General features: G+C 32.0%; 189 protein-coding genes, 2 tRNA genes, 1 pseudogene and 1 riboswitch (1 of these 193 cut by a window edge). Of the genes and pseudogenes, 87 read left to right on the top strand and 105 right to left on the bottom strand.

The features are described from left to right. A protein-coding gene (locus tag Q361_RS03545) for a YceD family protein (protein WP_103725351.1) crosses the window boundary here: on the bottom strand, positions 1-464 show its 5' portion. The gene continues 76 nt to the left of window position 1, outside the view; 464 of the gene's 540 nt are visible here — the first part of the coding sequence; the start codon lies at positions 462-464; its stop codon lies beyond the left edge, outside the window. 96 nt (positions 465-560) lie between these two features. Beyond that, positions 561-1598 carry a 4-hydroxythreonine-4-phosphate dehydrogenase PdxA gene (gene pdxA, locus Q361_RS03540; protein ID WP_103725337.1) on the bottom strand — a complete coding sequence of 346 codons (1038 nt, stop codon included), beginning with the start codon at positions 1596-1598 and terminating at the stop codon, positions 561-563. Positions 1599-1654: 56 nt separating this feature from the next. Between pdxA and Q361_RS03535 the strand changes: the two genes are divergently transcribed. Further along, positions 1655-2245, top strand: a complete 591-nt coding sequence (locus tag Q361_RS03535; RefSeq protein WP_103725336.1) for a riboflavin synthase — start codon at positions 1655-1657, stop codon at positions 2243-2245. A gap of 54 nt (positions 2246-2299) precedes the next feature. On the opposite strand, the gene Q361_RS03530 is transcribed toward Q361_RS03535, so the two are convergent. Further along, positions 2300-3298 (bottom strand): TlpA family protein disulfide reductase, encoded by a 999-nt coding sequence (locus Q361_RS03530; RefSeq protein ID WP_103725335.1) that lies wholly within the window; start codon positions 3296-3298, stop codon positions 2300-2302. 85 nt (positions 3299-3383) lie between these two features. Here Q361_RS03530 and aspS point away from each other — a divergent pair, with 85 nt between their 5' ends. After that, positions 3384-5129, top strand: coding sequence for an aspartate--tRNA ligase (gene aspS / locus Q361_RS03525; RefSeq protein ID WP_103725334.1), 1746 nt, complete (start codon positions 3384-3386; stop codon positions 5127-5129). A gap of 101 nt (positions 5130-5230) precedes the next feature. Here the strand turns inward: aspS and Q361_RS03520 are convergent, their stop codons facing one another. Both Q361_RS03520 and Q361_RS03515 read right to left on the bottom strand, forming a co-directional pair. Continuing rightward, complete coding sequence (locus Q361_RS03520; protein WP_169929255.1) at positions 5231-7282, bottom strand: M16 family metallopeptidase; 2052 nt, start codon at positions 7280-7282, stop codon at positions 5231-5233. Between the two features lie 7 nt (positions 7283-7289). Further along, positions 7290-8621 carry a M16 family metallopeptidase gene (locus tag Q361_RS03515; protein ID WP_103725350.1) on the bottom strand — a complete coding sequence of 444 codons (1332 nt, stop codon included), beginning with the start codon at positions 8619-8621 and terminating at the stop codon, positions 7290-7292. A gap of 223 nt (positions 8622-8844) precedes the next feature. Here Q361_RS03515 and rplU point away from each other — a divergent pair, with 223 nt between their 5' ends. The 5 genes from rplU to Q361_RS03490 all read left to right on the top strand — a co-directional run bounded on the left by rplU (position 8845) and on the right by Q361_RS03490 (position 12196). Next, on the top strand, positions 8845-9531 hold the full coding sequence (rplU, locus tag Q361_RS03510) for a 50S ribosomal protein L21 (protein ID WP_103725332.1): 687 nt from the start codon (positions 8845-8847) through the stop codon (positions 9529-9531). A 33-nt stretch (positions 9532-9564) separates the two neighbouring features. Continuing rightward, positions 9565-9825 (top strand): 50S ribosomal protein L27, encoded by a 261-nt coding sequence (gene rpmA, locus Q361_RS03505; RefSeq protein WP_103725331.1) that lies wholly within the window; start codon positions 9565-9567, stop codon positions 9823-9825. Positions 9826-10039: 214 nt separating this feature from the next. Next, positions 10040-10663, top strand: a complete 624-nt coding sequence (gene pth / locus Q361_RS03500; RefSeq protein WP_103725330.1) for an aminoacyl-tRNA hydrolase — start codon at positions 10040-10042, stop codon at positions 10661-10663. Between the two features lie 10 nt (positions 10664-10673). Beyond that, positions 10674-11648 (top strand): polyprenyl synthetase family protein, encoded by a 975-nt coding sequence (locus tag Q361_RS03495; RefSeq protein WP_103725329.1) that lies wholly within the window; start codon positions 10674-10676, stop codon positions 11646-11648. A gap of 197 nt (positions 11649-11845) precedes the next feature. Further along, a complete protein-coding gene (locus tag Q361_RS03490; RefSeq protein ID WP_103725328.1) occupies positions 11846-12196 on the top strand; it encodes a hypothetical protein in 351 nt (116 codons plus the stop codon). Between the two features lie 242 nt (positions 12197-12438). Here the strand turns inward: Q361_RS03490 and Q361_RS03485 are convergent, their stop codons facing one another. Then, positions 12439-12981 (bottom strand): hypothetical protein, encoded by a 543-nt coding sequence (locus tag Q361_RS03485; protein ID WP_169929254.1) that lies wholly within the window; start codon positions 12979-12981, stop codon positions 12439-12441. Between the two features lie 121 nt (positions 12982-13102). On the opposite strand from Q361_RS03485, the gene Q361_RS03480 reads away from it, so the two are divergent. Both Q361_RS03480 and odhB read left to right on the top strand, forming a co-directional pair. Beyond that, on the top strand, positions 13103-15874 hold the full coding sequence (locus Q361_RS03480; RefSeq protein WP_103725327.1) for a 2-oxoglutarate dehydrogenase E1 component: 2772 nt from the start codon (positions 13103-13105) through the stop codon (positions 15872-15874). Between the two features lie 26 nt (positions 15875-15900). After that, positions 15901-17127 carry a 2-oxoglutarate dehydrogenase complex dihydrolipoyllysine-residue succinyltransferase gene (odhB, locus tag Q361_RS03475; protein WP_103725326.1) on the top strand — a complete coding sequence of 409 codons (1227 nt, stop codon included), beginning with the start codon at positions 15901-15903 and terminating at the stop codon, positions 17125-17127. 269 nt (positions 17128-17396) lie between these two features. Here odhB and Q361_RS03470 read toward each other — a convergent pair whose 3' ends face one another. Beyond that, complete coding sequence (locus tag Q361_RS03470; protein WP_103725325.1) at positions 17397-18410, bottom strand: NAD-dependent epimerase/dehydratase family protein; 1014 nt, start codon at positions 18408-18410, stop codon at positions 17397-17399. 186 nt (positions 18411-18596) lie between these two features. Between Q361_RS03470 and Q361_RS03465 the strand changes: the two genes are divergently transcribed. After that, positions 18597-19622, top strand: coding sequence for a LacI family DNA-binding transcriptional regulator (locus tag Q361_RS03465; RefSeq protein WP_103725324.1), 1026 nt, complete (start codon positions 18597-18599; stop codon positions 19620-19622). On the opposite strand, the gene Q361_RS03460 is transcribed toward Q361_RS03465, so the two are convergent. From Q361_RS03460 to Q361_RS03415, 10 genes are all read right to left on the bottom strand, one after another. After that, on the bottom strand, positions 19615-20346 hold the full coding sequence (locus Q361_RS03460) for a nicotinamide mononucleotide transporter family protein (protein ID WP_103725323.1): 732 nt from the start codon (positions 20344-20346) through the stop codon (positions 19615-19617). The two genes, Q361_RS03465 and Q361_RS03460, sit on opposite strands and share 8 nt — an antisense overlap. A 447-nt stretch (positions 20347-20793) precedes the next feature. Further along, positions 20794-22137 carry an alpha-amylase family glycosyl hydrolase gene (locus Q361_RS03455; RefSeq protein ID WP_103725322.1) on the bottom strand — a complete coding sequence of 448 codons (1344 nt, stop codon included), beginning with the start codon at positions 22135-22137 and terminating at the stop codon, positions 20794-20796. 11 nt (positions 22138-22148) lie between these two features. Further along, entirely contained in the window at positions 22149-23807 is a 1659-nt protein-coding gene (locus Q361_RS03450) for an alpha-amylase family glycosyl hydrolase (RefSeq protein ID WP_103725321.1), read from the bottom strand. Positions 23808-23809: 2 nt separating this feature from the next. Beyond that, the gene (locus tag Q361_RS03445; protein ID WP_103725320.1) at positions 23810-26230 is read right to left on the bottom strand and encodes a glycoside hydrolase family 31 protein; all 2421 of its coding nucleotides are present in this window, start codon (positions 26228-26230) and stop codon (positions 23810-23812) included. Between the two features lie 102 nt (positions 26231-26332). Beyond that, a complete protein-coding gene (locus tag Q361_RS03440; RefSeq protein WP_103725319.1) occupies positions 26333-27274 on the bottom strand; it encodes an alpha/beta hydrolase in 942 nt (313 codons plus the stop codon). 1 nt (position 27275) lies between these two features. Next, positions 27276-29132 (bottom strand): glycoside hydrolase family 13 protein, encoded by a 1857-nt coding sequence (locus Q361_RS03435; RefSeq protein WP_103725318.1) that lies wholly within the window; start codon positions 29130-29132, stop codon positions 27276-27278. Between the two features lie 69 nt (positions 29133-29201). Beyond that, a complete protein-coding gene (locus tag Q361_RS03430; protein ID WP_103725317.1) occupies positions 29202-31505 on the bottom strand; it encodes a glycoside hydrolase family 65 protein in 2304 nt (767 codons plus the stop codon). Positions 31506-31652: 147 nt separating this feature from the next. Continuing rightward, positions 31653-32306 carry a beta-phosphoglucomutase gene (gene pgmB, locus Q361_RS03425; protein ID WP_103725316.1) on the bottom strand — a complete coding sequence of 218 codons (654 nt, stop codon included), beginning with the start codon at positions 32304-32306 and terminating at the stop codon, positions 31653-31655. Next, a complete protein-coding gene (locus tag Q361_RS03420) occupies positions 32307-33659 on the bottom strand; it encodes an MFS transporter (RefSeq protein ID WP_103725315.1) in 1353 nt (450 codons plus the stop codon). A 203-nt stretch (positions 33660-33862) separates the two neighbouring features. After that, on the bottom strand, positions 33863-34888 hold the full coding sequence (locus Q361_RS03415) for a LacI family DNA-binding transcriptional regulator (protein ID WP_103725314.1): 1026 nt from the start codon (positions 34886-34888) through the stop codon (positions 33863-33865). Positions 34889-35115: 227 nt separating this feature from the next. Between Q361_RS03415 and Q361_RS03410 the strand changes: the two genes are divergently transcribed. The 6 genes from Q361_RS03410 (at position 35116) to Q361_RS03385 (ending at position 47406) form a co-directional block, all read left to right on the top strand. Beyond that, positions 35116-38049, top strand: a complete 2934-nt coding sequence (locus Q361_RS03410) for a SusC/RagA family TonB-linked outer membrane protein (RefSeq protein WP_103725313.1) — start codon at positions 35116-35118, stop codon at positions 38047-38049. Positions 38050-38061: 12 nt separating this feature from the next. Next, on the top strand, positions 38062-39651 hold the full coding sequence (locus Q361_RS03405; RefSeq protein ID WP_103725312.1) for a RagB/SusD family nutrient uptake outer membrane protein: 1590 nt from the start codon (positions 38062-38064) through the stop codon (positions 39649-39651). Positions 39652-39675: 24 nt separating this feature from the next. Further along, the gene (locus tag Q361_RS03400; protein ID WP_103725311.1) at positions 39676-40668 is read left to right on the top strand and encodes a SusE domain-containing protein; all 993 of its coding nucleotides are present in this window, start codon (positions 39676-39678) and stop codon (positions 40666-40668) included. Positions 40669-40676: 8 nt separating this feature from the next. Further along, positions 40677-41456 (top strand): SusE domain-containing protein, encoded by a 780-nt coding sequence (locus Q361_RS03395; RefSeq protein ID WP_103725310.1) that lies wholly within the window; start codon positions 40677-40679, stop codon positions 41454-41456. Between the two features lie 208 nt (positions 41457-41664). Then, positions 41665-44544, top strand: coding sequence for an alpha-amylase family glycosyl hydrolase (locus tag Q361_RS03390; protein WP_103725348.1), 2880 nt, complete (start codon positions 41665-41667; stop codon positions 44542-44544). A 183-nt stretch (positions 44545-44727) separates the two neighbouring features. Then, on the top strand, positions 44728-47406 hold the full coding sequence (locus tag Q361_RS03385; RefSeq protein ID WP_103725309.1) for an AsmA-like C-terminal region-containing protein: 2679 nt from the start codon (positions 44728-44730) through the stop codon (positions 47404-47406). 34 nt (positions 47407-47440) lie between these two features. Here Q361_RS03385 and Q361_RS03380 read toward each other — a convergent pair. Then, positions 47441-47522, bottom strand: a tRNA-Leu gene (locus tag Q361_RS03380). 149 nt (positions 47523-47671) lie between these two features. On the opposite strand from Q361_RS03380, the gene Q361_RS03375 reads away from it, so the two are divergent. Both Q361_RS03375 and Q361_RS03370 read left to right on the top strand, forming a co-directional pair. Beyond that, positions 47672-49060 (top strand): dipeptidase, encoded by a 1389-nt coding sequence (locus Q361_RS03375; protein ID WP_103725308.1) that lies wholly within the window; start codon positions 47672-47674, stop codon positions 49058-49060. Positions 49061-49344: 284 nt separating this feature from the next. Then, positions 49345-50445 (top strand): DUF4407 domain-containing protein, encoded by a 1101-nt coding sequence (locus Q361_RS03370; protein WP_103725307.1) that lies wholly within the window; start codon positions 49345-49347, stop codon positions 50443-50445. Positions 50446-50516: 71 nt separating this feature from the next. Here the strand turns inward: Q361_RS03370 and Q361_RS03365 are convergent, their stop codons facing one another. From Q361_RS03365 to ruvC, 7 genes are all read right to left on the bottom strand, one after another. Continuing rightward, positions 50517-51719 carry an NAD(P)/FAD-dependent oxidoreductase gene (locus Q361_RS03365; protein ID WP_103725306.1) on the bottom strand — a complete coding sequence of 401 codons (1203 nt, stop codon included), beginning with the start codon at positions 51717-51719 and terminating at the stop codon, positions 50517-50519. A 150-nt stretch (positions 51720-51869) separates the two neighbouring features. Beyond that, positions 51870-52568 (bottom strand): PH domain-containing protein, encoded by a 699-nt coding sequence (locus tag Q361_RS03360; protein WP_103725305.1) that lies wholly within the window; start codon positions 52566-52568, stop codon positions 51870-51872. Positions 52569-52713: 145 nt separating this feature from the next. After that, positions 52714-53085 (bottom strand): MmcQ/YjbR family DNA-binding protein, encoded by a 372-nt coding sequence (locus tag Q361_RS03355; protein WP_103725304.1) that lies wholly within the window; start codon positions 53083-53085, stop codon positions 52714-52716. A gap of 77 nt (positions 53086-53162) precedes the next feature. Further along, positions 53163-53918, bottom strand: coding sequence for a cyclase family protein (locus Q361_RS03350; RefSeq protein WP_103725303.1), 756 nt, complete (start codon positions 53916-53918; stop codon positions 53163-53165). A gap of 48 nt (positions 53919-53966) precedes the next feature. Further along, positions 53967-54344 (bottom strand): GxxExxY protein, encoded by a 378-nt coding sequence (locus tag Q361_RS03345; RefSeq protein WP_103725302.1) that lies wholly within the window; start codon positions 54342-54344, stop codon positions 53967-53969. A gap of 76 nt (positions 54345-54420) precedes the next feature. After that, entirely contained in the window at positions 54421-55554 is a 1134-nt protein-coding gene (hemW, locus tag Q361_RS03340) for a radical SAM family heme chaperone HemW (RefSeq protein WP_103725301.1), read from the bottom strand. 58 nt (positions 55555-55612) lie between these two features. Further along, a complete protein-coding gene (ruvC, locus tag Q361_RS03335) occupies positions 55613-56167 on the bottom strand; it encodes a crossover junction endodeoxyribonuclease RuvC (protein ID WP_103725300.1) in 555 nt (184 codons plus the stop codon). A 94-nt stretch (positions 56168-56261) separates the two neighbouring features. On the opposite strand from ruvC, the gene Q361_RS03330 reads away from it, so the two are divergent. Next, positions 56262-57203, top strand: a complete 942-nt coding sequence (locus Q361_RS03330) for a hypothetical protein (RefSeq protein WP_103725299.1) — start codon at positions 56262-56264, stop codon at positions 57201-57203. A gap of 4 nt (positions 57204-57207) precedes the next feature. Then, positions 57208-58335 (top strand): glycosyltransferase, encoded by a 1128-nt coding sequence (locus Q361_RS03325; protein WP_103725298.1) that lies wholly within the window; start codon positions 57208-57210, stop codon positions 58333-58335. Here the strand turns inward: Q361_RS03325 and Q361_RS03320 are convergent. Together Q361_RS03320 and Q361_RS03315 are read right to left on the bottom strand one after the other, a co-directional pair. Further along, the gene (locus Q361_RS03320) at positions 58332-58814 is read right to left on the bottom strand and encodes a hypothetical protein (protein WP_103725297.1); all 483 of its coding nucleotides are present in this window, start codon (positions 58812-58814) and stop codon (positions 58332-58334) included. The two genes, Q361_RS03325 and Q361_RS03320, sit on opposite strands and share 4 nt — an antisense overlap. 1 nt (position 58815) lies before the next feature. Further along, on the bottom strand, positions 58816-59190 hold the full coding sequence (locus tag Q361_RS03315; protein ID WP_103725296.1) for a hypothetical protein: 375 nt from the start codon (positions 59188-59190) through the stop codon (positions 58816-58818). Positions 59191-59215: 25 nt separating this feature from the next. Between Q361_RS03315 and Q361_RS03310 the strand changes: the two genes are divergently transcribed. Further along, positions 59216-59704: a DUF456 domain-containing protein gene (locus Q361_RS03310; RefSeq protein ID WP_103725295.1), complete on the top strand. Its 489-nt coding sequence runs from the start codon at positions 59216-59218 to the stop codon at positions 59702-59704. Positions 59705-59755: 51 nt separating this feature from the next. On the opposite strand, the gene Q361_RS03305 is transcribed toward Q361_RS03310, so the two are convergent. Further along, positions 59756-59828, bottom strand: a tRNA-Phe gene (locus Q361_RS03305). 118 nt (positions 59829-59946) lie between these two features. Here Q361_RS03305 and Q361_RS03300 point away from each other — a divergent pair. The 6 genes from Q361_RS03300 to Q361_RS03275 all read left to right on the top strand — a co-directional run bounded on the left by Q361_RS03300 (position 59947) and on the right by Q361_RS03275 (position 66136). Further along, positions 59947-60675 (top strand): type III pantothenate kinase, encoded by a 729-nt coding sequence (locus Q361_RS03300; protein WP_103725294.1) that lies wholly within the window; start codon positions 59947-59949, stop codon positions 60673-60675. Continuing rightward, positions 60668-61909, top strand: a complete 1242-nt coding sequence (locus tag Q361_RS03295; protein ID WP_103725293.1) for a hypothetical protein — start codon at positions 60668-60670, stop codon at positions 61907-61909. The genes Q361_RS03300 and Q361_RS03295 overlap by 8 nt, the downstream gene beginning before the upstream one ends. Before the next feature lie 18 nt (positions 61910-61927). Beyond that, positions 61928-63157, top strand: a complete 1230-nt coding sequence (locus tag Q361_RS03290) for a tetratricopeptide repeat protein (RefSeq protein WP_103725292.1) — start codon at positions 61928-61930, stop codon at positions 63155-63157. Further along, on the top strand, positions 63157-63711 hold the full coding sequence (gene lptC / locus Q361_RS03285; RefSeq protein WP_103725291.1) for an LPS export ABC transporter periplasmic protein LptC: 555 nt from the start codon (positions 63157-63159) through the stop codon (positions 63709-63711). The genes Q361_RS03290 and lptC overlap by 1 nt, the downstream gene beginning before the upstream one ends. Positions 63712-63715: 4 nt before the next feature. Next, the gene (locus tag Q361_RS03280) at positions 63716-63916 is read left to right on the top strand and encodes a hypothetical protein (RefSeq protein WP_103725290.1); all 201 of its coding nucleotides are present in this window, start codon (positions 63716-63718) and stop codon (positions 63914-63916) included. Between the two features lie 123 nt (positions 63917-64039). Further along, positions 64040-66136 (top strand): peptidylprolyl isomerase, encoded by a 2097-nt coding sequence (locus Q361_RS03275; protein ID WP_103725289.1) that lies wholly within the window; start codon positions 64040-64042, stop codon positions 66134-66136. Between the two features lie 52 nt (positions 66137-66188). Here the strand turns inward: Q361_RS03275 and Q361_RS03270 are convergent, their stop codons facing one another. Continuing rightward, positions 66189-67100, bottom strand: a complete 912-nt coding sequence (locus tag Q361_RS03270; protein ID WP_103725288.1) for a GYDIA family GHMP kinase — start codon at positions 67098-67100, stop codon at positions 66189-66191. Between the two features lie 155 nt (positions 67101-67255). Then, the gene (locus tag Q361_RS03265; RefSeq protein WP_103725287.1) at positions 67256-68572 is read right to left on the bottom strand and encodes a hydroxymethylglutaryl-CoA reductase, degradative; all 1317 of its coding nucleotides are present in this window, start codon (positions 68570-68572) and stop codon (positions 67256-67258) included. A 168-nt stretch (positions 68573-68740) separates the two neighbouring features. Between Q361_RS03265 and Q361_RS03260 the strand changes: the two genes are divergently transcribed. The 5 genes from Q361_RS03260 to Q361_RS03240 all read left to right on the top strand — a co-directional run bounded on the left by Q361_RS03260 (position 68741) and on the right by Q361_RS03240 (position 76429). Further along, positions 68741-70909: a S9 family peptidase gene (locus Q361_RS03260; protein WP_103725347.1), complete on the top strand. Its 2169-nt coding sequence runs from the start codon at positions 68741-68743 to the stop codon at positions 70907-70909. Between the two features lie 31 nt (positions 70910-70940). Beyond that, a complete protein-coding gene (locus tag Q361_RS03255; RefSeq protein ID WP_103725286.1) occupies positions 70941-72644 on the top strand; it encodes a peptide MFS transporter in 1704 nt (567 codons plus the stop codon). Positions 72645-72697: 53 nt separating this feature from the next. Further along, complete coding sequence (locus Q361_RS03250; RefSeq protein WP_103725285.1) at positions 72698-74350, top strand: peptide MFS transporter; 1653 nt, start codon at positions 72698-72700, stop codon at positions 74348-74350. 6 nt (positions 74351-74356) lie between these two features. Continuing rightward, entirely contained in the window at positions 74357-75841 is a 1485-nt protein-coding gene (locus tag Q361_RS03245) for a peptide MFS transporter (RefSeq protein ID WP_103725284.1), read from the top strand. 66 nt (positions 75842-75907) lie between these two features. Further along, positions 75908-76429, top strand: coding sequence for a thioredoxin family protein (locus tag Q361_RS03240; protein WP_103725283.1), 522 nt, complete (start codon positions 75908-75910; stop codon positions 76427-76429). 4 nt (positions 76430-76433) lie between these two features. Here Q361_RS03240 and Q361_RS03235 read toward each other — a convergent pair whose 3' ends face one another. The 5 genes from Q361_RS03235 to surE form a co-directional block, all read right to left on the bottom strand. Then, positions 76434-78449, bottom strand: a complete 2016-nt coding sequence (locus Q361_RS03235) for a ComEC/Rec2 family competence protein (RefSeq protein ID WP_103725282.1) — start codon at positions 78447-78449, stop codon at positions 76434-76436. 125 nt (positions 78450-78574) lie between these two features. After that, positions 78575-79264: a C40 family peptidase gene (locus Q361_RS03230; RefSeq protein ID WP_103725281.1), complete on the bottom strand. Its 690-nt coding sequence runs from the start codon at positions 79262-79264 to the stop codon at positions 78575-78577. Positions 79265-79292: 28 nt separating this feature from the next. Further along, positions 79293-80417, bottom strand: a complete 1125-nt coding sequence (gene lpxB, locus Q361_RS03225; RefSeq protein ID WP_103725280.1) for a lipid-A-disaccharide synthase — start codon at positions 80415-80417, stop codon at positions 79293-79295. A gap of 2 nt (positions 80418-80419) precedes the next feature. Further along, a complete protein-coding gene (locus Q361_RS03220; RefSeq protein WP_103725279.1) occupies positions 80420-80692 on the bottom strand; it encodes a hypothetical protein in 273 nt (90 codons plus the stop codon). Between the two features lie 9 nt (positions 80693-80701). Next, on the bottom strand, positions 80702-81472 hold the full coding sequence (gene surE, locus Q361_RS03215) for a 5'/3'-nucleotidase SurE (protein ID WP_103725278.1): 771 nt from the start codon (positions 81470-81472) through the stop codon (positions 80702-80704). A 223-nt stretch (positions 81473-81695) separates the two neighbouring features. Here surE and Q361_RS03210 point away from each other — a divergent pair, with 223 nt between their 5' ends. Further along, a complete protein-coding gene (locus Q361_RS03210) occupies positions 81696-83948 on the top strand; it encodes a carboxy terminal-processing peptidase (protein WP_103725277.1) in 2253 nt (750 codons plus the stop codon). Between the two features lie 312 nt (positions 83949-84260). On the opposite strand, the gene Q361_RS13630 is transcribed toward Q361_RS03210, so the two are convergent. The 7 genes from Q361_RS13630 to purH all read right to left on the bottom strand — a co-directional run bounded on the left by Q361_RS13630 (position 84261) and on the right by purH (position 92339). After that, positions 84261-84818: a hypothetical protein gene (locus Q361_RS13630; protein ID WP_146046975.1), complete on the bottom strand. Its 558-nt coding sequence runs from the start codon at positions 84816-84818 to the stop codon at positions 84261-84263. A 151-nt stretch (positions 84819-84969) separates the two neighbouring features. Beyond that, positions 84970-86235 (bottom strand): rod shape-determining protein RodA, encoded by a 1266-nt coding sequence (rodA, locus tag Q361_RS03200; protein ID WP_103725276.1) that lies wholly within the window; start codon positions 86233-86235, stop codon positions 84970-84972. Between the two features lies 1 nt (position 86236). Then, entirely contained in the window at positions 86237-88228 is a 1992-nt protein-coding gene (gene mrdA, locus Q361_RS03195; protein ID WP_103725275.1) for a penicillin-binding protein 2, read from the bottom strand. Next, positions 88225-88731, bottom strand: a complete 507-nt coding sequence (locus tag Q361_RS03190; RefSeq protein ID WP_103725274.1) for a rod shape-determining protein MreD — start codon at positions 88729-88731, stop codon at positions 88225-88227. The genes mrdA and Q361_RS03190 overlap by 4 nt, the downstream gene beginning before the upstream one ends. Beyond that, positions 88724-89557 carry a rod shape-determining protein MreC gene (mreC, locus tag Q361_RS03185; RefSeq protein ID WP_103725273.1) on the bottom strand — a complete coding sequence of 278 codons (834 nt, stop codon included), beginning with the start codon at positions 89555-89557 and terminating at the stop codon, positions 88724-88726. Before mreC ends, Q361_RS03190 begins: the two co-directional genes overlap by 8 nt. A gap of 49 nt (positions 89558-89606) precedes the next feature. After that, the gene (locus Q361_RS03180) at positions 89607-90635 is read right to left on the bottom strand and encodes a rod shape-determining protein (protein ID WP_103725272.1); all 1029 of its coding nucleotides are present in this window, start codon (positions 90633-90635) and stop codon (positions 89607-89609) included. Between the two features lie 177 nt (positions 90636-90812). Continuing rightward, a complete protein-coding gene (gene purH, locus Q361_RS03175) occupies positions 90813-92339 on the bottom strand; it encodes a bifunctional phosphoribosylaminoimidazolecarboxamide formyltransferase/IMP cyclohydrolase (protein WP_103725271.1) in 1527 nt (508 codons plus the stop codon). A gap of 239 nt (positions 92340-92578) precedes the next feature. On the opposite strand from purH, the gene Q361_RS03170 reads away from it, so the two are divergent. Together Q361_RS03170 and Q361_RS03165 are read left to right on the top strand one after the other, a co-directional pair. Then, a complete protein-coding gene (locus Q361_RS03170) occupies positions 92579-93835 on the top strand; it encodes an ABC transporter permease (RefSeq protein ID WP_103725270.1) in 1257 nt (418 codons plus the stop codon). A 96-nt stretch (positions 93836-93931) separates the two neighbouring features. Further along, the gene (locus Q361_RS03165) at positions 93932-95653 is read left to right on the top strand and encodes a T9SS type A sorting domain-containing protein (protein WP_103725269.1); all 1722 of its coding nucleotides are present in this window, start codon (positions 93932-93934) and stop codon (positions 95651-95653) included. A gap of 71 nt (positions 95654-95724) precedes the next feature. Here Q361_RS03165 and accD read toward each other — a convergent pair whose 3' ends face one another. The 3 genes from accD to tamL all read right to left on the bottom strand — a co-directional run bounded on the left by accD (position 95725) and on the right by tamL (position 100334). Then, positions 95725-96579 (bottom strand): acetyl-CoA carboxylase, carboxyltransferase subunit beta, encoded by an 855-nt coding sequence (gene accD, locus Q361_RS03160; RefSeq protein ID WP_103725268.1) that lies wholly within the window; start codon positions 96577-96579, stop codon positions 95725-95727. 70 nt (positions 96580-96649) lie between these two features. After that, complete coding sequence (gene fbaA / locus Q361_RS03155) at positions 96650-97717, bottom strand: class II fructose-bisphosphate aldolase (RefSeq protein ID WP_103725267.1); 1068 nt, start codon at positions 97715-97717, stop codon at positions 96650-96652. A gap of 43 nt (positions 97718-97760) precedes the next feature. Further along, entirely contained in the window at positions 97761-100334 is a 2574-nt protein-coding gene (gene tamL / locus Q361_RS03150) for a translocation and assembly module lipoprotein TamL (RefSeq protein WP_103725266.1), read from the bottom strand. A gap of 32 nt (positions 100335-100366) precedes the next feature. Here tamL and Q361_RS03145 point away from each other — a divergent pair, with 32 nt between their 5' ends. Next, entirely contained in the window at positions 100367-101098 is a 732-nt protein-coding gene (locus tag Q361_RS03145; protein ID WP_103725265.1) for a TrmH family RNA methyltransferase, read from the top strand. Here the strand turns inward: Q361_RS03145 and porT are convergent. The 8 genes from porT to Q361_RS03105 form a co-directional block, all read right to left on the bottom strand. Further along, positions 101095-101802 (bottom strand): type IX secretion/gliding motility protein PorT/SprT, encoded by a 708-nt coding sequence (porT, locus tag Q361_RS03140; RefSeq protein WP_103725264.1) that lies wholly within the window; start codon positions 101800-101802, stop codon positions 101095-101097. The genes Q361_RS03145 and porT overlap by 4 nt on opposite strands. Before the next feature lie 5 nt (positions 101803-101807). Beyond that, complete coding sequence (gene ubiE / locus Q361_RS03135) at positions 101808-102539, bottom strand: bifunctional demethylmenaquinone methyltransferase/2-methoxy-6-polyprenyl-1,4-benzoquinol methylase UbiE (RefSeq protein WP_103725263.1); 732 nt, start codon at positions 102537-102539, stop codon at positions 101808-101810. Between the two features lie 167 nt (positions 102540-102706). Then, entirely contained in the window at positions 102707-103189 is a 483-nt protein-coding gene (locus Q361_RS03130) for a dihydrofolate reductase (RefSeq protein ID WP_103725262.1), read from the bottom strand. Next, the gene (locus Q361_RS03125) at positions 103186-103515 is read right to left on the bottom strand and encodes a 2TM domain-containing protein (RefSeq protein ID WP_103725261.1); all 330 of its coding nucleotides are present in this window, start codon (positions 103513-103515) and stop codon (positions 103186-103188) included. The genes Q361_RS03130 and Q361_RS03125 overlap by 4 nt, the downstream gene beginning before the upstream one ends. A 39-nt stretch (positions 103516-103554) precedes the next feature. Continuing rightward, positions 103555-104379 carry a thymidylate synthase gene (locus tag Q361_RS03120; protein WP_103725260.1) on the bottom strand — a complete coding sequence of 275 codons (825 nt, stop codon included), beginning with the start codon at positions 104377-104379 and terminating at the stop codon, positions 103555-103557. Positions 104380-104381: 2 nt separating this feature from the next. After that, positions 104382-104993 (bottom strand): bifunctional nuclease family protein, encoded by a 612-nt coding sequence (locus Q361_RS03115; protein WP_103725259.1) that lies wholly within the window; start codon positions 104991-104993, stop codon positions 104382-104384. A 255-nt stretch (positions 104994-105248) separates the two neighbouring features. Beyond that, complete coding sequence (locus Q361_RS03110; protein ID WP_103725258.1) at positions 105249-106217, bottom strand: electron transfer flavoprotein subunit alpha/FixB family protein; 969 nt, start codon at positions 106215-106217, stop codon at positions 105249-105251. A gap of 26 nt (positions 106218-106243) precedes the next feature. Further along, positions 106244-106990, bottom strand: a complete 747-nt coding sequence (locus Q361_RS03105; protein ID WP_103725257.1) for an electron transfer flavoprotein subunit beta/FixA family protein — start codon at positions 106988-106990, stop codon at positions 106244-106246. Positions 106991-107197: 207 nt separating this feature from the next. Between Q361_RS03105 and Q361_RS03100 the strand changes: the two genes are divergently transcribed. The 5 genes from Q361_RS03100 (at position 107198) to Q361_RS03080 (ending at position 115019) form a co-directional block, all read left to right on the top strand. Further along, entirely contained in the window at positions 107198-108175 is a 978-nt protein-coding gene (locus Q361_RS03100; RefSeq protein WP_103725256.1) for a pyruvate dehydrogenase complex E1 component subunit beta, read from the top strand. A 64-nt stretch (positions 108176-108239) separates the two neighbouring features. Then, the gene (locus Q361_RS03095) at positions 108240-110714 is read left to right on the top strand and encodes a DUF5686 family protein (protein ID WP_103725255.1); all 2475 of its coding nucleotides are present in this window, start codon (positions 108240-108242) and stop codon (positions 110712-110714) included. Between the two features lie 105 nt (positions 110715-110819). Next, positions 110820-111416 carry a DNA-3-methyladenine glycosylase family protein gene (locus tag Q361_RS03090; protein ID WP_103725346.1) on the top strand — a complete coding sequence of 199 codons (597 nt, stop codon included), beginning with the start codon at positions 110820-110822 and terminating at the stop codon, positions 111414-111416. Positions 111417-111515: 99 nt separating this feature from the next. Beyond that, positions 111516-112046 (top strand): inorganic diphosphatase, encoded by a 531-nt coding sequence (locus tag Q361_RS03085; RefSeq protein WP_103725254.1) that lies wholly within the window; start codon positions 111516-111518, stop codon positions 112044-112046. Between the two features lie 93 nt (positions 112047-112139). Next, a complete protein-coding gene (locus tag Q361_RS03080; RefSeq protein ID WP_103725253.1) occupies positions 112140-115019 on the top strand; it encodes a sodium-translocating pyrophosphatase in 2880 nt (959 codons plus the stop codon). A gap of 59 nt (positions 115020-115078) precedes the next feature. On the opposite strand, the gene Q361_RS03075 is transcribed toward Q361_RS03080, so the two are convergent. The 3 genes from Q361_RS03075 to Q361_RS03065 all read right to left on the bottom strand — a co-directional run bounded on the left by Q361_RS03075 (position 115079) and on the right by Q361_RS03065 (position 121088). Then, positions 115079-117382 (bottom strand): hypothetical protein, encoded by a 2304-nt coding sequence (locus Q361_RS03075; protein WP_103725252.1) that lies wholly within the window; start codon positions 117380-117382, stop codon positions 115079-115081. Between the two features lie 110 nt (positions 117383-117492). Further along, complete coding sequence (locus Q361_RS03070) at positions 117493-120180, bottom strand: carboxypeptidase-like regulatory domain-containing protein (RefSeq protein WP_103725251.1); 2688 nt, start codon at positions 120178-120180, stop codon at positions 117493-117495. A gap of 77 nt (positions 120181-120257) precedes the next feature. Then, complete coding sequence (locus Q361_RS03065; RefSeq protein WP_103725250.1) at positions 120258-121088, bottom strand: GLPGLI family protein; 831 nt, start codon at positions 121086-121088, stop codon at positions 120258-120260. Positions 121089-121278: 190 nt separating this feature from the next. Here Q361_RS03065 and Q361_RS03060 point away from each other — a divergent pair, with 190 nt between their 5' ends. Together Q361_RS03060 and Q361_RS03055 are read left to right on the top strand one after the other, a co-directional pair. After that, complete coding sequence (locus Q361_RS03060) at positions 121279-122742, top strand: sensor histidine kinase (RefSeq protein ID WP_103725249.1); 1464 nt, start codon at positions 121279-121281, stop codon at positions 122740-122742. Next, positions 122729-123403, top strand: coding sequence for a response regulator transcription factor (locus Q361_RS03055; protein WP_103725248.1), 675 nt, complete (start codon positions 122729-122731; stop codon positions 123401-123403). The genes Q361_RS03060 and Q361_RS03055 overlap by 14 nt, the downstream gene beginning before the upstream one ends. A 9-nt stretch (positions 123404-123412) precedes the next feature. On the opposite strand, the gene Q361_RS03050 is transcribed toward Q361_RS03055, so the two are convergent. After that, positions 123413-124309 carry a GLPGLI family protein gene (locus tag Q361_RS03050; RefSeq protein WP_103725247.1) on the bottom strand — a complete coding sequence of 299 codons (897 nt, stop codon included), beginning with the start codon at positions 124307-124309 and terminating at the stop codon, positions 123413-123415. A gap of 115 nt (positions 124310-124424) precedes the next feature. On the opposite strand from Q361_RS03050, the gene Q361_RS03045 reads away from it, so the two are divergent. Together Q361_RS03045 and Q361_RS03040 are read left to right on the top strand one after the other, a co-directional pair. Continuing rightward, on the top strand, positions 124425-125210 hold the full coding sequence (locus Q361_RS03045; protein WP_103725246.1) for a hypothetical protein: 786 nt from the start codon (positions 124425-124427) through the stop codon (positions 125208-125210). 1 nt (position 125211) lies between these two features. Then, positions 125212-125826, top strand: coding sequence for a deoxynucleoside kinase (locus Q361_RS03040; protein WP_103725245.1), 615 nt, complete (start codon positions 125212-125214; stop codon positions 125824-125826). Between the two features lie 89 nt (positions 125827-125915). Here Q361_RS03040 and Q361_RS03035 read toward each other — a convergent pair whose 3' ends face one another. From Q361_RS03035 to Q361_RS03015, 5 genes are read right to left on the bottom strand one after another with little or no spacing between them, the layout of a single operon-like run. Next, positions 125916-126707, bottom strand: coding sequence for a TPM domain-containing protein (locus Q361_RS03035; protein WP_103725244.1), 792 nt, complete (start codon positions 126705-126707; stop codon positions 125916-125918). Next, the gene (locus Q361_RS03030; protein ID WP_103725243.1) at positions 126704-127144 is read right to left on the bottom strand and encodes a TPM domain-containing protein; all 441 of its coding nucleotides are present in this window, start codon (positions 127142-127144) and stop codon (positions 126704-126706) included. The genes Q361_RS03035 and Q361_RS03030 overlap by 4 nt, the downstream gene beginning before the upstream one ends. Continuing rightward, positions 127144-127749: a LemA family protein gene (locus Q361_RS03025; protein ID WP_103725242.1), complete on the bottom strand. Its 606-nt coding sequence runs from the start codon at positions 127747-127749 to the stop codon at positions 127144-127146. The genes Q361_RS03030 and Q361_RS03025 overlap by 1 nt, the downstream gene beginning before the upstream one ends. Before the next feature lie 54 nt (positions 127750-127803). Then, on the bottom strand, positions 127804-128136 hold the full coding sequence (locus Q361_RS03020) for a MerR family transcriptional regulator (protein ID WP_103725241.1): 333 nt from the start codon (positions 128134-128136) through the stop codon (positions 127804-127806). Beyond that, on the bottom strand, positions 128136-129116 hold the full coding sequence (locus Q361_RS03015) for a M23 family metallopeptidase (protein WP_103725240.1): 981 nt from the start codon (positions 129114-129116) through the stop codon (positions 128136-128138). The genes Q361_RS03020 and Q361_RS03015 overlap by 1 nt, the downstream gene beginning before the upstream one ends. 224 nt (positions 129117-129340) lie before the next feature. On the opposite strand from Q361_RS03015, the gene alaS reads away from it, so the two are divergent. The 7 genes from alaS to Q361_RS02980 all read left to right on the top strand — a co-directional run bounded on the left by alaS (position 129341) and on the right by Q361_RS02980 (position 137544). Then, positions 129341-131989 (top strand): alanine--tRNA ligase, encoded by a 2649-nt coding sequence (alaS, locus tag Q361_RS03010; protein ID WP_103725239.1) that lies wholly within the window; start codon positions 129341-129343, stop codon positions 131987-131989. Between the two features lie 58 nt (positions 131990-132047). Beyond that, entirely contained in the window at positions 132048-132872 is an 825-nt protein-coding gene (locus tag Q361_RS03005; protein WP_103725238.1) for a hypothetical protein, read from the top strand. Between the two features lie 96 nt (positions 132873-132968). Further along, entirely contained in the window at positions 132969-133913 is a 945-nt protein-coding gene (locus Q361_RS03000; RefSeq protein ID WP_103725237.1) for a GSCFA domain-containing protein, read from the top strand. 1 nt (position 133914) lies between these two features. Beyond that, positions 133915-134589 carry a DUF4230 domain-containing protein gene (locus Q361_RS02995; RefSeq protein WP_103725236.1) on the top strand — a complete coding sequence of 225 codons (675 nt, stop codon included), beginning with the start codon at positions 133915-133917 and terminating at the stop codon, positions 134587-134589. A 71-nt stretch (positions 134590-134660) separates the two neighbouring features. Further along, positions 134661-134933, top strand: coding sequence for a hypothetical protein (locus Q361_RS02990; RefSeq protein WP_103725235.1), 273 nt, complete (start codon positions 134661-134663; stop codon positions 134931-134933). A gap of 39 nt (positions 134934-134972) precedes the next feature. Next, complete coding sequence (locus Q361_RS02985; RefSeq protein ID WP_103725234.1) at positions 134973-136892, top strand: ATP-binding protein; 1920 nt, start codon at positions 134973-134975, stop codon at positions 136890-136892. A gap of 7 nt (positions 136893-136899) precedes the next feature. After that, positions 136900-137544, top strand: coding sequence for a response regulator (locus Q361_RS02980; RefSeq protein WP_103725233.1), 645 nt, complete (start codon positions 136900-136902; stop codon positions 137542-137544). Positions 137545-137595: 51 nt separating this feature from the next. On the opposite strand, the gene Q361_RS02975 is transcribed toward Q361_RS02980, so the two are convergent. Next, positions 137596-137859 (bottom strand): GlsB/YeaQ/YmgE family stress response membrane protein, encoded by a 264-nt coding sequence (locus tag Q361_RS02975; RefSeq protein WP_103725232.1) that lies wholly within the window; start codon positions 137857-137859, stop codon positions 137596-137598. Positions 137860-138086: 227 nt separating this feature from the next. Between Q361_RS02975 and Q361_RS02970 the strand changes: the two genes are divergently transcribed. The 3 genes from Q361_RS02970 to Q361_RS02960 are packed head-to-tail and all read left to right on the top strand — an operon-like array spanning position 138087 to position 141465. Continuing rightward, positions 138087-138788 carry a hypothetical protein gene (locus tag Q361_RS02970; protein WP_103725231.1) on the top strand — a complete coding sequence of 234 codons (702 nt, stop codon included), beginning with the start codon at positions 138087-138089 and terminating at the stop codon, positions 138786-138788. A gap of 11 nt (positions 138789-138799) precedes the next feature. Continuing rightward, entirely contained in the window at positions 138800-140152 is a 1353-nt protein-coding gene (locus Q361_RS02965) for a hypothetical protein (protein WP_103725230.1), read from the top strand. Between the two features lie 2 nt (positions 140153-140154). After that, entirely contained in the window at positions 140155-141465 is a 1311-nt protein-coding gene (locus Q361_RS02960; protein WP_103725229.1) for an RHS repeat domain-containing protein, read from the top strand. An 86-nt stretch (positions 141466-141551) separates the two neighbouring features. Here Q361_RS02960 and metK read toward each other — a convergent pair whose 3' ends face one another. Beyond that, positions 141552-142802, bottom strand: a complete 1251-nt coding sequence (gene metK / locus Q361_RS02955; protein WP_103725228.1) for a methionine adenosyltransferase — start codon at positions 142800-142802, stop codon at positions 141552-141554. 263 nt (positions 142803-143065) lie between these two features. Next, positions 143066-143180: riboswitch (SAM riboswitch) on the top strand. Between the two features lie 51 nt (positions 143181-143231). On the opposite strand from metK, the gene Q361_RS02950 reads away from it, so the two are divergent. From Q361_RS02950 to metF, 4 genes are all read left to right on the top strand, one after another. Next, positions 143232-144224: a homocysteine S-methyltransferase family protein gene (locus Q361_RS02950; RefSeq protein WP_103725227.1), complete on the top strand. Its 993-nt coding sequence runs from the start codon at positions 143232-143234 to the stop codon at positions 144222-144224. Positions 144225-144251: 27 nt separating this feature from the next. Beyond that, positions 144252-144605, top strand: coding sequence for a four helix bundle protein (locus tag Q361_RS02945; protein ID WP_103725226.1), 354 nt, complete (start codon positions 144252-144254; stop codon positions 144603-144605). Between the two features lie 2 nt (positions 144606-144607). Next, on the top strand, positions 144608-147715 hold the full coding sequence (locus tag Q361_RS02940) for a vitamin B12 dependent-methionine synthase activation domain-containing protein (RefSeq protein ID WP_103725225.1): 3108 nt from the start codon (positions 144608-144610) through the stop codon (positions 147713-147715). Between the two features lie 75 nt (positions 147716-147790). Beyond that, positions 147791-148747: a methylenetetrahydrofolate reductase [NAD(P)H] gene (gene metF, locus Q361_RS02935; RefSeq protein ID WP_103725224.1), complete on the top strand. Its 957-nt coding sequence runs from the start codon at positions 147791-147793 to the stop codon at positions 148745-148747. A gap of 34 nt (positions 148748-148781) precedes the next feature. Here the strand turns inward: metF and queA are convergent, their stop codons facing one another. The 19 genes from queA to Q361_RS02840 all read right to left on the bottom strand — a co-directional run bounded on the left by queA (position 148782) and on the right by Q361_RS02840 (position 165048). Next, positions 148782-149831 (bottom strand): tRNA preQ1(34) S-adenosylmethionine ribosyltransferase-isomerase QueA, encoded by a 1050-nt coding sequence (queA, locus tag Q361_RS02930; protein WP_103725223.1) that lies wholly within the window; start codon positions 149829-149831, stop codon positions 148782-148784. Positions 149832-149951: 120 nt separating this feature from the next. After that, positions 149952-151205 (bottom strand): 3-phosphoshikimate 1-carboxyvinyltransferase, encoded by a 1254-nt coding sequence (aroA, locus tag Q361_RS02925; protein WP_103725222.1) that lies wholly within the window; start codon positions 151203-151205, stop codon positions 149952-149954. 41 nt (positions 151206-151246) lie between these two features. Further along, positions 151247-151573 (bottom strand): nucleotide pyrophosphohydrolase, encoded by a 327-nt coding sequence (locus tag Q361_RS02920; protein WP_103725221.1) that lies wholly within the window; start codon positions 151571-151573, stop codon positions 151247-151249. Positions 151574-151684: 111 nt separating this feature from the next. Then, a complete protein-coding gene (locus Q361_RS02915; protein ID WP_103725220.1) occupies positions 151685-151876 on the bottom strand; it encodes a hypothetical protein in 192 nt (63 codons plus the stop codon). Next, complete coding sequence (gene dtd / locus Q361_RS02910) at positions 151877-152329, bottom strand: D-aminoacyl-tRNA deacylase (protein WP_103725219.1); 453 nt, start codon at positions 152327-152329, stop codon at positions 151877-151879. Positions 152330-152400: 71 nt separating this feature from the next. Beyond that, a complete protein-coding gene (gene rsgA, locus Q361_RS02905) occupies positions 152401-153381 on the bottom strand; it encodes a ribosome small subunit-dependent GTPase A (protein ID WP_103725218.1) in 981 nt (326 codons plus the stop codon). Positions 153382-153467: 86 nt separating this feature from the next. Then, the gene (locus Q361_RS02900) at positions 153468-153992 is read right to left on the bottom strand and encodes a hypothetical protein (RefSeq protein WP_103725217.1); all 525 of its coding nucleotides are present in this window, start codon (positions 153990-153992) and stop codon (positions 153468-153470) included. Between the two features lie 63 nt (positions 153993-154055). Beyond that, positions 154056-155138 carry a bifunctional 3-deoxy-7-phosphoheptulonate synthase/chorismate mutase type II gene (locus tag Q361_RS02895; protein ID WP_103725216.1) on the bottom strand — a complete coding sequence of 361 codons (1083 nt, stop codon included), beginning with the start codon at positions 155136-155138 and terminating at the stop codon, positions 154056-154058. Positions 155139-155219: 81 nt separating this feature from the next. Then, positions 155220-156059 (bottom strand): prephenate dehydrogenase, encoded by an 840-nt coding sequence (locus Q361_RS02890; protein WP_103725215.1) that lies wholly within the window; start codon positions 156057-156059, stop codon positions 155220-155222. Positions 156060-156175: 116 nt separating this feature from the next. Next, complete coding sequence (locus Q361_RS02885; RefSeq protein WP_103725214.1) at positions 156176-157321, bottom strand: pyridoxal phosphate-dependent aminotransferase; 1146 nt, start codon at positions 157319-157321, stop codon at positions 156176-156178. A 78-nt stretch (positions 157322-157399) separates the two neighbouring features. Further along, a complete protein-coding gene (locus tag Q361_RS02880) occupies positions 157400-158245 on the bottom strand; it encodes a prephenate dehydratase (RefSeq protein ID WP_103725213.1) in 846 nt (281 codons plus the stop codon). Between the two features lie 176 nt (positions 158246-158421). After that, positions 158422-159108 (bottom strand): GTP cyclohydrolase I FolE, encoded by a 687-nt coding sequence (folE, locus tag Q361_RS02875; protein ID WP_103725212.1) that lies wholly within the window; start codon positions 159106-159108, stop codon positions 158422-158424. Between the two features lie 11 nt (positions 159109-159119). After that, complete coding sequence (locus Q361_RS02870; RefSeq protein WP_103725211.1) at positions 159120-159803, bottom strand: SDR family NAD(P)-dependent oxidoreductase; 684 nt, start codon at positions 159801-159803, stop codon at positions 159120-159122. Between the two features lie 5 nt (positions 159804-159808). Further along, on the bottom strand, positions 159809-160120 hold the full coding sequence (locus Q361_RS02865) for a TIGR03643 family protein (protein ID WP_103725210.1): 312 nt from the start codon (positions 160118-160120) through the stop codon (positions 159809-159811). 5 nt (positions 160121-160125) lie between these two features. Further along, a complete protein-coding gene (locus Q361_RS02860) occupies positions 160126-161652 on the bottom strand; it encodes a cryptochrome/photolyase family protein (RefSeq protein WP_245874599.1) in 1527 nt (508 codons plus the stop codon). Continuing rightward, on the bottom strand, positions 161649-162962 hold the full coding sequence (locus Q361_RS02855) for a DASH family cryptochrome (RefSeq protein ID WP_103725208.1): 1314 nt from the start codon (positions 162960-162962) through the stop codon (positions 161649-161651). The genes Q361_RS02860 and Q361_RS02855 overlap by 4 nt, the downstream gene beginning before the upstream one ends. Beyond that, complete coding sequence (locus Q361_RS02850; protein ID WP_394335848.1) at positions 162940-163053, bottom strand: DUF2256 domain-containing protein; 114 nt, start codon at positions 163051-163053, stop codon at positions 162940-162942. The genes Q361_RS02855 and Q361_RS02850 overlap by 23 nt, the downstream gene beginning before the upstream one ends. A gap of 16 nt (positions 163054-163069) precedes the next feature. Then, positions 163070-164377 (bottom strand): ABC1 kinase family protein, encoded by a 1308-nt coding sequence (locus Q361_RS02845; RefSeq protein ID WP_103725207.1) that lies wholly within the window; start codon positions 164375-164377, stop codon positions 163070-163072. Next, positions 164374-165048: a TetR family transcriptional regulator C-terminal domain-containing protein gene (locus Q361_RS02840; RefSeq protein WP_103725206.1), complete on the bottom strand. Its 675-nt coding sequence runs from the start codon at positions 165046-165048 to the stop codon at positions 164374-164376. The genes Q361_RS02845 and Q361_RS02840 overlap by 4 nt, the downstream gene beginning before the upstream one ends. 117 nt (positions 165049-165165) lie before the next feature. On the opposite strand from Q361_RS02840, the pseudogene Q361_RS02835 reads away from it, so the two are divergent. Further along, positions 165166-165792: pseudogene (locus Q361_RS02835) on the top strand (ATP-binding cassette domain-containing protein); the annotation flags it as partial. A 59-nt stretch (positions 165793-165851) separates the two neighbouring features. On the opposite strand, the gene Q361_RS02830 reads toward Q361_RS02835, so the two are convergent. Continuing rightward, complete coding sequence (locus tag Q361_RS02830) at positions 165852-166595, bottom strand: head GIN domain-containing protein (protein ID WP_103725205.1); 744 nt, start codon at positions 166593-166595, stop codon at positions 165852-165854. Between the two features lie 38 nt (positions 166596-166633). Then, positions 166634-167725, bottom strand: a complete 1092-nt coding sequence (locus tag Q361_RS02825; RefSeq protein WP_103725204.1) for an acyloxyacyl hydrolase — start codon at positions 167723-167725, stop codon at positions 166634-166636. A 215-nt stretch (positions 167726-167940) separates the two neighbouring features. Here Q361_RS02825 and Q361_RS02820 point away from each other — a divergent pair, with 215 nt between their 5' ends. From Q361_RS02820 to Q361_RS02785, 8 genes are all read left to right on the top strand, one after another. Then, positions 167941-168330 (top strand): hypothetical protein, encoded by a 390-nt coding sequence (locus tag Q361_RS02820; protein ID WP_103725203.1) that lies wholly within the window; start codon positions 167941-167943, stop codon positions 168328-168330. A gap of 158 nt (positions 168331-168488) precedes the next feature. Next, a complete protein-coding gene (locus Q361_RS02815; protein WP_103725202.1) occupies positions 168489-169568 on the top strand; it encodes an efflux RND transporter periplasmic adaptor subunit in 1080 nt (359 codons plus the stop codon). A 23-nt stretch (positions 169569-169591) separates the two neighbouring features. After that, entirely contained in the window at positions 169592-172759 is a 3168-nt protein-coding gene (locus Q361_RS02810) for an efflux RND transporter permease subunit (RefSeq protein WP_103725201.1), read from the top strand. Further along, complete coding sequence (locus tag Q361_RS02805) at positions 172752-174185, top strand: TolC family protein (protein ID WP_103725200.1); 1434 nt, start codon at positions 172752-172754, stop codon at positions 174183-174185. The genes Q361_RS02810 and Q361_RS02805 overlap by 8 nt, the downstream gene beginning before the upstream one ends. 162 nt (positions 174186-174347) lie before the next feature. Continuing rightward, complete coding sequence (kynU, locus tag Q361_RS02800; RefSeq protein ID WP_103725199.1) at positions 174348-175634, top strand: kynureninase; 1287 nt, start codon at positions 174348-174350, stop codon at positions 175632-175634. A gap of 116 nt (positions 175635-175750) precedes the next feature. Then, the gene (locus Q361_RS02795; protein ID WP_103725198.1) at positions 175751-176830 is read left to right on the top strand and encodes an agmatinase family protein; all 1080 of its coding nucleotides are present in this window, start codon (positions 175751-175753) and stop codon (positions 176828-176830) included. Positions 176831-176941: 111 nt separating this feature from the next. Further along, positions 176942-179326: a penicillin acylase family protein gene (locus Q361_RS02790; protein ID WP_103725197.1), complete on the top strand. Its 2385-nt coding sequence runs from the start codon at positions 176942-176944 to the stop codon at positions 179324-179326. Positions 179327-179398: 72 nt separating this feature from the next. Next, the gene (locus Q361_RS02785) at positions 179399-180739 is read left to right on the top strand and encodes an FAD-dependent oxidoreductase (RefSeq protein ID WP_103725196.1); all 1341 of its coding nucleotides are present in this window, start codon (positions 179399-179401) and stop codon (positions 180737-180739) included. Positions 180740-180883: 144 nt separating this feature from the next. On the opposite strand, the gene Q361_RS02780 is transcribed toward Q361_RS02785, so the two are convergent. The 3 genes from Q361_RS02780 to Q361_RS02770 all read right to left on the bottom strand — a co-directional run bounded on the left by Q361_RS02780 (position 180884) and on the right by Q361_RS02770 (position 183277). Then, positions 180884-181252: a cupin domain-containing protein gene (locus Q361_RS02780; RefSeq protein ID WP_103725195.1), complete on the bottom strand. Its 369-nt coding sequence runs from the start codon at positions 181250-181252 to the stop codon at positions 180884-180886. A gap of 33 nt (positions 181253-181285) precedes the next feature. Then, positions 181286-181654: a DMT family protein gene (locus Q361_RS02775; protein ID WP_103725194.1), complete on the bottom strand. Its 369-nt coding sequence runs from the start codon at positions 181652-181654 to the stop codon at positions 181286-181288. 102 nt (positions 181655-181756) lie between these two features. Then, the gene (locus Q361_RS02770; protein WP_103725193.1) at positions 181757-183277 is read right to left on the bottom strand and encodes a helicase HerA-like domain-containing protein; all 1521 of its coding nucleotides are present in this window, start codon (positions 183275-183277) and stop codon (positions 181757-181759) included. A 373-nt stretch (positions 183278-183650) separates the two neighbouring features. Between Q361_RS02770 and Q361_RS02765 the strand changes: the two genes are divergently transcribed. From Q361_RS02765 to Q361_RS02730, 7 genes are all read left to right on the top strand, one after another. Continuing rightward, complete coding sequence (locus Q361_RS02765) at positions 183651-184469, top strand: MotA/TolQ/ExbB proton channel family protein (protein WP_103725192.1); 819 nt, start codon at positions 183651-183653, stop codon at positions 184467-184469. Between the two features lie 37 nt (positions 184470-184506). Then, on the top strand, positions 184507-185154 hold the full coding sequence (locus tag Q361_RS02760) for an ExbD/TolR family protein (RefSeq protein ID WP_103725191.1): 648 nt from the start codon (positions 184507-184509) through the stop codon (positions 185152-185154). A 17-nt stretch (positions 185155-185171) separates the two neighbouring features. Then, positions 185172-185732, top strand: a complete 561-nt coding sequence (locus tag Q361_RS02755) for an ExbD/TolR family protein (RefSeq protein WP_103725190.1) — start codon at positions 185172-185174, stop codon at positions 185730-185732. Positions 185733-185762: 30 nt separating this feature from the next. Further along, a complete protein-coding gene (locus Q361_RS02750; protein ID WP_103725189.1) occupies positions 185763-186587 on the top strand; it encodes an energy transducer TonB in 825 nt (274 codons plus the stop codon). 231 nt (positions 186588-186818) lie between these two features. Continuing rightward, the gene (locus Q361_RS02740; protein WP_245874598.1) at positions 186819-187724 is read left to right on the top strand and encodes a PstS family phosphate ABC transporter substrate-binding protein; all 906 of its coding nucleotides are present in this window, start codon (positions 186819-186821) and stop codon (positions 187722-187724) included. 33 nt (positions 187725-187757) lie between these two features. After that, on the top strand, positions 187758-189422 hold the full coding sequence (locus tag Q361_RS02735; RefSeq protein ID WP_103725186.1) for a tetratricopeptide repeat protein: 1665 nt from the start codon (positions 187758-187760) through the stop codon (positions 189420-189422). Between the two features lie 117 nt (positions 189423-189539). Next, on the top strand, positions 189540-192308 hold the full coding sequence (locus Q361_RS02730) for an outer membrane beta-barrel protein (protein WP_103725185.1): 2769 nt from the start codon (positions 189540-189542) through the stop codon (positions 192306-192308). Positions 192309-192366: 58 nt separating this feature from the next. On the opposite strand, the gene Q361_RS02725 is transcribed toward Q361_RS02730, so the two are convergent. The 5 genes from Q361_RS02725 to Q361_RS13715 form a co-directional block, all read right to left on the bottom strand. Then, the gene (locus tag Q361_RS02725; RefSeq protein WP_103725184.1) at positions 192367-192675 is read right to left on the bottom strand and encodes a rhodanese-like domain-containing protein; all 309 of its coding nucleotides are present in this window, start codon (positions 192673-192675) and stop codon (positions 192367-192369) included. Positions 192676-192731: 56 nt separating this feature from the next. Next, the gene (locus tag Q361_RS02720) at positions 192732-194489 is read right to left on the bottom strand and encodes an aromatic amino acid hydroxylase (protein WP_103725183.1); all 1758 of its coding nucleotides are present in this window, start codon (positions 194487-194489) and stop codon (positions 192732-192734) included. A gap of 119 nt (positions 194490-194608) precedes the next feature. After that, positions 194609-195151: a DUF4136 domain-containing protein gene (locus tag Q361_RS02715; RefSeq protein ID WP_103725344.1), complete on the bottom strand. Its 543-nt coding sequence runs from the start codon at positions 195149-195151 to the stop codon at positions 194609-194611. 34 nt (positions 195152-195185) lie between these two features. Beyond that, complete coding sequence (locus tag Q361_RS02710; protein ID WP_103725182.1) at positions 195186-197171, bottom strand: urocanate hydratase; 1986 nt, start codon at positions 197169-197171, stop codon at positions 195186-195188. A 49-nt stretch (positions 197172-197220) separates the two neighbouring features. Beyond that, entirely contained in the window at positions 197221-197397 is a 177-nt protein-coding gene (locus Q361_RS13715) for a DUF5522 domain-containing protein (protein WP_169929252.1), read from the bottom strand. A 28-nt stretch (positions 197398-197425) separates the two neighbouring features. On the opposite strand from Q361_RS13715, the gene Q361_RS02705 reads away from it, so the two are divergent. After that, positions 197426-197764 carry a hypothetical protein gene (locus tag Q361_RS02705; RefSeq protein WP_103725181.1) on the top strand — a complete coding sequence of 113 codons (339 nt, stop codon included), beginning with the start codon at positions 197426-197428 and terminating at the stop codon, positions 197762-197764. A 28-nt stretch (positions 197765-197792) separates the two neighbouring features. Here the strand turns inward: Q361_RS02705 and Q361_RS02700 are convergent, their stop codons facing one another. Continuing rightward, the gene (locus Q361_RS02700) at positions 197793-199154 is read right to left on the bottom strand and encodes a pyridoxal-phosphate dependent enzyme (RefSeq protein WP_103725180.1); all 1362 of its coding nucleotides are present in this window, start codon (positions 199152-199154) and stop codon (positions 197793-197795) included. 237 nt (positions 199155-199391) lie between these two features. Between Q361_RS02700 and Q361_RS02695 the strand changes: the two genes are divergently transcribed. The 5 genes from Q361_RS02695 to Q361_RS02675 all read left to right on the top strand — a co-directional run bounded on the left by Q361_RS02695 (position 199392) and on the right by Q361_RS02675 (position 209256). Beyond that, positions 199392-201407, top strand: coding sequence for a tetratricopeptide repeat-containing sensor histidine kinase (locus tag Q361_RS02695; protein ID WP_169929251.1), 2016 nt, complete (start codon positions 199392-199394; stop codon positions 201405-201407). Between the two features lie 3 nt (positions 201408-201410). Then, positions 201411-202187 (top strand): LytR/AlgR family response regulator transcription factor, encoded by a 777-nt coding sequence (locus Q361_RS02690; protein WP_103725178.1) that lies wholly within the window; start codon positions 201411-201413, stop codon positions 202185-202187. 127 nt (positions 202188-202314) lie between these two features. Further along, positions 202315-204192: a V-type ATP synthase subunit I domain-containing protein gene (locus Q361_RS02685; RefSeq protein WP_146046974.1), complete on the top strand. Its 1878-nt coding sequence runs from the start codon at positions 202315-202317 to the stop codon at positions 204190-204192. 25 nt (positions 204193-204217) lie between these two features. Further along, complete coding sequence (locus tag Q361_RS02680) at positions 204218-208321, top strand: M12 family metallo-peptidase (RefSeq protein WP_103725176.1); 4104 nt, start codon at positions 204218-204220, stop codon at positions 208319-208321. A gap of 149 nt (positions 208322-208470) precedes the next feature. Continuing rightward, on the top strand, positions 208471-209256 hold the full coding sequence (locus Q361_RS02675) for a hypothetical protein (protein ID WP_103725175.1): 786 nt from the start codon (positions 208471-208473) through the stop codon (positions 209254-209256). Between the two features lie 453 nt (positions 209257-209709). Here the strand turns inward: Q361_RS02675 and Q361_RS02670 are convergent, their stop codons facing one another. The 5 genes from Q361_RS02670 to Q361_RS02650 form a co-directional block, all read right to left on the bottom strand. Beyond that, positions 209710-211659: a putative porin gene (locus Q361_RS02670; RefSeq protein WP_103725174.1), complete on the bottom strand. Its 1950-nt coding sequence runs from the start codon at positions 211657-211659 to the stop codon at positions 209710-209712. 120 nt (positions 211660-211779) lie between these two features. Continuing rightward, a complete protein-coding gene (locus tag Q361_RS02665) occupies positions 211780-213360 on the bottom strand; it encodes a S8 family serine peptidase (protein ID WP_169929250.1) in 1581 nt (526 codons plus the stop codon). Between the two features lie 453 nt (positions 213361-213813). Next, on the bottom strand, positions 213814-214605 hold the full coding sequence (locus Q361_RS02660; protein ID WP_103725172.1) for a hypothetical protein: 792 nt from the start codon (positions 214603-214605) through the stop codon (positions 213814-213816). 9 nt (positions 214606-214614) lie between these two features. Further along, complete coding sequence (locus Q361_RS02655) at positions 214615-216114, bottom strand: RagB/SusD family nutrient uptake outer membrane protein (RefSeq protein WP_103725171.1); 1500 nt, start codon at positions 216112-216114, stop codon at positions 214615-214617. Positions 216115-216126: 12 nt separating this feature from the next. Continuing rightward, positions 216127-219282, bottom strand: coding sequence for a SusC/RagA family TonB-linked outer membrane protein (locus Q361_RS02650; protein WP_245874597.1), 3156 nt, complete (start codon positions 219280-219282; stop codon positions 216127-216129). Positions 219283-219456: 174 nt separating this feature from the next. On the opposite strand from Q361_RS02650, the gene Q361_RS02645 reads away from it, so the two are divergent. Beyond that, on the top strand, positions 219457-220152 hold the full coding sequence (locus Q361_RS02645; RefSeq protein ID WP_103725170.1) for a ribonuclease HII: 696 nt from the start codon (positions 219457-219459) through the stop codon (positions 220150-220152). On the opposite strand, the gene lipB is transcribed toward Q361_RS02645, so the two are convergent. Together lipB and Q361_RS02635 are read right to left on the bottom strand one after the other, a co-directional pair. After that, the gene (gene lipB, locus Q361_RS02640) at positions 220149-220850 is read right to left on the bottom strand and encodes a lipoyl(octanoyl) transferase LipB (RefSeq protein ID WP_103725169.1); all 702 of its coding nucleotides are present in this window, start codon (positions 220848-220850) and stop codon (positions 220149-220151) included. The two genes, Q361_RS02645 and lipB, sit on opposite strands and share 4 nt — an antisense overlap. A 70-nt stretch (positions 220851-220920) precedes the next feature. Continuing rightward, on the bottom strand, positions 220921-221664 hold the full coding sequence (locus Q361_RS02635; protein WP_103725168.1) for a hypothetical protein: 744 nt from the start codon (positions 221662-221664) through the stop codon (positions 220921-220923). 197 nt (positions 221665-221861) lie between these two features. Here Q361_RS02635 and lysS point away from each other — a divergent pair, with 197 nt between their 5' ends. From lysS to Q361_RS02615, 4 genes are all read left to right on the top strand, one after another. Beyond that, on the top strand, positions 221862-223550 hold the full coding sequence (lysS, locus tag Q361_RS02630) for a lysine--tRNA ligase (RefSeq protein ID WP_103725342.1): 1689 nt from the start codon (positions 221862-221864) through the stop codon (positions 223548-223550). 136 nt (positions 223551-223686) lie between these two features. Next, positions 223687-224037, top strand: coding sequence for a hypothetical protein (locus Q361_RS02625; protein ID WP_103725167.1), 351 nt, complete (start codon positions 223687-223689; stop codon positions 224035-224037). 238 nt (positions 224038-224275) lie between these two features. Continuing rightward, entirely contained in the window at positions 224276-224719 is a 444-nt protein-coding gene (locus Q361_RS02620; RefSeq protein WP_169929249.1) for a DUF4890 domain-containing protein, read from the top strand. A 62-nt stretch (positions 224720-224781) separates the two neighbouring features. Further along, a complete protein-coding gene (locus Q361_RS02615) occupies positions 224782-225102 on the top strand; it encodes a hypothetical protein (RefSeq protein ID WP_103725165.1) in 321 nt (106 codons plus the stop codon). A gap of 63 nt (positions 225103-225165) precedes the next feature. Here Q361_RS02615 and Q361_RS02610 read toward each other — a convergent pair whose 3' ends face one another. The 4 genes from Q361_RS02610 to Q361_RS02595 are packed head-to-tail and all read right to left on the bottom strand — an operon-like array spanning position 225166 to position 228795. Beyond that, on the bottom strand, positions 225166-226335 hold the full coding sequence (locus Q361_RS02610) for an acyl-CoA dehydrogenase family protein (RefSeq protein ID WP_103725164.1): 1170 nt from the start codon (positions 226333-226335) through the stop codon (positions 225166-225168). A gap of 26 nt (positions 226336-226361) precedes the next feature. Beyond that, positions 226362-227252, bottom strand: coding sequence for a ComEA family DNA-binding protein (locus Q361_RS02605; RefSeq protein WP_103725163.1), 891 nt, complete (start codon positions 227250-227252; stop codon positions 226362-226364). Positions 227253-227285: 33 nt separating this feature from the next. Beyond that, positions 227286-227507 (bottom strand): PspC family transcriptional regulator, encoded by a 222-nt coding sequence (locus Q361_RS13890; protein WP_103725162.1) that lies wholly within the window; start codon positions 227505-227507, stop codon positions 227286-227288. A 13-nt stretch (positions 227508-227520) separates the two neighbouring features. Continuing rightward, positions 227521-228795, bottom strand: a complete 1275-nt coding sequence (locus Q361_RS02595) for a DUF2851 family protein (RefSeq protein ID WP_103725161.1) — start codon at positions 228793-228795, stop codon at positions 227521-227523. A 56-nt stretch (positions 228796-228851) separates the two neighbouring features. On the opposite strand from Q361_RS02595, the gene Q361_RS02590 reads away from it, so the two are divergent. Further along, complete coding sequence (locus tag Q361_RS02590) at positions 228852-230534, top strand: PNGase F N-terminal domain-containing protein (protein ID WP_103725160.1); 1683 nt, start codon at positions 228852-228854, stop codon at positions 230532-230534. The last annotated feature ends 152 nt before the right edge of the window (positions 230535-230686 follow it).

The following is a 230686-nucleotide window of genomic DNA, read 5'->3' as shown; positions in this document are numbered from 1 at the left end:
TTTTTTACAGATAGTTCTGATAGTTTTTCTAAAACACCGTTTTGTAATGTTCCATCTTTTACACCTGGATGAATTCTTTTTTGAGGAATTGAAAGCACAATCATTTCATAAATATATTGTGCTACATTAAGTTGGTATTCGCCATGAGGTAAAACCAACATTTCTTCATTTTCATCGTTGTACTCATCTCCAAATTTTACTACCAACTTTATTTTACCTTTTATTGGTAAATCAAAAATTTCGTTAGTAAGGTCGCATGGAATAGTAACTGTGCCTTTGTGCTTTAATGTAAGCTCCATAAATGTGGTTTTCTTTTCTAGAACTACATTTACTTTTACATTACATTGTTCAAAATCATGATACGAAAAATTATCAAAGAACTTGTTATCTATTTCATATTCAAATTGATGTTTTCCTAGTTTTAAACCAATAAATGGAATTAAATATTCATTTAGAGTTTTCATAGACATCAATTTATTCCTAAATTAAATTTTAGGAGTGCAAAGATATATAATTATTGTAAAATTAAAAAAGTTATGAACATTTTTTTAAAATTATTCTTACTGTTTGATTTTCAACACGTCTTTTGTAAGTTTTTGATACTCTTTTCGCGCTTTAAAAATATCTACTGCCATATAAACGGCTTCTTTAAAAGAAGTAAAATCGGCAATTCCTTTACCAGCAATATCGAAGGCGGTGCCGTGATCTGGAGAGGTTCTTACTTTTTGCAGTCCTGCGGTATAGTTTACACCATTACCAAAAGATAGTGTTTTAAAAGGGATTAAACCTTGATCGTGATAAGTGGCTACAACAGCATCAAATTGTTCATATTGAGAACTGCCAAAAAAACCATCTGCAGCATAAGGGCCAAAAACCATAATGCCTTGATCAAATAGTTTGTTTATGGCAGGTTTTAGTATTTCTGTTTCTTCTTTACCAATAACACCATTATCTCCACAATGAGGGTTTAAACCTAGTACCGCTATTTTAGGTTTGTTTATTTTAAAATCTTGGAGTAATGATTGGTTTATGGTTTTTATTTTTTTAAAAATAAGCTCTTCTGTTAAGTGTTTTGCTACTTCATTTACTGGAAGATGATCTGTAAGTAATCCTACTCTTAAATTATCGTGAACCATAAACATCAGCGCATCGCCTTCTAGTTGTTGGTCTAAATAATCGGTATGTCCAGGAAATTTAAAATCTTCCGATTGTATATTGTATTTGTTAATAGGTGCTGTTACCAAAGCATCTATTTGGTTTTCTTTTAAGGCTTTAACGGCAGCAACAAACGATTTTATAGCATATTTTCCTACGTTAGCATCATTTTGACCAAAGTTTAAATCGACGCCTTCTTTCCATACATTAAGAACATTTATTTTTCCAGCTATAGCTTGCTCTAGTTTGTCTATGCCATGAATAGGCGTTGAAATATTTAAATTTCGTTTTAAAAAAGATAAAATTTTAACATTCGCAAATAGTATAGGTGTACATATTTCTAGCATTCTAGAGTCTTCAAATGTTTTTAAAATAACTTCGCTCCCAATACCATTTAAATCTCCTACAGAAATTCCCACCAATATATTTTCTTCCCTTTTCATTTTTAGAATTTATTATTGCTAATTTTGACTGCAAATTTAATAAATAAAAACGAGACATGTTTACCGGAATAATTGAAACGTTAGGATTGATAAAAAGTATAGAGAAACAAGCCGATAATATTACTTTTGGAGTACAATCTGACTTGGCAACCCTACTAAAAATAGATCAGAGCGTTGCGCATAATGGTATATGTTTAACGGTAACAAATATTTTGGAAAACACATATTGGGTTACTGCCATAAAAGAAACCGTTGATAAAACTAATATAGGTGCTTGGCAGCTTGATGATACTATAAATTTAGAACGTGCTATGAAATTGGGCGATAGGCTAGACGGACATATTGTGCAAGGACACGTAGATCAAACAGCAGTTTGTACCCATATTGAAGATGAAAATGGCAGTTGGCGCTATACTTTTGAATATGATGCTGCTTTACACAACATTACCATAGAAAAAGGTTCTATTACAGTAAATGGTGTGAGTTTAACGGTTGTAAATTCAGAAAAAAATACATTTAGTGTAGCAATTATTCCCTATACTTTTGAACATACCAATTTTAAATTTTTAAAAATAGGCTCGGTGGTTAATTTGGAGTTTGACGTGATAGGTAAGTATGTTGCTCGTTTACAACAGTATTATAAATAAAAACTCCAAAAACAATGTCAATTATTTTTGGAGTTTTGTAAATTATCTATTCTTTTATTTTAAAAGCGTATCTAATAATTCGCTCAATGCCTTTTCAGAAGGGCGAGCAGCATTAGCATTGACAACATTTCCTGCTGGATCTATCAAAATAAACCGAGGTATAGAATTAATGCCATAAGCTCTCACAAAATCTGACATCCAATTTTTATCGGCAATAAGTTGAATACCACCCATATTTTTGTCGGTTATCATTTTTTTCCATTTTTCATAATCTTTCTTTTCATCAACCGAAATACTTACAAATGCGATGTTTTTGTCATGGTATTTTTCTTCTATTTTTTGCAAATATGGAATTTCTGCTCTACACGGGCCGCACCAAGTAGCCCAAACATCGATATAAACATATTTTCCTTTTAAACTTTCCAAACTTGTTGTGCCTCCTTTATGGTTTTCAAAATCAAAAGTAGGTGATGGTTTTCCAATAAGTTCTTTTTCTTTTAGTTTATCGTTAAACATATCAAGAACTTCTAAATTTTCATTTAAGAATTTACCTTTCATTGTTTTAATAAAATCTGCATCAAGACCCTTTGCTTGGAGTGCTTTGTCTTCATTTGCTTTTTTTGCGTCTAGCAGTGTTGTAAAAGCATCTTTAGTGTCTATACTCGCTAGTTTTTCTTCAAAAGTAATTTGGTTTCTAATTTTTTCTGCCAAAAAGTTATTTTCTTTTTCACCTTTACCTTTGTAAGTTACTGTTTCATCAAAGTCCTCAGCATCAAGTTTCATTTTTAAATCGTAACCGTTTTTCAAATAAAGTTCGGTATATTCTTTACCATCAAAAAACATATAAAAACCTTCTTTTTTTATTTCGAAGTTGTCTTTAAACTTTCCGTCACTATCAACTTTTAATTCTTTTACAATAGCACCTTGATTATTTTTTATAAAAACAACATCACCATTTTTATGGGCTATTGTGCCTTCAAAACTAATTTTGTTTTGTCCGTAACTACATATAGAAGTAATGAGAACAACAAGTAAATAAAAAATATTTTTCATGTTAAAATAGAATTAGACTTCAAATATAGACATAACACTCTTAAGAAAAATAAAATTATCTTACTTTTGCCAAAATTTTAATACTATGTTTAGAAGTCATACTTGTGGAGAGCTCAATGCCAATACTATAAATACAGAAGTAACGCTTGCGGGTTGGGTACAAAAAACACGCGATAAGGGTTTTATGATTTGGGTAGATTTACGCGATAGATACGGGATAACCCAATTAATTTTTGATGAAAACCGTACCGATAAAATTGTTTTTGAAAAAGCTAAATCATTGGGTAGAGAGTTTGTAATTCAAGTAAAAGGAACAGTTATAGAGCGTGAGTCTAAAAACAAAAATATACCAACAGGCGATATAGAAATTTTAGTTTCAGAACTTACAATATTAAACCAAGCTATGCTTCCGCCATTTACAATAGAAGATGAGACTGATGGTGGCGAAGATATCCGTATGAAATACCGTTATCTTGATATTCGTAGAAATCCTGTAAAAAATAGCTTACTATTCCGTCATAATGTAGCAATGGAGGTTCGTAAATATTTATCAGATCAAGGATTTTGCGAAGTAGAAACTCCCTATTTGATAAAATCTACGCCCGAAGGCGCACGTGATTTTGTAGTGCCGAGCCGTATGAATGAAGGACAATTTTATGCGTTGCCACAATCGCCACAAACCTTTAAACAGCTATTAATGGTAGGAGGTATGGATAAATATTTCCAGATCGTGAAATGTTTTCGTGATGAAGATTTGCGTGCCGACCGCCAGCCCGAATTTACACAAATAGATTGCGAAATGGCCTTTGTAGAACAAGAAGATATTTTAAATACATTTGAAGGATTAACCCGTCATTTACTGAAAGAAGTAAAAGGTATCGAGGTAGATAAATTTCCAAGAATTACTTACGATTATGCCATGAAAACCTATGGTAACGACAAACCAGATATTCGTTTTGAAATGAAGTTTGGAGAGTTAAATGAGTTTGCTCAGCATAGAGATTTTTCTGTGTTTAATAGTGCCGAATTGGTTGTTGGTATCGCTGCGCCAGGCTGTGCTACCTATACTCGTAAAGAAATAGATGCTTTGATAGATTGGGTAAAACGACCACAAATAGGAGCCTCAGGAATGGTATATGTAAAATGTGAAACGGATGGAACTTTTAAATCATCGGTAGATAAGTTTTATAATCAAGAAGATTTGGCAAATTGGGCTAAAGCTACAAACGCCAAAGCAGGCGATATGATTTTTATTCTTTCGGGTAATGCTCATAAAACTAGAACACAACTTTCGGCATTGCGTATGGAATTGGCAACACGATTAGGTTTAAGAAAACCCGATGAATTTGCGCCACTTTGGGTAGTAGATTTTCCGTTATTGGAATTTGATGAAGAATCGGGTAGATATCATGCCATGCACCATCCGTTTACTTCACCAAAACCAGAAGACATTGATTTAATTAATACCAATCCAGGTGCGGTAAGAGCCAATGCTTACGATATGGTGTTGAACGGAAATGAAATTGGTGGAGGCTCTATTCGTATTCACGATAAAGAGTTGCAAGCCCGAATGTTTGAATTGCTTGGGTTTACCAAAGAAGAAGCCGAAAATCAATTTGGGTTTTTAATGAATGCTTTTCAATACGGTGCGCCACCACACGGAGGATTGGCATTTGGACTAGATCGATTGGTAGCTATTTTAGGAGGACAAGAAACCATTAGAGACTTTATTGCTTTCCCTAAAAATAATTCAGGTAGAGATGTAATGATTGATGCCCCATCTACAATTGATACTAAACAACTCGATGAATTACATATCATGTTGAAATAAAGTTTTTATTAGTAATCAAAAATTAAAACTTCGAAAATAATCGTATATAACAAAAAGCCGTTTCGACTGAAACGGCTTTTTCTATAGTTTTAATTTTAAAATTATTGAAAATCAGCATCTGTAGTACCTTCATTAATTTTTACTTCAGATAATTTAATATCTAGTTCAAAACCAACGTTCATAACAATGTTAAAAGGAACTTTTACGCCTTTTACATCTCTATAATCATTTATATAGGTAGTAGTTGTCATTTTTTTACCACCTTGTTCTTGTACTTGAGACTCGGCTACTTTAAGTCCTGTTGTAGTATCAAAATAATAATTTGAGTCTCCGTCTGCAACTACATAAGCGTCTTTACCATTTATTGGCTCTATACCTGTAACAGTAACACCTGCTTTTGAAGGTAATGAAAGTTCTGAAAACAACATTGCAGATTCTTTCATTTTGTCTAGGTCTTTTCCTTCTACAGCTATTTTTTGACCTTGTTGCATCATGTAGCCGCCTTTTTCATTTACAACTTGTTTCATAATACTCATGCCAGACATCGATAGTTCTATCATCATTCTACCTTTATTATCTATTTTAGAAGTATAAGAAAGAGGTGCTGGGGCTTGCGGAATTTTTGTGCTTCCTAAAGAAACAATCGATTTTACAGATTTTATAGCTTTTTCTCCACCAATAGCTTTAGCATAATTATCGGTAATTGTTTTTACTGTTATTCCTGCAGGAACTGGTTTTTTTAAGGCTGGTTTTTCGGTTTGATTTCCAAATTTATCAAAGTAAAAAACAGGAATTCCTAGTTTTTCCAAACCTGGTAATACTTCAGAACCTTTACTGGTAACAAGTATACGAAGGTTGTCTGCCAATACATATTTATTCATTACACGCATTACATCGTCTGCAGTAACAGCTTGTATGTTTTTGATGTAATTTTCATAAAAATTTGCAGGAAGTCCTTCGGTTGCTATGTTGTAAGCATATCTTGCTACGCTTTGAGGTTTTTCTACTTGCATTACAAATCGACCTACATAACCAGCTTTTACGCTATTAAGAGTTTCTTCGCTTACTTTTTCAGTACGTATTCTTTTTATTTCGTTTAGCATTTCAACAACAGCGCTGTCTGTAACTGAATTTCTTACTTGAGCTTCGGCTTTAAATTTACCTGCTAAATACTTATTGTCTTCAATGTCAGAATATGAACCATAAGTCCACCCGTGTTTTTCACGTAAATTCATGTTTAAGTATCCGTTAAAATCACCTCCAAGCACTTGATTGGCAACAAGAACAGGAAAATAATCAGGGTCGGATAATTTAAGGTTTACAGAGTTTAGAATTGCTATTTCAGATTGTACAGCATTGGGCATATCTACAAAGTTGATTTGAGTATATTGCGGGTTGCTTGGTGTAGAATAACTTTGATTTGGCGCAATTCCTTTTGTCCAAGTGCTAAAAAGTCGTGTAACTTCTTTTTTAACATCATTTAGTTTCACATCTCCTACTACTATTAAATAAGCATTTCCAGGAACAAAATAGGTAGCGTAGTTTTGTTTTACATCTGCCAATGAAACATTTTTGATAGTTTGCTCTGTAAGGTATTCTCCTGCTGGGTTACTTTTACCATAAATTAAAACATTCTCAACTCTGCCAGCTACAGCTTTTACACTTTTTTCTTGAGTTTTAAGTCCGTCGATAAGTTTTTCTTTTTCTTTGTCAAATTCTCCTTGAGTAAAATTTGGTTGCAAGTTTCCTTCTGCAAACAATTCTAAAATTCTTTTAGAATATTTTGAAAGTCCACTAGCATAAGAGCCTGATGTTGAAAAATTAATATCAGCACCTAAAAAATCAATTTCTTCATTAAACGCATCTTTAGAAGTTTTTAACGAACCATTACCAAGTAATGCGCTGGTTAAATCGGCTACACCTTTTTTATCTCCTTCGGTATATGGAGCATTGTCTAGTCTAAGGCTGAAAGAAACTCTAGGTAGTTTGTGGTCTTCTACAACAAGAACTTTTAAACCATTTTCAAGTGTAAAACTTACAGGTTTTTTTACATTTATTTTTGGTGCAGGTCCCGGTTTTGGTTGTGTTCTATCTTGTGCTTGCATAGTTATTGATAAAAACAAGCTTGCTGCTATAAATACTATCTTTTTCATCTTATTGTTATTTTTTGTCTGCTTTATCTTTGGCAGGAATATAGTCTAAAACCAAACGTTGATTGTTGTTCAAATATTTTTTTGCCACTTCTCTTATCTCTTCTCTTGTTATAGAACGGTAAATATCCATTTCAGTATTGATAAGGTTTACATCTTTGTACAATAAGTAATAAGTTGCCAAATTGCTTGCTATTCCTTCTACGCTAGAATTTTGGCTTACATATTGGTTTTCGTATTTGTTTAACAATTTTGTAAGTTCTTTTTCAGAAATAAGCTCGGTTTGAAGTTTTGTAATTTCTTCGTCTACTTGTTTTATTAAATCTGCATTAGTATAATCACCTTGAGGTAATCCGTATACTATATAAGTTCCATAATCTTCTTGGCTGTAATTAAAAGCACCTATTTGCAATGCAACTTTGTTTTCATCAACAATTTTTTTGTACATTCTAGAGCTTTTACCATCACTTAATAAAGTAGAAATCATATCGAGTACTCGAGCATCTCTAGTTTTCATAGAAGGTGTTCTGTAGGCTACCAAAGCCATCGATTTTTGAATGTTTGGATCTTCGTAAGTACCGTTAATTTGTTGTGTAATTGGTTCTTCTTTGTAAGTTTGTCTCGAGATAGACTCGCCTTTTGGTATAGAGCCAAAATATTTTTGAATCCACTCTTTCGTTTGTGCTACATTGCTAATGTCTCCAGCAACAACCAATACGGCGTTATTCGGAATGTAGAATTTTTTATTAAAAGCTTGAAACTCTTCTAGTTTTGCGGCATCCAAATGATCCATAGAACCAATAGTAGTCCAACGGTATGGATGGTTTTTAAACATATATTTTTTTATTTGTGGTATAATTTGACCATAAGGGCTATTGTCATAACGAAGTCTTTTTTCTTCTTTTACCACTTCATTTTGAGTGTCTACTCCAATTTGATTGATTACAGGGTGCATCAAACGTTCTGATTCCATCCATAAACCTAATTCCAAATTGTTAGAAGGGAAAACCTCATAATAATAAGTTCTGTCTTCGGTAGTGTTTGCATTGTTTACACCTCCATTTGAAGTAACAATTTTAAACCATTCTCCTCTTTTAATATTTTCTGTACCTTCAAAAAGTAAGTGTTCAAAAAAGTGAGCAAACCCAGTTCTATCGGGTTGTTCATCTTTGGCACCTACATGATACATTACAGAAGTAATTACTACAGGCGCAGACGGGTCGTTGTGCAATATAACATGCATACCGTTTGCCAAGTCGTATTCTTCAAATGCTACTTTTTGAGCAAAAGATGTTCCGCCAAGCATAAATAGTGTACTTAAAGCAATTAAAGATTTTTTCATAAAAAAATAACTTAGTTTATTTATTTGATATTGCATTAGTATTTAAACCAATGAATTTGTTACATCAAAAATAGTTTTTTGTAGGTAAAAAACACAATCAATAGCAAAAAACTATTCTCTCTGAAAATCAATTCCTTTCAATAAAAAATAATTCATTTAATAATGTTGCAGATAAAAACAAAAGTTATATATTTGCAAACTCAAAAAATTAAAACAATTTGTTATGTATGCAATCGTAGAGATAGCAGGGCAACAATTCAAAGTAAGCAAAGACCAAAAAGTATTTGTTCACAGATTGTCTCAAGAAGAAGGTTCAAAAGTTACTTTTGACAAAGTTCTTTTATTAGACGATAACGGAACAGTTACTCTAGGCGCCCCAGCTATAGAAGGTGCTTCAGTAGAAGCAAAAGTGTTAGCACACTTAAAAGGTGATAAAGTAATCGTTTTCAAAAAGAAAAGAAGAAAAGGATACAAAAAAAGAAATGGTCACCGTCAATACTTAACTCAAATTTTAGTAGAAGGAATTTTAAGTTCTGGAAGCACTAAAAAAGCAACAGCAAAAACAGAAACAGCAGCTCCAAAAGCTCAAAAACTTGTAGATGCTCCTGTTGCTGAAGAAAAAGCGCCAAAGGCTAAAGCTGCTAAAAAAGCTGCTGGAGATGATATCGTTATCATTGAAGGAATAGGCCCAAAAGCTGCCGAAGTACTTATCGCTGCAGGTTTTGACACATTTGCAAAAATAGCAGCTGCAACTGCCGAAGAACTAAACGCAGTTTTAGACGCTTCTACAGCAAGAGTACACCATTTAGATACTACCACTTGGCCAGAACAAGCACAATTGGCTGCCGATGGTAAAATGGACGAATTAAAAGAATTACAAGATAAATTAAACGCTGGTAGAAAAGCTTAATTTATTAATATTAACTTATAAAACCAATACATCATGGCTCACAAGAAAGGTGTCGGTAGTTCTAAGAACGGTAGAGAATCAGAATCGAAACGTTTAGGCGTTAAAATTTATGGTGGACAAGCTGCCGCAGCAGGAAACATTATCGTAAGACAAAGAGGTTCTAAACACAACCCAGGAGAAAATGTATATATGGGCAAAGACCATACACTACATGCAAAAGTAGATGGTGTTGTTAAGTTTCAGAAAAAAGCAGACAACAAATCATTTGTATCTGTAGTACCTTTTGAAGCATAATCACGCTACATAAACACTCTAGAAAATAGAGAAACTATAAAAAAACCGGTTACATTTGTAGCCGGTTTTTTTATAAGTACCGCAAACCTAGAGCTATTGCTATACCCTATTCCTGCTTTTTGCAGTATCTACTCTTTTCAAGAGTAGGATACTTGCTTCAATCAGGGGTAAAAAAGTACACTATAAACTAGAAAATAATACTTTTGTAAAAAATATGTCTTGGATTCAAAAACTATTTGCATCACATAAAAAACAAGAACAAATAAACCCTATGAACAAATATCTAATAATAGGACTTGGGAATATAGGCGCAGAATATGTAAATACCCGACACAATATAGGTTTTAAAATACTCGATTATTTTGCCAAAAAAAACAATCTCGATTTTCAATCTGCAAAATTAGGAAGCGTAGCACAAACAAAAATAAAAGGTAAAACCGTTTTTTTACTCAAGCCAAATACTTACATGAATTTAAGTGGTAAGGCCGTAAAATATTGGATGGATCAAGAAAAAATAGCCAAAGAAAACATATTGGTTATAACAGACGATTTAAACCTTGCCTTTGGCACCATTAGAATAAAAACAAAAGGTTCAGATGGAGGGCATAACGGGCTTAAAAACATTCAATTACTGCTTAACACCACCGAGTATCCGCGTTTTAGATTTGGAATAAGCGATGCTTTTAAAAAAGGTCAGCAAGTAAATTATGTATTAGGAGAATGGAGTGACGAAGAAAAAAAGACATTAGACGAACGATTAGAATTAAGTGCCGAAATTATTCAATCATTTGTAGCATCTGGACTTTCAAATACCATGAATACTTACAACGGCAAATAAACTACCAACTATGCAAGCATTATCATTTTACCAACAATCTATAGCCTCACATTTAGCCTCTTTGCAACTCCAAAAAGAACCAACACATCTCTACCAGCCCATAAAGTACATTCTTGATTTAGGCGGAAAAAGATTACGACCAGTATTAACGCTTATGGCAGCTGAGATTTTTGGCGCAACTTATACTCAAGCACTCTCTGCGGCTACTGCGGTAGAGGTTTTTCATAATTTTTCTTTGGTGCACGATGATATTATGGACGATGCGCCTTTGCGTAGAGGAAACCAAACCGTACACGAAAAATGGGATATTAATACGGGTATACTTTCGGGCGATGCAATGCTTATTTTAGCCTATCAGCATTTTGAAGATTACGAACCCATTGTTTTTAAAGAGTTAGCAAAGCTGTTTAGTAAAACAGCATTAGAAGTTTGTGAAGGACAACAATATGATGTAGATTTTGAAACACGCAACAATGTTACCATTTCAGAGTATTTAAAAATGATTGAATACAAAACGGCTGTTTTGGTAGGCGCTGCATTAAAAATGGGTGCTATTGTAGCGCAAACTTCAATAGAAAACCAAGAACTGATTTATAATTTTGGATTAAATTTAGGTATTGCTTTTCAACTGCAAGACGATTATCTAGATGCTTTTGGCGATCCAGAAACATTTGGAAAACAAGTAGGTGGCGATATTATAGAAAATAAAAAAACATACCTTTACCTCAAAGCTTTGGAGTTTTCAAACCAAGAAGAAAAGAGTCAATTACTTACCTTATTTACCACAAAGCCAACCAATATTGATGATAAAGTTGCTGTAGTAAAAGATATTTTTATAAAAACCAATGCGGCAATGGCTACACAAAAAGCCATAGAGGAATATACTTTTAAAGCTTTTAAAATATTAGAAAAGTTAGATATATCTCAAGAAAAAAAGCAAATTTTAAAAGCATTTGGAGAAAATTTAATGAATAGAAAGGTGTAGAAATAGCAATAACAATAGCAATAACAATAACAATATTAATATCAATGTCAATAACAATACCAATAGCAATGTTAAAAATCAATATAATTTGTTACTGCCATTGAATTTTGCCATTGGATTTGTCATTGAATTTTGCCATTGAATTTGTCATTGAATTTGTCATTGAATTTACCATTGAATTTTGTAATTAATTAAATATGTATGTAGCCCCAATATCAACAGATGATGTGCTTTTTCAAGCCGAGAAAGAGAGTCTGTATATAAAACTGATAGAGCAACTCAACAAAGATTTTAATTTGGCAAATGAGCCTCTCGATGTTTCATTAAGTTGTACTCCCAGCCAACTTAAAAACGTGTTGCATGAAAAGATATTTCAGTTAATTCAAACTAAATTCGCAGAGTATCTTAACCTATTATATATTATTGATGTTTCTGAAAATCAAGTAAAAAAACTTGATGGTTCAGATGTTGTTACACTTGCAGAACAAGTTGCTTATTTGGTATTACAACGAGAATGGATGAAAGTTTGGTTTAGAAATAAGTATTAAACTTTTAATTTTTATTTCTTCTTTTTTCTGAAATTATTAAACTTAATGCGAGCAATATCATTGTTGTAATTCCTAAAATGGAAGTTGTTAAATCTTGTTTGCGCACTACATAATTGATGATATGTAAAATTATGACTATTATGTATAAAGAAAACATTATTCTGTTGAAAGTTTTCATATATATTTTAGTTAATATAAAATTTCATAAATTCAAATTTTAATAAAACTCGAAGTAAAGCGTATTAAAAATACACTCTCACAAAAGGCATAAAAGCATCTGCATACACGCCATTGTCTGTTTTGTACAATAGGTTGTATCGAGCGCCAATAGTAACGCTATCCATTCTATATCCAGCGCCCAAAAACAATCCAGTATTCCAAAAATCTTTAGAGTTCGAGTTTGCTCCATCTATATTAACACGCAATTGCTCTACTTCGGCCGAAAGTTGAATCTCTTTTATCGGATTTACCAATACCAAAGCATTTGCACCATACATATGACTCGAAAAAGAACTGCTCGATTTTAAATAATTGTATTGCAAGCCAAACCCAGTCGAAATTTTTTCATTAAAATTATATATAGCACTAGGCGAAATTGCAAAATTTGTATAACCATTGCCCGACGAAAATCCGATTCCACCACCAAACTGTACATGTTTCCAAAAATCGGGTGTAGATTTTGCATCAACTTGACCAGAATTATTGTTTTGAGCATAACTATTTAGAGTAATTATTGCGATAAAAACAAAAAAACGAAATTTTATTGTCATTTTTGAATTTTTCATATCTATAACTTTGTATATATTTAATTTGCGCTATAAATGTATTAAAAAGATTAAATTATTCTCATAAATATTTTACTTTTGCATAAATTTTATTACACAACGTTTATTTCAACATAAAAACATGGATAGGTTTTCCTTTTTAAATGCTGCACATACTCAATTTTTTGCAGATTTATACGAACAATATTTAACAAATCCCGATAGTGTAGAACCTAGTTGGAGAGCTTTTTTTCAAGGGTTTGACTTTGGTTTGCAAACGTACAATGAAGAACATATAGGTGAGCAAATTGTAACCTATGTTAATACCACATCTAATGAGGCAGTAAATTCAGATAAAATACAAAAAGAATTTAATGTACTTAAACTCATTGATGCCTACCGCACAAGAGGTCATTTATTTACAGAAACAAATCCTGTAAGAGATAGAAGAGTTCATGCGCCTAATTTAGATTTATCAAATTTTGGTCTTTCAGATGCAGATTTGAATACTGTTTTTGAATCGGCAAAAATCATTGGTAAACAACCTTGTACATTAAGCGAAATAATCACGCATCTTAAAAATGTTTACTGCCAACATATTGGTATTGAGTATATGTATATGCGAAATCCAGAGGTTATACAATGGATTCAAAATCGTTTAAACCCAAATGATAATTTGCCTAATTTTTCATCAGATGAAAAAAAGTATATTTTAGGAAAACTCAACGAAGCTGTTTCTTTTGAAAACTTTTTGCATACAAAATATGTAGGTCAAAAACGTTTTTCATTAGAAGGAGGAGAGAGTTTAATACCAGCACTAGATGCCGTTATAGAAGCCGCTGCCGACAAAGGAGTAGAGCATTTTGTAATGGGTATGGCACATAGAGGTAGACTTAATGTATTAGCCAATATTTTTGGCAAAAATACACAAGACATTTTTTCGGAGTTTGATGGAAAAGACTACGATAAAGAATATTTTGATGGTGATGTAAAATATCACTTAGGCTTAACATCTGAAAGAGCGACAAAAAGCGGTAAAAAAATTAGAATAAATTTAGCACCAAACCCTTCTCATTTAGAAACAGTAGGCGCTGTAATCGAGGGTATTGCTCGTGCAAAACAAGACCATCATTGTCCAGATAACTTTTCCAAAGTATTGCCTATAGCTGTACACGGAGATGCAGCTATTGCAGGGCAAGGAATTGTTTACGAGATAGTGCAAATGGCACAGCTCGATGGTTACAAAACAGGAGGAACCATACATATTGTGGTAAACAACCAAGTAGGTTTTACTACAAATTATTTAGACGCTCGTTCTTCAACCTATTGTACCGATGTGGCAAAAGTAACATTATCACCCGTGTTGCACGTAAATGCCGACGATACAGAGGCTGTAGTACATGCTATGTTGTTTGCTCTAGACTTCCGTATGCAGTTTGGTAGAGATGTATTTATCGATTTATTAGGATACAGAAAATATGGGCATAATGAAGGAGATGAGCCTCGTTTTACCCAACCTGTACTTTATAAAATAATTGCACGCCATAAAAATCCGAGAGAGATTTATGCAGAAAAACTTATTACACAAGGTATTGTAGATGCTGCCTATTTAACAAAAATAGAAAACGAATACAAAGATAAGTTAGATCAAAACCTGCAAGCATCTAGACAACAAGAGCTTACTATTATTAAACCATTTATGCAAGATGAATGGCAAGGGTATGAGCAAGTTTCAGATGATGTAATGTTGCAAAAATTTGACACAACGTTTGATAAAGCACAATTAGAAGAAATTGTAGAAACCATTTCGACACTTCCATCAGATAAAAAATTCATCAATAAAATACAAAAAATAGTTTCTGATAGAAAAACAATGTATGCCAATAATGTTATAGATTGGGGTACAGCAGAAACATTAGCATACGGATCGTTGCTGTATGAAGGTTTTGATGTGCGATTGTCTGGACAAGATGTAGAACGTGGTACTTTTTCGCATCGTCATGCTGTAGTAAAAGTTGAAGACAGTGAAGAAGAAGTAATCTTATTAGATCAATTAAAAAATAGCAAAGGAAGATTTCAAGTATACAACTCTTTCCTTTCAGAATATGGTGTACTAGGTTTCGATTATGGCTATGCTTTGGCATCACCAAAAACATTAACATTGTGGGAAGCACAATTTGGAGATTTTTCCAACGGAGCGCAAATCATGATAGATCAGTATATTTCATGTGGAGAAGATAAATGGAACAACCAAAACGGAATTGTATTATTATTACCACATGGGTATGAAGGTCAAGGGGCCGAACACTCATCGGCACGTATGGAGCGCTATTTACAACTTTGTGCTCGTCACAATATGTATGTAGCAAATTGTACTACTCCAGCAAACTTTTTCCATTTGTTGAGAAGACAAATGAAAACCAATTTCCGCAAACCACTTATACATTTCTCACCAAAAAGTTTATTAAGACATCCATTGTGTGTATCTACACAAGAAGAATTATACAACGGACAGTTTCAAGAAACAATTGATGATGCAGTAGTAGATAAAACAAAAGTGAAAACTGTAGTTTTTGTAACAGGTAAATTCTATTACGATATTTTGGCAGAGCGAGAAAAATTGGGCAGAAATGATGTAGCTTTGGTACGTTTAGAACAATTGTTTCCTTTGCCAGTGCAGCAGTTAAAAGAGATTATAGCTTCTTACCCTAATGCAGACGATTTTGTTTGGGCGCAAGAAGAACCGAAGAATATGGGGGCTTACAGCTATATGCTTATGAATTTCGATTTGGTGCCTTGGCGTTTAGCATCACTTAAAGCGTATGCAGCGCCTGCTGCGGGTAGCCATACTAGAGATAGAAGACGTCATACAGATGCCATAAGAATGGTTTTTGATAAAAATTTATTTAGATAATAACACACATATAAAATTATAAAAGCATGATTTTAGAAATGAAAGTGCCTTCACCAGGCGAATCGATAAAAGAAGTTGAAATAGCTACTTGGTTAGTAAAAGACGGTGATTATGTAGAAAAAGACCAAGCCATAGCAGAAGTAGACTCAGACAAAGCTACATTAGAATTGCCAGCAGAAGCCAGCGGTATTATTACACTAAAAGCAGCAGAAGGTGATGCAGTAGCTGTAGGAGCTGTGGTTTGTTTAATAGACACTAGTGCTCCAAAGCCATCTGGCACTGAATCAGCATCGACTACAGAAGCACCAAAACCTGTTGTAACAGAAGCGCCAAAAGCAGAAGCACCAAAACCAGCACCTGTAGCCGAAAAAACCTATGCTACACAAACGCCATCGCCAGCCGCAAGAAAAATTTTAGAAGAAAAAAATATAGAACCTTCTACTATTGTAGGTACAGGTAAAGGTGGTAGAATAACCAAAGAAGATGCTGTAAATGCTGTACCTTCTATGGGAACACCAACCGGAGGGAACAGAGGCACAGAGAGAACAAAATTATCTATGTTGCGTAGAAAAGTTGCCGAAAGATTGGTTTCTGCCAAAAATGAAACAGCAATGCTTACTACTTTTAATGAAGTAGATATGACAGCCATATACGAATTGAGAGCGCAATACAAAGATGCTTTTAAAGATAAACATGGTTTAGGTTTAGGCTTTATGTCATTTTTTACAAAAGCAGTTACAAGAGCCTTACAGCTATTTCCAGATGTAAACTCTATGATTGATGGTCAAGAAAAAATATCTTACGATTTTTGCGATATTTCTGTAGCTGTTTCTGGGCCAAAAGGTTTGATGGTTCCTGTAATGAGAAATGCAGAAACCTTATCTTTTAGAGGTGTTGAAGCCGAAATAAAAAGACTGGCTTTAAGAGCACGCGATGGTCAAATAACGGTTGATGAAATGACAGGTGGAACATTCACTATTTCAAATGGTGGTGTATTTGGAAGTATGTTATCTACACCAATTATCAATCCGCCGCAATCGGGTATTCTTGGAATGCACAATGTGGTAGAAAGAGCTATTGTAAAAAATGGACAAATTGTAATTGCTCCAGTTATGTACGTTGCTTTATCGTATGACCATAGAATAATAGACGGACGTGAATCTGTAGGTTTTTTAGTGGCTGTAAAAGAAGCATTAGAAAATCCAGCAGAAATCTTAATGGGTGGAAATCCACAAAAAGCTTTAGAATTGTAAAATAATTTTATACTCAATAAAAAATCCCAAATGTAATAGTTTGGGATTTTTTTATTGGTCTCAAATATAGTTAAAACTATGCACTTTGAGTGCATCTCGCTTTAGCTTCTAAAAAGTTTTGCCACTGATTAAGATGATTTAAAGGATTTAATCAGCGGAAATCATTTTAATCAGTGGCAGTTTTTTGCTTTTCAGCCTTGCAGACTTTTAGTCTGCCAACCAAACCTATGGACTTCTAGTTCATAGTGGTTTAGTTAAGCTAAAATCTATTAAAAGTATTTTGCAATTTGTTCTATATAAGGAGCAATAGGAGTAAAAGTAAATCCAAAATCTTTCTGAATTTTTTCTGATGAAATTATCTCCGTATTCTGTAATGCTAAAGCACTTTGCTTCGATAGACTTCTTTTTTTTCTAAATATCAGATGTAAAAACCAATCAACTCTCCAAGCAAGATCCAATAAAAAGTTTGAAGCTTGTTTTGTAGGTGTTTTAACTCGTAATTGATGAGCTACTAAATTAATAATATTTTGATAAGATATATTTTCGGAAACCAAAATATAGCGTTGGCCACTAACATTAAATTCCATAAGCATAACCATTGCTTTTACTACATCATTTACAGTTACATAACCTGTGTTGCCTTTTGTAAAAAAAGGAATTCCTTTTTTTACAGAGGTAAATAATGCTCCAGAACCTTGAGTTTTATCCCATGTTTTTGGGTAAGGGCCAAGTATAATACCCGGATTTACAATAACAGTTTTTAGCCCTTCTTGTTCGCCACGAAACACTTCCATTTCGGCGCCATATTTTGTAATAGCGTAGTCGCTATGTTCTAGTTCAGGATTCCATTCGGTACTTTCTGTAACAGGCAATGCTTTATTAATCGATGCTCCCAAAGCAGCTATAGAACTCACATGACAGAGTTTTTCTACTTTTTTGTCGATACAAAAATTAACAATATTGGCTGTGCCTTCTATATTAATTTTTCGCAAAATTTCTTCTTCATTAGGGTCAAAAGAAATTTTTGCAGCACAATGATACACTTTTGTAATGCCTTGAAAAGCAATTTCTAAAGAAGGAATGTCGGTAATATCTGCTTGTACCCAAACTATACGTTCAAAATAGGGGAGTTTATCGTATAGTTCAAAAAGAGATTTGGTTTTTTCTATACTACTTTTACTGCGATAAATAGCTTTAATAGGCTTGTTTTCTTGGTTTAATGTAACCAAGTGTAGCAATAAATGTGCGCCTACTAAGCCCGTTGCTCCAGTAACTAATATCATAGTACAAAGATATTATAAAGCAACGAAAAGCGACTCTATAAACCCAAAAAAAGTAAGTTTTACAAATATTCAAAACACGATTGTTTGTTGGTAATTTTAATCTTAATAATACAATTCAATGAGGATTTGTAATTATAAAAATCAGAACAAAAAAATATTAGTAACTTTACACATAAATTTTGCACTATGAAATCTAAAGCCACATTAAAACAAATAGCCAAAGAGCTTGGTGTTTCTGTTTCTACTGTTTCAAAAGCACTCAATGATAGCCCAGAAATAAGCGAACCTACAAAGCTTAGAGTACAAGAGTATGCAAAATTGAAAAACTATAAACCAAATGTTATCGGTTTAAATTTAAAAAACCGTTCTACAAAAACCATTGGTGTTATTATTCCAAATATACTTAATTCATTTTTTGCTAAGGTTTTTACAGGTATCGAAAAAGTTGCCGATGAGCGAGGGTATAAAGTCATTACTTGCATATCCAATGAATCGTTGGAAAAAGAAATTAATGCTCTAGAAATGCTTAGCAACGGCACTATTGATGGATTTTTACTTTCTATTTCTGAAGAAGCACAAAAACTTCAAAAATTTGATCATTTTAAATCTATTATCAACGATGGTACACCTATAGTTATGTTCGACCGTATTGCCGATGAGGTAAATTGTGATAAAGTTATTGTAGACGATTTAGAATCGGCAAAACACGCAACCAATCATCTTCTAGCTACAGGTTGTAAACGAGTGGCGCTTTTTTCTGCGATAGCCAAATTGAGTGTGGCTCAATTAAGAGCAAAAGGTTTTTATAAGGCTTTTGAAGAAAATGGATTAAAACTAGATGATAATTTGGTGTTAGTATGTGAATCGGCAGAAGAATTTGATGCAAAAGTTGATGATTTCTTTTCTAAAAATAAAATAGATGCTGTTTTTGCTCTAGATGAGCACGCTTCGGTTACAGCAATGAAAAAAGGAATAAAACTCGGGTATAAAATTCCCGATGAGCTCTCTATAATTGGCTTTGCAGATGGGGTTTGGTCACGTAGAATGACACCTAGTTTATCTACAATAAGCCAACATGGCCCAGAAATAGGTGAAGTTGCTACCAAATTACTTATAGAAAGATTGGAGCGTAAAGAAGAATATGCAAAATATAAAACAGAAATTGTTAAAACCGAATTACGCCAACGCGATTCTACCAAAAAAATTAAATAGAACCTTTTTTTCTATCATCATTCCAGGTAATATAACCTAGTATGGCATTAAAAAAGTAAAACGTATATTTTGCAGTATTTGCAATATTTACTAAAAGTATGTTTTGAACAATTTTGGTAAGATTATAAAGTTGCCACATAAACCAGTTGTCGGGATACATACGTGCTGTATTGAACGTGCCTCCAAAAGTGATTCCAGCAGGTATAGCTACGGCAAAAAATACTTTCCAATCAATACCATTTTCCGATAAAAATTTAAAAGCTATAAAATTTAGTAAAAAAGAAAATACAAACCCCAAAGCAATATTTCTATAAAAAATAGTATCAATATTGCGAAGTACTCTACTTTTTTTCCAACTACTAAACGCTAAATAATTCCCTACAAAAGAAACAGGATATGTAAGTATTGCGCCTACATTGCCTAGTAAATAATCTATAGCTCCGCTAAGAAAAGTGTTACAGGTGGTTACAAAGTTTCCGAGATTATTTTTTTTGGTAACCAATCTATTGCCTATCATAGATAAGCTTGTATTTACAATAGAAACATAACCTAGTAAAAAAGAATAGTGATGGTTATTGAAAGAGAATTTGTATTCTGTTTTATGATATCCTAAAGCTACAGATGCAGATATTACAATGGCTAAACCAATTATATCCAAGTAGGTGCTATTGGTTACAGACTTTATAACCCGAACTGTTTTTTGCGGTAAAACTATCGTACTCATAAAGCAAATATATTATAAATTATCATCAAATATTTTTTTAAGGCTTATTTTTACAAAAACTGATGCTGTGCTGGTTATTCCTTTACGAGGTTTTTTGGTTCCCTAATGGAGTTTTTCGGTTTCTTTACGAAATTTTTCGGTTACCTAACGCAGTTTTTAGGTTTGCTAACGAATTTTTTAGGTTCCTAACCGCAATTTTTAGGTTTCCTTACAAAGTTTTTCGGTTGCTTTCCGCAATTGTGTAGTTTATATCCGCAATTGTTTAGTTTCGTTCCGTAATTGTTTGGTCTTCTTACACAATTGTTCGGTTTTTATGGGTCAATTCATAGTGTTGAGAAATATTCGCTATCAACAATAGTATAACCGCTTATTTGTAGTAAATACTTTAATATTCAATAAAAAAAATCCGCATCGTAATTTTTTACGATGCGGATTTGTATTTGCTTTTTATTTTGTAGGCTCTAAAATTAAATACTGCCACGCTTTTAAACCCAACGGAGCATCGGTACTAAATTGTATTTTGTAACCCGACATATAATCTTTAAACTCACCTTTTAAATGTACTGTAGATTCGATAGTTTTATTGGATAAATTGGCAATGAATACTACTTTTTTTCCATTTTTTTCTCTTTCAAAAGCATAAAAATTTTCATTTCCAGTTTCTATTTTTTTAAAAGAGGCAGGGTTTTTACCTCCATGTAAAGCGGCATTATTATTTTTTAATTTTCCTAATTTTTCATAAACAGGAAACATTTTTCCAAAGTTTTTGGGTGTAATTTCGTCTTTTACAAAAAATTTCAATCGGCGGTTAAAATCATATTCTTGACCGTTGTATATAAGTGGCATTCCGGGCATTACATAGGTAAGTGCGGCCATAGTTTCTACGGCGTTACCCATACGTTCATATTCTGTTCCGTTCCAAGAATTTTCATCATGATTTGAAGTAAACATCATAGAAATGTCGTTTGGCTCATATTTTTCGGCATGCTTAGCCAAATACTCATCAATTTCTTTTCCCGATTTTTCACCTTTTGCAATAGCATTCATCAAATGATGAAACTCCCAACCATATTGCATATCAAAAGCCTTTTTCATTAAATTGGGTTGTTCGGCTTCCATTAACATAAATATTGGTTTGGTTTTTTCTAACTCTGGTCGAGCTTGTTCCCAAAAATCTACCGGAACTTCCATAGCAACATCGCAACGAAAACCGTCTATATTGGCATTTTTTAGCCAATAATTCATGTCAGATATCATTGCTTTACGCAAATTGGCATTGCTGTAATCTAGTTTTACAACATCAGTCCAATCAAAAGGAGAAACCATAGCACCGTCTTTGTCTTTTACATAATAATCGGGATGATTTTTTACCCACGCATGATCCCATGCGGTATGGTTTGCTACCCAGTCTAGTATAACATACATACCATTATCGTGGGCTTTTTTTACTAGGTTTTTAAAATCTTGAAGCGTTCCAAATTCTGGATTTACGCCTGTGTAGTTTTGAACAGAATAGTAACTTCCTAAACCTTCTTTTCTTTTTTCTACACCTATTGGATGAATTGGCATAATCCAAAGTATTTTAACACCTAGTTTTTTTAGCTGCGGAATATCTTTTGCAAACGCATTAAAAGTTCCTTCTTTTGAATATTGACGAATGTTTGCTTCGTAAATAACAGCATTTTCCATGATTTTATCTGAAACAGGAGCTAGGTTTTTTGCTACTGCTTTTTTTTGAGCTTGCATCGACAGTACAACTGTTGCCATGACTAGAATTGCTATTTTTTTCATGAGTATAAAGTTTATTTGTTATTTTTTTCTAATAGTACTATTTGATAAGGAGTATTTAAAGTAACTTTTCCGTTTTGTACACGATATATTTTTCCAGAGTAAGCATCGTTTACCAATGAGTCTTCGGCAAAAATGGTTCCAACTACTATTTCTTTTTCGCCCAAAGGCAAATCTAGCCCAACGACAACCTTATCTGTATAATGGTTGCTAGAATACTCACGACTAAATATATAAGGTGTACTCGAAATTTGGGTATGAATTCCCGCACCAATTGCGGGGTGGTTTTTTCTAAACAAACCTAGTTTTTGCCAATGTGTCAATATATTTTGTGTAGATTCTTGGGTTTTAATATCTTCCCAATTCATCATCGAACGCAAAGTGGCATCTCCTGTTGTTCCTTTTATATCGAGTGAACGAGCAGTTTCATCGCCATAATAAACTTGGGCAATACCGGGTGCTAATAGTAGTTTTGTAGCGCTTTCAAAAGGTTTTTCTCTTTTTTTGTCAAAAGGCCAACCATCATCGTGCGACGAAACATAGTTCATTACGGTATTTCCTTTCAAATCGTTTTGAAGTATATTTGAGTATTTTGAAAATATGTTTTCGTAATTCATTTTGGCTTCATTTCTAAAATCAAAATTTATAAGGGCTGTCATACCATTTTCAAAGTAATTTACTTTTTTGTCGCCATAATCGTAGTATTGTTTAGCACCTATATTATATCCGTATACTTCACCTACGGTAAAAAACGGATTATTGTCTAATACTTTTGTAGGGTTTTTGGTTTTGTAGGTTGAAAAAGCAGCATCACAAACCTTTTTAAAATCTGCCCACACATCTTCTGTAGTATGCTTTGCGGTGTCTATTCTATACCCGTCTATACCATAATCTACTATGTAATCGGCAAGCCATTTCATAATATAATATCTTGGAGCTCTTGGGTAACCTGTTTGGGCAAAAAAATCGTCTAACTCTTTAATTTCTTGCTCATATCGACTTTCTTTTTTCCATTTTTCTACTAAAAAATGAGGTAGCGCAACGTTATCTTTGCTTTCGGTTTTTATATCAAAAAGACCACTAACCAATGTGCAATTTATATTGGTATCGTACGAATTGTATTGGCAATTTGGAGAAGAGCGTACCCAATCGTCGGGGTATTTTTCATCAAATTCTGTCGCGTGTCCTGTATGATTTATTACGGCATCTAGCAAAATTCTAATGCCTTTTGCATGTGCTTTTTCTACCAATTCTTTCAAATCTTGTTTCGTGCCAAAGTTTGGATCGATAGCACTCCAATCGTGAGCCCAATACCCATGAAAACCATACGTAAAACCAGTACCTTCATCTACACCGCCGTGAATTTGTTCTACTACAGGTGTCATCCAAATAGCTGTTATACCAAGTTTTTCAAAGTAACCTTCGTCCAGTTTTTGAATAACTCCTCGTATATCGCCTCCTTCAAATCCTCTTAACTTTGCTGCTTTTTTATTTCTATTGAAGTTTAAATCGTTGGTTGTATCACCATTGTTAAATCGGTCTATTAAAAGAAAATATACATTGGCATTTTCCCAAACAAAAGGCGTTTTGGTTTCTTTAGTGCTCATTTCTTTAGTTGATTTACAACTTAAAAAAAAGAACAACATGATTAATAAAAACGATAATTTCTTCATTGTTAAAATATAATTTTAAGGTCAGTTTGATAGCTTGAGTGATTGTATTTTATTTCTAATAGTTTTGTTTTAGCATTATATGTATAATCAACTTTGGAGCCATTACTCGTTATTTTTTTTGGTTGATTTTGAAATTTGTAAATAAAAATTGTGCCTTTTTTTCCTTGAGAAAGTATTTCTTGGTTGGCCGTTTTACTTTCTAATCTTATAGAAAACAGATTTTTAATTAACTCAGTAGAACAATTTAAAATTTCATGGTTTTTGGCATCGTTAATAGTTTCCGTTGTTTTTCCATCATCAAAATAAAACTCTCTTTCGCTTGATGTTTGTCCGTCAAAATAAAAATGTAAATCCAAATCAGAATTTGAATACTCATTTGTATTTTGAACTAATTTTGTCATTGGATAAAATACATTTCCACGCACAAATGTTGGTATATTATTTTTATTTAAGTAAATCAATTCTGTACTGCCACCCACATATTTTTTGCCTGTGTAAAAATCGTACCAGTTTGAATTTTTAGGGAAATAAACTTCTTTTTGAGTTTGACCTTTTTCTGTAATGGGATATACCAAAAAGTCATTTCCCCACAAATAGCCATCAGATTTTGCTAAAAGTGCTTTGTTTTGAGGTTCTTCAAATAACAAAGGTCGCATTAATGGAGTTCCTTTTGTAGCATTTTCATAAGCCAAATTGTAATTGTAAGGCAACATTTGGTAACGCAATTCGATAGCTTTTCGTACTATGTTTTTTGTATCTACATCTTTATATACAGCTTCGCTAGCTACTTCTTCTTGTGCATGAGGACGAAATATTGGGTTGAATACACCATATTGTAACCAACGGGTATACAATTCGGTATCGTAGTAATCGCCTGCAAATCCACCCAAGTCGCTGTGCATATACGCCATACCTTGCATGCCCATTTGCAAAGCAATTTCTGTTTGGCTTTGTAGCCCTCCCCAAGAGCGCGAAACATCACCACTCCAAGGAATCATACCAAAACGTTGCGAACCAGAATATCCTGCTCGCATTAAAATAAAAGGTCTAATTTTTGGAAAATCTTTTTGATACCCTTCTGTAATTAGTTTTGCCCAATAATGACCGTAAATATTATGCACTTCATCGGCTTTACCTGCTGCAGTATTGGCAAATGAAGGAAATACTTCGGGTTCACCCAAATCGCCCCAAACACCCTGAACACCTTGTTTTATAAGATTTTTGTACACATTCCAAAACCAATCTTTTCCTTCGGGTTTAAAAATATCTACAATTCCAGTGTTTCCAAAATAGAAATCCCAAGTAGCAGGTTTTCCTTGAGTAGTTGTTGCTAAAACATTTTTTGAAACAGTTTCTTGCCATTTTGAAGAAGTGGTAAGTATAAATGGTTCAGTTATCAAAACGGTTTTAACACCTTTGGCATTCAAATCGGAAATCATTTTTTCTGGGTTTGGAAAATTATCTTTATCCCAATCCAAATTTCCCATAGTGCCTTGAATGGTTTTTCCAAACCAATATAAATCGAGAATAATTGCGTCTACAGGTATTTTATCGTCTTCGAATTTTTTAATCGTTTTTTCTACTTGCTCTTGCGTGTGATACCCAAAGCGAGATGAAAAATTACCGAATGCCCAACGTGGTGGCAAGGGTTGTTTGCCTGTTAAATCGGTGTAGTTTTTTAGCAGCTCATCCCAAGTATCTCCTACCAAGATTTGGTATGTTTTTCTACCCGATATAGTTTCATATTCTACTGTATTTTCTTTTTTAGAATCTAAATCTAAATAGCCAATGGCAGCATTGTCAAAATGAATAGCATACAAGTTTGAAGATAACACCAAGGGTATGCAAAAATTCATGAGTTCGGCGCGTGTTTCATACCCATATTGGGCTCTGTTGTAAAGCGCAAGTTTATTGCCACGACGATTCATGCCCAAAGCTCTTGCGCCACCACCATAAAGCACCTCGTTGGATGAAATGTTGAATTGAAGAACCTCTGTAGAATCGGCTGTAATATTACCTTTTACGTTTTCAAGAGGAACGTGTTTGCGTTTTAAGTAGCCTAGTTTTTCTGAAGTAATTAAATTGTTTTTGTAAAAATAGCTTATTTGAAAAGGTGTTTTTTGAATTTTTATTGCAATGTTTTTGCCTTTTATGTTTAGCTCATTTTGAGTATTTGAAGATGAAATATCAGATTTTGGTGTGCTAACAGGAACAACCAAATCAGATTTTTTTGTAAAGTTTTCTCCTTTTGGAACAAAGGAAGTTTCTATAATTTTATCACTAATGATTTTTATATAATACGTTCCGTCAGAAACTAAAATTTTTGTATAACCATTTTCAAGCGTTTCAGATACGAATTTTCTATTTGCATTTTGTGCAAATGATAAACTAGATAAAAAATATAGAATAAGTAGTTTTTTCATATGTTTAAATTTTATTTTTTAGCGGTAACATATGGTATCGCCTTTTTAATCATAGGTGTTTGCTTACGCAAACTTGTTGTAAATGGCGATTTCATAACATATTTATTTTCCAAACATAAATTGCAAAGGAATATCTATTCGTTTTTGCCAAGATGCTTCCGAATGGTTCTCTCCTTCAAATTTTAAGTTTGTATAATTTGTATTAGTATAACCTTTTGATTGCAACACTTGATCTACTCTGTATTCATATTGTATATAACTTTTGTCAAGAGTTTCGGTGCCATAATCAAAATAGATTTTATGATTTTTTGGATTGGGTAGTTTTTTTTGCATATATGTAAAAAAACTTTCGGGGATAGGATTGTTTTCAAAGTCTCGAAATCCAACCCAATGCGTTGAAAGACAAGCGGCTTTTCCAAAAACTTTAGGGTATTCGCAAATGGCATACATAGAAATCAAGCCGCCCATACTCGAACCCATAATTGCGGTATGATTGGCATCGGTATAAACAGAAAAATTACTGTCAATATAGGGTTTGAGCTCTTTTACAATAAATTTCAAATAATTATCGGAATTGATTTTTGTATCATCAAAACTAAATTGTGTTTTTTGGGCTTCCGTTTTAATTTTTTCTTTGGTTTCTATAGAAAGAGATTCATAAGGTTTTTTGGGATATAAATCCATGTGGCGTAGTTTAGGAATATTCCAAATGGCAACAACTATAAAATCTGTTGTTTTTTGGGTTGTCATGAGTTTAGTTGCAACTTCATCTATCATCCATTCTTGCTTATTCCAAGTGGTTGATGCGTCAAAAAGCATTTGCCCATCGTGCATATATAAAACGCTATATTTTTTATTTTTTGAATAATTTTCGGGCACCCAAATGTCTACCGTTCGAGTAGCAATATATTTTGTAGGAAAACTATCTATTCTATGAATTATCCCTTCAAATTTTTCTTTATCTACAAGTTTACGGCTTTCTATATTGTTTTGAGCAACACAATAAGAAGTTAAAAATAAAAATAGGTAGAGAAGTTTATTCATTTTATTTTAATTCTAATATTAGGGCAGATTTTCCTTCAATTTCAATATCATTTTTTAGCACAAATGTTTTTTCAGTTACAACATCTTTTCCCGATGTGTAATTTTTTATATTTTCTTGAAATCGAGATGTTTTAATGGTTTGTTTCTCTGTAGAGTTGTTTATAACAACCATAACCGTTTGATTTTGTGTTTTGTTGTCGTTTGGGTTTATGTTATCATATCTAAAGTAAACATAAACATTGTTTTCTGGAATATAATGCGTGGTTTTGCCTGTATGAATTACAGTTTTGTTTTTTCGCCAATTAAAAAGTTTTTTGGTAATAGCATGGTATTTTTCTTGTAAGGTTGTTCTACCATCTTTTGTAAAAGCATTTTGTTTATGATCTGGCCAGCCTCCAGGAAATTCTCTACGAATATCGCCATCGCCTACATCTTTACTTCCAGCCATACCAATTTCGGAGCCATAATATAATTGTGGAATACCTCGAATAGTAGCCAACAAAGACATCGCTATTTGATAATCTTGTACGTTTGGATAAATATGATTGAAGCGTTGAGTATCGTGATTTTCGGCAAAAATTAAAAGATTATTTGTGTTTTCTATTAAAAAATCATTGACAAAGTGGTCATATAGTTTGATGATGCCTGCGTTCCATTCTTGTTTTTCTTCTTTTAAAAATCCTTTTTCAAACAGGCCTTGCAACATGAAGTCCATAATAGAAGGACAATAAGAATTATAACTTTGTATGGCTGCAATTTTGCTGTTTTTTTGCCAGTAAGCAATTTGAGCATGATTGTAAAGCCAAGCTTCGGCAACGATATTAAAATTTGGATATTCGTTTGTTATAGCTTTTGTCCAGAGTGCTATAGATTCTTTATCAGTATACGGATATGTATCTACTCTAAAGCCATCAATGTCGGCATATTCAATCCACCAAATAGCATTTTGAATTAAATAATTTAATACTAAAGGATTTTTTTGATTCAAATCGGGCATTGATTTTACAAACCAACCACTTGTAGCTAAGTTTTTATCGCTTTCAGATGCGTTTGTGTCTGTATGTGTGGTGGTTTTAAAATTGGTTTGTTTGTAACCCGGAAATTGATGAAACCAATCATAAGTAGGCATATCTTTCATCATCCAATGGTTATAACTCCAATGATTGGTAACATAATCGAGTACAAGTTTCATTTTACGATTATGCAATTCGGTACTTAATTTTAAATAGTCATCATTGGTGCCAAATCGAGGATCAATTTTATATAAATCGCTTTGCCCATAAGTATGATAAGAGCCTTTCTCGTCATTATCTTCACACAGAGGCGTAGACCATAGCGTTGTAGCGCCCAAGTCTTGTATGTAATCTAAATTTTTAATAATACCTTCGATATCACCGCCATAGCGACCATCAATTTTGCTTCGATCCACTTTTTCAATTACAGATGCTACGTTGTCATTGTTTACATTTCCATTGGCAAATCTATCGGGCATGAGCAAATAAATCATATCCGAACTATCGAAACTTTTTCTGTATTTTGAGCCTTCTTTTCTTGGTTTTAAAGAGTACGGTTGTGTAAATGATTTATTTTTATTTTTAAAGGTGAAAAGAAAATCTTGATTGGGTACATTTTTGGTGTCTATCGTTACAAAAATATAGTTAGGATTTTCAGTTTTTTGAATGTTTTTTATAGTAATTCCGTGAGAAACAGAAACCTCATTTTGAGCAATATTTTTTCCATAAAATAGTATTTGCACATCGGTATGCTCCATATCGCTCCACCAAAAAGGAGGTTCTACACGATCTATTTGTGCAAAAGATAAAGAGGTAATAATGAGAAAGAATACTATTTTTTTCATGGTTTTTTAGTTAAAAACCCTTTCATCGTTATTCACTTTTGAAAGGGTTACTAGAATATTTTACAAAAATTAAACAGTTACCAAGCTATTGGGTTCAACTTTAACTTCTTTTCCATGTACCATAACGACTATATCTTTTGTTCCTTCTAGAGAAAAAAGAGTTTCGTTTTGGTTTACAGAAATTTTTAAAATTTGATTTCTAAAATTAATTTTAAATGAATAGGCCTGCCATTGTTTTGGTATTTTTGGTTCAAAATGCAGTGTGTTATTTTTAACTCTCATGCCTCCAAAACCTTCTACAATGCTCATCCAAGTTCCTGCCATGGAGGTAATGTGTAAGCCTTCTTCAACTTCTTTATTATAATCGTCTAGGTCTAAACGAGAGGTTCTTAAATAAAAAGTATAAGCTTGTTCCATTCTGCCCAAAACGGCTGCTTGAATAGAATGTACACATGGAGAAAGTGAACTTTCGTGAACCGTAAATGGTTCGTAAAAATCGAAATGTTTTTCCAACTGTTCTTTGGTAAAATGATCTTCAAAAAAGTAAAAACCTTGTAGGGTATCGGCTTGTTTGATGTAGGGCGAACGTAAAATTCTGTCCCAAGACCATTTTTGGTTAATTGGTCGTTGGCTTTTATCTAATTGCGCAACAGTAATTAGTTCTTTATCTAAAAAACCATCTTGTTGTAAATAAACGCCATGCTGTTCAGAATAAGGCAAGTACATATTGCTAGAAACCTCTTTCCATTGAGCAATTTCGGTAGCGTCTAGTTGTACTTTATTCATTATTCGGGTATAATCTGGAGTGAATTCTTGTTTTACTTTATTGATTTGTTCAATAGCATAATCGATACACCATTTAGCCAAATAGTTGGTATAGAAATTATTATTTACATTGTTTTCATATTCATTTGGACCTGTAACGCCAAGAATTACATACTGATTTCTGTATGTAGAATAAGTGGCTCTTTGATGCCAAAAACGTGCAATACCTATTAAAACTTCCAATCCTTTTTCAGGAATATATGAGTAATCTCCTGTGTATCGATGATAGTTAAAAATAGCAAAAGCAATTGCACCATTTCTATGAATTTCTTCAAAAGTGATTTCCCATTCATTATGGCATTCTTCACCATTCATGGTAACCATTGGATACAAAGCTGCTCCGTTTTTGAAACCTAATTTTTGAGCATTTTCAATTGCTTTATCCAATTGATTGTATCGGTATGCTAATAAGTTTCTTGCTACTTGTTGGTCTTTGGTTGCCATATAAAATGGAATACAATAGGCTTCGGTATCCCAATAGGTTGAGCCACCGTATTTTTCTCCTGTAAATCCTTTTGGGCCAATATTTAAGCGAGAATCTTTTCCGAGATAGGTTTGATTTAGTTGAAAAATATTAAAACGAATTCCTTGTTGCGCTTTGGTATCACCTTCAATAGTAATGTCGCTCATTTCCCAAATTTTTGCCCAAGCATCTTTTTGATTTTGCAACAAAGTGGAATAGGTTATTGCATGCGCCTTTTCTAGAACTTCTTCGGCTGCAATTTGGGTATCGTCGTGGTTTAATGATACAGTGTAACCACCAAATTTTTGAATGCTTGCTGTTTGGTTTAACGCTACAAAAGTACTGTAAGTCAAACCGATTTTATCGGTGTTAATTTCTGCCTTTTCGGGTTCAATATTTTGCTGTTCATTATTTATGTACAGGCTATTACTCATAAATGTAGTAGCTACAAAATGTGTTTTAAAGGTGCGTGCGGTAACAAAACCTTGGTTTCCAAAATGTTTCACATCTATTGGTTCCCAAAACTTTTCTTCCCAGTTGGCATCTTCATTGTGAACGCCTGCATCTACATAGGGAGAAAATTTTAATTGTATGTTTCTTGTTTTTGGAGTTATTTCAAAATTAATAGCACCTACTTCATCTAAGTCTAAAGATAGAAATCGAGTTACTCTTACAGCAATTTCAATATTGTTTTGCAACACAGCATCAAAAGAACGGTAATAAATACCTTCTTGCATGTTCAGTTCTCTTTTGAAATTTTTAACCGATTTGCACTTTGCTAAATCAAGTTGTTCTCCGTTTATTTCTATATCAATACCAATCCAATTGGGTGCATTAAGAACTTTTGCAAAATATTCTGGATAGCCGTTTTTCCACCAACCTACTTTGGTTTTATCGGGGTAATATACTCCAGCTATATAACTTCCTTGAAAGGTTTTTGCTGAATAATGTTCTTCAAAATTAGCGCGTTGTCCCATTGCACCGTTTCCAATGCTAAATAAACTTTCAGACGATTTTACTCTCTCTGGGTCAAATCCTTCTTCTATAATAGACCAATCGTTTGGTTGTATATAATCTTGGTTCATTTTATTATAAATTAGACAATTAGGCAATTTGATAATTTGTCAATTATTAAATTGGATAATTATTTGTGTTTAATGTCTGCGTATTTAAATAATTTATTGTTGTTCAGAAAATGTTCAAATTGGCACATTTTCAAATTGACACATTTACTAATTAATCAATGATTCAATAAAAGAAACATCAATAAATGTAAAATCTTTAAATATATATTTTGCTTCGTGTAACGTATTTGCCTCTCCAATACCAATACTTATCATATTGGCAATGTTTGCTGCTTGAATTCCTGCTACAGAATCTTCAAAAACTATGGCATTTTCATTTGTGATATTTAGTTTTTTGGCAGCTTGTAAAAAAACTTCAGGATCGGGTTTGGCGTTTGTAACGTCATTTCCGTCTACTATGACATCAAATAAATTAATAATGCCTGTTTTTTCCAATATAGGTTTTGCATTTTTGCTGGCAGAGCCTAAGGCAATACCTTGATTTTTTTCTTTTAAATAGGTTAATACAGGAAGAACTCCTGGTAAAATTTCACGCTCATCAATATTTACTAAATACGATAAATAATCTTCGTTTTTTTGAATGAGCCATTTGTTTTTATCTTCTTGAGAAGCTTGAATGCCTCCAAGATTTAAAATGATATCTAATGAACGAACGCGACTCACGCCTTTTAATTGTTCATTATGCTGGTGTGTAAATTCGATACCGAGTTGTTGTGCTAATTTTTTCCAAGCTAAATAATGATATTTAGCGGTGTCTACAATTACGCCGTCAAGGTCGAATATGAATGCTTTTTTTGACATTTATTTCGTGTCTACGTTATCTTTAACTTTTGTTACTAAAAATGCGGCAATGATAAAACTTATACCACTCATTACGATTGCATAAATTGCATGATCTCCATAAACATATTTTACAAGTGGCCCGCCAATTAATGCATTAACAATTTGCGGAATAACAATAAAGAAATTAAATATTCCCATGTAAACCCCCATTTTCTTTGGGTGAATTGATCCAGCCAAGATGGCATAGGGCATTGCTAAAATACTTGCCCAAGCAAACCCAACTAATACCATTGAAAATAGCAAAGCTTCTTTATTTGGCATAAAATACATAGAAATTAATCCAATTCCTCCTAATACGAGTGACAAAGCATGTGTTTTTCTTCTTCCGATTTGTTTTGCTATTTTAGGTAAAGCAAAAGCAACAATGGCAGAAACTAAATTGTATACTCCAAATATTATTCCAACCCAATCTCCAGCTGCTTGAAATTCAGGACTTTTTGTGTCGTGAATATCTAGTCCATAAATATGTTGAGCTATAGCAGGTGTTGTAAAAACCCACATTCCAAAAAGTCCAAACCAAGAGAAGAATTGTACCCAACTAAGCTGACGCATAGTTTCTGGCATTTTAGCAAAATCAGTGAAAATATCAGATAGCTTGGCTTCTTTGGTAGTCTCACCCATAGCTTCTTGATGTTCTTTTTCATCATTGAATTTTGCAAGTTCTAGAGGAGAATACTCTTTTGTAGTAAAAATGGTAATTAATATTGAAACCACTAAAATGAGTGCGCCAATAATAAAAGAATAAATTAAGTTTTGAGGAACTGCTGAATTTTCTGTCGCTACATTGTTTATTCCAAACCAATTGGTAAGAACGTATGGTAACCAAGATCCAACCACAGCACCAATTCCAATTAATGCTGTTTGAACACTAAAACCAAGTGTGTGTTGATCGGCTCTAAGACTGTCTCCAACCAATGCTCTAAAAGGTTCCATTGCAATGTTGAAAGATGCATCCATAATCATTAGCATTCCAGCACCAACCCATAAAGCTGGCATAAAAGCTATAAAAATTTCTGCTTGTGGCATTAATACCAGTCCTATAGAAGCAAGTAAAGCTCCAGCAAGAAAATAAGGTTTTCTTCTTCCAAATTTTCCCCAAGTATTGTCACTGTAATGACCAATTATGGGTTGTACAATAAGCCCCATGAGTGGTGCTATAATCCAAAACCAAGATAATTCATGTACATCTGCACCAAATATTTGGAGAATTCTGCTAGCATTAGCATTTTGAAGGGCAAAACCCATTTGTATTCCTAGAAATCCGAAACTCATGTTCCAAATTTGCCAGAAACTTAACTTACGCTTTTCCATGTATCGTAAAAGTTTAAAAATTTACGATAAGCATTTAAAGTAGCTTATCAAAACTTATTTTTTTGTTTTCGAAGTAAAAAAGTATAAGTTTTGATGTTGTAAAGTTAAAAAAGATTTCGATTGTTGAAACGTCTCCAAAAAATATTTGGAAAATATTGCTTACGAAAACGTTGTTTTGTTAATAAGTTTGATTTTTACAGCGTTTATGTTGTAGATTCTCTTTGTATTAGTTCGGTTTCAATAACCTCTGTTTTATATTGTTCTTCATAATCTTCTAACTCTTCGTTTTCTAAGCGTTCAATAAGCATTCGAGCCGCTTTTTCGCCCATTTTTATACCATTTTGACTTATGGTTGTAATGGCTGGCGAAGAATATTTGGAAATAATACCATCTGTAAATCCAATTATTGAAATGTCTTGGGGAACTTTTAGCCCTAGTTTATGGGCTACTTTTAAAGCGGTTACGGCAAATATTTCATTAACGGCAAATACAGCTTCAGGTTTTTGATTACTCAGGAGTTCGGTTACTTGGTTCTCAAAATATTCAGTATCTTCTATTTTAACTATAATATTGTAGTCTACCTTTATGTCATTCAATAATAGTGCTTTGGTATATCCCTCTGTTCTTAATTTACCAACACTAACGTAATCTACGGTAGTAAGGAGTCCGATTTTTTTAAATCCTTTGTCGATTAAAAATTGGGTAGCATTAAAAGCGGCCAAACTATCATCAATGATAACTTTGTCGCAAAGAATGTCGTTGGTAACCCTATCAAACATTACAACAGGCATGCCCTGATTGATTACTTCTGTAATATGGTGAAAATCTTTTTTTGCTTGTGTTTCTTTAGAAAGTGATAAAATAAATCCGTCAATACTACCATTGGCAAGCATTTCCATATTGATGACTTCTTTGTCAAAAGATTCGTCAGATAAGCAAACAATTACATTATATCCTTTTTCATTTGCGACATGCTCAACACCACTAATAACTGTGGTGAAAAAATGATGAATAATTTCAGGAATTATAATACAAATTGTTTTTGTTTTTTTGTTTTTTAAACTTAACGCAATATTATTGGGTTTGTAATTGTATAATTTTGCAAATGCTTGAACCTTTTGCCGAGTATCTTCGCTTATTTCCAAGCTGTTTCTTAAAGATTTTGAAACGGTAGATATAGAAACATCTAGCTCTTTAGCAATTTGCTTGAGGGTAACTTTTCTCTTCATTATAAAGTACGAGTCTGATTATTTGACAATAAAGGTATGTTTTTTTTCTCATAACCTAAAAAATACCACTAAACTTTCGTCAATTTGAAAAAGTTTTCAACACGAAAACGTTTTCGAGACAGTTTGTAATAAATGTCATTTTTTTATGTAGATTATTTACATAATTTTAACATTCGAAGTAAAAAGTATAAGTACTTTAAATTTAATTATTAACCTAAACAAAATGTATGAAAACAATTTATAAAAAGTTGTTATTTTTATTACTATTGCTTCCTTTCGGAATGTATGCGCAAGGTAATTTAGAGGGAAATGTTATCGACTCTAAAACTTCGCTTCCTTTGTCTGGAGTAAATGTAAAGGTACAAAATGTATCAAATGGTACGATTACCGACTCAGAAGGTAGGTTTAAACTTACAAAAATTAAAAACGGAGATGTAATTTCGTTTAGTTCGGTGGGGTACAAAAAGCAAACCATTGTTTTTTCAAATCAAGGTAGTGTTACTATAAAACTTGAAGAAGAAGCCAACACGCTACAAGAAGTAGTGGTTCAAGTAGGTTATGGTTCTGTTAAGAAAAAAGATGCGACAGGTTCTGTATCTGTGATTTCTGCTAAAGACTTTAATAAAGGTGCTATTGTAACTACTGAAAACTTGTTGAACGGAAGGGTAGCGGGTGTTACAATAAACTCTGGAGGGGGAGCGCCAGGAACGGGTTCTACAATTAGAGTACGTGGAGGTTCTTCATTGTTTGGTTCTAATGATCCTTTAATTGTTATTGACGGATTGCCAATAGAAAATAATACAGATAAAAATATAGGTTCAACTTCTATTTTAGCTTCAATAAACCCTAGTACTATAGAGTCTATATCTGTATTAAAAGATGCTTCAGCAACAGCTATTTATGGCTCTCGTGCGGCGTCTGGGGTTATTTTAATTACTACAAAAAAAGGAACTAAAAAATTAGCTGTAGATTATAATTTTCAATATGGTTCTGGTAGTCTAGTTAAAAAAATTGATGTATTTAATGCAGATCAATACAGAAGTTTAATAGCTCAATACCGCCCACTAGATGTTTCAAAACTTGGAAACGCAAATACAGATTGGCAAGATGAAATTTATAGAAGAACAGATTTTGTGGATAACAATATCTCTGTAAGAGGTAATTTGTTTAATGCTATTCCAACACGTTTAACAGTTGGTAATACCTATCAAGAAGGGTTAAGATTAACAAACTCTTTTAATAGAACAACAGCTGGTTTAGCTTTAAATCCAACTTTTTTTAAAGATCATTTAAAAGTGCGTTTGAATGCAAATTACACCAATGAAAAAAACAGATTTGCAGACGGTGTTGAAGGAAGTGCTATAAGATTTGATCCTACACAACCTGTTTACGATTCCACATCTATTTATGGCGGATTCTTTGAATATTACAATCATGCAAATGGTGAGCTTACTACTCAAACGCCAAGAAATCCAGTTGCACAACTGTTACAAACTTATGATACTGGTAAAAATAACAGATACTATGGTAATTTTGAATTAGACTACAAATTTCACTTTTTACCTGCTTTAAGAGCAGTGGTAAATGTTGGTTTTGATGAGGCCAATGGAGAAAGAACTAAATTGGTAGGTACTAATGCTGCTACAGCAGCTTCAAACAATAATATTCCTTATGGTACCAATGAGTATTCTGAAAGTATGAGAAAAAATAAATTATTAGATGCTTATTTTGTGTATAATAAAGCATACAATGATTTTAATTTTGATGTAACAGCTGGATATTCTTATCAAAAATGGGATTCAGATTATTATTACTCAAACAACATATTAAATCCTACTTATACTGGACCTACTAAAGTTGTTGAATGGGATAGAGTGTTAATAAGTTATTTTGGAAGATCTAATATAAACTTTAAAAATAAATATTTATTGACTTTAACGGCTAGAGCCGATAAATCTTCAAAATTTGATAGTAGTAACAGAACTGGTTTCTTTCCAGGAGCTGCTTTTGCATGGAAAATGAAAGAAGATTTCTTTAAAAACAACAATACTATTTCTGATATGAAATTGCGTTTAGGAGTAGGTACTTCAGGGCAACAAGATGTTGGAAATAATAATGATTATATTCAAATATACAATTTAGGTAATCCAAACTCTCAATATTATTTTGGTTCTTCAGCTACTGCAATAGCGGTATCTGCTAAAATGAGTAGTGGTTTAAAATGGGAAACTACTTATACTTATAATGCAGGTATTGATTACGGATTGTTTAATAATAGAGTAACAGGTTCATTAGATGTTTACTATAAAGATTCTAAAAACCTAATTGCTAGAGTAGCAACTGCAGATGGTAGTAATTTCTCTAATACTTCATGGCAAAATATTGGATCATTATCAAACAGAGGGGTAGAATTTAATGTTAATTTTGAAGCGGTTAAAGCTGAAAACTTTAATTGGAACATGAATTTTAATACTTCTGCATACCAAAGAAAAATTGAAGAATTGAAAAAAGTATCTTATATAAGAGTCGGTGAAAACTTAGCAGGAACAGGTACTCAAGGACAAGCTTATATGGTAGGTTATGCTCCATTTTCTTATTTAGTTTACAAACAATTGTATGACAATGCTGGTAAACCAATAGAAGGTGCTTATGCAGACTTGAACGGAGATGGTGTTATCAATGCAAGTGATAAATATATTTATAGAAATGCCGATCCAAAAGTTACTTTTGGTTTTGCTTCAAACATGAATTACAAAAATCTTGATTTTTCATTCAATTTAAGAGCTTCTGTAGGTAACAGAGTATTCAATCAAGTAGCAGCGAGCAAAGCTCAGTATTCTCAATTATCTACTGGAAATGCTCTAGGGAACATTCCAACATCAGTAGTAGACACTAACTTCAATACAACTTCAGATGTAGTTTTGTCAGATTTATATGTAGAGAATGGATCTTTCTTAAGAATGGATAATATTACTCTAGGATATACATTCCCTAAATGGTTAGAAGGAAAAGCTTCTTTAAGACTTTCTGCAGGATGCCAAAATGCTTTCTTGATTACTAAATATTCAGGACTCGATCCAGAAATAGGTAATAATGGAGTAGATAGTACCATTTATCCTAGACAACGTCAGTTACTATTTGGAGTTAATATGAAATTTTAAAAAAATATAGCGATGAAAAAAATAAAATATATTTTATTATCCGTACTATTAGCAGGAGTTTATTCTTGTGAAAAGGATTTAGATGTAGCGGTTGAAGATCCACTAAATTTAACGCCAGAGCAATTGTATAGTACACCTCAAGGATACAAGCAAGCCCTAGCGGGAGTATATGCCAATTTAAGTTTAACAGGTACTGGCGGAGCAGGTTCTTCTTTTCTAGATGGAATTGATGCAGGAACGAGTCAGTTTGGACGTTGCTTGTGGTATTTACAAGAACTTACTACTGACGAGGTAGTTTGGTCTTATGAAAATGATGAAGGAACAAAAGAACTTAATAGAAATATTTGGACAGCTTCAAACCCATTATTATTAGGTATTTATAGTAGAACTATGGCAGAAGTTGCTTTTGCAAACGACTTTTTAAGACAATCTACACCAGAGAAATTGAGTTCAAGAGGAATTACAAATGCTACTGATATTGCAAACATTAACGATTATCGTAATGAAGTAAGAGTATTAAGAGCTTACTCTTACTATGTGATGATGGATTTGTTTGGAAAAGCAGCTATGATTACTGAAAATGACCCTATTGATTTTGATGGGCCAGAATACAACAGACAACAATTGTTTACATTTGTAGAAAGTGAATTAAATGCAGTTATGCCAAATTTAAAAGCGGGCAGAGCTAACGAATATGGCCGATTAGATAAAGTAATGGCTCAAATGATATTAGCAAAAATGTATTTAAATGCAGAGGTATATATTGGAACTCCAAAATATGCTGAGTGTATGACTCAGTGTTCTAATGTTATTGGTAGTGCATATACATTAAATACCAATTATTTAAACAATTTTAAAGCAGATAATCACACTTCTCCAGAACTTATATTTACATTACAATCAGATGGTGTTCATACTCAAAATTATGGAGCGACTACAGTTATTATAAATGGAGAGGTTGGTTCTGTAGAAAATAATGGTTCTGAACTTGGCGTTGGAGGCTGGGGAGGAGCATTACGTTTAAGAAAACAATTTGTTCAAAAATTTGACGGTTTTTCTAGCGATGCAAGAAATACAATATTTGCAGGTTCTAGACCAATAGAGATAACTAATGTTACAACAAACGGACAAGGTTATATACTTAAAAAATTCTCAAACAAAACATCAGCAGGTGTGCCAGGTCCAAATTCTACTTTTGTTGATACAGATTTTCCATTATTTAGATTGGCAGATGCTTACTTAATGTATGTAGAAGCACAAATGAGAAAAGATGGAGCTACAAACGGTAGTACTATCAAAAATGCTAATGCTACATCTATAGGTTATCTAAACGCTTTAAGAACAAGAGCAAATAGCAGTACTCTGTCTCAGGCAGATGTTACATTATCTTATCTTTTAGACGAAAGAGCAAGAGAATTACATTGGGAAGGACATAGACGTCAAGACTTAATAAGATTTAATGTTTATACAACAGGATATAATTGGGCTTGGAAAGGAAATGTTCAAAATGGTACTTCTATTTCAGATAATATGAAAATTTTCCCTATACCTGCAAATTCTTTAAATGCCAATTCTAATTTAACTCAAAACCCTGGGTATTAATTTTAATTTATAAAAACAATAAAAATGAAAAATACTGTTAAATTATTAATAGCTTTCGTAGGTCTTATATCATTGTCTTGTACAAATGATATACAAGACACACCAGCTGTTCAGCAAGAAACGGGTTTTAAATTAATTGCTCCTACATCAAGTTTTAATATGGTATTAGACGGAGCAAAATTAAATACTTTAGCTACTACTTTTGTATGGACAGATTCAGATAACCCAGCAGGAACGGGTGTTACTTATACTGTAGAAGCTGCTAAGGCAGGTACAAATTTTGCTACAACAGTAACAATGGGTACTACTACCAATTTGTATATGGACTTTACAGTTGGAAATTTAGATACTGCTGCTAAAACATTAGGTCTTCCAGCTTTGGTTGAAGGACAATTAGATGTAAGAGTTAAAAAAACATCAGGAGTTTCAAACTATGCAACGATAAAAGTTACACCATATCAACCAAATTGGGGTATTATAGGTTCTGCTACTCAGTATGGATGGAATAATAGTACTGATATGGTTTTTAATCCAATAACAGGTAAATATTCTATTACCACAGCTCTAGTTACAGGAGAGTTTAAATTTAGACTAGATAATAGTTGGACAACAAACTATGGCGATGATGGCAATAATTTAAGTTTGGAGCCAGGTGGAGCAAATATTCCAGTTAATGGAGGAGTTTATACTATTGTTTTAAATTTAGCAAATCAATCTTATACTATTACTCCAGTTACCAATTTATGGGGTATTATTGGTGATGCTACACCAACAGGTTGGGATAATGATACTTTGATGGACTATGATGCTACTACTCAAAAATATTCTATAGTTATGAAGCTTAAAGTAGGAACCTTCAAGTTTAGATTAAATCACGATTGGGGTGTAAATTATGGTGATAATGGTAATGATTTGTCATTAGAATCAGGAGGAGCAAATATTCCAATTACAGAAGAAGCAAAATATATTATAACTGCTGATTTTAATAATCATACTTATACTAAAACTAAAATTTAACTTATAATATGAAAAATATATTTAGACTTATAATAGCTTTTGCTGGACTGTCTTTACTATCTTGTACAGATGATGTTATAGATAGAGATAATGTTTCTGGCAACTCAGCTCCAGTATTAAAATCTCCAACAGCTTTAGAATTAGTTCTTAACAAAGATAACGCTGCAGATTTAGCAACTACATTTGTGTGGGATTATGCTAAGTACAACGGTACAAACACAGTAGTAAATTACAGTATTGAGTTTGACTCTGCGGGTAATAACTTTCAATCTCCAACGGTAGTTGCTACTACAACCGATAAATTTAAAAACTTTACGGTAGGAGAGTTAAACCAAGCCGCTTTAGATGCAGGTTTTGCACCTTTTGTTTTAAACAACATTGAGGTTAGAATCAAATCAACGGTAGGAACAACAGGAACTGCTGTTTCTCAAGTGTCAAATTTTTTCACTATAAAATTAACTCCTTATCCTTCTTGGCCAAATTGGGGTATTTTAGGTAGTGCTACTCCAACAGGATGGTCTACAGATACCAATATGAATTACGATTTAAATACTAAATTGTATTCAATCACAATTCATTTAACAGCAGGTGGAGCTTTCAAATTTAGATTAGACGATAGTTGGTCTATGAATTTTGGTGATGATGGAAATAATTTGACATTAGATCAAAATGGGGCAGATATACCTGTTACGGTAACTGGAGATTACAAAATAACAGTTAATTTTGGAGATGCACTCTCTAGCCCAGTTGCATTTCCTGCTAAATCATACACAATTACTTTATTGTAATTGTAATTTAATTTAGTTTAAAAAAACTATTCAAAAAGACTTTTAGTAGTTACACTTTTAGGATCAATTTAGTTTGAAATTAAAGTTGTTTAAAACACTTGAATTTGTCTTTTTGGATAGTTTTTAAATATTTTAGTAACATTGATTTTTGTTCAAAATAAAAAATAATTTTTTGCTTTTGGAAAAAGAATCAATAAAAAAGAAAAATATGAAAAAGATATTACTATTATTCCTATTTGCTACATTTTTAACTAGCGCACAGCAACAAACAGTTACTTACACTTCATCACCAACTCCAACTTTTGAGGGTACAGATGCTTTAACAATTACAGTAAATGGATCTTCAATTAATGAAGCTATTTGGGGCGTAACAAACAACCAGTTGTACGCTTGGGTTTGGGCATTGGATACTGCAAATGCAGCTGTTTCATACAATGGTAATGGAACTTGGGATAATTCTGATGCTAGTAAATTAATGACATATAACTCATCTAATGATACGTATTCATTTACTTATAGCCCATCTGTTTTTTCATTGTTTGGAAGCACAAATGTGGCAAAAGTAGGTTTTTTAATTAAAGCTAAGAATGGTACAGGTGATAAGAAATCGCAAGATATTGTATTAAATGTTGGTTCTTTTCAAGTAACCTTATTGAATAATATTGTTGCAGGAGCTACCCAGCTTTGTACCACAAGCTATACAATAGCGGCAAGACATTCTGGTTCAAATGCAGATTATGTTTTAAAAAGAAACGGAACCGTAATAAATACACAAACTGGATTGCCTGCATCTTCTGGTAGCCCAAGTTTTACTTATGTTGATACAGGTGTCTTAGATATTAATAATTATACATTAGAAGTTACCCAAAGCGGAGTAACCAAAACATATAATTTTTCGGCGATAAAAGTTGTATCTCCAGCTTCAGTAGCTTTGCCTACAGGATTAGAAGATGGAATAAATTATAATTCGTCAGATGCAACCAAAGCAACATTGGTACTTAATGCACCATACAAAGACTTTGTTTATGTAGCAGGAAGTTTTAATAATTGGCAACCTACAGGGGCTTATGCCATGAAAAAAGACCCAACTACGGGTAAATTTTGGTTAGAAATAACGGGTCTTACTTCTGGACAAGTTTACACATATCAATATTGGGTATGTGATAATACAGATAGGCCTGCCAATTCACCCGCTATTGTAAAAACTGCCGACCCTTTTTCTACCTTAGTGTTATCACCTTTTGATGACCCCGAAATACAAACACTTGGAGTATACCCTAATTTACCCATTTATCCAACAGGGCAAGAACGTGAAGTTACAGTATTACAAACAGGTCAAACGCCATATACTTGGAGTGCAGCGACTCTTAATTTTGTGAAACCTAAGAAAAAAGATTTAGTTATTTATGAAGTTTTGATAAGAGATTTTGATGCAAACAGAACCTATCAAGATTTGATAAATAAAATAGATTATTTTAAAAACCTCAAGATTAATGCTATCCAGTTAATGCCTGTAATGGAATTTGAAGGTAATATGAGTTGGGGTTATAACACAGTATTTCACATGGCACCAGATAAGAGATATGGTCCGCCTTCAAAATTAAAAGAATTTATTGATTTGTGTCATCAAAATGGCATTGCAGTAATTTTAGATGTAGCTCTAAACCATGTTTTTGGTCGTTCACCACTAGTGCGTATGTGGATGCAAGATGCGAATGGTGATGGTTGGGGAGACAGTGTAGCTACAACAACAGAAAACCCATATATAAACCAAACCGCTACACATGCTTATGGCGTTGGAAGTGATTTAAATCATTTTAGAGAACCAGACAATTTAACGAATACTTATGTTACAAGAACCATAAAACATTGGATTCAAGAATATAAAATAGATGGTTTCCGTTGGGATTTAACCAAAGGTTTTACCAATCAATGTACATCAGGTGACGAAACATGTACAAATGGATATCGATCAGATCGTGTGGCAAAACTTAAATGGTATGCCGACAAACAGTGGGAATTAGACCCTAATTTCTTAGTTATATTTGAGCATTTGGGTGTAGGAGGTTCTGCTACTGAAGAAACAGAGTGGGCAAATTATTTAAAATCTGGAGATATTAAAGGTATCATGCAATGGAGAAAAGGAACAGATGGTTATGCGAATTTAATAAAAGGCAATTATGCAGATGTTTCTTCAATTACTGATACTACAGAAAGAATGATTGGTTATGCAGAAAGTCATGACGAAGAGCGTGTAATTTATAAAGCTATAACAGAATCTGGGCAAACACAAGGCAATTTAACCAAAGCGTTGCAAAGACTTCCTGCAATGGGTGCGTTACATTTATTGGTTCCTGGACCAAAAATGATTTGGCATTTTGGAGATTTAGGATGGGACAGCTCTTTATGGACTTGTAATGCAGGAAATGTATCCTTCACAAATCCTGATTGTAAATTAGATACAAAACCGCAACCACAATGGGCAAACAATTGGTTATCAGATTCAAATCGCAGTAATGTATATAATACATGGGCAAAACTTATTAACCTTAAAAAAACAGAAGATGTTTTCGAACTAGGGCAACATGCTTGGAATTTTTCTCAAACCGGACACCCAAGACTAGATATTTACACATCAACCTCTCCACAAACCACATTAAGTTATGTTTTTGTATTAACCAACTTTACAGATAGCGTTTACAATGCTACAGCAGGTTTCCCTTATACAGGAACTTGGGTAAATTTAATGGATAATTCTACCGTTAATGTAACCAATACAAATATGAATATAGCTATAGAAGCTGGAGGGTTTAGAGTATTTGGCAATCAATCTAGTACTTTGAATACCGATTTCTTTGCAACTCAAAATATAGCTTTAATTCCAAACCCTGCATCAGACTATTTTACCTTAAATATGCCTACAAATAAAGTTCAAATTATTTCGGTAGCTGGTCAGTTAATTAAAGAATTTGATTCAAAAGAAGAAAATTCAAATTATACGATTTCAGATTTGGCTAAGGGTATATATCTAGTGAAAATAATAAATAATCAAAACCAAGAAAAAACGGTTAAACTTATAAAAAAATAAATTTATAGAGTGAGTTATTTTTGTTTAAAACACCTTCTTTTGAGGGTGTTTTTTTATTATAATATTAGCGTTATTTGATGATTAAACAATTATTTTTGTCCAAAATAAAAATGTAAAGTGAAGTATAAAATTATAAAATCGGTTAAAGTTTTTTTCATAAGTATTCTAGTTCTATTGACGCTTATGGTAGTATTACCTATGCTGTTTCCAGAATATATAACCAAAGAAGTAAAAACATTTGCCAATAGTAAACTCAACAGTAAATTAGATTTTAAAGAGGCAAACTTATCTTTTTTCAATCATTTTCCATCTTTAACACTCACTTTGCATCAATTTTCTTTAAAAGGTTCAAAGCCCTATGAAAATCAAGATTTAGTATCTGCCAATGAAATTTCTTTTGGCATAAATCTTAAAACATTAATATTTGACAGAACTGTAACAATAGACGAAATTTACGTTTCTGATGCCAATGCTCATGTTAAAGTTGATGAAAAAGGACGTGCTAATTACAACGTTTATAAATCGGATAGCGAGCAAAATAAAAAAACAGATACAAGTAGTACTTCCTTAAAATTGAGTAGTATTGAAATAAAAAACACCCATATTATATACGATGATAAATCTACAAGAATGCTTATAGATGCTGTCGGGTTTAATTATTTAGGTAAAGGAGATTTAGACCAAGCCATTTTTGACCTAGACACGCAAGCCAAAATAGATGATTTTAATTTTTCTTACGATGGAGAAATCTATCTTAAAAATAAAAAAGTAAATGCAAATTTAATTACACAAATAAATACAAACTCATTAAACTTTATTTTTCAGCAAAACGATTTAAAAATAAATCAATTGCCAATAGATTTTAAAGGGAAATTAGATTTTTTGGCAAACGGATACGATATAGATTTTAAAGTGCAGTCTATAAAAAGTAACCTTCACGATTTATTTACAGCATTGCCTCCAAAATATGTTACATGGCTCGAAAAATCAAAAGTAAAAGGCATTACCGATTTAACTTTTGAAATGAAAGGCAAATATATTAAGCAGGAAAACCTCAAACCAGATGTGTTTTTTGGTATGAATGTAAGAAACGGAGAACTTAATTACAATAAAGCAAAACTTCCTGCAAACAATGTTTACCTTAATTTTAGAGCCAAATTACCGTCTTTAAATACAAATGAATTAGTTGTAAATTTAGATTCGTTATATTTTAATGTGGGTAAAGATTATTTTAAGGCAAAATTTTTATCCAAAGGTTTAAATGCGCCTCATATTAGTACCCAAGCAAAGGCATCTTTAAACTTAACCAATTTTAATAATGCCATAGGCATAAACGGATTAGATTTGGCAGGAGTACTTAATTTAGACATAAAGGCAAACGGCACATATAATGCAACAGTTCATAAAATGCCAACGTTAAATGGTACAATAAACTTTCAAAACGGAAAGATAAAAACAAAATACTATCCTAATCCAATTCAAAATATTAACCTTATTGCAAGTGTAAATAACAAAACGGGTTTTTTAAAAGATGGTTCTTTGTACATAGAAAAAGGAGGTTTTGTTTTTGAAGGTAAGCCTGTAAACCTATTTGCAAAACTCAACAATTTTGAAAACATAAACTATGACATAAAAGCCAAAGGCGAACTAGATGTTGCTAAAATTTACAAAGTTTTCTCTAGAGATGGACTTGCTTTAAAAGGATATATAAAAGCAGATGTTAGTTTTAAAGGTTCTCAGCAAGATGCTCAAACAGGAAATTATAAAAAACTCCAAAACAAAGGCACACTTTTATTGAAAAACATTGCTATTAATTCTACCTATTTACCAAAATCTTTGATAATTAAAAACGGTAACTTTAATTTTAATCAAGATAAAATGAGTTTTAGCAATTTTACTGCTACTTACGGGCAATCAGATTTTTTGATGAATGGATATTTACAAAATGTAATAGATTATGCTTTAACAAGTAATGCAGTTTTAAAAGGAAATTTTTCTTTGTATGCCAATTATATCAACATAGATGAATTTATGCAAAATACCAATATAGGTTCAAATGATGCAAAAAAACAAGAGCCATCTAGCCCAACACAAACAGGAGTAATTGTTATTCCAAAAGTTTATGATATTGCTATAGAAGCTAAAGCCCAAAATGTAAGTTTTAATGATTTAGATATAAAAAATATATCAGGTAAACTACTTGTAAATCAAGGAAAACTTAATCTGCAAAATACTAATTTTACTGTTGCAGGAGTACAAGCCAACATGGATATACTGTATTTCAATCAATCCAATACTTTAGCTCATTTTGATTATATTGTTAAGGCTTCAAATTTTGATATTAAAAAAATGTACAACGAAGTTAAAATGTTCAGAGAAATGGCATCTGCTGCAAAATCGGCCGAAGGTATAATATCTTTAGATTATCATTTGTCTGGAAAACTCAATCAAAATATGATGCCAATATTTCCTTCATTAGAAGGAGAAGGAACACTTTCTGTTAAACAAGTCAAAATGAAAGGGTTTAAATTATTTAATGCTGTGAGTGCCAAAACAAATAAAGAAGAAATTAAAAACCCCGATATTACCAAGGTAGATATCAAATCAAAAATAAAAAACAACATTATTACTATTGATCGATTTAAATTTAAAGTAGCAGGATTTAGACCTAGAATAGAAGGGCAAACATCTTTAGACGGAAAATTAAATTTAAAAATGAGACTTGGGCTACCGCCATTTGGTATTATTGGTGTACCAATGACTATTACAGGAACGCAAGAAAATCCAAAAATAAAGTTGGGTAAACAAACCGAAGATTTAGAAGAAATAGAATATAACCCAACGCCAAATAACGTGCAATAAAATAAAAAAAGGCTTAGAATTTCTAAGCCTTTTGTGCGGGTGATAGGACTCGAACCTACACGCCTTGCGGCACCAGATCCTAAGTCTGGCACGTCTACCAATTTCGCCACACCCGCAAAAATTGTGAGTGCAAATATAGATATTATTTTTTATTTCCAAAGCCTATTGATACATTTATTTAAAATATTTTTATTTCGTTACCATTTTACTTTTTAATAAATTGAAAATCATTTTTGTATATTTGACATAAATCAAAAACTGTAACATGGATAATATAAAACAATACGTTCAAGACAATAAAGAACGATTTATTAACGAACTTATAGAGTTATTAAAAATTTCATCGGTTAGTGCCGATACTGCTTATGCTCACGATGTGCTTGCTACAGCAGAAGCTGTTAAAAATAGCCTTCAAAATGCAGGTTGCCATAAAGTAGAAATATGCGAAACTCCAGGTTATCCTATAGTATATGGTGAACATATTATAGATAGCAATTTACCAACAGTATTGGTATATGGTCATTACGATGTGCAACCACCAGATCCTATAGATTTATGGACATCGCCACCTTTTGAACCTGTAATAAAACCAACCGAAATACATCCCGAAGGAGCCATTTTTGCCCGTGGTGCTTGCGACGATAAAGGGCAAATGTATATGCATGTAAAAGCATTTGAATACATGATAAAAAACAACTGCCTGCCATGCAATGTAAAATTTATGATAGAAGGAGAAGAAGAAGTTGGCTCGTCAAGTCTGAGTTGGTTTGTACAACATAATCAACAGAAATTGGCCAACGATGTAATTTTGATTTCCGATACAGGTATGATTTCCAATCAACAACCGTCTATAACTACAGGGCTTAGAGGATTAAGCTATGTTGAAGTAGAAGTTACAGGGCCTAATCGCGATTTGCATTCGGGTTTATATGGAGGAGCAGTAGCAAACCCTATTAATATTTTATGTCAAATGATAGCATCTTTACACGATGAAGACAATAAAATAAACATCCCTGGTTTTTACGACAAAGTAGAAGAACTAACAGAACAGGAAAGAGCCGAAATGGCAAAAGCCCCGTTTAGTTTAGATAATTACAAAAAAGCATTAGATATTAACGATGTTTATGGTGAGAAAGGTTATGTAACCAACGAAAGAAACTCTATACGACCTACACTCGATGTAAATGGTATATGGGGAGGTTATACAGGCGAAGGAGCCAAAACCGTTATTGCAAGCAAAGCGTATGCTAAAATTTCTATGCGATTAGTACCAAATCAAGATTGGGAAGAAATTACCGAATTATTTACCAAACATTTTGAAAGTATTGCACCACCTGCTGTAAAAGTAAAAGTAACTCCGCATCACGGCGGACAAGGCTATGTAACACCAATAGATAGTATTGGTTACCAAGCGGCCAATAAAGCCTATACAGAAACCTTTGGAGTGCCAGCTATTCCTGTGCGTTCTGGCGGAAGCATTCCAATTGTAGCGTTGTTTGAAAAAGAATTAAAATCTAAAACTATATTAATGGGCTTTGGATTAGACAGTGATGCTATTCACTCACCAAACGAGCATTACGGAGTATTCAATTATTTAAAAGGTATTGAGACTATTCCGTTGTTTTATAAATATTTTGTGGAGATGTCAAAATAGTAAACTCTCAAAAAAGCCTAACAAACCTTAAAGTGTTAGGCTTTTATATTTTATTTTCTTTTTTGGCGTTACCCTTCGGGTCGGGCTATACGTTACAAGTCCTCGCTCGTCGTAAACTCCTCACTGCGGGCTTTTCACTACTATCCCTAACGCAATAAAACCATAGAATAGAAAAATATTGTAATATTTCAACATTTTTGGCGTTAAATTTGTATATCAATCATCAACCGAGGCGTAGCAGAACTGTTTGGAGCGCAGCGGATAAAAATCAAAATCAATCAATCATGTTAAAACGTTTTTTTATTCTTTGTTCTGGTGTCGATAAAGACATTGTAGAAAGTTGCGCAAATGGCGAACAAAACAAATATGCGGGTATAGGCGCAACTGTTTTTTTTACAGCAATTATGGCTTTTATTGCCAGCGGATATGCCTTATATACAGTGTTTGACAATCCCTATATGGCTATAGGTTTTGGTATAGTATGGGGTTTACTTATTTTTAATCTCGATAGATTTATTGTTTCTACTATCAAAAAGAGAGATAAATTTAGCACAGAATTTTGGCAAGCAACCCCACGTATCGTATTAGCAATAATTATTGCTATCGTTATTTCTAAACCCTTAGAAATTAAAATTTTTGAAAAAGAAATCAATGCGGTGCTTCTCAAACAAAAAAATGATATGGCTTTAAGCAATAAAAAGCAAGTATCCAATTTTTTTAAAACAGATGTAGATAAAAACAAAGCAGAGTTGGACAGCTTAAAGAGTGCTATAAAAAGCAAAGAGAAAGAAGTGTCCAACCTTTATACTTCGTATATTACAGAGGCTGAAGGTACTGCAGGAACCAAAAAAATGGGAAAGGGACCTATTTATAAAGAAAAGCGTAATGCTTATGATTTATCAGTTCGGCAGTTAGATTCTTTAAAAAATGCCAATGCAAAAATTATTGCAGAAAAAGAAATAAGAGCAAAAGAGTTGCAAGCAAATTTAGATAAAAAAGTTAGCGAAACCCAACCTGTTATAGATGGTTTTGACGGTCTTATGGCTCGTATTAATGCTTTAAATAAATTGCCATTTATACCTAGTTTTTTTATTATGCTATTGTTTCTTGCTATAGAAACGGCACCTGTAATCGCCAAATTACTTTCTCCAAAAGGGGAATACGATTTTAAACTGGAAGACAAAGAAATGGGCATAGTAAATATGCTAACTCAAAACCGTTATCAAAGCGAGTTGCAAAAGAAAACAGATGCCGAAATTTACGATAAAGTCTATGCCGAAATAAAAGAAGATAGAGAGCTTTTTCAATACAAGAAAAAAGGAGCTATGGAATTATTAAAACTTCAGGCAGATGGTTTTGTAGAAAAACAGAAAAAATCAATGTAGCAATACAAAAGGTTTTTTTAAACAAAAAATCCAACAGTAATATTTGTTGGATTTTTTGTTTAAATACTTACTTAAGGTAGAAAAGAATATCCTTTTTTGGTTTTCCAAAGAAAATATTTTTCGAGAATAACTTTATTAAAATCATAAATTACATTGGGTAGCATGATTGCAAAATTTCTTGGTTTAAATAAATGATCGCTAAAAATAATAACTTCTTTTTTGCCAGCATCCATAATGCAAACTCCTGGAATTTTTCCCCAAGCTTTTTTCTTTAAATTGGTTTGTCCTTTTGCTGTACGAACAATATTTTCTGCAACAATTTTACCAGTTTCGTCGCTAGGATAACCTGTTTTTGGAGATGCAAACGGAACTGTTTTTGGTGTAAACGGTAGTTTTACATCTACGGCTATACCTGCTGCCCAAACATTTGGTATTGTACTGTGTTTGTAATCATCGCCCACGGGTATATAGCCATTGGTTGTAGCTTGTAGAGTAGGTGAGTTTGTAACAAAATCTACTCCAATAAATGGAGGCATCATCATCGAGAATTTGTAGTCTATTTCTTCTCCATTGGTGAGTTTTACTTTATTTTCTGTTACTTCTTGTATGCCTACTTGTGTACGATAATGTATGTTGAACATTTTCATAAAACTTTTAAGCATAGTTTCTCCAAGAGGCATACCATCAATACCAAAATGTCCCAAATAGTCTTCGGGTGTAACCCAATATAGGTCTACTTTTTTACGGATGTTTTGCTCTCTAAGCCATTTTTCGGTGTTGAATAAAAATTCATAAGCAGCACCCATACAACCTGCATTTTGTGTAGCACCAATTACTATAGCTCCTGGATTTTTTTTAAATTCTTCTAATGCTTTTCTCGCTTTCATAGCTCCATTGGGCGTACCTATATAATGTGTGTATTCTTCTACACCTGGAGCAACATTATATTTTACTTTAGGCCCAGTAGCTACCACCAAATGGTCGTATTTAAAATCACCTTTGTCTGTGGTTACTATTTGAGTATTTGTGTTTACAGATATGGCTTCGGCGTGTACAAAATCTACTCCTTTTTTCTTTAAAATATCTTCTTTTTTAAACGAAATGTCTTTGATTTCTCTTCTGCCAAAAGGAACCCAAATAAGCGACGGAATAAACAAAAACAACGGTGATTTGTCTATTAATATTACTTTGTGTTGGTCTTTTCCTTTTCGTTTTATTTCTAGTGCAGCCGTCATTCCGGCAAAACTTCCTCCTATAATTACTGTAGTTGTCATAATTTGTTCTTTTACAGCATAAAGGTATACTAGAATCTAGTATAATAAGGTAGCAAAAGTTACAGATTGAAAGTAGGTTTTTTCTTTCAAAAAATAAATGCTTTGAATTGGAAAACTCAAAGCATTTATTACCTTAGTTAAATTACAGTTCTATAAATAATTTAAAATTTCTGTTTTAAGACGGTCGTATTCACCTTGTAGTATTAAACCGTTGTCTAAAAGTTTTTTATAGTTTTGAAGTTTTTCAAACAACTCTTCTTTTGATAGATGTGCCAATGGATTGTCTTTCTGGCTTATGGGCGATTCTACTTCGGTATCTGGTATGATTTCTGCGGTTGCAGGCAAAATTTCGGCAAAGTTAGTAACTTCTTCTACAGGAGTTTCTTCTATAATTTCGTCAAAAACAGGCGCAATTTCTTCTTTAATAGACGAAGAAGGCGCAGTTGTTGCCGCATTTTTTAATAAATCTAATTGCTCTTTGGCATAAGTATAGAGTTTTCGAGCTTGATTTTTTGGTAAATAATCTACAGTATGTGTTAAATCGGATTTTGTTGAAAATGTAAATTCGGCTCCAAGTAAACCTTCTTTTACAAAAGATCCCGATATATCGTCCCAATCGTAATCTACAAATTCCATAGATAAACCTAAGTTTTTTGGTTTACATAAAATAATTCGTTTGTTGGTAACAACAATGCTGTCGGGTAGAACAGTAATAGCGGGTTTTTTTTGTACTGCAATGTAACCTACTTCTTCATTGGACATTAATAGGTTTTCCAATTTTGAGGTTATTTTTTCAATAGCTTTTGGGTCTTGATCTTCGTTGAGTATCTTTTTTAAGTTATCTATCATGTTGTATGTTTAAAATTTTTGTTCTGAAAAATGGTATTTCTATTTTAGCCCTGATTGTAGCAAACTACCTTGTAGTGCGAAAAGCAGGAATGCAAGTACATTGAAATAGTATGTAGGTGCTCTAAAAAACAATCAAAAATAATACCTATTTTTCTAATTTATTGATTTCGTCTTGAATTTTTTTGGTCAAACTTTTGAAAACCAAATCGTAAGAGTGAGTAATGAGTTCGCAGAGCAGCTTTGTAGAAACATCTTGGTTGATATGAACCGTATTCCAGTGTACTTTGCTCATGTGGTAACCCGGTTCTATACCTTGGTAATTGGCACGAAGTTCTAATGCTTTTTCGGGGTTGCATTTTAAATTTAACGAAGGTTGCCCAGTTTCAAACTTTTTTAAAGAGGTTAAAGCAAACATTTTTCCGCCTACTTTAAAAACAAGAGTATCTTCGTCAAAAGGGAAATGCTCGGTTACTCCTTTTTTGGAGAGGCAAAATTCATACAGTTGTTGGATATTCATCGTTTTAAGATTTTTTGAAAAAAAAGCAATGTTCAATTTGTTTATAGAAACGGTTATTGCATTACAAGACGTTTTTTTTAAGCTATAATTTTGTACAAAACAGGTTTGCTGGGCGTAGCATCGTTTTCAAACGAAGCGATTTGCAAGTTTAAAAGGTAATTACCGTCGGCAATAGTGTTTTCGACAAAAATCATTTCGGTTATTGTGCAATGCAAGCGAGCATCGGGGTTAAGGTTGGTAATGTTTTGTACATTCCAAAAAGCTTTGTGTGCCAAAAGTGCGCCACCATCTTCTTCTCGATCTACACTTGGTAAATCTATTAGCAAATGTTGTACGCCTATTTCACGAAGATAAACGGCAGCTTCTTCTACTAAATAAGGCGGATTGGTATGTGAGTAGTTTTTGGATTTTTTGTCGTTACTATTTGGTAAAGTTCTTATTATTAAGGCTTCTGGTGTATTATTTTTAAGTGCATCTTGAATTTGTTGTTTTGTAATAACAAAGTCTGTGTTGTAATTTTTGGGAGTAATTGTGATTAATTCGGCAGTAAAAAAAAATTTTTTTAAGCATTGGTTTATAGAGTAAAACTCATGGGTAATATGCCCCAAACATTCTGTATGTGTACCATGACCGTGTGGATTAAAAAAAATATTGTTAAAGTTGGTAGAACTTCCTTTAGAAACTTTTCCTATCCATTCTCCAAAGGTAACGGGTTCTATAACAGGTTTTTCTATATACCATGCTATTGGATTTGTTTCTGTATTGGATAATGAAATCGAGATGTCAATGGGTTTTGATAGGTCGATTTGGAAATTATTGATTGTTGCTTTCATTTTTTAACCGCAAAGAGCGCAAAGATTTACGCAAAGTTTGCTAAGATTTTAAAGATTATTAACTACACGTTTAATTCCGTTTTTAATTAATGAAACGTTGAAATTTAGTAACATTCCAAGTTTACAATCTGTTAATTTTAAATAAGTCATTAGTTGTGCAAAATGTACATCATTTAATGCTTCAACCGATTTTATTTCTAAAATTAATTTGTTTTCTATTATAATATCAATTCTGTAACCAATATCTAGTTTTACTTCTTCATATATTAATGGAAGTGCTTTTTGCTTTTCAATATACAATCTTGTTTTTTTTAATTCGTAAAATAAACATTCTTCATAAGCACTTTCTAAAAGTCCTGGACCTAAAGTTTGATGGACTTTTAACGCACAATCAAACACGATTTTAGACAATTCGTTTTCTCTCATTTATTGTTTTATTTTGGCGTTTATATTTATTTTCTTAGTGAACTTTGCGTAAATCTTTGCGAACTTTGCGTTTAAGTTACTCCAAATTTAACAAAAACAAATCACTTGCAATTCCATCGGAATAAAACTTACCCTTTTCGGTAATTGTTAGTGTTTCGTTTTTAATTTCGAGAGCATTGTTTTCAAGATGTTTTTGAGCGTTTTTTAAGAGATAGTCTAACGTTTTTTTTCCAAATTCCAATTCTATTTTTTGTAAAGAGATACCCCAAATGGTTCGTAAACCAGTCATAACATACTCGTTGTATTTGTCGATTTTGGACAAAAACTCGGTTTCACTAGGTAATTGATTGCTTTGTATAGATTTGATATAAAGCGAATTGTTTGCAATATTCCAACTTCTAGAGCTGCCATCAAAACTATGTGCCGAAGGCCCTATGCCAATATATTTTTTACCAAGCCAATAGGCTGTGTTGTTTATCGAAAAATAATCGGGTTTGCCAAAATTGGATAATTCATAATGTATAAAACCTTCTGATTTTAATTTTTGAGTTAAAATATCAAAATGTTTTTTTGCCATTTCATCGCTCGGTGCATTTATTTTGCCTTTTTGTATTAAAGTGTTTAAAGCCGTTTTGGGTTCTACAGTAAGTGCATAACTCGAAATGTGAGGAATATTGTACGACAGGGCTGTTTCGATATTTTCAATCCATTTTTGTTGAGACATATTGGGAATGCCGTAAATTAAATCGATAGTAATGTTTTCAAAATATTGTGATGCAATTTCTAAACACTTTTTAGCTTCTCCTGAATTGTGAGCGCGATTCATTAATTTTAAATCATCATCAAAAAAAGATTGAATGCCTATCGATAAACGATTAATTGGTGATTGTGCCAATAACTTAATTTTTTCATCACTTAAATCGTCAGGGTTTGCCTCTAGTGTAATTTCTGGATTTTTAGTTACTTGATAATGCTTGTAAACGGTATCGATAATAAATAATAGGTTGTCTAGCGTTAAGATACTTGGTGTGCCACCACCAAAATAAATTGTTTCTACGGTTTGGTTTTGAAATTCTTTTTTTCGTAATTCGAGTTCTTTGGCTAACGCCAATACCATTTCTTCTTTCTTTTTCATGTTGGTAGAAAAATGAAAGTCGCAGTAATGACACGCTTGTTTGCAAAAAGGAATATGAATGTAGATGCCGCCCATTTTTTAGATTTCAGTGTTCAGGTTTCAGTGTTCAGAACTGCCGACTGAACACTGAATGCTATTTCTTTACTCTATCTTCATTTTGTTTAACAAAAGAATCCCAACCGCTGTAACTTTTTCCAATTTCAACTCTTCCTAAATTAAAAAAATGACAAACGGCTGCCGCCAAGCCATCTGTAGAATCTAGGTTTTTTGGTAATTCTTTTATGTTTAACAGTTGTTGAAGCATTTTGGCAACTTGTTCTTTACTTGCATTTCCATTGCCTGTTATTGCCATTTTAATTTTTTTGGGTTCGTATTCTGTAATTGGTATTTGACGGGATAATCCAGCGGCCATAGCCACGCCTTGTGCCCTTCCTAACTTTAGCATAGATTGAACATTTTTTCCAAAAAAAGGAGCTTCAATAGCAATTTCATCGGGGTTATACGTGTCAATGAGCTCAATAGTACGTTCAAATATTTTTTTTAATTTCAAATAATGATCATCATATTTGTTGAGCAAAAGCTCGTTAAGCTGTACAAACTCCATTTTTTTTTGTACTACTTTTATCAATCCGAAACCCATAATAGTAGTTCCTGGGTCGATTCCTAAAATTATTCTTTCGTTTGCCAATTATTTGGGTTCAAGTTTTATTCCGCCGCACGCCATACAATTCGGGTTTGCCTCGGGTTAGGTTTCACGTTCAAAGTTTCGTTTCTTTGCACTTATGGTTTTAATTTCTTACAAAGCTAAACAATTCCTGGTTTTTCTTGTAAAACTTTTAATAGTTATTGGTGCGCTGTATTTTATTTACAAACAATTAGCCAACAATAATGCGTTGCAATGGCAAGAGTTTTATGTATTGGTTACTACAAATTGGACTTTTGCTACTGTTTTTTTACTGCTGTTGTTTAGTTTTACAAACCGATTTCTAGAAATTTTAAAATGGAAAAATTTGGTTTTGGTTGTAAAAAAAATAGCAATACAAGAAGCAAGCAAACAAGTTTTGGCGGCATTAACAGCTGGAATTTTTACACCAAATGGAGTAGGAGAGTACGCAGGAAAAGCTTTATATTTCGATAAAAATCAAACCAAAACGATTGTTTTTTTAAATTTGGTTTGTAATGGTGTACAAATGATTCTCACCGTGTTTTTTGGTGTATTAGGATTGTTTTATTTAGGGTATTTTTTATACGGGGTTTACGTTCTTTTTGCTTTAGTACTATTGTTTATTGTTCTTTTTTTTACCAAAAAGATTACAATAAAAGGCTATTCTCTCAACAAACTAGTGTTTAAAATAAAAGAAATTCCAAAACAAATTCATAATAAAAATAATATGTTGGCTGTGGGTAGATATTTAGTCTTCTCGCATCAATATTATTTTTTATTTACTGTTTTTGGTGTACAAAATATTTCCTATTTAGATTTGATGGCGACTATTAGCGTAGTGTATTTTTTAGCTTCTTGTTTGCCTAGTTTTCAGTTTTTAGATTTTGCTGTAAAAGGTAGCGTAGGTGTCTATTTTTTTGGAAAACTCGATATAAATGAATGGATTGTTGTTTTTGTAAGTACCCTAATGTGGTTTTTAAATGTTGTTTTACCAGTACTTATAGGAAGCTATTTTGTTTTGAGTTTTAAGGTAAATCATAATCCTAAATTTAAGAGTTAAAAGTATGACAGTAATAGTGTTTTTTTTGATAGTAGTTTATGTGGTTTTTATCATTCAAATTATATATGGATTTACAAAAGTTAAAACTTTTCAATTCACTAAAAATGAGCCTAAAACTAAATTTTCTATTGTAATTCCCTTTAGAAACGAAGAAAAACATTTAACCAAACTTTTAAACTCTATTGCGCGAGTTAATTATCCTCTAGATTTATTTGAAATTATTGCTGTTGATGATTTTTCTGATGATCAATCGGTAAATAAATATAATGTTTGGCGTTTACAAAATCAAGAGATAAGTACAACACTACTAGAAAATATGCATCTTTCGGGTTCTCCAAAAAAAGACGCACTTACAAGAGCAATACCTATAGCCAAGCACGATTGGATTATTACAATTGATGCCGATTGTAGAGTAGGCAAAAAATGGTTGTTAGCATTTGATAATTTTATACAGCAAAATCAAAACATAGAAATGGTTGCTGCTCCTGTGGTTTACAAGGAAAAAAATAATTGGTTTCATCATTTTCAACAATTAGAATTGCTAAGTCTTCAAGCCACTACGATAGGCGCTTTTGGCATTCAAAAACCTTTTATGTGCAATGGGGCAAATTTTGCATACACCAAAAGATTTTTTAACGAAATAGGTGGTTTTGGAGGAGTGCTACATAAAGCAAGTGGAGATGATGTTTTGTTGTTGCAAAAAGCAGCAAACAAAAACCTTTTGAAAGTCGCATTTTTAAAAAATGAAGAAGCAAAAGTATGTACACAACCTCAAAAAAAGATAGACAAACTTTTTATGCAACGTGTACGTTGGGTATCAAAATCTTCTGGATATAGTTCTTTGTATGCAAAAACACTTGCCTTAGTCGTTTTTTTTGCCAATGTAGCTATGATTGCTGGTTTGATTTTGTTGATGTTACATAAAATTTCAGTATCTTTTTTCATGCTTATTTTTTTACTAAAATATGTGTCAGATTTTATTTTAATACAGCAAGGAACATTTTTAACACCTCAAAAAAAATGGAATTTTCCGTTTGCGAGTGCTTTTATTTATCCGTTTTTTGCTACTGCGGTCGGATTATACAGTCTATTTGGAACCTTTACTTGGAAAGGTAGAGTTTTTAAGAGTTAGTGAGATGCCGACTTGATAATTAAAGGTATTTTGAATTGAGTTTTTACCTTAATTCCTTTTTTTGTAGCTGCTTTTATTGTTGGAAAATCTATAAGTTTACGACTTATAATGCTATCTAGTTTAAGCGTATCTAGTTTTGATGTGATATTTTTGTAATTCGGGTTAAATTCTACCGTATCATCTCTATTTATAGTAACAACAATTTCTAGAGTATCTACAGGAATTAAGTGGCGCGTTGAAGAGGTTATAGTATCTAACTTGTTCTGGATTTCTTGCGATAGATAATTTTCAAAACACACTTTTTGTTCATTATCCAAAACACTATCACATATAGGGCTATATGGATATTTATCTATGGTTTTCCAGTTTATTTTGGATAATTCTTGCTCAAGTAGTTCTTTTTCATTCGGGATTTTTTCTCGATTAAATGAACAAGATACCAAAGCTAAGCTTAGCAAAAGCAGTAGTGTTTTAGACACGTTATTTTTTGTTTTTAGATTTTAAATAATCACTATAACTTTTATCATACCAAACTTGTTTAGTTTTTAAAGACTCTTCCTTTTGATCTCGATACAACAAGCCTAGTTTTTCAGCATAAATCGAAATTTTTATGGTATAAGTGTAATATTGTTCTTTGGTAAGAATTGTAGATTCGCCTGTTTTTCTAATGTATTCAAAAAACAAATCGTCGTATTTTTTTCTATCAAAAGCCAATACTTCACGTCTGTATTTTTTGTATAATTGGTCTTTTATAGTTTTATCGGCATCTGCATTTGGCATAGTTTGTGCAAAAGAAGAAAGGTTTAAGCTCAATAAAAATTGAAAAAGTAGTACTAAAAATATTTTTTTTCTCATAATTAACAATAAAATATAAAAAACAATGGATACAATTTTACTTACATTAGGTTTTATACTCTGCATAGTAGGTATAGTAGGAAGTTTTTTACCTGTTTTGCCAGGTCCTGTTGCATCTTGGGTGGGGCTGTTATTACTGTACCTAACGGATAAAGTCCAAAATAATTATTGGGTTTTGGGAGCTACATTAATAGTAACCATTACAATTTCCATATTAGATTATGTAATACCAGCGCAAGGTACAAAAAAATTTGGAGGTTCAAAATACGGTATTTGGGGAACCAACATCGGATTGGTTGTTGGATTATTTATTCCGCCTTTCGGATTTATATTAGGGCCTTTTGTTGGTGCATTTGTAGGAGAACTTTTGTATAATTCCAATGATAAAAAAGGAGCTTTAAAAGCAGCTATAGGCTCTTTTATAGGTTTTATAGTGTCTACTTTTATGAAAGTAATTGTGTGTCTATCGTTTACGCTATGGTTTGTATATGTAGCTTGGAAAACGTTTTTATGATATAAAAGAAAAACCCTTGACAATCTAATTGATTTTCAAGGGTTTAAAAGGTGGTACCTCCAGGAATCGAACCAGGGACACACGGATTTTCAGTCCGTTGCTCTACCAACTGAGCTAAGGTACCTTGCTTTTCAAGAATTGACTTCCTTAATGCGGGTGCAAATATAGAACGATTTTTAATTTATCCAAAATTTATTTTAAAAAAAATCTAATTTGTATCTTTGTCCAAACCCATTATAAGCATGGTATTTGTTATAGATATTGGTAATACCAAAATTAAAACGGCTGTATTTGAAGCAGATAAGTTGGTTGTGCGCACTGATTTTGAATATGAAAATTGGCAGAAAAATATTTTAAAAAAAATTGATAGTTTTTCAAAAATAGAAACTGTTATTGTGGCTTCTGTTGCCAAATTTGATGAAAACGACTTCTTATTTTTATCCAAATTCAAATTAATTTTTATTACAAATAATACCAAACTACCTTTTCACAACTTATACACTACACCCAATACTTTGGGTATTGATAGAAAAGTTCTTGCAGCAGGAGCCGTTTTAAAATATCAAAATATAAATAGACTTATAATAGACGCTGGCACTTGTGTAACCTACGATTTTGTAGATAGTAACAATAGCTATTTTGGAGGAGCTATATCTCCGGGTTTGCGTATTAGGTACAAAAGTTTGCACGATTATACCGCCAAATTACCTTTGCTTGAAGCACAAATGCCGGAACATTTTATCGGGAATGCTACTTCAGAGTCTATTCATGCAGGGGTAATCTATGGATTATTGCACGAAATAGATGGTTTTATAGACCACTATCGTGCTATTTATGAAAACTTTATCATAATTTTAACGGGAGGAGACACAGAATTTTTGGCTAAACAACTAAAAAATATCATCTTTGCCAATGAAAATTTTTTATTAGAAAGTTTAAACTTAATATACCAATATCAAGAACATGATTAAAAAAATTATAGTAAGCCTTTGTTTTGTGTTTTCTGTGAGTGCATTAGCACAGCAAAGTTCGTCTTCACCTTATTCGTTTTTTGGGATAGGAGAGATAAAATTTAAAGGAACTGTTGAAAATCGTTCAATGGGGAGCCTTTCAGTTATTCCAGATTCTATACACGTTAATCTTCAAAACCCAGCTTCGTATTCGAATTTGCGTTTAACCAATTATGCTATAGGAGGAAGTTATACTACAAATACTTTAAAAACGACCACTCAAAAAGAAAATACACAACGTACCACTATAGATTATTTGTCTATTGCTATTCCTACAAAAAAAGTAGGTTTAGGTATTGGACTTATTCCGTACTCATCAGTAGGTTATAATTTATCTTCAATAAGCAATACCGAAGCTCATGAATATAAAGGAACAGGTGGTATAAATAAGGCTTATTTGGCTGCAAGTTATAAGTTGTCTGACAATTTTAGTGTTGGAGCAGAAATGCAATACAATTTTGGTCAAATAGAAACGCGTTCCATTTATTCAGTGTACGGAGTTCAGTATAGTACAAGAGAAATCAATACATCAAACGCAACAGGAATGAATATTGTAACTGGAGTTTTTTATCAAAGAAAATTAAACAATAAAGTACAATTGTTTTCATCGGCAACTTTTACGCCAGAGGCTACACTAAAATTAAAAAACAGTCGTTCTATTGCTACAATTCAAGTAGGTTCAACAGGTGGAGAATCATTAATAGATTCAGCTACAGATGTTACAGTGCCAGATACCAAAATGAAATTGCCTACAAAATATTCGTTTGGAATAGGAGTAGGGGAATTAAAAAAATGGGCTATTGGAGCCGAAGTAACTTTGGTAGATAATGCTAATTTTTCTAACCGTTTTGCAGATATTAGTAGCACGTATAAAAACGGAAATAAAATAAATTTTGGTGGATATTACATTCCAAAATATAATGCGTATTCTAACTTTTTTAAGAAAGTGGTATATAGAGGTGGGCTTCGATTTGAAAATACCGGATTGGTAATTAACAATCAAACTGTAAATGATAAAGCCGTTACAGCAGGAATAGGTTTGCCAGTACGAGGGTCTTTTTCAAATGTAAATATTGGGTTTGAATATGGCTCAAGAGGAACTGTTTCAAGTAATTTAATAAAAGAAAATTATTTTACAGTAAGTTTTGCTTTATCGTTTAATGATAAATGGTTTACCAAACGTAAATACGATTAATAGTTAATCTAAATTAGTATGAAAAATATAGGATTAAAAGTAATTATTGCTCTGCTAAGTATTACCATGCAGGCACAAACATCAAATTGTTCCAATTTATCAGAACAATTACAAATTTTTCATAGCAATTTAGATTATGCAAATGCTTATAAATCTTGGTTGGAAATCAAGAAAAATTGCCCAACTTTTTCAGAAAAAAACTATCTTATAGCAAAAGAAATTCTTCAATACAAATTAGATATAGCTCCTCAAGATAGTATACAAAAACCACTTAATGAATTTGTAGCTTTTTATGACTTATACGACAAATCTTTTCCAGAGAATAAATCGAATAATGCGCTAAAAAAAGCAATATTAATAGTAGAGAAAACAGGAGCTAATGAAGAAAATTTGCAGTTACTCGAAAAAGCTATAAACAAAAGCAAAACAGCTATTTTTGATACATATCCTACCTATTTGTTTACAAAATCGTATTACGACAAGTACAACAATAAAGAAATTTCGTTTGAAACCTTTTTTGAAAAATACTATTGGGCAACCGATATTTTAGAAAAAAACAAAGCAAATATCAATGAGTTGGATTTTAATAATGGTCAAGTAGTTATGCGATCTTTGTTGTACAACGGTTTTACTCCCAATTCATTTGAAAATTATGTAAAAGCTAAGTTTGAGGATAATCAAGAAAATTTAGCTTGGTTAAATACCGTTTCAGAAATTTTAAGCGTTTATAATCCTCGTTCAGAATGGTTAGAAAAAACAACTACAAAAAGTATTTCTATCGAAAAAAACGCTAAAATTCTTCAATATAGAGCGCAATATTATCTAAAGACTAAAAAGCAATCTTTAGCCTTAGATGATTATGAGAAAGCTCTAGAGGTAACAACAGATGCTTTACAAAAAGCAGAAATAGCAACTACATTGGCCAAACTTTTAATGGTGCAAAACCCTGAGAAAGCAGCGCAAACTATTCAAATTGCTATAGATAATAACCCAAAAGAGGGCAAATATTATATTATACTCGCAAGTTTATATGCAAATAGTGGTTGTAATTTTTCTAATGATGAAAAATTTGCGGTTCTTAAGCTTGCACAAGAAACAGTTGAAAAAGCAGGTCAAACGAGTGCCTATTTAAAAAATACAGCAACACAAACTAAAGCTTCTTTTCAGCAGCAAATAGACGGGCTTAAAAAACCTTCTAAGAAAGAAATTTCTTTAGAATGTTGGATACATAAAACAATAAAAATATAATGCAAAACTCAAAGCATCATACTTTGTTGAAAGTCCTATTTTATATAGTAATATTGTTTAGTTTCGTGGCCTGCGAAAGTAATTTTAAAGAAGTCCAAAAATCGGTTATTTCAGAATTTACACCTTCTGGCGAAGCAGATTCTATTAATATGAAATATACCGATTCGGGCAGAATAAAATCGGTATTGATAAGCCCAAAAATGTTAGATTATTCTACCGTAGAATTTCCGTTTACAGAATTTCCAAAAGGTGTAAATGTTACCATTTATGACGAAAAAGGTAAAAAAACATTTGTAACCTCAAAATATGCTGTTTCATACAAAGGAACCGATTTAATAGATTTACGTGATAATGTAAAAATAGCCAACGAAGCAGGACAGGTATTTGAGACAGATCAATTGTATTTTGACCAAAAAAACGAATGGTTTTATACAGACAACCGATATAAATTTACAGATGCCAAAGGATTTTCTTTTGGAGAAGGTGTAGATTTTAGCAAAGACTTAAAAATAATCAAATCGCAACGGGTTTCTGGCGAATTGGAAAATCAATAATAGTATGAAATATTTAAATATTACCAAATACATTTACCTTATTGCAGGTGTTTTAATGGCAATTGAAGCCTATACGCAATGGAATGACACATCAAAAAGGTGGATTTATGTAGGGTTTTCTTGTATGGCTTTTTTTTTGTTTTACTTTAGACATCGTTTTTCTAAAAATCAAAGCCATTATAACCACAATAACAAATCCTCTTAACAAGAAGTATCTGTAAGATATAGATTACTTTATTTTTCTATTTAAAAAAAACAACATTCATTTGCATAAATTAATTATATAATTGTATTTTCGCAAACTGAAATAAAATTAACATATATAAAAATGGCAGTTTTACAAAAAATTAGAAAACGCTCAGGTTTATTACTATTAGCAATTGGTTTTGCATTATTAGCTTTTGTAGTGCAAGATTTATTTACAAAATCAAGCAATAGTTTATCAAAAGATGTAGGGAGCATTAATGGAAAAGACATTGCTTTTGATTCATTTTCAAAAAAAGTAGCCAATCTTGAAAAGAGCCAACAAGGTATGACGGCTATTCAGGCTGCAAACCAAGTTTGGGATCAAGAAATTGCTATAGCATTATTAAATGAAGAGTTTGAAAAAGCAGGGATAACTTCAGGCAAAAAACATATTATTGACGCTTTGTCAAAAAACCCTCAAATTGGTCAAAACCCAATGTTTGTAAATGAGGCAACGGGCAAGTTTGATATTAAAAAATTTGAAACGTATTTAGAGAAAAATCCTGAAATAGCAAATATGATGGATGGCTATGAAAAAGATGCAGAAGTAAATTCAAAATATGCGGTATACAATAACCTAATAAGAGGAGGTATGTATGCTACTACTGCCGATGGTAAGTTTAAATATCAGTTGGAAAAAGAAACTGTAAACTTTGATTATGTAGGTTTAATGTATTCATCTGTAAAAGATAGCGATATCAAAATTACAGACGAAGATATTGTAGCGTACATGCAAAAACACGAAAAGCGTTTTAAAAGCGAAGGGACACGAGAAATAGAATACGTACTTATCGAAGATAAAGCATCTCCAGCAGATACAGAAGAAGCAAAAGCTAAAATTGCAGCATTACTAAATGCTACAGTTTCTTACAACAAAGAAACAGGAACAAACGATACCTTACCAGGTTTTAAATCGGCTTCAAATCCTTATCAATTTGTTTCAGAAAATTCAGATAAGCCAGTAGATACAAACTATGTAACAAAACAAGACTTAAACCCACAAGTTGCCGATAAACTTTATGGTATGGCAAATGGAGAAATATATGGTCCTTACCAAGACGGTAATTATTTTTGCATTACCAAAATGATGGGTAAAAAAGCAGGAGCAAAAGTAAAAGCAAGTCATATTCTAATAGCTTTTGAAGGTTCTAAAGCGCAAGCAAAAGAAAAAAGAACAAAAGAGCAAGCCAAAGCCAAAGCAGAAAGTTTGTTGGCTCAAGCCAAAGCAAACCCACAAATGTTTATGATGTTGGCATTAACCAATTCTGAAGATACCGGTTCTGCACAAAGTGGTGGAGATTTGGGTTATTTTGGTCCAGGTCAAATGGTTAAACCTTTTAATGATTTTGTATTTAACAATCCTGTAGGAAGTTTAGGAATTGTAGAAACAGAATTTGGCTATCATGTTATTAACGTTACAGATAAACAAGATGCTGTTAAACTAGCAACATTGGCTCAAAAAATAGAACCATCTCAAAAAACGACTGATGAAGCTTATACCAAAGCTACTCAATTTGAAATGGATGCAACTTCGGGTAAAGATTTTGCTGCTTTAGCAAAAAAAGCAGGTCTTTCAATTGGCGATGCTATTAAAGCGAAACCAATGGATGAGTATTTTGGACCAGCAGGAAACCAAAGACAAATTGTAAAATGGGCTTATAATGATGATACTAAAATTGGTGATGTAAAACGTTTTGAAGTAACCAATGTGGGTCATGTAATAGCTCGTTTGAAAAAAGTAAATGAAAAAGGATTGATGACTGCTGCCGAAGCTAAAACAATGGTAGAACCAATTCTTAAAAATCAGAAAAAAGCTGAAAAATTAATGGCTAAGTTAAAAGGTTCTTCTCTAGAATCTGTAGCAAAAGCAAATAATACGACAGTACAAAATGCGCCAATGGCTTCTATAGACAATGCTATTTTAGGTAGTGTAGGTGCAGAACCAAAAGTAGTAGGAACCGCTTTAGGACTAGCTGTAAACAAAATATCTGCTCCTATTGAAGGAAATAATGGAGTTTATGTAGTAAAAACCAAATCGGTAACAAAAGCTCCAAAAGTTGCTAATTACGACGAATATGTGAAAAAAGTAAAAGCTACCAATGCACAAGCATCAGGAAGAGCAATACAAGCACTTCGTAATGATGCAGATATTAATGATAATAGAGCTACTTTTTATTAATAGATAAAAAAGAATTATAAAAAAAGTCTAGAGAAATCTAGACTTTTTTTGTTTATAGTATCATATCTTGATACGAAATAATAATAGGGTAGCCTTTATTTTTAAAGTATTGCGTAGGATTTTCTTTTGAAATAGCCAAAACAAAATCGCCTCCCCATGCGCCCAAACTTTTTATAACGCCATCAAAATCTTCAAAAAGAGCTTCTTGAATGGTTTGTTGTTCCAAAACGTTGCTCATTTCTATTTCATGTTGTTGGAGTGCAAGAGCAAATTCATTTGCTTTTTTTGATTCTAATACAGTTTGAGTTATTGTATTGATTCTTTCAACCACATCTTCTATTTTTCCTTGTTTGCTTAAGTACGAGGCAATAGCTGTTCTACTGTTTTGCTTTTTGTTGAGGTATACAAAATGTATTTTGTCGCTAAAAGTAGGGTGAAAAGGAGTTTCGTGTATTATGGGTTTCTCGTTTATAAGTTGGTATACAATAGCAGAATTATGTTTGGCACAGGCAAGGTCGTAACCACTACCGCCAAAACTATTTTTTAGCAGTGTGTACGCATCTATCTGTAACCACTCGGAAATGTTATTGATAAGTGTAGAAGAGGTGCCTAAACCCCAATTTTTTGGAAAAGTTAAATGTGTGGTTATCTTGTATCCTTGCGCATTTTTTACAAAGTTGGGATTTAACTTGTAGGCTTCATGCAAAATTTCTATAAGTTTTTGTGCAATAGAATCTTCGATATAAATTTTATTTTGGATAATGTTTTCAAAAGTGATGATGCTGTTGAACCAAATGCTGTGGTCATGGTCAAAACTTGTCCATTCAATTTGAAAGTTTGTAGCGGGTTCTATTACTAAACTTTGACCAAATTTTGTGGGTAGCGCCAAAGCTTTTGCTCCATCTAGCACAACATATTCGCCTGTTAGTAATAGTTTTCCGTTGCTGTAAAATTCTTTTTTCATGAGTTTTTTTGTGCTATGGTTTGCTGTAGTAGCCCCGATTGAAGCAAGTATCCTTTTAAAAATTTGTGTAAATTTTTATTTACTTCAAATTTTTAAAAGATACTGTGTAAAGCGGGAATAGAGATTATAAATGTGCCCAAGCCTTTCGCTTTATATTATTTTCTTAAACTTTCTAACAACTCAACAACAGATGCGTGCGATACGGTATTGTTTTCAAAGTGTTTTTGTATTGATTGTCTTTCTTCTTTTGTGGCTTGAAATTGGTTTAAAATATTATTAAGGTGCATTTTCATGTGTCCTTCTTGAATGCCCGTTGTGGTAAGTGAGCGCAAGGCAGCAAAATTTTGAGCCAATCCTGCTGCGGCTACAATTTGCATGAGTTGTTGGGCAGATGGCTTTTGTAGTATTTCTAAGGCTAATTTTACCAAAGGGTGTAACGCTGTAAGTCCGCCAACAGTACCAAGTGCCAGCGGTATTTCTAGCCAAAAATGGAATATTCCGTTTTCAATTTTGGCGTGTGATAGGCTTGAGTAGTTACCGTTTTTGGAGGCATAGGCATGAACACCAGCTTCTACAGCTCTAAAATCATTTCCGGTAGCGAGTACTACGGCATCAACGCCATTCATAATGCCTTTGTTGTGTGTTACGGCTCTGTAGGGTTCTATTTCGGCAATTTTAACGGCTTGTATAAATTTTTGAGCAAATTCGTGAGGGTTTTCTATTTTTTTTTCGGCAAGGTCTTCAATTTTGCAGGATACTTCTGCACGAACTAAACAATTTGGTACATAGTTGGAAAGTATGCTCATAACTATGGTAATGTTTTTTTCTTCTTCCGAGAAAAATTCATAGTTTAATGCTTTTTGTTTTAAAGTAGTTGCCAATTGTTCTAAACAAGAGTTTATAAAATTGGCACCCATACTATCTATGGTATTAAAAGTAACGTGCAGTTGGTAATAATTTTGTAAATCTGATGTTTTATCTACCAATACAATATCTATAATACCTCCGCCTCGTTTTTGCATATTGGCTGTAATAGATTGTACACTTTGTAATAATTGGGGCTTTATTTGATTGAAAAAAGTAGTTAGTTTTTCGTGATTTCCTGTAAATAGAAAATGCACATGACCTATTTTTTCAGTGTTGATAACAGTTGTTTTAAATCCGCCACGTGTGCTCCAATATTTTGCTGCTTTTGCTGCTGCTGCTACAACCGAACTTTCTTCTATTACCATAGGTACACTATAATATGTGTTGTTGATAAGAAAATTTGGGGCAATGCCCATGGGTAAATAAAAATTAGAAACTGTATTTTCTATAAACTCATCATGTAGTTGTTGTAGTTTTTGATCGTTGTTCCAATACTGTTTTAGTGTATGTGTAGCTTGCTCTGGATTGCTAAAATACGTTTGCGCAATCCAATTTATTTTTTCGTCTTTACTAAGTTTTGAAAATCCTGAAACTGCCTGATTCATAATTTAATTTTTAGTGCTTAAATTTCAAGCAAAGATAAAGTATTGCATTTATTTTAAAATTTGATTTTTAGTATTTCTTTAAAAGCAAACGTGTATTTATGTAAAAAACTTAATGATATTTAAAAAAAAATGACTAAAATTGAACTCCCGTTAAAAAACTATTATTTAATGAAAAGAGTTTATATTATTATATTTTGTATAATTACTTCTTTTGTAGGTGTTTGCCAACAAAAAGTTACAGTAGAACAAATATTTACAGGTGCTTTTAGACCCAAATTGATGGACGAACTACAGTCGCTTAAAAATACAAATCAATATACGGTTTTAAATAATGGAAGTTCCAAAGGTAGCCAGCAAATAGATTTGTATGATTTTGCTACGCTAAATAAAGTTGCAACCTTGCTAAGTACCGAAAATTTTAAAGAATTATCGTCTGGTATTGATAGTTATATTTTTGACAAGGCAGAAAAACAAATTTTAATAGCTAGCAATTCCAACCAAATTTTCCGTCATTCATTTACGGCCGATTATTATTTGTATAATACCGTTTCCAAAACTCTTACCAAACTTTTTGAGCAAGTACAAGAACCTACATTTTCTCCAGATGGAACTAAAGTAGCATTTGCCAAAGAAAATAATTTATTTGTTTACGATATTACCACTTCAAAAACAACTCAAATTACTACAGATGGCAAAAAAAATGCGGTAATAAATGGAATTACCGATTGGGTTTACGAAGAAGAATTTGCTTTTGTGCGTGCCTTTGAGTGGAGTACAGATAGTAAAAAAATTGGATATATAAAGTTTGACGAAAGTAATGTGCCTGAATTCTCAATGAATATTTTTCAAAAAGAGCTCTATCCAAAGGTAGAAACCTTTAAATATCCAAAGGCAGGCGAAAAAAATTCAGTGGTTTCACTTCATGTTTTTGATGTAAACACAGCACTTACCAAAACTGTAAATCTTTCAAATTACAACGATTTTTATATTGCTCGTATAAAATGGACTAATGATGCCAATATATTTAGCGCACAAGTTCTTAATAGGCATCAAGATAATTTGGATCTTTTGTTTGTAGACGCTACAACAGCGACAGCCAAAGTAGTGCTTAACGAAAAAGATAAAGCCTATGTAGAAGTTACAGACAATTTAACTTTTTTAAAAGATAATAGCTTTATTTGGACTTCCGAAAAAGATGGCTACAATCATATTTATTTATACGACAAAACAGGAAAGTTAAAAAACCAAATAACCAAAGGAGGCTGGGAGGTAACTACTTATTATGGTTTTGATGAAAAGAACAAAATGGTTTACTACCAATCTGTAGAAAGAGGTTCTATACAAAGAGATATTTATAAAATTTCTATTGATGGTAAAAATAAAACGCTACTTTCTAAAGAACTAGGAACACATGAGGCTACTTTAAGTCCTGATTTTGGTTACTTTATAGATAAATTTCAGAATGCCAAAACGGCACCTTCTTTTTTCTTAAAAAGCACTAAAGATGGCTCTCAAATTAAAGCCATATTGGATAACAAAGTACTCGAAAATAAATTAGCAAACTACAATTTACCAGCTAAAGAATTTTTTGAACTTACTACAGAAAAAGGTAATACGTTGAATGCTTGGATTATGAAACCAAAAGACTTTGATACTTCAAAAAAATACCCTGTACTAATGTATCAATACTCTGGTCCAGGTTCTCAACAAGTTGCAAACGATTGGCTAGACGCAAACGATTATTGGTTTATCATGCTTGCCCAACAAGGTTATATTACAGTTTGTGTAGACGGAAGAGGAACAGGGTATAAAGGAGCAGCTTTTAAAAAATGTACACAAAAAGAATTAGGAAAATATGAAGTAGAAGATCAAATAGATGCTGCAAAAGCAATAAGTAACTATCCGTATGTAGATAAATCGAGAATTGGTATTTTTGGTTGGTCGTTTGGCGGTTTTATGGCAAGTAATTGTATTTTAAAAGGAGCCGATGTGTTTAAAACAGCCATAGCAGTAGCCCCTGTAACCAATTGGCGTTTTTATGATAGCATTTATACAGAGCGTTATATGCAAACGCCACAAGAAAATGCTTCGGGTTACGATGATAATTCTCCTATTAATCATGTAAATAAATTAAAAGGAAACTTTTTACTCATTCATGGTACAGCCGATGATAATGTACATGTACAAAATAGTATGCAAATGATAGAAGCTTTGGTACAAGCCAATAAGCAATTTGATTGGGCTATATATCCCGATAAAAACCACGGGATTTATGGTGGCTATACGAGAATCCAACTATTTAATAAAATGACCAATTTTATAAAAGAAAAACTATAATAAATTAAATACAAACTAAAAATAAATTAAAATGAGTGATACAGTAAAAACAGGTCATCCAAAAGGACTTTGGGTATTATTTGGAACCGAAATGTGGGAACGATTCAACTTCTACGGAATGCGAGCAATTTTGACATTGTTTATGGTAAATGCCTTAATGTTGGGAGAGTCAAATGCATCAATTATTTATGGAGGTTTTCTAGCTCTTTGTTATCTAACACCGCTTTTAGGAGGTTTTATTTCTGATAAATATTTGGGAAATAGAAGTTGTATTATGCTTGGTGGAACTTTGATGGCAATTGGTCAGTTTTCATTGTTTTATAGTGCTACCATCTATGATAGTAATCTAGATTTGTCAAAAGGTATCTTTTGGTTAGGTCTTTTTGTTATTATTTTTGGAAATGGTTTCTTTAAACCAAATATTTCTTCTATGGTTGGAAGTTTATATCCACCTCAAGAAAAGACAAAATTAGATTCTGCTTTTACTATTTTTTATATGGGAATTAATATCGGTGCATTATTGAGTCAATATTTTGTACCTCTTTTTGCTGATGTAAAGATAAAAGGAGTTCAAGACCCTACAGTTTTTAAATGGGGATATTTAATGGCAGCTATTGCAATGGTTTTAGGAACATTAGTTTTTTTCTTTTTAAAAGATAAATACGTTGTTTCACCTGAAGGAGCTCCTATTGGAGCAAAACCTAATAAAGATTCTTCAAAAGGTGAAGTTGAAGAACAAGCAAAATTCTCAAGTAAATCAATAGGAATTGCAATAGTTTTATTTTTTGCTTTATTTTTTGCTTTTAGATACTTATTAGTCTCAGAAATTGGATTTAGTAATTTTGAAATTGGAACCTTAGTTAAAGGAATCATTTATCCTATAATTTATGGTGCTGGAATTTCTTTAGCTTTTTTAATTATGAGTTCAGCTGAAAGCAAAATTGAAAGAGAAAGAATTTCTGTAATTTATATCGTTTCTTTTTTCATTATTTTCTTTTGGGCGGCATTTGAACAAGCAGGTTCTTCATTAACTTTTATTGCTTCAAATCAAACAGATAGAACTTTTATTTTTGGATGGGATATGCCTGCTTCAATGGTTCAGATTTTTAATGGGCTTTTTGTAGTAATATTAGCAGTGCCTTTCAGTATCATGTGGGATATGTTAAGAGCAAAACAAAAAGAACCAATTTCACCAATGAAACAAGCTGTGGGACTATCTTTGATTGCATTAAGTTATTTTATTATAGCTCATAATGTTAAAGATTTGGGGAATAGTGGTTTGCTGGCTATAAAATGGTTGGTATTATTATATTTTATACAAACTATGGGTGAACTTTGTTTATCACCAATCGGATTATCTTTGGTTGGTAAATTAGCTCCTAAACGTTTTGCTTCATTGTTATATGGTGTTTTCTTTATTTCAAACGCAGCAGGATATGCATTAGCAGGTTCTCTTGGAGCAATTATTCCTGCTACTGGTGATAAATTTTTAAAAGCAGAAACATTAGGTGTAAATCTTCAAGATGTTTTAGATAAAAAGACAACTTTATCAGTTGAGCAAGTTGCTATGTTTAAGAAAGAACAATTACCAACAGAGTATACTTCATTTGGAGGTTTTGAAATCCATAATTTATATGAATTTTTTATGGTTTTTGTTGTTTTGTGTGGTATAGCAGCTGTTATTTTAGCCTTCCTAACGCCAAAATTGAAAAAAATGATGCACGGAGTAAACTAAATAAAAATTTATATCTTTGAAAACCTTCAGTACTTTCTGAAGGTTTTTTTGATATGAAAAATAATCATCCTAAAGGTTTGTTGTTTTTGTTTTTCACAGAAATGTGGGAACGTTTTGGTTATTATTTAATAATCGGAATTTTTGTATTGTACATGATAGACCCTTCAAGTACTGGAGGTTTGGCGTTTGCAGACCAAAAAGCAGATGATATTTTCGGAACCTATATAGCACTTACTTACCTTACACCTTTTTTAGGTGGTTTTTTAGCCGATAGAGTTTTGGGTTATTTTAAATCAATATATGTAGGAGGAACATTAATGGGTTTGGGTTATATAGGGCTAGGATTTCATAATCTTACTGTGTTTTATATATCTATGGCATTAATAATAATTGGAAATGGATTTTTTAAACCAAGTATATCGACTTTAGTAGGAAATTTGTATTCTTCCGATCAATACAAAAATCAAAAAGATGCAGGTTATAACATCTTCTATATGGGTATTAATATTGGAGCATTTATATGTAATATTATAGCTGCTTTTATGCGTAATCAATATGGTTGGAGTGCTGCTTTTATTACTGCAGGAATAGGCATGTTTTTAGGATTAATTATATTTACACTGGGAAGAAAGCATCTAGAAACCGCCAATGTAATGAAACCTGTACAAGAAGGAGATATATCATTAACGGGTATTTTGGTTAAAGTGTTTTTGCCTGCATTAATTTTTGGTATAATAGGATGGATGATTCCAAACAATATTTTTAAAAGTGATAGTACAGACGCATTTATTTTCGCGTGTATTCCCGTAATATATTTTTATGTACGATTGTATCTAAAAGCGAGCCTAGAAGACAAAAAATCTTTAGGTGCACTATTGGCAATATTTGCAGTAGGAATGCTATTTTGGGCTGTTTTTAAACAAAATGGAACAGCGCTAACTCGTTGGGCAAACTATTACACAGATAGACAAGTAACTGGAGTTGCCGAAAAATCTCTAGAAAAAATTTATTTAGTAGATCAAAAAAGTTTTGAAACACAAGAAGTTCAAAAATACGATAAACAATTCAAAGCAGAGAAAGATGCACAAGGGAATGCCATTAAAGTAGTTGGTAAAGATGTTTATTTTACAAATATTTCGCCTACAAACAGAACACAACTCGAGTCAAACAATAATAAAAAAGTATCTTTAATAAATACAGAATTGTTTCAATCAATAAATCCAGGTTGGATTATATTGCTAACACCTGTAGTAGTGTCTGTTTTTGCTTTTATGAGAAAAAGAGGAAAAGAGCCTACAACACCATCAAAAATTGTTTTAGGATTGTTTATTTCTGCTTTGTCTTGTTTGGTAATGGTTGCCGCAGTATATGCTAGTTCAAATGGAACTGTAAAAGTTTCACCTCTATGGTTGGTTGCAACCTATGGAGTCATCACTATTGGAGAGTTATGTCTTTCTCCTATGGGGCTTTCCATTGTGTCTAAACTAAGTCCTCCAAGACTTACTGCATTGATGATGGGAGGTTTCTTTTTATCTATTTCTATAGGTAACAAACTAAGCGGAGTATTGGCTAGTATGTGGTACAATTATGAAGATAAGGCTAATTTTTATTGGGTAAATTTTGCATTATTACTTTTTGCAACAAGTTTAGGATTACTAATACTTAAAAAATTAAATGCTGTAATGCGTGAAAAAGGATTAAACTAACTATATATGGAAAACCAACTAACTCTAGAACAAATTCAAAATTTTAAAGGAAAATATCCAAAACAACTTTGGTATTTATTTACAATAGAAATGTGGGAGCGCTTTTGCTTTTATGGAATGCGAGGAGTACTCACTATTTTTATGGCAGATCAATTGTTTCTTAAAGAAGATGCCGCCAATTTACAATACGGAGCTATTCAGGCATTTGTATATGCTTTTACTTTTATTGGAGGTATTTTTGCCGATAAAATTTTAGGTTTTAAAAAAGCTTTAGTTTTTGGTGGAATTATTATGATTTTGGGTAATTTACTAATTGCTTTTTCTCCAAAGGATATGTTTTATTTTGGGATAGTATTTTCTATAATTGGAACGGGTTTTTTTAAACCAAACATTTCTTCAATGGTTGGTGAACTTTACACTAGAGATGACAATCGTAGAGATGCAGGGTATAGTCTTTTTTATGCTGGAATTAATATTGGTGGTTTTTTTGGAGGACTATTATGTGTTTGGTTAGGCAAATATGTTTCTTGGCAATTATGCTTTTTGGCAGCAGCCATTGTTATGGTTTTTGGATTAGTTACCTTTTTTATTACAAAAAAATCATTAGGACCAATTGGTGATTCTCCAAAATTTAAAGATGAAAAGCCACAAAGTAATATTAAAGAAATAGCAGTTTATGTAGGAGCACTTCTATCGATGCCCTTGATATATATTATGGTAAAAAACACTAATTATACCGATTATTTTATGTATCTAATAGGTGCTGTGGCTGTTTGTTATTTTATTTATGAAGTTTGGAAACTATCTGATAACAGTGCTCAGAAAAAAATGATTGCTGCATTTACTTTTATATTTTTCTATTTTGTATTTAACTCTATTTACGAGCAAAGCGGAGGCTCACTTTCTCTATTTGCCAAAGACAATCTTACACACAATTTATTAGGATTTAATATGGATCCAAACTTTGTAAACAATAGCTCTAATACATTGTTTGTGGTTTTATTAAGCCCTATTATAGGATTACTTTGGTTAGCCTTAGCCAAAAGAAAAATAGAGCCTAATACTTTAATCAAATTTGGAATAGGTTTTTTATTTCTTTCAGCGTCATTTTATATTTTTTATTACACAAAATTCTTTGCCAATTCTAAAGGTATAACTTCGCTAAACGTTTTTACTTTTGCCTATTTTGTAACTACAATAGGAGAATTATGTTTAGGTCCAATAGGGATGTCTATAATTACTAAACTCTCGCCAAAAAAACTATTTGGCATGATGATGGGATTATGGTTTTTAGCAAGTGCATTTGGACAATGGGCGGCAGGAAAGCTAGGCGCCGAAATATCAAAATCTAATACAGGGACTACATTGTTAACTAAACTGCAATCATATACAGATGGATATTATACCCTAGCTATTTACGCTTTAATAGCAGGTATAATTTTAATTATACTTTCTCCCATAATTAAAAAATTAATGCAGGAAGTAAAATAATTAGTATCTTTCGGCATTATTTTTGAAAAAGATAAAACAAATTAAACAGTAATAAATATTTAAAAAATGAAGAAATTAGTAATACTTTTTTTACTTGTAGCAACAACTACTTTTGTTCAAGCGCAAGATGGATTAAAGTGGGAAAATAATATGAAGACAGCTATTGAGCGTTCTCAAAACGAACAAAAACCTTTATTCTTATTTTTTACCGGAAGCGATTGGTGTGGTTGGTGTATGAAACTTCAAAATGAAGTTTTTAAAACGCCAGAATTTGTAAAATGGGCTAATGAGAAAGTAGTTTTGGTAGAACTAGATTTTCCTAGAAGAACTCAGCTTGCTGCCGAAATTCAAAAGCAAAATATGGAATTGCAACAACTATTTCAAGTACGTGGCTATCCTACTGTTTGGTTTGCTAAGCCTGTTGTAAAAGATGGAAATACAACTTATGAACAATTAGGTTCTAGTGGTTATATGCCTGGAGGGCCTACCACATGGATTGAAAATGCAAATGCTTCTTTAGCCAAATTTGTTCCAGATCCAAAACCTACAAAATCATCAAAGAAAATTAAAAAGAAAGTAAAAAAATAATTACTTATTTTATAGTATAGAATCCCTTTTCGCTCGTATCGTGAAAAGGGATTTTTGCATTATAGCAGCTTTCTTTCCATCGTTTTTTATATTCAAAAAAGTTTGAACCATCGGCAACTACTACTTTCGGTTTTAATTCTTCCAAAACATATTCTAAATTAATTTTTGGAGAATTTATTAGTATTAAAACATCAGGATTTGTGTTTTTTAAATAAGCGTTATTATTTGTTATTATTGTTACTTTGGCGTTTTTATGATAGTAATAGTTTTGTAGAGATAAATACTTTATTGCTTTAATTCCATGTTCTACAGCATAAGTATTTATGATTTTTTCTGCATTTGTATGAGGTATTTTATAGCTCGAATAAACACGTAGAGTGGTTTGCTTGGGGTGTATTAACACGCTATTTTTATAAATATGCAACAACTGCATAGTTTCTCTATTTATATAGGAATATTTTTCGAAAATAGAATTGCACTGCAAAGCAAGTATACTCATTAAAAACATTTTAAAATAAATTATTTTCTTGTTTTCTATCCATACAAAAAAACATACAATCACAAAATAACAAATGAGTAATAGAGAGAAATTAAACGAAATATTCTTGAATATAAAATCTTCAAAAGAGCTTACCCATTGTATAATTGTATTGAAAATACCAATAAGGCAACTCAATAATTCAACTATAGGATTTAAAACCCAACCTATTGAAGCCATAAGTACTACAATAACACCTACAAATAGTAATAGGCTTAATAAAGGTAGTAGTACAACATTAGTCAGTAAAAATAAGCCAGGAAATTGATGAAAATAGTAGAGAGATAATGGTAAAGTGCCAATTTGAGCGGCTAATGAAACAGTTATAATATCAAAAAAATAGACGCCGATTTTGTTTTTTGGAATATATCCATTTTTGAATATAGGTTGCAACCATGCTATAAAAAATAGTGCTAAATAACTCAGTTGAAAACCCACATCAAAGAGCATGAATGGTGAAAATATGAGTATAGCAAATAACGAAGTCAGTAAAGAATAATAAATGTATACACCTCTTTTTAAATACATTGCAAAAAGTAAAAAGCTATACATAGTTGCCGAGCGTAATACCGCAGGAGAAAAATTTGCCAGTAAAGCAAAACCCCATAAAAATACCAACAGAATACAAAGTTTTATTATTTTATTACGCGGAGTATTGCTAATAAATTTTAATAAAAATTGTAAGGCAAGTAACAAAATCCCTATGTGTAACCCCGATACAGATAACATGTGTACAGCACCTGCCATTTGATAACTGTTCATTAACTCTGCATCAATATCTTGTTGCTGACCTAATAGCAAAGCCATAATTAAGGCTAAATCATTCTTGGGTATTTTAGATTCTAAAGTGTTGATTATGTTATTTCTAAAACAACCAGCATAATAAGCAAGAGAAGGTTGGTTTTTTCCAATGTAGTAATTTGAATCAGTATAGACCTGACCATAAATACCTTTATTTTTTAAATAATCGGAGTAGTTAAAACGGCTTGGAACACTATTTGGGTATTTTGTTACCAGTCTTGCATGAGCCAAAATGTGCGTACTAGGAACGAACTCTTTTGAAGATTCAATTTTAGGTACATTGAGTATTACTTTGCCCGAAGTGTTTTGATTGTCTATTCTGATTAAATGAGCTGCATAGCGCGTATATTTTTGTGTTGTTTTAAATTTTTCAATAATTACCATCTCCAAATTGGTTTTGGAATTAGTTGTAGAAAAATGTGTAAAATGCGACTTTTTAAATGTTGGATTTTGCAATTCAATAATTAAGAAAGCCAAAATAAAAGCAATAGAAAAAGTAGTAAACTCAAAAGCAATTTTACGATTAGCGTAGTAAAAATAGGCTAATAATAACAGCAAACAAAAACAGAGTATAGATAAAAAATATACAGAAAAAGAAACGTTTAAAGTATATTGAGTAATAATGCCCAATACATAAAACGCACAAATTTTAGTAAGCGGATAAGAAAGTACTTTTTTCATAAAAAAAGCACTTTTGTTTGTTTAACAATCCCAAAAAGGTATCCATGTAATTGAAAAGAAAAGATCTTTTTTGTGCTGATAATCATAGTATTTGGCTGATATATAGAAAGCCAAATATATAAATTTTATTCGATAATACGATTAACCTGAGCAAAGGTTCTATTGTAATATGCCTCTTTAGTAGAAGAAATAATAACACCTCTTTGAGTAGAAGAATGTATAAATGTAATTTCCTCATCATTAACACCTACTACCATACCAACATGATTGATGTGGTGTTTGCCATTGGTTCTAAAAAAGATTAAATCACCTGGACGTATGTCTTTTAAGTCCAAAATACGACCAATTTGTGCCATTTGTGTAGAAGTACGAGGTAAAAAAATATCAAATTTTTTATAAGTAGCATACATAAGTCCAGAGCAATCAAAACCGCTTGGACTTGTACCTCCAGTATGGTACGGTGATCCTAAATTTTGTTTGGCAAGTTTTACTAAATCTTCGCCCATAGAGCTACAATTTTCTACCTTAATAATTACATCTTGAACATTATCTTCCAAGACAATTTTATCGGTATTTTTTTTCTCTATTACTTCCAAACTTTCATTGTGTTTATCTACTTCTTTTTGTTCTTGAGCTGTGCGTTCAAAAAGAAGTGGAGCTGTTTTAGTTTGTAGTGCCGTTACTTGTTTTGGCAAGCGAGTATCGTAAATATTTTTTTTAATAGCTTCATTTTTTGACGTAATAACGCCAGATTGCTTTGCTTTGCAAGAAAACAATAAAAATCCAAGTATAAGTAGTGCTAAGTATTTTTTCAAAACAATTATTTTTACAAATATAAGTATTCTATTTTTTTTGAATGTTGTCTATAATGAGAGATGCTGTTTTTTCACTCGCACCTTTTCCGCCTAATTTTTTTTCTAAAGCATCATATTTTTTCAATAGATTTTCTCGGTATTCAGTTTGTAATAACTTACCGAGTTCAGTAATTAAATTTTCTGTATTTAATTCATTTTGAATAAGTTCTGTCACTACCAATTCGTCCATAATTAAATTGACCAAAGAAATGTATTTTAGTGTAATGATGCGTTTTGCAATTTCATACGATATTCTATTGCCTTTGTAGCAAACTACTTCTGGAACTTTAAACAAAGCGGTTTCTAGAGTAGCTGTGCCAGAAGTTACCAAAGCAGCTACGGCAACATCCAATATTTTATAGGTTTGATTGTTAATAAGTTTTACATTGGGTTTGTTGGCAATTATAGAATCATAAAATTCTTTTTCTATGCTCGGTGCTCCTGCAATTACAAAATTATAGTCAGGAAAATAATGTACTACACTAAGCATTATAGGTAGTTTTTTGGCAATTTCTTGCTTTCTACTTCCAGGTAATATGGCAATAAAAGGTTTGTTATTTTGATAGTCAAACTCTTCACAAAACTCTTGATACGTGATTTTTTTTCTATTTGAAATGGCATCAATCAATGGGTGCCCAACAAATTCTACTGGAAAATGATGCTTTTTTTCATAAAAATCTTTTTCAAAAGGAAGAATAACATACAATTTGTCAAAATCTCTTTTTATAGCTTTTATGCGGTTTTCTTTCCATGCCCAAATTTGTGGCGATATATAGTAATGGGTTTTAATTTTTTGATTTTTTACCCATTTTGCAATACGCATATTAAAGCCTGGGTAATCAATAAAAATGATAACATCGGGTTGAAAATTTACTATATCTCTTTTGCAAAATTTAATATTGTTAAAAATTGTTTTGAGGTTTAAAACCACTTCGGCAAATCCCATAAAAGCAAGTTCTTTATAATGTTTTACCAGTGTTCCGCCTACATTTTGCATCAAATCGCCTCCCCAAAATCTAATTTCTGCCTCAGCATCTTTCTTGAAAATTTCTTTCATTAAATTTGAACCATGTAAGTCTCCCGATGCTTCTCCAGCTATAATATAGTACTTCATTTTTATAATAATATAGTGGCAATTGCCAAAATAATAATCGACATAATGATGCCTCTTGCCATCATATCTTTTTTCTTATTCATTAAAAATAAAAATAATACAAGGCTAAGTATCGAACCAATAGTAATTACTTTTCCTATTAATTCAAAATGTTGTAAATACCAAAAAGCATTTTTGAGTGGTATTTTTATAAATAATACAGTGTATAATAAACTTCCTAACAAAGAAGTAAATAAACCTAGTAAAACACCAATAAAAAAATCTCTTTTATCCATATATTTTATTTAAAATTCCCAATTGTTTAATTCTTGTATTGCGTGGTAGGCTGTGAGGTCAAATTGTACAGGAACTACAGAAACATAGTTGTGAGCCAAAGCCCATTCATCTGTATCTTCGCCTTTATCCAAATTAACAAAAGCACCCGTAAGCCAATAATAATCTTTACCAAAAGGACTTGTGCGTTTATCAAATTTTTCTTGCCAAAATGCCTTTGCTTGTCTGCAAATTTTAATCCCTTTTATTTCTTTTTCATCAACATTTGGGATATTTACATTTAGCACTGTACCACTAGGTAAACCGTTTTGTAGCACTTGTTGCGCAATGGTTTTTACAAATTTTTTGCATGACTCAAAATTAGCATTCCATGAATAGTCTAACAATGAAAAACCAATAGCAGGTATGCCTTCAATACCCGCTTCTACAGCAGCACTCATCGTACCAGAATAAATAACGTTTATAGATGAGTTTGAACCATGATTGATGCCAGAAACACATAAATCAGGTTTTTTATGCAAAATTTCATTTACAGCCATTTTAACACAGTCTACAGGAGTGCCCGAGCAAGAGTATTGCAAAACTTTATCATTTTCTTTTGAAATTTGGTTCACATACAAAGTATTGTTTATCGTAATAGCATGTCCCATAGCGCTTTGTGGACTATCGGGAGCTACAACAACAACAGTTCCTATTTCTTGCATTACTTCGATAAGTGCTTTGATACCTGGAGCTGAAATTCCATCATCATTAGTAATCAATATTACAGGTTTTTTAGACATGATTTTTAAAATTTGTAACAAAAATACTTATTTTACTACTTATATAAGCGATATCTTACAGAAAAGACTAAGTTGTTGGCTTATAAAATTTTAGGTTTTTATTCTAAAATAGTACTAAAAACATACTCGATATAAGTTTCAATAATTTGGTGCATTTAACAAAAATTTATGCGATGCTCGTTGCTGTTGGCATGATTTTTTGTATAATTTAGTTAAAAAAATAATGAATACAATAATTGCATTTATGAAAAGACATTATAAAATAATTGCCACAGTAGTTGTAATGGCTATTGGTTTGTGGAGTTTTATGCCGAAGAAATTTTCGGGAACAGACCCTGAAAAAGATAAAGTTTTACTTGAAATTCTTTCGTATGTATTGGAAAAAGGGCATTACCAACCTGCAAAAATAGATGATAATTTATCCAAAAAAATATATAAAGATTATCTAGAAGCTTTAGATCCGTCTAAGCGATTCTTTTTACAATCGGATATAGATGAGTTTTCTAAATATGAGACCAAAATCGACGACGATTTAAACAATAGAACATTTACTTTTTTCAATCTTACTTACGATAGATTGTTACAACGTATGCAAGAGAGTAAAACCTATTATCAAGATGTTCTATCAAAACCTATAGATTTTAATGTAAAAGAAGAGTATAATACAAATTTTGAAAAACTTCCTTTTGCTAAGAATGTAAAAGAATTGAAAGAACGTTGGAGAAAACAAACTAAGTTTTCGGTTTTGGGTACTTTGGTAGACAAAGAGAAAATGCAGGAAGATTTATTGAAAAACGCTAGTAAAACTACCCAAGAAAGTCTAGAAGAATACAAAACTAAATTGGGTAAAAGATATACTGAAGAGTTGGGCAAAAAGTACCAACAAGATTTAGAAAAAAGAAAGTCTGAAAAACCAAAATCGTATGAAGAACTGGAAAAAGAGAGTAGAGAAAGCACTTTAAACTCTTACAACGAATATTTCAATTTTGTAAAAGATTTGGATAGAGAAGATTGGTTTTCGGTATATATTAATTCTGTAGTATCACAATTTGACCCTCATACATCTTATTTTCCGCCTACAGCCAAAGAAAAATTTGATGTAGAAATGAGCGGAAAACTTGAAGGTATTGGAGCGAGATTGCAAAAGAAAAATGATATTACCGAGATTTCCGAACTAATATCTGGAGGGCCAGCTTGGAGAGGTAAAGAATTAGAAGCGGGAGATAAAATTTTGAAAGTAGCACAAGGAAATGCAGAGCCTGTAGATGTAGTAGGTATGCGTATTGACGATGTTGTTAAAAAAATTAAAGGACCAAAAGGTACAGAAGTTCGCTTAACAGTAAAGAAAAACGATGGTACTGTACGTGTAATATCTATAATTCGTGATGAGGTAGAAATTGAAGAAACCTATGCAAAATCTACAATTACCGTGAAAGATGGAGTAAAATACGGTATTATAAATCTTCCAAAGTTTTATATAGATTTTGATAATAAAGACAGTCGTGATGCGGCCAAAGATGTGGCACAAGAAGTAGAGCGATTAAAACAAGAAGGAGTAGAAGGTATCGCTATAGATTTGAGAGATAATGGAGGAGGATCTTTAAAAACTGTAATTGATATAGCAGGTTTGTTTATAGATAAAGGACCTGTAGTACAAGTGCGTGGTGCAGATGGTCGTGCCGAAACCATGCCCGATAAAGATGAAAGAATACAATGGAATGGTCCTTTGGTAATAATGATAAATGAATTTTCAGCATCTGCATCAGAAATTTTGGCGGCAGCTATGCAAGACTATAAAAGAGGCGTTATTATAGGAAGCACGCAGTCTTACGGAAAAGGTACAGTTCAAAATATGATTGATTTAAACAACTTTGTAAGAGGTAGTAATTTTGGAGATTTAGGAGCATTAAAAGCTACTACTCAAAAATTTTATAGAATAAATGGAGGTTCTACTCAAAAAGAGGGTGTAAAAAGTGATGTTGTTATGCCCGATAAGTACGAATATTTAAAAATGGGCGAAAAAGATGTGCCTAATGCTTTGGCTTGGGATAAAATTGAACCAGCTAAGTTTACAGTTTGGTCAAATTACCAAGCTCTCGATTTGGCTATTGCAAATAGTAAGTCAAGATTATTAAACAATCAGCAACTTAAATTAATTGATGAAAACGCTAAATTTTTAGACTCAAGAGAAGATATACACTCTATTTCATTAAATGTTAATGATTATAAAGCAGAGCAAAAGAAATTAGAAGAGGCAAATAAAAAATTTAAAGCAATTACCAAATACAATAATGGTTTGTCGTTTATGCCGATTACTTATGATAAAAATCTTATGAGTAAAGATGAAACCTTGAAAGAAAAAAGAGAAGTATGGTTTGACGATTTAACTAAAGATGTATATGTAGAAGAAGCAGTAAATATTTTGAATGATATCTATAAAAACTCATCAAAAACACTAGCTCAGAAAAAAGGATAATGCTAAAATTGCATTGATAAAAAAATAAAGGTCACCTCAAACAGGTAGCCTTTATTTTTTCTTTACCTCTACAGAAACAAATACTATTTAAGAACTGCTATTAATTTGTAATTTATTAGGTTTGTAAAGTCAAGAAAAACACTTATTTGCTTTTATATAGTTTTCTATTTTGATATGAGTAATTAAAAATAAATTAATACTGTAATATACAATTTGCTTGTAATTAGTCAATAATAAAAAAAGGTTTGACTTTATTTTAAGCCAAACCCTTTCTTTATGCAGTTGAAAAATTATGTATATTACAAAAATAGACTAATTGAGTTTCTCAAGTTTTTTCTGAGATTTTGCAATGTCTTCTTCAATTTCTTTAATTTTTAATTGTTGTTTTGTGATATCTACATTTGCTTTTTCAATATCTACAGGAGACATTTTTCCTTTTGCTATACCTTTATCTAATTTTTCTCTTTTTTTATCTAAGTCTTTATGAGCTTTATCCAGTTTTTCTTTGTTTTTTTCTAAATCTTTCTGAGCGTTTTCCAATTTTTTTGCTGCTTTTTCTTTTTCTTTTTCAGCTTTTTCTCTCTGTTTTTCAGCTTTCTCTCTTTCTTTTTCGGCTTTTTGTCTTTCTTTCTCAGCTTTTTCAGCTTCTTTTTTTGCCTTTTCGGCTTCTTTTATAGCATTTTCTTGCTCTTTTGCTGCTTTTAAAGCCTCTTTTTCAGCTATCAATTTGGCTTCAAGAGCAGCTTTTTCAACTTCTAGTTGTTTCGTTTTTACCGAATCTACAACCTGTGTTGCTACTGGATTTTCTTGTGCAAAAAAGTATTGAGAACCCATTAATAATACTGTAGTAATAAGTAATTTGATTTTCATCGTCTTTAATTTTTTTATAGAGTTAATATTTTTTTTTAAAAAAGCGCAAATAAGTTTGCTTAATTTTTAGGTATAAAATTACTAATTATATACATGTAAAACAGATTTTTAATGTCTAATGTTTACTACAAATGGAGTGTGATTGTAAAAGTTACCATTCATTAATTTTATTAGCATCTAGTTTTAAAAAGATAAAAAGTAAAATAGAAAATCCCCAAAGTCCTGAACCTCCATACGAGAAAAAAGGTAGTGGAACTCCAATGGTTGGAAAAACGCCTACAACCATAGCTATGTTTACAAAAAAATGTATAAACAGTATGCCTGCAACCGAATAGCCATATATCCTACTGAATTTTGTTTTTTGCCTTTCTGCGAGATAAATTATTCTTAAAATAAGTCCTACGAATAAACATATTACCACAAATGACCCTACAAATCCCCATTCTTCACCTACAGTAGTAAAAATATAATCGGTGTGTTGCTCGGGTACAAATCCTCCTTTGGTTTGTGTTCCTTCTAAGTAGCCTTTGCCAATCCAACCACCCGAACCTATGGCAATTTCAGATTGGTCGGTATTATATCCTTCTTTTTTTAAATTAACTTCTTTACCTAATAGAATATTAAAACGATCTCGATGATGTTGTTTAAAAACATTATTAAAAACATAATTTACAGAAAAGCTAAAAGCGGTAACTGCAGCTAAAATCATAAGACTTGCTATAATATTTCTTTCGGCATTTCGGGTTCTAAAGTAAATAAATGCAAGAATTACCGTTGCTATAGCAATGACCAAAAATGGATTGTTGTATTTTAAAGTTAGAATAAAAATTGCAATAGCCAAAAAACCAGTAATGATATACCAAGCTGGGAGTCCTTCTCTAAAAAGAACAAAAAAGAAAATACTGTATATTAATGCACTACCTGGGTCTGGTTGAGGTAAAATAAGCAATACAGGAAGCCCTACAATCATTAAGGCTTGTATTTGCCTATTTACGTCTTTTAAATTGACTTGTACATCGCTCAAATATTTTGCAAGAGCGAGTGCTGTTGCTGCTTTTGCAAATTCAGAGGGTTGCAAAGTAAAGTTACCTATGGCATACCAACATCTTTGCCCAGCAATGGTTTTTCCAAATAAAAATAACCCTGCTAATGATACCAACGAAGCTATAAATATTACGGTTGAGAATTTCTCGAAAAATTTGGCTTCCATTGCCAGTACAGATAACACTAACGGAATCGTACATAAAATAAACAATAGTTGTTTACCGTAGGTTTGTGAAAAATCAAAAATAGAGGTATCGCCTTCTATATTAGATAGAGAAGAGGAGTATATATTAAACCACCCCATAATCACTAGTGCTATATAAATAATAACACTAAGCCAGTCTATATAACCAGAAACCCCTTGATTTTTCATTTTATTGAGTTGGATTACTTATAGTATCTATTGTGTTTTCTTTTCTTATGGGTTGTTTAAATTTACCATTTAGAGAATCTGTTTTGCGTTTTTCTCTTGTAATACTATCTCTAATTTTTTTACTAATTACAGAAAGACTATCTTGATGTTTTCTAGGGTATAGTTTTGCATATTGATCTTTCAAACTACCTTCCTTCATTCGTTTTTCAAAATCAAAACGAGTAATTTTCTTATTGAGGTATTTTTCAATCATTAATGTAGCAATAGGACCAGCCCATCTTTTACCCCAATATCCATTTTCTACAAAAACAGCAATCGCAATTTTTGGATTTTCTCTAGGTGCAAAAGCGACAAATATAGAGTGATCTTGAAGCTTTACTCTTTTGCCATTTATTTTTGCAAAATTTTCTGCAGTTCCTGTTTTACCACAAATTTCTATGCCAGCAACTCCTAGTCCTGCAGCTGTACCGCTAGGTTGCTTGTAAACATCGGCCATGCCGCTTATAATCGGGTTAAAGTATCGTGGCTCTATTGTGGTAATATGTTTTTTCCGGAATTTTTCATTAATTGCATCACCTTTAATTTTTTTAATAATGTGAGGCGTATAGTAGTAACCTTTATTGGCAACAGTAGCCATAAAATTGGCAAGCTGAATGGGTGTCATTAATACTTCTCCTTGTCCAATTGCGTTAGATACAATTGTTGTACTTCTCCAGCCGCCGTTTGGATAGACTCTTTTGTATGTTTTTGATGTAGGAATATTGCCTCGTCTTCCGGTAGGTAAATCGTAACCCATAAAGTCTCCAAGACCAAAACTTTTTAAATGAGAAGCCCAAACATCTACTCCTTTTGCAGGATCTTTATATTTGTTTATGGTTCTCATATAAGATTGTGAGAAAAAAGTATTGCACGACTGGTAAATGGCTCTATGTAGTTGTTGAGAACCACCTCCGCAGTGACATTTCATAAACCGACCTCTACCGTAACTAAATCCGTGATGGCATGAAAAACGCGTACTATCTGAAATAACACCTTCTTGTAGCGCTACCAAACCTGTTAAAATTTTAAATGGTGAACCTGGAGGATATTCTGCTAGTAAACCTCTATCGTACATAGGTTTGGCTATTTTGTCTTCATTGATAAGGTTGTAGTTTTTCGAACGTTGTCTACCAACTAATAGCGCTGGATCGTAGCTTGGTGCAGATACCAACGATAATATTTCACCTGTTTTTGGTTCTATAGCAACAATACCGCCCCATTTATTTACCATAAGTTCTTCGCCATATTTTTGTAATTCGGAGTCTATGGTGAGCGTAATGTCTTTTCCTTGCTTGGCAATGGTGTCAAATTTTCCGTCTTTGTAAGGGCCTATTTCTCGATTAAATTTATCTCGAAGTAAATACTTAACTCCTTTTTGTCCTCTTAATACTTCTTCATAACTTTGTTCAATACCCTGCATTCCAATCAAATCACCACTGTTGTAGTAATGATTTTTTTTGATAATATTTTCATTAACTTGTGTGATATAACCAAAGATATTAGCGCCAAAGTCTACTTGATAATCTCGTAAGGCTCTTTTTTGTATATAAAAACCAGGAAATTTTCTAATTTTTTCTTGAAAGGCAGCAAACTCTAATTTGTTCAATTGAGGCAAAAACACAGATGGGAGCATAGGGCTGTAAACTTTTGCCTTGTGCATTCTTTTTAAGAAAAAATCTTTATCAATATCTAGTAGATTACAAAACTCAGTGGTATCTATATTTTTTACATCTCGAGGCACCACCATAATATCGTAAGAGGGTTGATTGGCAATCAGTAACTTACCATTTCTGTCGTATACATATCCTCTTTCTGGGTAATCGTATTTTATTTTAATAGCATTGTTTACTGATTTAACCATGTTTGTGTCATCTATTATCTGTAAATAGAATATACGAACAAGTAATAAAACAGCACTTGCAATAACTAATGTAGGCAATAAAACTTTTCTCATCGTCTACTTGGTTTTATCAGATAAATGATAAGGATACATAAAATTAACGTAAAGATACTACTCACTATTGTTCTTAGTATAATGCCTAGTAGGTATTCTGAAGTGAATATTTCAAGAACAAACATACATAAATGATGTATGAGCACCGATATGGCTATAAATGAAAAACGTTCTGGAGATAAATTATCGTTAATTCTTACAGTTTGGTATTCATAACTTAATCCAAAAGAAAATCGAAATAATGAGGGTCTTATGTAAGCAAGTAATGTACAAGCGACAGTGTGTATTCCTCCAGAATTTAAAAATGTATCCATTATGATGCCTAATAAAAAAGCACTTAATAAAAGAGCATATTTGTTTCCATTTACTGGAAATAGAAGAATAAATAATAGGTATGGGTACGGGTTTATAAAGCGTAAAAAGTCAATGTTATTAAAAATGATAATTTGCACGAAAAGCAACAACACAAATCGTAAAATATTTAATAATGCAGTACTACTCATGTTTTTCTTTTTTAGATTGTTTTTCTAAATTTCGTAGTTCATCTGCATCTTTATTATTTATGACGTATACATGCCCCAAGCTCGTCATGTCGTTAAACAATTTTACTTGTATGGTAAATGATGTGGTTTCATTATCAATATATACTTTATCTACGGTACCAATGTTTATGTTTTCTGGAAAAATAGTGTTTTCACCATAGGTTACAATAGTATCACCTTTTCTTACAGTTGCTAGCCTAGGTAAATCATATAACTGAACATAACCTGTGTTTTTTCCGTTCCATGTAAGAGTGCCAAAATGATTATTCTTTTTTAGTTTGGCTGTAATTTTTGACGAAGTATTTAAAATACTCACTACCGTAGCGTAGTTGCTAGAGGTTTGGTCTATAATGCCTACAATACCTAAACTATTTATTACGCCCATATACGGTTTAACGCCTTGGTTACTGCCCGAATTTATAGTAAGTATATTTTCTTGATTGCTGTAGGAGTTTTTAATTACTTTAGAAATAATCAAGTCGGTTTTTTTAACACCTTTTATGCTGTCGTTCAAGACAATTTTTGCAGTATCTTTTTGATTAAAAAGTAAACTCTTTAATCGTGCATTTTCTTTGGCGAGTTCTTCATTTTGGGTTTGTAAACTAAAATAATCACTCACACGATTCATTTGGCTGTAAACACCACCGCTTACAAAGTTTGCAGAACTTATTACTTTGCTCTTGTGGTATGAGTGTGACTGTATAGTAAGCGTGATTGCTATACCCATAAGCAACAAAAACAGCATACGGTAGCTGTTTTTTATTAAAAATAAAAATATTTGTTGCATGAACTAAAGGGTTGTACTAGTTTAACCTAAATTTTAATCTATTCCAAATTTATTTTATCAATATCCCTTTAAATTTTGGGATATTTTTTAGTGTCATACCCGTTCCCCTTACGACTGCTTTTAATGGGTCTTCGGCTATATATACGGGTAAATCTGTTTTTTGAGAAATTCTTTTGTCCAATCCTCTTAACATTGAACCTCCTCCAGCAAGATAAATACCTGTATTGTATATATCTGCAGCCAGTTCAGGTGGTGTTTGAGATAAGGTTTCCATAATAGCGTCTTCAATACGTTGTATTGATTTGTCTAAGGCTTTGGCAATTTCTCTAAAAGAAACCTCTACTTGCTTTGGTTTTCCTGTAAGTAAATCTCTACCTTGTACAGACATATCGTCTGGCGGAGAATCTAAAGAATCTATAGCGGCTCCTACTTGAATTTTAATTTTCTCAGCAGTTGTATCACCTACAAATAAATTGTGTTGAGTTCTCATGTAATAGATGATGTCATTGGTAAATACATCTCCAGCAATTTTTACCGATTTATCACATACAATACCTCCAAGGGCAATTACTGCAATTTCTGTAGTACCACCACCTATATCTACAATCATGTTTCCTTTTGGTTGCATAATATCAATGCCGATACCAATAGCAGCGGCCATAGGTTCGTGTATTAAATATACTTCTTTACCATTTACACGTTCACACGATTCTTTTACAGCACGCATTTCTACCTCTGTAATCCCAGAAGGAATACATACTACCATTCTTAAAGCAGGGGTAAAAAGTTTCTTTTTTAATGCAGGTATGCTTTTAATAAACATATTTATCATTTGTTCCGAAGCATCAAAATCTGCAATAACACCATCTTTTAACGGGCGTATGGTTTTAATATTTTCATGAGTTTTACCTTGCATTAAATTGGCTTCGGCACCTACAGCAATTATTTTTCCTGTAATTCTATCGCGAGCTACTATAGATGGAGAATCTATAACCACCTTGTCATTGTGTATGATTAGTGTATTTGCGGTTCCAAGGTCTATGGCAATATCCTCGGTCATGAAATCAAAAAATCCCATAGTTGTATAAAGGGTGTTTAGTTTAGTCTAAGTTTTATTCAGCCTACAAAAATAATAAAATAACTATACCAATATAGGTTTTTTTGTGAATTTATTTAAGAAATAAAAAAACTTTGATATTCAATATATAGCACTGAATATCAAAGTTTTAATTTGCGAATTAACTCTTGGTTTTATTTAGTGTTTAAAATGTCTAGTTCCTGTAAAGAACATAGCTATATTGTTGTGGTTACAATACGCAATGCTTAATTCGTCTTTTATAGAACCTCCAGGTTGTATTACTGCTGTAATTCCTGCATTGTGAGCAATTTCTACACAATCAGGAAAAGGAAAAAAAGCATCGCTAGCCATTACCGCATTTTTTAAATTAAACCCAAAAGAATGTGCTTTTTCTATAGCTTGTTTTAAGGCATCTACTCGCGAGGTTTGCCCTGTTCCAGAAGCGATAAGTTGGTTGTTTTTTGCTAAAACAATGGTATTCGACTTGGTGTTTTTACATATTTTTGAAGCAAACAATAAATCGTCAATTTCTGTTTGTGTAGCTGTTTTTTTGGTGACTAATTTTAAGTTTTCTTGCGTGTCAGTTACGCTATTTCTATCTTGTACCAACACACCATTTAGGCAAGTTCTCACTTGTTGTTGAGGTAACTGCACATCATGCAATGTTAAAATAATTCTATTCTTTTTTTCTTTAAGTATTTCAAGGGCTTCGTCTGTAAAAGCAGGAGCAATGACTACTTCGCAAAATAAATGGTTTATTTCTTGAGCCGTTTCTACATCGATTGCATTATTAGCAATCAATATACCACCAAATGCCGAAGTAGGATCGCCAGCAAGCGCATCGAGATAGGCTTGTTTCATCGTGTTTCTGGTGGCTAGACCACACGCATTGTTGTGTTTTAAAATGGCAAACGTAGGTAGATTTTCTTTAAATTCTAAAATCAAATTTACTGCTGCATCAATATCTAATAAGTTGTTGTACGACAATTCTTTACCATGCAATTGTGTAAATATTTTTTCAAAATCTCCAAAGAAAAATCCTTTTTGGTGCGGATTCTCGCCATATCGTAGTGTTTTTCCATTTGAAAAACTTTGCTTAAACACAGTTTCATTTTCATTAAAATAATTAAAAATAGCAGTGTCGTAGTGCGATGATACCTGAAAAGCTTTGGCAGCCAATACTTTTCTTTGTTCTAGCGTAGTGCCACCGTTATTTTCGAGATAGTATTTCAAAAACAAGTCATATTCTGCCACCGAAGGCACAATAACAGTATCTTCAAAGTTTTTTGCCGCTGCACGTAGTAGAGAAATTCCTCCAATATCTATTTTTTCAACAATATCTTGCTCGCTTGCACCAGAAGCAACTGTTTTTTCAAACGGGTATAAATCAACAATAACCAAATCTATTTGCGGAATATTGTGTTGTTGCATTTCTATGCCGTCTTGATGATTGTTTTGACGATTTAATATACCTCCAAAAATTTTAGGATGTAATGTTTTTACTCTTCCGCCCAATATTTCAGGAAAATCAGTAATATGTTCTACTGCAACTACAGGAATTCCTAAGTTTTTAATAAAAGTTTCAGTGCCACCTGTAGAATAAATAGTTACGCCATTAGCGTGAAGAGCTTTTACAATTGGCTCAAGCCCATCTTTATAAAATACAGATACTAAAGCCGAATGAATGCTTTTTAAAGTTGTCATAAATGTTGTGTTGTTGTTTGTGGCGCAAAAATAGTTTTTTTACAAAATTAAATAGACTGTTTTTATATTTTTTATAAACAAAAACGCTAGTGCTTGTTTGTAATCTATATTCCTGCTTTCGCCCATAGTCTCCGCTACGCTACGAGCTATTTGGCTCTATCAGGGTTAGATAAAAAACTACCGCATTTTTGTAACATTTTGTTCACAATAGCTACCAATAGAGAACTTGTATATAGCTTATGATAGTTTACATCCGTTTATTAAAAGAAAGTTTTGGCTTTGCAATGAATGCCTTACGCAATAATAAATTGCGCACATTTTTGTCGCTTTTAGGAGTAACTATTGGTATATTTTCAATTATTGCAGTGCTTGCAGCTGTAGATTCACTCGATCGTAAAATAAAAAAAGACTTAAGTAGCCTAGATAGCAAAACCATTTTTATCTTCAAATACCCATTTGGCCCATCAAATGTTCCTCGATGGAAAATAGAACAATTTCCAGAAATGAATTATGAAGAATATCTTTATTTAAAAAACAATTGTACCAAAACAGGTACTCTAAGCTATCAATATTTTACGAACAATCAAAATATTAAAAACGAGAGTGTTACAGCAAGTTCGGTAAGCATTAGACCATGTACTTTTGAATACGCTGATATTGATTTACTTGAATTAGGTGAAGGTAGGTTTTTTAACGAAAGCGAATCAAATACAGGTAGAAATTGTATTGTTTTGGGTTACGACATTGCCGATGCTTTGTTTTCTGGTAGTAATGCAATGAATAAAGAAGTTCGTTTATACGGACAAAGATTTACAGTAATAGGAGTGTTAAAAAAAGTAGGCGAGCGTATGGTGAGTATTGGCCCAAATCCCGATAATTCGGCCTATATTCCTCTTAATAAAGTTCGAGCCATGTATGGAGATAGTAATGATGCTTTTACACCAATTATCGTAGCAAAACCCATTGTTGGCGCAACTCTAGAAGACGCTCAAGACGAGATAACACAAAAACTCCGACTCAAGCGAGGGTTAAAATCGAGTGACGACAACAATTTTTTTGTTAATTTACTTAAAGGAGCCGCAGACCAAATAGAATCTATTATTTCTAGCTTAAACCTTATGGGGTGGATTATTGCCTTGTTTTCGTTACTTGTAGGCGGTTTTGGTATTGCCAATATTATGTTTGTTTCTGTAAAAGAGCGTACAAATCAAATAGGAATTCAAAAATCATTAGGAGCCAAAAGAAAATTTATTTTATTTCAGTTTTTGTTTGAAGCTGTTATACTATGTTTGTTTGGAGGTTTGGTAGGAATATTTTTGGTTTGGATTATTGCCGTAATACTTTCGGCAGCATTAGATTTTGAGTTTGTACTTAGTTTTGGCAAAATATTGTTAGGTTCTGGTTTAGCCATATTTATTGGTTTGTTGGCGGGTATTATTCCAGCCTATTCAGCCGCCAAACTCGACCCAGTAGAAGCTATTCGAAGTGGCATGTAATACTTTACAAAAAAACAGATGTTTTATTTTGTGTTCATTTTAATCAAATTTGAAATTTAAAAATAATATCTTGCATTTTATTTTATAAATATAATTATGACAAGGGCATTATTTTTTATTGTTATTTTGTTTTTTTTCTCAAAAAATTACTCCCAAAATAAAGAAGTAGACTTTTCGTTTAAAACTAAATTACCAGATACCTCAAGTGTAAAAATAGTATTTAAATCTATCAATGGTTTAAAAACATTTCAAAGTAAATTGCCTTATCCTATAGTATTTATACATGGTCTTAATTCTAGTTCCGAAACATGGAATGTTACTACAAATTATTTTGACACTCAATATATGTTCACATTTGGTGGTAGATTTGATTTTTGCTTAAATGCAGATGGTAATAATACGACTACCAACAAGAACTTTTATCCCGTTTCAAATGCAGATATTATAGCATTTGAAAGTTCTGTTCAAAATGGAGATTATTATTACATAAATTTTAACGTAAACCCTAGTGGAACTTTGGGTACTACAGTTTTAAGTAATCAATCGGCTATTGCTAAGCAAGGAGCTGCTATTAAAGTAGCGATACAACGCATAATGGAAATAACGGGTAAAAATAAAGTTGTTTTAGTAGGGCATAGTATGGGAGGCTTAGCTTCTAGAGAGTATATTCAAAATTCCTACAATTGGCAAACAGATAATTACCACCATGTAGCAAAATTACTTTGCGTAGGTACCCCAAATGGAGGTAGTAATGCAAGTGATAGTTCTTTGGCATATTTTACAGGAACTGATTTACAATCGGAAGCTATAAGAGACTTAAAATCTACATATTATTATAGTGGAGAGCCAGGTAGATTTTTATTTGGAGGAATAGAAGTCCAAAATAATACCAATATGAATGACAATTCTTATACCCCTCATTTTTATAATGTTGATATTAATTGTAATGGAATATTAGGTGAAACTATTGTTGGTTTAAATCAAAAACCTATCGACAATTTTATAGATTATTCGTGTGTAATAGGTAGAATTACAAACTTTTCAGGTACTAATATCACTACAGATGGAATTGTAGCAGAACCTTCATCAAATCTTAATTATTATTATCCGTTATTAACTTATCCTGCAAAATTGTTTTATTACAATTCTGGCTATGATTTAATTGAAAACCATACAGAGCTTACTAGCTATTATTATCAAATTATGCAGGGGTTAGATGAACCTAATGTAAAAGAGTTAGCTTATACTGTTGATACTAATAAATTATATTTTGGATTTACAACCGTTCAAAATCTAGTAGCGGCAGATAACGATTTTTATAAGTTTTCAATTACTAATTCTGTAAATGCTAATGTGTCAATTACTAATATAACAACATCAACAATGAGTGCTTCTATACTAGACGAATCGGGAGCTTTAATTGGTACAGTACAGAACAGTATAGGAGGTAGCCTAAATTTTTCAAGAGCACTTTTAGCAGGTAATTATTTTTTAAAGATTACTAGTGAAAATCCAACGAATACAAACTATCAAACACCTTATCAATTTACTATTTCAAGTACTTTAAATACAGATTTTGAAAATATAGAGCCTATCGTATTTTATCCAAACCCTGTAAAAGATATACTTTATTTTGATAATATTAATTTCACTTCTGCCACAATTTTTAATCATTTAGGGCAAATTATTTTAGATAAAATTCTTGATAAAGATTTAAATAATAGTTTGAATTTAAGTGAATTAGAGTTGGGTAACTATATACTGGTTTTAAAAAATGCTTCACAAGAAAGAAAAATAATAAAATTTGTTAAAGAATAGGTACAAAAAAACTGTCTAAAAGTTTTTTAAATACTTATAGACAGCAATTATTTTTTAAGTAAAAAGTAAAATTATCTAATTTCTTGATTTAATATCAAATCTAGATATAAATTTATTTTATCTTTTAGTTCTTTTCTTGGAGTAATAAAGTCCAAAAACCCGTGTTCTAACACAAACTCTGCTGTTTGAAACCCTTCTGGCAAATCTTTTCCTGTGGTATCACGCACTACACGAGGGCCTGCAAAACCTATTAAAGCACCAGGTTCAGAAATATTAATATCTCCTAACATGGCGTATGAAGCTGTTGTACCTCCAGTTGTAGGGTCTGTACACAAAGAAATATAAGGTATTTTGGCTTCGGCAAGTTGGGCTAATTTTGCAGAGGTTTTTGCCAACTGCATAAGCGAATAAGCAGCCTCCATCATACGAGCGCCTCCCGATTTGGAAATCATTACAAATGGTGTTTTGTGTTTAATAGAATAATCTATACCACGTGCAATTTTCTCGCCTACTACAGCCCCCATAGAACCTCCAATAAAAGCAAAATCCATACAACATACAACCAAATCTTTTCCTTTTGATTTGCCCACAGCTGTGCGTACAGCATCGTTGAGTTTGGTTTTGCTCATTACATCTTTTAACCTGTCAGAATACTTTTTGGTATCTACAAAGTTTAAAGGATCTTTGGAAGTCATTTTGGCATCAAGCTCTTTAAACTCATTGTTGTCAAACAATATTTCAAAATACTCTTTACTACCTATACGAACATGAAAATCATCTTCTGGACTTACCCATAAGTTTTTTGCTAATTCTTCGGTATCAATAATTTTTCCAGTTGGCGATTTATACCATAGTCCTTTAGGAACATCTTTTTTTTCACCTGTTGGGGTTTGAATCCCTTTTTCTTTTCTTTTAAACCAAGCCATACGTTTTAGTTTGAGGTTAAAAAAAGTTTCAAGTTAGAGTTTAACTTGAAACCTTAAACTTGAAACAAATTTATAATGTATTTATATTATTTAAGTCGGCAAAAGCCTGTTCTAATCGTTTGTTAAAGGTAATTTCTCCTTCTCTCACCCATTTTCTTGGATCGTAATGTTTTTTGTTTGGCGCATCAGTACCTTCTGGGTTACCTATTTGGGTTTTTAGATACTCTATTTTTGAAGTCATATAATCACGAATACCTTCGGTAAAAGCAAATTGTAAATCGGTATCGATGTTCATTTTAACTACACCATAAGAGATAGCTTCTCTAATTTCTTCTAAGGTAGAGCCGCTACCGCCATGAAATACAAAGTCTACAGGATTGCTTTGTGTTTGTAATTTATTTTGAATGTATTCTTGAGAATTTTTAAGAATGATCGGCATCAACTTTACATTTCCAGGTTTGTAAACACCATGTACGTTTCCAAAAGACGCTGCTATAGTAAATCGAGGGCTTATTTTCATCAATTCTTCATAAGCGTAGCAAACTTCTTCGGGTTGTGTGTATAGTTTCGAGCTATCTACGTCAGAGTTGTCTACACCATCTTCTTCTCCTCCTGTAATTCCTAGTTCAATTTCTAGAGTCATACCCATTTTGCTCATTCTTGCCAAATAAGTTTTGCATATTTCGATGTTTTCATGCAAAGGTTCTTCCGACAAATCTATCATGTGTGAAGAATAAAGTGGTTTACCTGTTTCGGCAAAATGTTTTTCAGAAGCATCTAATAAACCGTCTATCCAAGGAAGTAATTTTTTGGCACAATGGTCTGTGTGTAATATTACAGTTGCTCCATAAGCTTCTGCTAATGTGTGTATGTGCTTTGCTCCTGCAATGGCACCAAGTATGGCCGATTTTTCTCCTTCATTGCTCAAGCCTTTTCCGGCATTAAATTGTGCTCCACCATTTGAAAATTGAATAATAACAGGTGCATTAAGTTTTGCAGCCGTTTCTAAAACTCCATTTATAGTGCTAGAACCTACTACATTTACTGCGGGTAGTGCAAATCCTTTTTCTTTAGCGTAATTAAAAATATGTTGTACATCGTCGCCTGTTGCAACTCCGGGTTTAATGTTATGTGCCATTGTTTTTAGTTTTAATAATTTACAAAAATACTAATTTTAAAAATTAGAACGGATAATTAATACCAATATTTATAACCGACTCGTTTAGATTAATTTGTTTAAACCAACGGTGATTTACTTCTAGGGCAGGGTTGTAGGTTTTAAAACCCAAATCGGCACGCACTACAAATAAGCCTTGATCGTAACGAAGTCCAAAACCTGTACCTAAGGCAAATTCGTCTAACGAATTAATTCCTTTGAATAAAAATGATTTTTCGGTAGTGGCATCCAAAAAATTCCAAATGTTACCAGCATCGGCAAAAATAGCTCCATTAAATTTACCAAACATTGGAAAACGAAGTTCGGCATTTAGAGCAATTTTCATATTAGCTTCATTAAAATCAAAAATACTACCGCTACTGCCAGGGCCTAAACTATAAGGTTGCCATGCTCTATTATCGTTTGAACCTCCAGAAAAGTAACTTCTAGAAAAAGGAACAGTTTTCGAATTTCCGTAGGGTATTGCCATTCCAGCAAACATTCGTGTTGCGAGTACATTTTTGCCAAATAAATCCCAATGTTTTATAAACTCAAATTCTCCTTTTACATATTGTGAATATTGTACTTCAAAAAAAGTACCCGCTCCTTCTTGTGTTTTTAATTGTTTAGACATTCTAGCTATTAGCGCCAAGAAATTTCCTGCAGATTCTACTTTAAATTTGTATGAATGAAAATTTTTATCGCCTGTGTTTTCTTGGGTAGTTCTATTGTATGAAAATGTAGAAGCAAATATTAAATTATCTTCTGTAAGCCTGTTGTAACGTTCCAATATGCTCAAAACAGTTTTGTAATCTTCTAGAGAAATAAACGGATTACCTAGGTTATTAGGTTGTACTAAGGCATCGTATATAAATCCACCAACACCATCTTCTATTATTAACTCGGGCAAATTTGTATCTGGATTTGTATAAAAATAATTGGTATTAGCATTGTAGGCCAAAGCAAGATTGTTCAAAGTAGTGTAAGACGATTTGTAGATGTTGAAATAATTGCCAATATTCAAATTTTTTACAAATTGAATATTAAATAAATCGAATTTTGCCGTAGTTTTTGAACTTGGTTTCCAATTGTAACTAAAACTACTTGTAAGATTTTGTTTGTCAAGACCAATATTGGTTTGTTTGGCAAAACCTACACTTAAAGTAGTAGAAGGAATCATGCTTTTTGGAATTATTTTGTTTGTTTTTATTGGAAAAAATATTCTCGGAAAATTCAATTTAGCATCGATACCAATTTCCGAAATATTAAAAAAGCGATTGTCTGGATTTGCCAATTGTTTGGACGTTGCAATAGTACCTCTCAAGCCTATTTCAAAAGTCTCGGTTCCATTAAAAACATTTCGAATACTCACCGAACTATTACCCGATATACCAAAGTCTTGTATGTTGGAATGTGTGAAATCGGCAGAGGTATTCAAAGTGTATTTTTTTCGAGGTACTAAATAAATTTCTGAAATAAGTCCGTTACTATCTTTTGGATCGGGTTTGTAAATTATGGTTGGGTAGTTAAACACACGTAGGTTACTAAGGTATCTTGATGTGAGTGATGTATTTTCGTCCGAAAACATACTTCCTTTGGTAATAAAAATAGCATCGGTAATAGATTTTGGGCGGTATTTTAATTTTTTTTGACTGTACAAATAAAAATCACTATACTGTGTACTGTCTTTTATAATAAAGTTTTCAGTTTTGTTGTTGCTATGATCTGTATAAATGTTTACTCGGTTTATTTTATAGAGTTTAAAAGGAGCTTGTTTTAATGTGTCGTTTTCGTAATAATTAAAATTCTTAATCAGCGTGCCTACACTGGTTTTATATTTTTTTCCAATGGTATCTATATCATAAGTAATATAATTTGATTGAAATAGATAGGCTCCGTTGTTTCTAAAATGGCTTGTAATACGTGTACGCTCGTAGTTTAAATCTTCTGTGCTATATTGTTTGTTAGTTTTTAATACGGTTTGTTTTAATCCTTTTTGATACAAAGAATCTAAAACGGGACTGTCAATTTTGGAATACAAAGAATCTACACTGTACGGATTGCCAAGTTCTATATAATATTTCAAAAAAGCTTGCTTTGCCTTGGAAGTATCTACAACAAAATGATTTTTTACATCAAAATACCCTTTGTTAAAATAAAATGACTCTAATCTTTTTAAAGATTTTTTGGTGCTGGTACTATCGAGTATAACTGGAGGTTCTCCAATACCTCGTAAAAAATTTCCCATACCCGAAACAACAAATGATTTTCCTAATCTATTTACTTGCTTATCAGATAAAAAACTCGTTAAAAACTGATGTGTTTTTGGGTTTTTTGTAAGCCAAGCTTCATACAAAGAGTCTTTTTTTGGAGTTGCCAAATTATACAAATTCAGCCTTAACTTGTAGCCCAAAATAGAACTATTTCTTTTTTGGTACAATTGATAATAAGCCTCTTCATCTTTCGATATTTTATTGTTTACCAAAATATCAGATTCAGAAAGAAGTCTCTTTCCATTTGGAACCCTTTTCGTAATATTACAGCTTACAATAAGCAAGGTTACAAGATATAATGCTATTTTTGTAATTCTATTTTTCAAAAACGACAATTTTTTTCAAAAATACATATTTTATGCTTAGTAAAAACCAAATTAAGCTCATAACCTCATTGCAACACAAAAAATATAGACTACAGCACCAGCTTTTTATTGCCGAAGGAATAAAAGTAATAGATGAGTTACTCGATGCAGAATATGTTTTACACCAACTATTTGTAACCAATAGTAGTTTGTTTACGCAAGTTTCGAGTATTAAAAAGCATCTAGTTTCTGATACAGAAATGCAAAAGATAAGTTGTTTAGCCACTCCTAGTAGTTGTTTGGCTGTTTTTGAAATTCCTGCCGAGAAACCCATGCAAACAAACGGATTGGTACTCGCTTTGGATAATGTGCGAGACCCAGGTAACTTTGGTACTATAATAAGACTTTGTGATTGGTATGGAGTTTCTCAAATAGTATGCAGCAAAGAAACCGTAGATTTGTATAACCCAAAGGTCGTTATGGCAACAATGGGTTCTATAGCTAGAGTACAAGTAAGTTATATTGATTTGGAAAACTATTTACAAAACACCAATTTGCCTATTTATGGCACGTTTATGGACGGTATAAATGTGTATCAACAGCAATTACCTGTACAAGGTATTCTTGTTATGGGCAATGAGGCCAATGGTATTTCAAAAAACATAGAGCGTTTGGTTACTCATAAAATTGCTATTCCTAGGTTTGGAACACACCAAAAAACAGAAAGTTTAAATGTGGCTTCTGCAACGGCTATTTTTTTAAGCGAATTTAAACGGAATTGTTAATGAAAAGCAAAATTTATTAAAATTGCTCGCGTTTTCATAGATTCTATATTACTTGTCCAAGGGCTGTTTGGATCGTTGTCTCTTATCAACTCGTCTTTAAAACCAAATACTCCACGTATAGACGGCGAAAAAACAAAGTACTCGGTATAAATATCGATACCAAAGCCTAGTTCGTAATTTTGTGTCCAAGGTTGTACTCTAAAACGGTTTTGAACATTATCATCTTTGGTTTTAGAATTGCTACTAAGGTTTAAAGTAGTAGACAATCCGCCAAGTAAAAACGGGCGTACATTTCCTGTGCGTAATGCAGAATATTTTAATAATAAAGGAAAATGAATATAGGTTGCCTTTACTTGTCTGAGGTAATCTTTTTCGCGTGTTAAATTTGGAAAAGTCAAATCGCGTTGAGCATAATAAAGTCCTGGTTCAAAGCGTAAATCTACATATTCTTGAAGTCTTAAATTACCAATTAAACCTACATTAAAACCTGTTGTGCTTTTAACCAAAATATCTGTAGGTTGGTTTTTTTTGTAGTCAATTTTAAAATCGTAGTTGTTAAATCCTAAAAAAAATCCCCAAAATACTCTTTGTTTATTCCAGTTTTCTAGATTTATAATGGGGTCTTTGCTAAATAACCCTTTGGTTTGAGACACAGCAGATATGCTGTATAAACCAATGAGTATTAGGATGAAGCATTTTTTCATGATGATTATTTTTTTGATGCCGAATAAATAGTAGCTACACCAAACGTTTGGGGTTGATGCACTACATTTATAAACCCAACTTTTCGCAAAATATTGTTTAACTTTTCTCCAAATGGAAAATTATTGGCAGATTCCGATAAATATCCGTAGGCAACTTGGTCTTTGGAAAATAATTTTCCTATGGTTGGCAGTATATATTTTGTGTAAATTCCATAACCTTGTTTGTACGGAAATTGGGTAGGTACCGAAGTTTCTAAAATTACAAAAATACCATTGGGTTTGAGTACACGTAATATTTCTGCAAGACCTTTTTCTAAAGTTTCAAAGTTTCTTATTCCAAAAGATACTGTAATGGCATCAAAATAATTGTCGGGGTAGGGTATGTTTTCGCTATCGCCGAGTACCATTTCTATTTTATGTTCTAATTTTTTTTCGGCTACTTTTTTCTTGCCTACTTCGAGCATTCCAGCAGAGATGTCTAATCCAATAATTTTTTTGGCTGAGGTTTGTGCCATCAACAATACTAAGTCTCCAGTTCCTGTAGCTATATCTAGTACGGTTTCGGGGTTTTGAGAAGCCACCATTTGAAGTACTTTTTTACGCCACTTTACATCTATTCCAAACGAAATTACGCGATTGAGTCCATCGTAGTTTTCAGAAATAGTATCGAACATTTGCGTTACTTGTTCTTTTTTTCCGAGTGTAGAATTTTTATAAGGCGTAATGTTTTGAGACATAAGGTAAAATTTTGGGCAAAAGTACAAATTTATTTTCTTTTTCTCGTTTTATGGTTGGCAATCTAGCCCTGACAGAACGGCTAGCGCTGTAGCGAAGCGAAAGCCTAATAGTGATGGCAGGAATAGGGTATAGCAATTGCACTACCGATTCGCTTCTAGAAAAAAAACTATTTTTTTATATAGGTTTGAAAAGTAAAACTATAGGCGTGTTTTTCGTCGCTAGGGTGGTAATGTTCTTGAATAAGTTGCCATTTGTTAGGGTCTATTTCTGGGAAAAAAGTATCGGCTTCAAAATGGTGATGTACTCGTGTGAGTTCTATTTTGTTGGCAATGTTTATTGCTTGTTGGTATATTTGACCGCCACCAATGATGTAAATATCTTGGTCTTTTGGGCATTTTTGTATGGCTTCGTGTAATGAGTTTACAGTAATACAGCCTTCGGGCGCTTGGTATTGCGAACGACTAATGATGATGTGGGTGCGGTTTGGTAAGGGTTTTGGAAAAGTTTCGAAGGTTTTGCGGCCCATAATGATATAGTGGCCCGAGGTAAGGTTTTTAAAGTGCTTAAAATCGTTGGGTAAATGCCATAGTAGTTGGTTGTTTTTACCTAAAGCATTGTTTTGGGCAGTAGCAGCAATTAGTATAATCATTTTTTTTGGTTTTCTAGTTCGTTTTTAAGCTGTTCTAGTTTTTTTTGTTGCATTGCCATAAGTCTATCTATTTGTTCTCGTTCCCATTTTTTATTCATAAAACTGTCTATTATAAATACTTGAATAAAATGAATTATTACTAAAAACAGCCATATAAGTGTAGCCCATAAGTGCCAATGGTATTCTTTGCCTATACCAACCCATTTGTTGAGAATGAAAAGGAAAACAGAGGTCGTGAAGAATACAAAAAAATGAAAATAAAATCGTTTTTTTTGAGCAATTCGTTTTCGTGCGTATTCATATATTTCGTGTTGTTCTGCATTCATAATGGATTGATTTTAAACTATTAAATTAAAAAAAATGAGTTATACAGACACAATTCCTTTGATGTGTGGGTGAGGGTCGTAACCTTCTAAGGTAAAGTCTTCAAAAGTAAAATCGAAAATATTCTTTACTTTTGGGTTTAATATCATTTTTGGTAAAGGTTTTGGTTCTCTAGAAAGTTGTAGTTCTACTTGTTCAAAATGATTGTTGTAAATATGTGCGTCGCCAAAAGTGTGTATAAACTCTCCCGCTTCTAAATTACAAACTTGCGCTATCATCATAGTAAGTAGGGCATAAGAAGCAATGTTAAAAGGAACGCCCAAAAATATATCGGCACTGCGCTGGTATAGCTGGCAAGAGAGTTTACCATGTGCTACATAAAACTGAAAAAAAGCATGGCATGGTGGTAATGCAGCTTTACCTTGTGCTACATTTTTGGCAAATGATTGAGAAGTATTAGGTAAAACCGAAGGGTTCCAAGCCGAAATGAGCATTCTGCGGCTGTTTGGATTGGTTTTTAAGGTTTCTATAAGCTCTGTAATTTGGTCTATTTCTTCACTATTCCAATTGCGCCATTGATGTCCATATACGGGGCCTAAATCTCCATTTGGGTCTGCCCATTCGTCCCAAATTTTAACGCCATTTTTGTTGAGATATGCTATATTGGTATCACCTTTTAAAAACCATAATAACTCATATATTATTGATTTTAAATGAAGTTTTTTGGTTGTAACCATAGGAAAACCTTCGCTTAAATCAAATCGCATTTGGTACCCGAATACGCTTTTAGTACCAGTGCCGGTGCGATCTCCTTTTTGAACACCGTGTTCTAAAACGTGTTTTATTAAGTCGTGGTATTGTTTCATGGTTAAGATTCTTTTTTTGAAATCTCATCTCTTATTTTTGCTGCTTTTTCATAGTCTTCTTCTTGTACAGCAGCGTCCAAAAGAGTGTAAAGCTCGGTAATTGTTAGTCCGCTTAATTCAGAAGTTTTTTCTGGTTGGTAGCTTACCACGTCTTCTAGATTGTTTATTGGGCTATCGGTGTCTTCATTTTCTGCAGGGTTATTGCTCAAATATATTCCTGCTTTGTCTAGTATGTTTCTATATGTAAATATAGGCGAATCGAAACGCAGTGCTAGTGCTATAGCATCGGAAGTTCGGGCGTCTATAATTTCTTCTATTTTGTCGCGTTCGCAAATGATGCTCGAATAAAAAACACCATCTACAAGTTTGTGTATAATAACTTGTTTTACTACAATATCAAATCGGTCGGCAAAGGTTTTAAATAAATCGTGTGTGAGTGGTCTAGGTGGTTTTATTTCTTTTTCTAAGGCTATGGCTATAGATTGTGCTTCAAACGCACCAATTACGATCGGAAGTTTTTTTTCGCCGTCTACTTCATTGAGTATTAGGGCGTATGCTCCGTTTTGTGTTTGGCTGTAAGAAATTCCTTTTATGGTAAGTTTTACTAAACTCATTATGCTTTATAGTTTTTAAATACGATTACAAATAGTCTAAAAGTATATTTTTTAGCCCTGATGGAAGCGGCATCCTTTTTGTTTTTGTGGTTTGTATAATCTATATTTCAAAAACAAAAAGATAAAGCGTACAGCAGGAATATGGTTTGCAAGGTAGCAAAAAAGTTTTGCTTCTTAAAAAAAACAAATGCTCTAAATAAAATAGACTGCTGCAAATAATGCAACAGCCTACTTTCGGGTTGAGTTAGTTATATTTTAGTGATTTTGTGCTTTGAAAGCTTTTAATTTTTCGGTAAGTTGAGGTACTACTTCGAGCGCATCGCCTACAATGCCATAATCAGCAACTTTAAAAAATGGAGCTTCTGGGTCGGTATTGATTACTACTTTTACTTTTGATGAGTTAATACCTGCAATGTGTTGTATGGCTCCAGATATGCCTACGGCAATGTATAGGTTGGATGCTACGGGTTTACCTGTTTGCCCTACGTGTTCGCTATGAGGTCTCCAACCAATATCTGATACGGGTTTTGAACAAGCTGTAGCGGCGCCTAGTGTATTGGCTAAATCTTCTATTATGTGCCAGTTTTCTGGGCCTTTCATACCACGACCGCCAGATACTACAATGTCGGCATCGGCTATGGTTACTTTGCCTGTAGCTTTTTCAACAGCTTCTGTTTTTACTGCAAAATCTTCTTGGTTTAGGTTTGGCGTAAAGTCTTCTTCGGTTAGCGAAGTGTTGTTTTCAACAATTCCAAAAGAGTTTTTGGAAATTGAAAGAACTTTTACTTCGGTATTTATTTCTGTAATGTTGAAAGCTTTGTTTGAAAAAGCGGTTCTTTTTACTTGAAATGGATTTATAGCTAATGGTAAACTCACTACGTTTGAAGCATATCCTGCTTGTAAAGCTACGCTTACTAATGGCGCTAGATACAAGCTATCGGTAGTAGAAGAAAGTAAAATTACTTGGCTATTTTCTTTTTGTGCTACTTGTTTTATTGCATCGGCGTATGCTTTTGCGTTAAAATCGTTTAAGCTTGGATTGATTATTTTAACTACTTTATCTGTTCCGTATTTTGATAATTCGGCATTGTTGTTGCAGTTTATGGTTACTGCAGTTACAGTTGTACCTAGTGTTTCGGCAACTTTTTTTGCATAAGAAGAAAGTTCAAAAGCTACTTTTTTTAGTTTTCCTTCTGCCGATTCTGCATATAATAATATAGACATCTTGATTGCGTTTTTAAGAGTTTTAATTAAATAACTTTTGCTTCGTTGTGTAGTAAACTAATAAGCTCGTCCAAATTGTCAGCACTTATCATTTTTACAGCCGATTTTGGTGCGGGTTTTTCAAACTTTACAGCTTGTGTGGTTTGTGTAGCATCTACTGGTTCTACTACAGATAAAGGTTTTGTTCGAGCTGTCATGATACCTCGCATATTAGGTATACGCAAGTCTTTTTCTTCTACAATTCCTTTTTGCCCACCTATTACCAACGGAAGTGCTGTTGCAACAATTTCTTTACCACCGTCTATATCTCGAGCTACTTTGGTTTGGTCTCCTTCTACTTTAATATCAGTAACTGCGTTTACAAAATTATAGTTAAGTAAAGCGGCTAGCATACCAGGTACCATTCCTCCGTTGTAGTCAAGCGATTCTTTGCCACAAATAACAAGGTCGTAGTTGCCATTTTTAACCACTTCTGCCAATTGTTTAGCTACAAAAAAGCCATCTGTAGGGTTTGCATTTACTCTTATAGCATCGTCTGCACCAATTGCAAGTGCTTTTCTTAAAGTTGGTTCGGTGTCTACACCACCCACATTTACTACAGTAATTTTAGCTCCTTGTTGTTCTTGGAACCAAATAGCACGAGTAAGACCAAATTCATCATTAGGATTTATTACATATTGGACGCCATTGGTATCAAACTCAGAATCACCATTTACAAAATTTATTTTTGAAGTGGTATCTGGCACATGGCTTATGCATACAAGTATTTTCATATTATTTTGTGTAATAAGTTTCTGAGGGTAAAAATATAAAATATATTTCTAATTTTTATATGCACGCATAATATTTTTTCAAATTTCAATCGTTTTCGTAGAAAATCAATACTTCTACTATTTTTAAATGGGTTTAATATGTATTTTTCTCATATTAAATTTTTATTTTTGCATTTCGTAATATAGATATAGAATAAGATAATATATATGAGAACAATACAATTTAGAGAAGCCGTTTGTGAAGCAATGAGCGAAGAAATGCGTAGAGATGAAGCTGTTTATCTTATGGGTGAAGAAGTAGCAGAGTACAACGGTGCATACAAAGCTTCCAAAGGAATGTTGGATGAATTTGGCTCAAAAAGAGTAATCGATACACCTATTGCCGAACTTGGCTTTGCAGGTATTGCTGTAGGATCTGCTATGAACGGTTGCCGACCAATTGTTGAATTTATGACATTTAATTTCTCATTAGTAGGAATAGATCAAATTATAAATAATGCTGCAAAAATGCGTCAAATGACAGCCGGACAGTTCTCTATGCCTATGGTTTTTAGAGGGCCAACAGCCTCTGCAGGTCAATTGGCTGCAACACACTCTCAAGCTTTTGAAAATTGGTATGCTAATTGTCCTGGTCTTAAAGTAGTAGTTCCTTCTACACCTTATGATGCTAAAGGATTATTAAAATCTGCAATTCGAGATAACGACCCTGTTATTTTTATGGAGTCGGAACAAATGTATGGCGATAAAGGAGAAGTGCCAGAGGGTGAATACACTATTCCATTGGGTGTGGCCGATATTAAAAGAGAAGGAAAAGATGTAACTATTGTTTCTTTTGGTAAAATTATAAAAGAAGCTCTTACAGCAGCAGAAATATTAGCTACAGAAGGTATATCGTGCGAAGTAATCGATTTGCGTACCGTGCGCCCTATGGACTACGATTGTATTATCAATTCTGTTAAAAAAACAAATAGATTAGTAGTTCTCGAAGAGGCTTGGCCTTTTGCTAGTGTAGCTTCAGAAATTACATATATGGTACAAGAGCGTGCATTTGATTATTTAGATGCTCCTGTGCAACGTATTACTACCGCCGATACTCCAGCACCTTTTTCGGCTGCATTATTAAAAGAATGGTTGCCAAATGCTAACGATGTTGTTAAAGCAGTAAAAAAAGTAATGTATAAATAAGAATATAAATTATATTTGAGGCTTCATTAAGTAAACTACTTAATGAAGCTTTTTTATTTACGCTATGAAAAAAATTATATTTATACTTATTGTATTGGTTCAAATAACTTGGGCGCAAACCAAAGTATCTGGTATTGTTGTTGATGCCGAAGACAAACCCATTTCTTTTGCCAATATTGTTTTTAAAGGTTCTACATCTGGTGTGGTAAGCGATGACAACGGTAAGTTTTATATGGAATCCGATAAAACATATACAGCTTTGTACTGTTCGTTTGTAGGTTATCAAAGAGCAGAAATTCCTTTGGATAAATCTGTAAATTTTAACCTTAAAATTGTATTAAAATCAGAACAAGTATTACAAGAAGTAGTAATATTTAAAGGAAAAACATCAAAAAAAAATAACCCTGCTATAGATATTTTGAGAAAAATATGGGCTCGTAAAAAAAGTAACGGACTCAAAATGTTTCATCAATATGAATACGAAAAATACGAAAAAGTAGAATTCGATTTAAATACCATAGATAGTTCTTTTATGAATAGTAAAGTATTTAAAGGCTTAGAGTTTGTTTTTAGTAAAGTAGACACTTCAGATGTAACAGGCAAAACGTATTTACCAATTTTTATTAACGAATCGATTTACGATGTATACGGCGATAATAAAATAGGAAAAGAAAAAGAAGTTATCAAAGCCAATAAAAATTCAGGTTTAGGGAATGGTGACGGAGTAAATACATTTATTAAAGATTTATACAGCGATTATAATATTTATGATAATTACATCACCTTTTTTGATAAAAACTTTACATCACCTTTGTCTAGAACAGGTATAGATACATACAATTATGTGTTGAGCGATAGTAGTTATATCGATAAAAAATGGTGCTACAATATAGTGTTTTACCCAAGACGTAAAGGCGAACTCACATTTAAAGGAAATTTTTGGGTAAACGATACAACCTATGCCATTAAAAAAATAGAAATGTCGGTTACCAAAAGTGCAAATATAAATTGGGTTAAAGATATTTTTCTAGAACAAGAGTTTGATGTAGAAAACGATTCGGTATTTATACTTACACGAGATTATATGATGTCTGATTTTTCGATAAACAAAAAAGAAAAATCACAAGGGGTTTACGGTAAACGTACAACATTGTACAGAAACCATAAATACAATCAAGAAAAACCAGAAAAATTTTACAGAGAAGAAGTAAATTATGTAGACAATAAAGTGTACAACCGTTCCAATGAATATTGGGAAGAAAATCGCTTTGAAAAACTCAACAAAGACGAAATAGGCATCTACAAAATGCTAGATACACTCAAAACGGTAAAAAAATTTAAACAAGCCTACAATTTAGTTACCATATTAGGTAGTGGTTACATCAATTACAAACAATTTGATTATGGCCCAATATTCTCTACGTTTGGTTACAATTATGTAGAAGGATTAAGGCTAAGAGTAGGAGGTAGAACCTATTTTGGACCAAACGATAAATGGCGATTACAAGCCTATACAGCCTACGGTTTTAAAGACGATAAATTCAAATATGGAGTTTCAGGCAAATGGATGGTAGACAAAAAAAACAGAATTATTCTTGCCGCAGGCAACCGTAGAGATGTAGAACAAATAGGAGCCAATCTTACAGGCAGCAACGATGTGTTGGGTAGAAGTTTTGCAACAACAAGTTTTTTAAGCTCGGGGACCAATGGAAAATTATCCAATGTAAATCTATCTATGTTTTCTGCCGAAATAGAACCTGTAAAAAATCTTATTTTTAGAACAGAGTTTACACACAAAAAATTAAGCTCTGCTTCAGATATTTTCAATATGGATTATTTTACAAACGATACCTATACTACAACATCGGGCGAGGTAAAACAATCAGAAGTAAGTTTTCAAATAGATTTTACACCCAACAAAAAATCAGTGGGTTATGGAGTAGAAAGACTTTATGCAACCAACCCTTTTAGCCGAATATATGCCAATGTAACACAAGGATTTAAAGGATTGTTGGATAGCGATTTTGATTACACTAAACTACAATTGTACTACAAACAACCTATGAGTGTTGCCGGGCTCGGTAAAAGCAATTTCACACTAGAATTAGGAAAAACATTCGGTCAAGTTCCTCTCGGATTACTTAGTGTAGTACCCGGAAACCAATCCTATTTTTCTATAGAAAACACCTTTAGCAACCTTAACTACTACGAGTTTGTTACAGATCAATATGCTACATTCAATTGGGAACATAATTTTCAAGGAAAAATATTTTCAAGAGTTCCAAAACTAAGAAAATTAAACCTTAGAGAAATTATAGGTATCCGTGCAGCCTACGGAACCATTTCAGACGAAAATATAAAAATAAATGCGTCAGATATTCAGTACTTAGCCCCAACAAAACCCTATTGGGAATACGGGTTTGGCATAGGTAATATCTTTAAAGTATTCCGACTCGATTTTGCTTGGCGAGGTAACTATCGCGACGTTCCAGAAACGAGTAATTTTACCATAAAAGGCTCTTTCGGTTTTTATTTCTAGGGCATGCCCTTGCGGGTCGGGCTATCCGCTCTATCTTTTGCATACATTTACTTTTTGTAAAAAGTAAATGTATGCAAAAGGATGCCGCTACTATCCCTCATGCACATGATACAAAATTACATACAACAGCTCACACAAGCAGAACCCATATTTCAAAACATAATACTACGCTATGGAATGCCCAAAATAACTACTCGCAAAGCAGGTTTTGGAGCATTAGTACATCTTATATTAGAGCAACAAGTATCAATAGCATCGGCAAAATCTTGTTACATCAAAATAGAAAATCATAGTCCAATAATTCCCAAAAAACTACTATTAATTTCCGACGAACAATTTAAAACATTGGGTGTTTCCAAACAAAAAACACTCTACATTAAAAATCTAGCCCAACAAATCGTTGATAATACAATAGATATAGAAAATTTACACACACTTCCAAATGAAGAAATTTTCAAAAAACTTACCTCATTAAAAGGAATCGGCAATTGGACAGCGCAAGTATACATGATGTTTTGCCTTCAAAACCCCGATATTTTTCCAGTAGGCGATATAGCTGTACAAAAAACAATGCAAGAACTTTTTGGTTGTACAACAATACAGCAAATGGAAGAAAAAGCAAACCAATGGAAACCTTACCGATCTTATGCTACCTATATATTATGGCATCATTATTTATCAATAAGAAACCGTAGTGTATAACGCAACACTATATATTTTTAAAAAACCTGCAAAATTTATATACATAATACCAAAAAACACTAAGTTTTAATTACATTTGCCACCGCAAAAAAAGTAAGTATGACAGCAGATAAAAAAGAATCTTTCGACGTACTGATCGAAATACCAAAAGGAAGTAGAAACAAATATGAATATGACTTTGATCTAAAAAAAATCCGTTACGATCGTATGCTCTTTTCCTCTATGATGTATCCCGCAGATTATGGATTTATTCCAGAAACCCTTGCATTAGACGGCGACCCATTAGACGTGCTTGTTCTCGTTACAGAACCAACTTTTCCAGGGTGTGTAATGGAAGTAAAACCTATTGGAGTATTTCACATGGCAGACGATAAAGGTCCAGACGAAAAAGTAATTTGTGTTCCTATATCAGATCCAATTTGGAATAAACTAAACGATTTAAGCGATATAAACTCTCACTTGCTCAAAGAAATTGAACATTTCTTCCAAGTATACAAAGACTTAGAAAACAAGCAAGTAGATGTAGAAGGTTGGGGCGATGTGCACGAAGCCAGAAACATATTAAAAGAGTGTATAGATCGATTTAATGCGCTTGAAAACAAACCTGAAGGTTTATTTAGTATACGATAAATAAATATATTAATAAAAAGGTAATTTGACATCATTCAAGTTACCTTTTTTATTTATATTTGTTAAATTTTTAACAAAAATAATAACTTAAATATGAATGAATTTATGATTTATGTGCCTATAGTAATGGCATTAGTAGGTCTTGCATTTATGGCAATCAAAGCGTCTTGGGTAAACAAACAAGATGCTGGTGACGACAAAATGCAAAGCATTTCAAAAAGTATTCAAGAAGGTGCTATGGCATTCCTTAAAGCAGAATACAGAATTTTAGCAATCTTTGTGGTTATTGCTTCAGTTGCATTATTTGCAGTTTCTCAATTTTCAGGTGCTTCACATTGGATGATTGTAGTTGCTTTTATTTTTGGTGCTATTTTTTCTGCTTTGGCAGGAAATATTGGTATGAGAATAGCAACCCAAGCCAATGTAAGAACTACACAAGCAGCCAAAACAAGTTTGCCACAAGCATTAAACGTTTCGTTTGGTGGTGGTACAGTAATGGGCTTAGGTGTAGCAGGATTAGCAGTATTAGGATTAAGTTTATTCTTTATATTTTTCCTTAACCAATTTATGAGCGACACTTCTAAACCATTCTACGATAATATGTCTATGGTATTAGAAACTCTAGCAGGATTCTCTCTAGGAGCAGAATCAATTGCTTTGTTTGCTCGTGTAGGGGGAGGTATATATACCAAAGCTGCCGATGTAGGAGCCGATTTAGTAGGTAAAGTAGAAGCAGGTATTCCAGAAGATGATCCACGTAATCCAGCCACTATTGCCGATAATGTTGGTGACAATGTAGGAGATGTAGCTGGTATGGGTGCCGACTTATTTGGTTCGTATGTAGCTACAGTATTAGCTTCTATGGTATTGGGTAACTATATCATTAAAGACATGAAAGAAGCAGGAACTACTTTAACAGAATTTAATGGAATGGGACCAATCTTATTACCATTAGTAATTGCTGGTATAGGAATTTTAGCTTCAATTATTGGTACTTTCTTTGTAAAAGTAAAAAATAACGATGCAAAAGAAGCACAAGTACAAGGTGCTTTAAACTTAGGAAATTACATTTCTTTAGCTTTAACAGTTGTTGCTTGTTGGTTTTTAATAGGTATGATGTTGCCAGAAAAAATCAACATGAACTTCTTTGGAGAAGGTGTACGTGAAATACCAAGAATTAACGTGTTCTACGCTACTTTAGTAGGTTTAGGTGTAGGATTGTTGATTTCTGCTATTACAGAATATTTTACAGCACTTGGTAAAAAACCAGTTTTAAATATTGTTCAAAACTCATCAACAGGTGCAGCGACCAATATTATTGCTGGTTTAGCAACAGGTATGAAATCAACTTTTGGTTCTGTAATTTTATTTGCGGCTGCTATTTGGGGAGCTTATGCTCTAGCAGGATTTTACGGTGTTGCTATTGCTGCTTCAGCGATGATGGCTACTACAGCAATGCAATTAGCCATTGATGCTTTTGGTCCAATTGCAGACAACGCGGGTGGTGTTGCCGAAATGAGTGAATTGCCAAAAGAAGTACGTCAAAGAACAGACGTGTTAGACTCTGTAGGAAATACAACTGCAGCAGTAGGAAAAGGATTTGCTATTGCTTCGGCTGCGCTAACAGCGTTAGCATTGTTTGCTGCCTATGTAACCTTTACAGGTATAGATGGTATAAATATTTTTAAAGCCGATGTATTGGCTGCTTTATTTATTGGAGGTATGATACCTGTAGTTTTCTCTGCTCTTGCTATGCAATCTGTAGGGAAAGCAGCTATGGACATGGTAAACGAAGTGCGTCGTCAGTTTCGTGAAATACCAGGTATTATGGAAGGTACAGGCAAACCAGAATACGGAAAATGTGTAGATATTTCTACCAAAGCTGCTTTACGTGAAATGATGTTGCCAGGTGCTATAACGATTATAACTCCTATATTATTAGGCTTATTTATGGGAGCAGAGGCTCTTGGAGGTTATATGGCAGGCGTTTGTGTATCGGGTGTACTTTGGGCTATTTTCCAAAACAATGCTGGTGGTGCATGGGACAATGCTAAAAAATCTTTTGAAGCAGGTGTTGTAATCAACGGCGAAATGACTTACAAAGGTTCTGATGCGCACAAAGCAGCTGTAACAGGTGATACAGTTGGTGATCCTTTTAAAGATACTTCGGGGCCATCAATGAATATTTTAATTAAATTAACGTGTTTAGTAGGTTTGGTAATTGCACCACTATTAGGTAATGGTCATGGTAATGAGTCTTGTAAAAAAGAAGGTTCGGCTTGTTGCTCTGAAATGAAAGAAGGAGAAATGAATGGTAAATGCGACATGAGTAAATGTGCTACAATGAGTAAAGGCGAGTGTGCTAAAATGTGTGACTCATTAGGTTGTTCTGCCGATCAAAAAGCAAAATGTATGGCTATGTATGACGAAAACGGAAAATACATAGGCGAGGGAACAGCAACATCAAAAGTTGATGCAGACGGTAATTATATTTATGATTTAGGCTCTGTTGGAGAGATAAAACTTCCTTCAGGAGCTGTTTTAAAAGTAGGAGAAGTTTCTTCTGAGAAAAAATTGTTTTCCTTTTTATCTGATGCTACAGCCAAAGTTGATGCCGATAAAACTAAAGGTTGGATTTCGCTAGACAGAACTTATTTTAAATTAGGTAAAAGTGAATTAACTGAAAAATCGAAAGAACAAGTAGATAATATTGCTAAAATTTTAAAAGATTTTCCAAAAGCTACTATAAAACTTGGAGGTTATACAGACAATACAGGTTCGGTAGATGCTAATAATAAAATTTCTGCTGAAAGAGCAAATTTTGTTAAAAATGAATTAGTAAAAGCAGGTATAGCAGCTTCTAGAATTTCTGCTGAAGGCTATGGTCCGCAACACCCTATTTGTGCGGCTAATGATACTAAAGAATGTCAGGCTCAAAACCGTAGAGTAGATATTAGAGTTACAAATAAGTAATACTTATTTTTCTATAGTATAAAAAATGGCAGTCTATTTATAGACTGCCATTTTTGTTTTTAATATGTGCCATTTTTCATTTTTTCCAAAACACTTTCATACTCTTTAGTACTGTAGGTTTTGTCAATTTTCTTAGCCAAATCTATTGCTTTTTGTTCTGTTTCTATTGCTTTTTGTTTTTGTCCATTTAAATACAGTAAATTGGCATAAGTGTCTATCGAATAATGCGATTTTGGTTCTAGTTTTAAAGATAACTCGCTCCATGATAAAGCTTTAGAATAATAACTCTGATTTCTATCTTCTACCACTTTCCATGCTACATTGTTTGATAAACTACCAACACTTTCTTTATAATAGTCCCAAGATTGATGTGTGCCTTCTATTGAAAATTTTTGGTCTAGATTTTCAATAATCGATTGTTTATTGTTTACTATAGAATTGTAAAATTCTTCATAAACTTCAAAATATTGTGCTCTATCTTTATCTTCTAAGAAGTATAACAAATCTGAAACACTTTGATACGTATTTCCAGACAATTTTATGAAATTTTTATAATCATTTAAAATAGCATTTTTGTCTGTTTCTGATACAGTTTGAGCGTATAAATTACGTTGAAAGTATTGGTTTAAACTATTCAACATAGTGTTATACTTCAAATCATTTGGGTCTTCATTTAAAATACTTGTACTATGTTTTAATAAGTACTCTACATATTTTTTGTCTGATGTTTGATAACTTTTGTTTTCATCATAAAGATTTTCTACAACACCATATTCTAGTTCACGTAGTGCCAATATTGCAAAATCTTTGTCGTAATTGCCTGTGCTTAAATATTGGTTGGCAATTTGATTCCATTTGCTCGCTACCAAAGATTTTTCTGCTTTTAGTTTATAGATGTTTTCTTTGTCTCTAAAATCATAATTATTGGAGTACACTTCTGCTGCAGCACTATCTACGGCAACGGCGGCAGCTATTGCAGCTCTATCAATATTTTCACGTTGTTCTTGGTCTCCGCTTTTATCTTCTACACTTATTGTTTTAACAGGTATTGGTGGTGGTACTGCATAGTCTTCAACAACATTTTCTGGAGTATTATGTGCCGCATCTAAAGAGGCTAATGCTTTCTTGGTTTCTTCTAAACTAACTTTTTTATTAGATAATATTTTGTCCAATTGCTCTTTTTTATCTAGTTGTTGTAACCCATCATAAAAACTACTCCATGTAGAAAACAATTCGTCATTAGCATTCAAATTACCATTTGTATGATAAAGCAAGGTGTTATTTTTATTAAAAAATAGAATTTCTACACCTTTTTTAGCATATTTATCGTACAATGCTTTATCTTGTTTTGTGTTGGCTAGATAGAAATTAAATTTATCCATTTCTGCATCATATCCATCATACATTTGGTTGGATATAGATTGCTCGGAATCTTTTATAAATTCATCAAAACTATCTTTTGCATCTTTTGAATTGTCAAGTACTACAACCAAATATTTCGATCCTTTTTCTAGTGTTTGAATACCTTCTTTATACGAACCGATTTTGGTATGCTTAAAAGTGTAGGGAGGTTTGTAATCGCCATCTATTTCTGAAACAGCTACAGTATCTACCTCTACACCATAATCGTCGTACGGGTTAGATTTTTTGCCTACATACGAAAAGACTTTAGGGTTTGTAACTTCAATAGGTAAAATGCTATTTTTAGTTTCAGGAAGATTGGTTTTTTCTATAAATTTTATCGGTTTTCTACCTTCGGTAATCACTACAGAATTTTCTTTTTCATCATAATATCCTTTTAATTTTATAGATTTCATAAAACTGGTAGAATATCCTACTGAAATATTTGTAGTATTTTGTGGAATAGCATATTTTTCAACAATACTTTCTTTATAGCTTTCTTCTACAAAATATATAAAGGCTGCTTTATCAAATTCTGCACTGTAAATGGGGTTTGTTTCTCTATAGTCTTCATCTTCGATATGAAATGCTTCTGCAAAAGTTTGATATTTTATTTCTGAAGTAGGCGTTTCTTGAAAACCAATGTATTTATTAAAAGTATTGTATCGAAATCTATTGGAATCTAATTTAATAGAAATGGTTTTCGATTTTGAATTGTCACCAGAAAAATCCAATAAAAAGGTTGGTCTTCCGTCGTTTTCTGTTTTAAAATAAAGAGAATCGTTTTTTATTTCATAAGTACCCAATATATAAGTTAACGAAAATTGATTGTCTTCAATTTTTAAATTAATTCTTGGTCCATTGGTTTCTTGAAGAATATAATCTCCATTTTTAATTTTCTTTTCTTGAGCAAAAATAAAACTCGAAAAAAGTGTAAGTGCTAAACAAATTTTGAAGTTCATAAAAAATAAAAGTTTACTATTTTAATGTTTAAATATACAATTATAAACGTGAAAATGGTTACAAAAGTATAGGTTTGTTAAAATAGTAAACTTATAATATAATTACACCGTTATAAATTGTATTTTAATCCAAACAATACATAACGAGGTTGTACAAAATATTGCGAATTTGATATAGCAAATTGATTAAAACCGTTGTCATTTAAAGACTTAGTGTTTAATATATTTGTAGCTGAAATTTTATATTCCCATTTACTATCCTTTTTTTGATAGGTTAAACTCGATGATAAAAAATCATATTCGTTGTTTACTTTTTTGTCTGTTGTATAATAATGGTAAAATTCATACTCGGCTACAAATGCAAATCCATTTAAAAAGAAGTAATCTAAGCGAGCAAAAGGTTTATCGGTATAAAATTTTGCGGTAGAGTTTTTATTCAATATATATGTATAACCTAATTCTATATTAGGAATTTGTTTAAAATTGGTTGCAATTTTTGCAGTATAATTTTGAGTAAAACTTTCGGTGCTATTATTTAATCCCGAAATGATGTTGTAAAATTTATTCCATGAAACATTTGCACTTAGAGAACCTTTATAATATTTCAAAAATGAGCGTCCGTATTGCCCCATTGCCATGAATGATTCGTCGGCAAAATTAGAATTGTAAGGTGTTGCAAACTGGTTTACGCCATTAAAATTGGCTATAGATTTTATAGCATCTACTTGTTTGGTATAAGTAGCATTGGCAAATATGTTTTCCATATTAAACATATTGTATTTAAAATAACGTAGCGAATGTACTTGCGAAAGCGAATTTTCTAAGTTTCTGTTACCTCGAAATAAACTACTGTAACTTCTTACTATAGCACCTTCTACCAATTGGTTAATGTCTGTAAAATTGTTATTTAATGAAAAATTATAAGTTAAAGATTGCGATTTTTTTATTTGATATAAAGCAAAAAAGTCGGGTAAAACACGTGTGAAATTACGTGAAAAAACGGTTGCCAATTGCTGGTTGTTCATGGTGTAGTAATGCAGACTTACACCAGGATTAAAGGTGAATTTACCCCACAAAATTTTGTAGTGCATTGCCATAAACACATCATTAAAATTGTATTTTACCTGATTATTGTTTTCTGGAGCATTCAAATTATTGACCAATGAGTTGTCTAATACTTGAAAAATATGACTGCTAAAATTTTGGTGAGAATTTGTATTTCCAACAGTAATATTCAAATTGCTTTTTGGTGTTAATACATAATAATAATCTAGCTTGGTATCTATTTTATTGGTAGTAACTATTCTATTTTGATTGATGTTATTTCGCAATTGCCCCGATATATAATCGGTTAAAATAAATGGTTGGGTTTGTAAGTTGGCGTTGTAAAATGGATCTTCATTTTGATATAAGTGTTGAGCTTCAAAAGCAAAGATATGTTTGTCGCTTAATGTATAATAAGTACCTAAGTTTTGATTTATAGAGCTAGGTTTTTGCGTTTTATTGGTGTAAATAGTCTCATTATTTAATACAGAATTAGTAATAGATTGTCTAAATAGATTACCATATTCATTTTGGTTGGAAAGTTTACCCAATACATCGTAATCTACTTGTAATTTTGTGTTTGGTTTATAGCTAGCACTTAATTTTAGCAATCCAAAATTATTTTTTTGGTGTGTGTTTACTTCGTTGTTTTGTTGAGCATTATTGGCTAAATAAGTAGTTTGACTATTGGTTTGTATGTCGGTAATAGAAGAATTAAATATTCCAAAACCACTTATATTCATTGCCTTTGATGGGTTGAATGAAAAATTGGCTGCGCCAAACTTTGTGTCTATATTTTTGGCTCTATTGTTTCGCATAAGCAAAAAACCTAAATCGTTGGAAGAAACATTAAAAGTACTTCCACCTTTTGCCATTACATTTCTAAAACCTCCAGTCATTTTAAAATAATCTTGCATGCTAAGTGGTAATTCGCCAACATTGTTAAAATTGGAAATAACATTCAAGCTGTATTTTGGAGAGTAGTAGAATATTTTTGGGTTTACAATATAGCGCTCTTCTTTGTGAGCTACTCCTGTAGAAGCTGAAATATCACCGAACCAAAAGTTTTTTTTACCTTCTTTTAGTTTAATATTCATAGCAAGATTATCTTGATTGTTTTCTACTCCTTTTAAGGCGCCTACTTCGCTAAAATTGCGCAATACTTGTACTTTGTCTACAGCATCGGCAGGTATGTTTTTTACGCCCAATTTTGTGTCGCCATCAAAAAAATCTTTGCCTTCTACCATAAGTTTTTGTACTTTTTTGCCTTCTACTTCTACTTCTCCGTCGGCATTGACCTCAACACCTGGAAGTTTTTTAAGTACATCTTCAAGTTTTTTTTCTGTTCCTACTTTAAAAGAATCTGCATTGTAAATAAGAGTATCTCCTTTTATAGAAACAGGCATTTCGCGTACAATTTCTACTTCATTAAGAGTATTAGACGCTTGCTCTAAAATGATGTTTTGAGAAATATTTGTAGTACTTGTTTCTATTACAAACTCTTTATTTTGCATACCTATATAACTTACTTTTATTTTATATGAAGTATTAGTTTTTAAATTCAGTACATACCTTCCTTTGTCATTGGTAATACAATAGGCATCCATGCCTTTGGTGGCTGTATTTAGGGCTACTACATTTGCCATTTCCAAAATACCTGTTCCTTTTTCGCTTACAATGCCCTCCATTTTAATGGATTGAGCGTAAATTTGACTTGATATAAAAAATATTAAAAATGATAAAATTTTGTTCATTGTGTGTACATTAATTTAGTATTTGACAAAAAAAAGGGTAAATTGTTACTGAATACATTGTTAAATTTGATAAAACATTATTGTCTAATTTCAATAATTCCGTTTTCATTCATCATACTTTTTAGTTTTTTTTCTTGTATACCCTCAAATTCTTTTTGTGTTACTTTTTTACCAGTAGTAGGCTCTTCTATCTTAATTTTTTTGGTAGGATTTAAAACAATTTTATTACAAATATAAGTCGTTTGTGATTCGTGTAACTCTAATATTAACCCTGGTAAACCCCAGTATTTTTCTGGGCCATTTGATATAGGGATTTCGGGAGTATACCAAGCCTCTATAACTGTTTCTTTGGGTTCTTCCATTTGAAAAAAACTTAATTTTCCTTCGTCTTTTTTCTTTTTGTATGCTTCATAATCGTTTTTTTCTTTATTTGATACAGGAATTATAAGTTTTGCTTTGTGACACGAATATTCGCCTATCATTTTTTGATCTTTTTCTAAAATCCAATGATAAGATTTCAATGAATCTTTAACTAAAAATTCTTTATCAAAAAAATCTTCTTCAGCTATATAAACTTGTTTTTTAGTATTCTTATATAAGGTGCTTCCATTTCCATTTGAAAATACAATTGCTATTTGATTTTGATTGGGAGATGGTTTTTCCAATGTTGTCTCTTCTTTATAAACAGATTCATGGTTGTCAAATTGCAGAATATAATTTTTTTCGAAAGCTTTGGCTAATTCTTTTTGCATTTTTTCTTGCATTTCGCCTGTAAAATCTTTGCTCTCTATTTTAATATTCTTCATTTGAGTTTTTGATGAATAATAGGCAATCCCCTGTAGTTTTTGAGAAAAAACAAATACAGAAACAAGCATCAATAGAACGGTAAGTGTTCGTTTACTTTTCATAATAAATTATTTTTCATGTTATATTAGGCAAAGTAAATAAATGACTTTTAAACCAAAGGTTAAGTAGTGTTAATGAGTGTTAATGATTGTATGTTGAGGTATAATCTAATTATCTTTGAGTACAATATTTATAAAATTACAGTAAGTAATAAACTTGCTTGCGTTGGCTAATAAAGATAAATGCTATTACATGACCTTAAAAAAAATTTCTTTTATAAATTGGATTACAGTTATTGTACTCGTATCTATAGTTTTTATTCAGTTTTTTTGGATAAACAAATACTTTGAAGAAGACAGCAAGAAAACTCTAGAAAATATACAACTAAAAATAGAGAATGTTATCGATAAAAGTATTTTGGATGTAGGATTAGAAGCGTTTAAAAAAGACAAATTTTCTAATAAAGTTTTTGTTTATTCAGATAGTGTTTATTCTAAAAGTATTAAAAAAGAAAGTTATAATCCTACTAAAAAATTAAAACTTGGTAGTAAAATAAATAGCCCAATAACTATTAGTAACATAACCATCACAATAGATTCTAATGATAAAAAAGTAAATAATGTAAATAAATCCAATTTAAAGATTGAAAAGCCTAAAAAAGAAGTTGTAAATACTGTTTTTGATACTATTGCAATTACTATAGATGATCGAAAACTGATAACAAACATAAATAAGGGTATTGCTGGTTTATGTAATACTATTGATTATCAAATAATAGTCCGCGAAAACGATTCAATACTAAAACTTTACAATTCATCTACTAATACATTTGATACTAAAGTCGCTGTCTTTTCCAATAAAATTAAACTCGATAATACTTTTGGTTTAACAAAGAAAAATGTTGAGTTTAGATACAAATCTACTTTGATGAATTCTTTTATTAAGAATACTTATATCATATCATTCTCTATTATAAGTACAATTGCAGTAATACTTTGTATAGTTTATTTAAGAAACATTATTCGTAAACAAAAACAGCTAGACCAAATAAAAAATGATTTTATTAGCAATGTATCACACGAGTTGAAAACGCCAATAGCAATTGTAGGGGTAGCGCTAGAAAGTATAATAAGTTTTAACAACGATAATAATCCTGATAAAAAAAGGCGTTATATTTCTATGGCTCATCAGCAACTAAAAAAGCTAGAGTCTATAGTAGAAAAAATATTAGAAACCAGTAGTTTAAATACTAATTCTATACGTTTAAACTTAGCAAACACAAACGTATCTAACATTTTACATGATGTAATTCAAGAGTACAGCCTATTGCTAGACACTAAACAACTAAACTGTACTATTGAAAATGATATTTTTGATGATATTGATAAATTCCATTTTAAGAATGTGTTCGGTAACTTGCTAGAAAACGCTATAAAATATGGAGGTAATAAAATAGATATTACTTTATTTTCAAATAAAACAAAATGGTGTTTACAGGTAAAAGATAATGGTACAGGAATTCCAAAAAATGAACACAATAGAATATTTCAAAAATTTTACAGAATATCATCTAAAAACGTTCATGATGTAAAAGGTTTTGGCATTGGGTTGTACTATGCAAAAAAAATTGTAGAAAAACACGCAGGAACAATTGTTTTACAATCTACAAATATTGATACTACTTTTATAGTAAGCATTCCGTATGAAAAAAATTAAGATTTTATATGCCGAAGATGAAAAATCACTAGGCACAATAGTAAAAGAAAGCTTAGAAACACGCGCATTTGAAGTTCATCTTGTAGAAAATGGCAATGATGCTTTAGAAGCTTTTTATTCTGCAAGCTTTGATGTTTTGGTTCTTGATGTAATGATGCCCAAAATGGATGGTTTTACACTCGGAAAAAAAATCAGACAAATTAATCATACCATTCCTATTATTTATCTCACAGCAAAATCTCAAACACAAGATGTTATTGACGGATTTTCTGCGGGAGGTAATGATTATATACGAAAACCTTTTAGCATAGAAGAATTAATTGTTAGAATTAATGCTTTAGTGGCAAGAAGTAGTTCTAAACCTCAAATTATTGGAATAGGAAATTATACTTACCATACCAAGTCACAAGAATTATATTTTGAAAGCACAAGTATACCTATGACTTATAGAGAAACCGAAGTGTTACATTTATTAACCTTAAACATTAACGAAGTTGTACAAAAAGATATACTTTTAACAAAAATATGGGGTAAAGCAGATTTCTTTAATGGAAGAAGTTTAGACGTATTTATAACTAAATTGAGAAAAAAATTAAGCCTTGACCCAACTATTAAAATTATAAATTGTAGAGGACAAGGCTATAAGCTATTTGTAGTTTAGAGTTATTAACTATCTTCCCATTCTTATTTCCATACGTTTGCCTCCCTGCCCTTGATTCATTTCTCGAAACTCTTCCATTTTTTTTAAAACTGTTTCGTCGTAATCTTTCTGAGAAATTTCTTTTCCATTGGTGGGTGCTTTAATATCGGCTTTCTCTTTAGGGTTCATTACTAATTTTGAACATAATATGGTGGTTCTTCCATCGTTTACTTCTAGTATTAAACCAGGTAATCCCCAATATCCTTCAGGGCCTTGGCTTACAGGTATTTCGGTTGTATACCAAGCGGTAAGGGTAATTTCTTTTGGAATATCTACTTCGTCTAAAAAACTTGTCTTTTTTGTTGTTTCTTCTGTAGATTTTTCTTTTTCTTTCGTGTCTTCTTTTTTAAGTCGGAAATTTTTAAAATCTGTTTTACTTACAGGTACTACTGCTGTGGCTTTATAGCACATATAACCACCAATTTCTCTTGTCTCGCCACTCATTTGCCATTTGTAGTTGGTGAGCGTATCTTTTACCAAAAATTCTTTACCCATAAACTCTCGATCTACGGTATATTTTTTGTCTTTTATGTTTTTATAATAAGTTCCTCCAGCTCCCATCATGTTACTCATCATTCTAAAACCTCCTTGTTGCTGTCCTGGTGTATCTAGTTTTTCTTCTTCTTTGTAAATTGACGATTGCATATTAAAATGTAAAATGTATGTTTTTTCAAACATTTTTTTCATACGTTCTTCAATCATTTTTTGCATTTCGGGCGTAATATCTTTATTGCCTTGAAGTCTGCTTTTAAACTCTGAAGTGCTGGTTTTAGACTCATAAACGGCCATTCCTTGAAAATCTTTTTGTGCAAAAGTAATTCCAGATACAAATAAGAGTAAAATCAATAAAATAGGTAACTGTTTCATTATGTTTATATTTTGTACAAATATGTCTAAATGTAAAAAGCTTTGTTACCAATAAATTGTTAAAATATTCACGCTCAATATATTTTTTATATTTACTTTATTGTAAATTAGCTACATGAAGAATGTTATTTTTAGTGTACTGCTTTATTTTTTGATTTCATTTTCTTGGGCTCAAAACCTAAATTATTACCAAAGTAATGCGGTAAAAGTAGTAGCCGATACGTATTATGGTACAGATGTTTTGGGTAATTATTACTATTCTAATGCTTCAATTTTATACAAAAAAACCAGCGATAAAATATTTAGCTATCAAAATGTTTCTTTAGGAAAAATTTCTAGTGTAGATACGCTTAATCCATTGTTGATTGTTGTGTTTTATGCCGATTTTAATAGTTGTGTTTTACTCGATAATCAATTTAATGAAATAAAAACCATTAACTTCAATCAATTGCAAGAGCCACTTTTACTATCTCTTTTAGGGCTATCGAGTCAAAATGAGCTTTGGTTTTTTGATACACTTCAACAAAAAATAGGTTTGCTTAATTACAACACGTTAAGCTATCGATTTATTTCCAATCCAATTGAAAATAATATTGTACATTATGCCAATAACTACAATTATTTTATTTGGTTTGATAAGTTGAATAAACTGCATACACTAAATAGATTTGGAGTAATAGATAATTTAGAAAACCCTTATCCACAAAGCCATATTATATTGGGTAATACTGATGATGTAATTTTTTATGATGATTTGAAGATGGTATATTACAACTTACAAAAAAGACAAATACAAGATATTTATGTGGATAACTTTTTAGGTAAAAACCTTTGGCTCAAAAATGGAATTTTATCTACTTTTACAAACCAAGAGATACTAACTTTTCAAATAAAAAAATAAAATGCATATAGCAGTTGCGGGCAATATTGGAGCAGGTAAAACTACATTAACAAAATTTTTGGCAAAACATTTTAAATGGGAACCTCATTTTGAAGATGTGGTAGACAACCCTTACCTTGACGATTTTTATCATCAAATGGAGCGTTGGAGTTTTAATTTACAAATTTATTTCCTTAATAGTAGATTTCGTCAAGTTTTACAAATACGTCAAAGTGGTAAAAAAATTATTCAAGACAGAACAATCTATGAAGATGCTCATATTTTTGCACCCAATCTTCATGCTATGGGTTTAATGACCAATAGAGATTTTGAAAATTATAGCTCACTTTTCGAACTTATGGAAGGCTTGGTAGAAGCTCCCGATTTACTTATATATTTGCGTAGTTCGATACCCAATTTGGTGAAACAAATACATATGCGTGGTAGAGAATATGAAAATTCTATTTCTATAGATTATTTAAGCCGTTTAAACGAACGCTATGAAGCTTGGATACAAACATACAACAAGGGCAAGCTGCTAATTATAGATGTTGATAATATTGATTTTGTAAACAATCCAGAAGATTTAGGAGATATTATAAATAGAATTGACGCCGAATTGAATGGTTTGTTTTAAATATATATTTTATAAAATTTAAAGGCTGCACTCAAAATTAGTGCAGCCTTTTTTATAAGTATATTTTATATAGAATTATTAATTAGAATTTACCAACTACCTCCAGCTCCGCCTCCAGAGAAGCCACCGCCGCCAAAGCCGCCACCAAAACCTCCAGAAGATCCACCGCCAAAGCCACCACTACCAAAACCACCACCAAAACTTCCACCTCTTCCCATACGGCTTAAAATAATGATGTCGCTTAAATCTGGCCCAGAAAACCTACCAGAATTACCATTGCCACCGCCTTTACTTTTTGATAAAATGATGATAATAATGATGAATATAAAAATAAAAACAACTATCGGAAAAATACTGCCATCACTATTGTTTTCTTGGCGTGTACCTTTGTAAGTTCCTTTTAAAACATCTATAATAGCAGAAGTTCCTTTGTCTAATCCATTGTAATAACTACCTGCTTTAAATTCGGGTACGATTTCGTTTCTTACTATAGTTCCTGTAATACCTGCGGTTAATTTATCTTCAACACCATAGCCAGGTGATATCCATATCTTTCTTTCATCTCTAGCCAGCAAAATCATAACGCCGTTATCGTTTTTTTCACTTCCTCCTACACCCCACTGATGTCCCCACTTTGGAGTGAGTAAACCAATATCTTCGCCTTTTAACGATTCAATAGTAACCACTACTATTTGTGTAGAAGTAGTATCGGCATAGTGAATTAACTTTTGTTCTAGTTGGCTTTTTTCAGAATCACTAAGCAATTTTGCATAGTCGTATACCGAAGTTTGAAAACTAGGTTTTTCAGGTATTGTAAATTGTGCCTTTGCAGCAATCGAGACTAGAAGCAAAAAGAAACTAAAAAGGATAGATTTTTTCATTCTCCAAAAGATATTTCGTTGCTCAACTCATTTGTATCATTGGTTTGATAAGGAAAATGAATTTTTAATTGTTTGCCAGCTTCTGTAATTCCTTGTACCAATCCTTCTTTAAAGTTACCATCTCTAAAATGTTTTTGCATGACATCTTTGGTAGTATTCCAAAAATTATCGGTTACTTTTTCATGTATGCCTTTGTCGCCATAAATGGCAAACGTTTTGTCTTTTATGGCAACATAAATAAGCACACCATTATGCTCTTGAGTAGCGTCCATTTTAAGCCAATGAAACACTTCTATAGCACGTTGTAATACTGTTTTTTCAGAAGATTTTTCTAGATGCACTCTTATTTCGCCAGAAGTATTAAGTTCGGCGAGTCTAATGGCTTCTACAATTTCTTGTTCTTCTTCTTGGGTAAGAAAAGCTTCTACTTTAGACATTATTTTTTGTCTTCGGTGTTTTTATCAAAGTTAAATTCTACTTCGGGTGCTTTTTCAGCTCCAGCTTCAGCTTTAAAATATGGTTTTTCTTTATAGCCAAACCATCCAGCAAAAATATTATTAGGGAAAACACTTACATGATTATTATAAGGTTTAACAGCCTCATTAAAACGTGTTCTAGCCGTTAAAATTTGATTTTCTGTACTAGCCAATTCATCTTGAAGTTTTCTAAAGTTTTCGTTTGCTTGTAAGCTAGGATACTGTTCAACAGTTACTAGTAACCTAGATAATGCACTTTGATTTTGACTAAATTTATCGAGTTGTTCAGGAGTAATATTTGTAGGGTCGATTACTGTTTTAGTAGCTTCAGAACGAGCTTTTATTACAGATTCTAAAGTTCCTTTTTCATATTCAGCGGCTCCTTGTACAGTTTTAACCAAATTTACAATCAAATCATTTCTTCTTTGATATGCAGTTTCAACATTACCCCAAGCTTCAGAAATATCTTGATTTAATCGAACAGCAGTGTTGTTAATTCCTTTAAAATAGAAATATCCGAATAGTAAAAGGACTCCTACCAAAATCCAAGGCAAAAATTTTCTCATAGTGTTTGTTTTTTAAGTTATATTAATTTGTGTTTGTTTTTACAAAAACCGTACCTAAAGTTGATTTTTTATTTTTAATAATTCGGCTTTTATGGTTTCTAGTTTATGGATAATTTCAAAATTTTCTAACGTTTTTTTCTGATTATCTTTTAAATATGTTTTAGCGCCATCTAGTGTAAAACCTCGTTCTTTTACCAAATGGTATATCAATTGTAAATTTTTGACATCTTCTTTTGTAAACATTCGGTTTCCTTTGGCATTCTTTTTAGGTTTTAATATATCAAACTCTTTGTCCCAAAACCGAATTAAAGAAGCATTCACGTCAAAAGCTACGGCAATTTCGCCTATACTATAGTAAAGTTTTTCAGAAGGTAAATCTATATGCATTAGTCGAGCGATTGGTTTTCTTGATTAGCAATTTTTGAGATAGCCACATATTCTACAGCCGATATATTTCCGTAGTAAAAATTAATAGGATTCACCACTTTACCATCCTTATGAACTTCATAATGTAAATGTGGTGCTTGACTTCTTCCTGTACTTCCTACCAAACCAATAACATCTCCACGTTTTATGCGTTGTCCAGGTCTTACTTTGTAACTACTTAAATGAGCATACAATGTTAAATACCCATATCCATGTTCTATTTCTATATGATTTCCATACCCCGATAGCGAATTATCTGCCTTTCGCACAACGCCATCGCCTGTAGCATAAATAGGTGTTCCTGTTGGTGCCGTAAAATCCATGCCTTCGTGCATTTTTCTTGCTTTTGTAAAAGGATCACTTCTATAACCAAACCCAGAAGCCATGTGCTTTAAATCTTCATTTTTTACAGGTTGAATAGCAGGTATAGCACTCAATAATTTATCTTTAGATTTTGCCAAACGCAATATTTCGTCAAGCGATTTAGATTGGATAACCAATGCTTTTGTCAATTCGTCTACTCTTTTTGTGGTAGAAATTACCAAGTCTGAATTGTTAAAACCTTCCAATTCTTTATACCTATGAGCATCAATAAAACCCTCTCTACGTTTTTGCTCGGTTATGGGAGCACTGTTAAAATAAACCCGGTACAAGTTGTTGTCGCGATCTTCTATAGCTGTCAAAACCTCGTCAATATTATCCAATTTACGTTTAATAATCGAGTAATTTATTTTCAAATTTTCTATTTCTCGATGCTGAATTTTATCTTTTGGAGTTTCCAAAAATGGAACATTCATAAACAAAACAAAACACAAAAAACCAAATAAAGCCGACGATACTAAGAACAGTAAAATATAACCTATTTTTTTTCTTTTTTTGGTTTTTAGTTTCCTAAAAGCCAAACTTTCGGGGTCATAATAATACTTAACTTTTTTTGCCATTTTATAGAATTTCCAAACTAAAACTAAGTGCTTTATACACTTATACGAACAAATTTAAGAAATGTTTCAAACTAAATCTAATTTTATTTTTTTAGAAGCGAAACTTTTGGCATTTTTGTAGTCCATTTTCCTGCTATTGCCCATAGTCTTCACTTCGTTGCGAGCTATTTGGCGCTATCAGGGCTATAAGAATAAACCATTTTAATTTCTGTAAACAAAAACACATGAAATCGCAAGACATTCGTAAAGCATATTTAGATTTTTTTAAAAGCAAAGAGCATTTAATCGTTCCATCAGCACCTATTGTATTAAAAGACGACCCAACCCTTATGTTTAACAATTCGGGAATGGCACAGTTTAAAGAATATTTTTTGGGCAACGGAACACCAAAAAGCAAACGAATTGCCGATACCCAAAAATGTCTTCGTGTTTCGGGCAAACACAACGATTTGGAAGATGTAGGTTTTGATACCTATCACCACACTATGTTTGAAATGCTGGGCAACTGGTCGTTTGGTGATTATTTTAAAAAAGAGGCACTGGCTTGGGCTTGGGAATTTCTTACCGAGGTTTTAAAACTTGATAAAGACCGTTTGTATGTTTCAGTATTTGAAGGAAATCCAGCAGAAAATGTTCCTTTTGATCAAGAAGCCTTTGATATTTGGAAACAATACGTTGCAGAAGATCGTATTATTTTAGGAAATAAAAAAGACAACTTTTGGGAAATGGGCGATCAAGGTCCATGTGGTCCATGTTCAGAAATTCATATCGATTTACGTTCAGATGCCGAAAGAAATGCAGTTTCAGGTAGAGATTTAGTAAATGCCGATCATCCGCAAGTGGTAGAAATTTGGAATAATGTTTTTATGGAATTCAACCGTAAAGCCGATGGTTCTCTAGAAAAATTACCTGCGCAACACGTCGATACAGGTATGGGATTTGAGCGTTTGTGTATGGCAATGCAAGGCGTTACTTCAAACTACGACACCGATGTTTTTACACCACTAATTGAGAAAATTGAACAAATTACAGGTTTAAAATATACACCTAATAATGTCATTCTGAACGATAGTGAAGAATCTCAAGAGCAAAACAAAATCAATATTGCTATTCGTGTTATTGTAGACCATGTGCGTGCGGTTGCTTTTGCTATTGCCGATGGACAGTTGCCATCAAACACAGGTGCGGGTTATGTTATTCGTAGAATTTTGCGTCGTGCCATTCGTTACGGATTTACATTTTTAAACAAAAAAGAACCTTTTATCAATGAGCTGGTAGCTGTTTTAGCTACTCAAATGGGCTCATTTTTCCCAGAAATAAAAACACAGCAAAACTTGGTAACTCAAGTAATTCGTGAAGAAGAGACTTCTTTTTTAAGAACATTGGAGCAAGGATTACAACTTTTAGAAAAAGTAGTTGCTGAAACAACTGGAAATGAAGTTAAAGGAGAAAAAGTATTTGAATTGTATGATACTTTTGGTTTTCCAAAAGATTTAACGGCTTTAATATTAAAAGAAAAAGGCTATACGTTTAATGAAACCGAATTTGATACAGAATTAGAAAAACAAAAAGCACGTTCTCGCGCCGCTTCCGAAGTTTCTACCGAAGATTGGAACGTGTTGGTTGAAGGCAATGTAGAACAATTTGTAGGCTACGATCAAACCGAAAATGAAGTAAAAATTACACGTATTCGTAAAGTAGACTCAAAAAAAGATGGAATATTGTATCAAATAGTGTTAGATAGCACACCGTTTTATCCAGAAGGAGGAGGGCAAGTAGGCGATAAAGGCACATTGGTTTCAGCAAATGAAACCATCGAAATTATAGACACTAAAAAAGAAAACAATTTAATCTTGCATTTTGCGAAGCAATTACCTCAAAATCTAAATGCTACGTTCCAAGCCAAAGTTAATACAAAATTACGTGCTCTATGTGCTAGTAATCACTCGGCTACACACTTGCTACACCAAGCTTTACGAACTGTTTTAGGAACCCATGTTGAGCAAAAAGGCTCATTGGTAGCTCCAAATTATTTGCGTTTTGACTTTTCTCATTTTTCAAAAGTAACAGATGATGAATTACAGCAAGTAGAAAACTTTGTTAATGCCCGTATTCAAGAGCATTTGCCTTTAATAGAAAGAAGGAGTATTCCTTTTGCACAAGCTATTGAAGAAGGTGCTATGGCATTGTTTGGCGAAAAATACGGCGACAATGTGCGTGCTATTAAATTTGGTGATAGTATGGAATTATGTGGCGGAATTCACGTAAGCAACACTGCAGATATTTGGTATTTTAAAATAATTTCTGAAGGAGCTGTAGCGGCAGGAATTCGTCGTGTTGAAGCTATTACAAACCATGCTGTAAAAGAGTTTTTTGCACATCAAGAGCATTTAATTGCTTCGGTAAAAGAAGCATTAAAAAATCCACAAGATGTTGTAAAATCGGTAGTTTCATTGCAAGATGAAAATTCCAAACTCAAAAAACAAGTAGAGGCATTATTAAAAGAAAAAGCAAAAAGTTTAAAGGGAACATTAGCTTCACAAATACAAAATATACAAGGTGTAGACTTTTTAGCCGTTGAGGTAGATTTAGATGCTACAGGCGCTAAAGATTTAGCTTACGAATTGGGGCAAAACAAAAATAATTTGTTTTTGGTTTTGGCTACAGTTACCGAAGACAAGCCCATGCTTACCTGCTATATATCTAAAGAATTAGCAGAGCAAAAAGGACTTAATGCAGGGCAGGTTGTACGCGAACTTGGCAAATACATTCAAGGTGGCGGTGGCGGTCAGCCATTTTTTGCAACCGCTGGCGGTAAAAACCCAGCAGGTATTAAAGAAGCTCTTGACCAAGCAATAACATTTTTAAACTAAACTTAAATACCTAATAACTCAATAATTTAGGTACATTTGTAAAAAAGTAAATATCAGTATGAAAAGAGTTTTAAATTTCTTGATTGTTATAAGTTTGTTTTTTGTTTCTTGTAACGTAGAACCTGTTGATAATGGTTTATTGGAAACATCAAATAATAACAGTCAAAACCCTAATAATCCAATCACACCTACGCCAACGACGCCTGTATTAGTTACAAAAATTATAGAGACATTATCAAATGGTGATATTGAAACTACCAATTTTACATACAACGGGACAAAAATCTCTAAAATGACAACGATTACTTCAAATTCAATTGAAGAGACTAATTATGTTTACACAAACGATTTAATAACAAAATCGACCTATTTTTTAAATGGTGTTTTAACAGAAACTACAAATTTTGAATATAATACAGATTTGAAGTTGATAAAATGCACTTATATTCAGGGAACAACGGTTGAAATAACAGATTATGTTTATAATGCAAACAATACAGTATCATTTATAACACAATCTGGAACAGATGTTTTAGCAACAGGAACTGTTTATCTATTTAATAATCAAGCGTATAAAAAGACTGTTGTGTTTGACCCAGGTACAACAAACGAGTATACAGAGACCCAAGAAACTAGTTTTGACAGCAAAACAAATCCTTTTATTAATGTTACTGGGTTTTCAAAATTAGATTTAGAAACACCTTCAGAAATTGTTGGTTTCTCGGGTGTTTTTAACAACCCTATAATGCTTAAAAGAGACAATGTGACAAATGATACATCTACATATACTTACAATTCAAACAATATGCCCTTATTGGAAGTATATACCGATTTAGTAAATCCTAATTGGAGTGCTACATATCAATATTTTTATAATCAATAAACAAGATAAATAAAACTATTTAAATCCCTATAGTGCAAACTATTGGGATTTTTTGTTAGAATAAGAATAATACTCTTTTTAAAGCGTAAAATAAATATGAATTTTACTACTCCAATTTTTATACAAAAGCCAACATCTACGGTTAATTATGACTCAGAATTATTGTTGTTGGGTTCTTGCTTTGCAGAAAACATTGGAGCAAAATTTGAATACTTTAAATTTAAAACCATTATAAATCCGTTTGGAATTATTTTTAATGCAGTTTCATTAGAAAAAATAATGAAAAGAATTGTTTTTAAACAGTATTTTACAAAAAATGACCTTTTTTTTCACAACGATTTATGGCATTCTTTTGAGGTTCATTCGCAGTATTCTAACACCGATAAAGAACAATTTTTACAATTTTTAAACAAAATTATTGTAGAAACTCACAATCAATTAACCACTTTATCGCATTGTATTATTACACTTGGAACCTCTTGGGTTTACCACCACAATCAATCAAATACTATTGTAGCCAATTGCCATAAGATTCCGCAAAAAGAGTTTACCAAGCAATTGCTTTCGGTAGATGAAATAACGCAAAGTTTAAAAAATACTATAGCCTTAATACACTCAATAAACCCAACTATTGAGTGTATTATTACCATTTCTCCTGTTCGTCATAGCAAAGATGGTTTTTTTGAAAATAATGTAAGTAAAGCTCATTTGTTTTCTGCGGTTTACCAAATGCTAAATCAGCAAAAAATATATTATTTTCCTTCGTATGAAATAGTGATGGATGAACTTCGAGATTATCGTTTTTTTGAAAAAGATATGCTTCATCCCAATGCTCTTGCTGTAGATTATATTTGGAAAAAATTTACCGCTGTTTTTTTTGTGCCCGAGACTATAAAAGTTATGCAAGATATAGATGCAATACAAAAAGCACTCCAGCATAAACCATTTAATCCTACTACCGAAACGCACTTAAATTTTCTAAAAAATATTGAAAAAAAAATAGCTACATTAGCATCTAAAATTCCGCATTTAAAATTTTAAAATGGCACAGCAAGATACTACCGAACTCAACAAAACAGTAACCAATTTGATTAATAAATTAAGTTTATCGGGTAAATTTATTATTTTACTTTTGATAGCCATAATCATTTATTTGGTATACCAATTAAAAACACAAAAAGAAAATTCATCTGTAGAATACGATACAGCCTTAATACAAGAACAAATAAAAAATGTAGGAAAATTAGTCGTAACAGAAGGACACTTTTCGGAAGTAATGACCTACAAAGATTCTAAAAAATATTTAATGGATTTTATATCTTTTGATAAAAAAGCTTTGGTTGTAATAAATGCAGATGTAACCGTTAGTTTTGATTTAAGCAAAGTAAAATATGATATAAATGCGCCTCAAAAAACAGTAACGATTACCAATATTCCTGAAGAAGAAATCAAAATTAGTCCAGATATTAAATACTACAATGTAGATCAAAGTACATTTAATGAATTTACAGGTCAAGACTACAATAAAATAAATAAAATAGCCAAAGAAAATCTTGCTAAAAAAATAGAAAAATCTACATTAAAATCTAATGCTAAAAATAGATTAGTGAGCGAACTTTCAAAGATACTTATCGTTACTCGTTCTATGGGTTGGAAATTGGTTTATAATGGGCAAGCCGTAGAAACAGAAAAAAGTATTCAGCAATTTGCAGGTTAAATACGCATTTTTGCGTATAGTACTATTAAAGCTTTTAATTCAATTTTGTAACTGAATTAAGGGCTTTTTTTATGGAAATTTATTTCGCAATATTTTCGGTGTTGTTTTTTATAGTTTGTGTCAAGCTTTATCTTACCAATAGTAAACTAAAAAATCAGCATCAAAAAAACATACTTGAGTTGCAAAAAAGTGTTCAAACTTTATTGCAAAATCATGAAAAATTATCTCAAAAAATTACTATTTCTTATCAATACAAAATCTTGTATCAACAAGAAATGGAAATGCTAGGTAGAGAAATTTTTTTGCTACAAAAAATGCTATTCAAAGAATTAAACAAGCAATAATTTTTTTAACTTAGAACACAAAAATTCAATATAATACCCATGAGAAAACTTTTCTATATTGTATTTTTAAGCACTTGTTTGGTTTATGCACAAAACTTTCAGCAAGAAATAGCTTCATTAAAACATAAATTAAAATCGAGCAGTAGTATAGAAAAAACAACACAACTCTATTCAGATTTGACTTGGAACTATATTGATGTTTCTCTTGATTCTGCTTTAGTTTATGGCAACAAGGCTTTAATTTTTGCTCAAAAAACAAAAAAACCAATACTTATAGCCCAATGCTATTCCAATTTAGGAGGTGTATATTTAAGAAAAGAAGATTTTAAAAAATCTGAAGAAGCGTACAAAAAAACAATACAATTAAGGCAAACTACTAAAGATTTTGAAGGCGTTGCCAAAGCAAAGATTAATTTAGGCAATGTCTATGCGAGCAAGCAAAACTATATACCTGCTACAAAATATTTTATAGAAGCTATAGCTTATTTTGAAAACAAAAACGATACTATTGCAAGCCTAACTAAAGGCAATTTGGGATTGATTTTTATGGAAATGAAAAATTATTCTAAAGCCATAAAATACCTTGAAGAATCAACTTTTTTTCTCAAGAAAAGCAATATGAAGCAAGGTTTATGTCATACCTATTTATCGCTAGGTGATGCTTCTATAGATCAAAAAGATACTTTAAAAGCTTTAAAATATTATACAGAGAGTTTAAAAAATTGCAAAGATTGCCGCGATAATTTAGGAATATCTACTTTAAACCAACGACTAGGCGATTTACATAATGCACAAGGAAATTCGGCCAATGCAGCACAATGTTTTGCAATAGCCGATAAATTGCTTAAAGAATTGAACTCTGAAGTAGAAAAAACAAATTTACAGCTATCAAAATCTCAAGAATTAATCAATAAAAAGCAGTATGATGAGGCAAAAAAATTGCTTTTGCAGATAAAAAAAGTGCATCAAGAATATGGTTCTGATAGATATTTGGTAGAAACCTACAAAAAGCTAACATGGATTTACCTTCATCAAAATAATAAAGATAGTACCGCATATTATTTTAATAAGTACACCATTTTAAAAGATGAAAAACTTAAAGCTACAGTATTAAAGCAAACATCAGAACTAGAAACAAAATACCAAACAGTACAAAAAGAAAAATTACTACTTAAAAAAGAAGCCGAAAACAAAGCGAAAACAAATACTATAGCAGGACTAAGTATGTTAGCCATATTTATTACTATAATAAGTGTTTTGCTTTACAGGCAGCAAACATTAAAAAACACCCAACAAAAACAAGAGTTTGACCTTAAAGAAGCTATTGCGCATATTGAAACTCAAAATAAATTGCAAGAGCAAAGACTTGCTATTTCTAGAGATTTGCACGATAATATAGGTTCGCAGCTTACATTTATTATTTCTTCTGTAGAGAATTTAAAATTTGGTTTTCCAAATATAGATAGTGCTATAAAAAATCATCTCACAAAAATTAGCGATTTTACCAAAACGACTATGGTAGAATTGCGCGATACTATTTGGGCTATGAATTCGCAAGAAATAAGTTTTGACGATTTAAGTGCAAGAATTTATAATTTTATAGAAAAAGCTCAGTCGGTAAAACAAAATATAGTATTTAAACTAGATATCAGTACAGAATTAAAGCAAACAAAATTGAGCTCATTACAAGGAATTAACCTGTATAGAACCATACAAGAAGCCACAAATAACGCTATAAAATATGCACAAGCCAACCATATAAATATTACAATAGGTAGTGTACAAGAGAAACTGGTTATTCGTATTACAGATGATGGATTAGGATTTGATATAGAACAAGCCAATTTAGGGAATGGTTTACTAAATATGAAAAAGAGAATAGAAGAAATACAAGGAGATATTTCTATAAAATCTCAACTAAACAAAGGAACACAAATAGAAATAAATTTGCCAAAATAGCAACAATATGATTAGAGTAGCAATAGTAGATGATAATGTGTTTTTGCAAAAAGCGATTCAAGATAAATTAATGTTTTTTCCAGATGTAGAAATCAAAGTAAAAGCTATTCATGGTCAAGATATTTTAGAAAAATTGCAAAAAAGCCATCATCTTGATTTAATTTTAATGGATATTGAAATGCCTGTTATGAATGGTATTGAAGCTACACAAAATATAAAAAATAAATATCCGCAGATAAAAATAATTATGCTTACTGTTTTTGACAACGATGAAAATATATTTAATGCTATAAAAGCAGGTGCCGATGGTTATTTTTTAAAAGAAGTAAATCCGCAAGAATTATACAATGGCATAAAAGATACTCTTTCGGGCGGAGCTGCCATGACACCTTCTATTGCCCTTAAAACGTTGAAACTTTTACGAAATCCAATTGTTTTTGAAGACACCAAAACGGAAGAAATTGTTCTTACCAATCGTGAAATAGAAGTGTTGGAACAATTAAGCAAAGGTTTAAAATACAATACAATAGCCGAAAATTTATTTCTTTCTACAGGCACTATCCGTAAGCACGTAGAAAACATATATACCAAACTACAAGTGCACAATAAACTAGAAGCAATACAAAAAGCAAAAAACAACAAACTTTTATAAAAAAATGCTTCCGAAAACATCGGAAGCATTTTTAATGTTAAACATACATCATTAAGATTTTTTTGTAATAGCATTATAGGCATACAAAACAATAATAGCGCCTACAACAGACATACCCATATTGTAAAAACTAAAAATTTCATTGGTAACACCTTTGTCAAATAGTAAGTTTCCTAAAAATCCGCCTACTACACTACCAATAACACCAATAATAATTGTTGCAACCCAACCTTGACCATCTGGTCCTGGTTTTAAAAATTTTGCAATCACACCTGCAATCAATCCAAATAGGATCCAAATAAGAATGTTTGTCATAATTAATTTTTTTTGGTTAGTTATGTTTGAATAACAATGAGTTATTTTCAAAGTTAATAAAAATTAAAGTACAACATTCTATTTTTTGTAGTTTTTTTATTGTTAAAAAAAGCATAACAAAAAATCTATCTCTTTGATATCAATATAAATACGTAAAAATGCGTATTTCCTAGTGTTGTGGTACTAGATACTTTTACAATATTAAAATAACCTAATACTTAAACACTATGAGAAAATCAGTTTTATTCATTGGATTGTTTCTATTAACAGTACAATATCATGTAGCACAAACAAATAAAGTAAGTTTTAAATTTAATTTTGGTTCTACTTTTTCAAAACCTCAAGATGATTTAGCAAAATCGTATGGACAAGGCAACTCATTACAGCCTGCATTATCTATGGAAGCAGCCTATATGCTTACCTATAGCAAGAACACAAAATTTGGAGTAAAATTAGCAGGCGTTGCAGGTTACGATATGAGCAATATTTTAGCGCACGATGCTTTAAGTCAAGTAAAAGTATCTATACCAAATGTAAGAGCTAGAATTTATCCATTTTCTTATGATGGAAAATTAGATGATGCTTTTGAAAAAGTAGCCCCCGAAGGTTTACCATTCATGCTAGAAATTCCAGTTTGGATTGCTATATATTCCTCAATTAATAGTCTTCATTTTGATTACGGAACTGGATTTGCTACACTCACCGAAAAACCTTTTATAGACGAATATACTTTTGCCGAAACCCAAACAACTCGAACAATGACTTACACAGGGTGGGGTGTACAACCTCAAATTTATACTTCAGAATCTGAAAAATGGGTTTGGAATGCCATATTTGACTTCGGAAAATATAAATGGACAAATAATGCTGGAGGCACATCTTCTATAAAAAGCAATATGCTTGGTTTTGGATTTTCGTATAAATTTTAAATAATAAAAACATGAAAAAAATAGTTTTATTCTTATTCATTCCTTGGGTTGTTTTGCAGGCTCAAACCAAACATAAAACCTCCGATTTTAATTTATCTTCTGATGTGGTTAAATATGAAACCGCAGAATATTATTACGATAGTGGAAATGGAAATTTTAAAAAATCGGCTCATAAAACCTATACTTTTTCAAATGGTTTGCTTCAAAAATTGGAAAGTACTCTTGATTATTTTGTACTTACAAATACCGTTTCAGAATTTCGTTATAAAAACAACCTTTTGCATGAAGTAATTTCCAATTCTGAAGCAGGTGGTACAACAGAAACCTATACATACACCAATAAAAAACTTACGGAGATAATTTCTGAAAATGAGGTTACAAAAAAGTATACATTTGAGTACGACAGTAAAGGAAATGTACTAAAAGAATTTGTTTATGAAGACGGCATACTCATACAAAAAAATGAGTACTCAAATTATACAACGCCAAATTCGTACAAGAAAAAAATGATGAACTGTTATGGCGATACAGATCAAGGTACATATTATTATGAGTATAAAAATGGCTGTATGATTTCTGAAAAAACAGATACCGAATATCTTAAATCGACTACTGTTTTTCAATATGATAAATACAAAAATCAAATAGCACAAACTATAGATGGTAAACTCTTTTCGGCTTCTTATGTTTATGATAACAAAGGCAATGTATTAAAAAGTCAAATACTGCAACCAGGTTTTGATTTAGAACCAGACCAAAACTATTATACGTTTGCAAAAATTACTTACAAAGATGGAAAAACAGTTGGTACTATTGATTTGGATAAAGAATACATTAAAAAGTTTGAAAAACAAATCAAATCGTTTGATGTTGCAGCTTCAAGCTCAATATCGGGTTCAGAGTTAAGCAAGGCAATTTCTGATTTAAAAGCAGGTCTCGCAAGTAAATATCAAATAATGAAACACAAAGACAACACGTTTTCTATAAGAGATGCCAATGGAGAAGAGATAACCAATGATGTTACAGCAGTAAAATCGAAAACAGATATTCTCTTGTATGATATTCTTTTTAAAAAAGATTTGTTGCTAAAGAATTTTTATACCGATTCTGTAAAAATAGAGCAGTGGTATAGTATGGAAGAAATGACTTCTCCTACCGGATATTATTGGATTTTTTCCGAAGCGCCAGAGTTTTTTGTTATAAAAAATGGAGTATTAGTAGATATGAGCCTTTACAAAGTAGTTAAAACCGAAAAAGAAGACGATTTTATTATCCAAGAAGCAGGAATTGACAAGTATCTCATTAAGGATTTAAAATCAAAAGGTTTTGAAACTTTTTATCCATTAGAATTTTTAAATAAATAAATATGAAATTCATCATTTTTTTGTGCTGCATTTTTGGATATTCTTTTGCTCAAGAAGCCTATTTAACCTCCGATTTTTATTTAACAAATGATGTTGTTAAAGCAGAAACGGTAAAGTATAAATATAACGCACTAACAAAAACATTTGAAGCCGATAATACGAATATTTTAGAATTTAAAAAGGGTAGAATTCAAAGTAAAAGGCACATAGAACATAATGGTTTTGGATTGTTATATAATACTGATGATAGTTATGTTTATAATACTCAAAATCAATTGGTGAAAATAGAGTCTAAAAACAAATCAAATTATATCTTTTCGTATAATACAAAAGGAAACCTTATTGAAAAAAGGTTAGACGTTAGTCAAAATCCAAAAGTAATAACCTATGCGTATGACAATCAAGGAAGATTGATAAATTGTATTGAAAAAGATGGCGTATATACAAATTCAGAAAAAAAGTATTACGATATTCAGTCGAAAAAAGATTATAAGTATACACACAAATATTATAAATACAATAGTACCAATTTGTTGTTTACCGAAGATATTGTAGTAAAAGATGGTCTTATAGTTATGAGTACTCGTGTTTCTGAAGATAAAAAAGAACAAACCATAACTAATTTTGAATATGATAGATACGGTAATCTACTAAAAACTAAGGCAAACAATGGCACAGACTATACGTATATATATGGTTACGATGCCAAAGGTAATGTTATAAAAATGCGTTACAAAGATGGTGTCGAATTGTATTCAGAGTTTACAAAAATAACCTATCAAGACGGTACTACTTCGGGTAGTACAGATTTTGCCCCGTATTTTACAGAAGGAATCCAGTTTGATAGCGATACATACGCAAACAATGTTAATCCAAAATCAAAATATAAAATTAAAAAAGATGCCAATGCCATTTTTACATTAACATACACCAACGGAGTAGAACTTAAAGCAGATGAGGTAGAGACTACCAAAGGAGCAAATAAAGAAGATTTATTTTTATATGATTACAAAACAGGAGAATCTGCTATAATTTACGGATTGTATAAGCCTGATTTTCCTATTGATAAATGGGTAGAAGCCAAACCTTTTAATTCACCTACCGGAAAATATATTATAGTAAATACAGATTGGCGTTTTTTTATTTTAGAGAAATCAAAAATTGTAGAAAGCACCAAAAACTCTATACATGCAGGTATTGATGGAAAATCGATTATTATTGCCGAAGATGGAAAAGAAAAATATTTTATTCCTACACACTCAAACAATTTAAAGGCATTAACGATATATCCTTTATTTCTTATTTCGAAGTAATAAACATGTAGGTGTTTTTACTATTTGTTAAAAATAAAAGGGCTGTCTCAAAAAAGACAGCCCTTTTTGTATCGATAATATAAAAATTATAAACCAAAAGCCGATTTTACAGCATCTACATAATCAAGTTTTTCCCAAGTAAATAACTCAACAGTTACTGTTTTTTCTGCACCATCTGGCGATTTAAAAGTTTTTACAACAGTTTCTGGCGTTCTGCCCATGTGTCCATAAGCAGCCGTTTCGCTGTATATAGGATTTCTCAATTTCAATCTTTGCTCAATAAAGTAAGGGCGCATATCAAAAATAGTTTCTACTACTTTACTTATCTCGCCATCAGTCATATTTACTTTTGCAGTTCCATAAGTATTTACGTTGATTGATGTTGGTTTAGCCACACCAATAGCATACGATACTTGTACCAAAACTTCATCACACAAACCTGCAGCTACTAAGTTTTTAGCAATATGTCTTGTAGCATAAGCAGCACTTCGGTCTACTTTACTCGGATCTTTTCCAGAGAAAGCACCACCACCATGAGCTCCTTTTCCGCCGTAAGTATCTACGATAATTTTTCTACCTGTTAAACCCGTATCGCCATGTGGGCCACCAATTACAAATTTACCTGTTGGGTTAATATGATAAGTAATGTCATCATTAAATAAATGGGCATACTGTGAATATTTTGCTTTAACTCTTGGAATTAAAATCGAAATTAAATCACTTTTAATTTTTGCCAACATTTCTGCCTCGGTGTCAAAATCGTCATGCTGTGTAGAAATTACAATAGCATCAATTCTAACAGGTTTATTATCATCAGAATATTCTAAAGTAACCTGCGATTTAGCATCAGGTCTTAGGTATTTAATTTCGTTATTTTCTCTTCTTATTGCAGCTAATTCTAATAATAAAGCATGCGATAAGTCTAGTGCTAGAGGCATATAGTTTTCGGTTTCATTGGTAGCATAACCAAACATCATACCTTGATCACCAGCACCTTGCTCTTCTTTACTAGCTCTATCAACACCTTGATTAATATCTGCACTTTGCTCATGAATAGCCGAAAGAACCCCACAAGAGTTCGCCTCAAACATATATTCACTTTTGGTATAACCAATTTTTTTAATTACTTCTCTTGCAATGCTTTGTACATCTAAATAGGTGTTAGATTTTACTTCGCCAGCCAAAATTACCTGACCTGTAGTAACAAGAGTTTCGCATGCAACCTTAGACTCGGCGTCAAAAGCTAAAAAATTATCAATTAATGCGTCGCTAATTTGGTCTGCAACTTTGTCTGGATGTCCTTCACTTACAGATTCTGACGTAAACAAATAAGCCATAATAAACTTGTTTTAAATTAATTTTACAAGAAAAAAAAATGAAGTTGCAAGGGTAAGCTAAAGGGAGTATCTCTGCTTTAGCATTTTTTAATGAGGTTGCAATCAGTCAAATTTTTCCTCTTATTTTGAGACTGCAAATTTAGGAAATGAAATTCAAAAACAAATAAATATGTAATTTTTTTTCTTCACTCTTATTTTTTTTAAAATAATTTTGAAAACTCAAATTAGTTATTCTACATTTGCAGAGTTCATAAATATATTGTTTGTTATCACGAAAGCTGGAGGGAATAGACCCTGTGAAAGCTTAGCAACCCTATTTTTTATAGAAGGTGCTACATTCTAATCTTTATACCGATTTAATAAAGATACAGATAACTTGAAAAATTCTCTCTTTTTCTTGATAACATTTTAAATTTTAAAGTGATTATCATGTCCAACAAAATACAAAACGAACTCAAAAAACGAATTCTCGTACTTGACGGTGCTATGGGAACGATGTTGCAACGAAATAAATTTGAAGAAGATGATTTTCGTGGTGAGCGTTTTAAAAATTTCCCTCATTCTTTAAAAGGGAATAATGATTTATTGTCTATAACCCAACCCGAAGCTGTAAAAAAAGTTCATCGTGCTTATTTTCAAGCAGGCGCCGATATTGTAGAAACCAATACTTTTTCGGCAACTACAATAGGTATGGCAGACTACCATTTGGAAGATTTAGTCTACGAATTAAATTTTCAATCAGCAAAAATTGCACGTGAAGTAGCCGATGAATTTACAGATAAACCCCGATTTGTAGCAGGAGCAATAGGCCCTACAAATAGAACGGCCTCAATGAGTCCAGATGTAAATGATCCTGGTTTTAGAGCCATTACTTTTGATGAATTAAAATGCGCTTATAAACAGCAAGTAGAGGCTTTGCTAGAAGGTGGTGTTGATGTGCTTTTGGTTGAAACTATATTTGATACTCTAAATGCAAAAGCAGCTCTTTTTGCTATTGAAGAACTAAAAGAAGAACGAAATATAGATATTCCTATAATGGTTTCGGGAACTATTACAGATGCTTCTGGAAGAACCCTTTCTGGGCAAACGGTTGAAGCTTTTTTAATATCCATTTCACACATTCCATTATTAAGTGTAGGATTTAATTGTGCATTAGGCGCAGATCAATTAAAACCCTATCTAAAACGGTTGGCACAAAACACTCAACTTAATATTTCTGCACACCCCAATGCTGGTTTACCCAATGCGTTTGGACAATACGACCAAACTCCTCAGCAAATGCAACAACTTATACGAGAATATTTGCAAGAAAATTTAGTAAATATAATCGGTGGTTGTTGTGGCACAACTCCAGAGCATATTAAGGCAATTACTGAAGTTGTCAGTGAATTCAAACCTAGAAAGTTGTTGGTTGCTGGTTAGTAGTTGTTGGTTAAAAGTTTAAATAAAATGAAATATACAGAATTAGAAGTTTGGCTTGAGACAAGAAAATTGACCAACTTGGTTTATAACAAAACAAAAGTTTTTCCTAAAGAAGAGGTTTATGGATTAACTAATCAAATTAGAAGATGTGCTGTTTCTATTCCTTCAAATATTGCTGAAGGTGTTGGAAGACAATCATCGAAAGAAACACTGCATTTTTTGCATATCTCAAGAGGTTCACTATATGAGTTAGAAACCCAGTTTTATTTGTCTCTAGACCAAAATTATATTTCTGAAAGTGATTTTGAAATCATAACAACTCAAGTAGAAACTTGTAAAAAATTAATTAATGGATTTATCAATTATTACAAAAAACTTTAATTATGGAAACTGATAAAACCATCAACCATCAACCATCAACCATCAACCGATATTTGAAATTATCAGGACTAGAACCTCTAATTGTTACGCCAGAATCAAATTTTATCAATGTTGGTGAACGTACAAATGTTACAGGTTCTCGTAAATTTCTTAGGTTAATAAAAGAAGAAAAATACGATGAGGCGCTAGATATTGCAAGAGCTCAAGTAGAAGGAGGTGCACAAATTATTGATGTTAATATGGACGAAGGCATGCTTGACGGAGTTTATGCAATGACCAAATTCTTAAACCTTATTGCGGCTGAACCTGATATTGCAAGAGTGCCTGTTATGATTGACAGTTCAAAATGGGAAATTATTGAAGCAGGTTTAAAAGTTATTCAAGGAAAAGGAATTGTAAATTCCATTTCTTTAAAAGAAGGAGAAGAACTGTTTATTCACCACGCCAAATTAATTAAGCGTTATGGTGCTGCAGTGATTGTTATGGCATTTGACGAAGTAGGGCAAGCAGATACTTATGAACGTCGTATTGAAATTTGCAAACGTTCATATACTATTTTGGTAGATAAAGTAGGTTTTCCTCCAGAAGATATCATCTTTGATCCCAATATTTTTCCTGTAGCAACAGGCATGGAAGAGCATAGAAAAAATGCTTTAGATTTCTTTTTAGCAACAAAATGGATACGAGAAAACTTGCCTTATGCTCATGTTTCGGGTGGTGTAAGTAATGTTTCATTTTCATTTCGGGGCAACGATAAAGTGCGTGAAGCCATGCATGCTTCTTTTTTGTACCATGCTATAAAACACGGAATGACCATGGGGATTGTAAATCCGGAAATGTTAGAAATTTACGATGAAATTGATTCCGAATTATTGCAACACGTTGAAGATGTTTTGTTGGATAGAAGAGATGATGCTACCGAAAGACTACTAAATTTAGCCGAAAGTTTCAAAGGCGATGTAAAGTCAAATGAAAAGGCTGTTGCTGAATGGCGAAATGGTTCTGTTCAAAGTCGCTTAACACATTCGTTGGTTAAAGGTATAGATGAGTATATCGAAATTGATGTGGAAGAAGCACGACTACAAGTAGATAAACCCATTGAAGTGATTGAAAACTACTTAATGAACGGGATGAATGTAGTGGGAGATTTGTTTGGAAGTGGAAAGATGTTCTTGCCTCAAGTTGTAAAATCAGCTCGTGTGATGAAAAAAGCGGTGGCTTATTTATTGCCACATATAAGCCCCCCAGCCCCCAAAGGGGGAGTTTATAGACAATCGTGGAAAACAGCTAGTCCAGCTTTGTATAAAATTTTAAAGGATAAAGCAAAAGAGATGAGGAACAAGCCTACCGAAGCTGAGAAAATGCTTTGGAATGTTTTATCAAATAAAGGTCTAGATGGTGTGAAATTCCGAAGACAACATATTATTGGAGAATATATAGTAGACTTTGTATGTTTAGAAAAAAGAGTAGTTATAGAGGTAGATGGTTATGTACACAATATTCCAGAACAAAAAGAGCATGATAAGCAAAGAACAGAATGGTTAGAGCAAAATGGTTTTAAGGTTATAAGATACTCAAATAATCAAGTTTTATATGATTTAGTTAGTACTATAGAGTCTATTCGTAAAGAATTATCCACATCAATGATAGCTCCCCCTTCGGGGGCAGGGGGGGCAGGACGTATTCTATTAGCAACCGTAAAAGGCGATGTGCATGATATTGGCAAAAATATTGTTTCTGTAGTTTTAGCCTGTAATAATTTTGAAATCATTGATTTAGGAGTAATGGTTCCGCCAGAAAAAATTATTGAAACCGCTGTAAAAGAAAATGTTGATATTATTGGTTTGAGTGGCTTGATTACTCCTTCGTTAGACGAAATGGTTTACTTAGCCAAAGAATTGGACAAATTGAATATTAAAATTCCAATAATGATAGGTGGAGCAACAACTTCACGTGCACATACAGCTGTGAAAATTGCACCAGAATATCAATCTACTGTTGTTCATGTAAACGATGCTTCTCGTGCGGTGACTGTAGCTAGTAATTTGTTGCAACCCGAAACAAGAACTCAATATGCTTTTGAGCTAAAAAAAGAGTACTCCAAACTAAGAGAAGATTACTTAAACAGGAGCAAAGAAAAAAACTTTTTAACCCTTGAAGAAGCTCGAAAAAATAAATTAAAAATAGACTGGAATGCGTACCAACCAGTTCAACCAAATTGTATTGGAACCAAAACTATTGAAGTAAAACTTTCGGAATTGGTAGATTATATCGATTGGACACCATTTTTTCAATCGTGGGAATTATATGGTAAATATCCAGCTATTTTGGCAGACGAAGTAGTAGGTGAGCAGGCAACACATTTGTTTAACGATGCACAAAAAATGGTAGCAAAAATTATCGATGAAAAATGGTTTACAGCCAAAGGAATTGTAGGTATTTTTCCAGCAAATAGTATTCACGATGATGATATCGAATTAAAAACCAATAACCAAGAAAGCACAACTTTTTTAACCTTACGTCAGCAATCACAAAAAACCGATGGAGTTCCAAACATAGCATTAGCCGATTTTATAGCTCCAAAAGATACAGGAATACAAGATTATATAGGATGTTTTTGTGTAACCACAGGTTTTGGAGTAGATGAAAAAGCCAAAGCATACGAAAAACAATTAGATGATTATAATGCAATTTTAGTTAAGGCTCTTGCCGACAGATTAGCAGAAGCCTTTGCCGAATATTTGCATGAAAAAGTGCGTAAAGAAATTTGGGGTTACGCTATAGATGAAAATCTATCGAATGAAGAATTAATTAAAGAAAATTACAAAGGAATTCGCCCAGCTCCAGGTTATCCAGCTTGCCCAGATCATTTAGAAAAACCTACCATTTGGAAATTATTAGAAGTAGAAGAAAAAATAGGAGTTACACTAACAGAAAGTATGGCTATGTGGCCAGCAGCTTCAGTTTCTGGATATTATTTTGCTAATCCTCAAAGTAAATATTTTGGTTTAGGTAAGATAAAACATGATCAAGTAGAAAGTTATGCAAAAAGAAGAGGCATTTCAATAGAAGAGGCAAATAAATGGTTAGCGCCAAATAGAGCAGATTAATTTTTGTTTCAAGTTTAAAGTTTCAACTTCACCAACCTGAAACCTTAAATCTGAAACTTAAAACTAAAATAAAAAATGAAAGTAACCGAACATATACAAAACGCAAAAGGGAAAACCTTATTTTCTTTTGAAATTTTACCGCCATTAAAAGGACAAAATATTCAATCTATTTTTGATGGAATAGATCCATTAATGGAGTTTAAACCACCATTTATTGATGTAACCTACCATAGAGAAGAGTATGAATTTAAAGAGCTTCCTAATGGTTTATTACAGAAAAAAATTGTAAAAAAACGACCAGGAACTGTGGGTATTTGTGCAGGAATTCAAAATAAATATAATGTTGATGCTATTCCTCATATTTTATGTGGAGGTTTTACCAAAGAAGATACCGAAAACCTATTAATTGATTTGGATTTTCTAGGTATTGACAATGTTGTGGCTTTACGAGGAGATGCTTTGAAAACCGAAACTTATTTTAAACCCGAAAAAGAAGGCAATGAATATGCTTCAGATTTAGTAAAGCAAATCAGCAACTTAAATCAAGGAATTTATCTTGACGAAGATTTACAAAATAGTGCAAAAACCAACTTTTGTATTGGTGTTGCAGGTTATCCAGAAAAGCACATGGAAGCGCCAAGTTTAGATAGTGATATTCATTTTTTAAAACAAAAAATAAAAAATGGCGCCGATTATATTATAACTCAAATGTTTTACGATAACAAAAAATTTTTTGATTATGTAGCCAAAGTTCGCGCAGCTGGAATTACCATTCCTATTATACCAGGTTTAAAACCTATTGCAACAAAAAAACAACTCAATTTAATTCCGCATCGTTTTAGTTTAGAAATGCCAGACGAATTAATTATGGAAGTAGTAAAAGCAAAAGATAACGATGCTGTAAAACAAGTAGGAATAGAGTGGTGTACTCACCAAAGTAAAGAATTGGTTAAAGCCGGCATTCCCGTTTTGCATTATTATAGTATGGGAAAAGCAGCCAATATTAAAGCTATTGCCAAAGAAGTGTTTTAAAAAACAAAAATCCCGATTTAATCGGGATTTTTATTTATATAATTAACATCGCATCTCCATACGAATAAAATTTATAACCTTCTTTTATAGCTTCTTCGTAAGCTTTTTTCATAAGATCATGGCCACAAAAAGCAGAAATCATCATAAGTAATGTTGATTTTGGAGTATGAAAATTGGTTACCATACAATCTGCAATACTAAAATCGTAAGGTGGGTATATAAATTTATTAGTCCAACCATCATAAGGATTAAGTGTTCTATTTGAAGAAACCGAACTTTCAATAGCTCGCATAGAAGTTGTTCCTATACAACATATTTTTTTCTTCTCTGCCTTAGCTTTGTTTACAATATCACAAGCTTCTTGCGTTATTTTTAACTCTTCAGAATCCATTTTGTGTTTAGACAAATCTTCCACTTCAACGGGGTTAAAAGTTCCTAAACCAACATGAAGTGTTACTTCGGCAAAATCAACTCCTTTAATTTCTAATCTTTTTAAAAGATGTTTTGAAAAGTGTAAACCTGCTGTAGGTGCTGCCACAGCGCCTTCTTCTTTAGCATAAATAGTTTGATAGCGTTCGGCATCTTCGGGAGTAACCTCTCTATTAATGTACTTTGGTATTGGCGTTTCTCCAAGTTCTATCAATTTTTCTCTAAACTCTTCATAAGTACCGTCATACAAAAAACGAAGTGTTCTTCCGCGTGAAGTAGTATTGTCTATAACTTCTGCCACCAAAGAGTCATCATCACCAAAATATAATTTGTTTCCAATTCTTATTTTACGTGCTGGATCTACCAAAACATCCCAAAGGCGTTGCTCTGCGTTAAGTTCTCTTAATAAAAAAACTTCAATACGAGCACCTGTTTTTTCTTTATTTCCATACATACGAGCAGGAAAAACTTTGGTATTGTTTAGTATCATAACATCGCCATCGTCAAAATAGTCGATAATGTCTTTAAACAATTTGTGTTCAATGGTTTTGGTTTTTCTATTTACTACCATCAAGCGCGATTCATCACGGTTTTCAGCAGGAAATTCTGCCAATAATTCTTGTGGTAAATTAAAATTGAAATTGGATAACTTCATTTTTTTGAGTTTAAAAGTTTATAGTTTAAAAGATTACAGCTTTTTAAACAAGGGTGCAAATATACAACCATGAAATACCCGATGTCAAGTATTTTGTAAAGTTTATTTTTTACTACGATATTATACGCTGGTTATTTCAAATCCAAAATTTTTTAAATCGTGCCAAAATGTAGGATAAGATTTTGAAACAACTTCGGCTTCTTGTATAATAATAGGAACTTTTAAGGCCATAGGAGCAAAAGCCATTGCCATGCGGTGGTCTTGATAGGTGTTGATTTTTTGATTTTCTAGAAATTTTGTAGAGGCTTCCAAATGTAACGAATTGTTTGTAACACAAACTTGTGCGCCAAGCTTTGACAGTTCTGTTTTTAAGGCTTCCAAACGATCGGTTTCTTTAATTTTTAAGGTATGCAAACCGTATAAATCGCAAGCAATTCCTAATCCAAAACAAGTCACTGCAATGGTTTGAGCTATGTCTGGCGAGTTGTTGAGTTGTGAGTTGTGAGTTGTGAGTTGTGAATTATGAATTCTTTCTTTTGAAATTGTAATTGAATTATTGTAATTGAAAACCGTTTCAACTCCAAAATCTTGATAGATGTTTACTAAAGCGCTATCGCCTTGCAAACTATTTTCTTTATAACTTGAAAGTGTAACTTGAAAACCTATTTCAGATAAAGCAACAATGGAATACCAATAGGAAGCCGAAGACCAATCAGACTCAATTGTGAATTGAGATGCTGAAACGAGTTCAGCATGACAAACCGTAATTTTATTTCCAAGAAAAGAAGTTTTAATACCAATTTCATGCAATATTTCGAGGGTCATTTTTATATAAGGCATAGAAGTAATATCTCCTTCTAAGGTTAATATCAATCCGTTTTCTAGCTTGGGTGCTATTAATAATAATGCCGAAATATATTGACTACTTACATTTGCAGGAAGTGAAACTTTGTTTTGAGTTAATTTTTTTCCTTTAATTTTGATAGGAGGAAAGCCCGTGTTTTCTAAATATTCTATATCAGCTCCAAGTTGTTGCAGAGCATCAACTAAAACCTTTATCGGTCGTTCTTTCATTCTAGAAGAACCTGTTAAAATAATTTCGCAGTTTTCTTTTTGTGCAAAATAAGCCGTAAGAAATCGCATAGCTGTTCCTGCATGATGAACATCTATTAATTGTGAGTTGTGAGTTGTGAGTTGTGAATTTAAGGCTCTAGACATCACTTCCGAATCGTCAGAAATTGAGGTGTTTTCTATAGAAATATTTGGATACAATGCTTGGAGTAACAATAATCTATTGGTTTCCGATTTACTGCCAGTAATGGTTGCTTTTGACTTTTGACTTTTAACTTTTGACTTTTGTAAATGTAAATCCACTTTTTTTATTTTTATTGAATACTGATACTGAAAACGATAACCTATTTTAATTTTTCGTTATTGTGATGCCTGTCATGGTCGCGTTTGGTTTTCAAATCCATTTTTTTATCAAAAGCGGCTTGTAAATCTACGCCTGTTTGGTTGGCAAGACACAAAACAACAAATACAACATCGGCAAGTTCTTCGCCGAGATCTTTGTTTTTATCGCTTTCTTTTTCAGATTGTTCGCCGTATCTTCGAGCTATTATACGAGCTACTTCTCCTACTTCTTCTGTAAGTTGCGCCATGTTTGTAAGCTCGTTAAAATACCGAACACCATGGTTTTTTATCCAATTATCTACTTCTTGTTGAGCGTTTTTTAAATCCATTATTTTTTTATTTTTTAAATCATGAAAACGATATTATTATTTTGGATAGATATATTTCTGTTTTATCAAAAAGAATAAGTAAAACAAACCACTTCTACCACTATTATATTTTTACCAATTATCTAAATAGTCATCTACTTTTTTGCCATATTTTTTTACAAGAAAAAAGCGTATAACTAAAAGTATTAAAACAGAAATAAACATTGTAAGTAATGAGTTTTTTTGTGGTAATAACATGTTTACCATAACAAGCACAACAAATATTACTACAGATAGTAATAAAAATTTAATAAGTTTTTTCATTTATTCTCTGTTTTTTGTATCAATAATAATTGTTACAGGCCCGTCATTAAGTAAAGAAACTTTCATGTCTGCGCCAAATTGCCCAGTTTGTATGCTTTTTCCTAAATCGGTTTGCATTTGAGCGATAAAATTTTCATAAATAGGTATAGCTACTTGTGGTTTGGCTGCTTTTATATAGCTTGGACGATTTCCTTTTTTTGTAGAAGCATGAAGTGTAAATTGCGATACAACAATAATATCGCCTTTACTATCTTTTACAGATAAATTCATAACTTGATTTTCATCGCCAAAAATACGAAGATTGACAATTTTTTGAGATAGCCATATTATGTCGTCTTGTGTATCTAGATCTTCAATACCAACTAAAATGAGTAATCCATGAGCTATTGAAGCAACAATACTATTGTCAATAGTTACAGAGGCATTTAAAACACGTTGTATAACAGCTTTCATGGTTTGAGTTGGCTAATATGTATTACAACTATAAAATTAGCAAAAAAAGCTAAAAGGAAGCAATGTAATGTTTAATTTTTTCGGGTTTCGTCGCTTGCTATACGATCGTTATTGTAAATGTCTTGGCGGTAATTCTCATCGTCTCCTTCTAAAATTTTTAGGTAAGAATTGTATCGCGACCAAGCAATTTTATCTTCTTCGAGTGCTTTTTTTACAGCACAATGCGGTTCTTCTTTATGCAAACAATTATTAAATTTACATTCATTTTTGAGTTGAAAAAATTCAGGAAAATAATCGCTTACTTCTTGCGGATCCATGTCTACAAGTCCAAACCCTTTAATGCCAGGCGTGTCTATAATTTTTGCGCCAAATGACAAGTCAAACATTTCGGCAAATGTAGTGGTATGTTGTCCTTGCATACTTTGTTCAGAGATGTGCTTTGTTCTTAAGTCTAGCGCAGGTTCCAAAGCATTCACCAAGGTAGATTTTCCAACGCCCGAATGTCCCGAAAACATACAGGTTTTATCAGTCATAATTTCTTTTAGAGCCTCTATTCCTTTGTTTTCTGTAGAAGAAATACGTAGGCATTTATACCCTATTTGCGAATATATGTATTGCAAGTACAATTGTTCGTCTTGCATAGCCTCATCGTAGGTATCAATTTTATTAAAAATCAATATAGTTTCTATTCCGTAGGCTTCTGCGGTAACCAAAAATCTGTCGATAAAACTTGTTGTTGTTGGTGGATTGTTTATCGTAACCAATAGAAAAACCAAATCTATATTGGAAGCAATAATATGAGTTTGCTTGGATAAATTTACCGATTTTCTAATGATATAATTTTTTCGTTCGTGTATATGATAAATTTGCCCAATTGTGATATCTGTAGAAGTGTCAAGTTCAAAATCTACCACATCACCAACAGCAATGGGGTTGGTGCTTTTAATGCCTTTAATTCTAAATTTTCCTTTAATACGGCATTCGTAGCTTTCATTAGTTTGGGTTTTTACAGTGTAGAAACTCCCCGTAGATTTATAAACGATTCCTGTCATACAAAGCAAATGTAAGAAAATGATATGAGTTTAAAACAAAAACGAGCAGAATTACTGCCCGTTTTGTTCATTAGAGTTGCTAATATTTAATATTTGTAAGCTACCCCTTTTTTAATATTTTGAGACCCACCTAAACCATTAGAACTAGACCCAACTGTAGATTTATCAGCAGTTTGCAAAATAAAAGGGCAACCCATTGCTGCTGCTGCCATTTTTAATTTTTTCTCAGCTTTTTTATCTCCAGTGTTTCCGGTATGATAATTAATAAGACCTGTTTTACCTCTAACTTCATCTACTTTTTTCAATCCAGCTATATAGGCTTTATCTTCTACAATAACTACTTTTTCCCAATCATCTTCTCCATTTACTATTATTTTATCAGAAATATCCTCAACTCTACCACTTTTACCATATACTATCTTCTGAACGGCATATTTACTTATTGTGTTTTCGGCATCTTCTCCATCATATTTAAATACGATTGTAAATTCTTCAACTTTTAAAACTTTCCCTTTAATGACTTCACCACTATGTTTAGTAATAACATCTACTTGCGCAGAAGCTAATGAAACAGAAAAAAGGAATACACAGAATAAAATTAGTTTTTTCATACATTAAATAAATTTATAAATTAATATTGCAATAATAAGAAAAATATTTTGTTGATAATGAAACTATTTATTAAAAATTCTTTCTTGGTGCGTAATACTTTCTTGGTGTATAGCTTTGAAAAATTGGATAATAAATGCCTCACTCAACCCTTTTTCGTGACCATTTTGTATCATTTTTTCTAATATTTCATTCCAACGTTTGTTTTGTAATACAGCAACATTTTTTTCCTTTTTTAGCGCTCCAATTTCTTCAGCAATTTTCATTCTTTTGCCTATGGTTTCCAATAGTTTGGTGTCGTAGTCGTCAATTTTGTGTCGTAGTTTATTTAGTTTTTGTTGGTAATCGTCAGCATCATCAGTTTGTTTTCTAATGGTTAAATCAAAAATAATTTTCTTTAATTGTGTTGGTGTAACTTGCTGTGCGGCATCGCTCCAAGCATTATCTGGATCGATATGCGTTTCAATAATCATTCCGTCATAATTCAAATCGAGTGCTTCTTGCGTAACTTGGAAAATCATATCGCGATTTCCTGTAATATGAGAAGGATCTATGAGTAAAGGTATATCGGGAAATTTATTTTGAAAATCGATAGCAATTTGCCATTCTGGATTGTTTCGGTATTTTGTTTTTTCATAAGTAGAAAAACCTCTATGTATAACCCCTATGTTTTTTATGTTGGCATTATACAAACGTTCTACGCCACCAATCCACAGAGCTAAATCGGGATTTACAGGGTTTTTTACCAAAATAATTTTATCTGTATTTTGCAATGCGTCAGCAATTTCTTGAACCGCAAACGGGTTTACAGTAGTACGCGCTCCTATCCACAAAATATCAATATCGTGTTCTAAAGCCAATTTCACGTGAGCTACCGTTGCAACTTCAACAGCCATTTGCAAACCAGTTTCTGCTTTTGCTTTTTGCAACCATTTTAATCCGATTTCGCCTACACCTTCAAATCCACCCGGGCGCGTTCTTGGTTTCCAAATACCCGCTCTAAAAACCGATACTTTTGAATCTTTTAATTCACGTGCAATTTTCAAGACTTGCTCTTCAGTTTCGGCACTACACGGCCCTGCTATTACAAGCGGATGTGGCAAATTGAAGTTATTTAACCACGCTCTCATTTCTTTGTTGTTCTCCATAACTTTAGTCTTAAAGTCATAAAGTCAAAAGTGATAAAGTCAAAGGTTTTCCACTTTTGACTTTCGACTTTCAACTTTCGACTATTTCAATATTTCTTTAATTCTATTCGTATTCTGCATTTCGTTATAAACCTCTTCGTAGTTATCATTCTCTAATAAATCTTTGAAATTAGATAAATTCTGAATGTATTCTTCTAATGATTTTAGAACTTGCTTTTTATTTTGTTTAAAAATGGGCGTCCACATAGCTGGTGAACTTTTGGCTAAACGAACCGTGCTTTCAAATCCAGAACCTGCCATATCAAAAATATCTTGTTCCGATTTTTCTTTTTCGATAACCGTTTTCCCAAGCATAAATGAACTTATATGTGATAAATGCGATACATAAGCAATGTGTTTGTCATGCGATTTTGGATCCATATACCGAATACGCATTCCAAGTTTTTTGAACAAATCCATGGCTTTTTCTTGCAATTTGAAAGTCGTTTTTTCAACTTCACAAATGATGTTTGTTTTACCTTTATACAAACCTTTGATAGCTGCTTTTGGTCCAGAAAATTCAGTTCCCGCAATGGGATGGCAAGCCATAAAATTCTTCCTTTTCGGATGATTTTCGATAGCTTCGCAAATTGGGTTTTTGGTTGAGCCAACATCAAAAACCAAAGTTTGTTCTCCAATTTTATTCAAAATATCAGGCAAAATTACTAAAGCAACGTCAACTGGCACAGCAACGATTACTAAATCTGCGTTAATTAAATCATTTTCGGTTGCTTTTTGGTCAATAATTCCAAGATGTATTGCTTCATCAAGATGTTTTTCTTTGGCATCAATTCCAAAAATAACGGCATCATCGTAAATTGATTTGATGTCTAATGCCATCGAACCGCCAATTAACCCTGTTCCTATTATAAATGTTTTCATGTTTTATTTTAATTTTTCAATGTCAATTGCAAAAATCAAATTCAAAAATCAAAATTTTATTATTAAAAATTGTTACTTTTTATTTTGATTGTTATTGAATTTTGTAATTGCCATTGTCATTGAAGTCTTTTTATTGCTTCTAAAACATTTTCTTCTTTAACACATAATGAAAATCGTATGTAACCCTCGCCATTGCTACCAAAAATGGTTCCTGGTGTTAGGAAAATGTGTTTTTCAAATAATAAATTATCTATGAATTCTTCCGATTGAATTCCGATTGGTAATTTTGCCCAAACGAACATTCCCACAGCGTTTTTATCGAAAGTACAATTCATTTTTGTTGCCAATTCAAAAATTAATTTTTTTCTTTTTGCATAGATTTTATTCTGAGTTTCAAACCAATCTTGTCCTAATTTTAATGCTACAATTGCACCTTTTTGAATTCCATAAAACATTCCCGAATCCATATTGCTTTTAACTTTTAAAATAGCATCAATTAAAATGGCGTTTCCTAGAACCATTCCTACGCGCCAACCTGCCATATTGAACGTTTTACTCAATGAATTTAATTCTAAAGCGATGTCTTTTGAACCTTTAATTTGAAAAATCGATAAAGGATTGTCGTTTAAAACAAAACTGTACGGATTGTCATTTACAATTAAAATGTTATGCTTTTTCCCAAAATCAATTAATTTCTGATACAATTCTAAAGTTGCATTTGCACCAGTTGGCATGTGTGGATAACCGACCCACATTAATTTTACTTTTGATAAATCTGTTTTTTCTAAAGCTTCAAAATCGGGTTGCCAATTGTTTTTTTCTTTTAAATCATAATAAACTGCTTTCGCCTGAACCAATTCTGTTACAGAAGCATACGTTGGATAACCCGGATTTGGAATTAAAACTTCATCGCCTTCATTTAAAAACACTAATGAAATGTGCATGATTCCCTCTTTGGAACCCATTAAAGGTAAAATTTCGTTATCTGAATTTAATTCGACATTGAAATTAGTTGCATAAAAATCAGCAAAACCTTGACGCAATTGTGGCAAACCTTGATAGCTTTGATATTCGTGTGCTTTTTCATCAAACATTGCCTTTTGAATGGCTTTAATTACCGACGAATGTGGTGCCAAATCTGGACTTCCAATTCCCATATTAATGATTGGTTTACCTTCAAGCATAAGTTGCCTTACTTCTTTCAATTTTCTTGAGAAGTAGTATTCTTGAACGGTTTCTAGTCTTTTTGCGGTTTGTATCATTGTTTTTAATGTCAATATCAATGTCAATATCAATGTCAATATCAATGTCAATCAATATAAATTATAAAATTGATTTTGTTATTGTCTTTGAATTTGATTTTTGTTATTGCTCTTATATTCGCCTAAAATCTTAAATTGATTGGTCATGAGTTCTAAAATTTTCACGGCTTTTTCATAATGTTTGTATTTTTCAAATACTACATCTACAATAAATGAATATTGAAAAGGTTTTTCAATTATAGGCATCGATTGTATTTTGGTTAGGTTTAATTTGCAATTTGTCGTTACATTTAAAACGGTTGCCAAACTACCTAGTGTGTCATCTAATTCAAATTTTATGGAAGCTTTATTGATTTCTTCTTTATTTACTTGATTTTTTTCTCTACTAATGATAAAAAAACGAGTCATATTATTATTTACCGTTTGAATTTCTGGTGCAATAATGTTTAAATTATATAATTCTGCTGCAACTTTACTTCCTATTGCGGCAATTCCTTTGATTTGATTTTGGTCAATTCTTCTAGCAGTTTCTGCTGTATCTTTATCTTCTACTAATTTGATATTTGGATGTTTTTTCAAGAAATCCATACATTGCAAAAGCGCCATTGGATGAGAGTGTACTTCTTGAATTTCTTCTAAAATTTGTCCGTTTAAAACCATCAAATTCTGAACAATATCCAAATAATATTCTCCGATAATGTGGAAATTATTTTTGTCTATCAAAGCGTAATTTGGAATTATCGAACCCGCAATAGAATTTTCAATCGCCATTATTGCTTGTTGCGATTTATTATTAATTAAGCTATCGGCAAGCGTTTCAAACGACAAACACTCATCAATATTAACATTGTCTTGAAAATATTCTAAAGCAACTTGATGATGAAATGATCCTTTTATTCCTTGTATAGCTACTGTTTGTTTCATCTTTATTCAAAAAAAAATCCCGAATAAATCGGGATTTGCTTCAATGTATTTATTTTAAAAAATTCACATAATTACAATCCCTTTCTGATTACAAAAATAATAGAAAAAATTGTTAAAATATGAAAATTGGTAATTCATTCTGTTGTTGTATGTAAGGCAAATATATAAAATATATTTTAAGATTTAATATAATTATGTAATTCGATTACTTTTTGTTCATTTTTAAATACACCGCCATAATAGCTGGTTACAGTAGCCGAACTTTCATCTTTAACACCTCGAGAAGACACACACAAATGTTTTGCATCAACAATTACGGCGATGTCTTCTGTTTCTAAAATTTGTTGCAATTCTAGACCAATTTGCATGGTTAATCGTTCTTGAACTTGTGGTCGCTGAGCAAAATATTGCACAATTCTATTGATTTTTGAAAGCCCAATTACTTTTCCTTTTGAAATATATGCCACGTGTATTTTACCAAAAATAGGTACAAAATGATGTTCACAATTAGAATAAAAGGTAATATTCTTTTCAACAAGCATCTGATTGTATTGGTATTTGTTTTCAAAAAGAGCTATTTGAGGTTTGTTTGCTGGATTCAGACCACAAAAAATTTCATCAATATACATTTTGGCCACACGTTGTGGAGTGCCTTTTAATGAATCATCGGTTAAATCGAGTCCTAAAACTTCCATTATTTCTTTAAAATGAAAAGCTATCTTTTCTTTTTTATCTTCGTCAGACAAAAGAAAAGCATCTGCTTTCATAGGAGTTTCTACGGAAGTAAATAAATGATTATCGCCTATTTCATCAATTGAGAAAGAGACTAAATTTGATGTATCAACTGTTGGATTCTTTGTCATCGTTATCTTTTTTAGTTACTAATAGAAATTAGTCCGTTATCTTGAATAAATATTTGTCCGGTTATACCATTTGAGGAATCATTAAGTAAAAAAACAACCGTTTTGGCTACATCTTCAGGTTGCAAAATTCGTTTTAATGGATGTTTCGCCACCATGTTTTCTTTAATTGTGTCGTTTCTTAGAATTCCGGCTGCAAGAGGCGTATCAACAATTGAAGGAGCAATTGCATTCACTCGAATTTTGGGCGCTAATTCTGCTGCTAAACTCTTTACCAATCCTTCCACAGCACCCTTTGCTGCGCCAATACTTGCATGAAAAGGCATACCGCGCTGTGCCGCCACCGAACTAAACATAACTACACTCGCTTTATTTGCTAGTTTTAATTGAGGCAAATAATGTTGCACTACTTTAACAGCACCTAAAACATTCACTTGCCAATCATGTGCGAAATCATCTATAGAAAGGCGGTTAAATGGTTTTAAATTAATAGTTCCAATGCCATATACAATACCGTCTAATGGTTCAAGTGCAGGCAAATCATCTGTAAGAGCATTTAATGCAAAATGAGTTCCATTAAACGGAAAATCGGGTGTGGTTCTCGAAATTACATAACAAAAATCGCCTTGAGCAGAAAGTTGTTTGACTACCTCTTTTGTTATTCCTTTACTTCCACCTATAATTAAATATTTCTTCATAGCTTTTATCTTTTTGATATTTTATTTCCTGTGATTTGTCTTTGTAAAGTACATTTAAAGCGATTTATTTCGGGGTTTCGCTTCTGTGCATGTTTTTGACTAACCCCCGAATTGACTCTTTTTCGCCAAAGATTAAATGACGAGCGTTTCAATTCTTTTCTCATGATTTGAATAACTTCTCTTTCTGGAATGCCAAATTGATACGCAATGGCTTCAAAAGGAGTTCGATCTTCCCAAGCCATTTCTATAATTCGATCTATTTCAGTTTCTGAAAATGCAGAATCTTGCCTCGGCGCTATAATTTTTGCTGCACTCATGTAATCTATATATTTCTTTTTTCAATTAAATAATGTGCTCGTTCATTAATTTTACTTAATTCTTTTTTGTCCATTTTATTTAACAAAGCATACATCATTTTCATACGTTGATTTGATTCAAACTTGGATCTATTTTTATCTAAAAAATGCCAATACAAACTATTAAACGGGCAACTGTTTTCTTCCGTTTTCGTTTTTTTATCAAAGGAACAAGACGAACAATAATTACTCATTTTATCGATATAGTTGCCCGAAGAAATGTAGGGTTTTGTGGCTACAATTCCTCCATCTGCAAACTGACTCATGCCTCTCGTATTAGGCAATTGAACCCATTCTATAGCATCAACATAAACGCCCAAATACCAAGCGTCTACTTCATCTGGATGGGATTCCATTAAAAGTGCATAGTTCCCTAAAACCATTAAGCGTTGAATGTGATGTGCATAAGCATGGTCTAACGAATTTTGTGCACAAGTTGCTACACATTTCATTTGTGATTTTCCCGTCCAGAAAACTTTGGGCAATGCCTTCTTATGTTCTAAAAAATTACTAGATTTCACTTCATTAAACTTATTCCAATACACCATTCTCACATATTCTCTCCAACCTAAAATTTGGCGAATAAATCCTTCTACTTGTGCCAAACCTACCTTATCTTGATTGTTTAAATAATATTCTTCTACGTGTTGCACCACTTCTTTAGGACTCAACATTTTTACATTCATAGCAAAAGACAAATTAGAATGAAACAACCACGCTTCATCAGTGTGCATGGCGTCTTGATAAGTTCCAAAATGAGGTAATAAATGTGTTGTGAAATATTCTAATTGCAACAGTGCTTGTTCTCTCGACTTTGGATAATTTGAAATGGAAGTTGATTTCCCAAAGATTTCAATATTCATAGCCTTTAAATCCTCAACCACACTTGAAACATCATTATTGAAATGAACTAAATTAGGAATAGGAACTTGATTTTTCCATTTATTTCTATTTTCTGCATCAAAATTCCATTTTCCGCCCAATGGTTTATCGTTTAGTACAAGAACTTGATGTCTTTTTCGTAAATGGCGGTAAAAATTTTCAAGTAAGTAGTACTTTTTTTCTTTTCCCAATTCTGCAATTTCAGATAAGCTACAGAAAAAATGTTCGGTGTCAAAAGCTTTAACTTCAAGAGAGAATAACGATTTAAAATTTTTAAATAATTGGTATAATCGATATTCATCGGGCAATTGATAATGAATGGCTGTTATTGAAAATGGTTCGATTAACCCTTTAATATTTTCTTCGAAAGAATGCTTGTTATGCGAATCGTTAATTTTAAAATAGTAAACCTGACAACCTTTTGAAATTAAAGTTTCTGCAAAATTTCGCATAGCCGAAAAAAAAGCAACAACCTTTAGTTGGTGATGTTTCACGTAATTTGTTTCAGTTTCAACTTCCATCATCACATATAAATAATGCGATTGGTCTTGTTCTTCAAACCAAGAATGTGAACTGTTTAATTGATCGCCTAAAAGTAAACGTATAATCATAATTCAACCGCTTTTTTAGGTAACCATAAATTGCGATATACATAATGATTATCGTAATTTTTAGCTTGTAAGTCAATATTAAACTTGCGGTCTCTAGGGTCATTACCAACACCAGCTAAATAATTCCAGTTTCCATAATTGGAATGCACATCATAATCAATTAAAAACGCTTCAAAATAACTTGCTCCAATACGCCAGTCTTGCTCCATTTCTTTAGCCAAATAACTCGCTACATTTTGTCTTCCGCGGTTACTCATCCAGCCCGTGTGTTTTAATTCCAACATATTTACGTTGATAAAATCGTACTTGGTTTTTCCATTGATCCAATCGGCAATTACTTTTTCATTTCTTTTCCAATTGTAATTTCGATTTAAAATCCCAGAAAGTTGAAACAATTGATTGCCATATTTCATGCTTACACACTTAAAAAAATCGCGCCATAACAACTCAAATAAAACCCAATAGGTAGACTCATTTTGTAATACTTCGTCTTCAAATTTTCGTACTTCATGATAAACAGTTCGTACAGAAAGTGATCCATTGGCTAGCCATGGAGATAATTTGGTGCTGTATTGAATGCCCACCAATTCGTTTCTTGTTTCTTTGTAAGTTGTTATTTGTTGGTTTTTCCAAATGTATTCTTTCAAATGGTGTAATGCCTCAGATTCACCACCTTTACACGGAAAAGCCGAACGTTTATCCATTGGTATTGATGGATATCCTAATTCTTCAAGAGTAGGTATCGATGAAGAAAAAGGAATATCCATTTTTTTAAACAACAAATTTGGCTTGGGCATTACATTTTTTACAGCCCATTTTTGTTCTACTTTCTTGCGGTATGACGTAAAAACATCGGGTAATTGATTTATTAAAAAAGGTAAATTTGAGGGTTCAATTAGAAATTGGTCATAATCGACTTTCCATGTTATGGCAGGAAAAGTAGATTTAAGCTTTTGTTCTATTTTTGCTTCTTCTTGTGTCCATTCTGCTTGCGTAATGATTGTATCAAAAGGAAAAACAGCATGAATTTGTTTAAAAGCATCAACAGTATTGGCTTGAAAAATGTATAGCGAAATATTGTTTTCTAGCAACTGTTGCTGTAAATCTGCTAGTGTTTCTAGTAAAAATTTTGCCCGAAATGCTTCCATTTTTCTCCAACCATAAGGCGTAGGTTGTAGCCATTCGGGTTCCATACAATACACGGCAATCACGTGGTCTGTTTCTTGAATATGACTCCAAAAAGCAGCATCATGTGTGCGCAGATTGTTTCTGAACCAAATAATTTTTTTATTTCCTTTTTCTACAAGCATCGCTACAATATTTTACTTCATCCCAATTTTTCTCCCATTTTTTTCGCCAAGAAAAAGGCTTTTTACAAGTGGCACAAATTTTACTTGGCAAATAAGACTTATTCTCTTTATGATAAATATTTTTCAAAGTCGTTAATGCTTACTTTTGCTTTGATATCAAACATTAGATTATACAAACCAAAGAATGTTCTGTTTACATAAATAAAATGTTTAGAACCACGATTTCCATTCATTTTACGCAACTGTTTATCATTGGCAAATTTTTCGCTTAAGGTTGCTATTTTTGCAAAAAAATCAGGATTTGAAAAATCAAATTCAGGTTTATGAATAGGTTCTGTAAAAACTGTAAGTAATTCATGAAACATTGCTGTAAAAAACTCAATTTCTTTTGGGCTATCGGTTGATTTTACTATTTCTAGTTCTGCTAATTTATTTTTAAAATAATCCATGTTTGCCAAAGCACTTGGTGTTGAAACTTCAAAATAAGGCTTGTAGAACGATTCTGGAATTTGCTTCATACAACCAAAATCAATAGCAATTAAATTTGCGTTATCATCTATTAAAAAATTACCTGGGTGTGGGTCTGCATGAAATTTTTTGAGTTGGTGAATTTGAAACATATAAAAATTCCAAAGTGTTTGTCCTACTTTGTTGCGTTTTTCTTGCGAAGTTTCATGCTTACAAAATTCAGAAAGATGCTTGCCCTTCATCCAGTCCATGGTGATAATTTTGTCTGAAGACCATTCTGGATAATAAGCCGGAAATTTTAAATTTTCAATAATTTGACATGCTTGACGAACAGCTTCGCTTTGTTGTAATTCTAATTTATAATCGGTTTCTTCTGTAAGTTTATCTTCTACTTCCTGAAAATATTCGTCGGAAGTGCCTTGCAAGTTAAACATTCGTATGGCTATAGGTTTTACTAGTGCAATATCGGTGCTAATGCTTTCGCGTACACCTGGATATTGAATTTTAACAGCCAAATCTTTGCCGTTTTTTTTCGCTTTATGCACTTGACCTATACTTGCAGCATTTATAGATTCTGAAGAAAATGTATCAAACAATTCTTCGGGATATTGTTTAAAATAATTTTTAAATGTTTTTCGAACCAATGGTGCAGACAATGGTGGCACAGAAAATTGCGATAGAGAAAATTTTTCTACATACGATTGAGGCAGTAAATTTTTCTCCATGCTGAGCATTTGAGCCACTTTTAAAGCACTGCCTTTTAGTTCTTTCAGTCCATCATAAATGTCGGTAGCATTGTTTTCGTGTAGTTTGTCTTTGGTAACACTGGGGTTTACTACTTTTTCGCCATAATATTTTAAATAGTTACCACCTACTTTTACGCCTGTAGTAACCAGTTTTGCTACACGTTCTATTTTTTTAGTTGGAATCGAATCTATTTTTTTCATGACTTTGAATTAAAGTTTCCAAATTTTTCTTTCCAGATGAATTTTCCAAAATCGATGATACTTTCTACAGGAACATTATATACCATATCAAAACTCGCTTTAACCGATTTTTCAATAAAAATGTCTGTTTTTTCAAAATTTGCCGAACGGTCTTCCATCCAATATTTTAAAATAGCCATAAATTGTAACCAAGCTCCTTCGTGTATAACCCTATTTTGAATGTTTGTAATTTTTTGATTTTCTATTTTGTAGGGTGCTTGTAAAATAGTTTTTACATACAACAAGAAATCTTTGCGTAATGGTTTTAGTTTTAAAATACTTTTTAATGGTTCTTTTTCATTGTTTAATAAATACATTATAAAACTTCTATTAGCAGTAGCTATTTCAAAAAATGTGAAATAAAAACAAGATAGTTTTTGAGATGCATCATAGCTTTCGTATTCTGGAGTTTTGGCAAGTAATTCTTGTGTATAGTGTAGCATTTGTATAAAAAATTGCTCTTCTAATGCTTCAAATGAGGCAAAATATTTGTAAAACTCTGCTTCATCAAAACTGTTGCTTTTTGCAAATTCGTATACTGAATTTGGCTTTTTTCCATGAGTTAAGGTGTAATCTGTGTACAACGATGTTATTTTATCATCAGTAAGTACTTGTGTTTTAGTTTTTGCCATAAGTTGTTGTTTTGTTTAACAAAAATACAAAATAATTAAACAAAAAATATTTTTTAACTTTTTCTATTTTATCTGCACCAAAAAATTAATTATTACATTTGCTACAAATAACAAGCTATGTCTATTGAAGTTCAAAATATTTCCAAAAGTTACGGAAGCCAAAAAGCTTTGGATAATGTTTCATTTTCTGTTAAAAAAGGAGAAATAATTGGTTTTCTTGGTCCTAATGGCGCAGGAAAATCTACCCTAATGAAAATATTAACTACTTATATTCATGCCGATAATGGTAAAGTAGTAGTAAATGGATACGATGTAGACGAGCAACCTAAAGAGGTTAAAAAAAGTGTTGGCTACTTGCCAGAGCACAACCCTTTGTATTTAGAAATGTATGTGCGAGAATATTTGGAATTTAATGCTTCGGTATACAAAGTTTCAAAGGCTAGAATTGATGAGGTTGTTACTATTACAGGGTTGGCAGCAGAAAAACACAAAAAAATAGGCGAATTATCAAAAGGATATCGCCAGCGTGTGGGTTTGGCAACGGCTTTGTTGCATAATCCTGAAGTACTTATTTTAGACGAGCCTACTACGGGGTTAGATCCAAATCAATTGGTAGAAATACGTCAGGTAATAAAAAATGCAGGGCATGATAAAACCGTATTTCTTTCTACTCATATATTGCAAGAAGTAGAAGCTATTTGTGACAGAATTATTATTATAAATAAAGGAGTTATTGTAGAAGATATTACAATAGAAGCTGCCAAAGGTAATTTGGAAACTATTTTTAGAGAAAAAACAAAGGCTTAATTGTAAAGCACTTGTCCTTGATAATAGGTTTGAACATTTACAAATGCGGGTTGATTTTTTAATACTAAATTTCCAGTACTTACAAGTTTACCAGTTACATTTTGAATAACTTTTACAAAAATATCGTTGGAACCACGATGATAAATGTTACAGTTTTGAGCCAACATATTTTCTGCATTTACACGAGTATCATTAGCATATATATTTACATTAAGTGAATTTACTTGTCCGGCCAAAGTATACCGAGCCAAAGTATTACTGTCTATAGTACATTCATTTCCTTCGAGTGTAATAAAGAAATCTCCTGTACCTGCTCCTGCATTTCCGTCTATAGGGTCTAAAGCTATTAAATTTAATTTTGGATAATGTAATATGCCGTTGCTGTAAATATCTTTGTTAGTTTTCGAATAAATAGTTTCGATGTTTGGGGCTGTTATTTTTACTACAGTTTGCCCGTATTCTCGCAGCCAATTGCACGATGTGTTGTCTTGTATTTTTAATACACTACCATTTTGTACAACCTCAATATTATCTATAATGTTTGAGCCCGTTTCTATTTGCAATGAATAAGTTGCTCCTTCGGTTATTTGTACAGCAATTCCCTTGTAAACCTCAAGTCGTGTAAATGGGTTTATTACAACGTTTTTGGTTGTGTTTTCTCCTGTACTTTCAAAGCATTCTGAAGGTTTTTCGCAAGAAATAGTTATAAATAGTATGAATACGAATAGTATTTTTTTCATCAATTTTATTTTAAAATAGTTTGATATTACGCATATCACTAAAACCTTATTCCAATACCATATTCTACAGCTTCGGCCAAAAACACATGTGTTTTTAAACTTATTCCTGTAAAAATAGTGTTGCTAATGTAGTATTTTAACCCAATACGGTCGTAAATAGAAATTTCATTTTTAAAAGGATCATAAACATAATAACCCACTTGACCTTCTATACTTAATTTATTTATATACATTTCATAACCAGCAAATACGCCAATTCTTTTATAATCTGTATTTGGATCTATATGTAACTCAGGAAAAGCATTTGCTTTATATTGTATAAAATCTTTAAAACTTTTGGTTAAAAACAAATCGGTTCCCAACTGTAAACCACTTTTTCTGGAAATTCTTTTATCGAGATAAGCCCCAATGTGGTAAAATATATGTTGTCCGCTATTTATTACAGCACTTTCATTATAACCTGTTCTTACAACAATATTACCTTTTATAGACTCGTTGTATGTTTTTTTTAATGAAACCAAACTGTCTATTTTATTAGCAATAGGCTTGTCAAAATTATAAGTAAGTCCTGCAGTAATGGCATAGCTATTGATGCCACTATTGGGCGATTTGGTTCTACCATTAGAATAATGAAGAAATTGTGCTCCAATATCTAAATCTAAATAATTTTTTAATAGAGAGGTTTTATAATATAATCCTAAGTTTAAATTGCCCAATATTTGAGAACCAAAAGCTTTGTTTTTGCTATTTGTTTCTTTATTGTAAGGTTTGTTTGCAAAAGCCAATCCTTGGGCTATTTTAAGTTGTAAATGTCTATTTAGAAAATAAAAATTATAATGCCCGCCCACAGAAAAGTTCTCGCCAAGAAATTCATTATTAAAATTTTGGTATACAAAAAACAATCCGTAATCGGGAAAATTGTAAGTGCTATGCCATTCTTTATTTCCGTGAGTTTGTATGTTGTAGCAAAGCATAGCCCCAGTAGGATGCCCTTGTAAATGAAATAATTCAGGAGAGTGAGGTAGAATAGTTCCTCTAAATATATGAGTCGAAAACGAATGTGTATTTGGAGAGATTTGCCCCAAAGCTATGGTAGTAAAAAAAAATAAAATTAAGGTTGTTTTTTTCATATATAGTAATCAATTGCAAATATAAACGAATAATTATAATGCAATTAATAGAGGCTGAAGTTATATTTATTTTAATTTTTGAGATGTTATTCAGATTTATATTCATTAAAAATGTTAATTATTTAAAAATAAGTTTAAAATAATACTTTTAAGTTGAGAGTTTATATTTTTTTTAACGTTGAATTTTAATACAAATTCTTATTTTTGTTGCCATTATGAGATTAGTACTGTTTTTTCTCTATTTAAGCTCGCTCTTGTTTGGAGGTGAGATCAATGTAAATGCAAAGGCATCTTGCAAAGAAGATACTATTGCCAAAACAGTACTAGTTACAAAGCTAAACTCAGCCGATTTTTCTGCTCACAATCAAGAATTATTGTTTATTGATGATGTTGATTTTGAAGAAGAATTTCATCCAAACAATTCATTAAAAAAAACAGATAGAGATACAACTATTTTATTGAGCGGTGTTTACTCAATGTGTTATTGTGGTTCGCTTTTTAATCTTTATTACAATAATGATGAATCACTGAATAGCAAAGCTCAATCTACTTTTTTTGGGTATGTATCTCCAAATTATTTTTACAATAGGGTTCTTACCATTTGATTTCTTTTTCGTCTTTATTTAAAGACGATTTTTTATTTCCTTTAGAAATTTCAATTTTTAAGGCTAAAATTTATACTTTAAATTTCAATAACAGTATGTTTTGCCTATCTTGATTTGATACATTTCTAACCAATTTTCTAATATTTTTATTTAAACTCATGAAAAAAGCAGTCGTTTTTGCAGGCTTAATTGCCTTTTTGTACTTAGTAGGTTGTACATCAAAAAAAGAAGAAAAAGAAGAATCAGTAAAATTTAAAGTTACCAATCCGATAGTATTGGATACCGCTTTTACTAAAGAATATGTATCGCAAATACGCTCTATTCGTAACATAGAAATTAGAGCTGTAGAAAAAGGATACTTGCAAAATATCTATGTAGATGAAGGGCAATATGTAAATGCAGGGCAAGTATTATTTAGAATAATGCCCAAAATGTATCAAGCCGAGTTATTAAAAGCGCAATCGGAAATGAAAGCTGCCGAGATAGAATTACTAAATTCTAAAACACTTGCTGATAAAAATATTGTATCAAAAAGTGAACAAGCCATGGCACAAGCCAAACTAGATCAAGCTAGAGCTGAGGTTGCAATGGCAAAACTTCATTTGTCATTTACAGAAATAAAAGCACCTTTTTCGGGAACAATAGATAGAATACCCAAAAAATTGGGAAGTTTAATAGACGAAGGAGAATTGCTTACTAGTCTTTCTGACAACAGTAAAATGTTTGCTTATTTCAATGTTTCGGAGCCAGAATATTTAGACTACCAAACCAATACAAAAGACAGAGGCGATAGTACAGTAAGTTTGTTACTAGCCAACGGAAAACCTTTGCAATATAAAGGAAAAGTTGAAGTAATTGAAAGTGAATTTGACAATGAAACAGGAAATATAGCCTTTAGAGCTAGTTTTCCAAATCATGATAAATTGTTAAGAAACGGAGAAACAGGTAAAGTTTTAATGACTGTTCCTGTTAAAAATGCGCTCATCATACCACAAAAAGCGACTTACGAAATTCAAGATAAAAAATATGTGTTTGTGGTTGAAAACAATGTGGTAAAATCGGTAGAGATTACTGTTACAGGCTCGCTTCCAGATTTATACATCGTACAAAGTGGTATTACAGCCAAAGATAAAGTATTGCTAGAAGGTGTTCAAAAAGTAAAAGAAAACGATAAGATTAAGTTTGAATACCAAAAACCAGAAGAAGTTATCAATCATTTAAGACTTAAAGCCGAGTAGTCAAATTTTTATACAATAAAATTATGTTTAATAAATTTATTCAAAGACCCGTATTATCGATAGTAATATCGTTAATCATCTCTTTATTGGGAATTTTGGCTATGACTCAATTGCCTGTAACCCAGTTTCCCTCAATATCGCCACCAAAAGTAAATGTAACCGTAGGGTATCCAGGTGCTAATGGAGAATTAATGACCAAAGCAGTATTAATACCTCTAGAAAGAGCTATTAATGGTGTGCCTGGAATGAAATACATGACTTCAGATGCAGGAAATGATGGAGAAGCAAGTATTCAAATTATTTTTAATGTAGGTACAGACCCAAATCAAGCATCAGTAAATGTTCAAAACCGTGTAGCTTCTGTGGTCAATAAGTTACCACCATTGGTAGTACGTGAAGGAGTAAAAATTACAAGAGAAGAATCAAATATGTTACTCTATGTAAACCTTTACAGCACAGATCCAAAAGCAGATCAAAAATTTCTATTCAATTTTGCCGACATTAATTTACTCTCCGAACTAAAAAGGGTAGACGGAGTTGGTTTTGCAGATATTTTAGGAAATAGAGAATATTCTATGCGTGTTTGGTTAAAGCCCGATAGAATGCTAGCCTATAAAGTTTCTGCCGATGAGGTAATGGAAGCCTTAGCACAACAAAGTTTAGAAGCCTCTCCTGGTAAAGCAGGGGAGAGTTCGGGTAAGCGTTCACAATCTTTTGAGTATGTTTTAAAATATTCAGGTCGATTTAATACCATAGAGCAATATGAAAATGTAATTATTAGGTCAAATCCAAATGGAGAAATTTTAAGACTTAAAGATATTGCCAAAATTGAATTTGGTAGTTCTATGTATGATATTTATTCTAACCTAAATGGTAGACCTTCTGCTGCTATTGTATTAAAACAATCGTATGGTAGTAATGCGAGCCAAGTTATTAAAGATGTTAAGGCAAAACTTGCAGAAATTAAAGCAAATTCATTTCCAAAAGGAATGGATTACGAAATAAGTTACGATGTATCCAAATTTTTAGATGCTTCTATAGAAAAAGTATTGCACACGCTTTTTGAAGCCTTTATATTGGTTGGATTGGTTGTGTTTTTGTTTTTAGGAGATTGGCGCAGTACATTAATACCTGCTATGGCAGTACCAGTTTCTTTGGTAGGAACTTTCGTATTTATGCAATTTTTTGGTATTACCATAAACTTAATTACCTTGTTTGCCTTAGTGCTTGCTATTGGGGTTGTTGTAGATGATGCCATTGTTGTTATTGAAGCCGTACATGCAAAAATGGAAGAAGAACACCTGTCGCCTTTAAAAGCTACACAAAAAGCCATGCGTGAAATATCGGGAGCTATTATAGCTATTACATTTTTAATGGCAGCGGTATTTATTCCTGTGGCATTTATGCCTGGACCTGTAGGTATTTTTTACAGACAGTTTTCAATAACTATGGCAACTTCTATTATACTTTCGGGAATTGTAGCACTTACATTAACCCCAGCTTTGTGTGCCATGATTTTAAAAAACAACCACGGAAAAGCTAAAAAGAAAACGCCTATAGATAAATTTTTAGACGCTTTTAATGAGTGGTTTTTTAGATTAACAGGGCGTTATCAAAAAATATTAGATGTTACTGTAACTAGACGTTTACTCACCTTTGGTGTATTGATAGGCTTTTGTATAGGTACTTGGATAATAAGTAAAACGGTTCCATCTGGTTTTATTCCAAATGAAGATCAAGGTATGTTTTATGCTATTATACAAACGCCTCCTGGTTCTACTTTAGAAAGAACAAATGAAGCAGCAGAACGTTTGCAAAAAATAGCCGAAGGTATCGAAGGCGTACAATCTGTTTCATCATTGGCTGGATATGAAATTTTAACAGAAGGAACAAGTGCCAATTCAGGAACCTGTTTGGTAAACCTTAAAAATTGGGAAGATAGATCGCATTCTGTGCAAGAAATCATGACAGAACTGGAAGAAAAATCCAAAGATATTGCTGGAGCGAATTTAGAATTTTTTCAACCTCCAGCAGTACCAGGTTATGGGGCGGCAGGTGGTTTTGAATTACGCCTTTTAGATAAAGGAGGCTCTGGAGATTACAAAAAAATGGAGACTATTAATAATGAATTTGTTAGAGAATTAAATAAACGACCAGAACTTACTTCTGTATTTAGTTTCTATAGTGCAAGTTTCCCACAATATATGCTCGATATTGACAATGATATAGCACAACAAAAAGGAGTTACAATAGAAAATGCCACCAATACATTATCTACGCTCATAGGTAGTAATTACGAAATTAGTTTCATTAAGTACGGTCGTCAGTACAAAGTAATGGTACAAGCTTCACCAGAGTATAGAGCATTACCAGAAGACATATTAAAACTCTATGTAAAAAATAATAGAGATGAAATGGTGCCTTTTTCTGCTTTTATGAAAATGAGAAAAGTATATGGTTTGGCCGAAATTACCAGACATAATATGTACAACTCTTCCGAAATAAGCGGTTCTGCAGCACCAGGATACAGTAGTGGTTCGGCTATTAAAGCTATTAATGAAGTTGCCGAAAAAACACTACCGAGAGGTTTTGGTATAGATTGGGCAGGTATTTCAAAAGATGAAGTATCGCAAGGAAACTCAGCCATATACATATTTTTAATCTGTTTGGTTTTTGTGTATTTAATTTTGGCAGCACAATATGAAAGTTTTATTCTTCCTTTAAGTGTAATATTATCACTACCTGCGGGTGTTTTTGGAGCTTTCTTTTTAATTAAATTATTAGGCTTAGAAAACAATATTTATGCTCAAATTGCTATGGTAATGCTTATTGGATTATTGGGTAAAAATGCAGTACTTATAGTAGAGTTTGCTACACAAAAACACAGATCGGGTTATTCGGTTTTACAAGCCGCATTAGAAGGCTCAAAAGTGCGTTTTAGACCTATTTTAATGACTTCTTTTGCTTTTATAGCAGGATTAATTCCTTTGGTATTAGCAACAGGTCCAGGTAAATTGGGTAATAGAACTATTGGTACTGCAGCTGCAGGGGGTATGCTCTTTGGGACAGTATTTGGAGTTCTCATTATTCCAGGGCTATATTATATTTTTGGTAGAATATCAGAAAGAATAAAATACACTAAAAATCAAGAGGAAAAACCTTTAACAGAAGAAATAGATCATCATGAATAAATATAATATCAATAGAATTATTATTCCTATAGCAATATGCTGTGCTGTAATAAGTTGTAAAGTTCCATCAATTGTAGAGCTCAATAGTAGCAAAAAAGTGCCAGAATTATACACTAATAGTAATGATACAACGAATATTTCGAGCATTACATGGAGAAACTTTTTTAAAGATCCTTATTTGGTAAATTTAATTGATGAAGCTTTAAAAAACAATCAAGAACTTAACATTACTTTACAAGAAATTGAGATTGCAAAAAATGATATTCGCATGCGAAAAGGGGCATTATTGCCATCAGTAGGTTTAGGTGCGGGGGCAGGAATTGATAAAGTAGGACGTTATACAAGTCAAGGCGCAGGAGATGCATCAACAGAGATAATGCCCGAAAAAGAAGTTCCAGATCCATTATCTGATTTTAAACTTGGAGCTTATGCACATTGGGAAGTAGATATTTGGAAAAAACTTAGAAATTCCAAAAAAGCTGCCGTAACCAGATATCTTTCTACCATTGAAGGTAAAAATTTTGTACTTACCAACTTAATTGCCGAAGTAGCCGATTCATATTATGAATTGTTAAGCTTAGATACTCAGTTAGAAATAGTAAGACAAAATATACTTTTGCAAAACAATGCCTTGGAAATCGTTAAAGTACAAAAGGAAGCGGCTAGAGCTACAGAATTGGGCGTGCAAAAGTTTCAAGCAGAAGTTCTTTCTTCCAAAAATAAAGAGTATGTAATTTTACAAAACATAAAAGAAGTAGAAAATCGAATTAATTTTTTACTCGGTAGATATCCACAAGAAATAAATCGAGATAAATCGGATTTTTTGAGTTTAAAACCTGCTTATATAAATAGTGGAATACCTGCTCAACTGCTTGCAAATCGCCCAGATATTAAACAAGCAGAGCTCGATTTAGCGGCAGCAAAACTCGATGTTAGAGTAGCTAGAGCAGAGTTTTACCCATCTTTAGAAATTTCATCTGCTGTTGGTTTTAATGCTTTTAAACCTAACTATTTATTTACAATGCCCGAATCGCTTATTTACTCGCTTGTTGGAGATATTGCTGGGCCTTTAATTAATAAAAATGCTATTAAAGCAGAATTTAACAACGCCAACGCCAGACAAATTCAAGCATTATTTAATTATGAAAAAACAGTGTTAAATGCCTATTTGGAAGTGGTTACTCAACTATCAAAAATAAGTAATTTAGAAAAAAGCTATGGTTTAAAATCTCAACAAGTAGATGCTTTAAATAAATCGATAAGTATATCCAATGATTTATTCAAATCTGCTCGAGTAGATTATTTTGAAGTTTTAATGACGCAACGTGATGCTTTGGAAACAAAATTGGAACTCGTAGATACCAAGAAAGAACAAATGACAGCTGTTGTGCATATCTATCGAAATTTAGGTGGCGGTTGGAAATAACCAATGTCAATTTGTAAAGTATAGATAAAGAAGCCGTCTCAAAACAAAAAATTTGAGGCGGTTTTTTTATACTAATTTCATACGGCATTTCGCTATTCATTATGAATGTATGTAGTGGATATAAGATAAAAACCGTATTTTTACCCTTAAAAAAATAGTAAAATGGAATTTCAAAATACATTAGAATTCGCACAAAAACTAGATCAACAAGATAAGCTTAATCACTACCAAAGTCAGTTTATTTTTCCTCAACATAATGGTAAAAATGTAATTTATTTTACAGGAAATTCATTAGGATTACAGCCTAAGTCTGCTCAATATTACATCAATGAAGTGATGAACGATTGGGCCAATTTGGCTGTTGAAGGACATTTTTTTGCAGAAAAGCCATGGTGGGATTATCACGAAAGATTAGCCGAACCATTAAGTAAAATAGTTGGTGCAAAACCATCAGAAATTACAGTAATGAACACATTAACAATCAATCTACATTTGTTAATGGTTTCATTTTACAAACCAACTTCAAAACGATTTAAAATTATTTGTGAAGAAAAAGCATTTCCTTCCGATCAATATATGCTTCAATCGCAAGTAAAACATCATGGGTATAATCCAGATGAAGCGCTTGTAGAAGTAAAAAGACGCGAGGGAGAACACAATATTCGATTAGAAGATATTCTTGCAAAAATCGAAGAAGTAGGCGATGAATTAGCCTTAGTTCTTTGGGGAGGTGTTAATTATTATACAGGACAAGTTTTTGATATGAAAGCCATAACCCAAGCAGGACACAAAATTGGTGCTTATGTTGGGTTTGATTTGGCTCATGCAGCAGGAAATATACAAATGGAGCTTCACCAATGGGAGGTAGATTTTGCAGCATGGTGTTCGTACAAATACATGAACTCTGGACCTGGCAATGCTTCGGGTTGCTTTGTACACGAAAAGCATCACCAAAGTAATTTACCTCGCTTTGCAGGTTGGTGGGGGCATAACAAAGAAAGACGTTTTAAAATGGAGCCTGTGTTTGATCCTGTACAAGGTGCAGACGGTTGGCAAGTAAGTAATTTGCCTGTATTAACTCTCGCACCATATTTGGCTTCTTTACAAATGTTTGATGAGGTAGGTATGGAAATGTTAGTACAAAAAAGAGATTTAATTACTTCTTATCTCGAATATATTTTGCATGATATAGACACTCAAATACCCGATACTCATTTTGAAATAATTACGCCAAGTCATGCTTCCGAGAGAGCTTCTCAACTTTCGGTTTATTTGCATGGGCAAGGCAGAAAATTGTTTGATTATCTTATGGCAAATGGTGTAATTACAGATTGGCGCGAACCCAATGTAATTAGGTTAGCTCCTGTACCATTGTATTGCTCATTTGAAGATATGTATAACTTTGGACAAATTTTAAAACAAGGTATTTTATTTTTAAATAATAAATAAAATTTGTTAAGAGTAATTTATTTTCTAACTAGTCATACTAAATCTGTATCGATTTTTAGTACTAGTAAAAACAAAATTCACATCTTTGTAGTATTCTTAAACATAGTAAAATGCAAATGACTAAACAACAAATAATAGAATCATTTGATCCAAGTCAGCCAGGCTTGGCCGATGCAACTATTTTCGGACTTCCATTTTCGGCAGAACAATCAGAAATTATTATTATTCCAGTTCCATGGGAAGTTACAGTAAGTTATGGAGCCGGAGCTTCAGACGGGCCAGAAGCTATATTAGACGCCTCATATCAAGTAGATTTGAACCATCAAGATTTTCCAGAACTATGGAAACTAGGTGTTTACTATGCAGATATACCATCAGAATGGAAAAAAAATTCAGATAAATATAAAGATTTAGCCCAACCTATTATCGAAATGCTCGAAACAGGAGAAGCTATAGAAACCTATCCAGCACTTGAGGAAGATTTAGCCAAAATAAATAAAGTTTGTAGAGAATTACACACTCAAGTAAAAGAAAAAGTACTTTATTGGATAAATCAAGGCAAGAAAGTAGTGCTTCTTGGTGGAGATCATTCTACACCACTTGGGTATTATGAAGCGCTCGCTACCAAACACGATAATTTTGGAATATTACACTTAGATGCGCACATGGATTTACGCATTGCTTATGAAGGTTTTACGTATTCTCACGCATCAATAATGTACAATGCCTTGCAGATTCCACAAATTTCAAAAATTGTACAAGTTGGTATTCGCGATTTTTGTGAACAAGAAGTAGATGTTGTGCAAAAATCCAAACAACGTGTTATTGTTCATACAGATAGCGATATAAAAAAACAAATGTTTGAGGGCAAAACATGGCAACAACAATGCGATGAAATAATCAATCAACTTCCACAAAAAGTTTGTATATCGTTTGATATAGACGGAATGTATCCTTGGTACTGCCCCAATACAGGTACGCCAGTTCCTGGAGGTTTTTCTTTTGAGCAAGCTACTTATCTTTTTAATAAATTAATGAATAGTGGTAAAGAAATTATAGGTTTTGATTTAGTTGAAGTAGCACCAGGAGAAAACGATGATTGGGATGGTAATGTAGGCGCACGAATGTTGTTTCATATGTGTGGTGTGTTGGCAAAAAATAATGGATTACATACAGGAAAGCCTATTGTTTTTTAAGTTAAAAAAATAATATTACGTTAAACCTAATAGGAATTAAACTTCTTATTAGGTTTTTTTATTAACTTTGATAGAATTGTTAAATTACTCCGCAAATACACCTGCTTTTTAATGAAAAAACTTAAAAAAACTCTACTTGTTTTACTTTCTCTACTAGCTTTATTCGCATTAGCCATAATTATTTATTTCTATTCATTAAGACCTAAGTACGAGGGTGAAACACCGCTACAAAATATTTCTAAAGATACAGAAGTTTATTTCGATGAGTATGGTGTTCCTCATATCTACGCCTCATCGCAAAAAGATGCTATGGTAGCATTGGGTTATGTTCATGCTCAAGAAAGATTATGGCAAATGGAACTCATGCGTAGAATAGCGCCAGGAAGACTTTCGGAACTATTTGGTTCAAAAACACTTAAAAACGACAAATTTTTTGCCTCACTTGGAATTGATGAAAATTCTCAAAAAGCAGTCGATTTATTAGATAAAAATTCTCAAGAATATGTTATGGCTTCTGCCTACTTAGATGGTGTAAATCAATATTTACATCAGGGCAAAACACCCGTAGAATTTACTTTATTAGGCATTAAAAAACAAGATTTTACCTTAAAAGATATATACAATATTTTCGGATTTATGTCATTTAGTTTTGCTATGGCTCAAAAAACAGATCCGTTGCTTACCGATATTAAAAATAGTCTAGGCGATCCGTATTTGCAAGATTTTGGATTAAGCGGAACATTAAATACAACTCAAATAAAAAATTTTCAAGGAAAAGAAATAGAATATTCCAAAATTGCACAAAGCATTACAGCAATGCTCGAAAATCAACCATTACCGCCTTTTATAGGTAGTAATAGTTGGGTTATTGGTGCCGAAAAAACAAAAAATGGTAAAGTTATTTTTGCCAACGATCCGCATATTGGGTTTTCGCAACCTTGTACTTGGTTTGAAGCACATATATCGTGTCCCGATTATGAAATATATGGGTATTATTTGGCAGGCACACCATTTCCGTTATTAGGACATAATAGAAAAATGGCGTATGGACTTACCATGTTTGAAAACGATGATATCGATTTTTTTTCAGAAAAGATAAACCCCAAAAAGCCTTCAGAATATTATGTAAACAACAAAGTAAACACTCTTGAAACCAAAAACCTTTCAATTCACGTAAAAGATAGTGCGAGTGTACTATTGCACGTAAAGAAAACTATTCATGGTGTTATTATAAACGATGTTTTAGATGCAGTAACTTCTAGCCAACCCATAAGTATGTCTTGGATATATACATCTGAACCAAATAATATTTTAAAAGCAGTATATGCGTTATCGCATGCTACAAACTATAAACAATACAAAAAAGGAGTAGAGCTTATCCATGCACCTGGTCTAAACATTATGTATGGAGATGCTCTCGGAAATATTGCATGGACTACGGCGGGTAAATTATACAAAATGCCCGAAAATGTAAATCCAAATTTTATATTAAACGGTTCTAATGGAATAGATGATAAAAAAGAGTTTTTAGATTTTTCTAAAAATCCGCAAGCGTTAAACCCTTCGTGGCATTATGTTTATTCGGCAAACAATCAGCCAGAAGCGGTAGATGGATATTTGTATCCGGGTTACTACTTGCCAAAAGATAGAGCTACAAGAATCGATTATTTATTGCAACAAAAAAATAATTGGACATCTACAGATGTTCAAAAAATGATAGTAGACAATACTTCTGCTACAGTATCAAAAACAATCAAAGAAATGCTGAGTAAAGTATCTGTAAAAAATCAATCTAAGAATTTTCAAATAGCCTATAATACTTTGTCTCATTGGCAAGGCAATAACGATTTAAACGAAACCGCACCAACAATATACAATAAATGGCTGTATTTTTATTTAAAAAACACTTTTAAAGACGAGCTTGGCGAAGAAAAATTTAATGTGCTTATGGGTACTCATGTTATAAAGCAAGTTTTGACAACCCAATGTTTGAATCCAAATTCTGTTTGGTGGGATAATACTTCTACCAAAAATAAAGTAGAAACGCAATCAGACATACTAACTCTATCATTACAACAAGCAATAGCATCGCTCGAAAAACAACTAAATTCTAATCCAAACGAGTGGACGTGGAATAAAGTTCATAAACTAGAACACATACACCCAGTAGGAAAAGTAAAAATACTAGCCCCGCTTTTTAATGTAGGAACATTTGAAGTAGCCGGAAGCAACGAAGTTATAAACAATTTGTTATTTGCTTTAACAGATGAAAAGCAATATACTGTAAAAGCGGGTCCATCTACACGAAGAATTATTGATTTTTCTGATGTTGAAAATGCGGTTTCCATTTTACCAACGGGGCAATCGGGTGTACCTTTAAGTGCGCATTACAGCGACCAAGCCAAAATGTACAATGAAGGGCAGTTTCGAAAAATGAAATTAAACAAAAAAGAAATTATTGCTACTTCAACAAAATTGATTTTTAAAGCTAAATAAATTGCGCATCTTTGCTGTTCTCAAATAGAGCATATCGAGTCGTAATTTTAATTTGTAATTCACAAATAGGTAATGCAAACTCCCAAAAAAATAGCCATTGTAGGTTCTGGATTAGTTGGAACATTATTGGCAATATACTTAAAAAAACAAGGGCATACAGTACATGTATTTGACAGAAGTCCCGATATAAGAACTGTAGAGTTTTCGGGGCGATCTATAAACCTCGTTATGTCCAACAGAGGCTGGAAAACGCTACAAGATATAGGCTTAGAACACGAAATTAAAAAAATAGGAATTCCTGTAGACAAAAGAGCTATACACTTGCAAGATGACAAACTAAATTACCAGTATTATGGCAAAGATGGCGAAGCAATTTTTTCTTTATCAAGAGGGGTTTTAAACCGCAAAATGATTGATTTAGCCGAAAATGCAGGAGCAGAATTCTTTTTTAACAGAAAAATTTGGGATGTATCTTTGGCAACAGCCACACTGTACGAAGGAGAAACCGAACAAGGCGAATGGACTGAGCTAAAGTACGATTTGGTGTTTGGTGCAGACGGTGCTTTTTCAAGAATACGCCACAGAATGCAACGCCAATCGATGTTTGATTACTCGCAAGAGTTTATGAAGCTGGGCTACAAAGAATTGCATATTCCTGCCAATACAGATGGCACACATAAAATAGACAAAAACTCACTACATATATGGCCTAGAGGTAATTTTATGCTAATGGCTTTAGCAAATTTAGACGGAAGTTTTACCTGTACATTATTTATGCCTTTTGAGGGCGAAAACTCTTTTGAACAACTAAAAGACGAAGCGACATTGGTGTCTTTCTTTGCCAATTATTTTCCAGATACTAAAGAAGTTATTCCCGATTTGGTAAAAGATTTCTTCAAAAACCCTACAAGCTATCTAGCCATTATGAAATGTTATCCGTGGGCTTATCAAGACAAAGTTGCTTTAATAGGCGATTCTGCTCACGCCATCGTTCCTTTTTACGGGCATGGTATGAATGCAGGTTTTGAAGACATTACCATTTTAAACGAATTCATTTTGAAATTTGGCGACGATTGGAACACAATTTTTGCAGAATATCAAAAGTCTCGTAAACCAAATGCCGATGCGATAGCAGAACTTTCTCGAAGAAATTTTGTAGAAATGAGTTCAAAAACCGCCGATGAAAAATTCTTACTTCAAAAGAAAATAGAAAAATGGTTTTCCGATAAGCACCCCGATAAATGGATGCCTCTTTACAGCCGTGTAACATTTAGTTTGCAACCCTATTCTGAAGCATTGGCCATAGGCGATTTTCAAAATAAAATTATGGAAGAAGTAATGCAAATAGAAAACATCGAACAAAAATGGAACTCAAACGAAGTAGAGCAAAAAATCATTTCACTTCTAACATAGTTTTAAGAAGCCATTCCAGCTTTTCGTTTCAAGCTTTTTTATTCCAAACCCATTTTGTACGTTTTTAAAAGAGCTTCTGGTGTCGCTTTTTAAAAACAACAAAAAGTAGTTTTCCATAAAAAAGGCTTTTCACTACAATCTGGGCTATTCTTCTTGTTCACGATGTACTTTGTTAAAATCAAAAGCAGGAGTACAAATAGCAATATATTCGCAAGGCTCGTCAAACGGATTTGAATATTGCACACGAGTATTTGCTTCAATTTTAATCGATTGACCTTTTTCTAAAACAACAATATCATCGTCAATAATAAATTGTTTTTTACCCGAAATAATATACGTGTATTCATCAAATTCGGGTGTTTGAAAAGGTTCGCTCCACTTGGGCGGTGCTACCATATGCGCAATTGAAATAGCATTGTTTTGGGTTGCTACCTTTCCATGATGTTCTTCAATTAATTTTCCATCGGTTGTAGGTACTACAAAAGGATTTTTTTGAATGAGGTATTTTTTCATAAAATCTATTTCATCAATCTTTTTTCTATTATCTTATTTCTTAAACATAAAATACACAGCTAGAACCAAAAAACACATAGCAACCAAATGGTTCCAACGCAGTGTTTCATTCTTAAAAAATAAAAACGAAAAAGTTACAAACGTTACCAAAGTAATCACTTCCTGAATTATTTTAAGCTGTAATAAACTAAACGGGCCACCATTGCCCTCGTAACCTATTCTATTGGCCGGAACTTGAAAAAAATATTCAAACAAAGCCATGCCCCAACTTAGTAGTACAATAGTAATAAGTCCTGCGTTTTCAAACCATTTTAATTCTTTAAATTTTAAATGACCATACCATGCCAAAGTCATAAAAATATTAGAAAGTATAAGTAGTCCTACGGTAATGTAACCTTTCATGGGTATTTATTTTATTAAAACGTACTTTTGATATTGCATTTCTTCAATAAAAGTTTTGTTTCAATGATGTGTTTTTTCAAATTTTTAGAGCAAATCAAATTCTTATTTCTTCATCATTTTCATCAGCACACTAAAAGCTCCTCTTATAAAGCTAGCACTTGTTACAACTTTTGCAACAGATTTGCCCACTGTTTCTAGCATACCAGGTTCTTTAGATTCTTGCTGGCTAGTTTCTTCAATAGTTGCTTGTTCTTCGGCTGCTTTTTGTGCCTCTTCTAGTTTTTTGTTCAACAATTCATAAGCACTTTCCCGATCAATCTCTTCAGCATATTTTTTTACCAGTTTAGAAACAGCATTTATTTCGGCTATTTCTTCATCTGTCAAAATATCCATTCTACTCATAGGAGAACGAAGCATAGTAGCCGCTAGTGGCGTAGGTATGCCTTTTTCGTTGAGTGCTGTTACCAAAGCTTCTCCTATGCCCAAAGATGTTATTAATTCGTCTGTAGTATAAAATTCAGAAATAGGGTAGTTGTCTGCAGTTTGTTTTATAGCTTGTCTATCATTGGCGGTAAAAGCTCTAAGCGCATGTTGAATTTTTAAACCCAATTGAGCCAAAACTCCTTTTGGAATATCCATAGGGTTTTGAGTGATAAAATAAATTCCAATACCTTTAGATCGAATCAGTTTAATTATAGTTTCAATTTGATCGAGTAATACTTTGCTTGCTTCATCAAAAATAAGGTGAGCTTCATCTATAAAAAACACCAATTCGGGTTGTTCTACATCGCCTTTTTCGGGCATTTTCTGATAAATTTCTGCCAATAGACTTAACATAAATGTAGAAAATAGTTTTGGTTTGTCTTGAATATCATTAAGCCTAATAATACTTACATAGCCTTGCCCATTTTCATCAATACGCATTAAATCATCAATTTCAAACGATTTTTCACCAAAAAAAATATCGCCACCTTGCTGTTCAATTTCTATAATTTTTCTCAAAATAGTTCCAGTGGTAGCTGTAGATATTTTGCCATAATTTTCGGCTATTTCTTCTTTACCTTCTTCCGTAATATAGTTGAGTACTTTTTTAATATCTTTTAAATCCAAAAGAGGTAAGCTATTGTCATCACAATATTTAAAAATTACGGCCATTACACCAGCTTGTGTATCGTTTAAATCGAGTATTCTAGAAAACAATACAGGTCCAAATTCAGATAAAGTAGCACGCAATCGCACACCATTTTGCGAAGAGAGTGACATTAACTCTACAGGAAAACTTTTAGTTTGGTAAGGAATTCCAATTTTTTGATGCCTTTCGGTAATAAAAGCTTTTTCTTCTCCTTCTTTGGCAATTCCAGAAAAATCCCCTTTTATATCCATCATTACAACAGGAATACCTTTGCTAGAAAGCTGTTCAGATAAAACTTGTATCGTTTTGGTTTTTCCTGTTCCGGTAGCTCCAGCTATTAGTCCGTGACGGTTTAGTGTTTTTAATGGAATTTTTACCGATGCCTCAGGTACTGGATTTCCATCGAGCATAGCGGCGCCTAGAACAATAAAATCTCCTTTGGCAGCATAACCATCAGATAGTGTAGAAATAAATTTATCTAAATTGCTCATAATGTTGTATATAAATGTTATTTAGAAATAAAAATTGATTCTGCAAGGTAAGATTTTTTCATTTATCACCATATACAGAAATTATGAGGTGATTTTTTTGGATGTTATTTTTTTGTTATCTAATTAAAATCCAACATACTAAATACGCTTTAATTTCGTTTTGTATAAAGTGTTAATATACAAAATGTTTGCTTTTATTTTAATTCATCAGAATGAATTGAAATCTTATTCAACAACACAAACAATATGTATTGAGTAATATTTTGTGCAAAAAAAAAGTTTTTTTATTACAACGAATACTATATATTTGCTCCTATTCAAGTTTATTAACAACTAAAACTTATAATTATTAAAAACTTAAAAATTTAAAAAAATGGCAAACGTAAAAAAAGACAACGGATCTAACAGTGGAGGAATGATTTCTTTTGTAATCATTTTAGCATGTATTTTAATCGGTTGGATAATTTGGAAATTCATTATGGGAAATTCTAGTAATTTTCAAAACGGTATAGTTGGTGGTGAACCACTTAACGGAAGTGTTCTAGCTATTATTTATAAAGGAGGTCCAATTGTTCCAGTTTTAATGGGCTGTTTATTGATGGTAATTACTTTTTCAATAGAGCGTTTCTTTGTTATATCTAAAGCTTCTGGAGCAGGAAATTTAGATACTTTTATGAAAAAAGTTCAATCTAACATAGCTACAGGAAATATTGAAGATGCTATTTCTGCTTGTGATAAACAAAAAGGATCAGTAGCTAACGCTATTAAAGCAGGTTTAGTAAAATACCAAGATGTTAAAAAAGAAGGTTTTACTAGCGAAGAAGCAGCAGAAATGATTCACAAAGAAGTAGAAGAAGCTACATCTCTTGAAATGCCAATGTTAGAAAAACACATGACAATCCTTTCTACATTAGTATCTTTGGGTACATTAGCGGGTTTATTAGGTACAGTAACGGGTATGATTAAGTCTTTTGCTGCTTTAGCTACAGCAGGTACTCCTGATCAGGCAGCATTAGCAAATGGTATTTCGGAGGCGCTTATCAATACCGCAACAGGTATTTCTACTTCGGCTTTGGCTATCATTACTTACAATTTGTTCACATCAAAAATAGATACACTTACATATTCTATAGACGAGGCTGCTACAGCACTTGTAAATACCTATAGAAAAATGAGAGGTTCATTAAAATAATTAAGTAAGAAAATCGTTTAAATAAGAAAAGGGAATTATGGCTAAAATAAAAATGTCCAAAAAAGCAACATCTATAGACATGACCGCTATGTGTGATGTGGCTTTCCTTTTGCTTACTTTCTTTATTCTTACTGCAACTGCCAAAGTGCCAGAACCAGTTACTGTAGATGCTCCTAGTTCAACTGTAAAAGCAAAGCTACCCGAAACAGATTTGTTTGTAGTAACTGTATCTAACAAAGGAACTATTTTTGTTGATATAAAAGGCAGAGATTTGAGAAGAAAGACTTTAGAAATTATGCAACTAAAATACAAGTTGCCTGAATTTAGTCAAGAGGAAAAAGATCAGTTTGCATTAATGGAAAGTTTTGGTGTTCCTGTAGAAGGGGTTAGAAGTATTATAAAAATGAAAAGTTCTGAGCGTAACCGTGCTGGTGTACAAACAGGAGTTCCTTATGATACTATTCCACACGTAGAGGGCGACACCAAAAACCAATTATATGAATGGATATATGCTGCTAGACAAGCTTATATCGACTTGGGTAACACCAAAAAAGAGCTTAACTTCGCTGTAAAAGGTGATGCAAAATTACAGTATCCAAAAATTAAAAATGTAATGGATATTTTACAAGAACAAAAAATCAATACTTTTGATTTGGTTACTGGTTTAAGAGGTAAGAATTATTAATATTAACAAGAAAGAAAATGGCTGAATTAAATACCGGAGGCGACGAAGGCAAAAAAGGTGGCAAGGTAAGAAGTAAAAAGCAAAATGCTAAAGTAGATTTGACTGCTATGGTAGATTTGGCTTTCCTTTTGATTACATTCTTTATGTTAACAACCTCATTATCAAAACCACAGTCTATGAATTTGAATCTTCCTGATAAAAAGACAGATCCAAATGAAGAACAGGAAGATATAAATGTTGATGAACGTAGAACGATGACTGTTATTTTGGGTAAAAATAACCAAATGACATGGTTTATGGGTTTAGCAGAAACTCCAATAATACCACCTACTAAAGATAAATATGGTAAAGATGGTATTCGTAAAACACTACTTAAAAAAGTAAAAGAAGTGCCCGAAATTGTTGGAGATCCTAAAAAAGGTCTTATCGTTATTATTAAACCTACCAAAACATCTACGTACAGAAATTTAGTAGATATTTTGGATGAAATGGCTATCTGTGCAGTGCCAACCTATGCAATTGTTAATGATTTTGACAACGCAAAAGAAAAGCAAATCGCAGCAGAAATATCAAAATAATTCTTGTTTAATATAAATTTTTAGAAAAAAATGAAAGCAGATCTATTTAAAAAACAGTGGTTAGACATCGTTTTTGAAGGACGTAACAAGAGTTATGGCGCATACGACTTAAGAATGACAAGTACCAAGACCAATTTAATTGCTTTACTTGTAGGAACAATAATTTTTGGATTTGCAATTGCTACTCCAAAAATCTTAGATGTTTTGAGTAAAGCAGGGTCAGGAGATGAAGATTTGGCGATTACTAAAGTTAAATTAGATAAAATTCCTCCAAAAGAGAAAGAAAAACCAAAAGAAATACCTAAAACTCCACCACCACCACCGCCACCACCAATTGATCAAGTGAAATTTGTGAAACCTGTGGTTGCCAAAAAAGAAGATGTTACCGAAGAAATTCAAAAAATTGACGACTTAAAGGATAAAAAAGTTGCTGATAAAGATGTAAAAGGCGATCCAACAAAAGACTTTGATATGTCTAACGATTATGGAAAAGGAGATGAGCGTAAAAAAGTTGAAGACGAAGATGATAATAAAGTTTACGATATGTCGGGGGTAGAGCAAGCACCTGAATTCCCAGGAGGTATCGCTAAGTTTTACGCTTTTGTAGGTAAAAATTATGATGTAGAGGCTATTGGAGAACCAGGTTTAAATGGTAAAGTTATCGTATCGTTCTTAGTTGATAAAGACGGTTCAATATCTGAAGTGAAAGCCATTAAAGATATTGGTTTTGGAACAGGAAAAGAAGCAGAAAAAGTGCTTAGAAAATGTCCAAAATGGATTCCGGCAGAACAAAATGGTCGCAAGGTAGCTTGTAGATATCAATTGCCAATTACTATTCAAACACCAGAAGAATAAAAACTTCTATGCTTAGTAAGTTTTGGAATAACTTTATGAAGAAATCGCTAAAAGAGCGATTTCTTCTATTTATAGGAATGTTGTTTTTTTTATGCTATTTCATACTAGGTTGTATGATTATGTTTGTAAAAAGTATACCGTTAAATATTCCTCAAAAATGGCGTTATGTTTTGGGAATTGTTTTAATAATTTATTCCTTTATACGTTTTTTAAGATTAATGAAGTCTAATAATGATGAATAAGAACTCTTGGTTTAAAGTTTTATCAGCTTTAATTGTTTTAGTATCAATTACATGGTCTTGTAATAATACAAACAAAAAACAACAGTCAGATACGATACTTACAGGTAAACTATCGATTGCTGTAGACGAAAGTTTGCAACCTATAGTTGAAGACCAACAAGCAGTTTTTGAAAACACTTATAATGCCAAGCTACAATTGTTGCCATTATCTGAAAATGAAATTCTTCAAAGTCTTGTTGATAAAAAAGCTAATACTGCCGTTATGGCTCGTGCATTAACAGCGCAAGAACGTAAATATTTTCAGTCTAAAACAATTTATCCGCAACAAACGCCAATAGCTATAGATGCTGTTACATTGATTAGAAATAAAAAAGAGAAGGACACGCTTATTGCATTAGAAGACTTAAAATTGTTTTTTGAAGGAGATAGAACAAAAGTAAAAGGTTTGGTTTTTGATAATTTAAACTCAAGTACGGTTTCTTTTCTTTTAAAAAAATTCAATTTGCAAAAACTTCCCGAAAAAGATATTTATTCGTTTAAAAACAATAACGAAGTTATTAAATATGTTTCGGAAAATTCAAACATGATTGGTATTATTGGATTGAATTGGTTGGTGCAACCTAGTTCAGAAGTTGAGCAATATATTGATAAAATATCCGTTTTAAGTGTTAAAGATTTCAGAAAAACGCAATATATTTACCCTTCTCAAGAAAATTTGGTAACTAAGAGTTATCCTTTGGCACGCGATTTGTATTTTATCAATTGTCAAGGTTATGAAGGTTTAGGAATTGGTTTTGCATCCTTTATAGCAGGCGAAAGAGGTCAGCGAATTATTTTGAAATCGGGATTAGCTCCTGTGAAACTTCCGAGCAGAAAAATAGTCGTAACCCATTAAAAAATAGAAACAACAGTTAGAAAAATTATAAAAATGGTAAAATTTAGAATCTATGGTTTTGCTTTAATGGCAACAACATTTGCAGCAAAAGCACAAGACTTAAGTCAGGCAACAAAAGCAATTGATGCAGAGCAATACGAAAAAGCTAAAACTTTATTAAAACAGAGTTTTTCGGCCAATCCTGCCAATGGAAAATCTGCTTTTTTGTTAGGTAATATTTACTTAAAACAAGAAGTAGTAGATTCGGCTAAAATATATTTTGAGAAAGGATTAGCAGCCCCAAATGCTGGTAAACTTAACAGTATTGGTTTGGCTCAAATAGACTTAAATGCAGATAATGTTGCTGCGGCTCAGGCAAAATTTGATGCCGTTGTAAAAGATTTAAAGAAAAAAGATACAGAAGAATATGTGTTTATAGCAAGAGCTTTAATGAATGCAGATAAGCCTGATTATAAAAAAGCAATTACTTATTTGACAAAAGCTAAAGAAATAAATCCATCAGATACTCAAGTATTGCTTGCTTTGGGCGATGCATATTATGGAGAAAGAGATCAAAACAATGCCTATAGTGCTTACAGATCGGCTTTTTACATAGACAATACGCTGATAAGAGCTAAAATGCAAATGGGTGTTTTGTTAAAAGGAGCAAAAGCTTACAATGAGGCGATGAATGCTTTTAACGAAGTTATAGGTCTTAATGCAAATTATGGCCCTGTATATAGAGAAATGGCAGAAACCTATTATTTATGGGCTTCAAATCAGCCAAAAACTTACGACGAAAACATAGCAAAAGCATTGTCTAGTTATACAAAATATATGGAGCTTACAGATTATTCATTAGCATCTCGTATGCGTCATGCAGACTTCTTGGTTTTAGCCAAAGATTATAAAGCTCTTGAAGCAGAAGCTAATGAAATGAAAAAGCTCGATAAAGTTAATCCTAGAGTATTGCGTTATTTAGGTTATGCATCGTATGAAAATGGTAATGTTGATGGCGCTATAAGTGCACTGAATGAATACTTTGTAAAAGGGAAAAAATTTATTGGATACGACTATTATTATTTAGGTTTAGCCAAAATTAAAAAAGCAATAGGAGCCGATGGTAAAACGGTAGATGCTACTTTACTTAATTCAGGTATAGCAGAGTTGAAAAAAGCGGTAGAAACTCAACCATCTATAGCTAGTTCGTTTAATGAACTAGGAGTGGGGTATTTTAAACAAAAATTGTACAATGTGTCATCACCAATTCTTGAAACGGCTTTATTAAGCTCAGAAAATAAAAATGTTTTTGAAGACAATATGTACTATGCCATATCTGTTTTTTCTGAAAATAGACTCAAAGATTTAAAAGATATGGATAAAGTAGCTATGGATAAAGCCGATAAAGCTTTTGATAGAGTTATTGTTGAAAGACCAGAATATCCAGACTCATATTTGTACAAAGCTAGATTGAATAGCTCTTTGGAAAAAGATGATGTTATGGCTGTAAATTATCAAAAATTTTTAGATATCACTTTGGCAAAACCAGCCGATGTGGTAGAGAAAAATAAGGCTAAAATAATTGAAGCTTATAACTCTTTGGGAGCTCATTTTGCTAATTCAGATAAGACAAAAGCAAAAGAATTTTTTGGCAAAACAATTACGCTAGACGCAACCAATAAGTATGCGCTAGAATCGTTAGAAAAATTAAAAAAATAATTACTTTTTCAATATTCAAAGCTCGACTTTTTAATAAGTCGAGCTTTTTTTTATGCAATAAGTAAAAGTATATGCAGTTATATTACTTTATCAACTAAATACTAAACCAAAATCAATATGAAGAAACTACTTTTTGCCTTACTTTTTTTAAATCTAAGCCTTGCCCAAACAAAATTTACTGTTGAAGGAATTATAAAAGACTCAAAAACCAAACAGCCTATTGAGGCAGCAACTGTATATATTACACTTCAAAAAGATTCTTCTGTAGTAGATTATACTATTTCAGACAGAACAGGTAAGTTTAGTATAAAAACACCAAAATATATACATGCTGTAGTGCTAAAAGTATCGTATGTTGGCTATGAAGATGTAAAAATTCCGCAAGATAAAATTACTAAAAACATCAATTTGGGAGAAATTGCTTTGCAAGAGTCGGCCAAAACATTAGATAATGTGCTAATTAAAAAAGATACACCACCTATTCGAATAAAAAAAGATACGTTAGAATTCAACGCATCATCATTTAAAGTACGACCAGATGCTAATGTAGAAGCTCTATTAAAACAATTGCCTGGAGTAGAAATAGATAGCGACGGTAAAATTACAGTAAACGGTAAAGAAGTAAATCAAATATTGGTAAATGGGAAACCCTTTTTTGGTAAAGATGGAAAAATTGCGTTACAAAATTTGCCATCAAATATTATAAATAAAGTTCAAGTTACAGATACCAAAAGTAAAAAAGAAGAAAAAACGGGAGCCGCAGCATCTTCCAACAACGCAAGTATTAATCTTACCATTGATGAAAAAAAGAACAAAGGATTATTTGGAAAAATAATGGGAGGCTATGGCTCTAATAAACGGTACGAATCGTCTGGATTGATAAATTATTTTAAAAATAAAACAAAGATTAGCGCATTAGCATCGGCCAATAATATTAATGCCGTAGGATTTTCTATGGATGAAGTTTTTGACAATATGGGAGGTGGTAGAAATACAAGTATTTGGGTAGGCGATGATGGAAGTTTTGGTATTAATGGGAGGCGTTTTGGCGGAAATGCAGGTATTACCACTTCCAATATTGTAGGTGTAAATTATTCAGACGAATGGGGTAAAAGTTCAGAATTTACAGGAAGCTATTTTCATACAGGAGCAAAAACAAACAATACAAATCGTTTACAGCAAACCAATTTTTTACCTACAACAAATTTCACTACAGATTCTTTTTCGGAAACATCAAACGAAAATGACAATCATGCATTCAGCGCCAATTATGAAATTAAAATAGATTCTACCGCATCTATAATTGTAGAACCAAAAGTTACGCTAAATACGAGTAAATATAAAGGTATTTCAAAGTCTAAATCTTTTGAAAATAATTCATTGGTAAATGATACCGAGTCTGATTCAAATACAGCCAATGATGATAAATCGTTTAGTAATACGCTTACATTTACAAAATCATTTCAAAGAAAAAACCGTTATTTTAGTGCTACTCTAGATACAGAAAATGCCAAAAACGACACCGATAGTTATGCAAAATCGCAAACGCGTTTTTACCAACAAATACAACCAGATGATATACGAAATCAGAATTTATTTTCTTCTAGAAAAGCCACGAATTACGAATTTGCTATAGAATATACCGAACCTATTCTCGATTCGATGTCTATTAAACTCGGAACATCTATAGAAAAAAATAAAAATGTTGCTTATAGAAATGCTTTCGATTTTAACGAAGGCACGCAGCTTTATTCTATTAAAAATAACGAATTGAGTAATTATTACGAGTCTATCACTAGCGAGGTAGCTCCATTTACAGCAATTCAAATTCAAAAATCGAAACTTAATTTTAATCTCGATTTAGGTACACGAATTGTAGATTTTAATAACAATTCTACTTATTTGGATGTTTACTCGGCATTGAACAAAAAATATCTTGTGCCCAAGGTAGAAATGTATGCAAATATTCGATTTACAAAATCAAAAAATATCTGGATGTATTACAACTATAACTATAATACACCGAGTGCCTATCAAGTTTTGCCTATAGAAGACATTTCAAATCCATTGAATACTACTATCGGAAATCCTAATTTAGATTTGGTAAAATTCCATAATTTTAATTTTTCATATAGAAATTACGACTACAGCACACGTTCTGGATATGGTATGTATACAGGAGGTAATTATTATGATAGCCAAGTTGCATCAGTATCAACCTACGATGAAAATAGAAAAAGAACCACCACATACACCAATGTTTCGGGTATTAAAAACTTTTGGCTTGGCACATATTGGAATAAATCGTTTAAGAAAGAAGGAAATAAATACCGTTTTGAATTAAGGCTGTCAAACAATTATAGTTTCAATAGAGGTTTTATTAACGGTGTAGCCTATTCTGGAGAAACCTATTCTATAACACCTAGAGCTAGTTTTACTTACGAAATGGGAGAACTTTTAACCATAAACCCAAGTTATAATTATGCTAAAAATTTTAATTTCTATACGAATTATACCTTAAACAAGGCAACCAATTTTACACATAAATTAAACATACAGGTTACAAGTTTTTGGCCAAAAAACTGGACATTTGGTAATGATTTTGGATATAATTACAATTCAAATATTGCAGATGGTTTTAAAAAAGATTTTTACTTGTGGAATACTAGCTTGTCGTATAGTTTTTTTGAAAAACGAATGATGGCAAAAGTAAAAGTTTATGATGTACTTAACCAAAACCAAAGCAATACAAGAAGAATTTCGGCAACATCAATTACCGATGAAGAGAATATTGTGTTGAAACGATATGTTATGTTTTCTTTAAGCTATAAGCTTGAAAAATTTGCTGGTAAAGAGAAAAAAAGGAATAATATATTTATGTTTTAATCACTTTTAGAGAAAACAGTAAAAAAAGAACCCGATACGTATCGGGTTCTTTTTTTAATTATAACTTACTTTCTAATGAATTCCAAGAACCACCATTGATGCATTGAATTCCATTTTGATTTAAAATTGAATTTGCTTGTGCGCTACGCATACCGCTTCTACAACAAACGATTACAGGTTTATTCCATTTTTTTATTTCATTAATTTTTGAAGAAATAATTTGCAAAGGAATATTTTTGGAACCTTTAATATGTCCGCTCGCAAATTCTTCATAGGTGCGAACATCTATAATAACAGCGCCGTTATCGATAAATTCTTTAACATCATTCGATTTGTTTCCAAATCCTAACATATTTAATAGTCCCATAATTCTATTTTTTTTGTAAAAATACTAGAGCGTACAAAATTAATTGGTAACTATAGTTACACTACTTCTTTTTCTAAAATAAGTTCTAGTCCGTTTGTAATAAGATGTGCTATTTCTGGACGATTTTGTTTTAGAAATTCTAAATGTTTTAAACAATTGTCAAGTAGTTCTTCCAAATGAAATTTATGTGCCAATTCGGCAATTTCAATACTTAAAAGCCAATCATTTGAGTACTTATCTGTCAATGATTTCAAGATAATGCTTAAAGTTTCTAAAGAAGTATGGGTTTCTCTTATTTCACGCACTTTTTTATATAAACTCTCAAGTTCTTTTCTGCTTTCAGAGATTTCTTGTTTTATTGTATGTGTGTTAGAAACATGACTTACCAAGTTAAAACTATGAATATCTGCTGGGCCAGAAAAAGCAGAAACTACTTTTTTGCCAATAGCCATATCATAAACGCCCCATTCGGGTTTAAACAATATAGTATCTCCATGTGTAACGGTACAATTTTTAAAGCTTATTAAAATAATTTCGCCTTGTAAATTTCTAGAGCCCGTTATAATCTCACCTTTTACAGTAATATTGCCTTCAAATTCTAAGGTTACAGCTTCAGCTTCATAAATATCATAAGCACGTAAATCTCTCGGGCTCATATCTTCAATAGCTAAATTAATGCCTTTGAGTTTACCTATTGGAGAGCCAAAACCTTCAGCATGGTAATCTGTGCCATGTCCAACAAGCTCTTTTTCACGATATGCCAAGGCTGTTTTGCCTGTAGTTTGAACATATATAGGTTTTCCTTCATGTTCAATAACATGAGTAAATATTCCAGATATTTGTAAACCAGTACTCAATTCTATAGTTCCAAGAGATTTAGAATCGATTAATTTTTTAATACCAGATAACCCACCTGTGCGCAAAGCCATTTTATTAGCAAACTCTTCGAGTACAAGGCTTAAGTGTGCAAAATCGGGTGTAACAAACAGTTGCGGTTGTGGTTTTGTAATATCAAAATTTACTTCGCTAGCCGTAATATCATAAGGTATTTTTTGTACATGATCGGTCATACACCATTCGCTTTCTCCAATAGAAGAGAGGAGTCCTGCGCCATATATTTTTGGATTTTCTGGCGTTCCTATTAACCCGTATTCTACAGTCCACCAATGTAGGTTTCTTATTTTTGCCATTTCAGAAAGCTCTCCAGCATTATTTTGCAAATAAGCTACTCGTTCTTCAGCTTTTAAAATTTCTTCGGCAGGTGTATTTTCGGCTTCTTTAAGTATAGACAAAAGTCTAATGGCTTCATACATTTCATAATCGTAGGCAGATGATATGGCTTTGCAACCAATTTCTCCAAAACGTCTTAAATATTCTGCGTATTCTGGATTGGCAATAATAGGCGCATGACCAGCTCCTTCATGAATAATATCTGGAGCAGGAGTATATTCTATATGTTCAAGTTGTCGAATATCACAAGCTATAACCAATACATTGTAGGCTTGAAATTCCATAAAAGCATTGGGCGGAATAAAGCCATCTACAGCTACAGCAGCCCAGCCAATTTCTTTTAATATTCTATTCATTCCATACATATTAGGAATGTTTTCTATGTCTATTCCCGTTTGGCGTAAACCATCTACATACGAACTATGTGCTACTTTAGACAAGTAATCTACATTTTTTCGCATTACATACCTCCATACAGCTTGATTTATGGGTGTATAATCATCGTAGTTTTGAGGTTTTATGTATTGTTTTAAATGTGCAGGTAGTTTTTCTATTAATGGATTGGTTTCAAAAATAGGTTCCATATTTTGTTTTTTTAATCTAGTAAAATTACATAAAATGAAAATTATACGCTATGAAAAAGAATAATTTTATTAAAAAGAAAAAATCCGCAGTTAATTTTGCGGATTTTTAAGTTTTGCGTTTATTTTTCTTGTCTAGGAGGATATTGTGCTAGAATTTTATCTACAAATTCTTTAATTCTAGCTTGTTTTTTCTCGGCATTGGTGGTTAGATACCCACTGCCTTGTCCTTGCCATACTAGTTCTTTTGTTTTTGCATCTAAAATGTCTATGTAGAGTGTGCCTTCTGGAGTTACAGTGGTGGTGTTAAAACCAACACCCCAACCTGGTCCCCAGCCCCATCGAGGCCCCCAAGACCCCCAACCGTATCCGTAATTATTGTACACATCTACACGTTGCGATTCTTTCGTAAAAATACTAATTAAAACATCAGGTGTTTCCGATTTTGAAAAACCTTTCGCGTTCATAGCATCGTCAATAGCATAGAGAATTCTTTTTTTATCCAAATCAGAAATCTCAGCTTTATCAATGCCGTTTTTAAAGTAAGCATAGGTTTTGTAGCTTGCAAAATTTGCTTTGTTATCATAATCAGAGTTTACTCTTACAGAGCTACAAGATGCTGCTATAAAGAGTAGTAACAAAGGGATTAATTTTAAGTTTTTCATAGGTTTCATTTTTTATTTTTTACAACTAAATTTATCATAATAACGATTCATCTACTGTATTTGGCAATGTTACTTTTAGCAAAGGTTCGACTTCCATAGCGCGCTTTATGGCGAAAATAGCACCTTCATTTCTTGCCCAGCTTCTTCTTGATATTCCGTTGTTTACATCCCAAAACAACATTGATTTTAAACGACGGCTACTATCTTCAGTTCCATCAAGAACCATACCAAAACCACCATTTATCACTTCACCCCAACCTACACCACCGCCATTGTGAATAGACACCCAAGTAGCTCCACGAAAACTATCACCTATTACATTATGAATTGCCATATCTGCTGTAAAACGAGAACCATCGTAAATGTTGGAAGTTTCTCTGTACGGAGAATCGGTACCCGAAACATCATGGTGGTCGCGCCCAAGTATAACATAACCTATTTCGCCTTTGGCTATAGCATGATTAAAAGCTTCGGCAATTTTCATACGTCCTTCGGCATCAGCATAAAGTATTCTAGCTTGAGAGCCTACTACCAATTTGTTTTCTTGTGCTCCTTTAATCCACTGAATGTTGTCTGCCATTTGCTGTTGGATTTCAGCAGGAGAATTCTTCATCATTTCTTCCAAAACGTCACAAGCTATTTTATCGGTTTTTGCTAAATCTTCTGGATTTCCAGAAGCACAAACCCAACGGAATGGTCCAAAACCATAATCAAAACACATAGGTCCCATAATATCTTGCACATAACTTGGGTATTTAAACTCTCTGCCCAATGTAGGATGTTCATTCATTACACTTGCCCCAGCACGAGAAGATTCGAGTAGAAAAGCGTTTCCGTAATCAAAAAAGTAAGTCCCTTTTGCTGTATGTTTATTAATTGCATTGGCATGACGACGCAATGTTTTTTGAACTTCTTCTTTAAATTTTGTAGGATGGTTTGCCATCATTTCATTGGCTTCGTCAAACGAGATACCTGCAGGATAATAACCTCCAGCCCACGGGTTATGCAAAGAGGTTTGATCGGAACCTAAATCGATATGGACATTCTCTTGATCGAATTTTTCCCATACATCTACTATGTTTCCTAAATACGCTATAGATACAATTTCTTTGTTTTCTAATGCTTTTTTTACTCGAACAACTAGGTCATCAATATCGGTAATAACTTCGTGTATCCAGCCTTGTTCATGACGTATTTTGGTTATTTTAGGGTTTACTTCGGCGCAAACAGTTACACAACCTGCAATTGTTCCTGCTTTGGGTTGTGCGCCACTCATGCCTCCTAGTCCAGAGGTTACAAATAAGCTCCCGTTCGAGTTTTTATTTATTTTTCTAAAACCATTTAACACGGTAATTGTGGTTCCGTGTACAATACCTTGAGGGCCAATATACATATAGCTACCAGCAGTCATTTGCCCATATTGTGATACGCCTAGCGCATTCATTTTTTCCCAATCGTCTGGTTTAGAATAATTTGGAATTACCATACCATTTGTAACTACAACACGAGGTGCATCTTTATGACTTGGAAACAATCCCATAGGATGCCCAGAATACATAACCAGTGTTTGCTCATCGGTCATTTCGGCTAAATATTTCATAGTAAGTAAATATTGTGCCCAATTTTGAAACACAGCACCATTACCACCGTAGGTAATTAATTCATGCGGATGTTGTGCTACTGCATAATCCAAATTGTTTTGTATCATGAGCATAATAGCTTTAGCTTGCTCGCTTTTTCCTGGATATTCAGATATAGGGCGTGCATACATTTTATATTCAGGGCGCAATCTATACATGTAAATACGACCATATTTTTCAAGCTCATCTTTAAACTCTGGTATGAGTTCGGCATGGTGTTTTGCTTCAAAATAACGCAGTGCATTTTTTAATGCTAATTTTTTTTCTTCTTCTGTAAGAATTTCTTTTCGCTTAGGCGCATGATTTATTTCGGGTTCGTAAGGTTTTGGGTTTGGCAATACAGATGGAATTCCTTGTGCTATTTGTTCTTGAAAAGTCATATTTATAGATATTGTATTGTTTTATTATTTTTTTAACGGTAGTGAAATGCTATTTTTTAATAGTTCCTGTTTTTTTATCAAATCCATAAGGACAATGTTTACAGCCACTTTTGCAACAGTAACCCCTTTTTAAATGGTATTTTTTGGTAAAAACTTTATAACCTTCTGGAGAAAGATAATAATCTTCGCCTTCAACTAAATTTTTATTTGTATTTTGATGAAACATAATAGCAAAATTAACAACTTTGCAGTATATGATTTTAATTGTTTTTAAATATTTAACACCCAAAGGTTTTAGAGGTATTACTATATATCCTTTTGTGTTTTTAAGTAATAAACAAGATAAAGATAATCTTGTTTTTATTACGCATGAACGTATTCATTTACAGCAACAATTAGAATTGCTTATTCTGCCTTTTTACGTGTGGTATGTATTAGAATTTCTAATTCGTTTGGTTCAATATAAAAATAGGAGAGAGGCTTATTATAATATTTGTTTTGAACGTGAAGCCTATCGGTATGAGAGCGATTTTTTGTACCTAAAAAAGCGGAAAAAGTGGTCTTTTCTAAAATTTTTAAAGAAAAAATCCTAACAGATGCTCTATTAGGATTTTAATGTTTTTACTTTATCGAACCAATGATATCGTATTTGGTAATAATATGATGTTTTCCATTTTCGAGTTCAACCAATACTGCCTGATTATCTTTGGTTATCAATTTTGAAACTTCGTCTATTGGCGTGTTTTCTTTTACAATAGGGTAGGGTTTACCCATTACTTCTCGTATAGGTTTATCGGCTACATCTTTGTTTTCAATATAGCTTTGAAACAAGTCGGTCTCATCTAGCGAACCTACAAAGCCTGTAATATCTATAACAGGAATTTGAGAGATTTTGTATTTGCGCATACGCTCTATAGCGTGCGATACTAATTCTTCGGTACGAACAAAAACCAAAGGTTTATCTACATGATCTTTAATTAAATCAATAGCTTTTGTAACATCGTCTTCTAGAAAACCTCTTTCGCGCATCCAATCATCATTAAAAATTTTCCCTACATATCTACTTCCCGAATCATGAAAAAGTACAACCACTACATCTTCTGGTTTAAAATGATGTTTTAATTGTAAAACACCTTTTACAGCAGCTCCAGAAGAGTTTCCTACAAAAATACCTTCTTCTAAGGCTAGTTTTCTAGTATATACAGCAGCATCTTTGTCGGTAACTTTTGTAAAGCCATCTATCAACGAAAAGTCTACATTTTTAGGTAAAATATCTTCGCCAATACCTTCTGTTATATAAGAATAGATTTCGTTTTCATCAAATATTCCTGTTTCATGATATTTTTTAAATACAGAGCCATAAGTATCTATCCCCCATATTTTAATATTTGGGTTTTTCTCTTTCAAATATTTTGCAATACCAGATATAGTACCACCTGTACCAACACCTACTAAAAAGTGGGTAATTTTACCTTGAGTTTGTTCCCAAATTTCAGGTCCTGTTTGTTCGTAATGAGCTTGCGCATTACTTGGGTTGTCGTATTGATTAACGTACCAAGAATTTGGAATTTCGGTAGAAAGTCTTTTCGATACCGAATAGTAAGAACGTGGATCTGTGGGTTCTACATCTGTGGGGCATACAACCACTTTTGCTCCAACAGCTCTTAGAATATCCATTTTTTCTTTAGATTGCTTATCGGTAATTACACAAATAAGTTTGTACCCTTTAATGATAGCTCCTAGTGCAAGTCCCATACCGGTATTGCCCGATGTTCCTTCAATAATAGTACCTCCAGGTTGTAATCTTCCATCGACTTCGGCATCTTCAATCATTTTTACAGCCATTCTGTCTTTTGCCGAATTACCTGGATTGAATGTTTCTAATTTTGCTAGCACTGTAGCTTCAATCTCCGAAGTGATTTTGTTTAATTTTACCAAAGGCGTATTTCCTATTGTTTCTAGTATATTTTTTGCGTAATTCATATTTATTATACGAGCTTTATTTGTTTATAAGCTAAAAATTAATGTGGGTGCAAAGATATTATTAATATATGGTATTTAAAAGTGGGTGATTAGTAAAGAACTATTATAACTGTCTAAGGATATAAAAATTAGTATCTTACACTAAGTTTGCTTTGATTTTTTTTATATTTGATTTGCATATAGCATTAAATCACTATTGACATAAAAAAATAACCGTTTCACTCAAAATTTTAAATGATGACTAAAAAAATTGTTGTATTTGTCTTTATATTTTGTTCTGTTTTTTCTTTTTCGCAAGAAAGTAAAGTGATTGATAGTTTGAAGAGGGAATTGAAATTATATAAAAAAAATACTTATCAATATGCAGACGCAAATAACGAAATCGCAAAAAAATATTGGGCAGTAAATTGGGATAGTGTTTATTATTTCGCAAATAAAGCAAATAAAGTTGCAAAACTATTAAAATATAGTAAAGGGTTAATTAATTCATATTTAAATTATGGAATTTATTTTGAAAGAAAAGAAAATTTTAAATTATCAGAGTTTTACAGAAAAAAAGCATTAAATATCTCAATCAAAATAAAGAATAATGAGTTAATAGGAAAATCATATTTTTCAATAGGTAACCTATCGTATACTAAGAATCATAATGATAGTGTAGTTTTTTTTTATAAAAAAGCAGAACTTTTTTTAAAAAAAAGTAACAATTATGAAATTATAGCTGGGATTAACAATAATCTAGCTGCATTATATCAAGGTCAAAATGACTTTAATAAAGCATTAGTTTGTTTTTTTAAATCCTTAGAGTATTATAAAAAAGCAAAAAATAAAACGCAAACTAGTTTGGTTTTATCTAATATTGGAGTTTTATATCAATCTTTAGGAAATGATAAACTTTCAAAAGAATATTTTTTAAAATCAATTAGCGTAATTAGTGATAATTTATTGAGTAAAATAATAGCTTATAATGGTTTAGGAAATATGTATGAAAACCAAAAGAAAAATGACTCTGCATTATATTTTTTTGAAAAAGGTTTAAATATTTCTAAAATACTAAAAGATCAATACTATATCAATTTTTTTAATCTTAATAAATCAAGTATTTATCTTCTCAAGAAAGAAAATAATTTATCATATTTTATATTAAGAAATATTAACGTAGATTCTTTTAACGATAGAAATGAAACTTTAGCAATGTATTATCGAAATTACGGAGTTTATTATTACAATTTAAAAAAATATATTAAAGCTAAAGAATATATTGAAAAAAGTCTTTTTATAACGAAAGAAAACAAGTTAAATGAACAGTTTTTAGAGAATAATAGATGGTACATAAAAATTTTAGCAAAATTATATCACAATAGTTATTTGTTTGATTATTCTAATTATTCAGACTCATTAATTAGTATAAAATATAAAAAAAATAATTTAGAATTATTATATAGTTACGATACCAAATACCGCACTGCAGAAAAAGAAGCCAAAATAAAAGAACAGCAACTGTTATTACAAAATGAAAAAGCCAACCGCAATATGGCTTTGGGAGGCATTGCTGGTTTGGTATTACTTTCGGGAGGTGCTTTTTGGTTGTATAGAACCAAACAAAAACAAAACCAACTACAAACACAAAACACACTTCTCGGTTTGCAACAAAACCTCAATGCCATGCAGTTAGAGAATCTTAACAAACAACTCAACCCGCACGAGATAAAAAACATATTAGCCAATATTTCTCCCGAAATACAACGAAATGCACCTGAGGCTTATAACAAAATGACCAAATTGCTCAACATTACAAGAGCAAGTTTAAGCAGTAATTCCGTAACAGACAGCATTGAAAATCAATTACAACAAATTGAAGATTATTTATCATTAGAAAAAACTGTTTTACCAGTTCGATTACAGTATACTATTCATAATACGGTTGAAACAAATAAACAAATTCCGAGATTATTACTAAAAAATTTAGTAGAAAATTCAATAAAACACGGCATCAAAAACAAAAAAGAAGGTGGCGAAATAAAGGTCAATTTATTAGAAAAAGAAAATACTATTTTTATTGAAATTGACGATACAGGAATAGGAAGACAACAAGCCATTTCGTTAGATAGTGGTATTGGCACAAGCACGTATATCAATCTTTTTGAAACCTTAAACAAGACCAATACACAAAAAGCAAGTTTCAATATTATCGATAAAGAAAACGGAACAAAAGTAGAAATCTATATTCCAAAAGATTATAAATATTCATAAGCTATGAATCATAACTACATCATCATAGAAGACCAAAAAGGAGCTTTAGAAAATTTGCAAATTGCATTAGAACCGCATACCAATTTAGTATTTAAAGGAACAGCCGAAAACATAAAAGAAGGGCTTTCACTGTGCTTAAAACAAAAACCCAATCTTATTTTTTTGGATGTAGAATTGGGACAAGAAATTGGTTTTGATTTAATTAATGAACTTCGTTTATTTTACAATACATTGCCATTTATCATCATGACAACAGCTCACGACCATTATGCCAAACAAGCGGTAAATAATGATGTGTTATATTTTCTTTCAAAACCCATAGATAATGACGAATTGCAAAAAGCACTTACTAAATTTGAAAAAGCACAAGCCGAGCAACGCAATCATTTAGTGATAAAAGACAAAAACGGACATACTTTAATGCATTATGAAGACATTATTTACATAGAAGCACAAAGTAATTATTGCGATATTCACTTAAAATTTGGTAAAAAAAACACGGTCTCAAAAACCTTAAAAGAATTAGAAAATCTCTTACCAAATACATTTTTACGAACGCATAAAAGCTATTTGGTCAATACAATTTACATAGAAAAAGTAAACACTACTCAAAAACAAATTACCCTAAACACCAAAACAGGAGTTATAGAAGTTAGCATAGATGCTCATACAAAAATAGAAGAACAATTAAAACTAAAAGCAACCGAAACTATTATTCCAATAGGAGAAAGCTATATAGAGTTAGTCAAAAATGCACTTTTTATTTACAAAACGGTTTAATTAATTTCCCAGTTCGCATAGCAAAAATTCGTGTTCACATTCTAAAACTACCTTTATACTCAAAACCATTAACCACTTGAAAAACAAGTGGTTTTTTGTTGTAAAATTGTTAAATAAATTTCAAGAAATGAAAACAAAATTTATACTTTATACGGTGCTGTTTTTTTTGCAAATTTCTATGGGCCAAATGAATCCAAATTTTGAAGTTTGCGGAAAAAAATATTCAAACAGTACAAAAATAAACGGTAAAATTATAAACCTGGATGAAAGTGAAAATAGATTTTATAATACTGCTCTAAAAGAATTATCTAAAAATATCAAATTGCCTGCGGGGCAAAAAGAAAAAATTATTTACTCTTTTATAATTTATGACCGCATTATTTATGCTCGGTTCTATATAGATTCTTTATCCAATACAAATAAATTAACGGACTTTTCCAATGCGCTAAGGTGTTTCGAAAAGAGTATATATCTTAATGAGATGAATGAAAAAAAAGGAATTCAGTATTCAATTATAAAAAAATTACCCGATGGAAAAATTATTAAAATCACAAATGAGGAGGAGGGAGAATTTGAACAGTATTACGATAAAATAGTAGAATCCTACAAAGAACTAAATGAAGAAAATAAATTGGTAGAAATCAGCAACGAGATTATTGACCATATCAAAAGGTTAAGAACATTAGATTTTTATGATGACCTCGATAAGGCAAGAAGAGTTGAGCTTGAAGCAGTCATGCCATTCAAAAGCATTTATCCGCTAAAAACTAATACATTTATCAAAACATCTTGCACCGAATTTTCGGATAGATACTTACCGAAGATTAAAAATTTGAATTTGTCTATCGATACGCTCATATTAAAAATCGACAAAAGGACAACAAAATTGGACAGTCTGAAAAAATTGGCTGACAATGTATGGATAAAGCTGTTTAAAAATCAAAAAATCATATTGGAATATTCTGCCTTGAACAATAATAGCGTTTTGTTGAAAAGTAAAAACATCGAATTGAAGAGAAAAATGGAAACATTGAAAGAAAAATTAAAAAACGACATAACAGAACTATCGCAACCTATATATCTTTTAAACAAAAAACTGTATTCTGAACGGATTAAGGAATATAATAAAAATATCGATAAATATGATGTGTTGTATAATGATTATGAAAAAGTTGCTGAAGAGTATAACAAGCTAGATTGGATTTATAATTTCAGAAAAGCATTTTCAAATAACGGAAAGAGGGCTGAATATACGTTGTCCAATATCAATGACTTAAAGAAGAGGTTGAAAAATTTAGAAATAAATATACCGTTATATAAATCTTACCTTTTAAAACCTTCATTCAAAAATATAAAAACTGAAATCCAATCTTTTATATCCATCCACGACAATAGGATTGCCGAATTAAAGAAAAGCTTAGCTGATTTCGAAAAGTCTAACCTGTTGAGGACTAACATCTACAATAATCAGTTTAATTCTATTGCGAGTTTTGATTTAGATAATTGCAAAAAAATACGGGACGAATTTGACAGTCAATATGACATTGTTTATGAAAATTATGACCAAATTATATATAAAACCGATTTTTACAAGCAGTTGGTGGAATTTGAAACTATGATAAAAAACCACGGGAAACCATCTCAATCAGATAAATCGGCATATACCCAAAAAGATTATTCCAAAGGATTATGGTCATATACAATTGAACGATTAGACAAAGACAATAGCTATATTAATGAAAATACAGGCGAATATCAACTTTCAGACAGTTCCAAAGAGTATCGAGTATCCTTGTATATGGACAATGAATATATATTGCAAGGAAACCTGTATATTGAGGATAAGGGAATGTCTGACGATGATGGATATTATGAATACTATATCATTTCATTTGGTAATTATAGCCACAATTATACAAGTGCGACCAATGAGAAAAATGAAATCAGAAAAATAATTATAGATTTTCTTAGGGGAAAATATTCAGCAACAAGATATAATTTTTAAATTAATTCATTATAAATAAATTTTTATGAAAACAAAATTACTACTAATAGCTTTCCTTTTTGCTCAATTAAATTTTGCTCAAAAAAAGGAAACTATACTTGAGCAAGAATTAAACCATCATATTGAAATGGGTGAGTTCAAGAAAGAACCTATCAAAATAGCTACGTTTCCAAAACAAATTAATGATGGTAAAAACAAATACCTATCTTTAAATTTAGACAAAAATAAAATAAACGAATTAATTATAAAATCAGACAAATTTATTTCACTTGAAATTCCTTTTTCTGAAACAGAACATAAAACTATTGCTTTAAAAAAGAGACAAATATTGCATGATGATTTTAAATTAGTCCTACAAACCGAAAAAGGAGCAATAACACAAGAAATGCCATCTTATGTTGCTTATTCGGGAATTGTTGAGAATGAACATAATGAAAACACATTTGTAACGATAACTCTAATAAACAATTCTTTGAGAGGAATAATTTCTATTGGCAATAAAGAATATACCATTGGACCTAAAAAAGACAAAGATTCTGAAACAGAATATATACTTTACGAAAAAAACAATGTATCATTAAGTTTACCCGAGTTTTCTTGCGGAACAGATGATATTGATATGCAATTACCCGAACATAATAAAAATAGTAATCAACAAACTACTATTCCTAAATGTGTTACTGTGCATTTTGAAGTTAATAATACTTTATGTGATTTATGGGGTGGAACAAGCCAAACTATTAGTAATATAACCAATATATTTAATTCTGTTCAACAGATATATGCTTTAGATTTAATGACAATTAGAATTTCATATTTAAAAATCTACACTATACCTACAAATTATAATGAAACAAATACAACTACAGCATTAAATAGTTTTACACAAACAAATTCGGGAGTCTTGCAGGGAACAATAGGAACATTATTAGGAGTTAATGGTAACGGTGGCTTGGCATGGCTTATTTCAGGTAATACTTGTGACATTAGAAGAAATTACTGTTCAATGAATTATGATTATTCTATTTTTCCAAATTATTCTTGGAATGTAAATGTGATTGCACATGAAGCAGGACATAATTTAGGTTCAAATCATACACAATGGTGTGGTTGGACAGGGGGTGCATTAGATAATTGTTATCAAACTGAAGGAGGTTGTGCCTCTGGTCCTGCACCTATTAATGGAGGAACAATTATGAGTTATTGCCACTTAACAGGTAGTGGTATAAATTTTAATAATGGTTTTGGAGTTCAACCAAGAACAGTAATTACAAATACTGTAAATAATAGCACTTGTTTCACATCTTGTGAAACGGCACAAACTTGCGAAGACAATGTGGTTTCAAATGTCCAAGTTGTAGACAATGGTAGTAATTATACTATCACTTGGTCATCGAGTTATCCAGTTAAAATTTATAGAAGAGAAAATATTTCTAATTCTTTTACCTTATTAAGTACTGTTAGTAGTAATAGTTATATAGCAGATTACATTAATGATTGTAATATTGAAAAAACTGAATTTAAAATTGTGTCAATATGTCCAAATGGAGATAGCAAACCTACTGTAATTGTTGTTTCTCCAAGAGGGAAAACACCTAAATTATCTCAAACAGAAACTAATCTTTGTACCAACTATCAAAACGATACTAGAACATTAAGTTTGCAAAACAGCTCATCATACAATTCGTTTCAATGGAAATTAAACGGAAATTCTATTACAGGAGCTACAAATGCAACATATTTAGCAAATCAATTAGGTGTATATTCATGTATTGTAACAAATAATAGTGGTTGTTCATTTTTTACAGACGAAATTTCGCTAACTCAAGACAATCCAATTTCAAGTTTTACCTATACAAAAAACGGACTAAGTGTTAATTTTACCAATAATTCTTCTTGCTCTAATAATAGAACTTGGGAATTTGGCGACACAACTACTTCAACCGTTTTAAACCCAACAAAGACATATTCTAACTCTGCAATCTATACTGTATGTATAAACAATACCAACTTGGCAGGAACAACCCAAGAATGCAAACAAATTCCAATATTTAATTCTTGGACGGAAGAAATGGAAGGAACAAATAATGGTATCAATACAAATACAACCTATCAAACAGGGTTATGTTCTCAAGCGATAAAATTTACAAGAAATAGTGTTTCAAATTATTTACAGAATTCTTTTGTTCAATATGATTTCAATAATTTTATACCTAAACAAGGCACAATTGAACTGTTGTTATATGTAACGGGTGGATATTATAATGGAAGCTCGACTATTTCTTCAACATCTGCAAAGATATTTTCAATCGGTAATTCAGCTGGATCAAATGGAAATACTGATTTAAATGTAAGTTCTAATGGTCAAATATCTGGTTACAGATACAATTCATTAACAAATAGTTCTCAAATTTTTAACACTTCAACAACTCCATTTTCATTTAATGAATGGAATGTGGTTTCAATTTCTTATGGTAGTCAGGGAACTAAAATTGCAGTAAATGGAGTAGTTTACTATAATAATGTTAATATGAACTATGAAATGAATAATGCTACATTTAATTTAGGTCAAATTAAGTATTCACCAGGAATTAGTTTTATAGGCTTCGAAGGTCTCGTTGATAAAGTTAGATTTTCATATACGCAAAACGATTTTCAACTTGCTATTCCATCTGCTCCTACTGCAACTGCAAGCCAAACCTTTTGTAGTGGTGCAACTGTTGCTAATTTATCAGCTAATGGCACTAATTTAACTTGGTATGCAAATCCAACCGTTGGCAATCCACTTGCATCAAACTTTGTTTTAGTGTCTGGAAATTATTTTGTATCTCAAACTATAAATGGTTGTGAAAGTTCCAGAACTCCAGTTGCCGTAACAATTACTACAACAAATCCACCATCGACTAATACAAGTCAAATTCTTTGTTCAGGAGCAACTGTTTCAAATTTGTTTCCTTATTCTAACTCCATTCGTTGGTATAATTCTGCAACAGGTGGTTCAGCATTAAGTGCGTCAACTGTAGTAAATAATGGCATTTATTATGTCTCTCAACTACTTAATGGTTGCGAAAGTTCAAGAGTTGCGGTCAATGTAACTGTTTCAAATATAACAAATCCAACTGTTGATACAGCCTATACTTCAGACGCTTATAGTATTACCTATTCTTGGCAAGGAAACTCAAGTTCTTATGATTTAAGGTATAATGAATTAGGAACAACAAACTATGTGTTTATTAATGGAGTATCTACTAATTCTTATACGGTAACTGGTTTATTGCCTTGTAAAAAATATGTTATGTCTGTTCGAGCAAATTGTGGAGGCACAAATTATTCAAACTATTTCGGAAGAACTTTTGAAACAAAAAATAATGATAATTCGTTTGCTAGTGTTCCCTATCTACAAGATTTTAATATTGCTCAATCTACTAGTTCTAATTCTTTTTGTACAATACAATGGAAACAAATTTCAGGATATTCAGGTATTCTCAATGATATTTATCCTAATGGAAACCTAAATTTAAACTGCAATCCAACAGTTGGTTCTGCAAATGATGTTGTTCTTTCTCGTGGTATTATTTTAACAGCAGGAACTACCTATAATATTTCTTATAAGTATTCAAATACAGAACAAAATGCAGTACCAGTAAGTTTGAATTTTACGGTAGGTACAGATGAAAATGTTAATAATCACACTATACTAAAAGCTCATTCTCCAAGTAATAATACAGGAATATCTTACAATACAAATTATATTACCGAAAGTATATTATTTACTCCAACGGTTTCTGCACCTCACTTTTTTGCTTTTAATTCGTTGAGTGGTTATACTAGTGGTTATTTACATTTTGATGATTTTTCAGTCTCAACTTCGTTAAATAATGAAAACTTTCAAAATTTTGACAATATAAAAATTTATCCAAACCCAACAGATAATATTTTATTTGTTGATGCAACCAATAAAGAAATTAACAAGATAGAAATGTTCGACTTACAAGGCAAATTATTAAAAACAATTATAGAGAATAAAGACAAATATCAAATTAATCTACAAAACTTACCATCAGCTGTCTACCTTCTACAAATCCAAACCGACAAAGGCAAGAAAACTGTAAAAGTCATCAAAAAATAAACCCCCACACACCTTATGTTCCCTTCTTTAATGGAGGGGAACATAAACAAAACACCGTGTTTTTCCCCTAAAAAAATGGTGTTTTTCCTATATAGTATTACAAAAGTTCATTATTTATTTGTGCTATAACAATTTTAAATTAAATTAATATGGCATCTACTTCAGACTTAACAAGCACGAACACCACTAAAAATAAAAATTCAGTGAGTGAAACAGGACATGCAAAAAACATCGCCAACTTTCAAGACCTTATCTCATTTTGTCAAGGGTATGGAGCAAATTATAACCCAACCAAAGAAAGTTTAAAAATCCCACAGCTTCAAGCATTATATCAACTTGCACAAGACAAACTTAACGCTACCAAAACACAAAAAACAACTTTTGACAATGCAACTAATGAACGCAGAAATACCTTTGCTAACCTAAAACCATTGGCTACAAAAATAATCAATGCGTTTGCCGTTTCAGGTGCAGATACTTTAGCCATTGCCGATGCCAAAACCGTAAACAAAAAATTACAAGGCACAACTTCCAAAAAATCAACCACTACCAATGATAATATTCCCCCTTTGGGGGAATTAAAGGGGGCTTCAACCTCGCAACAATCCTACGACCGCTTAATAGACCATTTCGTCAACCTTATACAAGTAGTAGAACAAAATACTAACTACACACCCAACGAAACAGAATTACAAGTTGCCACATTACAAACCAAACTCGAAGAAATGCAAACCAAAAACACAAACCTTATAAACGCTTACACAGGCTACAGCAACGCAATGATAGAAAGAAACCAAACACTTTACAATCCTTTAACAGGTTTGGTACAAACTTCCAAAGAAGTCAAACAATATGTAAAAAGCGTATTCGGAGCAAACAGCCCACAATACAAACAAGTAAGCGGTTTAGAATTTAAAGTAATCAAGAAAGATTAATATGGTGCAAGGTAAAAGTATAATTCTCGCAACATCATTTATAAAATTCCAAACGGCGTTTATACTTTTGCCCACTGCATTTATAATGTTACAAACTGCAACTATAATATGAGTGTCTGCAAACATAAATTTACTAACTACATATCATATTTTAGCAACTACATTAATAAAATTATCGACTGCAACAATAAAGTTACTAACAGTAAATACTATTTTAGCTTCGGAAAACATACTTTCAATAGGTGCGGAGATAACCAGAAAACAATTCACCCAATACAGCAATAGAGCCTTTCGCTTTCCTGTCTTTGCCAACGCTTAATAAAAGAGTAATATTTTACCAATTAAATAGCACAGAATCTTACACAATAAGGACTGCAAAACAAAGCGTTCTTAAAGTTAAATGTCAAATCAATAGACTAAAAAAGATACAATTCAAAATTTAAAAGCTATTATCTACTGAAAGAAATTCCAAACCAAACCTACTCTTAATACAAAATCTCGGTAAGGCATATTTGGCGTTACATAATTTTTGTTTTGAGAAAATAACGAATTCAAATGCTCCGCAATAAAGAAAATACGTGTTTGTCTTATTCGGGCATTCGCAAAAATATCAAGTACCGGATAATTACCAATTTTTTTACTGTTTTGAACAAAAAACTCACTCAATACAGGGTTGTAATCGTTGGCGTAATAACTCGTAAAATAATTTAAGGTAATACCTGTTTGTAAATACATGGCACGTTTAAACACATAGTTTGAATAATACAATGAATTTCGTGTTGTAAACTTTGGAACATTTACGATAGCTTCATTTTGCACGGTTTGTTGAAACAAAACCGTATTATCGAGCGCCCATTTGCGGTATTTTATTTCTTTTTCAGCTTTTACAGATAAGTATTTTATTGTGCCCGAAAACTGCTTTGGCGTAATAAGTTGGTAGTTAAAATCGGTACTCAAATTACTAAAATAAAGATAATCATCGAGTGTAGTTATTTTTACTTCAGCGTTTGCCCATTGAGTATTAGCTCTTGCAGATAGGGCATTTATTTTTTGATTTTGAAAATTGTTTTCCCAATTGTAAGTTGTATAATTACTTTGCGATAATGAATAAATATTATCGGGTAGTTTTGATAAATTTTCATAAGCAAACGAAAAATTATTTTTCTCGTTGAGTTTATATTGAAGATTTGCGGTTAAATTGCGGACGGTTTTTTGTGAAATGGCATTAGAAACCATAAATGTTCCTTTCCATTTATTTTTTATATATTGATACTGTCCGCCAATTGATGTGATGTTATTTTTTAATTGACTACTTATTGGGGTAGTATTTACAATATAGTCTGAAAGATTGTTGTAGTAATAGGTATTGATAGTGTTTTCAATAAAAAAACCTATTGTGCCAATAGTTTTATTCTCATAACTTAGACTCGCTTTGTTGTAAAGGTTGTTGTTTCTCGATTGATCTTTAAAACCATTATTAGCAAGAGCAGTTCCAAATCGATAATTGTTAATCCCCGAAGTTTGTGATAAGGCACTTAGTGAAGATTGAGAATATTCGTAAAATTTATGTTCGTAGTTAAAAATATGAGAGAGCAATACATTATTTTGCGCATCTTTTGGGTTTATTCTAAATTGATGTTCAAAAAATACTCGCTTGCCTTTAAGAAAAGATTTAGCATCTGTAAGAAATACGGCCAACCTTGCTCTGTTTGTAAATTCTGAGTTGCTGCCTTCATAATCAGAAGGGGTTGTTATTCCTCCATTTTCATTATTGCTAATATCTTGACCAGTAAAATGAAAATTTATAGCATAACGTTTATTTTTGGTAAAATAGCTAGAAGTAAGTGTAAAATTTCCATTACTTGAGAGTTGATTTAGGTATTTTCCTAGCGAACGAATTCCTCTGTAATTTACAGAAATATTAAATTGTTTTGAAGTATTTACACTAATAAAAGCATCTACGTTTTGCCCTTGTTCTACTACAGATTTATAGAATAGTTCAGTAACTGGAGTAGGTACATTGTAGTATAAAATATCTTCGGGGTTATAGTATGCATATTGTTTTGCATTATGTCCAAATGATGGAAGTGTTTTAAATTGAGTTAATCCAAAATTTAGTTGATTATAAGGTTGCCCATCGTTTGAAAAGGCAAGTAATCCAAAAGTATCTCTTTTCAAATAATTAAATTTGTATAAACTTTTTATCGTGAGCGAAGTATCAACTGCAACAGTGTCTTTTTCTAAAGTATATTTTTTGTACCAAGCAATGGGAGCCTTTTGCGATTCTTCTTTTTGTTTTTGCTCTAATGTTTTACGCATTAATTTTTCCTTTTTTGGCACATTATCTTGAGCCCAAAATGTAAAAGTTATTGCAAAAAATAATGCTGTAAGTAAATTTTTCATGTTTTATACTAAAATGCAAAAGTAAATAAATTGCTTTACACTATTGCAAAGCTTTGTCAAAAGAACAAGGCTTCCTAAAAATAGAAAGCCTTGATGTTCTTATTTATTTTTATTAAAATATTATTCTTTTACAATTTTCTTCACTATAGAAACATTATCTTTTGTGGTGAATTTTACAAAATAAACACCAGCTTGTAAATTTTCTAAATTTATTTTGTTTTGTATAGAATCAGAGTAAGGCATTTGCATAACATTTTTACCAGAAATATCAGAAATAGATATTGATAAAAGTTCTATGTTTTCTGTAATATTGAAGTTTAAAATGCTACTTGTTGGATTTGGATATACAAAAATAGATTTGTCAAAATTATTATTAACAGTTCCCAATGTTTGGTCAATTCCAGACACAATAAGTGAATAATTTTGGAAAGATCCTACTAAATTTCCTTTATGTGATATTCTTATTTTATATGTGCCAATTGCATCTTCTATTTCAATTTTCTCAACATTGTCTACATCATTATCTTGTTGTGATGACGACATAAATATGCTTGGAAAATTTAATTTCCAAGGGAAAAATTCTTCGGTATCTTTTATTATTCTAATGTCTAGATCATTAACAAGTGCTTTGTTAGTTGAATTATGATTGTTGTCTTGAGCTATTCCAGGCACATCAGTCCAACATATTGTCGCTATCAACTTTTTAGGACTAGTTAAGGTTACATATCTTTCGTATATCTGATTTTGATTTAAAGTGAGTTCGTTAACGATAGATGTTGGAGTTGAAAGAGTAGAATTTGTTAAAATATTTGCTGCCACTTGTGAATCTAATAGACCATAACCAAATATTGGGTCAGGTCCAGTTAGTCCTGCATCTAAAGCACTATGACAAGCAAGTGCTTTTAAAGTACTTGATCTCATGTATGTTCCAGGATGCAATCTGTTATAATATTCCTGAAGTAATAGTAGGCTTCCAGCGACGTTTGGGCTAGCCATAGATGTTCCAGAATAAGTATCATAAGAATTATCGCTTGTACCTATAGGTGAATAGAGATTTGTTCCATCACCTGAAATGTCTGGTTTTATCCTTCCATCATCAGATGGACCTTGACTGCTACTTGGATTAATAATTATACTTGACAGTTCTCCTGTACTTAAGTTTACGGTTGGGTTAGAATTAGCGATTACTAAATTGTTTTTTGCATTTTTTTCATACGTCAGTTTATCATATCCATTTACAGATCCCCCTGTATATGAATCCATTCCTGAGTTTCCCGCAGATGTAATCATTAAATAATAAGGAGAGTCTTGTGCGAATTGATCCCACGATACACATTCATTATTGTAATTTCCCATAATCCAAACAGGTACATTTAAATTTCCATTCTCATTAAGAACAGGTACACCGTAAGAATGATTTGAAATTAATAAGCCATTATTCAATACCTCATTAGCAACTTCAACAGTGTCGGAGTTCCAATCATAAGATACTATATTGCATTTTGGAGCCATACCTTTAGCAGTAGGATTAAAACCTCTTGAGCCAATTGTTCCAACCACATGTGTACTATGATCGTTACTTGGTGAGATGGAAACAAAATTGTCAGGTGTAGTAATTCTAGATATAGTTAAATTGTCAGGATCTTTAAATTCTTCATGAGTAATTCTAGCCTTTCCTCCATCCCATACACCAATTAGCATATTATCTCCATCTAAATTTAACCCTGTGATTCCACCTGTATTTAGTCGAGAAGTTCTAGTTGCTAATGATGCAGAGGAATTATCAGTTGAACGATATATTGGTCTGTTATTTAAAATTTTATATACTTCATAAGTAGTATTTTTTTCTACATATTTTTTTTTAAAATTTTGATTTGTAACTAAAAATTTTTCTATGGATATTGAATCTGCTTTTAATCTCTCTTTATTATCTTTAATATAGGAAATAATGTTATTAATATTTAAATTATTTCTAATAAAATTTTTACTTAATAAATTTTGAGAGTTAGAGGAAATAGAAAGAAGAAAAATCAGTAAAATAGTATACTTTTTCATTTTTATTATTATTAAAATTTAAAACTGTCTAGCAATGCAATTAATAATATTTTATTTTAATTACAAATGCTAGACAGTTTAATAAAGTGTTTTTATAGCTTATGGTAAACTAAATGTATGTGTAGCTACTGTTGTAAATGCGTTTCCTAATCCACTTACTAGTGTTGTTCCATCAGATTTTTTTAGTTCATATTTTCCATACACCGACGAAGAGGTTACCATACCATCTCCATATGCGTCATATACCTTAAGAGTATAATTTCCATTAGGTAAACAGTTAATTTGAGTTGGTAACACTAAAGTGGTATTTGAGCTCAAGTCAGTATAAGGACCTCCTGACCAAACAACACTTCCGTTAGAATCGAAAATTTTCCATGTTGTTTCGCTTCCGTATCGATCTTGAGTTACACTGAAAGAAACTTCATTTAATGTACAGAGAGCTTTATACTTTAATTTAAAAGTCCTTCTAGAAATATTATTAGTTTCTGTAGGGTTTGTTAATATAAAATTAATAATTTTTTCAGAATAAGCTAGGTTAGAATGATTAAAATTAATTCTAGCATATGCTACTTTAGAACCTGCTGGTATGGTTACAGAGGTTGGCAAATTAATAAAATCGCTGTTTGAAAAGGAATTATCATTTGCAATTCCATTTATAGTTGCACTATTATTTATTTGGAAATTTATGGTTTGGTTTTCTTCTGTAGCAATAGTTTTGAAAAAAGGTATGTCAATATACGCTTGTGACTGATCTACTTTAGTACTTAAAGATTCTCTGCCAAACCCAAAATTTTGCACATTGTTGATATTATCAACTCCAGTATCTTGCTTTTCACATGAACTTAAAAATACTAGTGAAGCAATTATTATATAACTTAAATGTTTTTTCATAATTTAAATTTATAGTGGATTATTTTCGGTAATTTTAATGTTATTTAAAATTTCTATCTGAGGTATCTGGAAAATAAATTTACTTGAACCAACAGGATAGTTAAATTTTCCATAAGCAGGATGATTAGATCCTGGATAATCTCTTTCAAGAGCTAAATTCCAACGTTTCATATCATAAAAAGAGAAACCTTCTCCCCATAGTTCCAATCGTCTTTGAAATCTTATTTCGTCTCTTAAAGCATTTCCACTTAAACTAGAAATATTATAGGCAGAATTTCTTGTTGTTACCATTTGAGTAAGAATTGTTTTTGCTCCTAGCTCATCTCCTGCCATGAATTTTGCTTCAGCCTCAATTAAATACATTTCAGCTACCCTCATGTATAAATAATCTCCTTGAAATGTTGGTGTGGCATCATAAAATTTTAAATTTGCTCTTAATGGAACTTGAGAGCCTGATGGAGCACTTAAATTTAGTCCTGACCATTTAAACCATTTACTTCTTTTATCAGTACTAGGTATAGAAGAAACTAAACGTGCATCACCTGATTTAAATACGTTTAATAATCCAGCATAACCTGCGTTAAGTGAACCAATTTGAGAAAAGAAAGAGGCATATATTGTTGAGGTTGTACCATCAATATCAACTCCCCAAATCCACTCGGGATTAGAAACATTTGAAAAACCATCATAACCTGAATCTTGTATAGATATCATATTAGAAGGCATTAAACTTTTACCACTTCTAGCTTCAGATGCATATTGAGCAGCTAAATTTAATTCAACTGGAGATGAACCAAACTCTAAAAAATATCTAGCTAATAATCCAGCAACAACTTTTTTATCAATTTGAATAATGTTTGTTTTAGTAAAACCTGTAAGATTTGAATAGGCTTGGTTTAAATCATCCTTTATAGCATTAAGGATATAAACTTTACTTACTCTTCTTTCATCAACTAATGCGTTATCATCAGAATAAAAAGGTATTGCTAAGTCTCCATTAGAGTATAATCTAACCAAATTAAAGTATGCAAATGCTCTCATAGCTTGACATCTAGCTCTTACATATTTTAAATCTTGATTTGATGTATTTTGAGGGATTAATTTTATTGTTGAATTCATATTATAAATGATTTTATAATAAAATTTCCAAACCATATCAGTTACCCGGTTCTCTACTTGTCTACCTGTATATCTGTAATAATTTCCATGCCAGTGATTTATTACTTGAACCATATCGTTTGACATCAAATCAAGACCCAAATCAATTGATTTTTGACCATAATCATCATGTATATTTCCACCATTTGCAGTATTAAAATCATTGATAAAGAAGTTATTTCCTTGTTCAATACCACTAGCTACTGAAAGCAAACTCTCTGGAGACGAAGCAGCTAAATTTTTTATTTGGTCATTTGATACTGTGGATCCTAAATCAGCTTCAGTGAAATTATCAGAGCAGGATGTTAGCGAAAGTAAGCTTATTCCAAAAATTAATAATATTTTTTTCATGTTTTTATTGTTTTAAAATTGAACATTAACACCAAGAGAAATTGTTCTAAGCAAAGAATATTTGTTGTCAGATCCTCCTGTTAAAGATAGTCTTGGGTCGTAACCTTGTCTTTTTGACCATAAATGAACATTGTCAATTAATGCATAAAATCTTAAATTGTTTAAGCCAATTTTTTGAACATATGATTTATTAAAATTGTAACCTAAAGCAATATTTTGAATGCTTAGATAGTCTGATTTTATAAGACCTAATGTAGATGTTCCATAGTTCAATTTAGAATCTTCTACATCCATACGTGGCAATGATGCATTTGTGTTTTCAGGTGTCCATGTGTTATAAAAATCTGAGTGTATATTTTCTCCTAATCCTCCAGACATTCTATCCATGTAATTTGAATCATAGCCGTAGCCTCCAAACTGATATGCAAAATTAACTGAAATATCAAAATTTTTATAAACTGTATTTAAACCAAATCCCCCAAAGAAATCAGGAATAGATGTCTTACCAATTTTATTTAAAGTAGCTTCTGAATAATTTTCAGTAATTGTTCCATCATCTTTTAAATATTGAGATGCTCCAGAAGCAGGATTTACTCCTACAAATTCTCTCATATAAAAATCATAAACACTTCCTCCCTCTTCTAAAATCCTAATTCCGCTTACTTGAAAATTATTTGGCTTACCATTATCAATAAGTCTTGTGATTTTATTTTTATAAGTAGTAGTATTTGCAGATAAATCAATTTTCCAATCTTTGTTTTTAATAATATTTGCATCAACACTTATTTCATAACCAACATTTTGCATATCGCCAATATTTTCAGGTTTATATTGTCTCCCAGAACTAGGAGATAAAGGTCTTAAATATAAAAGATCTTTTGATTTTTGAATAAAATATTCTGCATCAATTTTAATTCTTCTTTTAAATCCTTCAAATTCAAAACCAATATTTGTATTTTTTTTCTTTTCCCAAGTTATTTCTTTATTCCCTTGAAATGGTGTAATTGTAAAAGAAAAAGGTAATGATGCATCAAACGTAGAATTTACCACATATTCATCGTCATAAGGTCTTAAAGCAGTGAAACCAAGTGCAGTATTAGCTATGTTGTCATTACCTTGTTCACCATAACTACTTTTTAATTTGAATGAGTCAATCCATTTAACGTTTGACATAAATGCTTCTTTACTTAAAACCCATGCTAAACCAACGCCATAAAAATTTCCCCATTTATTGTCAGGATGGAATCTTGATGATGCATCACGTCTGAAATTACTGTTTAGAAAATATTTACCCTTGTAATCATAATTTAGACGAGCTAAATATGCCTCAGTTTCATAAAATGTCGTGCCAGCACCATTTCCTGTAATAACAGCAGCTTGGTTTACATAAGGACTGTCAGGTAAAAGTAGTTTTGATCTGCTTGCACTCACAAAATCATTTCTTCTTTGCATATTTTCATGTCCTAATAGAATATCAAAGTTATGATTTTTATAATTCTTTCTATAACTTAATAATTGTTGTTGAGTTAATGCAAAAATTCTGGAATTACTATATGATACATCACCTCCTCTATTAACAGCATCGCCATATAAAGGAGTATCCATACTTCTATCATTAGTGTTGTATAATTCTCCAGTCACTGAATAATTAAAATCAAAGTCTTTAGAGAAATTCACTTTGAAATAACCATTTGTAAATAAGTTATCAGCTTTAAACTCTTTTATATCATATAATGCTGTAGCATAAGGGTTTTGTAGGGATGCGTATGGTCGAACATTATAATTTGGGTCTCCATTATTCCCAGTACCATCATCATATATTGGATTTCCATTACTGTCAAAAGCTTGAACTCCATTATTGTCATACAAATGTACAGGATATATTGGTGCAGTAGCTCTAGTCCAAGCAAAAGGATTACTATAGGTTGTTCCACCAGTGTAACCATCCAAATAATTTTGTACAGTATGAGAATATGAACTAGTACCTCCAATTTTAAAATAATCAGATATTTTACTATCTATGCTCATCCTTGTTGAAATTTTTTCAAACCCAGAATTTACAACATATCCTTCATTTTTTTCATAACCAACACTAAACATGTGTATGGTATTTTCATTGCCTCCACTTACACTTAAATAGCTATTTTGATAAACCCCGCTTCCAAATAGAAAATCTGCATAATCTTCATTCCATTTTAATGACGGATTTCCATTAACTTTACCAGTATTTGGATTGATTAATTGATTATTTGCTATGTTAAAAGCATTATATCCTAATGAATAAGGACTTCCTGATATAAGTGTGCTCGCAGCATTAGTAGCGGCATCTATATTACTTAATCCTCCATTAAACATTAAGTCATTCTTCATTAATTGGAAGTATGCTTCATAATAATTTTTCTCATCTGAAATTAGATTCATTTCTTTGACAGCTCTAGAAGTAAATCCTACTCTAGAATCAAAAGTAACATTTAATTTACCTTTCTTACCTTTTTTAGTTGTTACAATAACAACTCCGTTTGCCCCTCTACTTCCATATAAAGCTGCCGCTGAGGCATCTTTTAACACAGATATTGATTCAATGTCAGCGTTGTTAATAGACGCTAAATCACCGTTAAATGGCGCTCCATCAACCACATATAATGGAGATGATTGACCATTTATTGATGATATACCTCTAATTCTCAATATAGGTGCATCTCCAGGCATACCATTATTGTTGACAACTTGTACTCCAGCAATTTTACCTACAAGGCCTTGCATTGCATTAGAAGTTGTGGTTTTTGTTATTTCTGCACTTTTGACTACACCTACAGATCCAGTAATAGCTTCCTTTTTCTGTTTACCATATGCTACAACGACTACATCATCAAGAATGTTTTCTGATGAGTTCATTTTTACATTATAGTTGTTTGAAGAGCCAACTTTAACAGTTTGTTTTTCAAAACCTACAGATGTAACGGTCAATACATCGCCAACATTTGCTTTGATTGCAAATTTACCGTCTGCATCGGTTTGTACTCCACGTGAGCCATTTTTAACATTAGCTCCAGATAACGGTAATTTACCATCGGTAACCGTACCTGTAACAGTTTTCTCCTGAGCAAATGAAAACTGCATTGTAAACGCTAATAATAGCGTAAAAATCCATTTGAACTTCGATCTCATATTAAATTTATTTGAGTTAGTTATTCTGCAAACTTCTTAATAATTTCTTAATTAACCAAATATTAATATATATTATTATTTTTTTTATACGTTAAACTTTAGAAAGTTGTAATTGTCTTATATTTGTTAGATGCATTGCAAATTAAAAGGTTGCTTTCTTTTTTCAAGTAAATTATGTTAAATATCCAGTATTCAACGTTTGAAAAAGAGTGTGGTACAGACGAAGCGGGTAGGGGTTGTCTTGCAGGTCCAGTTACTGCTGCAGCTGTACTCAATCCTCTATGTTTCAAAAATGATTTGGTAGACAGCAAAATATTAGATTTATGGAATAAGCTAAATGATTCAAAACAACTTTCAGAGAAAATTAGGTTTGACTTACGCCCATATATTGAACAATTTGCACTTTCGTTTGCAGTAACACATATATATAATGACGAAATAGACGAAATAAATATTTTGAATGCCTCTATGAAAGCGATGCAAGAGTCTATTTTAAAGCTTACACATAAGCCAGATTTTATTATAGTAGATGGTAATCGGGGTATTTATTCTAAACTCGGAACGTTAAAGAATAAATCGGGTAAGATATTTACTCAAGAAGAAATAGATTATTTAAAGCCTATTCCAAATCAGTCTATTATTAAAGGTGATAGTAAATATTTAAGTATTGCTGCAGCCTCTGTTTTGGCAAAGACTTACAGAGATGAGTATATGGATATGATTCATGAAGAGTACCCTATGTATAACTGGAAAAAAAATAAAGGTTATCCTACAAAAGAGCATAGAGAAGCAATACGAAAGTATGGAGTAACAAAATACCATCGCTTATCTTTTAGGTTATTGCCAGAACAGTTAGAACTACAATTTTAAGATTGGGTTATAAACGTTGCTTCAAATAGCGATGAGAAATGTTTAGTTATTTTTTGTTTTACTTCTTCTTCATTAATTTTTTTGCCCAATTCGGCTTCCATAGAAGTTACAGCTTTACCTCTTATTCCGCAGGGTATAATATTGTCAAAGTACCCCAAATTAGCATTTACATTTAAGGCAAATCCGTGCATGGTTACCCAACGAGATGCTCTTACACCCATTGCGCATATTTTACGAGCAAATGGTGTTCCTACATCGAGCCATACACCTGTTTCGCCTTCGCTTCTTGTTCCTACAAGTCCGTATTCGGCAATGGTAAGTAGTATTGTTTCTTCTAGTAAGCGGAGATATTTGTGAATATCTGTAAAAAAATTTTCTAAATCGAGTATTGGATAACCTACTATTTGACCAGGGCCATGATAGGTAATATCGCCACCTCTATTTATTTTGTAAAATGTAGCGCCTTTTTGAGCTAATTGAATTTCGTTTAGTAATAAGTTAGAGATATCTCCGCTTTTACCTAAAGTATATACATGCGGATGTTCTACAAATAAGAAATAATTAGGCGTAGTGAGTGTAGGGAATTCTCTTTTTTGAAGTTTTATAGAAACTATTTCTTGAAATAGGTTTTCTTGATAATCCCATGTTTCTTTATAGTCTTTGTTGCCTAGATCGATAAGATTTATTTCTTTATTCATAATTTTATAAAAAGGAAATGTATTAATCACTAAGTATTAATACATTTCTTTATCATTAATAATATTGTTTTTATTTTTGAAATTCTACTTCAAAATTTAATTTTTCTGGTGTGTCTTTATATTCTGTAAAAGGATATTCTATAGTTATTGTTTTTCTATCTTCACTAAATTGGGCTTTATCGTTGGATACTTTTTTTACAGCTTTCGGAAAATGATATTTTACAACATAGGTAGACGATTCCAAAATCATTTGCATACTTTCTTCTTCGCTTGTTTTGTCTTTTGTTTCTTTGGCTTTGTTTGCTATTCCTTTACGTGTAAATTTTTTACCATCATAGGTATAATTAATTTGGTTGTCATTATTTCCTAATCCGCCCAACATAGAACCCATAGGATTGTTTGATTTATCTTTTTTAGAATCTTTTAAAGCTCCCATAGTAGAAAAAGCATCACCCAATTCAGAAACATTTTTAAAATTTGTAGACAAAGAAAACAACATTTGTTTTTGAGCAGCATTCATTTTCATGTTCATTACAAAATTTTCCATTTTTTTAAACTTTGCTTGCTCTTGGGCAGAAAGTTTAGAAATGCTATCTTGTTTTTCTTTGATAATATCTTTAAAATAGATGGTTGTATCTACCGATTTTTCGTTTTTTAAAGAATCTTCGGGTACCATAGCCAAAATAGAAGAGCCGTCCATATCTAGAGAAAACTTTCCAGTTCCATCATCATTAATATAAATGTTTTCTGTAAAAGTACAGCTGCCTAGAGATAAGGCAAAAATTAGTAAACCTAATAGGTGTAGTTTTTTCATGAGTTTAAGATGTAAATTTTATGTAACAAATATATGAAATACTTTATCAAATAAACTGCAGATGTGTTTTTGGTAAAAATTAAGTTTTTGAACATTGTTTTTTTTGTATAATGACAGAAGCAAAAGTTCTATTCGCTTTAAAAAACTTTCAAACTTTTAAACTTATAGTTATCTTTGCGCCCTTTAAAAATAGTATTATGCAACTTTCAGAACAAGAAATCATTAGAAGAGAAAAACTAAATACTTTGCGGGAATTAGGAATAAATCCGTACCCAGCCAATTTGTTTCCGGTAAATCATACCTCAAAGCAGGTAAAGGAGCATTTTGAAGAAGGTAAGAAAGTTATTGTAGCTGGTAGATTAATGAGTGTTCGCGATCAAGGAAAAGCAAGTTTTGCAGAACTGCAAGACAGTGAAGGCCGTTTACAATTGTATTTTAATAGAGATGTAATTTGCCCAAATGAAGATAAAACAATGTACAATACTGTTTTTAGAAAATTAACCGATTTGGGTGATTTTATAGGTGTTGAAGGCGAGTTGTTTACTACACAAGTAGGAGCAAAATGTGTTCGTGTAGAAAATTTTACATTTTTGAGTAAAACGCTTCGTCCGTTGCCATTGCCAAAAACCGATGCAGAAGGAAATACGTATGATGAATTTGTAGATCCAGAGTTGCGCTATAGAATGCGTTATGTAGATTTGGTTGTAAATCCTCATGTAAAAGAAGTGTTTATTAAACGCACCAAACTTTTTCATGCGATGCGTACATTTTTCAATAATGCTGGATACATGGAAGTAGAAACACCTATTTTACAATCTATTCCAGGAGGAGCATCGGCAAGACCGTTTATAACCCACCATAATAGCTTAGATATTCCATTGTATATGAGAATTGCCAACGAGCTTTATTTAAAACGATTAATTGTAGGTGGATTTGAAGGCGTTTATGAATTTTCTAAAAACTTCAGAAATGAAGGAATGGATAGAACCCATAATCCTGAATTTACAGCTATGGAAATTTATGTGGCTTACAAAGATTACAATTGGATGATGGAGTTTACAGAAAAACTATTAGAATATTGTGCGCTACAAGTAAACGGAACTACAGAAGCCGTTTTTGGGGAACACAAAGTAAATTTTAAAGCACCTTATGCTAGAGTATCAATGACCGATGCTATTAAACAATTTACAGGTTTTGATATTTCGGGTAAAACAGAAGCAGAACTTTATGAAGCTGCAAAATCTATGGGTATTGAAGTTGATGGTAGTATGGGTAAAGGGAAATTAATAGACGAAATTTTTGGAGCGAAATGTGAGGGCAATTTTATACAACCTACATTTATTACAGATTATCCAAAAGAGATGAGTCCGTTATGCAAAACACACCGAGATAATCCAGATTTAACCGAACGTTTTGAATTAATGGTTTGTGGCAAAGAAATAGCCAATGCGTATTCAGAACTAAATGATCCAATAGATCAAAGAGAACGATTTGAAGCACAGTTAGCCTTATCTGAACGTGGCGATGATGAAGCGATGTTTATCGATCAAGATTTCTTGAGAGCTCTAGAATATGGTATGCCACCTACATCTGGATTAGGAATAGGTATGGATAGACTTATTATGTTTTTAACCAACAATCCTTCTATTCAAGAAGTGCTATTCTTTCCGCAAATGAAACCCGAAGCGAAACCATTGGCTATAAGCGAAGAAGCAAAAGCAATTGTGGCTATGTTAAAAACAGAAAACAATCAAGCATTAGCCACATTAAAAGAAAAATCGGGCTTAAGTGGTAAAAAATGGGATGCTTCTATGAAAGAGCTTTCCAAACATGCACTTATTAAAGTGATGGTAGAAGGAGATAACAAAACTGTAGTGTTAAATTAATAAATATTTTAACGTAAATATATATTGTAATTAAAAATTTTATATATTCGCCACTATATTATAATTAAAATAATAATAATATCAAATAGCATAAAGCTAAGCGATTTTATAAACATTAAAAAATAAATAGTTACATATGAAAAAAATAGTACTTATTGCGGCATTCATTCTAGGATTTAATTTTGTTTCTGTGGCTCAAGAATCAAAAAAGCAAAATGTATCGATAGAACAAGCTAAAGAAGATATTTTAAAAAACGTTACAGAGTTACAACGTATTACAGGTGTTAATGCGCAACTTAAAGACGATTTAATAAACTTATTGTTAAATAGAGAAATTGCTTTGCAATCTGCTAATCAAGAAGATAGAAAAGCAATTTTTATGAAATATGGCAATAAATTAAAAGGTGCATTTACGCCAGAGCAATTGGAAGCTATTAGTGTAAAAAATCCTAAAGTTCTTGCAGATTTGACAGAATATAAGGAATAAGTTTATTTCTAATTTATAATAAAAACACCTCGTTTGAATTTTTCAATCGAGGTATTTTTTTATGAATTAATGGTTTACAATTACCCACAGTTTTCTCTGAAATTTATCCTACAAAAGATTTGTTATTAAATAAAACGGTATTGTTTATTTTTCATGATGTATTAAAATTATGTTAAGTATTAAACCTTTTACAAACAGCATAGTCTTATCTGTATATCAACAAATAAAATTCAATATTATGAAAAAAGTAGTTTTAGCATTATTGCTTATGGTAGGTGCAGTAACCTTTGCACAACAAGGAGAAAGAAAACCAAAATTATCTCCAGAGGAAATGGCAGACAAGAGAGTAGAAAAACTTAAATCGGAATTACAGCTTAATGAAAATCAAGTAGCTCAACTAAGAGATTTAACCAAAAAACAAATGGAAACCAGAAAGGTATTTCAAGAAGAAAGAAAAGCCAAAAAAGAAGCTGCTCAACGCGATAGAAAAGAATTAATGCAACAAGCAAAACAACGTATGGATGAAGAGCGTAAAGCTAACGATGAAGCCATGAAAAAAATACTTACAGAAGAACAATATAAAAAATGGGTTTCTATTCGTGAAGAAAAAATGGAGCAAGCAAAAGAGCGTAAACAAGAAAGAAAAGCAGAAAATAGAAAACCTAAAATGAAAAAAGAATAATAAAATTTTGGGTTAAGAATTATTTCTTTATATTTGGTGTGTTAATATTAATTGTACTCATAATGAAAAGATTGCTTTATATTTTTGCTTTAATTTTTACAGTATCATTTGCTTCTGCTCAAGACAAAAAAATTGATGCACCTGCACAAGCAAAACAAGACGCTAAAGAGCTTCAAAAATATCTGGATTTATCAGATGCTCAAACAGAAGATTTGTACTATGTTTTTGAAATGAAATATTCCAACTTAAATGTAGGTTTATCAGAAGAAAGAAAAACAATTTTGTTTAGCGCTGTAGATGAAAAAATAAAAGCGTCTTTAAAACCAGAACAATACAGTAAACTTTTAGAAAATAAAGAATTATATACCAAATTGACACGTTAATATCAGATATAATTTATACTTAAAAAGGCTCAAGATTTTTTCTTGAGCCTTTTTTGTATCTGTTTATTTTACAGCAGGTTGATAATCTTTATTGTCAATAATCATTTTTGACAAAATTTCTCTTAAAATTTCTGAAGTTCCTCCTCCTATTGGCCCTAAACGGCTATCTCTAAATAAACGAGCCAATGGATAGTCTTCCATATAGCCATAACCTCCTAGCATTTGCAAGCAACTATAAATAGTGTCATCGGCTACTTTTGTAGACTTCAATTTTGCCATAGTAGCTTCTTTTACCACATATTCTCCTTTAATTAAACGAGAAACCGCAGCATAATTAAATATTTTACAATGTTCTACGTCTGTAGCATGGTTTACTAGCGTGTGTCTTAATGCTTGAAATTTATCAATTGTTTTGCCAAAAGCCTCTCGTTTTGACATATAATCTATAGTGTATTCTAAGGCATATTCAGCTCTAGCATGAGCATTTACAGCCATAATAAGGCGTTCTAGAGCAAAGTGTTGCATAATATAAGGAAAACCTTTTCCTTCTTCTCCCATTAGATTTTCCAAGGGTATTTCTACATTATCAAAAGCAATTTCTGCGGTATCTGAAGCTCTCCAACCTAATTTGTCCAATTTTGTAGCAGAGATTCCTGCGCATTTGGTGTCTACCAAAAATATACTAATGCCTTTGTTGCCAAGTTCAACATTTGTTTTGGCAGCAACTACATAATAATCGGCATAAACACCGTTGGTAATAAAAGTTTTTGAACCATTAATAATATAGCTATTGCCTTTTTTTATGGCAGTTGTTTTCATGCCTGCTACATCGCTACCTCCAAAAGGCTCGGTAATGCACAATGCGCCTATTTTATCACCCAAAATACTTGGTGCTAAATAATCTCTTTTTATTTGTTCGCTACCTTCAGCATTTAAGTGTGTCATTGCTAAATAGGTATGTGCCCACATAGCTGCTGCAAAACCAGATGAATGTATTTTTTGTAGTTCTTCCAAAAATACAACGGTATAAAATAAATCTAAATTTAATCCTCCGTAGGTTTCAGGATATGTAAGTCCTAAAAACCCCATATCTCCAAATTTTTTCCAAATAAAACGTTCTATTGTGCCTGTTTTTTCCCATTTGTCTATATGCGGTACAACTTCTTTTTGTAAAAAATCTTTAAAGCTGGCTCTAAATAGTTCGTGTTCTTCCGAAAAATATGCTGAATTCATAAATTGAGACTTTTAGTTTTGTTTTTTTAGAATTCCAAATATAAGGCAATAATTTTTATCTTTTCAATAGGAAATTGGCGAACATTTGTTAAATCTTCAATATTTTTAAAATCTCCATTCATGCTTCGATAACTTACAATGTTTCTGGCAACTCCATTTTTAAAGTATGGAAATTGGCTTAACTCTTTTATAGAAGCTTGATTTACATTGACTTTTTTAACAATACGAACGTCAGATATGTAAAAACATTCGTTTAATTTAGCAATAACTTCGGGCGATAAACCCCAAATTTCTTCCATTTGTTGCATAGAAACAAAGCTTCCTAGAGTTTCTTTGTAGCTTAGTATTCTTTGCGATATGCTTTCGCCAATCCCGTAAATTTTCATTAAATCTTCGGCTGTGGCTTTGTTGATGTCTATTCTTATGAGTTTTTTTGTTTCAAATTTTGTGTAGTTGTTTTCAGGGTAATCTTTATATGAATTGGCTTTGTTTTTTACCCAATCGGGAAATTTAAAATAGGGTGCTATTGTTTTTAATAGAGAGTCTGAAATATGAGTAACTTTTTGAAAATCGGAAGCCGAATTGACAAATTTATTTTGTTTTCTAAAATTTAGAAGTCGATCAATTTCTTCTTTTTTCATACCCAATTTATATCCTTTATATTCGGTAATAAAATTGGGATTAAAAGGATATATGGTGTACGTATAAGCAGGTGTTTGCTTAATTTGGTTGTTGAGTTCTACTTGGTGTGATAACCAAAGTTTTTCATCACTACTTATGCTTTTAGAAATATTTGTGTCTAAAAAATAATAGATAATTTGTGCAATAAAAATAAGGATGAAAAGAATAATAATTCCTTTTTGATTTTGTTTTGTAGTTTTAAAATAATCTTTAATTTGAGAGGGTAGTATAGGCATATAAAAAGTATAAATTATGGCAAATAAGTGAGTTTATAAGTCGAATACAGAAGATCGTTTACTCCGTATTAAATCTTTTAGTTTGATCCAAAATGCTAAGGTTAAATAAAACCCAAAGCCAAGACCTACCGTTACAAACGAAATATATATAAAAAACAAGCGTACACTAGTTGCGCGCATACCAAGTTTGTCTGCCAAACGTGATGATACGTGAAAGCCATGTTTTTCAAAAAATAAGCGGATGTGGGTTATCATTTTTTTATCAAAGTTATATTATTTTTTTGAGTACTTGCAAGCCAATGGTGCATTGTAAACATTTTTTTAAATCACAGTAGTTCTTTTTTAAATGCAATAAACTTTGGGTGTCTTTGGCTGTTTTTATATCTAGATTTAACGCTTTAAATTTATCTAAAATTGAATTTTTTTCGGCTGGAATTGTTGAAATTAAACTAAAAATTTCGGTTTCAATGTCTTGTTTTTGCACAGTAGCAAAGGCAAATTTTAAGGGAATAATAGTATTTATAATGAGTAAATCGATAAACGAAGCACTTAGTTTTTTGGCTTTTTTAAGGCTTTGTTTATCAAATGTATAATGGGTATCCCAATAGGTAGATGCTTGAATGCTTAATACTTGTTTTATTTCTTGTATAGATTTACTTTCTATGAGCTTCGAAAAAACGTTACGTTCTTTATAGTAAAGCATAGCCAATTGAGCCAGTCGTATAGTAGGAAAATTATCAGGGCGATGTTTATAATAGCTAACAGGCGGTAAAATAGGCTTATCTATTTTGTATTTTAAAACTAAATATTCATACCACGATTGTAGTTCTTTTGTGTATAAATCGTGAGGCGTTTGGGGTAGCATTTGTGCCTGACCAAAAAGTAAGGCTTCCAAATAGCCAATGTCTACTGCTTCTTTTTGTAGTATTAAAAAAGGAATTGATAACGCAGTTTTGTAAAAAATAGTTCCATTGGTATTCAGTCCGAAATTTTTGGCTAATAAACAAAATAGTGTTGCTTCCCAATCGTTATTGTTTTGATTTAATAATTCAAAAATAGGTTCGCACTTTTGCTGTAAACGCTCTATAAACAAACGTTCTTTGTACGATTCTAATATAAAAGTATCTACATGAGCTATGTCTTTTTCGCAATAAATAAATGGTTTTGCAACGATTAAATTTTCATAATTCTTCAATACCATGTCGTCTACATAGTTTTTGAGTTCCAATACAGGTATTTCGGTATTATCTTTTCTAAACACAGCTACATCATGCTCCCAAACTACATGCAAGATTACATTGTCGTAGTTTTCGTTTTGTTCGTGTTTATGGATATACCAATCAGACGATTTAACATGAATTTCTATGTTTCCTGCCCAAATTTGATTGTTCAATTCAATTTTAGCATTAAAAATATCTGGACCAGATTGTTGTAAGTATTGTCCAAACGAAAGTATACGAAGCGTATCGTTTTGGGCAGTAATAAGGTTTTCGGCTTGTATTTTCTTAGCATTCCAAATGTAATGCAAAAAGTCTTCTCTCATAAAAAATCTTGATTATCAAATGTATGTATTTGTATTATCTTTATCAAAAAAATAAGATGAAAAAATATGTTACGCTCTTTATTGTTCATTTACTATTGATAAATGTTTTATATGCTCAAAATAAAATTACACATTATACAATAGCATATAGTAAATACAATAATGGTCAAAAAATTGAAAATCAAGATAAAATTATTGTAGATGCGCATAGTTTTTTTTCTGAAATAAGCACAGAGTCAATAAAAAAGCATGATGCTAATTATCCTTATGAAACTACTTATGTAAATATAAATACTAACAAAATAGAATATAGTGCTTATTTGGATGTTTACAAAACAATTTATACCCAAGACAGTACGAGTTTAAAGAGTCAAAAATTTGAATTGTTGCCCGAAACCAAAATTATATTAGGATATACTTGTAAAAAAGCACGTACAAGTATTAACTCCAACACAATCGATTTATGGTATACTAATGAATTAGGTGTTATTGGTGCCCCGAATACATTGGGACAAAAACTAGGATTGGTATTAGAATACAACAGAAATAATACGTTTTCTATAATTGCTGATAAAATTGTAAAAAATAAGCCAATGTTTATCAAGCCAGTAGTGTCTAAATCTGATGAGTATGTAGATTTAGTAACTTACAAAGATTTAATTTGGAAGAGTAGATTTAAAACTATTGAGATTTTCAAAGATGAAATAGTAAATTTTTCTAACGAAAGTAAATCAAACGATTCGATATTGCGTTTTGCAAATGGCACGATACTATTGAAAAAAATAAGCTTTCCGTTTATTAAAAAAGGTTCTTCAGTTTTTGCAGAAGTAAAAGAACAATCAAATGGAGATGCTTATGATAGAACGGGTTCTTTTTTTATTATTCCTCAAGAAAAGCAACAATCTTTTTTTGATGGGTTACAAAAAGGTGTACAAGAATTACCTATTTATACAAACAATAATGGTAAAAATTATCAAGGAATAGTCGCTACAAATAAATATGAACCGATTATAGAACTTATTCGGTTTTTTACCCCTTTTGGTATCCAACATTTTAACCATTTAGAATTGAAAGATAAAAAATGGTTTGATATAGTGTCTTATAAGCAAGATATTTCTGAACTTAAAAGTAACCTAAGTAATAAAGATATTTGGGTGGGTATATTTATTGGTAACTATGATAAAGGAGGACATAAAGTCTCGGCTACGATTACCATTCACAACGAAGAAAATAACAATGATACCAATTTGCAAGCGATACCTTTGTTTTGTACCACAAATATAATGGAGATGGCAGGGCAGGAGTATGGTACCTTATTTTCTTCAGAAAAAGGATTGCAAATGACATTTAAATTAGAAAGAGAACTAAAAAATTGCCGTTTACGATATATTGCCACAGGTCATGGAGGATGGGAACAAGGAGATGAGTTTGTGCCAAAAGTAAATACTATTTTGTTAGATGATAAGGTAATTGCAAAATATACTCCATGGAGACAAGATTGTGGTTCTTATCGTTTGTACAATCCAGCTTCTGGGAATTTTCCAAATGGTTTATCTTCTTCAGATTATAGTCGAGCCAATTGGTGCCCGGGTACGGCAACGTATCCTGTATATTTTGAATTAGGTAATTTAAGTGCAGGCAATCATACTATCCAAATAACTATTCCACAAGGAAGACCAGAAGGTAGTAGTTTTAGTAGTTGGAATATTTCTGGAGTATTGCTTGGAGAACAAGAATAAAACAAAATAAATAACCCCGAAAGATAAGAAGTCTTTCGGGGTTTTGCTATTATAAATATATTCTTTTAATACACAATTTTAACTACAACATTTTTATTGTTTTGTAGTGTAATATTGAGTAAGAGTACAGTATTGTTTTTTGGAACATCAGT

The sequence above is a fragment of the Flavobacterium croceum DSM 17960 genome (genome assembly GCF_002917885.1).
Taxonomy (GTDB): Bacteria; Bacteroidota; Bacteroidia; order Flavobacteriales; family Flavobacteriaceae; genus Flavobacterium; species Flavobacterium croceum.
The sequence above is the reverse complement of the archived record's forward strand: the minus strand, read 5'-3'. Positions and strand labels throughout refer to the sequence as shown.

Bases quoted from the DNA above. Each gene is read 5' to 3' on its own strand.
- pdxA (WP_103725337.1), bottom strand. From the start codon at position 1,598: ATGAAAAGGGAAGAAAATATATTGGTGGGAATTTCTGTAGGAGATTTA.
- Q361_RS03535 (WP_103725336.1), top strand. From the start codon at position 1,655: ATGTTTACCGGAATAATTGAAACGTTAGGATTGATAAAAAGTATAGAG.
- Q361_RS03530 (WP_103725335.1), bottom strand. From the start codon at position 3,298: ATGAAAAATATTTTTTATTTACTTGTTGTTCTCATTACTTCTATATGT.
- aspS (WP_103725334.1), top strand. From the start codon at position 3,384: ATGTTTAGAAGTCATACTTGTGGAGAGCTCAATGCCAATACTATAAAT.
- Q361_RS03520 (WP_169929255.1), bottom strand. From the start codon at position 7,282: ATGAAAAAGATAGTATTTATAGCAGCAAGCTTGTTTTTATCAATAACT.
- Q361_RS03515 (WP_103725350.1), bottom strand. From the start codon at position 8,621: ATGAAAAAATCTTTAATTGCTTTAAGTACACTATTTATGCTTGGCGGA.
- rplU (WP_103725332.1), top strand. From the start codon at position 8,845: ATGTATGCAATCGTAGAGATAGCAGGGCAACAATTCAAAGTAAGCAAA.
- rpmA (WP_103725331.1), top strand. From the start codon at position 9,565: ATGGCTCACAAGAAAGGTGTCGGTAGTTCTAAGAACGGTAGAGAATCA.
- pth (WP_103725330.1), top strand. From the start codon at position 10,040: ATGTCTTGGATTCAAAAACTATTTGCATCACATAAAAAACAAGAACAA.
- Q361_RS03495 (WP_103725329.1), top strand. From the start codon at position 10,674: ATGCAAGCATTATCATTTTACCAACAATCTATAGCCTCACATTTAGCC.
- Q361_RS03490 (WP_103725328.1), top strand. From the start codon at position 11,846: ATGTATGTAGCCCCAATATCAACAGATGATGTGCTTTTTCAAGCCGAG.
- Q361_RS03485 (WP_169929254.1), bottom strand. From the start codon at position 12,981: ATGAAAAATTCAAAAATGACAATAAAATTTCGTTTTTTTGTTTTTATC.
- Q361_RS03480 (WP_103725327.1), top strand. From the start codon at position 13,103: ATGGATAGGTTTTCCTTTTTAAATGCTGCACATACTCAATTTTTTGCA.
- odhB (WP_103725326.1), top strand. From the start codon at position 15,901: ATGATTTTAGAAATGAAAGTGCCTTCACCAGGCGAATCGATAAAAGAA.
- Q361_RS03470 (WP_103725325.1), bottom strand. From the start codon at position 18,410: ATGATATTAGTTACTGGAGCAACGGGCTTAGTAGGCGCACATTTATTG.
- Q361_RS03465 (WP_103725324.1), top strand. From the start codon at position 18,597: ATGAAATCTAAAGCCACATTAAAACAAATAGCCAAAGAGCTTGGTGTT.
- Q361_RS03460 (WP_103725323.1), bottom strand. From the start codon at position 20,346: ATGAGTACGATAGTTTTACCGCAAAAAACAGTTCGGGTTATAAAGTCT.
- Q361_RS03455 (WP_103725322.1), bottom strand. From the start codon at position 22,137: ATGAAAAAAATAGCAATTCTAGTCATGGCAACAGTTGTACTGTCGATG.
- Q361_RS03450 (WP_103725321.1), bottom strand. From the start codon at position 23,807: ATGAAGAAATTATCGTTTTTATTAATCATGTTGTTCTTTTTTTTAAGT.
- Q361_RS03445 (WP_103725320.1), bottom strand. From the start codon at position 26,230: ATGAAAAAACTACTTATTCTATATTTTTTATCTAGTTTATCATTTGCA.
- Q361_RS03440 (WP_103725319.1), bottom strand. From the start codon at position 27,274: ATGAATAAACTTCTCTACCTATTTTTATTTTTAACTTCTTATTGTGTT.
- Q361_RS03435 (WP_103725318.1), bottom strand. From the start codon at position 29,132: ATGAAAAAAATAGTATTCTTTCTCATTATTACCTCTTTATCTTTTGCA.
- Q361_RS03430 (WP_103725317.1), bottom strand. From the start codon at position 31,505: ATGAACCAAGATTATATACAACCAAACGATTGGTCTATTATAGAAGAA.
- pgmB (WP_103725316.1), bottom strand. From the start codon at position 32,306: ATGTCAAAAAAAGCATTCATATTCGACCTTGACGGCGTAATTGTAGAC.
- Q361_RS03420 (WP_103725315.1), bottom strand. From the start codon at position 33,659: ATGGAAAAGCGTAAGTTAAGTTTCTGGCAAATTTGGAACATGAGTTTC.
- Q361_RS03415 (WP_103725314.1), bottom strand. From the start codon at position 34,888: ATGAAGAGAAAAGTTACCCTCAAGCAAATTGCTAAAGAGCTAGATGTT.
- Q361_RS03410 (WP_103725313.1), top strand. From the start codon at position 35,116: ATGAAAACAATTTATAAAAAGTTGTTATTTTTATTACTATTGCTTCCT.
- Q361_RS03405 (WP_103725312.1), top strand. From the start codon at position 38,062: ATGAAAAAAATAAAATATATTTTATTATCCGTACTATTAGCAGGAGTT.
- Q361_RS03400 (WP_103725311.1), top strand. From the start codon at position 39,676: ATGAAAAATACTGTTAAATTATTAATAGCTTTCGTAGGTCTTATATCA.
- Q361_RS03395 (WP_103725310.1), top strand. From the start codon at position 40,677: ATGAAAAATATATTTAGACTTATAATAGCTTTTGCTGGACTGTCTTTA.
- Q361_RS03390 (WP_103725348.1), top strand. From the start codon at position 41,665: ATGAAAAAGATATTACTATTATTCCTATTTGCTACATTTTTAACTAGC.
- Q361_RS03385 (WP_103725309.1), top strand. From the start codon at position 44,728: ATGGTAGTATTACCTATGCTGTTTCCAGAATATATAACCAAAGAAGTA.
- Q361_RS03375 (WP_103725308.1), top strand. From the start codon at position 47,672: ATGGATAATATAAAACAATACGTTCAAGACAATAAAGAACGATTTATT.
- Q361_RS03370 (WP_103725307.1), top strand. From the start codon at position 49,345: ATGTTAAAACGTTTTTTTATTCTTTGTTCTGGTGTCGATAAAGACATT.
- Q361_RS03365 (WP_103725306.1), bottom strand. From the start codon at position 51,719: ATGACAACTACAGTAATTATAGGAGGAAGTTTTGCCGGAATGACGGCT.
- Q361_RS03360 (WP_103725305.1), bottom strand. From the start codon at position 52,568: ATGATAGATAACTTAAAAAAGATACTCAACGAAGATCAAGACCCAAAA.
- Q361_RS03355 (WP_103725304.1), bottom strand. From the start codon at position 53,085: ATGAATATCCAACAACTGTATGAATTTTGCCTCTCCAAAAAAGGAGTA.
- Q361_RS03350 (WP_103725303.1), bottom strand. From the start codon at position 53,918: ATGAAAGCAACAATCAATAATTTCCAAATCGACCTATCAAAACCCATT.
- Q361_RS03345 (WP_103725302.1), bottom strand. From the start codon at position 54,344: ATGAGAGAAAACGAATTGTCTAAAATCGTGTTTGATTGTGCGTTAAAA.
- hemW (WP_103725301.1), bottom strand. From the start codon at position 55,554: ATGGGCGGCATCTACATTCATATTCCTTTTTGCAAACAAGCGTGTCAT.
- Q361_RS03330 (WP_103725299.1), top strand. From the start codon at position 56,262: ATGGTTTTAATTTCTTACAAAGCTAAACAATTCCTGGTTTTTCTTGTA.
- Q361_RS03325 (WP_103725298.1), top strand. From the start codon at position 57,208: ATGACAGTAATAGTGTTTTTTTTGATAGTAGTTTATGTGGTTTTTATC.
- Q361_RS03315 (WP_103725296.1), bottom strand. From the start codon at position 59,190: ATGAGAAAAAAAATATTTTTAGTACTACTTTTTCAATTTTTATTGAGC.
- Q361_RS03310 (WP_103725295.1), top strand. From the start codon at position 59,216: ATGGATACAATTTTACTTACATTAGGTTTTATACTCTGCATAGTAGGT.
- Q361_RS03300 (WP_103725294.1), top strand. From the start codon at position 59,947: ATGGTATTTGTTATAGATATTGGTAATACCAAAATTAAAACGGCTGTA.
- Q361_RS03295 (WP_103725293.1), top strand. From the start codon at position 60,668: ATGATTAAAAAAATTATAGTAAGCCTTTGTTTTGTGTTTTCTGTGAGT.
- Q361_RS03290 (WP_103725292.1), top strand. From the start codon at position 61,928: ATGAAAAATATAGGATTAAAAGTAATTATTGCTCTGCTAAGTATTACC.
- lptC (WP_103725291.1), top strand. From the start codon at position 63,157: ATGCAAAACTCAAAGCATCATACTTTGTTGAAAGTCCTATTTTATATA.
- Q361_RS03280 (WP_103725290.1), top strand. From the start codon at position 63,716: ATGAAATATTTAAATATTACCAAATACATTTACCTTATTGCAGGTGTT.
- Q361_RS03275 (WP_103725289.1), top strand. From the start codon at position 64,040: ATGGCAGTTTTACAAAAAATTAGAAAACGCTCAGGTTTATTACTATTA.
- Q361_RS03270 (WP_103725288.1), bottom strand. From the start codon at position 67,100: ATGAAAAAAGAATTTTACAGCAACGGAAAACTATTACTAACAGGCGAA.
- Q361_RS03265 (WP_103725287.1), bottom strand. From the start codon at position 68,572: ATGAATCAGGCAGTTTCAGGATTTTCAAAACTTAGTAAAGACGAAAAA.
- Q361_RS03260 (WP_103725347.1), top strand. From the start codon at position 68,741: ATGAAAAGAGTTTATATTATTATATTTTGTATAATTACTTCTTTTGTA.
- Q361_RS03255 (WP_103725286.1), top strand. From the start codon at position 70,941: ATGAGTGATACAGTAAAAACAGGTCATCCAAAAGGACTTTGGGTATTA.
- Q361_RS03250 (WP_103725285.1), top strand. From the start codon at position 72,698: ATGAAAAATAATCATCCTAAAGGTTTGTTGTTTTTGTTTTTCACAGAA.
- Q361_RS03245 (WP_103725284.1), top strand. From the start codon at position 74,357: ATGGAAAACCAACTAACTCTAGAACAAATTCAAAATTTTAAAGGAAAA.
- Q361_RS03240 (WP_103725283.1), top strand. From the start codon at position 75,908: ATGAAGAAATTAGTAATACTTTTTTTACTTGTAGCAACAACTACTTTT.
- Q361_RS03235 (WP_103725282.1), bottom strand. From the start codon at position 78,449: ATGAAAAAAGTACTTTCTTATCCGCTTACTAAAATTTGTGCGTTTTAT.
- lpxB (WP_103725280.1), bottom strand. From the start codon at position 80,417: ATGAAGTACTATATTATAGCTGGAGAAGCATCGGGAGACTTACATGGT.
- Q361_RS03220 (WP_103725279.1), bottom strand. From the start codon at position 80,692: ATGGATAAAAGAGATTTTTTTATTGGTGTTTTACTAGGTTTATTTACT.
- surE (WP_103725278.1), bottom strand. From the start codon at position 81,472: ATGTCTAAAAAACCTGTAATATTGATTACTAATGATGATGGAATTTCA.
- Q361_RS03210 (WP_103725277.1), top strand. From the start codon at position 81,696: ATGAATACAATAATTGCATTTATGAAAAGACATTATAAAATAATTGCC.
- Q361_RS13630 (WP_146046975.1), bottom strand. From the start codon at position 84,818: ATGAAAATCAAATTACTTATTACTACAGTATTATTAATGGGTTCTCAA.
- rodA (WP_103725276.1), bottom strand. From the start codon at position 86,235: ATGAAAAATCAAGGGGTTTCTGGTTATATAGACTGGCTTAGTGTTATT.
- mrdA (WP_103725275.1), bottom strand. From the start codon at position 88,228: ATGAGAAAAGTTTTATTGCCTACATTAGTTATTGCAAGTGCTGTTTTA.
- Q361_RS03190 (WP_103725274.1), bottom strand. From the start codon at position 88,731: ATGAGTAGTACTGCATTATTAAATATTTTACGATTTGTGTTGTTGCTT.
- mreC (WP_103725273.1), bottom strand. From the start codon at position 89,557: ATGCAACAAATATTTTTATTTTTAATAAAAAACAGCTACCGTATGCTG.
- Q361_RS03180 (WP_103725272.1), bottom strand. From the start codon at position 90,635: ATGGGATTTTTTGATTTCATGACCGAGGATATTGCCATAGACCTTGGA.
- purH (WP_103725271.1), bottom strand. From the start codon at position 92,339: ATGACAACTTTAAAAAGCATTCATTCGGCTTTAGTATCTGTATTTTAT.
- Q361_RS03170 (WP_103725270.1), top strand. From the start codon at position 92,579: ATGATAGTTTACATCCGTTTATTAAAAGAAAGTTTTGGCTTTGCAATG.
- Q361_RS03165 (WP_103725269.1), top strand. From the start codon at position 93,932: ATGACAAGGGCATTATTTTTTATTGTTATTTTGTTTTTTTTCTCAAAA.
- accD (WP_103725268.1), bottom strand. From the start codon at position 96,579: ATGGCTTGGTTTAAAAGAAAAGAAAAAGGGATTCAAACCCCAACAGGT.
- fbaA (WP_103725267.1), bottom strand. From the start codon at position 97,717: ATGGCACATAACATTAAACCCGGAGTTGCAACAGGCGACGATGTACAA.
- Q361_RS03145 (WP_103725265.1), top strand. From the start codon at position 100,367: ATGCTTAGTAAAAACCAAATTAAGCTCATAACCTCATTGCAACACAAA.
- porT (WP_103725264.1), bottom strand. From the start codon at position 101,802: ATGAAAAAATGCTTCATCCTAATACTCATTGGTTTATACAGCATATCT.
- ubiE (WP_103725263.1), bottom strand. From the start codon at position 102,539: ATGTCTCAAAACATTACGCCTTATAAAAATTCTACACTCGGAAAAAAA.
- Q361_RS03130 (WP_103725262.1), bottom strand. From the start codon at position 103,189: ATGATTATACTAATTGCTGCTACTGCCCAAAACAATGCTTTAGGTAAA.
- Q361_RS03125 (WP_103725261.1), bottom strand. From the start codon at position 103,515: ATGAATGCAGAACAACACGAAATATATGAATACGCACGAAAACGAATT.
- Q361_RS03120 (WP_103725260.1), bottom strand. From the start codon at position 104,379: ATGAAACAATACCACGACTTAATAAAACACGTTTTAGAACACGGTGTT.
- Q361_RS03115 (WP_103725259.1), bottom strand. From the start codon at position 104,993: ATGAGTTTAGTAAAACTTACCATAAAAGGAATTTCTTACAGCCAAACA.
- Q361_RS03110 (WP_103725258.1), bottom strand. From the start codon at position 106,217: ATGTCTATATTATTATATGCAGAATCGGCAGAAGGAAAACTAAAAAAA.
- Q361_RS03105 (WP_103725257.1), bottom strand. From the start codon at position 106,990: ATGAAAATACTTGTATGCATAAGCCATGTGCCAGATACCACTTCAAAA.
- Q361_RS03100 (WP_103725256.1), top strand. From the start codon at position 107,198: ATGAGAACAATACAATTTAGAGAAGCCGTTTGTGAAGCAATGAGCGAA.
- Q361_RS03095 (WP_103725255.1), top strand. From the start codon at position 108,240: ATGAAAAAAATTATATTTATACTTATTGTATTGGTTCAAATAACTTGG.
- Q361_RS03090 (WP_103725346.1), top strand. From the start codon at position 110,820: ATGATACAAAATTACATACAACAGCTCACACAAGCAGAACCCATATTT.
- Q361_RS03085 (WP_103725254.1), top strand. From the start codon at position 111,516: ATGACAGCAGATAAAAAAGAATCTTTCGACGTACTGATCGAAATACCA.
- Q361_RS03080 (WP_103725253.1), top strand. From the start codon at position 112,140: ATGAATGAATTTATGATTTATGTGCCTATAGTAATGGCATTAGTAGGT.
- Q361_RS03075 (WP_103725252.1), bottom strand. From the start codon at position 117,382: ATGAACTTCAAAATTTGTTTAGCACTTACACTTTTTTCGAGTTTTATT.
- Q361_RS03070 (WP_103725251.1), bottom strand. From the start codon at position 120,180: ATGAACAAAATTTTATCATTTTTAATATTTTTTATATCAAGTCAAATT.
- Q361_RS03065 (WP_103725250.1), bottom strand. From the start codon at position 121,088: ATGAAAAGTAAACGAACACTTACCGTTCTATTGATGCTTGTTTCTGTA.
- Q361_RS03060 (WP_103725249.1), top strand. From the start codon at position 121,279: ATGACCTTAAAAAAAATTTCTTTTATAAATTGGATTACAGTTATTGTA.
- Q361_RS03055 (WP_103725248.1), top strand. From the start codon at position 122,729: ATGAAAAAAATTAAGATTTTATATGCCGAAGATGAAAAATCACTAGGC.
- Q361_RS03050 (WP_103725247.1), bottom strand. From the start codon at position 124,309: ATGAAACAGTTACCTATTTTATTGATTTTACTCTTATTTGTATCTGGA.
- Q361_RS03045 (WP_103725246.1), top strand. From the start codon at position 124,425: ATGAAGAATGTTATTTTTAGTGTACTGCTTTATTTTTTGATTTCATTT.
- Q361_RS03040 (WP_103725245.1), top strand. From the start codon at position 125,212: ATGCATATAGCAGTTGCGGGCAATATTGGAGCAGGTAAAACTACATTA.
- Q361_RS03035 (WP_103725244.1), bottom strand. From the start codon at position 126,707: ATGAAAAAATCTATCCTTTTTAGTTTCTTTTTGCTTCTAGTCTCGATT.
- Q361_RS03030 (WP_103725243.1), bottom strand. From the start codon at position 127,144: ATGTCTAAAGTAGAAGCTTTTCTTACCCAAGAAGAAGAACAAGAAATT.
- Q361_RS03025 (WP_103725242.1), bottom strand. From the start codon at position 127,749: ATGAGAAAATTTTTGCCTTGGATTTTGGTAGGAGTCCTTTTACTATTC.
- Q361_RS03020 (WP_103725241.1), bottom strand. From the start codon at position 128,136: ATGCATATAGATTTACCTTCTGAAAAACTTTACTATAGTATAGGCGAA.
- Q361_RS03015 (WP_103725240.1), bottom strand. From the start codon at position 129,116: ATGGCAAAAAAAGTTAAGTATTATTATGACCCCGAAAGTTTGGCTTTT.
- alaS (WP_103725239.1), top strand. From the start codon at position 129,341: ATGAAATCGCAAGACATTCGTAAAGCATATTTAGATTTTTTTAAAAGC.
- Q361_RS03005 (WP_103725238.1), top strand. From the start codon at position 132,048: ATGAAAAGAGTTTTAAATTTCTTGATTGTTATAAGTTTGTTTTTTGTT.
- Q361_RS03000 (WP_103725237.1), top strand. From the start codon at position 132,969: ATGAATTTTACTACTCCAATTTTTATACAAAAGCCAACATCTACGGTT.
- Q361_RS02995 (WP_103725236.1), top strand. From the start codon at position 133,915: ATGGCACAGCAAGATACTACCGAACTCAACAAAACAGTAACCAATTTG.
- Q361_RS02990 (WP_103725235.1), top strand. From the start codon at position 134,661: ATGGAAATTTATTTCGCAATATTTTCGGTGTTGTTTTTTATAGTTTGT.
- Q361_RS02985 (WP_103725234.1), top strand. From the start codon at position 134,973: ATGAGAAAACTTTTCTATATTGTATTTTTAAGCACTTGTTTGGTTTAT.
- Q361_RS02980 (WP_103725233.1), top strand. From the start codon at position 136,900: ATGATTAGAGTAGCAATAGTAGATGATAATGTGTTTTTGCAAAAAGCG.
- Q361_RS02975 (WP_103725232.1), bottom strand. From the start codon at position 137,859: ATGACAAACATTCTTATTTGGATCCTATTTGGATTGATTGCAGGTGTG.
- Q361_RS02970 (WP_103725231.1), top strand. From the start codon at position 138,087: ATGAGAAAATCAGTTTTATTCATTGGATTGTTTCTATTAACAGTACAA.
- Q361_RS02965 (WP_103725230.1), top strand. From the start codon at position 138,800: ATGAAAAAAATAGTTTTATTCTTATTCATTCCTTGGGTTGTTTTGCAG.
- Q361_RS02960 (WP_103725229.1), top strand. From the start codon at position 140,155: ATGAAATTCATCATTTTTTTGTGCTGCATTTTTGGATATTCTTTTGCT.
- metK (WP_103725228.1), bottom strand. From the start codon at position 142,802: ATGGCTTATTTGTTTACGTCAGAATCTGTAAGTGAAGGACATCCAGAC.
- Q361_RS02950 (WP_103725227.1), top strand. From the start codon at position 143,232: ATGTCCAACAAAATACAAAACGAACTCAAAAAACGAATTCTCGTACTT.
- Q361_RS02945 (WP_103725226.1), top strand. From the start codon at position 144,252: ATGAAATATACAGAATTAGAAGTTTGGCTTGAGACAAGAAAATTGACC.
- Q361_RS02940 (WP_103725225.1), top strand. From the start codon at position 144,608: ATGGAAACTGATAAAACCATCAACCATCAACCATCAACCATCAACCGA.
- metF (WP_103725224.1), top strand. From the start codon at position 147,791: ATGAAAGTAACCGAACATATACAAAACGCAAAAGGGAAAACCTTATTT.
- queA (WP_103725223.1), bottom strand. From the start codon at position 149,831: ATGAAGTTATCCAATTTCAATTTTAATTTACCACAAGAATTATTGGCA.
- Q361_RS02920 (WP_103725221.1), bottom strand. From the start codon at position 151,573: ATGGATTTAAAAAACGCTCAACAAGAAGTAGATAATTGGATAAAAAAC.
- Q361_RS02915 (WP_103725220.1), bottom strand. From the start codon at position 151,876: ATGAAAAAACTTATTAAATTTTTATTACTATCTGTAGTAATATTTGTT.
- dtd (WP_103725219.1), bottom strand. From the start codon at position 152,329: ATGAAAGCTGTTATACAACGTGTTTTAAATGCCTCTGTAACTATTGAC.
- rsgA (WP_103725218.1), bottom strand. From the start codon at position 153,381: ATGACAGGAATCGTTTATAAATCTACGGGGAGTTTCTACACTGTAAAA.
- Q361_RS02900 (WP_103725217.1), bottom strand. From the start codon at position 153,992: ATGAAAAAACTAATTTTATTCTGTGTATTCCTTTTTTCTGTTTCATTA.
- Q361_RS02895 (WP_103725216.1), bottom strand. From the start codon at position 155,138: ATGGAGAACAACAAAGAAATGAGAGCGTGGTTAAATAACTTCAATTTG.
- Q361_RS02890 (WP_103725215.1), bottom strand. From the start codon at position 156,059: ATGAAAACATTTATAATAGGAACAGGGTTAATTGGCGGTTCGATGGCA.
- Q361_RS02885 (WP_103725214.1), bottom strand. From the start codon at position 157,321: ATGATACAAACCGCAAAAAGACTAGAAACCGTTCAAGAATACTACTTC.
- Q361_RS02880 (WP_103725213.1), bottom strand. From the start codon at position 158,245: ATGAAACAAACAGTAGCTATACAAGGAATAAAAGGATCATTTCATCAT.
- folE (WP_103725212.1), bottom strand. From the start codon at position 159,108: ATGACAAAGAATCCAACAGTTGATACATCAAATTTAGTCTCTTTCTCA.
- Q361_RS02870 (WP_103725211.1), bottom strand. From the start codon at position 159,803: ATGAAGAAATATTTAATTATAGGTGGAAGTAAAGGAATAACAAAAGAG.
- Q361_RS02865 (WP_103725210.1), bottom strand. From the start codon at position 160,120: ATGAGTGCAGCAAAAATTATAGCGCCGAGGCAAGATTCTGCATTTTCA.
- Q361_RS02860 (WP_245874599.1), bottom strand. From the start codon at position 161,652: ATGATTATACGTTTACTTTTAGGCGATCAATTAAACAGTTCACATTCT.
- Q361_RS02855 (WP_103725208.1), bottom strand. From the start codon at position 162,962: ATGCTTGTAGAAAAAGGAAATAAAAAAATTATTTGGTTCAGAAACAAT.
- Q361_RS02845 (WP_103725207.1), bottom strand. From the start codon at position 164,377: ATGAAAAAAATAGATTCGATTCCAACTAAAAAAATAGAACGTGTAGCA.
- Q361_RS02840 (WP_103725206.1), bottom strand. From the start codon at position 165,048: ATGGCAAAAACTAAAACACAAGTACTTACTGATGATAAAATAACATCG.
- Q361_RS02830 (WP_103725205.1), bottom strand. From the start codon at position 166,595: ATGAAAAAAATACTATTCGTATTCATACTATTTATAACTATTTCTTGC.
- Q361_RS02825 (WP_103725204.1), bottom strand. From the start codon at position 167,725: ATGAAAAAAACAACCTTAATTTTATTTTTTTTTACTACCATAGCTTTG.
- Q361_RS02820 (WP_103725203.1), top strand. From the start codon at position 167,941: ATGAGATTAGTACTGTTTTTTCTCTATTTAAGCTCGCTCTTGTTTGGA.
- Q361_RS02815 (WP_103725202.1), top strand. From the start codon at position 168,489: ATGAAAAAAGCAGTCGTTTTTGCAGGCTTAATTGCCTTTTTGTACTTA.
- Q361_RS02810 (WP_103725201.1), top strand. From the start codon at position 169,592: ATGTTTAATAAATTTATTCAAAGACCCGTATTATCGATAGTAATATCG.
- Q361_RS02805 (WP_103725200.1), top strand. From the start codon at position 172,752: ATGAATAAATATAATATCAATAGAATTATTATTCCTATAGCAATATGC.
- kynU (WP_103725199.1), top strand. From the start codon at position 174,348: ATGGAATTTCAAAATACATTAGAATTCGCACAAAAACTAGATCAACAA.
- Q361_RS02795 (WP_103725198.1), top strand. From the start codon at position 175,751: ATGACTAAACAACAAATAATAGAATCATTTGATCCAAGTCAGCCAGGC.
- Q361_RS02790 (WP_103725197.1), top strand. From the start codon at position 176,942: ATGAAAAAACTTAAAAAAACTCTACTTGTTTTACTTTCTCTACTAGCT.
- Q361_RS02785 (WP_103725196.1), top strand. From the start codon at position 179,399: ATGCAAACTCCCAAAAAAATAGCCATTGTAGGTTCTGGATTAGTTGGA.
- Q361_RS02780 (WP_103725195.1), bottom strand. From the start codon at position 181,252: ATGAAAAAATACCTCATTCAAAAAAATCCTTTTGTAGTACCTACAACC.
- Q361_RS02775 (WP_103725194.1), bottom strand. From the start codon at position 181,654: ATGAAAGGTTACATTACCGTAGGACTACTTATACTTTCTAATATTTTT.
- Q361_RS02770 (WP_103725193.1), bottom strand. From the start codon at position 183,277: ATGAGCAATTTAGATAAATTTATTTCTACACTATCTGATGGTTATGCT.
- Q361_RS02765 (WP_103725192.1), top strand. From the start codon at position 183,651: ATGGCAAACGTAAAAAAAGACAACGGATCTAACAGTGGAGGAATGATT.
- Q361_RS02760 (WP_103725191.1), top strand. From the start codon at position 184,507: ATGGCTAAAATAAAAATGTCCAAAAAAGCAACATCTATAGACATGACC.
- Q361_RS02755 (WP_103725190.1), top strand. From the start codon at position 185,172: ATGGCTGAATTAAATACCGGAGGCGACGAAGGCAAAAAAGGTGGCAAG.
- Q361_RS02750 (WP_103725189.1), top strand. From the start codon at position 185,763: ATGAAAGCAGATCTATTTAAAAAACAGTGGTTAGACATCGTTTTTGAA.
- Q361_RS02740 (WP_245874598.1), top strand. From the start codon at position 186,819: ATGATGAATAAGAACTCTTGGTTTAAAGTTTTATCAGCTTTAATTGTT.
- Q361_RS02735 (WP_103725186.1), top strand. From the start codon at position 187,758: ATGGTAAAATTTAGAATCTATGGTTTTGCTTTAATGGCAACAACATTT.
- Q361_RS02730 (WP_103725185.1), top strand. From the start codon at position 189,540: ATGAAGAAACTACTTTTTGCCTTACTTTTTTTAAATCTAAGCCTTGCC.
- Q361_RS02725 (WP_103725184.1), bottom strand. From the start codon at position 192,675: ATGGGACTATTAAATATGTTAGGATTTGGAAACAAATCGAATGATGTT.
- Q361_RS02720 (WP_103725183.1), bottom strand. From the start codon at position 194,489: ATGGAACCTATTTTTGAAACCAATCCATTAATAGAAAAACTACCTGCA.
- Q361_RS02715 (WP_103725344.1), bottom strand. From the start codon at position 195,151: ATGAAAAACTTAAAATTAATCCCTTTGTTACTACTCTTTATAGCAGCA.
- Q361_RS02710 (WP_103725182.1), bottom strand. From the start codon at position 197,171: ATGACTTTTCAAGAACAAATAGCACAAGGAATTCCATCTGTATTGCCA.
- Q361_RS13715 (WP_169929252.1), bottom strand. From the start codon at position 197,397: ATGTTTCATCAAAATACAAATAAAAATTTAGTTGAAGGCGAAGATTAT.
- Q361_RS02705 (WP_103725181.1), top strand. From the start codon at position 197,426: ATGATTTTAATTGTTTTTAAATATTTAACACCCAAAGGTTTTAGAGGT.
- Q361_RS02700 (WP_103725180.1), bottom strand. From the start codon at position 199,154: ATGAATTACGCAAAAAATATACTAGAAACAATAGGAAATACGCCTTTG.
- Q361_RS02695 (WP_169929251.1), top strand. From the start codon at position 199,392: ATGACTAAAAAAATTGTTGTATTTGTCTTTATATTTTGTTCTGTTTTT.
- Q361_RS02690 (WP_103725178.1), top strand. From the start codon at position 201,411: ATGAATCATAACTACATCATCATAGAAGACCAAAAAGGAGCTTTAGAA.
- Q361_RS02685 (WP_146046974.1), top strand. From the start codon at position 202,315: ATGAAAACAAAATTTATACTTTATACGGTGCTGTTTTTTTTGCAAATT.
- Q361_RS02680 (WP_103725176.1), top strand. From the start codon at position 204,218: ATGAAAACAAAATTACTACTAATAGCTTTCCTTTTTGCTCAATTAAAT.
- Q361_RS02675 (WP_103725175.1), top strand. From the start codon at position 208,471: ATGGCATCTACTTCAGACTTAACAAGCACGAACACCACTAAAAATAAA.
- Q361_RS02670 (WP_103725174.1), bottom strand. From the start codon at position 211,659: ATGAAAAATTTACTTACAGCATTATTTTTTGCAATAACTTTTACATTT.
- Q361_RS02665 (WP_169929250.1), bottom strand. From the start codon at position 213,360: ATGCTAATTGGTGTATGGGATGGAGGAAAGGCTAGAATTACTCATGAA.
- Q361_RS02660 (WP_103725172.1), bottom strand. From the start codon at position 214,605: ATGAAAAAACATTTAAGTTATATAATAATTGCTTCACTAGTATTTTTA.
- Q361_RS02655 (WP_103725171.1), bottom strand. From the start codon at position 216,114: ATGAAAAAAATATTATTAATTTTTGGAATAAGCTTACTTTCGCTAACA.
- Q361_RS02650 (WP_245874597.1), bottom strand. From the start codon at position 219,282: ATGAGATCGAAGTTCAAATGGATTTTTACGCTATTATTAGCGTTTACA.
- Q361_RS02645 (WP_103725170.1), top strand. From the start codon at position 219,457: ATGTTAAATATCCAGTATTCAACGTTTGAAAAAGAGTGTGGTACAGAC.
- lipB (WP_103725169.1), bottom strand. From the start codon at position 220,850: ATGAATAAAGAAATAAATCTTATCGATCTAGGCAACAAAGACTATAAA.
- Q361_RS02635 (WP_103725168.1), bottom strand. From the start codon at position 221,664: ATGAAAAAACTACACCTATTAGGTTTACTAATTTTTGCCTTATCTCTA.
- lysS (WP_103725342.1), top strand. From the start codon at position 221,862: ATGCAACTTTCAGAACAAGAAATCATTAGAAGAGAAAAACTAAATACT.
- Q361_RS02625 (WP_103725167.1), top strand. From the start codon at position 223,687: ATGAAAAAAATAGTACTTATTGCGGCATTCATTCTAGGATTTAATTTT.
- Q361_RS02620 (WP_169929249.1), top strand. From the start codon at position 224,276: ATGAAAAAAGTAGTTTTAGCATTATTGCTTATGGTAGGTGCAGTAACC.
- Q361_RS02615 (WP_103725165.1), top strand. From the start codon at position 224,782: ATGAAAAGATTGCTTTATATTTTTGCTTTAATTTTTACAGTATCATTT.
- Q361_RS02610 (WP_103725164.1), bottom strand. From the start codon at position 226,335: ATGAATTCAGCATATTTTTCGGAAGAACACGAACTATTTAGAGCCAGC.
- Q361_RS02605 (WP_103725163.1), bottom strand. From the start codon at position 227,252: ATGCCTATACTACCCTCTCAAATTAAAGATTATTTTAAAACTACAAAA.
- Q361_RS13890 (WP_103725162.1), bottom strand. From the start codon at position 227,507: ATGATAACCCACATCCGCTTATTTTTTGAAAAACATGGCTTTCACGTA.
- Q361_RS02595 (WP_103725161.1), bottom strand. From the start codon at position 228,795: ATGAGAGAAGACTTTTTGCATTACATTTGGAATGCTAAGAAAATACAA.
- Q361_RS02590 (WP_103725160.1), top strand. From the start codon at position 228,852: ATGAAAAAATATGTTACGCTCTTTATTGTTCATTTACTATTGATAAAT.